Source organism: Niastella vici (assembly GCF_002077945.1).
Classification (GTDB): domain Bacteria; phylum Bacteroidota; class Bacteroidia; order Chitinophagales; family Chitinophagaceae; genus Niastella; species Niastella vici.
In genome coordinates, this window is record NZ_LVYD01000041.1 from 1 (window position 1) to 230686 (window position 230686).

Annotated in this window: 190 protein-coding genes, 1 tRNA gene, 1 pseudogene and 2 riboswitches (1 of these 194 cut by a window edge); of the genes and pseudogenes, 112 read left to right on the forward strand and 80 right to left on the reverse strand. The window is 43.7% G+C overall.

What is annotated here, in order from left to right; all coding sequences use genetic code 11:
* The first annotated feature begins 153 nt into the window (after positions 1-153).
* Positions 154-705 carry a DUF922 domain-containing protein gene (locus A3860_RS09635; protein WP_158085191.1) on the forward strand — a complete coding sequence of 184 codons (552 nt, stop codon included), beginning with the start codon at positions 154-156 and terminating at the stop codon, positions 703-705.
* On the opposite strand, the gene A3860_RS09640 is transcribed toward A3860_RS09635, so the two are convergent.
* Together A3860_RS09640 and trpS are read right to left on the reverse strand one after the other, a co-directional pair.
* Positions 702-1337: a deoxynucleoside kinase gene (locus A3860_RS09640; RefSeq protein WP_081146469.1), complete on the reverse strand. Its 636-nt coding sequence runs from the start codon at positions 1335-1337 to the stop codon at positions 702-704. The genes A3860_RS09635 and A3860_RS09640 overlap by 4 nt on opposite strands.
* Positions 1338-1448: 111 nt before the next feature.
* Positions 1449-2456 carry a tryptophan--tRNA ligase gene (gene trpS, locus A3860_RS09645; RefSeq protein ID WP_245843504.1) on the reverse strand — a complete coding sequence of 336 codons (1008 nt, stop codon included), beginning with the start codon at positions 2454-2456 and terminating at the stop codon, positions 1449-1451.
* 217 nt (positions 2457-2673) lie between these two features.
* On the opposite strand from trpS, the gene gatC reads away from it, so the two are divergent.
* From gatC to A3860_RS09660, 3 genes are all read left to right on the forward strand, one after another.
* Positions 2674-2970: an Asp-tRNA(Asn)/Glu-tRNA(Gln) amidotransferase subunit GatC gene (gene gatC / locus A3860_RS09650; protein ID WP_081146471.1), complete on the forward strand. Its 297-nt coding sequence runs from the start codon at positions 2674-2676 to the stop codon at positions 2968-2970.
* A 37-nt stretch (positions 2971-3007) separates the two neighbouring features.
* Positions 3008-3712: an ABC transporter ATP-binding protein gene (locus A3860_RS09655; protein WP_081146472.1), complete on the forward strand. Its 705-nt coding sequence runs from the start codon at positions 3008-3010 to the stop codon at positions 3710-3712.
* A gap of 127 nt (positions 3713-3839) precedes the next feature.
* Positions 3840-4400 (forward strand): cob(I)yrinic acid a,c-diamide adenosyltransferase, encoded by a 561-nt coding sequence (locus tag A3860_RS09660; protein WP_081146473.1) that lies wholly within the window; start codon positions 3840-3842, stop codon positions 4398-4400.
* A 12-nt stretch (positions 4401-4412) separates the two neighbouring features.
* Here the strand turns inward: A3860_RS09660 and A3860_RS09665 are convergent, their stop codons facing one another.
* On the reverse strand, positions 4413-5063 hold the full coding sequence (locus A3860_RS09665; protein WP_081146808.1) for an ABC transporter ATP-binding protein: 651 nt from the start codon (positions 5061-5063) through the stop codon (positions 4413-4415).
* Positions 5064-5311: 248 nt separating this feature from the next.
* Between A3860_RS09665 and A3860_RS09670 the strand changes: the two genes are divergently transcribed.
* The gene (locus tag A3860_RS09670) at positions 5312-5533 is read left to right on the forward strand and encodes a DUF2795 domain-containing protein (RefSeq protein ID WP_014221625.1); all 222 of its coding nucleotides are present in this window, start codon (positions 5312-5314) and stop codon (positions 5531-5533) included.
* 211 nt (positions 5534-5744) lie between these two features.
* On the opposite strand, the gene A3860_RS09675 is transcribed toward A3860_RS09670, so the two are convergent.
* The 5 genes from A3860_RS09675 to A3860_RS09695 form a co-directional block, all read right to left on the reverse strand.
* On the reverse strand, positions 5745-6557 hold the full coding sequence (locus A3860_RS09675) for an enoyl-ACP reductase FabI (protein WP_081146474.1): 813 nt from the start codon (positions 6555-6557) through the stop codon (positions 5745-5747).
* A gap of 110 nt (positions 6558-6667) precedes the next feature.
* Positions 6668-8326, reverse strand: a complete 1659-nt coding sequence (recN, locus tag A3860_RS09680) for a DNA repair protein RecN (RefSeq protein WP_245843505.1) — start codon at positions 8324-8326, stop codon at positions 6668-6670.
* Between the two features lie 107 nt (positions 8327-8433).
* Complete coding sequence (locus tag A3860_RS09685) at positions 8434-9942, reverse strand: tetratricopeptide repeat protein (protein WP_081146475.1); 1509 nt, start codon at positions 9940-9942, stop codon at positions 8434-8436.
* A gap of 76 nt (positions 9943-10018) precedes the next feature.
* The gene (locus A3860_RS09690; protein WP_081146476.1) at positions 10019-10774 is read right to left on the reverse strand and encodes a zinc ribbon domain-containing protein; all 756 of its coding nucleotides are present in this window, start codon (positions 10772-10774) and stop codon (positions 10019-10021) included.
* 136 nt (positions 10775-10910) lie between these two features.
* Complete coding sequence (locus A3860_RS09695) at positions 10911-12008, reverse strand: Nif3-like dinuclear metal center hexameric protein (protein WP_081146477.1); 1098 nt, start codon at positions 12006-12008, stop codon at positions 10911-10913.
* A gap of 167 nt (positions 12009-12175) precedes the next feature.
* On the opposite strand from A3860_RS09695, the gene A3860_RS09700 reads away from it, so the two are divergent.
* The 4 genes from A3860_RS09700 (at position 12176) to A3860_RS09720 (ending at position 15568) form a co-directional block, all read left to right on the forward strand.
* Positions 12176-12751, forward strand: coding sequence for a hypothetical protein (locus A3860_RS09700; RefSeq protein ID WP_216823415.1), 576 nt, complete (start codon positions 12176-12178; stop codon positions 12749-12751).
* Between the two features lie 291 nt (positions 12752-13042).
* Positions 13043-13819, forward strand: a complete 777-nt coding sequence (locus A3860_RS09705; protein ID WP_081146479.1) for a LuxR C-terminal-related transcriptional regulator — start codon at positions 13043-13045, stop codon at positions 13817-13819.
* 906 nt (positions 13820-14725) lie between these two features.
* Positions 14726-15052: a hypothetical protein gene (locus tag A3860_RS09715; protein WP_143774036.1), complete on the forward strand. Its 327-nt coding sequence runs from the start codon at positions 14726-14728 to the stop codon at positions 15050-15052.
* A 12-nt stretch (positions 15053-15064) separates the two neighbouring features.
* The gene (locus A3860_RS09720; protein WP_081146482.1) at positions 15065-15568 is read left to right on the forward strand and encodes a hypothetical protein; all 504 of its coding nucleotides are present in this window, start codon (positions 15065-15067) and stop codon (positions 15566-15568) included.
* Between the two features lie 9 nt (positions 15569-15577).
* On the opposite strand, the gene A3860_RS09725 is transcribed toward A3860_RS09720, so the two are convergent.
* The 4 genes from A3860_RS09725 to A3860_RS09740 all read right to left on the reverse strand — a co-directional run bounded on the left by A3860_RS09725 (position 15578) and on the right by A3860_RS09740 (position 24549).
* Positions 15578-18076, reverse strand: a complete 2499-nt coding sequence (locus A3860_RS09725; RefSeq protein ID WP_081146483.1) for a hypothetical protein — start codon at positions 18074-18076, stop codon at positions 15578-15580.
* Between the two features lie 234 nt (positions 18077-18310).
* The gene (gene metE / locus A3860_RS09730) at positions 18311-20632 is read right to left on the reverse strand and encodes a 5-methyltetrahydropteroyltriglutamate--homocysteine S-methyltransferase (RefSeq protein WP_143774037.1); all 2322 of its coding nucleotides are present in this window, start codon (positions 20630-20632) and stop codon (positions 18311-18313) included.
* Between the two features lie 157 nt (positions 20633-20789).
* A riboswitch (cobalamin riboswitch) is annotated at positions 20790-21001 on the reverse strand.
* A gap of 122 nt (positions 21002-21123) precedes the next feature.
* The gene (locus A3860_RS09735; RefSeq protein ID WP_081146485.1) at positions 21124-23496 is read right to left on the reverse strand and encodes a ribonucleoside-diphosphate reductase subunit alpha; all 2373 of its coding nucleotides are present in this window, start codon (positions 23494-23496) and stop codon (positions 21124-21126) included.
* Between the two features lie 81 nt (positions 23497-23577).
* Positions 23578-24549, reverse strand: coding sequence for a ribonucleoside-diphosphate reductase small subunit (locus tag A3860_RS09740; protein ID WP_081146486.1), 972 nt, complete (start codon positions 24547-24549; stop codon positions 23578-23580).
* 116 nt (positions 24550-24665) lie between these two features.
* Positions 24666-24926: riboswitch (cobalamin riboswitch) on the reverse strand.
* Positions 24927-25206: 280 nt separating this feature from the next.
* Here A3860_RS09740 and A3860_RS09745 point away from each other — a divergent pair.
* From A3860_RS09745 to A3860_RS09760, 4 genes are all read left to right on the forward strand, one after another.
* Positions 25207-26715, forward strand: a complete 1509-nt coding sequence (locus tag A3860_RS09745) for a carboxypeptidase M32 (protein WP_081146487.1) — start codon at positions 25207-25209, stop codon at positions 26713-26715.
* Positions 26716-26746: 31 nt separating this feature from the next.
* Complete coding sequence (locus A3860_RS09750; RefSeq protein ID WP_081146488.1) at positions 26747-27169, forward strand: hypothetical protein; 423 nt, start codon at positions 26747-26749, stop codon at positions 27167-27169.
* A gap of 356 nt (positions 27170-27525) precedes the next feature.
* Positions 27526-31938: a PKD domain-containing protein gene (locus A3860_RS09755; protein WP_158085192.1), complete on the forward strand. Its 4413-nt coding sequence runs from the start codon at positions 27526-27528 to the stop codon at positions 31936-31938.
* Between the two features lie 41 nt (positions 31939-31979).
* On the forward strand, positions 31980-33023 hold the full coding sequence (locus A3860_RS09760) for a PorP/SprF family type IX secretion system membrane protein (RefSeq protein WP_081146490.1): 1044 nt from the start codon (positions 31980-31982) through the stop codon (positions 33021-33023).
* 144 nt (positions 33024-33167) lie between these two features.
* Here the strand turns inward: A3860_RS09760 and A3860_RS09765 are convergent, their stop codons facing one another.
* The 4 genes and pseudogenes from A3860_RS09765 to A3860_RS41625 all read right to left on the reverse strand — a co-directional run.
* On the reverse strand, positions 33168-34400 hold the full coding sequence (locus tag A3860_RS09765) for a purple acid phosphatase family protein (RefSeq protein WP_081146491.1): 1233 nt from the start codon (positions 34398-34400) through the stop codon (positions 33168-33170).
* A gap of 1 nt (position 34401) precedes the next feature.
* Positions 34402-34629, reverse strand: coding sequence for a hypothetical protein (locus A3860_RS09770; RefSeq protein WP_081146492.1), 228 nt, complete (start codon positions 34627-34629; stop codon positions 34402-34404).
* Positions 34630-34827: 198 nt separating this feature from the next.
* Positions 34828-34977 carry a hypothetical protein gene (locus A3860_RS41840; protein ID WP_245843523.1) on the reverse strand — a complete coding sequence of 50 codons (150 nt, stop codon included), beginning with the start codon at positions 34975-34977 and terminating at the stop codon, positions 34828-34830.
* Positions 34978-35352 (reverse strand): annotated as a pseudogene (locus tag A3860_RS41625) (glycoside hydrolase family 27 protein); the annotation flags it as partial.
* Positions 35353-35781: 429 nt separating this feature from the next.
* On the opposite strand from A3860_RS41625, the gene A3860_RS09790 reads away from it, so the two are divergent.
* The 3 genes from A3860_RS09790 (at position 35782) to A3860_RS09800 (ending at position 37361) form a co-directional block, all read left to right on the forward strand.
* Positions 35782-36354 carry a hypothetical protein gene (locus A3860_RS09790; RefSeq protein ID WP_143774038.1) on the forward strand — a complete coding sequence of 191 codons (573 nt, stop codon included), beginning with the start codon at positions 35782-35784 and terminating at the stop codon, positions 36352-36354.
* A gap of 54 nt (positions 36355-36408) precedes the next feature.
* Entirely contained in the window at positions 36409-36876 is a 468-nt protein-coding gene (locus A3860_RS09795) for a peroxiredoxin (RefSeq protein ID WP_081146496.1), read from the forward strand.
* A gap of 149 nt (positions 36877-37025) precedes the next feature.
* Positions 37026-37361 carry a T9SS type A sorting domain-containing protein gene (locus A3860_RS09800; protein ID WP_081146497.1) on the forward strand — a complete coding sequence of 112 codons (336 nt, stop codon included), beginning with the start codon at positions 37026-37028 and terminating at the stop codon, positions 37359-37361.
* Positions 37362-37535: 174 nt separating this feature from the next.
* Here A3860_RS09800 and A3860_RS09805 read toward each other — a convergent pair whose 3' ends face one another.
* Positions 37536-38708: a class I SAM-dependent rRNA methyltransferase gene (locus A3860_RS09805; RefSeq protein WP_081146498.1), complete on the reverse strand. Its 1173-nt coding sequence runs from the start codon at positions 38706-38708 to the stop codon at positions 37536-37538.
* A gap of 111 nt (positions 38709-38819) precedes the next feature.
* On the opposite strand from A3860_RS09805, the gene A3860_RS09810 reads away from it, so the two are divergent.
* On the forward strand, positions 38820-39848 hold the full coding sequence (locus A3860_RS09810; RefSeq protein WP_143774039.1) for an AAA family ATPase: 1029 nt from the start codon (positions 38820-38822) through the stop codon (positions 39846-39848).
* Between the two features lie 6 nt (positions 39849-39854).
* Complete coding sequence (locus A3860_RS09815; RefSeq protein ID WP_081146500.1) at positions 39855-42245, forward strand: hypothetical protein; 2391 nt, start codon at positions 39855-39857, stop codon at positions 42243-42245.
* 6 nt (positions 42246-42251) lie between these two features.
* Here A3860_RS09815 and A3860_RS09820 read toward each other — a convergent pair whose 3' ends face one another.
* On the reverse strand, positions 42252-44237 hold the full coding sequence (locus tag A3860_RS09820; protein WP_081146501.1) for a DUF5696 domain-containing protein: 1986 nt from the start codon (positions 44235-44237) through the stop codon (positions 42252-42254).
* 128 nt (positions 44238-44365) lie between these two features.
* Between A3860_RS09820 and A3860_RS09825 the strand changes: the two genes are divergently transcribed.
* Entirely contained in the window at positions 44366-45688 is a 1323-nt protein-coding gene (locus A3860_RS09825) for a serine hydrolase domain-containing protein (protein WP_081146502.1), read from the forward strand.
* A gap of 114 nt (positions 45689-45802) precedes the next feature.
* Here A3860_RS09825 and A3860_RS09830 read toward each other — a convergent pair whose 3' ends face one another.
* The 3 genes from A3860_RS09830 to A3860_RS09840 all read right to left on the reverse strand — a co-directional run bounded on the left by A3860_RS09830 (position 45803) and on the right by A3860_RS09840 (position 54617).
* A complete protein-coding gene (locus A3860_RS09830; protein ID WP_081146503.1) occupies positions 45803-49402 on the reverse strand; it encodes a VCBS repeat-containing protein in 3600 nt (1199 codons plus the stop codon).
* 114 nt (positions 49403-49516) lie between these two features.
* Positions 49517-51352, reverse strand: coding sequence for a RagB/SusD family nutrient uptake outer membrane protein (locus A3860_RS09835; protein ID WP_081146504.1), 1836 nt, complete (start codon positions 51350-51352; stop codon positions 49517-49519).
* Positions 51353-51371: 19 nt separating this feature from the next.
* Positions 51372-54617: a SusC/RagA family TonB-linked outer membrane protein gene (locus A3860_RS09840; protein WP_081146505.1), complete on the reverse strand. Its 3246-nt coding sequence runs from the start codon at positions 54615-54617 to the stop codon at positions 51372-51374.
* A 1088-nt stretch (positions 54618-55705) separates the two neighbouring features.
* Here A3860_RS09840 and A3860_RS09855 point away from each other — a divergent pair.
* Complete coding sequence (locus A3860_RS09855) at positions 55706-56269, forward strand: nucleotide exchange factor GrpE (protein ID WP_081146508.1); 564 nt, start codon at positions 55706-55708, stop codon at positions 56267-56269.
* Between the two features lie 32 nt (positions 56270-56301).
* Positions 56302-57459 carry a molecular chaperone DnaJ gene (gene dnaJ, locus A3860_RS09860; RefSeq protein WP_081146509.1) on the forward strand — a complete coding sequence of 386 codons (1158 nt, stop codon included), beginning with the start codon at positions 56302-56304 and terminating at the stop codon, positions 57457-57459.
* A gap of 56 nt (positions 57460-57515) precedes the next feature.
* Here dnaJ and A3860_RS09865 read toward each other — a convergent pair whose 3' ends face one another.
* The 5 genes from A3860_RS09865 to A3860_RS09885 form a co-directional block, all read right to left on the reverse strand.
* Positions 57516-59267, reverse strand: coding sequence for a vWA domain-containing protein (locus tag A3860_RS09865; protein ID WP_143774040.1), 1752 nt, complete (start codon positions 59265-59267; stop codon positions 57516-57518).
* A 97-nt stretch (positions 59268-59364) separates the two neighbouring features.
* Positions 59365-59901 (reverse strand): hypoxanthine phosphoribosyltransferase, encoded by a 537-nt coding sequence (hpt, locus tag A3860_RS09870; RefSeq protein ID WP_081146511.1) that lies wholly within the window; start codon positions 59899-59901, stop codon positions 59365-59367.
* 3 nt (positions 59902-59904) lie between these two features.
* The gene (locus A3860_RS09875) at positions 59905-61125 is read right to left on the reverse strand and encodes a glucosaminidase domain-containing protein (protein ID WP_081146512.1); all 1221 of its coding nucleotides are present in this window, start codon (positions 61123-61125) and stop codon (positions 59905-59907) included.
* A gap of 12 nt (positions 61126-61137) precedes the next feature.
* Complete coding sequence (locus A3860_RS09880; RefSeq protein WP_081146513.1) at positions 61138-61776, reverse strand: O-methyltransferase; 639 nt, start codon at positions 61774-61776, stop codon at positions 61138-61140.
* Between the two features lie 491 nt (positions 61777-62267).
* On the reverse strand, positions 62268-63806 hold the full coding sequence (locus tag A3860_RS09885; RefSeq protein ID WP_081146514.1) for a sodium:solute symporter: 1539 nt from the start codon (positions 63804-63806) through the stop codon (positions 62268-62270).
* A gap of 263 nt (positions 63807-64069) precedes the next feature.
* On the opposite strand from A3860_RS09885, the gene A3860_RS09890 reads away from it, so the two are divergent.
* Positions 64070-64609 (forward strand): LOG family protein, encoded by a 540-nt coding sequence (locus A3860_RS09890; RefSeq protein WP_245843506.1) that lies wholly within the window; start codon positions 64070-64072, stop codon positions 64607-64609.
* Positions 64610-64617: 8 nt separating this feature from the next.
* On the opposite strand, the gene A3860_RS09895 is transcribed toward A3860_RS09890, so the two are convergent.
* Positions 64618-65187: a hypothetical protein gene (locus A3860_RS09895; RefSeq protein WP_081146516.1), complete on the reverse strand. Its 570-nt coding sequence runs from the start codon at positions 65185-65187 to the stop codon at positions 64618-64620.
* Positions 65188-65740: 553 nt separating this feature from the next.
* Here A3860_RS09895 and A3860_RS09900 point away from each other — a divergent pair.
* Entirely contained in the window at positions 65741-66136 is a 396-nt protein-coding gene (locus A3860_RS09900) for a response regulator (protein ID WP_081146517.1), read from the forward strand.
* 44 nt (positions 66137-66180) lie between these two features.
* Positions 66181-67254, forward strand: a complete 1074-nt coding sequence (locus A3860_RS09905) for a sugar transferase (protein WP_081146518.1) — start codon at positions 66181-66183, stop codon at positions 67252-67254.
* Positions 67255-67417: 163 nt separating this feature from the next.
* Here A3860_RS09905 and atpC read toward each other — a convergent pair whose 3' ends face one another.
* Together atpC and atpD are read right to left on the reverse strand one after the other, a co-directional pair.
* Positions 67418-67675, reverse strand: coding sequence for an ATP synthase F1 subunit epsilon (gene atpC / locus A3860_RS09910; protein ID WP_081146519.1), 258 nt, complete (start codon positions 67673-67675; stop codon positions 67418-67420).
* Positions 67676-67707: 32 nt separating this feature from the next.
* Positions 67708-69207: a F0F1 ATP synthase subunit beta gene (gene atpD / locus A3860_RS09915; protein WP_081146520.1), complete on the reverse strand. Its 1500-nt coding sequence runs from the start codon at positions 69205-69207 to the stop codon at positions 67708-67710.
* Positions 69208-69459: 252 nt separating this feature from the next.
* On the opposite strand from atpD, the gene A3860_RS41055 reads away from it, so the two are divergent.
* A complete protein-coding gene (locus tag A3860_RS41055; RefSeq protein WP_081146521.1) occupies positions 69460-70623 on the forward strand; it encodes a hypothetical protein in 1164 nt (387 codons plus the stop codon).
* A 61-nt stretch (positions 70624-70684) separates the two neighbouring features.
* Here A3860_RS41055 and A3860_RS09925 read toward each other — a convergent pair whose 3' ends face one another.
* From A3860_RS09925 to A3860_RS09945, 5 genes are all read right to left on the reverse strand, one after another.
* On the reverse strand, positions 70685-71629 hold the full coding sequence (locus A3860_RS09925) for an NAD-dependent epimerase/dehydratase family protein (RefSeq protein ID WP_081146522.1): 945 nt from the start codon (positions 71627-71629) through the stop codon (positions 70685-70687).
* A gap of 40 nt (positions 71630-71669) precedes the next feature.
* Entirely contained in the window at positions 71670-74711 is a 3042-nt protein-coding gene (locus A3860_RS09930) for an efflux RND transporter permease subunit (RefSeq protein WP_081146523.1), read from the reverse strand.
* A gap of 141 nt (positions 74712-74852) precedes the next feature.
* Positions 74853-75908: an efflux RND transporter periplasmic adaptor subunit gene (locus A3860_RS09935; protein WP_081146524.1), complete on the reverse strand. Its 1056-nt coding sequence runs from the start codon at positions 75906-75908 to the stop codon at positions 74853-74855.
* A gap of 144 nt (positions 75909-76052) precedes the next feature.
* Positions 76053-77411 (reverse strand): TolC family protein, encoded by a 1359-nt coding sequence (locus A3860_RS09940; RefSeq protein WP_081146525.1) that lies wholly within the window; start codon positions 77409-77411, stop codon positions 76053-76055.
* Positions 77412-77481: 70 nt separating this feature from the next.
* Positions 77482-78117: a TetR/AcrR family transcriptional regulator gene (locus A3860_RS09945; protein ID WP_081146526.1), complete on the reverse strand. Its 636-nt coding sequence runs from the start codon at positions 78115-78117 to the stop codon at positions 77482-77484.
* 209 nt (positions 78118-78326) lie between these two features.
* On the opposite strand from A3860_RS09945, the gene A3860_RS09950 reads away from it, so the two are divergent.
* Positions 78327-80243: a DNA polymerase III subunit gamma/tau gene (locus A3860_RS09950; protein ID WP_081146527.1), complete on the forward strand. Its 1917-nt coding sequence runs from the start codon at positions 78327-78329 to the stop codon at positions 80241-80243.
* Between the two features lie 11 nt (positions 80244-80254).
* Here the strand turns inward: A3860_RS09950 and A3860_RS09955 are convergent, their stop codons facing one another.
* Both A3860_RS09955 and A3860_RS09960 read right to left on the reverse strand, forming a co-directional pair.
* Positions 80255-80590: a hypothetical protein gene (locus A3860_RS09955; RefSeq protein WP_081146528.1), complete on the reverse strand. Its 336-nt coding sequence runs from the start codon at positions 80588-80590 to the stop codon at positions 80255-80257.
* Between the two features lie 68 nt (positions 80591-80658).
* Entirely contained in the window at positions 80659-81162 is a 504-nt protein-coding gene (locus A3860_RS09960) for a M48 family metalloprotease (protein ID WP_081146529.1), read from the reverse strand.
* 256 nt (positions 81163-81418) lie between these two features.
* Here A3860_RS09960 and A3860_RS09965 point away from each other — a divergent pair, with 256 nt between their 5' ends.
* Positions 81419-83062, forward strand: coding sequence for a pyruvate dehydrogenase complex dihydrolipoamide acetyltransferase (locus A3860_RS09965; protein WP_081146530.1), 1644 nt, complete (start codon positions 81419-81421; stop codon positions 83060-83062).
* Positions 83063-83257: 195 nt separating this feature from the next.
* Positions 83258-84088, forward strand: coding sequence for a hypothetical protein (locus A3860_RS09970; RefSeq protein WP_081146531.1), 831 nt, complete (start codon positions 83258-83260; stop codon positions 84086-84088).
* A gap of 9 nt (positions 84089-84097) precedes the next feature.
* Here the strand turns inward: A3860_RS09970 and A3860_RS09975 are convergent, their stop codons facing one another.
* On the reverse strand, positions 84098-85939 hold the full coding sequence (locus A3860_RS09975) for an outer membrane protein assembly factor BamB family protein (RefSeq protein WP_081146532.1): 1842 nt from the start codon (positions 85937-85939) through the stop codon (positions 84098-84100).
* A 308-nt stretch (positions 85940-86247) separates the two neighbouring features.
* On the opposite strand from A3860_RS09975, the gene A3860_RS09980 reads away from it, so the two are divergent.
* From A3860_RS09980 to A3860_RS10035, 12 genes are all read left to right on the forward strand, one after another.
* Positions 86248-86835 (forward strand): hypothetical protein, encoded by a 588-nt coding sequence (locus A3860_RS09980; RefSeq protein WP_081146533.1) that lies wholly within the window; start codon positions 86248-86250, stop codon positions 86833-86835.
* Between the two features lie 49 nt (positions 86836-86884).
* On the forward strand, positions 86885-88459 hold the full coding sequence (locus A3860_RS09985; RefSeq protein ID WP_081146534.1) for a flotillin family protein: 1575 nt from the start codon (positions 86885-86887) through the stop codon (positions 88457-88459).
* Positions 88460-88527: 68 nt separating this feature from the next.
* Entirely contained in the window at positions 88528-89391 is an 864-nt protein-coding gene (locus A3860_RS09990; protein WP_081146535.1) for a UbiA family prenyltransferase, read from the forward strand.
* Positions 89384-90484 (forward strand): type III polyketide synthase, encoded by a 1101-nt coding sequence (locus A3860_RS09995; protein WP_081146536.1) that lies wholly within the window; start codon positions 89384-89386, stop codon positions 90482-90484. Before A3860_RS09990 ends, A3860_RS09995 begins: the two co-directional genes overlap by 8 nt.
* A gap of 50 nt (positions 90485-90534) precedes the next feature.
* Positions 90535-91227, forward strand: coding sequence for a methyltransferase domain-containing protein (locus tag A3860_RS10000; protein ID WP_081146810.1), 693 nt, complete (start codon positions 90535-90537; stop codon positions 91225-91227).
* 10 nt (positions 91228-91237) lie between these two features.
* A complete protein-coding gene (locus A3860_RS10005) occupies positions 91238-92377 on the forward strand; it encodes an NAD(P)/FAD-dependent oxidoreductase (protein ID WP_081146537.1) in 1140 nt (379 codons plus the stop codon).
* Positions 92361-93878: a hypothetical protein gene (locus A3860_RS10010; RefSeq protein WP_081146538.1), complete on the forward strand. Its 1518-nt coding sequence runs from the start codon at positions 92361-92363 to the stop codon at positions 93876-93878. The genes A3860_RS10005 and A3860_RS10010 overlap by 17 nt, the downstream gene beginning before the upstream one ends.
* 583 nt (positions 93879-94461) lie before the next feature.
* On the forward strand, positions 94462-94968 hold the full coding sequence (locus A3860_RS10015; RefSeq protein ID WP_081146539.1) for a GbsR/MarR family transcriptional regulator: 507 nt from the start codon (positions 94462-94464) through the stop codon (positions 94966-94968).
* Between the two features lie 56 nt (positions 94969-95024).
* Positions 95025-95396, forward strand: a complete 372-nt coding sequence (locus tag A3860_RS10020; RefSeq protein ID WP_081146540.1) for a CoA-binding protein — start codon at positions 95025-95027, stop codon at positions 95394-95396.
* A gap of 186 nt (positions 95397-95582) precedes the next feature.
* The gene (locus tag A3860_RS10025; protein ID WP_081146541.1) at positions 95583-96056 is read left to right on the forward strand and encodes a hypothetical protein; all 474 of its coding nucleotides are present in this window, start codon (positions 95583-95585) and stop codon (positions 96054-96056) included.
* A gap of 57 nt (positions 96057-96113) precedes the next feature.
* The gene (locus tag A3860_RS10030) at positions 96114-97712 is read left to right on the forward strand and encodes a hypothetical protein (protein ID WP_081146542.1); all 1599 of its coding nucleotides are present in this window, start codon (positions 96114-96116) and stop codon (positions 97710-97712) included.
* A gap of 62 nt (positions 97713-97774) precedes the next feature.
* Positions 97775-98248 (forward strand): ribonuclease H-like YkuK family protein, encoded by a 474-nt coding sequence (locus tag A3860_RS10035; protein WP_081146811.1) that lies wholly within the window; start codon positions 97775-97777, stop codon positions 98246-98248.
* 107 nt (positions 98249-98355) lie between these two features.
* On the opposite strand, the gene A3860_RS10040 is transcribed toward A3860_RS10035, so the two are convergent.
* From A3860_RS10040 to yihA, 3 genes are all read right to left on the reverse strand, one after another.
* Complete coding sequence (locus tag A3860_RS10040) at positions 98356-99339, reverse strand: phytanoyl-CoA dioxygenase family protein (RefSeq protein WP_081146543.1); 984 nt, start codon at positions 99337-99339, stop codon at positions 98356-98358.
* A gap of 87 nt (positions 99340-99426) precedes the next feature.
* Positions 99427-100401, reverse strand: a complete 975-nt coding sequence (locus A3860_RS10045; protein WP_081146544.1) for a phytanoyl-CoA dioxygenase family protein — start codon at positions 100399-100401, stop codon at positions 99427-99429.
* 95 nt (positions 100402-100496) lie between these two features.
* The gene (yihA, locus tag A3860_RS10050) at positions 100497-101153 is read right to left on the reverse strand and encodes a ribosome biogenesis GTP-binding protein YihA/YsxC (protein WP_081146545.1); all 657 of its coding nucleotides are present in this window, start codon (positions 101151-101153) and stop codon (positions 100497-100499) included.
* A 147-nt stretch (positions 101154-101300) separates the two neighbouring features.
* Here yihA and ubiE point away from each other — a divergent pair, with 147 nt between their 5' ends.
* The 3 genes from ubiE (at position 101301) to A3860_RS10065 (ending at position 103243) form a co-directional block, all read left to right on the forward strand.
* Positions 101301-102050 carry a bifunctional demethylmenaquinone methyltransferase/2-methoxy-6-polyprenyl-1,4-benzoquinol methylase UbiE gene (gene ubiE, locus A3860_RS10055; protein WP_081146546.1) on the forward strand — a complete coding sequence of 250 codons (750 nt, stop codon included), beginning with the start codon at positions 101301-101303 and terminating at the stop codon, positions 102048-102050.
* Positions 102017-102763 carry a type IX secretion/gliding motility protein PorT/SprT gene (gene porT, locus A3860_RS10060; protein ID WP_081146547.1) on the forward strand — a complete coding sequence of 249 codons (747 nt, stop codon included), beginning with the start codon at positions 102017-102019 and terminating at the stop codon, positions 102761-102763. Before ubiE ends, porT begins: the two co-directional genes overlap by 34 nt.
* Positions 102764-102886: 123 nt before the next feature.
* The gene (locus tag A3860_RS10065; protein ID WP_081146548.1) at positions 102887-103243 is read left to right on the forward strand and encodes a hypothetical protein; all 357 of its coding nucleotides are present in this window, start codon (positions 102887-102889) and stop codon (positions 103241-103243) included.
* Here the strand turns inward: A3860_RS10065 and A3860_RS10070 are convergent.
* Complete coding sequence (locus A3860_RS10070; RefSeq protein WP_081146549.1) at positions 103167-106283, reverse strand: T9SS type A sorting domain-containing protein; 3117 nt, start codon at positions 106281-106283, stop codon at positions 103167-103169. The two genes, A3860_RS10065 and A3860_RS10070, sit on opposite strands and share 77 nt — an antisense overlap.
* Positions 106284-106588: 305 nt before the next feature.
* Between A3860_RS10070 and A3860_RS10075 the strand changes: the two genes are divergently transcribed.
* Together A3860_RS10075 and A3860_RS10080 are read left to right on the forward strand one after the other, a co-directional pair.
* Positions 106589-108394: a tetratricopeptide repeat-containing sensor histidine kinase gene (locus A3860_RS10075; protein ID WP_143774041.1), complete on the forward strand. Its 1806-nt coding sequence runs from the start codon at positions 106589-106591 to the stop codon at positions 108392-108394.
* 21 nt (positions 108395-108415) lie between these two features.
* Complete coding sequence (locus A3860_RS10080; protein ID WP_081146551.1) at positions 108416-109204, forward strand: LytTR family transcriptional regulator DNA-binding domain-containing protein; 789 nt, start codon at positions 108416-108418, stop codon at positions 109202-109204.
* A gap of 321 nt (positions 109205-109525) precedes the next feature.
* Here A3860_RS10080 and A3860_RS10085 read toward each other — a convergent pair whose 3' ends face one another.
* Positions 109526-111229, reverse strand: a complete 1704-nt coding sequence (locus A3860_RS10085; protein WP_081146552.1) for a hypothetical protein — start codon at positions 111227-111229, stop codon at positions 109526-109528.
* Positions 111230-111262: 33 nt separating this feature from the next.
* On the opposite strand from A3860_RS10085, the gene A3860_RS10090 reads away from it, so the two are divergent.
* The 4 genes from A3860_RS10090 to A3860_RS10105 all read left to right on the forward strand — a co-directional run bounded on the left by A3860_RS10090 (position 111263) and on the right by A3860_RS10105 (position 116794).
* Complete coding sequence (locus tag A3860_RS10090) at positions 111263-112651, forward strand: dihydroorotase (RefSeq protein WP_081146812.1); 1389 nt, start codon at positions 111263-111265, stop codon at positions 112649-112651.
* Between the two features lie 26 nt (positions 112652-112677).
* Positions 112678-113991, forward strand: a complete 1314-nt coding sequence (locus A3860_RS10095) for a MutS-related protein (RefSeq protein ID WP_081146553.1) — start codon at positions 112678-112680, stop codon at positions 113989-113991.
* Between the two features lie 9 nt (positions 113992-114000).
* Positions 114001-115593 carry a M1 family metallopeptidase gene (locus A3860_RS10100; protein WP_081146554.1) on the forward strand — a complete coding sequence of 531 codons (1593 nt, stop codon included), beginning with the start codon at positions 114001-114003 and terminating at the stop codon, positions 115591-115593.
* 94 nt (positions 115594-115687) lie between these two features.
* Positions 115688-116794: a YifB family Mg chelatase-like AAA ATPase gene (locus tag A3860_RS10105; protein ID WP_245843507.1), complete on the forward strand. Its 1107-nt coding sequence runs from the start codon at positions 115688-115690 to the stop codon at positions 116792-116794.
* Here A3860_RS10105 and A3860_RS10110 read toward each other — a convergent pair.
* From A3860_RS10110 to A3860_RS10135, 6 genes are all read right to left on the reverse strand, one after another.
* Positions 116736-118241, reverse strand: a complete 1506-nt coding sequence (locus tag A3860_RS10110; RefSeq protein WP_081146555.1) for a recombinase family protein — start codon at positions 118239-118241, stop codon at positions 116736-116738. The two genes, A3860_RS10105 and A3860_RS10110, sit on opposite strands and share 59 nt — an antisense overlap.
* A 132-nt stretch (positions 118242-118373) precedes the next feature.
* Entirely contained in the window at positions 118374-121499 is a 3126-nt protein-coding gene (locus A3860_RS10115) for a type IV secretory system conjugative DNA transfer family protein (RefSeq protein WP_081146556.1), read from the reverse strand.
* A gap of 23 nt (positions 121500-121522) precedes the next feature.
* On the reverse strand, positions 121523-122119 hold the full coding sequence (locus A3860_RS10120) for a hypothetical protein (protein ID WP_081146557.1): 597 nt from the start codon (positions 122117-122119) through the stop codon (positions 121523-121525).
* Between the two features lie 105 nt (positions 122120-122224).
* Positions 122225-122977: an alanyl-tRNA editing protein gene (locus A3860_RS10125; RefSeq protein ID WP_081146558.1), complete on the reverse strand. Its 753-nt coding sequence runs from the start codon at positions 122975-122977 to the stop codon at positions 122225-122227.
* Positions 122978-122997: 20 nt separating this feature from the next.
* Positions 122998-124260, reverse strand: a complete 1263-nt coding sequence (locus A3860_RS10130) for a monodechloroaminopyrrolnitrin synthase PrnB family protein (protein WP_081146559.1) — start codon at positions 124258-124260, stop codon at positions 122998-123000.
* 48 nt (positions 124261-124308) lie between these two features.
* On the reverse strand, positions 124309-124539 hold the full coding sequence (locus A3860_RS10135) for a hypothetical protein (protein ID WP_081146560.1): 231 nt from the start codon (positions 124537-124539) through the stop codon (positions 124309-124311).
* Positions 124540-124978: 439 nt separating this feature from the next.
* Between A3860_RS10135 and A3860_RS10140 the strand changes: the two genes are divergently transcribed.
* Positions 124979-125788, forward strand: a complete 810-nt coding sequence (locus tag A3860_RS10140) for a hypothetical protein (RefSeq protein ID WP_081146561.1) — start codon at positions 124979-124981, stop codon at positions 125786-125788.
* 14 nt (positions 125789-125802) lie between these two features.
* On the opposite strand, the gene A3860_RS10145 is transcribed toward A3860_RS10140, so the two are convergent.
* The 6 genes from A3860_RS10145 to A3860_RS10180 all read right to left on the reverse strand — a co-directional run bounded on the left by A3860_RS10145 (position 125803) and on the right by A3860_RS10180 (position 130535).
* Entirely contained in the window at positions 125803-126108 is a 306-nt protein-coding gene (locus A3860_RS10145) for a hypothetical protein (RefSeq protein ID WP_081146562.1), read from the reverse strand.
* A gap of 330 nt (positions 126109-126438) precedes the next feature.
* Complete coding sequence (locus A3860_RS10150) at positions 126439-127308, reverse strand: ArdC-like ssDNA-binding domain-containing protein (RefSeq protein ID WP_081146563.1); 870 nt, start codon at positions 127306-127308, stop codon at positions 126439-126441.
* Positions 127309-127338: 30 nt separating this feature from the next.
* The gene (locus A3860_RS10155; RefSeq protein WP_081146564.1) at positions 127339-128166 is read right to left on the reverse strand and encodes a zincin-like metallopeptidase domain-containing protein; all 828 of its coding nucleotides are present in this window, start codon (positions 128164-128166) and stop codon (positions 127339-127341) included.
* Between the two features lie 33 nt (positions 128167-128199).
* Positions 128200-129069 (reverse strand): zincin-like metallopeptidase domain-containing protein, encoded by an 870-nt coding sequence (locus tag A3860_RS10160; RefSeq protein ID WP_081146565.1) that lies wholly within the window; start codon positions 129067-129069, stop codon positions 128200-128202.
* Positions 129070-129155: 86 nt separating this feature from the next.
* A complete protein-coding gene (locus A3860_RS10165; protein WP_081146566.1) occupies positions 129156-129638 on the reverse strand; it encodes a hypothetical protein in 483 nt (160 codons plus the stop codon).
* A gap of 609 nt (positions 129639-130247) precedes the next feature.
* Positions 130248-130535 (reverse strand): helix-turn-helix transcriptional regulator, encoded by a 288-nt coding sequence (locus A3860_RS10180; protein ID WP_081146569.1) that lies wholly within the window; start codon positions 130533-130535, stop codon positions 130248-130250.
* A gap of 233 nt (positions 130536-130768) precedes the next feature.
* Between A3860_RS10180 and A3860_RS10185 the strand changes: the two genes are divergently transcribed.
* Positions 130769-133804 (forward strand): DEAD/DEAH box helicase, encoded by a 3036-nt coding sequence (locus A3860_RS10185; protein ID WP_081146570.1) that lies wholly within the window; start codon positions 130769-130771, stop codon positions 133802-133804.
* Positions 133805-134077: 273 nt separating this feature from the next.
* On the opposite strand, the gene A3860_RS10190 is transcribed toward A3860_RS10185, so the two are convergent.
* Positions 134078-134917 (reverse strand): hypothetical protein, encoded by an 840-nt coding sequence (locus A3860_RS10190; RefSeq protein WP_081146571.1) that lies wholly within the window; start codon positions 134915-134917, stop codon positions 134078-134080.
* A 244-nt stretch (positions 134918-135161) separates the two neighbouring features.
* Here A3860_RS10190 and A3860_RS10195 point away from each other — a divergent pair, with 244 nt between their 5' ends.
* A complete protein-coding gene (locus tag A3860_RS10195; RefSeq protein ID WP_081146572.1) occupies positions 135162-135725 on the forward strand; it encodes a LabA-like NYN domain-containing protein in 564 nt (187 codons plus the stop codon).
* A 132-nt stretch (positions 135726-135857) separates the two neighbouring features.
* Here the strand turns inward: A3860_RS10195 and A3860_RS10200 are convergent, their stop codons facing one another.
* Together A3860_RS10200 and A3860_RS40520 are read right to left on the reverse strand one after the other, a co-directional pair.
* On the reverse strand, positions 135858-137471 hold the full coding sequence (locus A3860_RS10200; protein ID WP_081146573.1) for a recombinase family protein: 1614 nt from the start codon (positions 137469-137471) through the stop codon (positions 135858-135860).
* Positions 137413-137676 carry a hypothetical protein gene (locus A3860_RS40520; RefSeq protein ID WP_143774042.1) on the reverse strand — a complete coding sequence of 88 codons (264 nt, stop codon included), beginning with the start codon at positions 137674-137676 and terminating at the stop codon, positions 137413-137415. The genes A3860_RS10200 and A3860_RS40520 overlap by 59 nt, the downstream gene beginning before the upstream one ends.
* Before the next feature lie 151 nt (positions 137677-137827).
* Here A3860_RS40520 and A3860_RS10205 point away from each other — a divergent pair, with 151 nt between their 5' ends.
* The 3 genes from A3860_RS10205 to A3860_RS10215 all read left to right on the forward strand — a co-directional run bounded on the left by A3860_RS10205 (position 137828) and on the right by A3860_RS10215 (position 140266).
* Positions 137828-139147 carry a type IV secretory system conjugative DNA transfer family protein gene (locus tag A3860_RS10205; RefSeq protein WP_081146574.1) on the forward strand — a complete coding sequence of 440 codons (1320 nt, stop codon included), beginning with the start codon at positions 137828-137830 and terminating at the stop codon, positions 139145-139147.
* Positions 139148-139535: 388 nt separating this feature from the next.
* Positions 139536-140003: a hypothetical protein gene (locus A3860_RS10210; RefSeq protein ID WP_143774043.1), complete on the forward strand. Its 468-nt coding sequence runs from the start codon at positions 139536-139538 to the stop codon at positions 140001-140003.
* Positions 140003-140266 carry a hypothetical protein gene (locus A3860_RS10215; RefSeq protein WP_081146576.1) on the forward strand — a complete coding sequence of 88 codons (264 nt, stop codon included), beginning with the start codon at positions 140003-140005 and terminating at the stop codon, positions 140264-140266. Before A3860_RS10210 ends, A3860_RS10215 begins: the two co-directional genes overlap by 1 nt.
* 133 nt (positions 140267-140399) lie before the next feature.
* Here A3860_RS10215 and A3860_RS10220 read toward each other — a convergent pair whose 3' ends face one another.
* Positions 140400-141071, reverse strand: a complete 672-nt coding sequence (locus A3860_RS10220; RefSeq protein ID WP_245843508.1) for a recombinase family protein — start codon at positions 141069-141071, stop codon at positions 140400-140402.
* Positions 141072-141264: 193 nt separating this feature from the next.
* Here A3860_RS10220 and A3860_RS10225 point away from each other — a divergent pair, with 193 nt between their 5' ends.
* The 4 genes from A3860_RS10225 to A3860_RS10245 all read left to right on the forward strand — a co-directional run bounded on the left by A3860_RS10225 (position 141265) and on the right by A3860_RS10245 (position 145345).
* Entirely contained in the window at positions 141265-141678 is a 414-nt protein-coding gene (locus A3860_RS10225) for a TolB family protein (protein WP_081146577.1), read from the forward strand.
* Between the two features lie 204 nt (positions 141679-141882).
* Complete coding sequence (locus A3860_RS10230) at positions 141883-142371, forward strand: hypothetical protein (protein WP_081146578.1); 489 nt, start codon at positions 141883-141885, stop codon at positions 142369-142371.
* A gap of 401 nt (positions 142372-142772) precedes the next feature.
* Entirely contained in the window at positions 142773-143273 is a 501-nt protein-coding gene (locus tag A3860_RS10235) for a hypothetical protein (RefSeq protein WP_081146579.1), read from the forward strand.
* A 1823-nt stretch (positions 143274-145096) separates the two neighbouring features.
* Positions 145097-145345 (forward strand): hypothetical protein, encoded by a 249-nt coding sequence (locus A3860_RS10245; protein ID WP_081146581.1) that lies wholly within the window; start codon positions 145097-145099, stop codon positions 145343-145345.
* A 3-nt stretch (positions 145346-145348) separates the two neighbouring features.
* Here the strand turns inward: A3860_RS10245 and A3860_RS10250 are convergent, their stop codons facing one another.
* A complete protein-coding gene (locus tag A3860_RS10250) occupies positions 145349-145621 on the reverse strand; it encodes a hypothetical protein (RefSeq protein ID WP_081146582.1) in 273 nt (90 codons plus the stop codon).
* A 1005-nt stretch (positions 145622-146626) separates the two neighbouring features.
* Here A3860_RS10250 and A3860_RS10255 point away from each other — a divergent pair.
* From A3860_RS10255 to A3860_RS10270, 4 genes are all read left to right on the forward strand, one after another.
* Positions 146627-146881 carry a hypothetical protein gene (locus tag A3860_RS10255; RefSeq protein WP_081146583.1) on the forward strand — a complete coding sequence of 85 codons (255 nt, stop codon included), beginning with the start codon at positions 146627-146629 and terminating at the stop codon, positions 146879-146881.
* A 23-nt stretch (positions 146882-146904) separates the two neighbouring features.
* The gene (locus A3860_RS10260) at positions 146905-147207 is read left to right on the forward strand and encodes a helix-turn-helix domain-containing protein (RefSeq protein WP_081146584.1); all 303 of its coding nucleotides are present in this window, start codon (positions 146905-146907) and stop codon (positions 147205-147207) included.
* A gap of 121 nt (positions 147208-147328) precedes the next feature.
* Positions 147329-148000, forward strand: a complete 672-nt coding sequence (locus tag A3860_RS10265) for a reverse transcriptase family protein (protein ID WP_262497294.1) — start codon at positions 147329-147331, stop codon at positions 147998-148000.
* Positions 148001-148003: 3 nt separating this feature from the next.
* Complete coding sequence (locus tag A3860_RS10270) at positions 148004-149110, forward strand: exodeoxyribonuclease VII large subunit (protein ID WP_081146586.1); 1107 nt, start codon at positions 148004-148006, stop codon at positions 149108-149110.
* Positions 149111-149614: 504 nt separating this feature from the next.
* On the opposite strand, the gene A3860_RS10275 is transcribed toward A3860_RS10270, so the two are convergent.
* Positions 149615-150463: a hypothetical protein gene (locus tag A3860_RS10275; RefSeq protein ID WP_081146587.1), complete on the reverse strand. Its 849-nt coding sequence runs from the start codon at positions 150461-150463 to the stop codon at positions 149615-149617.
* Between the two features lie 760 nt (positions 150464-151223).
* Between A3860_RS10275 and A3860_RS10280 the strand changes: the two genes are divergently transcribed.
* The 3 genes from A3860_RS10280 to A3860_RS10290 all read left to right on the forward strand — a co-directional run bounded on the left by A3860_RS10280 (position 151224) and on the right by A3860_RS10290 (position 153347).
* Positions 151224-151979 carry a hypothetical protein gene (locus tag A3860_RS10280; RefSeq protein WP_081146588.1) on the forward strand — a complete coding sequence of 252 codons (756 nt, stop codon included), beginning with the start codon at positions 151224-151226 and terminating at the stop codon, positions 151977-151979.
* A 6-nt stretch (positions 151980-151985) separates the two neighbouring features.
* The gene (locus A3860_RS10285; RefSeq protein ID WP_081146589.1) at positions 151986-152402 is read left to right on the forward strand and encodes a hypothetical protein; all 417 of its coding nucleotides are present in this window, start codon (positions 151986-151988) and stop codon (positions 152400-152402) included.
* 63 nt (positions 152403-152465) lie between these two features.
* Entirely contained in the window at positions 152466-153347 is an 882-nt protein-coding gene (locus A3860_RS10290) for a hypothetical protein (protein ID WP_081146590.1), read from the forward strand.
* A gap of 262 nt (positions 153348-153609) precedes the next feature.
* On the opposite strand, the gene A3860_RS10295 is transcribed toward A3860_RS10290, so the two are convergent.
* Positions 153610-154098 carry a helix-turn-helix transcriptional regulator gene (locus A3860_RS10295; protein WP_262497291.1) on the reverse strand — a complete coding sequence of 163 codons (489 nt, stop codon included), beginning with the start codon at positions 154096-154098 and terminating at the stop codon, positions 153610-153612.
* Between A3860_RS10295 and A3860_RS10300 the strand changes: the two genes are divergently transcribed.
* The gene (locus A3860_RS10300; protein WP_081146591.1) at positions 154008-154535 is read left to right on the forward strand and encodes a magnesium chelatase subunit ChlI family protein; all 528 of its coding nucleotides are present in this window, start codon (positions 154008-154010) and stop codon (positions 154533-154535) included. The genes A3860_RS10295 and A3860_RS10300 overlap by 91 nt on opposite strands.
* 64 nt (positions 154536-154599) lie before the next feature.
* Here the strand turns inward: A3860_RS10300 and A3860_RS10305 are convergent, their stop codons facing one another.
* A complete protein-coding gene (locus tag A3860_RS10305; protein ID WP_158085195.1) occupies positions 154600-155277 on the reverse strand; it encodes a sugar transferase in 678 nt (225 codons plus the stop codon).
* Between the two features lie 544 nt (positions 155278-155821).
* On the opposite strand from A3860_RS10305, the gene A3860_RS10315 reads away from it, so the two are divergent.
* From A3860_RS10315 to A3860_RS10410, 20 genes are all read left to right on the forward strand, one after another.
* Positions 155822-156643, forward strand: coding sequence for a glycosyltransferase (locus tag A3860_RS10315; RefSeq protein WP_081146594.1), 822 nt, complete (start codon positions 155822-155824; stop codon positions 156641-156643).
* 98 nt (positions 156644-156741) lie between these two features.
* Entirely contained in the window at positions 156742-157869 is a 1128-nt protein-coding gene (locus A3860_RS10320) for a glycosyltransferase (protein ID WP_081146595.1), read from the forward strand.
* Positions 157870-157886: 17 nt separating this feature from the next.
* Positions 157887-158249, forward strand: coding sequence for a hypothetical protein (locus tag A3860_RS10325; RefSeq protein ID WP_081146596.1), 363 nt, complete (start codon positions 157887-157889; stop codon positions 158247-158249).
* Positions 158250-158353: 104 nt separating this feature from the next.
* Positions 158354-159124, forward strand: coding sequence for a glucose-1-phosphate cytidylyltransferase (rfbF, locus tag A3860_RS10330; protein ID WP_081146597.1), 771 nt, complete (start codon positions 158354-158356; stop codon positions 159122-159124).
* 37 nt (positions 159125-159161) lie between these two features.
* Entirely contained in the window at positions 159162-160208 is a 1047-nt protein-coding gene (locus tag A3860_RS10335; protein WP_081146598.1) for an NAD-dependent epimerase/dehydratase family protein, read from the forward strand.
* A gap of 19 nt (positions 160209-160227) precedes the next feature.
* Positions 160228-160794 (forward strand): dTDP-4-dehydrorhamnose 3,5-epimerase, encoded by a 567-nt coding sequence (gene rfbC / locus A3860_RS10340; RefSeq protein ID WP_081146599.1) that lies wholly within the window; start codon positions 160228-160230, stop codon positions 160792-160794.
* Positions 160791-161726, forward strand: coding sequence for an NAD-dependent epimerase/dehydratase family protein (locus A3860_RS10345; RefSeq protein ID WP_081146600.1), 936 nt, complete (start codon positions 160791-160793; stop codon positions 161724-161726). Before rfbC ends, A3860_RS10345 begins: the two co-directional genes overlap by 4 nt.
* Before the next feature lie 41 nt (positions 161727-161767).
* Positions 161768-164911 (forward strand): glycosyltransferase, encoded by a 3144-nt coding sequence (locus A3860_RS10350; RefSeq protein WP_081146601.1) that lies wholly within the window; start codon positions 161768-161770, stop codon positions 164909-164911.
* Between the two features lie 90 nt (positions 164912-165001).
* Positions 165002-165736: a class I SAM-dependent methyltransferase gene (locus A3860_RS10355; RefSeq protein WP_081146602.1), complete on the forward strand. Its 735-nt coding sequence runs from the start codon at positions 165002-165004 to the stop codon at positions 165734-165736.
* A 167-nt stretch (positions 165737-165903) separates the two neighbouring features.
* Positions 165904-167712 (forward strand): hypothetical protein, encoded by a 1809-nt coding sequence (locus tag A3860_RS10360; RefSeq protein WP_081146603.1) that lies wholly within the window; start codon positions 165904-165906, stop codon positions 167710-167712.
* Between the two features lie 7 nt (positions 167713-167719).
* On the forward strand, positions 167720-168115 hold the full coding sequence (locus A3860_RS10365; protein ID WP_081146604.1) for a sugar 3,4-ketoisomerase: 396 nt from the start codon (positions 167720-167722) through the stop codon (positions 168113-168115).
* Positions 168112-168522 carry a sugar 3,4-ketoisomerase gene (locus A3860_RS10370; RefSeq protein WP_081146605.1) on the forward strand — a complete coding sequence of 137 codons (411 nt, stop codon included), beginning with the start codon at positions 168112-168114 and terminating at the stop codon, positions 168520-168522. Before A3860_RS10365 ends, A3860_RS10370 begins: the two co-directional genes overlap by 4 nt.
* Positions 168519-169067, forward strand: a complete 549-nt coding sequence (locus A3860_RS42200) for an acyltransferase (protein WP_081146606.1) — start codon at positions 168519-168521, stop codon at positions 169065-169067. Before A3860_RS10370 ends, A3860_RS42200 begins: the two co-directional genes overlap by 4 nt.
* Positions 169068-169099: 32 nt before the next feature.
* Complete coding sequence (locus A3860_RS10380) at positions 169100-170173, forward strand: DegT/DnrJ/EryC1/StrS family aminotransferase (RefSeq protein WP_262497295.1); 1074 nt, start codon at positions 169100-169102, stop codon at positions 170171-170173.
* Positions 170173-171144, forward strand: coding sequence for a glycosyltransferase family 2 protein (locus A3860_RS10385; protein ID WP_081146608.1), 972 nt, complete (start codon positions 170173-170175; stop codon positions 171142-171144). Before A3860_RS10380 ends, A3860_RS10385 begins: the two co-directional genes overlap by 1 nt.
* Before the next feature lie 42 nt (positions 171145-171186).
* Positions 171187-171945 (forward strand): rhamnan synthesis F family protein, encoded by a 759-nt coding sequence (locus A3860_RS10390; protein ID WP_081146609.1) that lies wholly within the window; start codon positions 171187-171189, stop codon positions 171943-171945.
* Positions 171945-172778 carry a hypothetical protein gene (locus tag A3860_RS10395; RefSeq protein WP_081146610.1) on the forward strand — a complete coding sequence of 278 codons (834 nt, stop codon included), beginning with the start codon at positions 171945-171947 and terminating at the stop codon, positions 172776-172778. The genes A3860_RS10390 and A3860_RS10395 overlap by 1 nt, the downstream gene beginning before the upstream one ends.
* 164 nt (positions 172779-172942) lie before the next feature.
* Positions 172943-175081: a glycosyltransferase gene (locus A3860_RS10400; RefSeq protein WP_081146611.1), complete on the forward strand. Its 2139-nt coding sequence runs from the start codon at positions 172943-172945 to the stop codon at positions 175079-175081.
* A 7-nt stretch (positions 175082-175088) separates the two neighbouring features.
* A complete protein-coding gene (locus tag A3860_RS10405; protein WP_081146612.1) occupies positions 175089-175886 on the forward strand; it encodes an ABC transporter permease in 798 nt (265 codons plus the stop codon).
* 2 nt (positions 175887-175888) lie between these two features.
* On the forward strand, positions 175889-176623 hold the full coding sequence (locus A3860_RS10410) for an ABC transporter ATP-binding protein (protein WP_081146613.1): 735 nt from the start codon (positions 175889-175891) through the stop codon (positions 176621-176623).
* Here the strand turns inward: A3860_RS10410 and A3860_RS10415 are convergent.
* On the reverse strand, positions 176620-177924 hold the full coding sequence (locus A3860_RS10415; protein ID WP_081146614.1) for an O-antigen ligase family protein: 1305 nt from the start codon (positions 177922-177924) through the stop codon (positions 176620-176622). The two genes, A3860_RS10410 and A3860_RS10415, sit on opposite strands and share 4 nt — an antisense overlap.
* A gap of 176 nt (positions 177925-178100) precedes the next feature.
* Between A3860_RS10415 and A3860_RS10420 the strand changes: the two genes are divergently transcribed.
* On the forward strand, positions 178101-179180 hold the full coding sequence (locus A3860_RS10420) for a glycosyltransferase family 4 protein (RefSeq protein WP_081146615.1): 1080 nt from the start codon (positions 178101-178103) through the stop codon (positions 179178-179180).
* The gene (locus A3860_RS10425; protein ID WP_081146617.1) at positions 179177-180364 is read left to right on the forward strand and encodes a DUF1972 domain-containing protein; all 1188 of its coding nucleotides are present in this window, start codon (positions 179177-179179) and stop codon (positions 180362-180364) included. Before A3860_RS10420 ends, A3860_RS10425 begins: the two co-directional genes overlap by 4 nt.
* Here A3860_RS10425 and A3860_RS10430 read toward each other — a convergent pair.
* Both A3860_RS10430 and A3860_RS10435 read right to left on the reverse strand, forming a co-directional pair.
* The gene (locus A3860_RS10430) at positions 180324-181517 is read right to left on the reverse strand and encodes an O-antigen ligase family protein (RefSeq protein WP_081146618.1); all 1194 of its coding nucleotides are present in this window, start codon (positions 181515-181517) and stop codon (positions 180324-180326) included. The genes A3860_RS10425 and A3860_RS10430 overlap by 41 nt on opposite strands.
* An 18-nt stretch (positions 181518-181535) precedes the next feature.
* Positions 181536-182762: an oligosaccharide flippase family protein gene (locus tag A3860_RS10435; RefSeq protein ID WP_158085196.1), complete on the reverse strand. Its 1227-nt coding sequence runs from the start codon at positions 182760-182762 to the stop codon at positions 181536-181538.
* Between the two features lie 123 nt (positions 182763-182885).
* Between A3860_RS10435 and A3860_RS10440 the strand changes: the two genes are divergently transcribed.
* The 5 genes from A3860_RS10440 to A3860_RS10460 all read left to right on the forward strand — a co-directional run bounded on the left by A3860_RS10440 (position 182886) and on the right by A3860_RS10460 (position 190857).
* The gene (locus tag A3860_RS10440; protein WP_081146621.1) at positions 182886-183728 is read left to right on the forward strand and encodes a hypothetical protein; all 843 of its coding nucleotides are present in this window, start codon (positions 182886-182888) and stop codon (positions 183726-183728) included.
* A gap of 24 nt (positions 183729-183752) precedes the next feature.
* The gene (locus A3860_RS10445; RefSeq protein WP_143774045.1) at positions 183753-185075 is read left to right on the forward strand and encodes an O-antigen ligase family protein; all 1323 of its coding nucleotides are present in this window, start codon (positions 183753-183755) and stop codon (positions 185073-185075) included.
* Positions 185076-185787: 712 nt separating this feature from the next.
* On the forward strand, positions 185788-187575 hold the full coding sequence (locus tag A3860_RS10450) for an ABC transporter ATP-binding protein (protein ID WP_081146623.1): 1788 nt from the start codon (positions 185788-185790) through the stop codon (positions 187573-187575).
* Between the two features lie 169 nt (positions 187576-187744).
* Positions 187745-188209 carry a DUF983 domain-containing protein gene (locus A3860_RS10455; protein ID WP_081146624.1) on the forward strand — a complete coding sequence of 155 codons (465 nt, stop codon included), beginning with the start codon at positions 187745-187747 and terminating at the stop codon, positions 188207-188209.
* A 365-nt stretch (positions 188210-188574) separates the two neighbouring features.
* Positions 188575-190857 carry a GH92 family glycosyl hydrolase gene (locus A3860_RS10460; protein WP_081146625.1) on the forward strand — a complete coding sequence of 761 codons (2283 nt, stop codon included), beginning with the start codon at positions 188575-188577 and terminating at the stop codon, positions 190855-190857.
* A gap of 144 nt (positions 190858-191001) precedes the next feature.
* Here the strand turns inward: A3860_RS10460 and A3860_RS10465 are convergent, their stop codons facing one another.
* The 5 genes from A3860_RS10465 to A3860_RS10485 form a co-directional block, all read right to left on the reverse strand.
* Entirely contained in the window at positions 191002-192768 is a 1767-nt protein-coding gene (locus A3860_RS10465) for a tetratricopeptide repeat-containing sensor histidine kinase (RefSeq protein WP_143774046.1), read from the reverse strand.
* Positions 192769-192959: 191 nt separating this feature from the next.
* Positions 192960-193604, reverse strand: a complete 645-nt coding sequence (locus A3860_RS10470) for a response regulator (RefSeq protein ID WP_081146628.1) — start codon at positions 193602-193604, stop codon at positions 192960-192962.
* Between the two features lie 266 nt (positions 193605-193870).
* Positions 193871-195460, reverse strand: coding sequence for a DUF1501 domain-containing protein (locus A3860_RS10475; RefSeq protein ID WP_081146629.1), 1590 nt, complete (start codon positions 195458-195460; stop codon positions 193871-193873).
* A gap of 16 nt (positions 195461-195476) precedes the next feature.
* Positions 195477-197174, reverse strand: coding sequence for a DUF1800 domain-containing protein (locus A3860_RS10480; RefSeq protein WP_158085197.1), 1698 nt, complete (start codon positions 197172-197174; stop codon positions 195477-195479).
* Between the two features lie 207 nt (positions 197175-197381).
* Positions 197382-198557, reverse strand: coding sequence for a thiolase family protein (locus A3860_RS10485; protein ID WP_081146631.1), 1176 nt, complete (start codon positions 198555-198557; stop codon positions 197382-197384).
* Between the two features lie 696 nt (positions 198558-199253).
* Between A3860_RS10485 and A3860_RS10495 the strand changes: the two genes are divergently transcribed.
* Together A3860_RS10495 and A3860_RS10500 are read left to right on the forward strand one after the other, a co-directional pair.
* The gene (locus A3860_RS10495) at positions 199254-200387 is read left to right on the forward strand and encodes a quinone-dependent dihydroorotate dehydrogenase (protein WP_081146634.1); all 1134 of its coding nucleotides are present in this window, start codon (positions 199254-199256) and stop codon (positions 200385-200387) included.
* A gap of 162 nt (positions 200388-200549) precedes the next feature.
* Complete coding sequence (locus tag A3860_RS10500; protein ID WP_081146814.1) at positions 200550-201344, forward strand: TerC family protein; 795 nt, start codon at positions 200550-200552, stop codon at positions 201342-201344.
* An 83-nt stretch (positions 201345-201427) separates the two neighbouring features.
* Here the strand turns inward: A3860_RS10500 and A3860_RS10505 are convergent, their stop codons facing one another.
* The 4 genes from A3860_RS10505 to dnaB form a co-directional block, all read right to left on the reverse strand.
* Positions 201428-202156, reverse strand: coding sequence for an RsmE family RNA methyltransferase (locus tag A3860_RS10505; protein WP_081146636.1), 729 nt, complete (start codon positions 202154-202156; stop codon positions 201428-201430).
* Positions 202157-202205: 49 nt separating this feature from the next.
* Positions 202206-202493 carry a type II toxin-antitoxin system RelE/ParE family toxin gene (locus A3860_RS10510; protein WP_081146637.1) on the reverse strand — a complete coding sequence of 96 codons (288 nt, stop codon included), beginning with the start codon at positions 202491-202493 and terminating at the stop codon, positions 202206-202208.
* Positions 202483-202725, reverse strand: a complete 243-nt coding sequence (locus A3860_RS10515; protein ID WP_081146638.1) for a hypothetical protein — start codon at positions 202723-202725, stop codon at positions 202483-202485. The genes A3860_RS10510 and A3860_RS10515 overlap by 11 nt, the downstream gene beginning before the upstream one ends.
* Before the next feature lie 128 nt (positions 202726-202853).
* Positions 202854-204452: a replicative DNA helicase gene (dnaB, locus tag A3860_RS10520; protein WP_081146639.1), complete on the reverse strand. Its 1599-nt coding sequence runs from the start codon at positions 204450-204452 to the stop codon at positions 202854-202856.
* Positions 204453-205175: 723 nt separating this feature from the next.
* Between dnaB and A3860_RS10525 the strand changes: the two genes are divergently transcribed.
* The 3 genes from A3860_RS10525 (at position 205176) to A3860_RS10535 (ending at position 208340) form a co-directional block, all read left to right on the forward strand.
* Positions 205176-205424 carry a hypothetical protein gene (locus A3860_RS10525; RefSeq protein WP_081146640.1) on the forward strand — a complete coding sequence of 83 codons (249 nt, stop codon included), beginning with the start codon at positions 205176-205178 and terminating at the stop codon, positions 205422-205424.
* A gap of 153 nt (positions 205425-205577) precedes the next feature.
* Positions 205578-208010: a phenylalanine--tRNA ligase subunit beta gene (gene pheT, locus A3860_RS10530; RefSeq protein ID WP_081146641.1), complete on the forward strand. Its 2433-nt coding sequence runs from the start codon at positions 205578-205580 to the stop codon at positions 208008-208010.
* A 42-nt stretch (positions 208011-208052) separates the two neighbouring features.
* Positions 208053-208340 (forward strand): hypothetical protein, encoded by a 288-nt coding sequence (locus A3860_RS10535; RefSeq protein WP_081146642.1) that lies wholly within the window; start codon positions 208053-208055, stop codon positions 208338-208340.
* A gap of 5 nt (positions 208341-208345) precedes the next feature.
* On the opposite strand, the gene A3860_RS10540 is transcribed toward A3860_RS10535, so the two are convergent.
* The gene (locus A3860_RS10540) at positions 208346-208600 is read right to left on the reverse strand and encodes a hypothetical protein (RefSeq protein ID WP_143774047.1); all 255 of its coding nucleotides are present in this window, start codon (positions 208598-208600) and stop codon (positions 208346-208348) included.
* Between the two features lie 155 nt (positions 208601-208755).
* On the opposite strand from A3860_RS10540, the gene A3860_RS10545 reads away from it, so the two are divergent.
* The 6 genes from A3860_RS10545 (at position 208756) to A3860_RS10570 (ending at position 214451) form a co-directional block, all read left to right on the forward strand.
* The gene (locus A3860_RS10545; RefSeq protein ID WP_081146644.1) at positions 208756-209046 is read left to right on the forward strand and encodes a cell division protein ZapA; all 291 of its coding nucleotides are present in this window, start codon (positions 208756-208758) and stop codon (positions 209044-209046) included.
* Between the two features lie 211 nt (positions 209047-209257).
* Positions 209258-210811, forward strand: coding sequence for a ribonuclease Y (rny, locus tag A3860_RS10550; RefSeq protein ID WP_245843510.1), 1554 nt, complete (start codon positions 209258-209260; stop codon positions 210809-210811).
* Between the two features lie 92 nt (positions 210812-210903).
* Positions 210904-211281: a 50S ribosomal protein L19 gene (gene rplS, locus A3860_RS10555; protein WP_081146647.1), complete on the forward strand. Its 378-nt coding sequence runs from the start codon at positions 210904-210906 to the stop codon at positions 211279-211281.
* A gap of 184 nt (positions 211282-211465) precedes the next feature.
* Entirely contained in the window at positions 211466-211705 is a 240-nt protein-coding gene (locus A3860_RS10560) for a Sec-independent protein translocase subunit TatA/TatB (protein WP_081146648.1), read from the forward strand.
* 58 nt (positions 211706-211763) lie between these two features.
* Entirely contained in the window at positions 211764-213209 is a 1446-nt protein-coding gene (gene gatA / locus A3860_RS10565) for an Asp-tRNA(Asn)/Glu-tRNA(Gln) amidotransferase subunit GatA (protein WP_081146649.1), read from the forward strand.
* Between the two features lie 150 nt (positions 213210-213359).
* Positions 213360-214451, forward strand: a complete 1092-nt coding sequence (locus A3860_RS10570) for a lytic transglycosylase domain-containing protein (RefSeq protein WP_081146650.1) — start codon at positions 213360-213362, stop codon at positions 214449-214451.
* A 60-nt stretch (positions 214452-214511) separates the two neighbouring features.
* On the opposite strand, the gene A3860_RS10575 is transcribed toward A3860_RS10570, so the two are convergent.
* From A3860_RS10575 to A3860_RS10590, 4 genes are all read right to left on the reverse strand, one after another.
* Complete coding sequence (locus tag A3860_RS10575) at positions 214512-215744, reverse strand: anthranilate synthase component I family protein (protein WP_245843511.1); 1233 nt, start codon at positions 215742-215744, stop codon at positions 214512-214514.
* 92 nt (positions 215745-215836) lie between these two features.
* Positions 215837-216304: a hypothetical protein gene (locus A3860_RS41060; RefSeq protein WP_158085198.1), complete on the reverse strand. Its 468-nt coding sequence runs from the start codon at positions 216302-216304 to the stop codon at positions 215837-215839.
* A gap of 94 nt (positions 216305-216398) precedes the next feature.
* On the reverse strand, positions 216399-217664 hold the full coding sequence (locus A3860_RS10585) for an adenylosuccinate synthase (RefSeq protein WP_081146652.1): 1266 nt from the start codon (positions 217662-217664) through the stop codon (positions 216399-216401).
* Positions 217665-217864: 200 nt separating this feature from the next.
* Complete coding sequence (locus tag A3860_RS10590; RefSeq protein ID WP_081146654.1) at positions 217865-220093, reverse strand: RelA/SpoT family protein; 2229 nt, start codon at positions 220091-220093, stop codon at positions 217865-217867.
* Between the two features lie 180 nt (positions 220094-220273).
* On the opposite strand from A3860_RS10590, the gene A3860_RS10595 reads away from it, so the two are divergent.
* The 5 genes from A3860_RS10595 (at position 220274) to tig (ending at position 223914) form a co-directional block, all read left to right on the forward strand.
* Positions 220274-220358, forward strand: a tRNA-Leu gene (locus tag A3860_RS10595).
* Between the two features lie 189 nt (positions 220359-220547).
* Complete coding sequence (locus A3860_RS10600) at positions 220548-221156, forward strand: hypothetical protein (RefSeq protein ID WP_081146656.1); 609 nt, start codon at positions 220548-220550, stop codon at positions 221154-221156.
* A 216-nt stretch (positions 221157-221372) separates the two neighbouring features.
* Positions 221373-221519: a hypothetical protein gene (locus A3860_RS41065; RefSeq protein ID WP_158085199.1), complete on the forward strand. Its 147-nt coding sequence runs from the start codon at positions 221373-221375 to the stop codon at positions 221517-221519.
* A 113-nt stretch (positions 221520-221632) separates the two neighbouring features.
* Entirely contained in the window at positions 221633-222454 is an 822-nt protein-coding gene (locus A3860_RS10610; protein ID WP_081146659.1) for a universal stress protein, read from the forward strand.
* Positions 222455-222534: 80 nt separating this feature from the next.
* On the forward strand, positions 222535-223914 hold the full coding sequence (gene tig, locus A3860_RS10615) for a trigger factor (RefSeq protein WP_081146661.1): 1380 nt from the start codon (positions 222535-222537) through the stop codon (positions 223912-223914).
* A gap of 100 nt (positions 223915-224014) precedes the next feature.
* Here the strand turns inward: tig and A3860_RS10620 are convergent, their stop codons facing one another.
* Positions 224015-224320, reverse strand: a complete 306-nt coding sequence (locus A3860_RS10620; RefSeq protein WP_081146662.1) for an ArsR/SmtB family transcription factor — start codon at positions 224318-224320, stop codon at positions 224015-224017.
* 285 nt (positions 224321-224605) lie between these two features.
* On the opposite strand from A3860_RS10620, the gene A3860_RS10625 reads away from it, so the two are divergent.
* Entirely contained in the window at positions 224606-229921 is a 5316-nt protein-coding gene (locus A3860_RS10625; RefSeq protein WP_081146664.1) for a S8 family serine peptidase, read from the forward strand.
* A gap of 192 nt (positions 229922-230113) precedes the next feature.
* On the forward strand, positions 230114-230686 hold the 5' portion of the coding sequence (locus A3860_RS10630) for a DMT family transporter (RefSeq protein WP_081146665.1). The gene runs 336 nt beyond the window's last position; 573 of the gene's 909 nt are visible here — the first part of the coding sequence; its start codon is at positions 230114-230116; the stop codon falls past the right edge of the window.

A 230686-nucleotide genomic window follows, 5' to 3' on the forward strand; every position in this document is an offset into this window, starting at 1 on the left:
CCTCAAATTACTTTTGAGACAGCCTCTTTACATTTACAGGAGGTTCCCTTCCATAAAATTTAAGAAACTATTTCCGGCGATTTGAATTAAGTTGCTGCTGTGTTAGCGCCCCTTTCTGCCGGTGACCTCCTAAACATGGGCGGAAGATCAATTATGAGTAAAACCGTTTTTTCATTATTACTATTGTGTATCGCTATACAATTAAACAACCTGATACCCTGGAGTGCTTCCCGAAAGCTAGACTGGAGCGATTTTAAAGGCACCCCCGATCCGCATTCAAACAACGCCGCCCTCACCAGCAGCAATATCAATATAGATTTTGGCTACGACGAAAAAGGATTTCAATATACCATTAAATGCAATTTTGATATGAACCGTTCGTGGGTGCGCATCAAAAACAACGACGTGCTGGCCCATGAACAGGGACATTTCGATATTGCAGAAATATATGCCCGCAAACTGAACAAGCTGATGAAAGGCTATCACTTCAATGCCAAAACAGCCGGCACCGATGTGAACCAGCTGTATGAAAATACCATGAAGCAACACCGGCAAACCCAGGTGCAGTACGACGAAGAAACCGATTACTCCCGCAACCGGCCAAAGCAGCAGGAATGGTTGAAAAAGATTGCTGATGATTTAAAAAGCCTGGATGAATTTTCCCACTATCAGCAGGAAATAAAGTCGCCACACGGCAACCATTAGAACAACCCGTATAACTGCGAATCGATCTTGCGAATAATGTCACCGAGGTGCTCGTCGTTTTCGGGGAATTTGTTCTTGTCGATATCTATTACCAGCAGGGGGCCTTCTTTATAGCCATCGATCCACTTATTATAGAAATCGTTGAGGCGCTTGAGGTAATCGAGGCGGATATTCTCTTCGTATTCGCGGCCGCGTTTTTGAATTTGAGCAACCAGGGTAGGCACCGATGCTTTCAGGTAAATGAGCATATCGGGCGGTTGCACCATGGTTTTCAGGGTTTCAAAAAACATAAAGTAATTATCGAAATCGCGCTTGCTCATTAAACCCATTTCATGCAGGTTGGGCGCGAAAATGTAAGCGTCTTCGTAAATGGTGCGGTCCTGAACAACTGTTTCGGTACCACGATGAATATCGTTCAGTTGCCTGAGCCGGCTGTTGAGGAAATAGATCTGCAGGTTAAAACTCCACCGTGGCATATCGTCATAAAAATCGAACAGGTAGGGGTTATGGTCTACATCTTCGAACTGGGGTATCCAGCGATAATGTTTACTTAGCAATTCAGTGAGCGTAGTTTTTCCCGCGCCGATATTACCCGCTACCGCAATATGCTTCGGTTTCTTAGTTTTTGCCATTATGTTAGAGTTCTATGCTATATCCCGTTTCGCCTCCCGACATGTTGGGGAGACAATCAAAAATTTAAGATATTAATTCTTTCCGGTTTTTAACCTGTTCGAAGCCCTTTTTTAATAATAATTCAACCCCATGGCCTGGCGAACCACCTGCATGGTTGCCTGGGCGCTGGCCCTTGCTTTTTCGGCTCCCTGGATCATTACTTTTTTCAGGTACTCAGTATCCTGTTGAATGGCTTCGGCCTTCTCCCGTATGGGGGCAATAAACCGCACCATATCTTCGGCCAGCTGTTTTTTCATATCACCATACCTGATGGTACATGCGTTAAAGTCAGCTTCAAACTTTTGCACGGTATCAGGTGCGCTTACCAGCTTCATCAGCAAAAACAGGTTCTCAATGTAATCGGGTTTGGGTGAGTTGGGTGCTGTGGGACCACTATCGGTAGTGGCCTTCATTACTTTTTTGCGTATGAGGTCATCAGTGTCGCTGAGGTATAAGGTGGCGTACTGGTTCTCGCTCTTGCTCATTTTACCGGCGCCATCGAGGCTGGGTACTTTTATGAGTTCGCCACCATAATTGAAGGCAACCGGCTCGGGAAACACTTCGCCATAACGATGTTGAAAGCGCACCACAATATTGCGGGCCATTTCAAGGTGTTGTTCCTGGTCTTTACCCACTGGCACCAGATGGGCGCGGTGTAAAAGAATATCGGCTGCCTGTAATACGGGATAGGTTAGCAAACCGGCGTTCACATTTTGCGGATGCTGACGCACCTTATCTTTAAAAGTGGGGGTCTTTTCCAACTCGCCCACCATCGACAGGGTGCTCAGGTACAGATACAGTTCAGAAGTTTCATATATATGGCTCTGGCAGTACAGAGCGCATTTTTCGGGATCGAGGCCGCTGGCCAAATGTTCGGCCAGCACCCGGTGAATATTCGTTTTTAATTGCGAGGTATCGGGGTGGGTGGTCAATGAATGCAGGTCGGCCAGCATAAAAAAGCAGGGATACTCATCCTGCATGCGCACAAAATTGCGTAAGGCACCAAAATAATTGCCGAGGTGCAAAAACCCGGTGGGGCGAATGCCACTCATTACGATTTCTTTCTTAACACTTTGCATAAGGAGGGCGAAGATAAGAATTCCCCCCAACCCCCTGAAGGGGGAGTCATAAAATCTTAATTAATTTGATTATCAATGAATTAATAGTTGGTCAAACCAATTACTGCGTTATTTACTGCGTCAATTACCGATTGCCCGGTTGACCATTCACCATTGACCATCGACCGCTCACAACTCACCGCTCACCAAAGCAAGAAATCAGCTATTTTTGTTTACTATGGAAGTAAATGATGCATTGGTACAAAACCTGGCCAATCTGGCCCGCCTGCAGTTCAACGATCAGGAAAAAGAAATAATTAAGAAAGATCTGCAACGAATGATCCATTTCGTCGACAAACTGAATGAACTGAATACGGAAGGGGTAGAACCGCTTTTACATATGACCGACGCCATCAATATATTACGTGAAGATGAGGTAAAAGGGTCTATTTCCCGGGAAGAAGCGTTGAAGAACGCCCCCGATTCAGACGGAACGTTCTTTAAAGTGCCAAAGGTTATCAAAAAACAGGAGTAACCGGCACTACCCTATCATCAGGCATTAAACTTTTTCTATGAGCGCGATCATTCAACTCGAAGGCATACGCAAGAGCTATTTTATGGGTAAGGAACCATTGCAGGTGCTGAAGGGCATTGACCTTAAAATTTTCACCAATGAATACGTAGCGCTCATGGGGCCCTCGGGTTCGGGCAAAAGTACCCTCATGAATATTCTTGGCTGCCTTGACTCCCCTTCTGCCGGCCGGTATATCCTGAACGGGCAGGATGTAAGCAAGATGCCCGACGATGACCTGGCCGATGTTCGTAATAAAGAGATCGGATTTGTATTTCAGCAATTCAACCTGCTGCCAAGGCTTACCGCCCTGGAAAATGTGGCCTTGCCCCTGGTATATGCCGGTGTTTCGCGAAAACAACGCACCGAAATGGCCATGGACGTAATTAAAAAAGTAGGGCTCGAAGAAAGAAGCCATCACAAACCAAATGAACTATCGGGCGGTCAGTGCCAGCGGGTGGCCATTGCCCGGGCGCTGGTCAATAATCCATCGCTCATTTTGGCCGATGAACCAACGGGTAACCTCGATACCAAAACTTCAAAGGAGATCATGGATATCTTCAGCCAGATACAGGCTGCCGGCAATACGGTGGTGCTGGTAACCCATGAAGAAGATATTGCTCATTATGCCAAACGCATCGTGCGCCTGCGCGACGGCCTCATAGAAAGCGATAAATTGAAACAGGAACTGGTGGGGGCAGGATAAGTTTTTAAGTTCGTTAGTTCTTAATTCCCGGTACAGGTTGCAAGTTGCAGGGGCGCTGCCTTCAGCGTTCAGGTTTTCACGTTTCCCGGCCTCACGCACATAATTCACATTTTCACATCGACAAAACATGGCACAAAAGATATATACCAAAACCGGCGACAAAGGCTCTACTTCATTAATTGGCGGAACCAAAGTCCCCAAATCGCACCTGCGCATAGAAGCCTATGGCACCGTTGATGAATTAAGTTCCTGGATCGGGCTGTGCCGCGACCTGCTCACCGATGAAGCCAGCCGGGCCATCTTACAGGAAGTGCAGGACCGGTTATTTACCCTGAATGCCTCACTGGCCTGCGACCCCGAAAAAGAACCCAAAATGCGCATTCCCGACCTGCGCGAAGAAGACATCACCTTACTCGAAAAGGAAATGGACCGCATGAACGAAGTAATACCGCCCATGAAGAGTTTTATATTACCCGGCGGTAATCCCGTTCTGTCGCAATTACATATAACCCGTTGTGTTTGCCGCCGCGCCGAACGCTGTTGCGTACGTCTTGAGCAGGAAAGCCAGGAAGTGGAGGGCATTATTATAAAATACCTTAACCGCCTCAGCGATTATTTATTTGTGCTTGCCCGTTATGCGGGGCACCAAATGCAGATAGAAGAAATTCCCTGGAAACCGAGGATTTAATTAGCCAGCCCATTAAACAATCTTCCCGTCCTTCATATGCAATATGCGGTCGCTCATTTGCGCCAGTTCTTCGTTATGGGTAACTATGAGGAAAGTTTGATTGAACTGCTGCCGCAGGGTAAAGAACAACTGGTGCAGCTCGCGGGCATTGGCCGAATCGAGGTTACCTGTTGGTTCATCGGCAAAAATAATAGCAGGTTTATTGATGAGCGCGCGGGCTACGGCTACCCGTTGCTGCTCACCCCCCGATAATGCATTGGGTTTATTATCTATGCGATCGCCCAGGCCCAACATCCGTAATAACTCTACAGCGTTTTCTTCCACCTCTTTCTTGCGCCGCCCGGCCATCCAGCCGGGGATACATACATTTTCCAGGGCGGTAAATTCGGGCAGCAGGTGGTGGAACTGGAACACAAACCCCACATGCCGGTTACGAAAGGCCGCCATTTGCTTCTCGCTAAGGAAATTGAGGCGTTGATTTCCAACGACTACATCCCCCTTATCGGGCTTATCGAGTGTGCCCAGAATGTGTAACAACGTGCTTTTCCCAGAGCCGGAAGGCCCTACAATACTGGCAATTTCACCCTGCTTTATTTGCAGGTCAACCCCTTTCAAAACCCATAACTGCCCATAATATTTTTGAATATTCGTCGCTGTCAACATGTGCTGTGAATTACTAATAATAGGCGTCAAGATACTACAAACCAATGGCTTCCCGTTCATATTGGCCTTTTGGGGAAACTTTTTAAGAAATCCTTCCATTAAGTTTCAAAGATAGATTTGGTTTTTTCATTAGGAGGGTTACTTTTGCGAAAAATTGAGGGGGAATGGGGAACAGAAACCTGGCTATTTTCTCCGACCCTGAATACAGTAACTGTTCGTGGATTTAAAACTTTAAACAGGCTAAACACATGTTTTGGACATTAGAACTTGCATCCTATCTCGAAGATGCACCGTGGCCTGCCACCAAAGATGAGCTGATTGACTACGCCATTCGTAGCGGTGCACCCATTGAAGTGGTAGAAAATCTTCAGGAACTGGAAGATGAAGGAGAGATATATGAAGGTATAGAAGACATCTGGCCGGACTATCCCAGCCAGGACGATTTCTTCTTTAATGAAGATGAGTATTAAAAGCCCATGGCTAAAAAATAATGCAAACCGGTCGCGTTAAGCGGGCGGTTTTTTTTCTTTTGACAAAAAATGCGAAGCAGGTAAAGCTTCCGGGTTCAAATCGCTAAATAAAGGCGGGCACTATAATGAAAAAAGGGCGAGCCGCTGCAGTTGCACCGACCCACCCTTTTGAATTTCTTACTTTTTATTTCCTACTTCCTATTTCGGAAGCTTATTTCTCCATTTGCTCAATAACCGCCTGCGTAACCCCGGTGAATGAGAATCCACCATCATGGAACAGGTTCTGCATGGTAACCATTTTGGTAAGGTCGCTGAACAGGGTAACACAATAATCGGCACACTGATCGGCACTGGCATTACCCAGCGGGCTCATTTTTTCGGCATAAGAGATAAAGCCGTCAAAGCCCTTCACCCCGCTACCGGCAGTGGTTTTGGTAGGTGATTGCGAAACGGTGTTGATGCGCACCTTCTTCTTAACACCATAGTGATAACCGAAATTGCGGGCAACGCCTTCGAGCAATGCCTTCGCATCAGCCATTTCGTTATAATCGGGGAATACGCGTTGGGCCGCAATATAGGTAAGGGCTACCACGCTGCCCCAGTCGCTAATAGCATCCATTTCCCAGGCTGTACGCAGCACGCGGTGCAGCGACATTGCCGATATATCAAGGGTCTTCTGGTTAAACCCGTAATCGATCTCGGTATAATGCTTGTTCTTACGTACGTTCAGGCTCATACCAATGGAGTGCAGGATGAAATCTACCTTGCCGCCGAAATGCTTCATAGCTTCCTCGAACAGTTTCTTAAGGTCATCCATGCTGGTAACATCGGCGCCCACTACGGGGGCATTCACGGCTTCGGCCAGCTTGTTGATTTCGCCCATACGCAAAGCCACCGGCGCATTGGTTAAAACCAGTTGCGCTCCTTCTTCATGACAACGCAAAGCGGTTCTCCAGGCAATTGATTTTTCGTCCAAAGCACCAAATATGATCCCTTTCTTTCCTTTAAGCAGGTTATATGCCATAGAATATATTTTTATTTAGCAGGCGCAAAAATAGCATCATTTTCCATTTTCCGCACAAATGCTGTATTTCATTAGTACAACTAATCGCAACTTTAACCGGGATCAGCCAATTAGTTCATCACCATCTCCCGTGCATTTTCAAGGGCAGCGGCAGTTGGCTTTTCGCCACTGAGCATTTTAGCAATAGCGGTAATGCGTTCGTCCTGCGACAACAGCTTGATATTTGTTTTAATGGAATTGCCTTTGACATCCTTGTAAACGAAGTAATGGGCATCAGCCTTGCCGGCAATTTGCGGCTGATGGGTAATGCTGAACACCTGCCGTTTGCGGGCCAGCTCTTTCATGATAATACCCACCTGTTTAGCGGCTTCGCCCGAAATACCGGTATCAATTTCATCAAAAATGAGGGTGGGCAAATCGAGACTCTGGGCAACCAGTGATTTAATACATAACATTAACCGGCTTAGCTCACCGCCCGAAGCCACTTTGCGAATGGGCTCAAAACGGTTGCTTTTATTGGCATCGAACAAAAATTCTATATCATCGGCCCCGGTACTTTGTAAGGCCGCCAGCGGAGCAACTTCAACCTGCAGGCGGGCATTGGGCATACCTACCTGGGCCAATAGCTTGTTCACCTTATCCTGCAATGGCTTCACCTGTTTAACCCGGTTAGCCGTTAATTTAGCAGCCAGTTCAGTGGCTTTTTGCAATAATTGCTGTACTGCTTTTTCTTTGGCCATTATGGCTTCATCGATATTCAGCACAGCCTGTAACTTCTGTTCCAGGTTATCTTTTATTGCCAGCAGTTCCTGCGTGGTATGTACACCGTGTTTCTTCAGCAGCTTATAGCCGGTTGAAATGCGTTCGTTCAATTGCTCGATCTTTTGCGGATCATACTGCACCTGGTCATTGATGCGCTCCACCTCATCGGCAATATCCTGCAACTCTATCTGCGCCGACAACAACCGTTGCAATATGGCGGGTAATGCGGCATGATGATCAGTGAACCCGCTCAACTGGTTACACAATGATTTCAGCTGTTGTACCATGGGCGATTCGCCTTCACTCAGCTCATATGCTACTTTGCTCATGGCCGTTTTTATGCCTTCTGCATTACTGAGCAGCTTCAGCGTGGTATCGGCTTCTTCCAGCTCATTTTCCTTCAGGGCTGCATCGTGCAGCTCATCGAACAGGAACTTGTTGTAATCGTATTCTTTGGTAAACTGGTCTTTCTGCTGCTGCAGGGTGCTTAATTCGTGTTGCGCCTGATGCCATTGACTGAACGATGCCTGGTATTGCTGCAATAACTCGGCATTACCAGCCAGGGCATCGAGCACCTGGCGTTGAAAATCGCTTTCGCCCAGTTCAAGCGTATCGAACTGGCGATGCAGGTCAACCAGCATGGAGCTTAACCGGCGCAATTGTTCCAGATTTACCGGCGTATCATTTACAAAAGCCCGCGATTTGCCGTTACTGCCAATTTCACGCCTTATGACCAGTTCATCTTCCACATCGAGGTCCTCTTCGCGTAAAAAGGCTTTCACCGCTTTCTTTTCGGCGATTACAAATATTCCTTCTACATAACATTTTTTATCGCGGCTCTGCAATACCGAGGTATCTACCCGGTCGCCCAGTATCAACGACAGGGCGCCCATTAAAATAGATTTACCTGCACCGGTTTCACCCGTAATAATATTCAGCTTTTGCGAGAAGTCGATCTCTATCTCGTCAATAATAGCGTAGTTCTGTATAAAAAGTTTTCTAAGCACAGTACGATTTTGAGCGTAACAAATATAATGGCGATCGGGCATTAATAATAATGGGGTTTTCCCCAATACCAGTCCAAAGTTTACAGTTACCGCGAACTGTTTCACGATTATTCATTATTGCACCTTGCCATCCCGGCCTTAGCCCGTTGGTCAAGCGAATTCTTAAAATCATGATCTTTCATGTTTATGCATCGTTGAAACCATTGTATGGCGGTTTGTTTATCGCCCCGCTTTTCAAATATAAAACCGGTTTGCAGGGCGGCCCGGGCAGCAAAATGCTCCTTTCGTTTTTCGCCCAGGTCAATGGCCTGTTTATAGAATACAATGGCCAAACTGTCGTTCTCCACATCATCGAACAAACGGCCGGCGCGGTAGGCAAACTCCAGTTTTTCTTCATTCAATGCAAAATTACCGGTGTTCTTCCCATGTAACAGCGCAAGCGCCTGGTGGTAATAACCGCCATCATTCAGCAAACGCGCCTGCAGCAACAACTTATTAGGCCATTGATCGGTTCCGGCCTCTTTTTGCGCCTGCTTATCGGCCTCCGAATAGGTGCTGCCGCTGGTGAGTATCCGTTGGCGGTAAGCCCCTGCTTTGGCCTCATCGCCCTGCAGGTAATAATACCAGCTTAATTTCTGCAGTACATCCTTTACATAGAAAGTGCCTTTAAAATTCGTGATAAAACGTTCGAGGTATTGGGCGGCTGCGGGGTCAAGGTGATGTACTTTGGCATAACCAAGCTCCATATCCCACAATGGGGTGGCCAGGTAAGCAGGGCTGGCATTCCGCCCCTGAATGATCTGCTCTGCTATTTCAGCCTGCTGGCTATTAAGCCGCAGATTGGCGGCCAAAAAGGCAAATAAATGATGGTTCACCACATCGAGGTGCTGCTGATCGATGAACTGAAAAACACCGGGCTTATCATTTTCAATATAAAACTTCAGGTAACAGTAATAGAAAATGGCCTCATCGTGAAAGAGGGTCGACCATTCATCGGTTCCCTGCAAAAAATTGCTGATGCGGTTCATTCCCTTTTTTATACTGCCACCGATGCCCAGCAGGCTGCTCAGCCATTTATAGCCATCGGGAATGGTACCGGCCGCTACCTGCATGGCGCCGGCATATAGCAGGTTCGGCGCAAAATCGGGGAACGATTGCAAATTGCTTTTCACCTGTAAATACGAACGGCGAAACTCCCACCCCGCATCCCAGGTATTACCGAATTTTATCTTTACTGCCGCCCATTGAAAATGGATCACCGAGCGGGTAAACAACAGTAACGGCGAATTATCAGGGCCCTCGCCCATCAAATTTAACCGGGTTTCACGATTGGGCAATCGCTTTTTGAATTCGGCAGGGTCTTCATTGAAGAACAGGGTGAAAAAATCAATATAGTTCTCGAGAAAATAAGGAATGAGGTTATTGGGATGCTGGACCTTCTCTACATTCAGCAACTGCTGGCCGTTGTTTAATTTCAGCTGAAGGATCTCGTGATACGCCTGTTTGCACCGGTCGTTAAAATCAAATACTTTTTGTACCCGCGTGGGTACAGCCCGGACAGGCACATACAACAATACCAGTAAGAGTGCCAAACCTGTTGGCCCCAGCCGATTCATGCCTGCAAGATACTATTTCGAAAAACAAAAAGGGTGCTCATTGCTGAACACCCTTTTCAATATGATGAAAGAATTCTTATTTCACATCTACACTGTCGAACAGGTCGCGGTCAACCAGAATACGGCCGCAGTTTTCGCATACGATGATCTTTTTACGCTGACGGATCTCGCTCTGGCGTTGTGGCGGAATGGCGTTAAAGCAACCACCGCAGGCATCACGTTCTACAGCTACCACACCTAAACCGTTGCGGTAGTTCTTGCGAATACGATCGTAAGAATGCAACAGGCGCTCTTCTACTTTTTCACGGGCTTCAGAAGCCTGTTTATTGTATGCTTTTTCTTCTTTTTCGTTGGTAGCGATGATCTTTTCCAACTCGCCTTTCTTGGTGCCTAAAACACCTTCTTTGGTAGCGATGTTCTTTTTGGCTTTATCGAGTACCACTACTTTTTCAGCGATCTCTTCATTGGCATCGCGAATGTGTTTTTCGGCCAGCTTGATCTCCAGCTGCTGCATCTCAATCTCTTTATTGATGGCCTCAAACTCACGGCTGTTCTTTACGTTCTCACTTTGCTTTTCGTATTTCTTGATCAGGGCTTCAGCTTCCTTGATCGCGTTCTTTTTTTGATTGATAAACTCCTGTATGCCGTTGATCTCTTCTTCAATACGAACCTGGCGGGCATGTAAACCCTGAATTTCATCTTCCAGGTCGCTCACTTCCATTGGTAACTCCCCTTTCAGGATCTGTATCTCATCGATCTTCGATTCTATCTTCTGCAATGCTACGAGTGAGCTTAATTTTTCTTCTACAGAGTAGTCTTTAACGTTAGCCATAAAGAAATTTATAATTTGTTGTTTATACCCGCCAGGCCCTTTGAGTGGGGGTCAAATGCGGTCCCCGGCTGTTGTTCCCTGATGCATCTTCCGTTGCGACGCTCCGTTCATCGTCCGGTTCACACCCTCACAGAAATCACACAAAATAATGCACCGGGTTGGTTTTTAAAGCCGTTTTAAGGACGGCAAAGGTAGGAAATTTTTCCTGCAAAACCCCAGCCAGTAAATCTATGGTGAATTGCTCACTTTCAAAGTGACCGATATCAGCAATTATGAGCCGGCCATTGGCATCAAAAAACTCATGGTATTTCATATCGCCCGTGATGTAGATGTCGGCCCCGGCAGCTAATGCTTTGGAAACCAGGAAACTACCTGCGCCGCCGCTAACCGCCACCTTCTTCACCGGGCGGCCCAACAGGGCCGTATGGCGTATGACGGTAAGGCCAAAAGCCTGTTTTATCTGCATCAGGAAGGCGGTTTCAGGCACCGGCTGGGGCAGCTCGCCCACCAGCCCCGACCCTATGCCGGGATGCGTATTGGTCACATTTACAATATCATAGGCCACTTCTTCGTACGGATGGGCGGTTCGCAGGGCCCGCACCAGGGCTGTTTGCAGGTAAGCGGGGAAAATGACCTCAATTTTAAGCTCCTTTTCATAATGGCGCTCGCCGGGCTGGCCAACAAAGGGATTGGTGCCTTCGCCCCCTTTGAACGTGCCCGTTCCTTCTACCCCAAAACTGCATTCGTCGTAATTGCCAATATCGCCCCCACCCGCTTCAAACAGGGCTGCCCGCACCTGTTCTACCTGATCAACCGGTACAAAAGTGTACAGTTTCCTGAGGGTAGCTTCTTTGGGCGACAGGATCTTCCGGTTCACCAGACCCAGTTTATCGGCCATCATTCCGTTCACCCCGGTTATTACATTATCGAGGTTGGTATGAATGGCATAGATGGCGATGTCGTTCTTTATGGCTGTAATAATGGTCTTTTCTACATAATTCCGCCCGGTTATCTTCTTTAGCCCGCCAAAAATGATGGGGTGATGCGCCACTACCAGGTTGCAGCCCCGTTGTATAGCTTCTTTGACCACTTCTTCGGTAGCATCGAGCGTACACAATGCCCCGGTGCACTTCCAGCCAGGATCACCCGTTAGCAACCCGGCATTGTCATAACTTTCCTGTAACGAAGGCGGGGCAATGGATTCAAGCAGGGCAATGATTTCGGCAATTTTCATATTTCACAATGATTGTAACCAAAGGTAATTGATAGCCACATCATATAAATGTTCCGGTCCAAACCCGTTACCGCTGTGTTAACAAAATGTTTCCTGACACGAAGGCATATAAATTGCAGTTATTTGGTACCTTAAACGAATTATTGACGCCAACTACTACCTAATATATGCGAGGAACCTGGATAATCTTACTAATCATGGTGTTTATAGGCGCCGGAATGTACTTCTGGTTTACCCGTAAACCTAAACCAGCACACAGCGATACCATTGTCTTTAAAAACACAGCCGATTCCATTGTTAAAAAAATGCAGGTTTACCTGGGCGATGATCCCAAAGAAGTGATGTACCTCGATAGTGCCTGGATGCTATCAGATTCAACGCCGCTGAAAAAAGTGCTTGATGGCGTGCCCCAGGATACCATGAACAAACAGTATTCGAACATTACACTGTTCATTACGTATGATCATCAATCCTATTATGACCTGGAATTGCAAAAGCCCGATCCCAAACAGGCGTATACCATCAGCCTTGAGGTAGAACCCATGAGCGATAGCGATACACTTGTAGTTGATGGATTGATAATACCGCAGAAAGGAGATGCCATGCATTTTGCAAGCCCGATGATGAAAATGTACAGCCGGTTTGTTATAACATATAATCATAAATTGCCACAACCACCGCCTGACTCAACAGCTATCAGGGGGCATGAACCCAGCAAGACCATCACCATATTGAAGAATTAATAACTACGAAAGGACTCCTGCTCTTGAGGTTTTTCTTTAATGTAAAAATTTGCATTAAGCTTTAAATGTATTTTTTTTAATCATAACCTGTTAGTACAACCTATTACTCATATTACATCCTCTTTTGATCTCTCAAAGTATTTTGATATAAACAAGTGTCCACGGGTGGACAACTAGTAGCCTTTTATCAACATTATGGTATCAAATAGGTGTACAACGCTTTCTTTTGTGTTATTTCGCAGTTGAATCACTTAGTGCAATCTTAACCCTAAGCAAAATTCCCTAAATCCCATGAAAAGGATCGCAAAACCCTTTTGTGTTGTTTATGTATTGCCCATAAGTGTGCTGTTTTTGTCGTGCTCGCAAAAACCACATTCAAGCCCCTTTCACATTTCAGAAATTTCCATGTGGCAGGCAGTCATTGTTTTGTTGTTGCTCATCATGATAGCAGCCAGTCTTATACTGCATTACCGATACCGCAAAATGAAAGTGCGCCTTCATAAGGAAAGAGAAGCTGCTTTTCTGGAAGCGCGCCGGATGGTGGAAATTGAAAAACAGAAAGCGTTTCAGCTGGCTAATAAGCTTATTGAAGAGAAAACGGCCATAGCCGAAGAAGAGGTTCGTGAGGCTATTGAAAAGGCCCAGGAAGAAGCCAGGCAGCTGCAGGCGCAGGTTACCAGCACCTCTGTAATGCTGGCCAACAAAACAGATTACCTGATGCAGTTGCAGGAGAAATTAAAAACATCAGACAACAACGAGTACAAACGGATCGCCAAGGAAATAAAGACCAATCTTACCGAAGCCGATCACTGGGCCGATTTCATCAAGAACTTCAACCTGTTGCATTCGCACTATGTCGACAACATCACGCAAAAACATCCTGATCTTACGGCCAATGAAGTGCGGCTCATTTGTTTTATTCTTTCCGGATTAAGCAATAAGGAGATTGCCGGAATATTTTCGGTTGAGCCTGAAAGTGTTAAAAAAGCGCGGTACCGGTTGAAGAAAAAACTGAACCTTCCTGAAGAAGAAAGCCTGACCTTCTACTTACAGCACCTGAAAGCATGAATGGTGAATGGTCAATGGTCAATAGATGATTCACATTATCGAAATAAGCCATAGCAATATAAATCAGTATATATGCTACGTGACTTGTAGATGATCCTAAGTTATAAAGCCTGCTGCAACACTCAAGTTTTTTTTGGTGTTACAGCAGGTTTTTCCGTTTATACACGCCATTGACGACTCACCATTGACCATTCACCATTGACCATCTCACCCTCGCATTCCTAATAAATATATATAACGGATACATACACCCTGGTATAGTTCTTGCTACTCTATAAAGGCTTCAAACCATCTTCTTTATATTAAATCCACTCCTTTTACATAACTATACTCATTACCTGCTAAGTAGAAAATTGGTCTCCTTCTGGTACCCTGCTACCAGGCAGTGCATCCACTTGTTGTCCGCCCTAAATCCTTTTCGTTTCATTTTTTCCTTGCCATTTTTACGCTGCAGATGAGCAATCTGCTGTTTTATCCAACATTCCTTCGATGACCATTTGTTCAATGTTCTGAGAACCGTTTGTTCAATATTGATGAGAACCACCATTCAATGTTCTGGCGACCGCTTGTTCAATATTAATGAGAACCAATGTTCAATGTTCTGGGAACCGCTTATTCAATATTCTAATGACGGCTTGAAATCCTTATATCTTATTAGTTTTTGGGTACGTGCAATAATGGTAGCCAACGATACCAGATATTCCAACATTCCTTGAAATATCCCTAAGCCCGGTATCTATTGGAACCCCCAAATTCAATGTCTCTGAAGATCCAGTTTAGGTTCAATGTTCTATTCCTGGAAAAAATGGCCTGAGGTACATTCTTGTGTGTATTTACAGGCAGGTTTTGAGGGTTTACAGTGGTGGTATCTACCACCACTTTTTTTATCACTTTACAATTTTTACTATGAAGACTCAGCAGCTACGAATTGGTAAATATGTAATGGTAAATAACATTCCGATATTATTTCCGCTCGAAATAATGCACAGCGATGTGGTACAGCAGGTACAACAGGCACAATCGGCCGGATTCTTTGTGCTGCGCCTTAATTCTTATGGTGTTGATGTATACTGCTGGGGCGAAAGCACCAGCCTCAACCTGCAAAGCAAACAGGCACAGGACGCCCATATTATTAAAGAGTTCATTGGTAATATTTCAGAAGTGTCGCATCGGTTTGCCGGTGCAACGCTATCGAACACCCAACCAGGCGCCATGACTTCCAGCGCCATCTAAATCACCAGTTTTATGATGTATCTGGTAATAATATTAATTGCAGGTCAGATAATTCATTTTATTCATCTGCGAATGATCCTGGCTTCAGCAAAGCGAAGAGCAAAGAGCCTTGACTTCAAGCTGCACAACCTGAATCAATGGTGCGTTTCAAACCAACATACGTTGATGAACAAGCTTGAAGAAATACAGGACCAGGTAAACAACCTGTATGTGAAGATAAGCATGGCTGCCATGGACCTGGATCACGGCAAATCTACTGAAGCCAATGAACCTGCCACTACTTTTTCAATTCTCATGCAGGCCTTCAATAAAGAGCCCATTGATAAATTCAGAAAAGAAGACATTCAACATTATTACGCCATACTGTTGCAGGAACTGCAACAACTCGACAGTAAGATCAGCCAGGTAGCTAACGAGGCCATTCACAATACACCCTACAACAACACACAGATCTTTAAAAATGAAATAAAAAACCGGCTGAATGGCAGCCGGTTTAATAAAAATAACTTAAGATAAGCGATCTTCTTATTCAATGATCTTTTCTACCCTGGTAAGCTGACCATCTTCATTCATCCCTTCCAGAATAATGCGTATGCGTTTTGTAACATCATTATTATAGAACTGCAGGGTTACTTTATGATTGTTCTTATCAGTTAAAATATAAGGCACCCAATACAGGGTGGTGCGAATATCGGGCAGTTCATTTTGCGCCAGCTCCTTGCTATAATCGGGCGAATAAAATTCCTTTGGCGCTGCATAACCGGTCAGTTTGGTTTTATCGAGCCCGCCAACATTGGTAGCAGAAGATGATACATCACCTCCTTTCTTGGTATAAATGGCAATGGCGCCACCAGCCCCGCCGCCCATGGCTCCAAAGAACGGCGGACGGAATGCTTTTACATACGCGATATCAGTAACCGGAATATTCTCTATCGCTGTAACATCAACCGGCATTTCATTCAGGAAAAGGGAAGGCGTTGCGCCCCGCCATTGTAATTGCGACCCGCCACCACCGGTAGTGATCTGCAAACCAGCCACCCGGCCCTGCAGGTAACTAAAGATATTATAAGCACCCATTGCCGAAGGATCGTCGGTGAGGTCGAACGTTGTGGCATCGCCGCCTGTAAACAACCCACTGGTATACTTTTCATCCATCACCTGTTGCTTGCTCTTTTGCTTTGCCTTCACCGTAACAGTTTCCAACACCTTCACTTTCTTTTCCAGTTCCGGTTTCAATCGCTCGGCTTCGCTGGCAAAAAAACGGCCGCGGTTCAGCAAGCTTGTATCCAAAGGCATGGGAACACGCCAGGCCGAATCTGGCTTAACAGCAACAGCACCTTTATAAGTGCCATTGGTGAAGTTCACGACAGCTTTATTAGCGAGGTGCTTGTTGTTGTTGAACTGGTAAAATACCGACACCGTATCAAAGAACACCAGTCCGTCCTGTTTGAATTTGCCGGTTGAGTCCATCGACAAAAAGAACAGTTGACGCGATGAATCTTTTGCCTGCAGAAAAACATTGATCTGGGTATTTTTAGGCACCTGGCTGGGCAATACCCCGGTTAAATTAATATTGAGCGACAAATAGTTTTCATGGGGATATTTTATAACCGGCAACTTACCCGCAGCCAGGTCATCCCATTTAAACCGGCGCCAGCCATTGGTAAGCATTACCAGGTCGAGGTGCGACCGTACAGTATCATCGTTGCCGGTAAAGTAATAGTATGGATTATTAATATAACCACGCAGATCGCCGCTTAACAGCAAATGCGATACAATGTTATCGGCATCGGGGTCGGCCTTGCTTAATCCCGCATCGGTAATTGAAATACTCAGGTTCGATCTCAGGGTATCGGGCACATCTATTACCAATGAGTTCTTACCTCTTCTATCTGTATTCTTAATCGTAGGCACCACACGCGTGGTAAAAAAATAATCTTCCTTGTTCACAAAAGCGATCCGTTCTGCAAGGGGCTTCCAATCGGCATCGAACAGGGTCATTTGTATCATCCCGGTGGGAATGCCTTCGAGGGGGATAGAACCGCTCACCATAAAATTCTGCTGCAGGTTCAACCTCGCTTTATATACTACCTGCGAATTGAAATAGCCTAACAGGTACAGGGTTTTTAAATTGTCGGGCGACTCCTGCGACCGTTTAATAATAAATGCCTCCCGGCTGCCTGAAGAGGCGCATTGCAACACAACGCCCGTTGATTTGGCTGCCGGTAAATTCGTTTTATGCGTTTGCTTTTTCTCATCCTGCCATTCGGCATAATAGGTTTTTCCGGCCTGGGGTTCTATACTAAAACGCCCCATGCCGTCGTGCACGGTGCCAAAAGTAGCAACCGTAGCGCCGGAAGCATCTTTTATTGAGCCGTTTGCAGAAACCGGTAATCCAAACTCATCTGTTACCTTAACGGCTACTACCGATTCAAGTCCGGTAACCAGGTCACCGCCTTCGGGGAAAAAACGCAGGCTAACGGCCGGTGTACTGCTGCTGGCAGCGGCAGTGGCTGCTGCTGCGGGTTGTTTGGCTGCCGTTTGTTTGGCAGCGGGTGTGGTGGCCGCTGTAGTGCCCGGGGCCGACACACCTGTTTTATTTAAAATGCGGATGATCTTGCTGTACAAAAAAGAAGTATCAAAATTCAGCATCCAGGTGGTGTAAGCACGAAAGATGACCGTGGGCGGCAAATTGGCGGGCAGGTCAAAACTCCCGGCCGATGATGCTTCATAAACTGGCAGCACCTTTTGTTGTAATACCTTACCCGAAGGATCGATCAGCTCAACATAAAAATTCCTGCTGATGGGGGAAGGAATAATACCTGAGAATATATACGCTTTGAACCAGATGGTTTCTCCGGTATTATAAGCGGGTTTATCAAAGTGAACATACACTTTTTCTTGCGGGTATCTTTCTCCATACAGGTTCACCATTGAATCGAGCTGCTGTGCATAGCCGGCCCCTAAACCGGTAAATAGCAAAACAAAAGCAATCAGGGAACTATAAAAACGGGTGCAATTCATGGGGCAATTTAACTTTTAACAAATTAATGGCTTTCATAGCTTAAAATTGATAAAATTTTGTCTATGAAATGTTAAAGAAACCCACATATTAAGCTTTTTTAATCAAAGCCCCCGGCTGAATGGCAGTATTCCCTATTTTCCTCGTGATACGTCAAAAATGAAACGGCAAATGAAAAACGCAGCACCCCCACTAGGGCTGCAATTCACGTTTCACATTTGCCATTTCACGATCTATTACACTGCTTCTGGTTCCTGTGCTTTCTCCCTGGTAACCTGCGCTGCCTGCACCATGTTCTTCAACGCAGCAATAGTCTCCGTCCAGCGGCGGGTCTTCAATCCGCAATCAGGATTTACCCAAATGTTTTTAACGGGCAACAAAGCCACTGCTTTTTCGAGCAAATACATCATCTCTTCCACCGTAGGCACCCGTGGCGAATGAATATCATACACACCGGGCCCAATTTCATTGGGATATTTAAAGTGGGCAAAAGCTTGCAGCAATTCCATTTGCGAGCGGCTTGTTTCAATGGTTATTACATCTGCATCCATTTTGGCAATATGCTCCATAATGTCATTGAACTCGCTATAACACATATGGGTATGGATCTGTGTTTCATCCTGTACACCGCTTGCCGACAACCTGAATGCTTTTACCGCCCATTCAAGATAAGCAGGTCCATCTTTCTTTCGTAACGGTAATCCTTCCCTGATAGCCGGTTCATCGATCTGTATGATCCTGATGCCTGCCTTTTCAAGCGCCATCACTTCGTCACGAATGGCCAGTGCAATTTGAAAGGCAGTCTGCCACCGGGGCTGATCATCGCGTACGAACGACCATTGCAAAATAGTGACGGGCCCCGTAAGCATGCCCTTCATGAGTTTGCTGGTTTGTGCCTGGGCAAAACAGCTCCATTTTACGGTCATATCGCCGGTTCTGCTTACATCCCCTGCAATTACCGGCGGCTTTACACAGCGGCTGCCATAACTTTGTACCCACCCATTTTGGGTGAATAAAAAACCATCGAGTTGCTCGCCAAAATATTCAACCATGTCATTGCGCTCAAATTCCCCGTGCACCAATACATCAAGCCCAATTTCTTCCTGCACGCGAATAGCCGATACGGTTGCTTCTTCAATCTCTGATTCGTATTGCTTTTGCGACAACTCCCCTTTTTTCAATTTAGCCCGTAACTGGCGGATCTCATCTGTTTGAGGAAATGAGCCAATGGTTGTTGTGGGAAATAAGGGCAAATTAAACCGGAGTTGTTGTATCCGCTGACGCACGGTAAACTCACTCTTACGTTGCGCATCTGCCTCCTTTATAGCTGCCACCCGGTCTTTTACCGCCTGTTTATGAATACGGGTTGAATGGCGACGGCTTTCAATAGCCCTTGTATTGATCGCCAGCAGTGCTGCATTCCCTTCCACAATTTGCTTCAGGGCGGTCACTTCACCCAGCTTTTGTTTGGCAAAAGCCATCCAGTTCCTGATCTCCGCATCAATAGCTGTTTCACCATCAAGGTCAACCGGCGAATGCAGCAAGGAACAGGAAGGCGCCAGCATGATCCTTTCTTCGCCAATAGCCACCCGGGCTTTTTCAATCAATGCCAATGACCTGCTGTAATCGTTCTTCCAGATGTTACGCCCGTCAACAACACCTAACGACAAAGACATTTTGGGTGGAATAGCTTTCAATACATCATCTATTTGTTGCGGGGCGCGTACCAGATCAATGTGCAGGGCGCATACGGGCAGGTTGGCCGCCAGGCTGGTATTCTCCTGTAATCCTTCAAAATAGGTAGCCAGTAAAATTTTCAGATTGCACTGTTTGCGGATCTCTTTGTATGCATACTGAAAAGCCTGTTGTTGTTTTTCGGTAAGGTCTGTTGCCAGAAAGGGTTCATCGAGCTGAACCCATTCAGCGCCTGCTTCTTCGAGCCTTTTGAGCACCTCAATATAAACAGGCAGCAGTTGTTTCAACAGATCGATCTTATCGAAGGAGCTGTCAGCAGCCTCGCCGCTTTGCTTTTCTTTTCCCAACAACAAATAAGAAACCGGCCCAATGAGAACCGGTTTTGGTGTAGTTCCTGTTACGCGTTGGCATTCATTGAATTCATGAAACAACTTATCAGATAAAATGCGGAATTGCTGGGCAGCTATAAACTCCGGTACAATATAATGATAGTTGGTATCGAACCACTTGGTCATTTCCATAGCGGTGATATCGAGGCCATGTTGCTGATAACCCCGCGCCATAGCGAAATAGAGGTCTATTTCTGCATTCTGGGGAATGTCGGTTGCCACGGGCGTATACCGGTGTGGTATAACCCCTAATAACAACGACATATCGAGCACCTGGTCATAAAAACTGAAATCGTTACAGGGTATCATATCGATACCGGCCTGCTTTTGCAATAACCAGTTTTCTTCCCTGATCTTTTTGGCGGCAAAAACCAATTCGTTCCTGTTGATGTTGCCTGCCCAGTACTGTTCACAGGCTTTTTTTAACTGGCGTTGCGCCCCAATACGGGGGAACCCAAGATTGTGTGTTAGCATACGCATAAAACATTTAGTGAAACATTAATGAATAGTATTAATGTCTTTACGTTTAATGTGTATGCTTTCGTGATAAAGTGTTAGAGAGAAACAGTTACAATGTGAGGTGCAAAGTGAGGTTAACTGCTCCTGACTGCTGCTTTTGAACCGCGAAAGCATTGGTCTCAATTTTCAGGCAAGTATCCTGGCTTATTGTTTGGCTGCATGCCTTCCCATACCATTGAGGCCTGATACAGTGGCTAATTATGCAGCGTTATGAGGAATGGCATTCCTCATTACAACATACAGTTGCGCGACAGCCCGTGATTCACACACGGTTCCTTTTTAATACTCCGCCGAAGCGGAATAACCTAAAAACAAGTGTTAAAGTAAAGAACTGAAGGAACGAAGATAGCAAATAATGAATTACAAGCAAGGGCTTTAAAAACGAACAGGCCCTCCCGGCGAAACGGGAAGGCCTGTATTATATATGGTAGGTTAGAAAGTTACAATTAAGCGCTGCAGGTAACACATCCGTCTTCCATGCTGCAGGTGCCACCATTGAGCCCGTCATTATCGGCTCCATCACCCGACTTCGGCATAACCGGCTCCATTTGACGGCTGCCTTGTTTTTCAACGGTGAACTGTACCGCCTGGGCCGCAGCCTGTGTACGCAGATAATACATCCCGGTTTTCAGGCCCTGCTTCCATGCATAGAAGTGCATAGAGGTTAATTTGGCTACGGTTGGATTATCAACAAACAGGTTGAGTGATTGCGACTGACAAATAAAGGCGCCACGATCGGCAGCCATATCGATCAAATGACGTTGTTTTATTTCCCAAACGGTTTTGTACAACGCTTTGATGTCGGCCGGAATTTCATCGATCTGCTGAATAGAACCATTGGCCGCGATGATCTTGTTCTTCATGGTATCGTTCCACAGCCCCAGTTGCACCAGGTCTTTCAAAAGGTGTTTGTTTACAATGATAAACTCACCACTCAATACCCGGCGCACATAAATATTAGAAGTGTAAGGTTCAAAACATTCATTGTTACCCAGTATCTGTGAAGTAGAAGCGGTTGGCATAGGCGCTACCAGCAATGAGTTGCGAACACCATGCTTCATTACTTCCTGGCGCAATGTTTCCCAATCGTGTCTGTTACTTGGTTCTACATTCCACAGGTCGAACTGGAACTGACCTTTTGATAAGGGTGAACCGGCAAAGGTTTCATAAGCGCCCTGCTCAATGGCCATGTCTTTACTTGCTGTCATGGAAGCAAAGTAAATGGTCTCGAAAACATTTTTATTCAACACTTTCGCCAGATCGCTTTCAAAAGGCAAACGCAGCAGAATGAATACATCGGCCAATCCCTGTACACCCAGGCCAATGGGGCGGTGACGCAGGTTGCTACGCTTTGCTTCCTCAATAGGATAATAGTTATTATCGATGATGCGATTGAGGTTGCGCGTTACCTGGTAGGTTACTTCGTATAATTTATTGAAATCGAATTTTCCTTCATTTACAAAGCGGGGCAATGCCAGCGAAGCCAGGTTACAAACAGCCACTTCATCGGCGCTGGTATATTCCAGGATCTCAGTACACAGGTTGCTGCTTTTGATAGTTCCCAGGTTCTGCTGATTGCTCTTCTTATTAGCCGCATCTTTATACAGCATATAAGGCGTTCCGGTCTCTATTTGTGCTTCCAGGATGGCAAACCACAGGTCCTGCGCTTTAATAACTTTGCGGGCGCGGCCTTCCTGCTCATAACGATGATACAGAGCTTCAAACTCATCACCAAATGTATCGCCCAGGCCGGGCGCTTCATTGGGGCAGAACAGGCTCCAGTCGCCATTTTGCTCAACGCGTTTCATGAACAGGTCACTGATCCACAGTGCATAGAACAGATCGCGTGCACGCATTTCTTCCTTACCATGGTTTTTACGCAGGTCGAGGAAGCCTTCTATATCAGCATGCCAGGGCTCCAGGTAAATAGCAAAAGCCCCTTTACGTTTGCCACCGCCCTGGTCAACATAACGGGCAGTATCGTTGAACACACGCAGCATGGGAATGATTCCATTGCTGGTGCCATTGGTACCACCGATATAGCTACCGGTAGCGCGTACGTTATGAATTGACAACCCGATACCACCGGCGCTTTGTGATATTTTGGCCGTTTGTTTCAGTGTATCATAAATACCATCGATGCTGTCATCTTTCATGGTCAGCAAAAAGCAGCTCGACATTTGCGGCTTGGGCGTACCGGCATTGAACAAGGTAGGCGTGGCATGGGTGAACCAGCGTTCACTCATTAAGTTATAGGTCTTTACCGCGCTTTCAATATCGCCAAGGTGTATACCAATGGCAACGCGCATGTACATATGCTGGGGGCGTTCGCTCACTTTACCATCGATGCGCAGCAGGTACGATTTTTCCAGTGTTTTGAACCCGAAATAATCGAACCCGAAATCGCGGTCATAAATGATCGAGCTATCAAGCAACTCGGCATTGGCTTCGATGATCTCCATCACCTCATCGGCCAGCAACGGCATTTTACGGCCAGTAGCGGTATCAGTATAGTCATGCAGCTTGCGCATCGTTTCAGAAAATGATTTTTCTGTATTCTTATGCAGGTTGCTTACTGCGATCCGTGAAGCCAGCAGGGCATAGTCAGGATGCTTGGTAGTTAATGAAGCCGCTGTTTCTGCAGCCAGGTTATCCAGCTCGCTGGTGCTAACCCCATCATAAATACCTTCAATCACTTTCTTCGTTACTTCTATCACATCAACCAGCGGGCTCAATCCATACGACAGCTTCTGGATGCGCGCGGTGATCTTATCGAACTTTACCGTTTCTTTTTTCCCGTTCCTTTTAATTACGTTCATGCTAATGGAGTTTATAGTGCTATCAAATAATATTTCTGGTCTTCGGAATGTTGGATTGTAAGAATTGGTGCTTTTATTATTCTAGAAATCTTCGTCAAGCGAGAACTGTTGCGATTCTTTGCTGGAATTTACACCAGCCTTACGATAATCACCCACCCGCTTTTCAAAGAAATTGGTCTTACCCTGCAGGGAGATCATTTCCATAAAGTCGAACGGATTGCTGGCATTGAACATTTTCGGATAACCCAGCTCGCTCAGCCACCTGTCGGCAACAAATTCAATATACTGCTGCATTAACCGGGCATTCATGCCAATAAGATCAACCGGCAGCGCTTCGGTGATAAATTCTTTTTCAATACGAACGGCATCGCCGATAATATTAAATACCTGCTCCTGCGATAATTTTTGCTGCAGCATGCTGTACAACAAACAGGCAAACTCACAATGCAATCCTTCATCGCGGCTGATCAGTTCATTGCTGAATGTAAGACCGGGCATCAACCCTCTTTTTTTCAACCAGAAAATTGAGCAAAAGCTACCGCTGAAGAAAATACCTTCCACTGCTGCAAAGGCTACTAAACGTTCGGCGAAGTTCCCCTGTTCAATCCAGCGCAGTGCCCATTCTGCTTTTTTCTTTACGGCCGGAACCGTATCAATTGCATGGAACAACCTGTCTTTTTCATTCACATCTTTTACATAAGTATCTATCAGCAATGCGTACGTTTCAGAGTGAATGTTTTCCATCATGATCTGAAAACCATAAAAGCAGCGGGCCTCAGGCAACTGCACTTCACTCATGAAGTTCACAGCCAGGTTTTCATTTACAATACCATCGCTGGCGGCAAAAAAGGCCAGCACATGCGAAATAAAATGACGTTCCCCGTCATTGAGGTTGGCCCAGTCTTTCAGATCACCACTTAAATCAATTTCTTCTGCGGTCCAGAAACTGGCCTCATGCTTTTTATACATTTCCCATATGCGTGGATATTTGATTGGAAGAATTACAAAACGGTCTTTGTTCTCCTGTAACAACACTTCATTTTCGGACTGCATGATAAATGGTTAGAATTTTTAAAAAATGCGGCCCAACAGCAGATAGCAACTCCAATAACTTCGCGTGAAATAGCTGAAGCATCAATCATTTGCCGGTACCTTATCGGGAAAGTTCCAAACATATTTTGTCAACGGCAGGTCTCCTGGCTTGTTGGTTTGCTGAACACCTTCCCGCCCATGTGGCTTTCACCGGTCATTGGCAGTGGTCATTGTAGTATCAGCTTAATGACTGGGTTGTTATTGAAGAATGAGGACTGTTAACTTTCCAATCACCCAACTTACAGTTGCCCGTCAGCCCGTGATTTTCACACGGTTCCCTTTTAAGCCGGCTGATTGATATGAAGTAATCATCCGGCACCGCAACAATTATTTGTAAGAACCGGTTACGAAAGTAGTACGCAGATGAAATAATTATTAAAACAGTTTTACACAGGTGTTAATAGAATTATTATCAATGTTAAATGTATTTGAATTAAGCCCATTCACCTTCTTAAAAAAAGCCGCACAAACAATGGAAAAAGAATCAGTTACATGCAAACAAATTGAGTGCTACCGGGTTATGCATAACGATACGTTCACTTATTATATTCATGGTTTTTGGGTATGATTTAATTTACCGACTTTCGCAACCTGAAATAACCATTAAATTCATCGAACATGACAAATACCGCCACCAGATCTCTGTATGATGAATATATTAAAGGCATGCAAACGATCGCCGATCTGCGATATGCTGCCGCCGTGTTGCAGTGGGACCAGGAAACCTACTTGCCTCCCAAAGGAGCACCGGTGCGTGGCCAGCAAATAGCCACTCTTTCAGAAATAGCGCATAAGTACTTTACCGACGAAAAATTAGGTGGGCAATTACAGGATTTACTGGCAGGCGACAACCTGTTGGCTAATGAAAAAAGAAACGTGGAGCTTTCCTGGCAGGATTATTCCAAACAAAAAAAATTCCCTTCCTCATTTGTACGCACACTGGCCGAAGCGGTGAACCAAAGCTTTCACAGCTGGATGGAAGCCCGCAAAGCCAATGATTTTTCTGTGTTTGCCAAAAGCCTGACCCGGCTCATTGAATTAAAAAAACAGGAAGCCGATATGCTGGGTTATGAGCAGCATCCTTATAATGCATTACTCGACGATCACGACAAAGGCGCCACCGTTCAATTGCTCGATGGCGTTTTTTCGGCCATTCAACAACCGTTGAAAGACCTGTTGGGGAAAATTGCTGACCAACAACCCGCCGATGACAGCTTTTTGCAACAGCATTTTCCAAAAGATAAACAATGGCAGTTTGGGTTACAGGTGGTGAAAGAACTGGGCTATGATATGGAAGCCGGCCGCCAGGATATTTCTGAACATCCCTTTACCACCAATTTCAACAGCCAGGATGTGCGCATTACCACCCGTATTGATGAAAATGACCTCAGTAATATGGTGTGGAGCTGTATTCACGAAGCGGGCCACGCCCTGTACGAACAGGGGCTGCCGCCGGGCGAATACGGTTTACCGCTGGGTGAACCCGCCTCCTATACAATTCATGAGTCACAATCGCGTTTGTGGGAGAACCATGTTGGCCGCAGCCGGGCGTTTTGTGAACGCTGGCTGCCGGTATTGCAGGAGTATTTTCCCCAGCAGTTGGGTAAGGTTTCTGTGGAACAATTTTACAAAGGCATTAATAAGGTACAGCCATCGCTTATTCGCACCGAAGCCGACGAGCTAACTTATCATTTCCATATTATGATAAGGTATGAGCTGGAAAAACTGCTGATCGGCGGATCGATGACCGTGCAGGACATACCCGGTTACTGGAACGAGCAATACCGCAAGCTGATGGGGGTTCAGGTGCCCGGCGACAGGCAGGGCTGCCTGCAGGATGTGCACTGGAGCCATGGCAGCTTTGGGTACTTCCCAACTTATAGCCTGGGCAGCTTTTATGCAGCTCAGTTCTATGCCTTTGCAAATCAGGCTATTCCCGATTTAAATGGGCAAATAAAACAGGGAAATACCGCTCCTTTGCTGCAGTGGCTGCGTACGGCGGTGCACCAGAAGGGAAGACGCTTTACCAGCGAGGAATTGTGCAAAGATATATGCGGGGAAACCCTCAATATTGAATATTTTACGGGTTATTTACTTGACAAATACAAGGATATTTATAAATTTTAATATCTGATCTGAAACCAGACCAGTACCCTGTATGATGAATAAGCTAAAACCTCTGATCTTTACTGGGTGCATTGCCCTGTTGTTCTCCCTGTCGTGCAAAAAGGCCATTGAAAAGAAGGTGGAGAACATGATCATGGATGCCATCACCAATGGGGAATGGATCGTGGAACAATATATTGAAGGCAGTAACAATATTTCCAACCAGTTCCTGAACTATACCTTTAAGTTCGATTCAAATGGAACGGTAACGGGTACCATAAACAGTTCTGTTACCAGTGGAACCTGGGCTGCAAATAGTACTGATTATACCATAACCTCCGAATTTCCAACGGCGGGCGATCCGCTGAAAAAATTAAACGGGGTGTGGAAGATCAAAGACAGTTACTGGGATTTTGTAAAAGCCGAAATGACAACATCCAGTGGGACCAATGTACTAACCTTACGTAAAAAATAAAACCGGAATGGCTAAAGCCCAACGAGGCTTGCCATTTTTTCGTATAACTTAAGTTGACGAATAACGGTTAAATACATACCCCCCCATTCCTTTCAACCGGTAACTTATCCACAGAAAAGCGCTTCAACCCTATATATCCTATTTAAATACTTCAGACCACAATCCGGGTACCTCTGATTAACGAACTGCCCAACAACTGGTTAAGAATTGATCATTTGTTTTGTGCAAAACCATGTTGGTTAAATTATATTTTACCCGCATTCAAATAATTTGCCGGGAACAAGGTTTGCATAAAGTAAGGTCTTTCTGTGCCAATGGGGGGCGTTGTGCCTATAACCATAAAATCAGTTTTGCACTTGAGTAAATTTGAACTTGCACCCTGTGTTAACCGGATGCGCCTGCCGGTTCGGTTCCCCAGGGGATACCGGCGAATGCTTTTGAGATCATGGTTTTGCTTACCATTTGTCTTTTTATTTTCCTTACAGGGAGCTGCCCAGGTAATGGTGCCCGATTTTTCAGCCAACGTTACTTCAGGTTGCGCACCCTTATCGGTCACTTTCAGGGACCAAACCACCGGCAACCCCAAATTCTGGAACTGGGATTTTGGCAATGGCACCCTGTCGACTGCCCAATCTCCGAGCGTTTTATACTCCCAACCCGGCACCTATACCGTTACATTAGTTGTGCGCAATGCCGATGGAACGAATGGCATTACCAAAACCAATTATATTACCGTTTTTCCCTCGCCTACAGCCAATTTTTCTGCAAATATCACAACTGGTTGTGTACCGGTAAACATTCAATTTACCGATCTCAGCACTTCTACTTCAGGCAGTATTGTATCGTGGCAATGGGATTTTGGCGATGGCGGCACCAGTACAGCCCAAAGCCCATTACATACTTATAATAACACCGGTTTTTATAATGTTATGCTTACGGTTACCAGCAGCACAGGTTGTAAAAATACAAACACTGCCTACCGCTATATTCGTATTGTATCAGGTGTTAAAGCTGAATTCGATAATAGCAAACCGGTATCGTGCCAGGCGCCTTATAATATTACTTTCGTCAACAATTCAAGCGGTCCGGGTAATATGACCTTTCAATGGGACCTTGGCAATGGCACCACTTCTACCAGCAGTACCCCATCTACCACCTATAACGCCACCGGTACTTATAATGTAACGCTCACAGCAACCAGTCAATTTGGTTGTTCGGGCAGTATTACCAAACCGGTTACCCTGAACGGGCCAAACACTTCCATTAAAGCGCCGGATACGGTGTGTCAGAATGCAAAAGTTTGGTTTGTCAATAATTCGTCGGTAGCACCACAAAAAACAGTGTGGGATTTTGGCAATGGGCAACAATCAATAAATACAAATGACAGCACAGTGTACCCCACCCCGGGAAATTACACGGTAAAGGTTTTCAATACCTATTCTTCCTGCCGCGATTCAGCCGTTAAAAACATTTATGTGCGCCCAAGCCCATTGGTGAATTTTACGGCATCCAATACAGTTTCCTGTAAAGCGCCCTTAAACGTTACTTTCCAGGATGCATCACCTGCCCCCATCGTAAAATGGGTATGGGATTTTGGCGACGGCGGTATAGGCACTGGACCTAACCCAACGCATACCTATAATTCGGCCGGCAATTTTAATGTCAGTATTTTGTTCACTGATAATTCAGGTTGTGAGGGAAAGGGTAGCAAACCGGCCGTCGTAACAATTGAGGCACCAAAGGTGAAAATCACCAGCGTGCCTGCCGGCGGTTGTATACCTTATAATTACACACCCGCGGCTAATGTTACAGCAGTAGACGGAGTTGCTACCTATACATGGGATTTTGGCGATGGAACTATTATCACTGGAACAAACCCCAAGCCACCACATACGTATGCAGCTACAGGCAAGTATACAATAAAGCTGACAGTAACTACCAATGGGGGTTGTACTGCTACAGATACCAAAATTGACGGGGTAAAAACAGGAACACCACCAGCCACCAATTTCAGTATGTCGGCTTCAGATGCCTGTGCATCGCCGGGCGTAAGTTTCACAGATCTAACACCGCCGCCGGTAGATGAGTGGTCATGGGATTTTGGCGATGGCGGGGGTAGCAATATCCAAAACCCAACGCACGAGTACCTTGACTCGGGGACATTTATTGTAAAGTTAACGGCATTTAATAACCGTTGCCCTTTCACGAGTACCGGGCAAACTGTACATATAAAACCGCCGATCGCTAAATTCGGCTATAAAATAAATTGTGGCAGCCTTACGGTTCCATTTAGCGATTCATCAAGAACAGATCCTTCATATGGTGCAATATCTTATTCCTGGGATTTCGGCGATGGGTCCCCTACTTCTGCATTAACAAACCCATCGCATTTGTATAATGCGTATGGCATTTACACCGTTAAATTGAGTGTAACAAACGGGACATGTACCAATACATATACCGATATCGTAAAACTGATCAAGGAACTGGCCAACTTTACCGTTCCATCCCCGGTATGCCGCAATGCGAATTTCAATATTTCTTCAACCAACACCCCACAATACATCAACAAATATGAATGGTCAATAGATGGCGGCCCTTATAAAACCGGCAGCGCAACCTATACGGCAAATATTGCCACATCAGGAGCACACAGTATTGGCCTGGTTATAACAGATATCAATGGCTGTACCGATACCATTGTAAAAAATAATATTGTAACAGTAACTGGTCCCGTTGCCAAATTTACCGCCGCTTCGCCGGGAGGTTGCAAAAATGCAACTGTCACCTTTAATGACCAGTCAACTACCGGCGCTGCCACACTGACAAAATGGACATTCAATTTTGGCGACGGCAAAACGCAATCGTTTACCAGCGCTCCTTTCAGCCATATTTACACTGATACCGGCGAGTTCAGGCCGCAATTAACCATTCAGGATGCCATGGGTTGTATTGACACCATTACCCTGAAGGATACTATTTTCATTTCAACCCCCAAACCCGATTTCACGTCAGATTACGATACCATTTGCCCCACATCCAATGTACAGTTTACCGATGCATCCGTTGGCAAAAGTTTAACCTATTTCTGGGATTTTGGCAATGGGGGCACATCAGCGTTGAAGGACCCTTTATACAGCTATGGAGGCAATAATGCCACCTATACTGTTAAACTGGTAATAACCGACCAGGGTGGTTGTAAGGATTCAGTGGTGCGTGCAAATTATATTACTACCATAAAACCTGTTCCCGCATTTGATATAGAAGACACACTTACCATTTGCCCGCCCATTGAAACCCAATTCACATTCCTGGGAAGCAATTATGAATCGTTTGAATGGGATTTTGGCGATGGATCTACTTCTACACTTAAAAACCCATCGCATTTCTATAATGCCTATGGGGACTATACGCCGAAGTTGTATGTATATGGCTATGGGGGTTGTAAAGATTCAGTAAGCAATGCCACTGTACACGTAGTCAATCCTGGTGCTGTTACCACATTAAACTATAGCCCGTTGGACGCCTGCAATGAACTGACAGTTAACTTTTCGGTTGTCACCATTCCCAATATAAAGTTTAATCTAAGTTTTGGCGATGGCACAATCGACACCAGTATGGCTACCACCTACCAGCATTTTTATAAATCACCGGCATTCTACTCCCCGGCTATAAATTATACCGACAAACAAGGTTGTATAGCCGGCGTTGGCGGCCCAGCCATTAAGGTAATTGGCGCCGATCCGTTCTTTGCCATGGACAGAAAAAAATTCTGTGATTCAGGGGTGGTTTACTTTACCAACTATACCATTGGCAATGATCCTGTGGTTAACAGAACATGGGATTTTGGCGATGGCACTACGTCTGCTGATGTTGACCCTATTCATCAGTTTCAACAACCGGGAACCTATACCGTTTCACAATCGGTAACTACACAACAGGGTTGCAGCAAAACCATTTCAGATACCATCAGGGTATACCGCACCCCTGATCCTTATATTGCCGGCGATAGCATTGGCTGTTTGAATGCAACCCTGAACCTGCTGGGAATGTTAACCGTACCCGATACTGCAATTGCCTGGAAATGGACCCTGAGCAATAGTAATTCGCTGACAACACAGAACATTTCGCTGAACTTCCAGTCGAGCGGAAATTATATGGTACATCTGCAGGCGACCAACCTACTGGGTTGTAGTGACACTACCAGCAAAAATTTGTATGAACCACCAATACCCACTATTACGGTTGCCAATGACCCGGTAATTCCTGTAAGCACGGGCATTACCTTACCGGTAACGTATGGGCCCGAAGTAGTGAACTGGAAATGGACGCCTGTTAAAAACCTGAGCTGTACCGATTGCCCTACCCCCTATGCCAATCCCAAACAAACTACCACGTACACCGTACAGGTAAAAGACCAGTATGGCTGTACCAACAAAAGCGATATCACTGTCACCGTGGTTTGTAACGGGTTAAACTACTTTGTTCCCAATACATTCTCACCCAACGGCGATGGCGTGAACGATGTTTTTGCCCCGCGAGGTATTGGACTTACCCGGGTGAACAGTATGCGCATCTTTAACCGCTGGGGCGAAATGGTATTCGAACGAATGAATTTTATGGCCAACGACCGTACCCCCACCGGTGGCTGGGATGGAACCTATAAAGGCAAACCAGCCAGTGCCGATGTATATGTTTACATTATAGAGTTTGTATGTGAAAATTCCCAGATCATTCCTGTTAAAGGCAATGTGGCGCTGGTACGATAAAGATTGACTCAACCAACAATAAAAACCTAAAAACATTATACATGATTACCGGCCGTAGCTTTAAACGATCTTTTGCCGGATTAATATTGTCGATCTCCCTGCTGAACGCAGCCGGGCAGGATATACATTTCTCACAATTCTTCGAAGCACCGTTGTTGCGCAACCCCTCGCTGGCGGGCATTTTTTCCGGCGACTATCGCATTCAGGGTGTTTACCGCGACCAGTGGAACAGCATTACCAATGCTTACAGAACAGGCTCGCTGAACGCAGAATACAAAATGCCTGTTGGCGTGGGCAATGATTTTATAACCACTGGCATTCAGGCCGTTTTTGATAAGGCCGGAACCGTAGGCCTTACTACAACGCATATTCTGCCTGCGCTCAACTACCATAAATCGCTGAGCAATGAAAAAAACATGTACCTGTCGCTGGGTTTTATGGGCGGACTGATCCGCAAAAGCATTGATATCACCAAGATCACCACCGATGCCCAATATAACGGTGGCGGTTATGATGGCAGCCTTCCTACCGGCGAAACAATGCTTTCACCCAATTACAGCACCTGGGACGCAAGCGTGGGCATGAGCTTCAATACCACTTTTGGCGCCGAACAGGAACACAGCATGTTCATTGGTGGCGCCTATCATCATTTGAACCGCCCGAAAAATTCTTTCTACCGCAATCGCAGCATTGAGCTAAACCCCAAATACGTGGCATCAATTGGCGTTAAGTGGAGCCTTGATGATCTTTCGTCCTTTACCTTACAGGCCGATCATTCAATACAGGGAAGCTATACAGAAACCATTGGCGGTGCGTTGTACTCTTATAAATTGGGCACTGATTTAGATGGCAATCCTGCATATACCCTCAGCGGCGGCCTGTTCCTGCGATGGAAAGATGCGCTGGTGCCGGTGCTGAAAATAGAATGGGGCAACATGTCAACCGCATTTAGCTACGATGTAAATGTATCGCCCTTAAAAACAGCCAGCATGGGCCGTGGTGGTTTTGAATTGTCACTCTGCTACATAGGCTTTCTGCACAGGGATAATAGTAGCGAATACAAAATGTTGTGTCCAAAATTTTAAAGCTGTGAAGTTGACTTGTAAAGTCATAGCAATATGCGGTAGGAGATTTAGAGATTTCGGGATTTAGAGATTTTGAGATTTATCGAAAATCTAAAATCAGAACAAATCCCCCAATCCCTAAATCTCAAAATCAGCAATTACTTCCTATTTCGCTACCAGGTAATTTCCCACTTCTTTTCCGCTATCATCTAACATGGTTAACCGCAAATTACTGTCATCGGCCTGTAACCTGATCAAAGTTCGCTGGCCTTCCTTTGGACCGCCGCCAATGATAATTGGATAATCGTGCTGGTCCTTTACAGGCGGATGAACGCCATAGGTGTGCGTATGGCCGCTGATGCACATATCAATGCGGTTCCTGTTAAAAACCGGATTGAACAGTTCGCGGCAATGCATGGTGCCATGCCAGTCGCCCGAATAAAATGGCGGTATATGCATCAGCACTACTTTAAATCTGGCCTTTTTAAAAGCCCGGCTTTGCATCACTTCCTGCAACCATTGTTCCTGCTCGCGGCGGTAGGCATCAAAATCAACAATACCGGCATACACCGGGGTATCATCGGTTTTATCTTCACCGGTATCGAGTACGGTGAAATGTACCGACCCCCAGGTAAAAGTATAAAACTGGTTCCCCTGTGGATTGCTGAAATACTGATGCAGATCACGGCTATACTTTCCCCTTGTTTCATGATTTCCCCGCACATACATAAACGGTTTTTCACTGGCAAAGCTGCTGATGCAGGGCTGCAGCATATGATCAACGATCTGTTGTTCGCCGGTTTGATAATCGAACACATCACCATTAAAGAACACAAAATCGTACCCCTCGGCCCCATTAACCTGCAGCAGGTGTGGAATGGATTGCGGCCTGTCGTGAATGTCGTTCAGGATCAGGCAGCGCATGGCGCCACCCTTCTCCAATGGCGTACTAAATGAAAGCAGGTCACTTTCGAGCGTATCGCCATAGGTCAGTTTGTACGGTTCAAACCCGGTAATCTCTTTTGAGATCACGCGGTAATAATATTTTGTACCCGGTTTCAGTTTACCAAGGCGAATGCGGTTCACCCGGTTATAGGCATCTACCAGCCCGTTGGTTACGCTTTGAGCCTTTTGTCCCAGGGTAGTTGTTTCGCCAAACTCAACCCAGCTATAGGCAGGCAGGTTGGTAATAAACATCACGACCATGGAATCGGGGGTGGGCTGTTGCAGATAGGGCGTTGCGGTAAATATATGTCCGGCCAATGGGTTGGCAGGTTTCAGCAATGGCGATGAAGCCTGCAGGGCCGAAGGCAACAGACTGGCGGCCATGGTAGCCCCGCCTGCGCCGGCCAATGATTGTAAGAAATGACGTCGGCTATTACTTTTTTGATGGTCCATACTAAGATTGAATATTGGCTTTGTGGTAAAAATAATCAGGCAGGTAGAATAAACTTTCTGCAAACGGTTGTTCAAAAATGTAAGACGCGGGAAAGTGCCGCCAGGTTACACAGCATGCGCCTTCATGAAAGCTTAAGAAAGAAATTTCCTGCATCAACTGTTTGGGTAACCAGTGTGGGAACCGGTTCTGCGTGAACAGGTATTTTACGTAATGCCATATCTTTCTCATGAAGTTCCATGCTTTACAATGGCCACAAAGAAACCCAACCTATGTTATTCTATTATTAAGTGTCTCATATACAGTACAAAACAAGCAGTACTCTGCTAACAGGAGCCACTCCTTCATTAACTTATTGCTAAGTGGTGCTCAATTCGTTCAGTTAAAAAACCACGCATTCATGTGCAGAAAGTGCTCTGGTCAACGTTTTCAATGGCGCCCATACCGGCATATTTTTCCAGTCCGTTGTTTATCAAGGGTATTGATGATACCGTTGTGGCCATTATCGTATTGATCGCTGGCCCAGGCATCCCGTATATCCCAGGTCGTGCGCCAAAGATGACCACCGGCGGTGGCCATATCGTCGGGCGCGTTACAATAATCGTACTTGAGGTAATCGATTCCCCATTTAGCAAAAGTTGTGGCGTCCTGTTCCTCAAAATTGTAACTACCTGTTACGCCGCCACAGGTGGGCTAAGCGGCATCGGAGTAAATGCCGGGTTTTAATCCTTTGGCGTGTACATAATCGGCCAGTGCTTTTATACCGTTGGGAAAACGAACCTGAGCGGGAAACAATTCGTTGCTGGCATTGCGGCCGCCCACCCAAAAGTCATCCAGTACAATGTATTGATAGCCCGCCCGGGTCATACCTGTGGTAACCTGAGCATCAGCTACCTCCCCGATCAATTTGTCGGAAATTGCTGATTCAAATAAATTCCAGCTATTCCAACCCATTGACGGCGCAGAGGCAACGGGTGATTGCGCTTTTACGAATATTATAAAGAGGGAAATGCAGAGAGTGGTTGCAAGCTTTTCAGGATCATACGTTAGGTTTGCGATGAACGGAATTAAACTGCAATGACTTAGAAAACCGTTCAATCAAAAATAACCAACCGGCGAACAAAATAAACACGCAAACGTTTGTTGAAATTTTAAAAATTCCTGGTGCGCAAACAGTACAAAGACCATTATCGGGTACACTTATTGTATTAAGCAAGTAGGTCAATACCGCTGTTTCATCCACATCCTGCAAACCCTTTCCTTTATTTGTGCGGCCCCCCATAACCACCTTTATCTCTCCGCCCCGGAAAACTAATGCACATGCATCTTTTTTTTCGTGTTTGGTATTTTTAATTCGCTGAAAAAAATTTAAATTTAATAAACATGAGAATCCCGGCAGCGATACAGACCTACCGCCGTCCGCTCCAACCAACCGGACTGACATTAACAATGCTGATCACCATTGTTGCCCTAACCATTTCTTCCACTTCGTTTACTCAAAACAGGTATGACTGGCGAACGAATATCGACCAGGTGATCCACGAAACAGATAGCCTCTCACTTAAATCGCAACGCACCTTTTACCTCAATAAAATATTGCGGAAAGATGAGCCGCTGAAAGAAACCTGGTATTACACAGTGCACAACAATAACATCATTGTATTTGAGGTTCGTTACCGGATTGATTCCCTGGAATACACCGAAACCTATTATATGAACCGGAACCGATTGATATGTATGGAGTTGTATGAGACCGACTTTCTCTCCTATTATGAAGATGAGATCAAACACGGCGAAGTGTTCTTCTTCGATCACGATATGCTGATACAATATGTGACTGTAGGCAATGGCTTAACAGATATGTCTTTCCGTGATCCCCAGTATGAACCCCTGAGGCGGTTTTACAAACGATATATTGAATTACAGAAGAATATTCTTTCTTTAGCTACTAACTAAATGTGGTAAATTTGCATCCCGTCATTTATTAGCAATTTATCACATTACTTTACAATGAATCAAACTGGCGAAAAAGCAGCTGACTTTACCTTATACGATTCCGCAAAGAACACTGTAAGTCTGCACGACTTTACCGGCAAAAAAGTGGTACTGTTATTCTACCCCCTGGCTTTTACCAGCGTTTGCACCAAAGAGCTTTGTTATGTTCGCGATAACATGAGCTTATTTAATAATATCGATGCACAGGTGCTGGGCATCAGTGTAGATTCTTTATATACACTGGCAAAGTTTAAGGAAGAACAGGGTTATAATTTTCCGTTACTGAGCGATTTTAATAAAGAAGTATCCAAATCATACAACGCCTTATACGAGGAATTTGGTTTTAATATGAAAGGGGTGTCAAAAAGAGCGTCTTTTGTCATTGACCGGGAGGGAACTATCCGTTATGCCCAAATCCTGGAAAAGGCCAGCGACTTCCCCGATTTTGAGGCAATACAGTCAACCCTGGCCGCAATTAATTGATAATTATCAATTAAAATAGGGTTAAAATCTTAGTTGTGTACAAAAATTGTAATTGGATTCCCCTATTAAGTGCAGGATTATTGCCAAAGGAGTTGTAATTTTGGTTAAAAGGAAATATCTTGAGCAATAACTGTAAAATATCATCGTACATGAAGATTTTTTACGCATTGTCCACTATCCTTTTATTGTCATTACAAGCGAAAAGCCAGGATCGGAATCCCGGAGAAGACCCTGCGACCACCATTGTAAAGTTTTACCCGAACCCTGCCACTTCAATTATCACTTTCGACTTTCAACGCGGCTACGATAAATCACTGAACCTGCAGATATATAACTTTATTGGCAAAAAAGTACAGGAAATCAATAACGTAACTCCCAAGACCACGGTTAACCTCAACGATTTTTACCGGGGTATTTATATCTTTCAGCTGAAAGACAAGAACGGCAAGGTGATTGATTCCGGCAAGTTCCAGGTTTCTAAATAATACTATATCTACCTAATTATAAAGTCTCCCGATGCATCGGGAGACTTATTTTTTATACCGGGCTGCGGTACTACTATCGCCAGCTGTTGTGTCACTTTGCAGATTCATCGGCATGCCGACGACTTCAGTCGGGACTTGTACGTTCGAAGCGCTATTGGGCAGGCCTGCTGCAATCTACAGCACCTGCACTATCAAAAACTTCAGATAATGCGTATTCTCCCATTCCCAAACGATGGGGTGATCGGCCGATTGGGTTTGAAAATTTACCTGCCGTATTTTTCTTCGGGCATCCTTGGCCGCTAACTGTATGATCTGTAAGAACAGGTCGGGTTGAACCAGGTTGGTACAGCTCGATGTTACCAGAAAGCCACCGGGTTTCACCAGTTTCATTCCCCGCAAATTGATCTCTTTATAACCAGTGATGGCCTTTTGAATATTATCCCTTGTTTTGGTAAAGGAAGGTGGGTCGAGCATAACCACATCATACTGTTTTCCCTCTCGGGCCCAGCCTTTAAGCACATCAAATGCGTTCATGCACTCGAACTTGCAGATACTATCGACCCCGTTCAGGGCGGCATTTCGGTTCGCCTGATCTACTGCGTTCTGTGAAATATCCAGGCCAAGCACCGATTTGGCGCCATAATGGGCTGCATGAATTTCAAACGTACCCGTATAGGTAAAGGTGCCCAGCACATCGGCTCCTTTTACAATATGTTGAATGGCGCGGCGGTTGTCCTGCTGATCGAGAAAATAACCGGTCTTTTGCCCATTCTCGATATCAACATAGAACTTCAGGCCATTTTCCTGAATGGTGATCTTTGTATCGAAGGGCGCAGATAAAAACCCTTTCTGCTGCTGCAATCCTTCCAGCTCGCGCACCGGCACATCATTACGTTCGTATATGCCTTTGGGCTTGAAGATCTTTTCAAGGGCTGCTACAATAGCGGGCTTCCATACATCAATACCCAGGGCCAGGGTTTGTATAACAAAGTAGTCGTTGAACTTATCGATGATCAGCTGCGGCAGGTTATCGGCTTCCCCGAAAATAAGGCGGCAGTTCTCAACATAACCCAGCTGCTGGCGGTATTGCCAGGCCTCGAGCAGGCGGTTATAGAAAAATTCCTCATTAATAACGTCTTCCTTTTTGCGGCTAAGCAACCGCACCAGGATCTGCGAACGGGGGTTGAAATAACCTTTCCCGATAAACTTCTTATCGTGGGTGTAAACATCTACTACGGCGCCCGGTTCCAACCCTTCCGGCGCCTCATGCACTTCATTGGCAAAGATCCAGGGATGCCCGTTCAGCACCCGTTGACCGATCTTCTTTTTTAATACTACCTGATTCATTCGCGCAAAAGTAGAATTATTGCGCGACAATGCGACTTTTTGGATTGTGACAGGTTCCTTTTGCAAAACCAATTGAAGCTTACTATCTTTTCACCATATACCATACCATTTATGGCAGCAGAGAATTTTCACATTGGTTTCGGCAATTATGATAAAAGCCCTGAATACTATTATTTAAACGACGCCAACCCGTTAAAAGCAACCATTTTCCTGGCCCTGAAACTGGGAAAGCCATTATTGATAACCGGTGAACCGGGAACAGGTAAAACCCAGCTGGCGCATTGGGCCGCCTGGTACCTGAGCAGGAAATCAGACCATAACATTACCCAATTCGTGCCCGAGCCATTTGTCTTCAATATAAAAAGTACCTCATCGGGCCGCGACCTGTTTTACAATTACGACGCCATTTCGCACTTCCAGGATAAAGAAGGCAAAAAGAACGTTACCAGCTTTATCAGTCTGGCAGGAATGGGACAGGCCATTTGTCAAACCCAGGGACGAAATGCGGCCATCGAAAAATTCGCCTTATCGGACATCCGGAACTTACACACCCTGCACGAACAACCGCGCAGTTCGGTATTGCTGATCGATGAAATTGATAAAGCACCCAGGGACCTCACCAACGACCTGCTAAATGAAATCGAAAACAACCGGTTCTATATACCCGAATGCGAAAAAGAGATCTTTAAAAGTGAAGACCGCAAAACAAGGGTGTTGGTGATACTTACCAGCAACAGCGAAAGAAGCCTGCCTGATGCCTTTTTACGCCGGTGCCTATTTTATCATATTCCTTTTCCATCAGAAGAAGACCTTATAAAGATCATCCTGCACCGCATAACGCCTTTCCTTGAAGAACTGGGCAATCATGCTAACATGGATTTTTACGATCACTACCAGCGGGCGCTGAAGCTTTTTCATTTGATCAGAAGTAAAACGCATGTTAAGCCACCATCAACCAGCGAACTGCTCGACTGGTTAAAAGTGCTGCACATGGAAAACCTCATAAGAGAAGATATCAATGTAAATACAGTTGGCTACCTGCCGCCCGAACGTAAAAAAGCCCTGCAGTTAAGCCTGTACACCTTGCTGAAAACAAAGGAAGACTTTGATGAAATAGAACAATTATTAAAACTCAGCTAGCCCGGATTGGAGAAGAAGAACCAATATACAATTCCCCTGGAAGAATTGCTGGCCCGCCTGAAAGCCAGCGGGTATGAGCTTTCCATACAGCAAACACTCGATATACAGGCGGCCTTGTTGACTACTCCGGTTTCCCGCATGGAACCAGCGCGGCTGAAATACCTTATTACGCCGGTAATAGCCAAAAACGACGAAGAGCAACGGCATATTCACCGCATCATCGATGGGTACGTGGCAGAAAAAACGAAGATCCCTCCCCCACCCGTTCCTCCGGTTACACGCTGGCGGCAGAAACATAAACAACTGATATTCTCCCTGAAGATAGCCGGTTTTTTGGCGGTGGTGATCGCCGGCATTTTGTTTTACATTTCAAACAACCATCAACCAACTGCACCGGTTTCCTCTAAACCCGTTGCACAGGTAAAAAAGGATACTACCCCCGTTGCTTCAGCACCGAAACCAGTACCGCAACCCGAAAACAAGCTGGCGAACCCCGTTACCACGCCCAACAGCAGCAAACAGGTCAACATCGTTGCCCAGCCATCTGGCCGGTATATTGCACCCGTGCCCATTGATTTCAATCTGCAAATGGCTGTTACCTTTGGTACGCTCCTCGGCGTTATTATGGCCTGGATCATTTTCTATGAGCGCAGGAAAAAAATGGAGATGAAAGAAAAGCAGCGCGCCGATGATGCCATTTTTATAAAACGTACTGAGGCCAAAAAGCGGCCCAATGCTTCGGGGTTTGAAATGGCAGGCGACCTGGCTCAGCCAACCATACAATTCGCCGAAAGAGATTACCTGGTGCACCAGCCCCGCGCCTTACAGAAAATAAAAAGCCATTTAAAAAAACCGGCCGTTATCCCAAACCCCGCTTTCGATGTTAAAAGAAGCATAACCCAAAGCGCCCGCAATGCCGGGTTTTCAACACTGGTATACTCAAGGGAATGGAAAGACAGGAAATATCTTATTTTAATGGAGGACCGGTATAGTGATGCACATATCAACTATTTAATGAATTACCTGGTGAATATAATAAGTGCCGCTGTTACCACGGTTATCCGGTTTAGTTTCACAGGTGATGTACACATGGTGCAGGATGAATATGGCAATTGGGTTTCCCTGGCAAACCTGGCCTATCAATACAAGGGCTATCACCTCATTATTGTCGGAAAGGGATATTCTTTTTTCGAGGAGCAACAGGATCAACTCCTGAAAAAAGAGCTGACTGATATTTTTCAGAACTGGACATCCCGCTCAATCATTACGCCAACACCGCTGCCTGACTGGTCGTACCAGGAAGAGCAATTACAAAGTAAATTTCTGCTTGTACCTGCCGATATTGAGGCCGTGGTGTTACTGGCAAAAGCCATAGCCGATGACGCATCCATAAGCAATCACCAACTGGCAAGAAGCCTGTCAAACTCATACAGTATTGCGGATTTCAATTTATATAATATACAGGATCTAAAGCAATACCTGAATGGCGATGAAAGGCTGTTCCAGATGGCTTGTTCGCTGGCCGTATATCCGCGTTTACAGTGGGCGCTTACACTCGCCTTGTTTGATGCGCAGCTAAAAAAGAATAGCAATGAAGAACCAACAGCAGCGCTTTCTTATGAATTGTTATTGAAGCTGGCTCGTATTCCCTGGTTATACGCCAATCAGCTTGATGATACTATAAGGTTACAGTTATTAACCGAATTAACGGTTGAAACAGAGACCACCGCCCGGGAAACCATCCTTGAATTACTGGATGAAGCCAGGCTCAACATCGTTCACGATTCGCCTGCCTATTCGGAATTAAACACCCAGTATAATATCAATGCATTCTTTCTGTTTTCTTTTGACCAATATAAATACCGGCAGTATTCAGGGGCAAAGGAAGTGATCAGCGAATATTGGAAAGGCCTTACAGAATGGGCGTTGAAAGAACATGTTGATAAAGGAGGCAGCGTCTTATTGCCCAGATACAAATCGGGCCAATCTTCGGTGCAGGAATTCCTGATTCAGGAAAAGCAATTTGAAAAGTGGAATATCAATTTCCTGAAAGTAGCCATGCTAACCCTGCCGGCCATTCTGCTCTATATTTTGTTCGGCATTCTTAAGCCGGCATTTGTTTATCCACCTCAGTTATATAAGAACGTATCGTTTGTCACTGTCATTAAAAAATCCGCTAACTGTAAACCCAATTTACAATACGTCATCAACTCAACAAATGGGCGGTCCGACACCATTCTATTGAACCAATTATCTCTTATCGACAGTATTCCAATTACAAATGTGCAATACGATGAAATAATAAACCTTGAACTGTGGACGAAAGACAACCTGATGCATCCATTATCCTTTGCGGCAACAGATTCTTTCTTTGAGGTGCAGATGGCATGTAAGTAAGGCCGGTTATTCGGGAACCACGTCCACCGTCTTCTTCTCCCAATCAACCGTTACGGTAGTGCCATCGGCAAATACGGTGCGTTCCTTTTTATAATTGCTGTCGAGGAATTCATGCTTCACCATTTCGGTGAACGCGAGCCGCTTGTTCAAATCGCCCATGCGCCTCACCATTTCGAGGTTTTCTTTATTTATTTCAAACCCACGGCCCAGCTGAGGCAGGCCTGCATACAGCAGGCCCCTGAGATCAGCATAATTATAAGTGGTCAATATGGCTTCGTGGTATACCAGGTCCCACAAAGGAATGGGAATGCCATTGCGCGCATTCAGCGGCGATGAAAAATCAACATACGGAACCGTCCAGTCGCAGGCAGCTTCCGTACCCACAATTCCCAGATTCGCCCGTACCCAATTATACACGCCTATTCTGTGACGCATGGCAGTTGTGCGGGTAGCTGGATGTTGCGGACTAAAATCTTCATCCGGCGGCACATAACCGAAAACATCCAGGTAGCTTCCACTGGGGTGGATGCCATTTTCAAACAATCCCTGGTAATTCTTTTTCACATGGCCCAGCATAAATGTACTGCTCAAATAACTCATTTTACCTCCATCCCAATAATCCATGTAAGGGATATTTCCTTCTTTAAAATCGCCAAACCGGGTACCGGGGAAAACCGCAGGCAGACTAATACTATCCTCTTCATGAATGGCAAATTGTTTATTGAATGATGGTGCATCCACATAATAATCGCGGTATTGATCGTGCAGCACAAACAAATAGCCCAGGTCATTTAACGCATTCTGCAATCTTTTCATTCCTTCATACCCACCGGCAGCCGGCGCCGGCGGTAATACATCGGGATGCTGGCGGTCGTAGCCCATTTTTGGCCAGCCTGTTAACACCACCATCAGGTTATTCAGTCCCTTTTGTTTCCATTGCCTGAATTCTTCTGCCCGTTGATCGAATGTGGTCAACCGGTAGCGCGTGGCCGTATCCCGCTTCCAGCGGTCGCCACCTTCTTTATAATCGGTTAAAATACCCGAGCGAATGATGGGTGTACCAATGAGCTGTTTTACCTGCGGGTTCTTAGCGATCTTTTCAGTAAGTGGAATAAATAATCCGGTTTCCATTACATACTTCCTGTATCGCTTTGCCATTTGCACATAATTCCCTTCTGGTATAAAACACATTCTGCCTGTACGGGGATAGGAGAACTTTCCCAGCGAGGCCCGCCAGCGGGGTCCAATCACCGTTGGCCCACCAGCCGGATGATTGAACTGGTAAGCGGCATCATCGGGTGTTTCTATAATGATCATCATGGCAGCCGTTCCTTTTTGAAAACCCCACCACGACATTGACCAGTCTTCAATGACATTGCTTTGTAATTCGCTCCTGTCTGTTTTTTTAATTGAACCATCCGGTTCAGAAGATCTTATAGGGTTATAGGGCTTTGGCCATTTACGGGGCAGCAGTACGCCCCGTACATTACTCAGCACGGTATAATCTACTTCGCCTGCTTCCAACGCGGTTGGCCAGTTCAGTTGCCGTACCACGGTTTGTTTTTCGGCTGCCGCCACATCAAACACCAGGTCTTCATCGGGCCCTTCCAGGGCCAGCGTTAAGTATAATTTACAATCAATATCCTTCCAGCCTTCAAGGGTCATTATGATCCCTGTTTTAAAACCCGGTTCATATGGCTCTACTTTTCTTTTTCCAGCATCGGCCAGGCGAATGGTAAATTCCTTTCCATTTCTTTTAACGATCATATCATTTACACCGGAAGGAACCATGTTCCATTGCACACGCCCCGCCCTGATGCGCACCGACAGGTCAGATTCTTTGACAATCACTGTTTGCTTTTTTCCGGTGATTGCCCAGGTACCATTTTGATTGGTTACCCTTACCGGGTTTGTTTGTGCAAACAGCGCCTGGGAGAAGAAGAGAAAAAAGACGAACACAAAAATCAGGTGATGGCAGTGCTTTGGTTTCATAACATTTTATTGAGGAATAATATTTATGGTTCTTCCTATATTGCAATTAACTACGATTAGCGGGACGGTGCACATACCCCTTTTACATTCCATTAAACAATATTGACAGGCCTGAAAATACCCAATCAATGAAATTATTTTTTCTAACCATTTCGTTTACCCTGGCCCTGTTATCAACCTCTTACCCGCAAGCACTCAATACCAAAAAGCTCGACAGCCTGTTCAACATGCTGCAACGGCATGGCCTTGCAAATGGCAGCGTTGCCGTATCGCTGAATGGTAAAATAGTGTACCAACGGGCCATTGGTTTTACTGCGCTCGACAACAATAAAAAGATCGCTCCTGATATCAATACTAAATACCGGATCGGTTCCGTTTCAAAAATGTTCACTACCGTTATGATCTTTCAGCTGATCGGGGAAGGCAAATTGCACCTCCAGGATAAATTAGCCACCTATTTTCCCCAGCTGCCAAATGCAGGAAAGATCACCATAAAAGACATGCTTTACCACCGCAGCGGCTTACATGATTATACCCACGACACTAATTTCCCCGACTGGATGGACAAGCACAAAACACATGAGGAATTACTACAAATAATCGCCAGCAAAGGCGCCGATTTTGAACCGGGCGCAAAAGCCGATTATTGCAATTCAAACTACCTGCTTTTAAGTTATATCATTGAGAAAATTGACCAGGTAACCTATGCAGTAGCACTGGAGAAAAGAATAACAACAAAGCTCGGATTAACCCATACCAATTATGGAAAGCCTATTGATATCAGCCGGAACGAAAGCGCCTCTTACAAATACGGCGACAGTGCCTGGGCCCGGCAGAAAGAAACCGATGTGAGCATTCATTGTGGTGCGGGTTCTATTGTATCAACTCCCGGTGACCTGGTGAAATTTATACAGCAATTATTTACCGGCCGGCTCATAAACCACGCCAGTCTCGACAGTATGAAAACCATGATCGATGGATATGGAATGGGGATGTTTCCTTATGACTTTAATTCAATTAAAGGGTATGGACATTATGGAAGAGTAGAAGAGTTTTATTCGGCGCTCACCTATTATCCTGAAAAGAAACTGGCAGTATGCTACATCACGAATGGGATCTTATATCCAAGAAGCGATATTGTGGACGGAATACAAAAAATATGTTTTAATGAAAACTACACCATTCCCTATTCACAAAAACCTGTATTAAACAGCACCGGTCTTACTAAATATGTTGGAGAATATTCGGGCAACCTGCCTTTTAAAGTGATCTGCAAAACAGATAATAACCAATTGATCTTTGATGCGGCGGGCAAAACAATGGAAGCGGAACCACTAAATCCCGATTATTTCATGAATGCCCGTACGGGAACGTTCTTTGCCTTCGATCCGGAGAAAGGGTCGCTGCAAATAAAGGAGACGGATAATGTGTATTTTTTGAAGAAAAAGTGAAATTGCTTTGCAAGACGAGTTGCAGCTTTTGCGGTTCAGGTTAAGGGTATTGTCATACGCAAATACTGTGTGTACAAAGCAATTCAACAAGATCCTGCTGGCATACATATCGCATTACTTCCCCGCCCCATTAACCCCCAATACCCGCTTACCGCCCCTGCTATCCATCACCTCTACACTCGCTACCGTACTATCCAACACTATAAACCGGCCCGACTGCGAAAGGAACGAAGCGCCATAATTAAACTCCCGCAACTGCGTTTTACCGTTTTGGTATTTAACAACCGCACGCACATCCTGCGGCCCCACAGCAATGCAATGCACCTGCTTTTTCAACCCATATATTTTTAACGGGCCGCGGTTTTGTGATGCAGCTAACATGTAGTTACCCAACTTATCTTTTAACTCAACCAGCGACTTGCCATTGCCGGGAATAAAAATGCCGCTTTGCAGCAACGACAAAGGCCTGAAACCACCTGTTCCATCACCCTGCAATAACAATCCATTGCAGCCATCGTACCGGCCAACTGAAACTTCCGTACCATAGTCATTGCCATTGATAAGCACATCCAGGTTGCCATCGCCATTAAAATCCTGCACCAGCATTCCATTCAAACACGAAAACTGGGCAAACACCGGCAAGGGTTGTATTTCAAACCGCCCATTGCCGAGGTTCTTCACCAGGCAATGCGAAAAAATGTTAGCCTGCACTACCAGGGCATTTTTCATTTCTTCTTTGGTGAACATTTGATCAAAACTGGCCGCCGCATATTTCTTATAATTCGGATATTTCATTTTGAAGCCTACTACCTGCTTCACCACATCATCGCGCATCTCCGCAATAAACTCCTTCCGTTGCGGGGGTTCGGCGCTTGCCGGCAAATACAATGAAGGTATGGCATCATACACGCCATTGTTATCAAAATCTTTCGCATACATCCGAACTGGATATGCCGCGCTTCCCCGGTAAAACGAATTCAATCCCAGGTTACCGGCTATATAATCTATATCGCCATCATTGTCAAAATCACCGGGTACGAGGCTCGTCCACCAGCCCTTTTGGTCCTGCACACCGGTTTGTGGAGTTATGTTGTTAAATTGTCCGTTCGTGTTTTTGATAAACGTCAGTGGCATCCATTCGCCGGCTAATAACAGATCGGGCCAGCCATCATTGTCAAAATCTGTCCATACTGCATCGCATACCAATCCAATTTTATCAAGGCAGCCCGCAATTGATTTCGTTACGTCGGTGAATTGCATTTTTCCTGCCTTTGAATCATTGCGATACAAGAAACTCGATACCGGTTTGGGATAACTGCCAGGCTCAACCCGGCCCGCTATGAACAGGTCTAAATCGCCATCCTTATCATAATCTGCCACGCGTACGCACGATTTACTGGTATAGTTTTTTGGGATGGCAGTGGTATCTAACACAAACCGGCCCTTGCCATCGTTAATGAATAATTTGTCGGCATAGGCCACATCGTTTGGCGCATGTTCATAACCGCCGCCGGCAATAAAGATATCCAGGTCTTTATCGCCGTCTGCATCAAACAGGGCAATGCCCATATCTTCGCCGGGTTTTGTTTGCTCACTGGCGCCAGGTTCCAACGACTTTGTTGTGAACAGGCCGTTCTCATTTTGTAATAACAATGTAGCGCTGTAGCCGCCTGAGCCGCCACATACCAGATCATCGAGCCCATTGCCATCTATATCGCCTACTGCCACTGCCGGCCCATACTCCGACAACTTATGCGGCAATAGTTTCTGGATATTGAAATCGATAAAATCATTTTCTGTTTGGGTGTATTGTATGCCAGTTTTAGCAGTGAGATCTGTGAACAAAGCATTTTCAGCAAATACACCCTGCTGCCAGCTGTACTGAATTGTCGCTTTTGCCCGGTCAACAATAAGCACCTGGTCGACTTTTACCTGTTGTAATACCTGCATCACCCCATCGGGCCATTTTACTACTACTGAATCTACCTGCGTAACTTTTCCCAATCCAAAATGCGCATCGCCCTGCACCGATGACAAATAGCCGCGCACCGGGCTCTGTTCATACACCTGTTGCTGACCCTGATAGTGTAAGGTAATCCAGGCGCCTGATCCGTTTTTATTATTGGCATTCCCCTGCAAATGAATACGCAAATAATGCGCACTTTCGGGCTTTTTATCGCGCAGCGTATTCTTATACACCATTGCTTCATCATTGATATTATTCACTACGAAATCTAGATCACCGTCATTATCCAGATCGGCCCAGGCGGCTCCATTGGAGAATGTTGGCGTGGTTAGTCCCCAGTCATTCGTTTCATTGCTGAACGTAAGGTTGCCGTTATTACGAAATGCATAATTATGGATCTTAACCTGCGGTATCTGTTTCAGGGTAAACTCCTTGCTTGCCACCTGGTTCGACTGCCGCCGGAAAGCAATAAAATCATGATCGGTTACATCTTTGGGATAGCCATTGGTAACCAGGATATCGCGCCACCCATCATTGTCAAAATCCTGCACCAGCGGCGCCCAGCTCCAGTCTGTTTCTGCCACACCGGCTAAAAAACCGATATCTGCAAACACCGGATCGCCAATGGAATCTTTTTGCAGCACCCTTGGGCCCAGGTTCAGCTGCAGGGTATTACGCACATACTGGTACTGATAATGATAATAATCTGAATTCTGATATATCAAATAACTATTAGCCCCCAGCATCATTTTCTTGCGGTAGTTATCTTCGGGGTTCATATCCAGTTCCACTACATCGGCCAGTCCATCGTTGTTGATATCCACCACATCCTGTCCCATGCCATTGGCCGATGTATGCTTGAAGTAGGTTGCTGCCTTATCGGCGAATGTGCCATCGTGGTTGTTGATGTACAGAAGGTCGTTCGATAAAAAATCATTGGTAACAAAAATATCTTTCCAGCCATCTTTATTAAAATCGGCAATCGACACGGCGTGCCCATACCCTTCTATGGTTACCCCCGCTTCGCGCGTTACATTGGTGAACACCGGATGCTTCAGGGATGTATTATAATCATTGCGATACAATCGCCCGGTGCTGTAATGCGAACCATCGGTAACTTTAGGTCTGAACACCGATGGGTTATCCTTATTCCTGATCTCATTTACCACCAGGTACATGTCAAGATCACCATCATTATCATAATCGAAGAATGCTGCCATAGTGCTGAAAGTGGTGTCGTTCAAACCATATTCAGCCGCCATATCCCTGAATTGCGGAACGCCGTTTTTATCAACTCCCTGGTTAATGTACAACAGGTTTTGCCGTTGGGTTGCATTTGATGACATAGTAGCACATACATACAGATCGGTTAATCCATCATTATTGATATCAACGACGGTAACGCCGCGGCACCAGCGGCCGGCGCCGGTTACACCGGCCTGTTCGGTAACATCGCTGAATGTCAGATCGCCTTTGTTCAGGTATAATTTGTTGGGCACCAGGTTGCCGGTAAAATAAACATCCTGCAAGCCATCATTATTAAAATCGCCGATCCCCACGCCGCCGCCATTGTAAATATTGGTCATATCGATAGGGTTGATGGAATCATTCTCGACAATGATATTATTGAAGTGAATGCCCGAATGCGATGAGGAAATAGTTTCAAACAGGGTGTGGTGATTGTTGCATGCTGATAAAAAAATCAGCAATACTGTAACAACGGATAAAACCTTGATGATATGCTTCATGCAAACAAATGCTTATTCATTTAAAAAAGCTAGTAGCAAGCAGGGAACCTCTTACCCCACTCACTACTAGCAATTACTATTTACCTATATATCGAAACTTACTGCGCTAAAATATCAATACCCGATGTTCTGCTTCAAATTGAGCGTTCCCGTTGCATTCTCCACATCTATCTGCGCTTGCGGTATCGGGAAATATTCATTCTTTTTAGTTGTAAACGTAGCCGACGTGTTCACCGCAAAAATGGTTGGTCTTGCTTTTTCAGCAGTAGCATACGCATTTAACACAGGTCCCATAATGGTTCCGCTGTTATTGTCCCAGCGTGACAGATCGAAGAACCGTTGTCCTTCCATGGCCAGCTCTAATTTTCGCTCAAACATAATGGCCTTGCGGGCATAGGCCTTATCATTGAATGCGCCGGCGGGATATGGCTTTATTAAATAATTATCTGCCGGCGTTGTCAGCGTTTTATACTTGCCGCTCGATGCATCATATTCGCTGTTCTTATACACCCAGCCGCTTGCATCTGCAGCCCTGTTGCGAACGTAATTAACATACGCAAGCGCTTTGTCGGCGCTTCCTGCTTCAATTTCACATTCGGCCGCCCACAACAATATATCTGAGAAACGGATGAGGTTTACGTTGTTGGCATCCATTTGTGTGGGTCCCCAAAAACTGGTTTCGGTTGACGACAAAAGATTTTGTTGCGCCTTGGCGTATACATTTTTCTTGGGACTGAAATAGCCATCGGTACCCGGGTCACGGATCCAGGTGTTTACCGGTGTTGGACCCCAGTCGAAAAATGGAATGCCGGGGCGGCCCATCGTCCAGTCGAGCCGGGGATCGAGCGTACCGGTATAAGGACTGGCCGGGTCGCTTACATTGGGCGCTGCATTATAGGTATCGAATAATGGCAATCCATTGGCATCTGTTTTAAACGAATTGGCCAGTGAAATGGAAGGATTGTTGAATCCGCAGCAACCGCCAGGTCCGGCACTGTTGGGAAAGTTCAGGTTATCGCCATAATTACCATTGGTGCCTGACCCATCGTTTACTGAAGCCTGATAAGCAAAGACAGATTCGGCACTGTTATCAGTAGCCGCATTGAAATTATCTTCAAAATTCACCAGTTTATAATCGAGCCCACCGGCAGTTTTACCAGCGCCGGTTCCGCCATAAGCAGCCGGAATTATTTTATCGAGCTGGGTTTTGGCCTCAGCAAATTTATGTTCATACAACAGGCATTTAGCCAGGTATGCAATGGCCGCCGATTTGTTGGCCCTTCCCTTTTGCGGTTGTACATCGGGCAAATTGTCGATGGCATATTGAAAATCGGCTTCAATCTTTGGCCAGATGTTTATAAAATTGCCTGATGCATCTATATTAGGCACATTCACGTTATTACTGGCCACCGATATGGTTTCATCAACGTATGGCACATTGTTCCACATTTTCTTGGCTTCAAAATGAAAATGGCCTCTTAAAAAACGGGCTTCGGCGCTCATAACCTTTCGGTCGGCGGCAGCTATGGCAGTATCTTTTGCCAGAAAACGCAGCACATCATTGGCCCGTTGCGCGCCATCGTATACTGCCTGCCATTTCTGGTTAAAATAAGGATTGTTGGCATTGTATGCCCAGGTTTCAATAGGCACAATATCGCCCTGGTCAGAGGGTGTTGATCCTTTATAGGAATCATCTGCCGCCACGCTGCCAAATACCCAGTTAGAAGCGGCAGACCCCCAGCTGTTGCCGGCGGCACCGCCCTGCCCGCTTACCATATGATAAGCGCCAACCAGCAAACCTTCGATACCGGTTTGATTGAGTATTTGATCGGGATTATAAGCACCCAGTGGTTTCTTCTCCAAAAAACCTTTACCACAGGCAATAACCAGTACCAGCGTTACCAGGCAGCCAGCCAGCACCAATTTATATGTTACAGGAATCTTTTTCATAGTCGCATTCATTACTGTGTTAGAAAGAAAGGTTTACTCCTATCAGATAATTTTTCTGGTTAGAAGGATAGTTACCGAAGTCAATGCCAAAGTTGGTATTGTCTTTCAGGTCACTACCGGTTAACTCGGGATCGAGGCCGGTGTACTTTGTAATAGTGAACAGGTTGGCAGCCTGTATGTAAAACCGGAGCCGCTCTACGCCAAACTTCTTTGTCATAGCATGCGGCATTGAATACCCGAATACCATGGATTTACACCGCAGGAATGAACCGTTTTCGAGATAATAGGAGTTATACTGCGTGGTGTTGCTGAAGTTAGCCGTGCGTTCGAGCCGGGGCACCTTGGCATTTGTGCGGGTAGGCGTCCAGGAATTATACACTGCATCTTTACTTACGGCGCCATCGAATACCTGTGGAAAATCGGTCCAGTAACGAACGTAGTTAATTACATCATTTCCAACCGAAGCATAAAAGAAGGCTGAGAAATCGAAGTTCTTGTAACTGGCTTCCAGGTTCAGCCCGGCAGTGAATTTGGGATTGGGATTTCCAAAGAACACGCGGTCGCTGTCACTGATCCTACCATCCCCGTTTGCATCCAGGTACTTGAACCGGCCCGGCGCCGCAGCTTCCTGTTTGGGCGATTTAATTACATCTTCATCGCTTTGAAACAGACCGATCACTTTATAGCCATAAAATGCACCTAAGGCCTCGCCTGGTTGCAGCCGTGAGAATGCACCAAACCGGTTTGAACCGGTACTTACCCTGTCGAGGTATTTTGTACCTGCCGGTAAACTTTTTACTTTATTATGATAGGAAGTAAAGGTGGCGGTTACCCCAAATTTCACATCAGAGATATCGCCATTATAAGTGGCCGACATGTCGATACCGGTATTCTGAATATCGCCGCTATTGGCAAAGGCGTTCTGTGCGCCACCGGCTGTTGCTGGCAATGATGGTACAAATAATAAACCACTGATCGCTTTCTTATACCATTCAATTGAAAAGCTAAGACGGTTATTCAGCAAAGTTGCATCAACCCCGATGTTGGTTACAATGTCTTCTTCCCAGGTAGTTTTTGGATTACCCAGCTGACTGGCATATATTCCGGGAACCGTACCATTGTTGCTACCATTGAGATCGTAGAATGAATTGGGAGCAAGTTGCTGAAACAGATTGAATGCATTAGTAGGCCTGATGTTACTGATGGAACCTAATTTACCCCAGCCGGCACGTAGTTTGAGGTCGTTCACCCACGACACTGTATTCATAAATGTTTCGCGTGTTAAACGCCAGCCGGCGGTAACTGAAGGAAATACACCCCAGCGGTTATCCGGTGCAAATACTGAAGAACCGTCGCGGCGCAACGTAGCGCTTAATAAATACTTGTCGGCATAATTATAATCAACCCGGCCAAATTGTGAGTACAGTGAACTTTGTACCGGAGTGGCCGGATTGTTATTATCAATGGTAACACCGTTGTTCACACTTAAATTACCGTTTGTTTGTCCACCGGGCGAACCAAACAACAGTGTCCACAAGGCCGGGTCAACGGTAAGGGCGCCGGCATCGGTGATGGGGTAATTTGTTCTGGTGGCCCAAATACCCTTTTGATAATTGCTAATAGCTTCTGTACCAACCAACACTTTTATAGTATGATCACCGATAACATTATTATAGGTTAATGTATTGGTCCAGGTCCAGCTGTTATTGAACATGTAATACTCAGTAAAGGCGTTGGGGTTCTTATTATTCTCCGCATTCTCGTATTGCGTATAATCGAATATGTTCCAGGCATTATTATCTACAAACCCGCCAAAGCTGGTGCGTGCCGTAAAATGTTTCAGCACATCTACTTCCGCAAAAACATTTCCCTGTACCTGGTAATCGTTGCCTTTGTTATTGTGAATGCGTTTCAGATTGGCCACGGGGTTCTCAGAGTTACCCAGGTTTTGCGAACCGGTTCCGGCAAAATTGCCTTTGATGTCGTAAACCGGTATAATGGGACTTTCGCGATAACTGAACGAAATGGCATTGCCTTCATCCTGGTTACCATTGGGGAATCCCGGATTTTGCCGGTAAACGAAATAGGCATTTTCGCCAATACGAATCTTATTATTCAAATTAAACGTGGTATTGATCCTGGTGGTGTATCTTTTTAAAAACGTTTCAAGCAGTGTACCCTTTTGATCAAAATAGCCAACCGACATATAAAAGGTTGAGCGGTCGCTGCCCGATGATACCGACAGGTTATGGCTGGTGATCACGGCCGGTTTAAATATTTCATGGAACCAGTCTGTTCCCTGCTTATTAGCCTTTGTGATCTGGTTATCGTACAGCTTGTAGGTAGAAGGATCGGTATTGGGATCTCCTTCTTTGGCAGCGGTAGGCGTTATATAATCCGGTATTACCGGTGTTGTGCCGGTGCCGAATTGTTTATTGCCGGGTGTGAGGCCGCTGTTAATATAACTCTGCTGAATGGCGTTGGCAGTTTCCTGGGTATTGGCAATATTAAACCCGTCTTTCAATGGCCGTTGTGTACCCACATAAGCATCATAACTTATTCTGGGCTTCCCCGTCCTTCCTCTTTTGGTGGTTATAATTACTACCCCGTTTGAACCGCGCACCCCATAAATGGCGGCGGAGCCGGCATCTTTCAAAACCTGAATAGATTCAATATCGTTCACATTAATGTCGTGCATGCTACCCTGGGTTCCGTCGATGATCACCAGCGGATCGGTTGAACCCACAGAGGTAATACCGCGAATGCGGATGTTACTGTTACTGCCAGGAGCACCCGAAGTTACGATGGTTACACCCGATGCCTGTCCCTGTAAGGCCTTCTCAGGAGTACCTGTAGGTATCTGCCGCATGTTATCGACCTCTACTACAGCTACCGCTCCGGTAATGTCTTTTTTTCGCTGGGCAGTGTAACCGGTGATCACCACTTCATTGAGGTTCGAAGTGGTTGTTTTCAATGCTACCGTGAGGGTAGTGTTATTGCCAACGGGCATTTCCTTTGGCTCAAAACCGATTGAAGAGAACACCAGCACGGCCGACGTGCCGGGAATAATAATAGTGAACGAACCTTCTGCATTGGTTTGCGTGGCAACGTTTGAACCCTTTACCGTTACGGTGGCGCCGGTAAGAGGCTGGTTGTTGCTGTCCGTTACTTTTCCGCTAAGAGATCTTTGTTGCGCAAGAATCGTTGTGGCAGGTAATAGCAATAGAATGACTAGCCACAACCTAACAGTTAGCTTTGAGGGCATAATCGTTGATTTTTGTGTAATGTTTGGTTGTGTAAACGCTGTATTTAAATTTACCGATAAATCACAAGTTCCATGAAATAAAATTCACGTTTTTGACATGCCGTTAGTGAAGAAAGAGGCCTTTTTATTTTTTACATATTTTACCTGTTGATAATTAATTCAATCAATAAAAATGTAACGTAACGTATATCAGTATCTTGATTTTATTTCAAAGAACTCCTATTTAAATGTATCTTATTTAGAGGAGTACCCTACGGTAATTGCTGCAACCGGTAAAAAAAATGTTAGTAAAGGTTAAATATTCATTGAGTTAATTACGGCTTTCGCATACTGTTACAACAGATTATACAGCGTACTAACTAAATGCAAAACGTTTTGCAGATGAATGGAACAACGCGCAAAACAGTACGACATCGGCTAATAGGATCCGTTATATATGGCATATTTGAGTATTGAACATATCAAAAGGTTGCCGGCTCGTGAAATTGAAATTGACGGGAATTCGTCTTCCACCTACTTATTATAAAATTCTCACAGGCGATGATCGGGTCCCAGGTTTCAGGTAGCTGGTTACAAGGCTGCTGTTTTGGGCGGCCGAAAACCTTTTAACATGCTGCAATGAAAGCCCTGCAACATGTACCGTGTAACCGGCAACCTGTAGTAACCGGCTCTCCGGGAAATCGAAACCCGGTTTCCGCAACATGTACCTCGTAACCGGCTCTCCGGGCAATCGTAAACCGGTTTCCGCAACATGTACCATATAACCGGCTCTCCGGCAATCGAAACCTGGTTTCCCGCAACCCATTATCTTTGCACCCCATTTGGCGGCCAGGCATTTTCTGCCACCGGCAGAAAAAGTGTCTTATTAGCTTTTAAAAGCCAAAAAATAAGACAATTTGACCTGCCCGTGCGCACTGGCAAAATAATTGACTAATATAGCTTTACCAGTGAAAAATGGTATTTTTAGCGCCGCCGCACCTGCTGCGCCGCATTTGATGCAAAAAACACCGGTTCCGGCCTGCCCGGAAGCGGGTTTTGACCGTCAATATTTCAGTTTTAGAAAGTGAAAAAACACGTAAGCGATAGTTATGACAGATAATGAAAAAAACACCGTGAACCGTGAAAACGGTACCAATGCAATGGATATCAATACCGATGAAAGTATCAGTGGTACTTCACATCTTAATGAACCCGTTACCAGTGAAGATGAGGTTGAAAAGCTAAAATCTGAGATCGCAGAGTTGAAAGATAAATACCTGCGGCAGGTAGCTGAATTTGACAATTTCAGAAGACGCACTGCCAAGGAAAGGATAGAAATGATTCAAACCGCTGGCAAAGAGGTTATTACCTCCCTGCTCGAAGTACTGGATGATTGCGACCGGGCCGAAAAGCAATTACAGGCCAGTGATGACACCCAGGTAAAAGAAGGCATTCAACTGATATTTAATAAATTAAGAAGCACCATGCAAAGCAAGGGCGTAAAACCCATGCAAACCATCGGCACTGATTTTAATCCCGATCAACACGAAGCAATCACTGAAATTCCTGCCCCCACAGCGGCCATGAAAGGCAAGGTGATAGATGAGGTTCAGAAAGGGTACTACATGAATGACAAGATCATAAGATTCGCCAAAGTCGTTGTTGGGAAATAAAAGCCGGCACCATCAAATATTAAACAAACAAGATGTCGACGAAAAGAGATTATTACGAAATATTAGGGGTTTCAAAAGGTGCTTCGCCCGATGAGATCAAAAAGGCCTATCGCAAAGTGGCCATGCAATTTCACCCCGACCGTAACCCTGGTGATAAAGTAGCTGAAGAAAAATTCAAGGAGGCTGCTGAAGCATATGAAGTATTGAGCGATGCCGATAAGCGGGCTCAGTACGATCGCTTTGGTCATGCCGGTGTACAGGGCAATGGCCGTGGCTTTGGTGGCGGCGCTTCGAACATGGAAGATATTTTCAGCCAATTTGGTGATATTTTTGGCGACGATATTTTCGGTAGCTTTTTTGGTGGCGGTGGCAGAAGAGGCGGTCAGCGCATGCGTGGTGTTCGCGGCAGCAACCTCCGCATCAAGATCAAACTTACTTACGAAGAAATAGCCAAGGGCGTAACCAAACAGGTAAAAGTAAAGAAACACGTTCCCTGTGGCACCTGCCATGGCAGTGGCGCCAAAGACAAAGGCAGCGTTCAAACCTGTAATACCTGTGGCGGAACCGGTCAGGTTCGCCGCGTTTCAAATACCTTCCTGGGGCAAATGCAAACCGTTACCACCTGCCCTACCTGTAATGGAGAAGGAACTACCATCACCGCCAAATGCGGAACCTGTAAAGGAGAAGGCAGGATGTACGGAGAAGAAACGGTTACACTCGATATTCCCGCCGGTGTGCAGGAAGGCATGCAGCTGAGCCTCGGCGGACGCGGTAATGCCGGTGAACGAGGCGGCCCTCCCGGTGACCTCATCGTATTAATTGAAGAAGAACAACATAAAGACCTGCATCGCGATGGATTGAATGTGGCCTATGAGCTGCACCTTTCGTTCCCCGATGCCTGCTTTGGCACCTCAGTTGAAGTGCCTACCATCGATGGCCGCGCCAAGATCAAAATACCGGCCGGCACCCAAAGTGGCAAGATCTTCCGCCTGAAAGGAAAAGGTTTCCCCGGCGTGAACTCTTATGAAAAAGGCGATCAGCTGATTTATGTTAATGTGTGGACGCCGCAGAACCTTTCTGCTGAAGAAAAAACCGCACTGGAGAAAATGAACAGTTCGCCCAACTTCAAACCACAACCGGAAAAAAGCGATAAAAGCTTTTTCGATAAGGTGCGGGAAATGTTCTCCTAATATAAAATACTGATAAGATAAATTGTCAATCCCGCTCTGCGGGATTTTTTTTGTACTTACAGCAACTTCTTTTTCTTCCGTTCCTTCCCGTAGATCTTTTTCGCCTTTTCAATAATGGTAATAAACTCCTGCTGAATAGCGTCATGGGCATCTTCCGATTCGGTGGCCAGCTTTATGACATCGCTAAAACTGTAATTGCGGGCATATTTTGAATCTTTGAGCAGGCCGGCAAACATTGCTACCGAAGAAGCAAAGCGGTAAGTAGCCGGTAACATGTTGAATGGCGTAACTGTATAGGGGCAGCGATAAGTGGTATAACGTTGCAGGGTATCGTTAGGCAGTTTATATCGAATGCTTATATTGGCCAGGTTACCATTTGTACCGGGCCCGCCAGCAAAAGCAGGGTCCAGCTCAAACAGGGCGATCACCGAATGTCCCGAGCCTACTTCTCCCCCATCGAGCTCACTCACCGAATCAACCAGCGCTTTCCATTTGTTATCAAAACCAATGAGCCGGTAGTTCTTTACCAGATTGGGGTTGAAGTCGATATTCAGAAAGGCATTATCAGCCACGCTGTACAATGTTTGGGTCAGTTCTTTCACCAGCACCTTTTCCGCTTCGCGTTCATTATCGAGGTAGGCGAAATTGCCATTCCCTTTTTTGGCGAGCACTTCCAGTTTCGAATCTTTATAGTTGCCCATGCCCACGCCCAAACAGGTTAAATAAATACCCGATTGTTGGTGCAGGGTAATGAGTTTTTCCAGCTCATCGTCGCTTGTTTGCCCCACGTTGAAGTCGCCATCGGTGGCCAGTATAACGCGGTTATTGCCCCCCTTTATGAACTGGCTTTTGGCGAGGCTATACGCAGTTCTGATGCCCGATTCGCCGGGTGTTGAACCGCCCGGGTACAGGTCTTCAATAGATTTGCGGATCTTCTCTTTTTGAGTTCCCGAGGTGGGCGGCAACCAGATGCCAATGGTGCTGCCATACACCACAATGGAAATGGTATCCTTATCGCGCAGGTTATTCACCAGTAAGGTAAAGGCCGATTTCAACAATGGTAAACGGTTAGGCATATCCATGCTGCCCGAAACATCTATCAGGAACACCAGGTTGCTCGGGGGTATTTTTTCCGGATCGAGCTTACGGGCTGAAATATGGAGGGCCAGCAACTGGTTTGCCTTGTTCCACGGACATTCGGTAACATAAGACTGAAAACCAAACACACTATCACGGGGAGGGTCAATGTAGGTAAAATTGAAATAGTTTAACAGCTCTTCTGTACGCACCGCATCGGGTGGTACGGTGGTATTCATGTTCAAAAAACGGCGCACATTGCTGTACGAGGCTTTATCGGTGTTGATGGCAAACCCCGTTTCGGGATATTTTTCAGTTTGCACAAAATCATTTTCCACCAAAGAATTATAAGTCTCCGTACCTACCGTCCAGTTACGCCGGTCGCTGGGTTTCAGGTTGCGGGTAAACGATAGCAGGCGGTTCTTTTGCAGATTGGCCGAAGTAAATAATGTTTTTAAAATAAGGGAGTGATATTTGGCGGTTTCCAGTTTTACCGACAATGCCTGATAGCCATCGAGCGAAACGGTAACGGAGTCAATAAGTTTGGCGGTCATAATACCAAAGGAGCCTCTGCTGCCCGATGAGTATACATACCCTGTTGAATGAAGCACAATGCGTGCATTCGACAGAAGATTATTCTTTTCGTCCCTGATCTCACCGCGTAAATAATATTGGGCGTTTGCGGTAAAAACAAACAGGAATGAGGTTAATATGACGACAGCAGTTTTCAATATGCTGAAATAATTGCATAGTTTACTGATTAACAAGCCAGTCCCGTTTAGCCGGGGCTATTCCGTTAACAGATCCAACTTACTAACTTTTCAACGCTTACTCAATCAACTTAAAAATTTCCGGAATATTTCTACCCAGTCCGTCATAATCCAGGCCATACCCTACAACAAATTTGTTGGGGATAGAAAATCCAAGGTAATCAATGGTAATGGGGAATACCGTTGCTTCGGGTTTGTGCAGCAGCGCTACAATTTTTAACGAGGCAGGTTGCTGGTGGTGCAGCTGTGGCAAAAATTCGCTGAGGGTTTTTCCCGTGTCTACTATATCTTCTACAATCACCACATCGCGGCCAAACAGGTCCATATCAAGGCCGATAGCGGTTAATACATGGCCGGTTGATTTGGTTCCTTTATAAGAGGCCAGCTTTATAAAACAGATCTCGGCATCAATGGCAAGCTCTTTGAACAAGTCGGCCGCAAACATAAATGAGCCATTCAAAATAGCTATGAACAATGGCTTTTTGCTGGCATAATCGGTGTTCAGTTTTCCGGCAATATTTTTTATTCTGTCAGCAATCGTTGCAGCACTAAGGTATGGTTCAAATTGTTTGTCGTGTACGCGAATTTCGCCCATAAATCAATTTTTGTAAATAACCAGTTCCTGTCCGGTCTTCAGGCCATTACCAGTCAGTTTATTCCAGTCTTTGAGTTGTTCTACTGTAATACTATACTTTTTCGCGATACTATACAAAGTTTCTTTTTCCTGCACTATATGTAAACTGGCAGTTACCGCCGATGAGTTGCCGGGTGTGATCTGGTCGGGTGTTACCACCGGGGGTTTAGGCGTTTCCATCACCACATCCTTTGCCAGTTTGGGTCGTTCGGGCGCCTTATCCTGCAGGTATAATTTTTCGCCAACGGCCGGCTCGCCCTCATTTTGCAAATGATTGTAATTAATGAGGCTTTCGAGCCTGATGCCTTCGCTTTGGCAAATATCGTATAGTGTTTCGCCGGGTTTTACTTCGTGGAACTCATTCTCACCCGATTTGCGTTTGCGCTGTACAAATACCAGTTGGTCCTGGCCCAGCACATCGTCGTCTTCTTCATCCATTTCATTAAAATCGAGCAGGTGTTTCAGGGAAATATCGTATTCTTTGGCAATACCCAGCAGGGAGGCGCCTGCTTTGGCATAGATCACCCGGGTTCTGTTAATGGTAAACTGTCCTATGGGATAATCAACCGGTGCCTTGGGTGTAGCAGGCAGTTTTATTTCCTGAATGGCCACACCGTTACTGATGCTCACCGGCTTGCCGCCACCGGCCAGTATTTCATCTTTGGGCGATAATTTGCCCATAGCAATGAGCGTATACTGTTGCAGGTTGTAATCTTCGATGTATTTGATCAGGATCTGCGGATATTTGGGATTGGTAGCATAACCGGCCTTTTTTAACCCGTATGCCCACTGGCTGTAATCGGTAGGGTCAATCTGGAACAAAAAGGCATACCGGCTGCCATTTTTCAGGAAATCAGAATGATCTACATAGGATTGTTCAGCCTTTGTGTAGCTTCTGAAACATTCGCCGCGTGCATCATCATCGTGATACACTCTTTCGCCCTTCCACTCGTCCCGGCACTTGATACCAAAATGGTTATTCGATTTTATTACCAGGTCGCTTTTGCCGGCCATACTTTCATGTATGCCCTGCGCCAGGGTAATGGAAGCCGGAATGCCGCTGCGCTGCATTTCGCGAATGGCTATTTCCTTATAAGTATTAATGTAATCGACTACATCGCTGTTGCGTTGTGCCTTGAGGCCCTGCACTGCGAAAATTGCTATTACAACCAGTAATCGTTTCAACGGTTTCCTATTTTATTTTTTTCGAATCATTAATAATCCGTCCCGGACGGTTAACAGCACCTTGTCGACACTGGCATCCTGCTGCACATATTCATTGAACTCCTGAATAGCTTTCGCATTTTTGCCGGCTACCGGTTGCTGTAGCACCTGACCGTGAAAAAGCACATTATCCGCTATGATCAGGCCGCCTGGCCGCACCATTGGCAACACCAACTGGTAATAATGGGTATAGTTTACCTTATCTGCGTCAATAAAAACCAGGTCCCAGGTTTCATTCAACCCCGGGATTATGCTTAACGCGTTCCCTACATGCAAAATTATCTTTCCCGCGTCAATTGACCTATTGAAATTTGCCTGGGCTACAGAAGCATCCTGATCCCTAAGCTCAATTGTATGTATTTTTCCATCTTTTAACAACCCCTTAGCAAGGCAAAGGGCGCTGTAACCGGTAAAAGTGCCTATTTCGAGAATGCGCCGGGGCTGTAATAAATAGCTGATCATTTCCAGGAATTTGCCCTGTACATGACCGCTTAACATGTGCGCATGCGGATGCAGGGCCTGGGTAGCCGCTGATATTTCCTGCAAAAGCGCCTCTTCGGGCGAGGTGAACTGACTGGCATATGCCTGGGCCAGGGGATCGGTAATCTCCAAATGTTTGTTTTTTGCAAAGATAGTATGTCGGGAGTTGTGAGGGGGAATCGGAAGGCAGTTCCTGAGTTATTCAGTTAAATCCACAACTACTTTTAAACTTACGAACTCTCTGTTTGCTTAGCCCTCGGTCGGGAGTCAGAAAATCCATTCACCTTCAAAAATGGCCTCCCGACCTCAGACTAAACACTCCAGCTATCGTAAATAAGTTGATTGATAATTCCTGTTCGTAGCACGCTCTTCACCTGTATCGATTCTTCGTTTATTGTATGACGGTAATTGTAATGGTAGCTATTAAACGGGAGAAATTTCATTTTAGTTTATGAGTCATTTATTTTTTTGAATTCAATAAGTAGATCTGCTGTATGAAAATTTTTATACCAGGTGAAACAATAAACGCTCAGTCCTTTTATATGAATTGTTCACAATAAAAAAAGAAGTGCCGCCCCTATAACGGCGCGGCACTTTTAAAATATGATGCAGATCAGTTTTTGTTATTGTGCAACGGCTGCCTTTTTTGAAATGCTCAGCAAACCAAAATAGGTCAGCAATCCATTTATAATAAGCAGCTCAATTCCGATCTGGTAGCCGTTGAACCATTGCGCAGCGTTCTGGCTCAAAAAATAACAGATCACCGGTGCAGCCAGGCAGATGACAGTAATAAGTATGGTTGATGGTAAGGTTCTTTTGCTCAGGATGCCAAACGCGAAAAGCCCCAGCAACGGACCGTAAGTATACCCGGCCAGCGTAAGTATTTTATCAATGATACTACGATCGCCGATCTGGTAAAATATCATAATACAAATAAGGAAGATGAAGGTAAACGACAGGTGAACCGTTAACCTGATCTTTTTCTGTTGCTTTTCGGTAAGGTCATCTCGCCTTTTCAACCCCAGGATATCGATACAGAATGACGAGGTCAATGCGGTGAGGGCGCCATCGGCACTGGGGAACAGGGCACTGATCAATGCAATGATGAATATAATGGAGATAACCTGTGGCATGTGGTGGAGCGCCATCGTGGGGAAAAGCTCGTCGCCCATAATATCTTTACCATTCGACAGCAATTGCATTTTTGTAGCGCCGGCAGCATTGGTAGCCTGCGCATACTCAGCCCCATGATTCAACGCATACAGGTACAACAAACCGCCCAGCAACAGGAACAAAAAGTTTACCCCCGCGCTCACCAGGTTAAAGGTGATCATGTTCTTTTGGGAATCTTTCAGCGTTTTTACACTGATGTTCTTTTGCATCATTTCCTGATCGAGCCCGAACATGGAGATGGTGATAAACATACCGCCGATGATCTGTTTCAGGAAGAACCCGCCGCTTTTGGGATCAGTATTAAAAATGGTGGTATAGCCTTTGCCGCTTAGCGTGTGCATGGCTTCGCCAACCGAGATATGCATGTTGTTCAAAATGTATACGACTGTAACCACTAAACCAGCCAGCATAAGGGTGGTTTGCAGCGTATCGGTATACACGATCGTTTTTACACCGCCCTCGAACGTATACAACAGGATCATCAATAAAATAATAAGTGCAGTGACCACGAAAGGAACACCAAAACTTTCCAGGATGAAATGCTGCAATACAAAGATCACGAGGAACAACCGGGCGGTGGCGCCAACAGTACGGGAAATTATAAAGAACAGGGCGCCCGTTTTATAGGCAATGGTGCCAAACCGCTTCTGCAGGTAATTATAAATGGAAGTAAGGTTCATGCGGTAATACAGCGGCAGCAATACAAATGCCACCACCAGGTAACCCAGAATATAACCGATCACCACCTGGAAATAAGCAAATCCTTTATATGCATTACCCGCAAATGCACCTACTGTACCCGGTACCGAAACAAAGGTAACCCCGCTCAGCGAGGTGCCCACCATTCCAAAAGCAACAAGCATCCAGTTCGAATTACGATTGCCGATAAAAAAAGAATCATTGTTCGAATTCCGGGAAGTAACCCACGCAACAACCAGCAACAACACAAAATAACCGATCACAAAAGAGAACAACAGGGGTGCAGACATAAATAACGATGATTAAACGGTTCAAAAAAAGTCGGCCAGGGTAGGTAGCCTAAAAGCCTGAATAGAAGAAGGTTTACAACGCATTTGCCTTTTCATCTGCTTTTTTTAACAGGCATATTGTCTTATACATCAAAGCGCTCCCCTATTCAACCTTTAGGTTTGAAGGTAATAAAAATGTGTTTTACTATTGCTGATAATCCATTTATCTTAGCCGTTCACAGGCTTTTTTTTAACATTATATGTCGGTACTAAAAACAGCGAGCATGAAGATTGAATCGGTAGTAGTTTTTTGCGGATCAAAGACCGGCAGGAGCCCTTTGTATATGAAACATGCGGCAGAACTCGGCAAGCTGATAGCTGTGCTGAACCTGCGCATGGTGTATGGCGGCGGCAATAAAGGCCTGATGGGCGCTATCGCCGATGCCGTACTGGCCAACGGTGGCAAGGTAATGGGTGTTATTCCCAAGATCCTTACCGAATGGGAGCATCAGCACGAAGGGCTCACTGAATTGTTTGTTGTGCCTGACATGCATACCCGAAAAAAGATGATGTATGAGATGTGCGATGCCGCCATTGTTATGCCCGGCGGTTTTGGCACCCTCGATGAATTGTTTGAAATGCTTACCTGGAATCAATTAAAGATCCACGACAAAAAAATATACGTGTTGAACACCGAAGGGTTTTACAATCACCTGCGGCTGCATTTACAACACCTGAAAAAAGAAGATTTCCTGTACGAGTCGCTCGAAGAGCGCATCGTATTCTGCGAAACGCCTATAGAAATATTTAATAAGATCGGATAATTGTACTCCTAAAACCCGAAGTTATAACCGAAGTTAAAAAAGGCGCGGCTGCCGTAAGGGCTGCGCGTATTTTGCAACAGGTCGTAATTGGCGCTTATCAAAAAATACCCCCTGCCACCCGTGGGAATAGCAGCGCCAACGCCACCTAATAAGGAAGGCACTATCTTGCTATCGAGCTTGATCTCTGAATCTGAACTTAAAGATTTCTGTTTACCCCAGGTATAATTCGCCTCCGGCTGTAATTGTAAAAAGATATATTCAATGGGATATACCCGGCCGAAAATATTCAGGCCAGCTACCCCATATTGTTCTTTATAATCAAGCCATTCATACTTGTAACTGGAATAAATAAAGTTAATACCGGCGCCGGCGGCCAGGTATTTATTAAAACGGTAACCAATTTGCGGTGATACATTTACGAGGGTCGATACATTTCCAAAGCCCAAACCAAAATTACCGCCGAAGAACAGTTTGCTTTTATCGAAACCCTTCTCTTTGGGCTCCTCCGGTTCATCCTGGGCTACAGCCACAGCACTGAACATAGTAAACAAACAGGCGGCCAGTATAATTTTCTTCATAGCGATTTAATTATTGTGCAAGTTAACCGATGTGGTTCGCAAAATACACTACGTGAACTTCAAAAGGTGTTAAGATGTTACTAATAAGGTACCGGTTATGTAACTATTAATCAGTAAGATACGATTAATGGTACAACAGCAGTTTTGTGGATAAATAGTGCTAATAATCAATCACATACATAATCAGCACGCTGCGAACGCCTTATAACTAAGCATTTATATATATCCCGGCCCTACGTGTTGGTGGGTATTTGATTTACCAGGTTTTGTTACTACTTTTATTGTGCCTATCCGTTGAAAGCCGTAAGGATTACCTGTTTGTAGCTTATCACAACACCACAAATCCTTAGAAATTCCCCTCAAACTGGTTAACACTATTTTGAAAAAGTTAATCTAACAAATCCTGTAAAGCCGTTTTGTACCAATTGTAATGCGATTCCAGACAGCCATATGCATGTCCCTGGGATAAGTATTCCAATGCCTGTGCGAACCGAATGTATCCGTATGCCTTATTGAAAACTATAATCCGTTTTCAGCATTTTAACGTACGAGAATGAGAAGATGTATATTGGCTATTGACGACAGCAAAGCGATCAGGTTTTTGTTACATACGGTACTGGGAAAAGATCACCAGGTAGTTACCGCCCCCGATGCCTGTTCGGCCATGTTCTGGCTGGCAAAAAAGAATTTGCCCGACCTGATCATCGTTGACCCACAACTGCCCGATGTGCAGAACTGGGAACTGATCGCAGAATTTTCATCGAGCGCCATTTACCGGGATATTCCCCTGATTGTATTATCATCATTAGATAAGGATACCACGGCCGCCAAATGCCTGCAATATGGGATTGCAGAATATTTCACGAAGCCATTTAATCCGCTTGAACTGAATGAAACGGTAAAGAAAGTTATGAGCAGGGTTGCACCGGTTTCGACCGTGAACGAGTGAAAGCCGGTTAATAGCCGGGAATTGATCAATTAAATTGGACTTCTATGGAACTAACAATTCTACCCACTAAGAAAATTATCGATACATACAAACGCTACAGTTTGCCTGGCGAAAAGGAACCAACTGATATTACCAAGTTGCAGTTCTTCTATATCGGCACCCAAACCCGTAACATTGAAAAGCTCAAAGGATCTTTCGAGTTTGGCTACACCAGCGTTTCGGCCGAAAATGCCATTTTCACCCTGAAACGGCTGTTGAATAAAGCCGATGACGTTACCATCCCAGGCATGATCATTGCCGAGGGCACGCTGGGAACCGAACACCTGGTTGAGCTGCATAAATTCATCTACAGCCATAAGATAATGGCAAGTGTTCCTTTCATTGTTGAAGCAACCGGGTTAACGAAGTCAGCATTGGCCAGCTTCAAACGTTATGCATTTATTGACGACCTGCTGTTCCTGAATGAATTTACAGGCCCTGTGCTGCAGCGTAAGATGAGCTTTCTGCAGCATATGAAACAGAGAAGGTTGCAACAACCCGAGGTTTGCAAGGTAGAAACATCGTTCCCGGCTTACCCCAATGCCCGCACGGTATTGAAAAGAGGGTTAGACCTGATAATATCTTCAACGCTGCTGGCGGTGCTGAGCCCCGTTATGTTGTTGATTGCACTGGCGGTGAAAGTAGATACCGGCGGACCTGTTCTGTTTGGAACCATTCGCACAGGCCGGGGCTTCCGCCTCTTTAATTTGTATAAGTTCAATACGATCATTCAGGATGCAGCCAAAAGGAAGAACGGCGCCGAAATCAGCCGCATAGGCATGTTCCTGCGCAAGACAAACCTCGATGAACTGCCCCTGTTGCTGAACGTTTGGCTGGGTCATTTATCATTGACAGGACAACGGGCGCTGCCATTGTACGAAGCATCGAGACTGACCACCAATACCTGCGCCAATCATTTTCTTTCTGCGGCCGGACTTACCGGTTGGCAGATCCAGAAAACCAGCCAGGATGCCATCCCTGTTGATGCGTCGCTGGTAGCTGATGGCGACAAGAGTGACCTGTTGTACGACATCTGGTTGATGGCCAACAAGCCATCGGCTATTAAAACGAACGCCTGATTTACATTTATATTCTACAGTAGATTTCCCCCGCTCAGCCCGGGGGATTTTTTTTGTTCCCGTCATAACAGTAGCTCCGGTTTTCGGTTCTACCCAAAAAAAATCTCCCCCGATAAAATCGGGGGAGAAATATAGTTGAATCTGGCTGAAAGTATCTTCCAGGTTAGCCTACTGTAGTAGCGCCTTCTACCAGCACGGTAGTTTTATTACCCAGCACTTCTACAAAACCACTCTGGATCTCGTAATAAGCCAGGTGATTGCTTTTATCTTTTAACACTTTTACCCGGCCGCTTTTCAGCGCACTTACCAGCGGAGCGTGTTTATCAAGCACTTCAAACAAACCGGTTATACCTGGCAGTTGAACGCCATACACTTCACCACTGAACAGCTTTTTTTCCGGAGTTAATATTTCGAGATTCATTTTAATAATGTGCTAATTTGATAATAGGATTCTTACCCTTGCGCCTGCGCCAGCAGTTTCTTACCTTTTTCGATGGCATCATCGATGGTACCAACCAGGTTGAAAGCTGCTTCAGGATATTCATCTACTTCACCGTCCATGATCATGTTAAAGCCACGGATGGTTTCTTCGATGGGAACCAGTACCCCTTTCAAACCGGTGAACTGCTCAGCCACATGGAAAGGTTGTGACAGGAAGCGTTGCACTTTACGGGCGCGGAATACGGTTTGTTTATCTTCTTCGCTCAACTCATCCATACCAAGGATGGCGATGATATCCTGTAATTCTTTATAACGTTGCAGGATCAGTTTTACGCGGTTAGCCGTGTTGTAGTGAGAATCACCCACGATTTGCGGCGTAAGGATACGGCTGGTAGAATCGAGCGGGTCAACCGCAGGATAAATACCTAAGTCGGCGATCTTACGGCTCAATACGGTTGTAGCATCCAGGTGGGCGAAGGTAGTAGCCGGAGCGGGGTCAGTTAAGTCATCCGCAGGTACGTAAACCGCCTGAACTGAAGTGATTGAACCGTTTTTAGTTGAAGTGATACGCTCTTGCATCAGACCCATTTCGGTAGCCAGTGTAGGTTGGTAACCTACCGCTGAAGGCATACGTCCCAACAGGGCCGATACTTCAGAACCTGCCTGGGTGAAACGGAAGATGTTATCAACGAAGAACAGGATGTCGCGGCCTTTGCCTTGTCCGTCACCATCGCGGTAGTACTCAGCGATAGTAAGACCACTCAGGGCCACACGGGCGCGGGCGCCTGGAGGTTCGTTCATTTGTCCGAACACGAAAGTTGCCTTTGAATCAGACAGTTCTTTCATATCCACTTTGCTCAGGTCCCAGCCACCATGTTCCATACTGTGGATGAAATCCTTACCATATTTCATAATGCCGGCTTCGATCATTTCGCGCATCAGGTCATTACCTTCACGGGTTCTTTCACCCACACCGGCAAACACTGATAAACCGGAATATGCTTTCGCGATATTGTTGATAAGCTCCTGGATCAATACGGTTTTACCCACACCAGCACCACCGAACAAACCGATCTTACCACCTTTTGCATAAGGCTCGATCAGGTCAATTACTTTAATACCAGTGAATAACACTTCCTGAGAAGTGCTCAGGTTTTCGAATGCAGGTGGTTTACTGTGAATAGGGCGGCCTCCAGCTTTTGGTACGGCAGGCAAACCATCGATAGGATCGCCGGTTACATTGAACAAACGGCCTTTGATAGCTTCGCCGGTTGGCATAGCGATCGCAGCACCGGTATCTGTTACTACCATTCCCCGAACCAGACCTTCGGTACCGTCCATGGCGATACAACGAACGCTGTCTTCACCCAGGTGTTGCTGAGCTTCAAGCACCAGCACTTCACCATTTTGGCGCTTTAATTCAAGCGCATTATAAATTTCAGGGAGTTTTCCTTCAAACTGCACGTCTACTACAGCACCGATGATCTGCTTGATCTTACCAACATTTGGCATATAATAGTTTGATTTTGCGTGAGCGTTTTAGTTATCTGCCTTGATTTTCAGCTAGTTATTAGCCTTTCAAGGCAACATTTTTAATTTCGGCTGCAAAGGTAAGTGAACGACAGATAATTTGGCAATTTAATAGAGAATTTTTACCCGCAGTTCGCTTTATCTGCGAACCGGCAATTGGTGGCCAATTTCTTACGCTTTTTCGTTTTATTTGTACTTTGTAATGTGCACCAGCGAGATATCCTTTTACCGATCATGCAATTAACTGAAGTTTCCACTACCGGCTCAGCCAGCGATTTCATCAGGGTTAATGTTGAACTAAACCAGTCCAACCCAAACTATATCCGCCCGCTCGATAAGGATATAGAAGAAGTTTTCAATCCCGAAAAGAATAAAACCTTCCGCTTTGGCGAATGTACCCGCTGGGTGCTGTACAGCGCCGACGGCAAATGTTTAGGCCGCATCGCCGCTTTTACTAATAAGAAATACAGGAACAAGGGCGATGAATTCGCCGTGGGCGGCATAGGCTTTTTCGATTGCATCAACGACCAGTCGGCCGCCGATATGCTTTTTGACGTTGCCAAACACTGGCTCATCCAACGCGGGGTGGAAGCCATGGATGGCCCTATTAATTTTGGGGAGCGCGACCGCTGGTGGGGGCTGGTTACCGAAGGTTTTCAGGAACCCCTGTATTGCATGAACTATAATCCGCCGTTCTATCGCGAACTGTTCGAAAATTATGGGTTCCGCCCTTTCTTTAACCAGATCTGCTTTGGACTGAACCCAAAGAAAAAGCTCAGCGAAAAACTGCACGAACGGCACGCCAATTACGCCAATCCCGATTACAGGTGCATTCCCATCGATAAAAAACAGTTCGGGAAATTCGCAGCCGACTTTACTTATATATATAATAAAGCCTGGGCCGGCCACGGCGGTTTAAAGGAGTTGAAGAAAGACCAGGTACTGCTGATGTTCAAAAAAATGAAACCGGTGATGGATGAACGCATCATCTGGTTCACGTATCATAAAGAGGAGCCTGTAGCCATGTTCATCAACCTGCCCGACCTGAACCAGTGGTTCAAGTACCTCAATGGTAAATTCAGCCTGTATCACAAGCTGAAATTCCTCTGGATCAAAAAGACAAAGCCCTGTAAAAAATGTACGGGCCTGGTGTTTGGCATTGTTCCGGAATACCAGGGCAAAGGTATCGATGCTTATATGATCGTTGAAAGCGGCAAGGTCATTCAATGGCAAACGCCTTATACCGAATACGAAATGCAATGGATTGGCGACTTTAATCCCAAAATGCTGAATGTAGCAGCCAGCCTGGGCGATACGTTCCGCAGCCGGGTGCTCACCACCTACCGGTACCTGTTCGATCGAACGCGGGAATTTAAACGGCACCCGATGGTGAGTTAAAAGGGCGGGGCGCCGGAAACAATTTAACTGGTTCCGGCGCCCCGGCAATTCTTCCTGAAGCTTACTTCTTACTTCCTTCGCCCAGCGCCCATTGTACGGTTTCCTTTATTCCCTCCGCATACGAAGTAGGCGTAAACTCAAAGGTTTTATTGAATTTGTCGGAACCGAACAGGTAGGGATATTCGTTCTGGTAATTCATTTCTTTCAATTCTTTCATGGGCCGGTTGAACAAGCCCGCTAATGACAGCATCCAGTTTGGTATTGTTGAAACGCCATCCGGTTTTTGCATGGCAGCTGCAGCCTGTTTTACAAACTGCCGCCCGGTTATTAATTCAGGGGCGGTAGGCAAATGCCAGGTTTGGCCAAACGCATCGGGCCGGTTAGCCAGCAGGTACAGGGCTTTTGCCGCATCTGGCACGTAGGTAATGGAGTGCGGCTGATCGGCATTGGCCAGCCATTGTGCTTTCTTTCCTTTTAACAGGTTTTGTATCACCAGCAGGTTGGGAACACTGGTCTTAAAACCAATGGGGCCGTAAAAATCGGCACAGCGGGCAATCAGGGCCTGCAGGTTGCCGGCTTTTGTTTCCTGTAACAACTGCTTGGCAATTGCAGCTCTTACTGCGCCTTTTTTGCTGCAGGGATTGAATGGGGTTTCTTCTGTCATCCAGCCATCCACTTTCCCATACATATACACGTTATCGAAAAAAATAAGCTTTGCACCGGTTTCTTTACAGGCATTGATCACATTGGTCATGATCACCGGCCATTGCACCCGCCAAATGCGAATGTCATATGGCAAACCGATGAGTAAATAAACAATGGAGGAACCTTTTATTGCCTGTAAGGTTTGTTCGTAATTTGTTGCATCGGCGGCAACAGCTTCAACACCGGCAATGGATTTGGCAGTTCTTGAAACCACCCGAACCTTTTCATTGTTCTTTAATAATATCGGTAATAACTGGTCGGCCACTGCGCCTCCGGCGCCAAAGATGGTATGAATGTTCATAGTATAACGATTCTATATTTTTAAGAATGCTTTTAATATATTACTGTGCGCTCAGTTTTGGCGCCAGCAATTTATACAATACCGGTGTTACAATTCTGGTTAACAAAGTTGAGCTTATTAAGCCGCCAATGATCACCAATGCCAGCGGTGAATACAGGGGGTTGTTTTCCATTACCAGCGGTAATAAGCCGCCAATAGCAGTTAATGTTGTTAGAATAATAGGTACAAATCTCGTTTCGCCGGCTTCCTGTATGGCTTTATCAAGACTCATCCCCTGTTTGCGCAGTTGATCGGTATAATCAACCAGCAAAATAGAGTTTTTTACTTCAATTCCAATCAATGCTATCAAACCAATTACGGCCACAAAGGAGAAAGTATTGCCGGTAGCCAGTAACATTAACACCGCGCCAATAATACCCAGCGGGATCACTGAAAGTACAATAAGCGTTCCGCGGAATGTTTTGAACTCGAGTATCAGCACACCCAGTATACCGAATACGGTTATCAGCACAATGGTGCCTAAGCCACCAAAGCTTTCCTTGCTGGCTTCCACTTCCCCCGCCGCTACATAATGCGAATTGGGCGGAAAATGCATGGCATCGAGTTGTTTCACTAGGCCCTCGGTAAGCTTACCGGTATTATACCCGCTTTGAACAAAGGCAGTGGTTACTGTATACCGGTCTTTATCGTAGTGTTTGATGGTCACAGGCGAGGTTTCAAAGCGAATATCGGCCAGCTGGTTCAGCGGAATAGAAGCGCCGGTTACACTGGTTACATATATTTTACTGAACGCCTCATAGGTTTGCCGTTCTGTACGCGGCAGGGTAACCGTAATATTATATTCATCGCCATTTTCTTTTCTGAAAGTGCCAATGTTCAACCCTGCCACCGACATGCGGATGGTTCGGTCAATTTCATGCACCGGCACACCCAGTAAACCGGCCTTTTCTTTATTTACTTTTACGCGCAGATCGGTTTTTAGCGTAGTGAGCTCATTGTTCACATAAATAGTGCCGGGTGTTTTTTTCAGCAGGGCTTCTACCCTGAAGGCCAGGCTACGTAAAGTATCCAGGTCTTCGCTGAACAGGCGGATAGCAATAGGCGCCTCCACCGGTGGGCCCTGCTCAAAATCCTTTACTTCAATTTTCGCATTGGGATAATTTTTAAATTTCGTGCGCAGCTGATCGATCAGCTTTCTTTTTTCAGCCGGCGGCGTTTCTTTCAATTGCACAAACAATTGCGCATAATTGCTTACCTCGTTCTGCGGCACTACGTTGTAATATATGCGTGGGTTACCCCGGCCTACATTGGTAGCATAATTTTTTAGCTCGGGTATATTGTTGATCTCCTTTTCAACATAACGCGATACCTGGTCGGTTGCCTGCAAACTGGTACCCAACGGCGTTTCAATATTGATCAGGAACATCGGTTTTTCTGAAGCAGGAAAAACGCTGAACCCAACAACCGGCACCAATGCCAGCGCTCCCACAAAGATGGCCAGGGCTACCAGCAGGGTGGTTACCGGCCGTTTAATAGCGCTGTTCAGCAACCGGCGATACGAACCGCCAATGAACTTTTTCAATCCGCGTAAGAACAGGTTGCCTTCGGGGTTTTCATGATTGCTCAAAATACGGCTCGAGAGGAATGGTACTATCGTCAGCGAAACAAACAACGAAGCCAGTACCGTGGTAACTACCGCAGCCGGCAAGCTGCGGATAAAATCACCTGCCCCTTCAGGTAAGAACATCAACGGCAGAAAGGCAAATATCAGGGTAATGGTACAGCCTATTACCGCCAGCCCAATTTGTTTGGTGGCCGCCATGGCTGCTTCGCGTTTGCTGTAGCCGAGGCGCAAATACCGTTCAATATTTTCTACTACAACAATACTGTCATCTACCAGCAAACCCAATGCAACCACCATACCTACAATGCTCAGCTGGTTAATGGTAATGCCAAACAGATCGAGTAAGAAAAGCCCGATGGCCAGCGACAGGGGTATAGAGATCATCACTACAATGGAAGCCCGCACACCCAATGGCAACAAGGTCAACAGTACCAGGAAGATGGCAATGGCAAAGTCGCGGGTAAAACCACCCAGCCGGGTACGAACGCTATGGGCATTATCAAAACTTTGTTCATAAGCAATGCTTTTGGGAAGGTCTTTCTGGAATTGCGCCAGTATTGGTTTTATTTCCTTTTCAACAGCAAATATGTTGGTGCCCATTTTACGGCTGGCCGTTACAAATACGCCGCGTTTCCCATTCAACCTGCCTATATAGGTTTGTTCTTCATAATTGAAACTCACGTCGGCTACATCTTTTACATACACCAGTTTTCCACTCGCATTGCTGGCAATGGTGTTTTTTATTTCCTCAATGTTTTTATAATCCCCACTGGTCTTTATGTTGAACTTCTTCTCCCCTATTTCAATACTGCCACCGGGAATGTTTACATTTTCGCTTTGAACAGCGCCCAGTACTTTATTGAGCGGAATGTTGTATTGCGCCAGTTTTTCCAGTTGCAATGAAATGCGTACCTGCTGTTGCGGAAAAGCCCAGTTGTCGACATTCTTTAATGATTTAACTTTCTCGAGCCGCTCTTTCAGGGTCTTACTCCATTCTTCGAGGTCTTTATAGGGCGTTGTTTCGCTCAACAGGGCTATCTGCAGAATGTTTACATCACTGGGACTGAATTTCAGGATATTAATGTCGGTAATATCCTGGGGCAGCTCCGTCTTCAGCGCATCTACCTCCCGAACTATATCCTGGTATTTTTTATCGGCGTCGGTTTCATATTTGAATTCAACCTGTATCACCGCCAAACCATCATCGATGCGGCTTACGATGCGTTTGATATCATCGAGCTCGTTCATTTTTTTCTCAACCGGATCAACCACCAGTTCTTCCATATCTTTCGGACTGGTACCGGGATAAACCATTACAATGCTGAAGGTTGGCGCCTGAAAGTCGGGGTCTTCGCCCCTTGGCATATTCAGCAGCGAGTTAACGCCTATTGCGATCAGTGCCACAAACACGATGAGTGTGAACTGATAATTTTTTACTGAGAAGTCAGTTATTTTCATAACAGCCTGATTTGAATTTGTAACTTTTTAATACACGAATGAAGGAAACAGGAGTTGGTATTTTGTAACAGCCTGGTTGTACCATTGCGACAACACGGCCAGCAATTCATCACTTATTGAAGTATGTTCTTTCATAAACTATTATTTTATCACTTTCACTAATGATTTATCTGTCAGGTATCCCACGCCTTCGGTTATAACTTCCCGAACACCATCGAGCCCGCTTACAATAGCCGCTTTGTTGTTTTCCAGAAAAGCAATGGTGACCTTGTTTTTGACAACTGTTTTTCCATCGGGGTTTACAGTGTATACAAAACCGGTTTTATCATTTGCTTCGGTAAGCGCTTCAACCGGCACCAGGGTAACGGTTTGTTCACCTACGGGCTGTAACCGGATGGTTGAAAACAAACCGGCGGCAAAACGGGCCCCGCCTGGCAATACTTTTACTTCAATTTCATAGGTGCCACTGGCGGCATCGGCGCCCTGGGCTATTTCGGTAATGATACCTGAAAAGGTTTTATTGGGGTAGGCATCTATGTCAACTGACGCCTTATCGCCTTTCTTCAGCACGGCCCAATCTTTATCTGATACTCCAAAGCGCACCACCCAATCGCTGCCGGCTGTGCCATTGAAAACAAATACGGTAGCCCCTGCACCAGCCAGTTCGCCTTCATTCATTAGTTTTTTAAGTATGGTGCCGCTTTCGGTGGCGCGAATTTGTGCGTACTGTTGGTTAAAGCGGGCAATGCGCAGGCTCTCTTCTGCCGTCTGCAGCTGGGTAGTGGCGTTCTGTACCTGCTCAAGCGTTGCCACGGTATCGTTATACAGGTTTTTTACCCGATTCACATCGCGTTGTACTTTTTCAACAACTTGCGATGCCTGCTGAACCTGTGCATTGATCTCGGTAAGATCGAGCGTTGCCAGCAGTTGGCCCTTCACAACATGATCGCCTTCTTTAACATAGACCTTTGAAATAATTCCATTTATCTTGAACGATAGCCGGGCTTCGGCGGTAGAGGCCATAGCGCCTGAATATTTTAGAACCGGCGCGTATTGCGCAGTGGTGACCGGCTGCACCTTTACAGCAATTTCATCTTCGGTTACAGGGGCTGCCTGTGAATGGCCATTGCAGCCAGTAAATACAACAGCAGTAGCTGCGATCAATAAAAAGGTAAGGGGGAAGAATATGCGTTTCATCTTAAAAGATATTAATGTTGATGAACAAAGATTTTTATAAAGTGTGGGGATCTGCTCCTTAGAAAGGATTTAGGGATTTGGCGATTTTTCGCAAGGTTCAAATCAAAAGAAATCTCAAAATCCAAAAATCTAAAAATCAGAAATCTAAAAGTTATAGGTGGCAGTGACCCGTTCCAGTTCGGCAGCGCAGGTTAGCACTGCCAGTTGGGCAAGCGAATGATTTAACCGCGCATTGGTTAACTGGGTGCGTGCATCTATCAATTCTATCTGCAGGGCCTGCCCTTCCCGAAACCGCCTTTCAGCAAAGCGATAGGTTTCCTGCGTGCTTTCCACTTCATCGGCCCGCGCCTGCATGGTTTGTATAGCCGACCGGTAATTGTTTGCGGCCGTGCGCACCTGAAGGGTCAATTGCTGTTCCACATCCTTGTATTGGGTGTGGAGTGCATCCAGATCAAGCTCCGACTGGCGGATCCTGTATTTATTATCATTTGCTTTGAACAGGTCCCATTTGAATTGCAACCCGCCTAACTGGTAAAATTGATCGCTGTTGAATTTAAAACCATAACCCTGATAACCGATATTATAAAATGCATTGAGTTTGGGTATCAGGTACGAACGGTTCATTTTAATGCTGGTACCCACTACCTTTTGTGCGCTTTGCAATTTGGCAAGCTCTTCGCGGCGTGCCGGTACATCTACCCCCGTTGTAAGGTTGGTATTCACCTGTTCAAACAGCGTGCTATCGGTGCTTACCGGTGCATCGAGCGACAGGTTCAACAGGCAATTGAAATACGCAGCTGCATTTAATTGCTGATTGGTGGCGGTGATCAGTGAAGCCTTTACCTGGCTTACCTGTGCTTTTGCCCGCATCACCGTTTCTTTGGTGGCCATGGCATTCTGCATCAGCTTTTCGCTTACCCGCAGGTTTTCACTGGCAAGCGCCAGCGCATTATCATAGATGGCTACTGCTTTACCGGCCTGCAGGTACTGGTAGTAGGCTTCCTTTATATTTTTTACCAGTTCGCGTTTGTAAATATCAACGTCGGCCCGTTGCGTTTCAATCAATTCCTTTTTAATGGCTTTATTATAATGAATATCGGCGTTCACCAGTGGCAGTGATACCTCCAGCCGGGTGTCGTGAAAGTCGTTTGGCAAAAAGGCGATCTTTTGATTTTCAACCTGCGGAAATTTGCTTGCGCCGGTTATTTGATTAAGCGTTGAATAAACATTGTTCAGCAGGTCGCCAATGGGAATATCCTGCGTGCGGCCACCGCTGGCCAGGGTATATTGCGAATTCAGGCTGGCTTGCGGATAGAACAATGTTTTGGCCCGTTTAAGATCGAGCTCTGCCTTTTGCAGGTCGAATGATTTCTGGTGCAGGGCCAGGTTACCTTCCAACCCCGCTTTTACATAATTATCCAGGGTTGTTTGCGCAGCCGCCGGATAGGCAAAAAAGCTCCCTGCAACCCCGATAAGCATCGGAATTGATAGACTTCTTTTCATAAGTCAATGGTTTTAAATTATATTGTAAATATTATTAACAGCGTTAAGTAATAATGTAAAAAAAAACCGCTTAGGTTTTATTGCCCGACGCATCGAGCACGTTCAGTAACCAGGTCAATCCTTTGTTCATCATAGGCACCATTTGATCGCGGGGTACCAGTTTATCGAACCGGTCGCGAATGGCCAGCGAAACCATACCATGCACCATACTCCAGATAGCCAGGGAAATAGCATTTACATCACCCTTTTCGATCAGGTTTTTATCCATACACTCCTGAATAGTGTCTTTAAGCCTGCCCAACGTTTGGTCGCCGCTTCTCCATTCACACTTCTCATTAAGACCTTCCAGGGCTTCCATAGGGGCTTTCAGAATAAACATCAATTCATAGAATGCCGGATTTTCAAGACCGAACTGCAGGTAGTACTCGCCCATTTTGGCCAGACGAACGAGCGGATTTTTTATTGTCCACAGATCGGTAGTATATTCTGCCATTTTTTGAAATCCCATTTCGTGCAGGTTGAACAGGATCTCATTCTTATCTTTAAAATAGAGATAAACCGTAGTTGGGCTGTATTCTATAAGGTCGGCGATCTTGCGCATGGACACATTTTCGAATCCCTGTTCCATAAACAGTTTCATGGAAGCATCCAGTATTGCCCTCCTGATCTCCTGCTTTTGCTTTTCTTTCCTTTCCGATATGCCCATAATAACTTTATTAACGACACAAATATACTTAACACCGTTAAGTTTCCAAACAACGAAGCCACTATTTTCAAATATTCTTTTCCATCATTTATTTTCCGGCTCCCGGGACACCTTATAACTAACTGATCTGCTATACCTTAACAGATTAAACACATTAGTGAGTTGCCCTATTAGTAAATCACTACATTGACTTACATTTGCGACATATCATGGATAAATTCATTGTTTCAGCCCGGAAATATCGTCCGCAAACCTTTGATACGGTTGTAGGACAAGCCCATATTACCACCACCCTGCAAAATGCGATCAAGAACCACCACCTGGCGCATGCCTTTTTGTTTTGCGGTCCGCGTGGGGTGGGTAAAACAACCTGTGCCCGTATTCTGGCTAAAACCATCAATTGCGACAAGCCCAGTGCAGAGGGGGAAGCTTGCAATGAATGTCCATCGTGTGTGGCCTTTAATGAAGGCACTTCGCTGAATGTTTTTGAACTGGATGCTGCCAGTAACAACTCGGTGGAAGACATTCGGTCCCTTGTAGAAAAAGTAAGATTTGCCCCCGAACCCGGTAAACATAAAGTATACGTGATTGACGAGGTGCACATGCTTAGCTCCTCGGCCTTTAACGCCTTTTTGAAAACGCTGGAAGAACCACCTTCCTACGCCATTTTTATTTTGGCAACCACCGAAAAGCATAAAATTCTACCCACCATCCTCAGCCGATGCCAGATCTTCGATTTCAAACGCATCACCAACAACGATACGGTAGAACACCTGGAGAGCATTTGTAAAAAAGAAGAGATCGATGCCGAGAAGCCAGCCTTACAGATCATTGCCCGCAAAAGCGAAGGCTGTATGCGTGATGCACTCAGTATTCTCGATAAAATTGTAAGCTTTACCAGCGGTACTGTTACTTATCAAAATACCCTGGAGCACCTGAACATTTTGGATGCAGACTACTATTTTAAATTAATAGACTGTATGCAGAACCAGGACCTGGCCGGCGCTATGTTATTATATGATGATATTGACCGCAAGGGTTTTGAAGGCGATATGGTACTGAACGGGTTCTCTGAATTCATTCGCAACCTGCTGGTATGTAAAGATGAAAAAGTAGCCGGTCTGCTGCAGGTTGTAGAAAGCTTTAAAGATAAATATATAGCCACCGGACATAAAACACCGGCAGCCTACCTCATCAGCGCCCTGAATATTTTAAACGAGGCCGAGATCAATTTCAAAGGCGCCCGCAACAAACGGCTGCATACCGAACTGGCCATTATAAAATTAACCTACCTGCAACAGGCACTTGAACTGGCTGCCACCGGCGACGGGGTTGGTAAAAAAAAACTAGTTGAAGGAGCCCAGTCGGTAGCTTTCCGTAAGCTGGGCATGGTAGAAGATAAAAGTAAGAAGGCAGAAGCAGTAAGTACAAAGCCGGAAACAGGTAATTTGCAGCAGGCGCAGCAGAAACCGGAAGCCGCCAATACGCCACAGGTACAACCCAAACAGGTAACTGAATATAAAACTCAACATACAGAAGCCAGGCTTATCATAGAAGACCCCGCAACTGATTATATCAGTCCCGAAGAAGAAGAGCAGAATTATATAAATGCCATGCAGGGGAATTCAACGCCGGTTCAACCCCAGTCAGCCAACACACAGCAAGGCGGGGCCGGTAAATCTAAATTAGGTACACTGGAATCGATCAGGCAAAAATATGCCAATAAACAGGCCGGCAACGCCAACCCCATCATTCCGCTCACCGATGAAAAGCTGCAGGAACACTGGGCCAACTTCACTCAAAAATTAAAAGATAATAAAAACCCGGCCTCGCAATCGTTCGTTATGGCCCGGTTAATTATTCACAGTGAAAACATGTTCGAGATCTTGACCAATAACAATCTTGAACAAAAATTCATTGAAGGGGAAAGGCGCGAACTTTCTGATTACATGCAAACCATGTTCAATAACCGCACTGTATTATTCACCATAACCGTTACCGATAATCCGGTAACGATGGAGCCTACCGAGCGGCCCCTTTCTACAAAAGAACAATACGTGAAAATAATTGAACAATACCCGTTAGTGAATGAGTTGAGAAGTAAACTGAAACTCGGGTTCGATTAACGGGTTCCGGCCTAATTCAAATACGGCAGCTGCGCCTGCAACAGCCCTTTGAATTTCCTGAAATTGAATTTATTGATGGCCGACCAGCTTTCATTAATGATGCGGTGCAGTTCGTTTAGTTCATCGTTCAAAAACTCTTTACCGGTAAAATAAGCATAGTCCTTATGCTGGAATTGCTGTATTTGTTCTTTCAATACGGGTGAATTATCAAATGCCCCGGCTGTCATCCATTTGCCCAGCAATACTTTCAGGGTTGCTTCCTGTGTTTTCAATTGCCGGATGATCTCCCCCACCTGTTCAAGCGAAACACCCGAATGATCGTAAACCGGTTCTAACCCCTGCACCATCGCCTGGGCATGTTTTAAATAATAGTCGGCATCTTCCTGCTGGTTAAAATATTCAAGATACCCGTTCTTCAGTTCCTGGGCTTTGGCAGCATCCTGGGCAGGAACATGCTAAAAAAGCTGGAGTCATAAAACACGCAGGCATTTACTTCTGGCGACAGGTAAATACGTTTGGGGAAATGGGTTTGCGTATCGCGGGTAAGCTGTTTAATAAAGGCAAATAACCGGGGATGGTCGGCCTCTTTGATCTCAACAATGCCCGAGCGGTCGTACCGCGACACCGAAAAAATGAATTTCACCAGGAAAATCAACACCATTACACCCAGGCCAATGAGACCAATGCCCAACATCAGCGTTATAAACCGGGGCAGGGCAATAATGAGGGCAATGCCGCCATACACACAGGCAATGGTCAACAACACCGACAATAATATTAGTAAAATATATACTATAAAGAACAGCACCACAGAACCCATTACGGTGGATACCTCCTTTTTAAAACTGCGGGAAGGATCTGTAATTGTCAATGGTACATTTTCAGGCGTTTCGGGATAAACTAAAACAGGGGTTGGCATATGAATGTTGATATAATAAGGTTCTTAAAAAAACGAATATTTTTGATTATTTCAAATGAGCGGGAGTTATATTATTAAAAATGAAAAGAAATGATTATCAGCCCACCAGGCAGGTAATTGGGCCTTTTTCCCCTTCCTCCGGGGCCGGAACCCTTATCTGACAAAAGGCACAGGGTTAAATTTTCCAATTGCTCATTTTGCTGTAATTTCGACCACTCAAATCGAAAAAATCAGAAATATCAAATAAGAAATATTTATGGCTGAAGTGATCTTAATGCCCCGCCTGAGCGATACCATGACAGAAGGCGTGATAGCGGCCTGGCATAAAAAGGTAGGCGACAAAGTAAAGAAAGGCGACTTACTGGCAGAGGTGGAAACCGATAAGGCAACCATGGAACTGGAAAGTTATAAAGATGGCACCCTGCTTCATATCGGCACACAAAAAGGGGGAAAATTACAGGTTAATGATCTGTTAGCCATTATTGGTAACCCCGGTGAAGATATCAGCTCCCTGATTGGTGGTGGTGGCCAGAAAGCCGCTGCAGCCGCTGCGCCTGCCAAAACAGAAGCCCCTGCCCCAGCCAAAGCCGAGGCACCAGCCGCAAAACCCGCTGGCGAATCACTCGACCTGGCCAATATGCAGGAAGTGATCCTGATGCCGCGCCTCAGCGATACCATGACGGAAGGTGTAATTGCCGCCTGGCATAAAAAAGTGGGCGACACTGTGAAAAAAGGCGATCTGCTGGCCGATGTGGAAACCGATAAGGCTACCATGGAGCTGGAAAGCTATAAAGAAGGTAAATTATTATATATCGGTGCACAAAAAGGTGATAAGGTTCCCGTAAACGCCCTGTTGTGCATCATTGGTGATGAAAAGAAAGTAGATGTTGAAAAGATCGTAGCTGCCGCCAAAGGTGGTGTTAGCACCGGTGCTGCCAAAAGCCAGCCCGAAGCTGTTGCACAAACTACACAAGCTGCCAGCGCACAAACTGAAACCGCTGCCCCTGCTCATGGTACAGGCAATGGCCGCGTGATCGCTTCTCCCCTCGCCAAAAAATTAGCTTCTGAAAAAGGTATTGATATTAACAAAGTTGCCGGTTCGGGTGATGGCGGACGTATCATTAAAAGAGATATCGACAATTACACGCCTGCTGCCGGTGGCCAGGCCCCTGCAACAGCTGCCCAAACTGGTAAAGCAGCCCCTGCAGTTGCCGGTCAGGTAAGCTTTGAAGATGTACCTGTATCGCAAATGCGCAAGGTAATTGCCAAACGCCTGTCTGAAAGCAAGTTCACTGCTCCTGAGTTCTACCTCACCATGGAAATAAACATGGATAAAGCGGTAGAAAGCAGAGCCAAGCTCAATGATATTTCACCGGTTAAGATCTCCTTTAACGACATGGTGTTAAAAGCCTGCGCAATTGCACTGAAACAACACCCCAAAGTGAACAGCAGCTGGCAGGGCGATACCATTCGCGTTAACCATCACGTGAATGTTGGTGTGGCAGTGGCAGTTGAAGAAGGATTGCTGGTACCTGTTGTACGTTTTGCCGATCTGAAATCATTATCACAGATCGCCACTGAAGTAAAAGATTTCGCGAAGAGAGCAAAAGATAAAAAATTACAACCCAGCGATTGGGAAGGAAGCACCTTCACGATCTCAAACCTGGGTATGTTTGGAATAGAAGAGTTCACCGCCATCATCAATCCACCCGATTCATGTATCCTGGCTGTGGGCGCTATTAACCAGGTTCCCATCGTAAAAGACGGACAGATCAAGGTTGGTAACATCATGAAAGTTACCTTAACCTGCGACCACCGCGTAGTTGACGGCGCTACCGGAGCTGCCTTCCTGCAAACCCTGCAGGGCTTACTGGAAGAACCGCTGCGCATGCTGGTGTAAGTTCAACAATTGTAACCTTATATAGAAAAGGTCCCATGTTAAGTGTGGGACCTTTTTTTATTTTGGGCTGAAGTAAGAAGTAGGAAGTATGAAATTCGCAAACCTCATACTTCCTGCCTCTCTTTGCTATCTCCACTCACCATTGCCCATTCATTTCTTTTTTTATACTTTTATCGCCAACACAATACCTGACCCATGAGGCCTGTTTACTTTCTCCTTTTTATTGCAGTATATCTTACATCCTGCGGCTCTGATAGTGGTTTGCCTATTACCAAAGACGAGTTGAAAGGCAACTGGATCGTTGTTCGCACTACCACCAATAACAAGGAACTATATGAATCTATAACCCATTCGGAACTCAGTAAACTAAAGCATAAAACAGAACTCACGATGTTCAGTTTTCAACCCAACGGCGAAGTTATTGTCGATGACGGCACCATTGAAAAAAGAACGTCAAGCTGGAACTTCACAAATGATCAGCAACTGATCATCCAGGTTAAAAACAGGAAAGAGCGTAACGAGGACAATTCCCCCATATTTACTGCCAGCCGCTACCGGCACGACACATTGGTGCTTGAAAATATCTTAAGGGAAGATGTGCACATAAAGCACACCTTTATACGATTAAAAACCAATGACACGGTACCCAACCTGTTTCAACCCGCATTGAATAAATGGCGCGAGCAACCGCTACAGGCTGAAGATGATGAAGCCATTAAAACGCGGCTTAAACAGGTATTATATTATTACTCAGCCTATTTCGCCTCCTTTTCCTACAACAAAGTACCTTACTTTAACCTTGAAAAGATCTATTGCCCCATCCTGTTTTACAACGGAGGCGTGGGTTTAAAGAAACTTAAGGAAAACGATGAGTGGATCAAGGTCTTCCACGACTATTCCGATGCAGAAAAGGCACATGCCATGTTGAGCAAAGCCTTTTCACGAATGTCAAACTTTCCGAGCAGAGGCAACGATTACGTAGCGGAATATGTTATTGTATTGAAGATGTTAGCCGATAAATTATAACACGCTAAATCACTTCACACGCAGCAACACCACCTTTCCATCCATAGTAGAGGCAACAAGGTGCTGCTTATCCAATACGCGCACTGTATTCACCATGGAGTTATCAATTTTATAAGCCCATGAAACTTTTTGCGTAGCCACATCAACCGCATAAACAACCCCATTACGCGTACCAAAAAATAGTTGTCCGTCTTTTTCGATCAGCATCGATGGCACATGCTCATAGCCAAAACCCGCATTCATTACCCAGGCGGGCCGTTGTGCCGTATGACTTGTAGCATAGGCAACTACTGTATCCTGCATCGTTTTACCGTATACGTACTTTCCATCTGCCGACATACCGATCGACTCGCGAACGCGGGTCTCACTGTTCTGCCATAAAGTAGCGCCTGTTACCGCATCAATGGCATACAGGGTGCGGTTGGGGCAAACCACATACACCACACTGTCATGCGCTACCGGAATACAGGCCGCAGGTGAAAAATTGATCACCGAAAAACCGGGGTCCCATTGCCAGGCCAGTTGCCCATTGTTTTTGTTCACCGCATACAGGTGTTTATCCCAGGCGCCAAAGATCACCATATTGCCATAGATCAACGGGGTGCTTACCACCGGCCCCTGTAAACCGTTAAACTTCCAGAAAGCCTTTCCGTTTGCCAGGTTCAATGCCATAAAGTTGTGATCACTCCCCCCAATAAAAACGGTATCGCCAACAATTACCGGCGAACCTAAAACCGATGCGTCTGTTTTTACTTTCCAAATTAGCTTCCCTGTTAATGCATTTAAACAATATACATCTCCATCCCCTGAACCCAACACCACTTTACCTGCGCGTACAGCGGGAGAAGAAAAGATGGCGCCCTGTGTTTTATACATCCACTTCTTTTTTCCATCGGGTTGGTTTAAAGCCGTAATAACGCCATTCTGGTTACCGAAAATAACCAGGTTGTTTGCAACCGCCGGTGTTGAGATCACATTGGCATCGGACGAATACGCCCATATTGGTTTTACCTGGGCGTACTGTGCATTAATAGCATAGGACGGCCGTTCAAAATGGCCAATGGTATCAACCCGGGGATGCCGTAATGTTAGCCAGGAAGGCAGCGGTGCTCCGCCCGGTCTGCGTTCGGTATATACAATTGTAGAATCGGTCACATCAACAAGGTTATAGCCACCAAGAGGCGCTTTTGCCCGCAGGTTCGAACGGCCCATTACACCAGGAATGTTTTCGAAACTAAGGGCATGATTATTATGCCCATGCCCGCAAATGATCATCAATGTATTGTAATTATTTAACCGGTCGGTGATCTCGTACCAGTTATCGAGGCTGTTATCGATGGGATAATGATTGCAAAAAATGATGGGTTGATCTTTCGGTGTTTTTGCCAGCAAACTGTCTAACCAAACAATGGCATTGCGGGGAACATGGCCATCGCTCATTCGCACATACGGCCCCGACGCGCAGCCAATAAATCGAATACCGTTGTAGTCGAATTGAAACTTATCGTACCCGAAGGTGGTGGCAAAATGCACACCGCCGCTTTCACTCCAGCCTGCATCGTGATTACCCGGAATGATGTAATATTTTACCTGCAGGCTGTCGAGTATTTGTTTGGCCAGCACCAGTTGCGCATCGGTGCCCAGTTCAGTAATGTCGCCGGTAATGATCACAAACGCCACATTGTGCTGCCCGTTTATATCCCGTACTGTGCGGCGCAGGTCTTCCTCGGCCGAACCATTGGGTGAACCAATATGCGTATCACTGATATGTATAAATCGAAAAGGTTTAATTTGAGCGTGCCCTGCAATAACTGCCAGCAGGAACATTGAAATAGTCAGCATTTTTTTCATAGCCGCCAAATTAATATATAATCAAAACGGAAATACCAGCACAAAACAGCAAGTACATTAAATTAAAGTGTATTAATTAAATCTTAATGGCGTAAATGGCGGCGGCATCGGCCTCCGCTTTCCCGGCCTGTCTGTTAAGTTAAAGTAAACACGATAAAAATTTGCATCTGGTCTGTAATGTTTACCTGACGTCACCTACCAATTATGTATAACAGAAAACACAAAAAATAACCGGACCACCGGTATTACTATACACTGGAAGCTGAGCCCTCAATTGTATTATTATCAACTAAAAACCCTGAACCCATATGCTGCTAAGCATAAGCACCTGGTGGCAAACCCTTGCCCCTTTTGAAAAAATATTCTGGGGAATTGCTGTTGTGTTTTCTGCCCTTTACCTGATGCAAAGTATATTATCCCTTTCAGGGGGCGATGCAGATCACGCAGCGAGCCACGCAGATACCGCTATTGACCATGATGGGGGTATGGCTCATCAATTCATTACCATCAAAAACATGATCGCCTTTTTCACAATGTTCGGCTGGGCCGGACTGGCCTCGCATTACGGCGGCATGAGCAAAACGGCCACTATATTGCTTGCCCTTGCCGGCGGAACGATCGTGGTATTGCTTATGGCCATCATTCTAAAAAATATGAGCCGCCTTCGTTACAACGGTGCGTTGAAACTAGAGAACGCCATCAATAAAACAGGCAGCACCTATCTTTTTATACCGCCCAATCGCAGTGGTATGGGAAAAGTGCATATAAAAGTACAGGGTACTTTACACGAACTGCCAGCCATGACAGATGATGATGAAGAAATTGCTACCGGTAAACTCATCAGGGTAAGAAATATCATCAATGACCGGATATTACTGGTAACCCTGGCCGGATAACAATTCTCATAATATATATTCCAATTTCAAACCCTAAATTAATGACGTTATGGATTACATTTTAATTGTGGTCGCGGGAGCGGTATTGTTCCTTTTCATTCTCATTCTCTCCATGTTCAGGCGGTACAAACGATGCCCCAGCGACCGCGTGCTGGTGGTATATGGTAAAGTAGGCCGAAGCACCGATGGTACAGAAGGCAACCTGAGCGCCAAATGTATACACGGTGGCGCCGCATTCATTTGGCCCGTTATTCAGGATTATTCCTTCCTTGATCTTACCCCTATTTCCATTGAGGTCAATCTTACCAATGCACTCAGTAAACAAAACATCCGGGTCGATGTGCCTTCGCGCTTTACCGTTGGTATTTCAACCGAACAGGGCGTAATGCAAAATGCGGCAGAACGCCTGCTGGGTTTACAACAGGCACAAATACACGACCTGGCCAAGGACATCATATTGGGACAAATGCGCCTGGTGGTTGCCATGATGGATATTGAAGAGATCAACAGCAACCGCGATAAATTCCTTGCCAACATTGCATCTAACGTAGAAGCCGAGCTGAACAAGATCGGTTTAAAAATGATCAACGTAAACGTAACCGATATCAAGGATGAAAGCGGTTACCTTGAAGCGCTGGGTAAAGAAGCATCGGCCAAGGCACTCAACGAAGCAAAGAAAAGTGTGGCCGAGCAGGATAGAATGGGTGAAATTGGTAAAGCCATCGCCGAAAGAGAACGCGATGTAAGCATGAAGCAAACCCAGAAAGAACGGGACGTGCAGATGGCCGAAACGCAACGCGACCGCGACTCCAGCATCGCTGTGGCCGAAAAAGATAAAGAGGTACTCATTGCCGCCGCCAGAAGAGATGAACAGATCGGTAAAGTGGAAGCCGAAAGGGATACCCGTATTAAATCGGCTGAAGCGAACTCCATTGCGGTTCAGGGTGAAAACCTTGCAAAGATCCAGATCGCCGATTCTGAAGCCTCCAGAAGAGAAAGAGAAGCGGAAGCCCTGAAGCGGGCCATTGCTGCCGAAAAAGTGCAGGCCGCCAAAGCGTTGGAAGAAGCCTATCTCGCCGAACAAAAAGCAGAAGCTGCCAGGGCCGACAGGGAACGGGCTTCTCAGAATGCCAACATCGTAGTAACAGCCGAAATACAAAAACAAAAAGCCATCATTGAAGCACAGGCTGAAGCCGAAAAGATCCGCGAAAAAGCAAAAGGTGAGGCCGATGCCATTTATGCCAAACTGGAAGCAGAAGCAAGAGGTATGTATGAAATACTGACCAAACAGGCCGAAGGTTTGGATAAGATCGTGAAAGCAGCCGGTAACAATCCGAAAGATGCCGTACTGTTGCTTATCTCAGATAAACTGCCCGAACTGGTAAAAATGCAAACAGATGCGATCAGGAATATCAAGATCGACAAAATAACGGTTTGGGAAAACGGGCAGAACGGTTCCGGCAAAAATTCAACCGCCAACTTTATTTCGGGCATGTACAAGGCAGTGCCTCCGTTAAAAGATATTTTTGATATGGCAGGTATGAACCTTCCCTCCTATCTCGGCAATACTAAAAAGGAGGAAGCTACCCCCACTGATGCCATTGTGGTGAAAGACGAAAAATAATAAGCGGGGTACAGTTCAATTAAAATACTATATCTTTAAAGAGTCCCGGCAGCTGCCGGGACTCTTTTATGCTTGCACCATCTACCATACAACTACTCCGGTTCCATTTTTCTTTCTTTCTGTTACCGGTATACCTATTCGCTTTAAGCCAGGTGCCAACTATCAATACGGCCCATGCCCTGGTGATCTTTTTCATCCTGCATGTTCTGGTGTATCCTTCCAGCAACGGGTACAACTCGTATATGGACCGCGATGAAACGCCCATTGGCGGCATTAAAGCACCGCTGCCACCAACCCGCCAGTTATTTTATACCAGCGTAATTATGGATGTAGTGGCCGTTTTGCTGAGCCTGTTTATAAGTTACTGGTTTGCTATTTGCATAATAGCCTATATAGCCGCGTCAAGAGCTTACAGTTACCGGGGCATCCGGTTAAAAAAATATCCTGTTGCCGGTTATCTTACTGTTATCTTATTTCAGGGAGCCGTAACGTATTTTATGGTATATCACGGAAGCAGCCTTAACAAAACATTACTGGTTCCACCGGCCCATATGGTGGCAGCCAGTTTGCTGATTGGCGGTTTTTATCCGCTCACGCAGGTTTACCAGCACGAAGCCGATAAAAAAGACGGGGTAGTTACTATTAGCGCCTTGCTGGGCTACAGAGGCACCTTCATTTTTACAGCTATAATATATTCACTGGCCATGGGTGTGCTGGCCTGGTCGTTCTTCAGCAGGGGCGAACAAAAAAAATTCCTGGCACTAGCAACTATGATGCTGCCAGTTCTCGTATATTTTTTCAGTTGGGCGGGTTTGGTGTGGAAAGATGTTCGCAATGCCAGTTTTGCCAATACGATGCGTATGAACATAGTGGCATCCATTTGTACCAACCTGGCTTTCCTTACCTTATTAATCTGGAGGGGATTTGAGTAAAATTATTGCCATCGGTACGGCTGTGCCTGCATTCAGGCATAACCAACAGGACATTCTGCAGTTCATGCAGCTGATCTATTCTTATACCGAAGCTGATAAGCGCCGGTTGCGATTCCTGTACCACCAAAGCCATATTGATACCCGTTATTCGGTGATCCCCGATTACAGCCGTCCTGTTCCGGAATGGAAATTCTACCCGCATACCGAAAACCTGGAGCCCTTCCCTTCCCTTGAGCAACGCATGATCTGGTATCACAAATACGCACCGCAATTGTCGGTGAATGCCATTCGTGACTGTCTCGATGGAAAATTAACGCAAGCCGAGATCACCCATCTCATTACCGTGAGCTGTACCGGTATGAGCGCACCCGGCCTCGACCTGCAGGTAATGGAATTGCTCGATCTGCCCCGGCATACGGTTCGTTCTTCCATTAACTTTATGGGATGCTATGCAGGCATTCATGCCCTGAAAATGGCCGACGCTATTTGCAAAACAGAGAAGCAGGCAAAAGTACTCATAGTTTGCACGGAACTGTGCACGATACATTTTCAACGCGAGCCAACGGTCGACAATATAGCATCGAGCCTGTTATTTGCCGATGGCTGCGCTGCTGCCCTCATTACAAGCGATGATAACCCGTTAAAGGGGTTGCATATCGATGGGTTTTATTCAGAAGTGATCCCCAAAGGCAAAAAAGATATGGCCTGGGAAATTTCCTCCACCGGTTTCCTGATGACGTTGAGCAGCTATATTCCCGATCTGCTGGAAGAAGATTTCACCCAGTTTACGAACAGGGCCCTGGCCAATACCGGCGTAACCAAAGCAGATATTTCACATTGGTGCATACATCCCGGCGGTAAAAAGATCCTTGAAGCCATTCATAAAACGCTGTCGCTCCAGAATGGTGAACTGCAGGCGTCGCATGATGTATTGCAGCAATACGGGAATATGTCGTCCCCAACCATTTTCTTCGTTCTGAAAAAAATAATGCCTGCCCTTTTACACGCCAACAACCGGAAAGAACACATTTTCGGCGCGGCCTTTGGCCCCGGCCTCACTATGGAAACATTTGTAGCATCAACGAATTCCTAAACTGGGCAGGCATGTTTCGCGGGTCAATCAGAAAATCATATATTACAATCGTGAATTTCCGTCACCGATCATACCAGCCCGAATTGCTCGACCGCCCGGATATTCCCTTTGAAGATATTCAAAGGAATATGCAGGAATTAAATTTCATCAACACCTGGCTGGGCGGCCATGCTATTACGGTTACCGGGGTTGAAGCCCTGGTGAATGCGAAAAATCCGGTCACTATTTGCGAGATCGGGTGTGGCGGTGGCGATAACCTGTTGGCCATTAGGAACTGGTGCAATAAAAGAAATATTCCGGCCGCTTTTATTGGCATCGATATCAATCCGCATTGCACCGCGGTAGCTGCCAAACGGTTACTCAGCAATACCCAACTGATCACCTCCGATTATAAAGATGTACAACTGGAAAAGCAACCCGATATTATTTTTTCATCCCTGTTCTGCCATCATTTCAGCGACCGGGAAATGGTAAAGCAATTACAATGGATGAAAACGAATGCCCGGCTCGGATTCTTTATAAACGATCTGCACCGGCACCGGGTAGCATATTATTCCATTAAAGTTTTAACCGCTTTATTCTCGAACAGTTACCTCGTGAAACACGATGCTCCCTTATCTGTAGCCCGCGGCTTTACAAGAGATGAATGGTTACAATTTTTCAATATTGCCGGCATCAGTAATTATTCAATTGAATGGAAATGGGCCTTTCGCTGGCTCATCATCTCCAAAAATGCTGTTTAGAAACTGAATCGTGAGCCTTCAACCCAAATATGATATTGCCATCGTAGGTGGCGGACTGGCAGGACTTGCCCTCGCCATTCTAAGCGCCCGTGCGGGTTATAAAACCGTGTTGTTCGAAAGAGAGAAGTACCCCTTTCACAAAGTGTGTGGTGAATATATCAGCCTCGAAAGCTGGAACTTTTTGCAGGACCTTGGGCTTCCACTCAGCGATATGCAATTGCCGATCATCAACCGCGTGCTCATTACCACGCCCGATGGCAATTATATTGAATCGCCGTTACCCTTGGGTGGCTTTGGCATCAGCCGGTATACCATCGATAACCTGCTGGCCAATATTGCCCGCCAGGAAGGCGTAACCCTGCTCGAAGGCAGCAAAGTGCTCAATGTTGTTTATCGCAACAATACCTTTCTGGTATTTTCAACCAGCGGCGATACCGAAGCAACCGTTGTAGCCGGCGCTTATGGCAAACGGGGCAACCTCGATATAAAATGGAAACGGCAGTTCACCAAAGTTAAACCCAACAAACTCAATCACTACATCGCCGTAAAATACCACATTCGCACCCATCACCCCGCCGACCTCATCGCCCTCCACAATTTTGAGCAAGGATATTGTGGAATTTCCCAAATTGAGGAAAACAAATATTGTCTCTGCTATCTCACAACGGCGGCCAACCTGCGCAAATGCAGGAATGATATTAGCAGTATGGAAAGAGAAATTCTTATGAAAAATCCTTTCCTGGAAAAAATCTTTTCCAATGCTGAAATGTTATACGAAGAGCCGTTAACCATTTCCCGGATCTCGTTCAATAAGAAAACACAGATAGAAAATCATGTTTTGATGATTGGCGATACAGCCGGCCTTATAGCACCTTTATGTGGCAACGGCATGAGCATGGCCCTGCACAGCAGCAAACTGGCTTTTGAAGAGATCAATTCGTTCCTTCAGGGACGTATCAACCGGTACGAAATGGAGATCCAGTATACCCAGCAATGGGAAAAATATTTTGGCCGGCGCTTACAGGCGGGGCGTTTATTACAAAGTTTTTTCGGCAACACTTTCCTTTCAAACGTACTCATAAAAATGGTAAAGCCTTTTCCAAAGTTTGTAGCGTTCCTAATACAACAAACACATGGAAAACCCTTTTAAATGGGGGAAATGGTTTTTGCTTGCATTACTATTACCGCTGTTTCACTTTTATGGAAACGCGCAAAACTATTATGCCATTCAGGGCAGCAACTATGCAGGCAGTCTGGGTATTGGCAATAACCCCGCCTCTATTGTAAATACACCCTATAAATGGGATATCACGCTTTTTGGAGCACAGGAAAAAAATGCTACCAATGGCATTGTAATACATAAATATTCCCTCTTCAGCGATCCCAACAAATCGCAATACAACTTCAAAGAAGGCGATTACCGGCGGTATGCCTATGCCGATTACAATGTAAACCTGTTGAACATTCGCTATGCCATCAACCGCCGGCAGGCCATTGGTTTTGGCATTAACCTGCGGGGCTATGCACAATTAAGCTCAGGTCCGGTAAGGTTTATTGATACGCTTAAAAATGTAGGCGACTTTTTTGACCTGGGTAATTATAACCGGAAATTGTATGGCGATTTTATTCATGGCAGCTGGATAGAAGTTTTTGCCACCTGGGCGCAAACCATTTGGGACCGGCCCGATGCGCGGCTGAATGCAGGCATCACCGCGAAGATCTCACGCGGTATTTCAGGTGCTTATCTCAATGTGCTCAACGGAACCGTGGCACAAACAATACATGGCAATAATTATGATTACACCATGCAGGATGTTTATGCCGAATATGGCCATTCGGCGAATTATGATCTGTGGCAAAAAGACAAAAGCACCAACCAGAACCTGCGTGATTTTTTAACCCATACCCGCGCCGGTTTTTCTTTTGACCTGGGTGTGGAGTATCTTGTCAAAGCGGCACAGGTATCTTCTGTTTTTGATGAAGACAATTACTACGATTATGACTGGAAGATCGGGTTATCGTTACTGGATATTGGGTTCAACCAATTCAAATATGGTAAAAACAGCCGTATCCTGAACGGATTCCAGGCCAATATCACTGACACTGTGCTCGATCAGCAATTTGCCAATGTCAAAGACCTCACTGAATTCAATCAACGTGTAGTTGGTATTGCGGGCACTATACAACAACCAACCGGCATATTCAATATAATAAACCCGGCCCGCCTGGTTTTAAATGTAGACCATTATATCACCGGCGCCTGGTATGTGAATGGCAATGCTTCGCTCAATCTTTCTTCACTAAGCGGAAGCCAGTGGCGGCTTACCGAATTGAATATGCTTACCGTTACGCCCCGTTGGGAAACCAGGCGATTGGGGTTTTATCTTCCTGTACAGTTCAACATCAAAGAAAATTTATGGGTTGGCGGCGCTGTTAAATTAGGCCCGCTGTTGTTAGGGGTGCATAACTGGGCCACAGTGTTTGCCAAAAACAAAACGCAAAATGGCGGGGCTTACATTGCCCTTGTCATCAGGCCGGGAAAGAACAATAACTCAGAACAAACTGATAAACGGCTTGATTGCCCCAGGGGGATAGCACCAAAATTTACCAAAAACCGCCTGGGTCAAAAGTTGAGTTGCCCGCCCCGGTGATCTTATTAACTGCAACGAACACAGCATCCGCAACAGCATAAAGAATTTACAGTACCAGGCTCTCAGCTCCTGAGCGCCTTTTTTATTTCTGCCTGCTGCAGACACGCTGAGTTGGCATGGGTTGGAACCGGAGGGTATCGGCTCAATGACGTGTATCGACTGCAAGAATGGGAAGAATGCCGACCTTGCTAAAACGATTAAAAAAATCAGGTTTCATTCAATTAATTCTTACCAAAGCATTGGCGAAGAAATTGCTTTTTGCCTGGGTATATATTTCACTTTGCAGGGACCTCACAGGGACCTCACAGGGACATAGCAGGGACGTTATGGGGAAAATATCCTTTTAAGGTCCGGGTGAGTTCCCTGTTATATCCTTGTTAGTTTCAGTTGAAACCCAAAAGATTTGCGGTTGCTACCCAGAGGCTTTCCTTTTAATCATACTTAAGGTTGAGCAAAGCACCCAGGAGGAGGAAACTGCAACCCGTTTGTTGAGCAGACCAATCAGGTTCACCCAGTCTATTTTTCAATTATTTTTGAAACTTCAGAAATAGACCTTAAATTTGAGAAAGCAGACACTAACAATATGAAACTGGAAGAAGCGCAACAACAATTCATTGCTTCCTGGGGGGCATTCGGCACCTATTGGGGCATCAACCGCACCATGGCGCAAATACATGCCTTGCTCATGATCAGTGCCGACCCATTAAGCCAGGACGATATGATGGAGCGGCTTAGTATCAGTCGCGGTAATGTGAACATGAATATCCGCGACCTTATTGATTGGGGGTTGGTGAACCGTGTGTTGATACCTGGAGAACGAAAGGAATATTTTTCAGCAGAAAAAGATATTTGGAAAGTGGCCACCCAAATAGTGAAGGAACGCAAAAAAAGAGAGCTGGACCCCATGTTGCGCCTGCTCGATCAGCTGGGAGAAATAGAAGGCGATAAAAAAGACAAACACATAAAACAATTCACCGAAACAGTTAGCAGCATCAAACGCTTTGGCTCACAGACCGATAAAATGCTCGATGGGCTGGTAAAGGCCGATGAGAACTGGTTCCTCGGCAACCTCATGAAAATGTTCAGGTAAGGAGCCTGCGCCATTTTTTTAACCAACTATTTAACTACCCTGCTTGTTCTTAGCATATGGAAACACCTAATAAAAAGACCCTGGTATTGGGCGCTTCGGAAAATCCGGCCCGGTATAGTTTTTTGGCTATAAACAGTTTACGCAGGCATCAACATCCCGTAACCGCAATTGGGCGTAAGAATGGCCGGGTGCTCGATGTTGATATTACTACCGAAAAAAAACCATTGGAAACAGTTGACACAGTTACGCTGTACCTGAACCCAACCCACCAGAAAGAATACTACGATTATATACTATCGCTGAAACCGAAACGCATTATATTTAATCCTGGTACAGAAAATACTGAATTATATAACCTTGCAAAAAAGAACGGTATTCAGCCATTGGAAGCCTGCACATTAGTTATGCTTAGCACGGGACAATACTAAAGTCAATAGTAAATACCCTTAGAAAGTCCCATATTTAACACTCATAAACATTGATTATTATCCCCCGGTAAAATAACCGTATATCATTTGCGTTCTAACTTCGTATTGTATCAGACGAATAGAAGATTTATACCCTAAGATCCATACCAACGTAATCCAGATCCGAAAAACTAAAACCCGTACATTATGAAAAACCTGAATGCAGCAGGGCTCTTAGTGGCGTGCATTTTCGCATTCCAGACAATGAATGCCCAGCAACTACCCGCCACCCAAAAGCCAACCCTTAGCAAGGCTTCCACATTGGCGCAACTTCCCATGAAACTGGAATGTAACGTTCCTGCATTGAAACAACTTTCTTCTTCCCGTATAGCTGAAAAAGTAGCGCTTTCACTCGGCAATTTTGAATTCAACGGTGAACTGGTTGATAAAACACAAACATCAGCCGGCGTTACCAGCATGAATATCCGTTCAACCAGCATACCCGGCGCCTTCTGCACCATATCGATGATCACCACTGCCAACAACGCACAAAAAATGGTTGGCCGCATCATCAATCCAAAATCAGATGAAGTGCTGGTGCTAACAGAAGAAAACGATCAATATTACTGGATAAAAAAGCCAAAGCAATTTTTTATGGTGGAAGAACAAACCGCCAATTAAGTCCTGATAACCTTTGAACACTATTTAATCTAACCTCCAAAGCCTCCATCTGATCCAATGAAAACCATTTACACCGTACTGTTTGCATTAACTGTTGCATCGGGGATAAACGCACAGGTTCCCTTGTTAAACAGTTATGTTGCGGCCAGGGCCACCATTTACCTGGATTTTGACGGACAATACGTAACCGGCACATCCTGGAACTGGAGCGGCGCCATTGACGCCCAGCCCTCAGGCTTTACAACCGATCAAATGATCGAGATCTTTAACCGCGTTTCAGAAGACTACCGCGTTTTTAACATCAACATCACCACCGACTCAACAGTATATAAAGCGGCCCCGGTTAATCAACGTACCCGGGTCATCATTACTCCTACCTACGAATGGTATGGCAGAGTAGGCGGTATATCTTTCGTTGGCTCCTTTTCCTGGGGCGACAATACACCTGCCTGGGTATTCAGCGGCCTGCTGGGTAACAATCCCAAATATGTGGCCGAAGCTGCCTCTCACGAAGCAGGCCATACGCTGGGATTACAACACCAAAGCGCCTACACCACAAGCTGCTCAAAAACTGAATATAACCCCGGAACGGGAAGCGGTGAAATAAGCTGGGCGCCCATTATGGGTATCGGCTATTACAAAAATCTTACTACCTGGCATTTTGGTACCAATACATACGGTTGCAATTATTACCAGGATGATATGGCCATCATTTCCAACGCCACCAATAACTTTGGTTACCGTACCGATGATATCGGTAATATGCATACAAATGCCACTACCGTTGGCTTTACGTCAACCGGCTTTACAACAACCGGTCTTATAAACTCCGGCACTGATAAAGACGTGTTCAGGTTCACACTTGCGACCCCCACTTATGTTCATATGAACGCTGTTCCCCAAAATGTAGGAGCCCAGGGAACCATAGTGTATTCAGGCGCCAACCTCGACATCAGATTGAGCCTGCTCGACGATAAGGGCGATACCCTTTCAGTATACAGCCCCGATAACATGACAAATGCCATGGTCGACAGCAATCTTAACGCCGGCACTTATTATGTAGTGATAGAAGGAACAGCAAATGCCAACGTAGTTAAAAGTGAAAGCCTGGGTTACTATTCACTGGCAGCAAGCCCCATCAGTATTTTGCCCATACACCGCCTCAGTTTATCGGGCAGGTCAGCAAACGGCATGCATGACCTGAGCTGGACATTTGAAGCAGATGAAACCATTAAACAAATTGAGATCCAGAACTCAAAAGACGGCGTTCATTTCGATGCGCTGAGCCAGGTAAGCTCAACCACAAGAAACTTCTCCTGGAAGCCTTTAACCGATAATGCGCCTTATTACCGTATTCGGGTGGTCACTGCAAAAGATGAAAAGTCATACTATTCAAACATTATTACCCTGCGCGATCGCGGCGATGATAAGGCAACCGCAAGAGTAATGAGCACCATGGTCTCAAACTCCATTATAGTGAATGCCGATAAAGAATGCAAATACCAGGTACTTGATGGAACCGGCCGCCTGTTACAACGCGGACAACTGATTGCCGGAACAAATAACATTGATATAACAACTGCACAAAAAGGCCTGATACTGCTTCGCATTCAGGGAGATGTAGAGATTTCAACCTTGAAGTTAATAAAACAATAATAATCATAGGATTTGGTGAACAACGGGTTTTTCGGTAAATTCGAAAAACCCGTTTCACTATGATGTTATGGAGAAAATTTAATGGGGACCCGATTGACCTGCCAATTATCGATGCCGTTGAAAATGCTATCAAACGCGAAACTGAAAAGGGGTATCACCTTAAAGTTTGCATCGGCACCGATTCTCAGGTAAAGGGTGCGGAAACAGAGTTTGCTACGGTCATTGTTTTCCTTCGTGAAGGACATGGTGGATTTATGTTCATTCACAATGAAAAAACCCGGAAACAGTACAGTATCAAAGAACGAATGCTGGTAGAAGTAGCTAAAAGCATTGAAATTGCTTACGATCTTTGCCACCTGTTCACATTGTATAATGTTGATATGGAGGTACACGCGGACATTAACACCAATCCGCATTTCAAAAGCAATGATGCGCTTAAAGAAGCAATGGGCTACATACTGGGAATGGGGTTTGCCTTTAAGGCCAAACCCGAAGCCTTCGCCAGCAGCAGCTGTGCCAACAAAGTAGTAAACTGATAAACCCTCACGCTGAAAACGGAGGGTTTTTTAATGTTTAGTTGTGAAATTTTCACAGCTCAGGGGATTGTCACCATTAAAAACAGCTTCATTACCTTCACACCCGGCTAATTCTGAATAATAGACTTTATTTTTTCTACCACTGGTTTGGGAAACATATGTGCCACACTTGAAAGCATTCTCAATGACTGTTGATGCAGAAACAACTTTGTATGTGGTTTCACATTTTTGCCGAAGTAAGTATTTTTCACCCTTTCACCTGTAACAATATTGGTAAGGTCTTTAAGGTATAATTTGTTAATAGCTATATCCGATAATAACGGAACATAATATATGCAGTTCTCAAAATAATAATGCGTTACCTGCGAATGGCGGCTGGCGCCTTCACGCAATATCTTTTCACCACCATGTAACAGGTTGGCCGACCATATCATCGCCTGTCCCTTTTTGATCTTCAGCACCTCCTTCCTTAAGCCAAGCGCATCGATTATTTGCTGAATAAAATTCACATAGTTATGGGCATAGGCCATAATGGATTTTTTCATTTCAGCAGTTTCGCTGGCATTCAGGCCTATGTCGATCATATCATAAAACGGAAGCTTATGACTGCCGGGGTAATAATGCAGCGGGCCATTGGTTTCGTCAATATCTTCAAATGGCACCCATACACCGCACATAAAACGATGAGGAATAGAATTGAAATGGATCATATCCGAATGGGTATCCTGCTGGGTGCCTACCGGGAAATTGAGGGTTTGAAATGGAAATGGTTCGCGCTGGTATAAAAGCCTGAGTTTATTTAATACTATCTCAGATGCAGCTACCTTGCGTACACTTTCATTAAATTTCCAGGCATCCTGTATGCGAAAATTGTTGTCTGTAATTTTGGCAAACCTTGGCGCCAGTTGTTTAATAATGTCATTTATGGTATTATCATCAATTCCAAGATCGAAAATCACATAACCATCATCGGCAAACTTTTTTACAAATGCTTTATCGGCTTCGCTAAGAGTTGACTTATCTATTTCAGCTTCAAAAAAAGGAGATTCGGTCCACGGTAAGTTAGCATGTTGTAGCACCATTCCAGACATAGTAATTAAGGTTATGTAAAATATTATTACTATTTATTCAAATAAATAGTAATGCTGCTCACTTGGAATAATCATTATTTTCCGCGATCATCTTACTATAATTGATTTTACTTTTTCAACCAGCGGTTTGGGAAACAAGTGGGCTATACCCGAAAGCATCTTCACCGTTTGCTGCTGCAAATACAATTTTGAATTTACTTTCACTTCTTTACCGAAATAAGTATTGGTCACTTTTTCACCTGTAATAATATTGGTGAGGTCGTTTAAGTACAGTTTATTAATAGCAATGTCTGACAGGCGGGGAACATAATACATGCAGTCCTTGAAATAATAATGCGTTACCTGCGAATGGCGGCTGGCGCCTTCACGTAATATCTTTTCGCCACCATGTAACAGGTTGGCCGACCATATCATCGCCTGTCCTTTTTTTATCTTCAGCACTTCTTTTTTCAAACCCAATGCATCGATCACCTCCTGAATAAACGCAACATAGTTTTCGGCATAAGCCATAAACGCTTTTTTCATTTCAATACTTTCGCTGGCCTTAACGCCCACATCGATCATATCGTAGAATGGTAATTTATGACTGCCGGGGTAATAATGCAGGGGACCGTTAGTTTCATCAATATCTTCAAAGGCCATCCATACCCCACACATAAACCGTTGTGGAATTGAATTGAAATGGATCATATCCGAATGGGTATCCTGCTGGGTGCCTACCGGAAAATTGAGGGTTTGAAATGGAAATGGTTCCCGTTGATATAACAGCCTGAGTTTACTCAATACAGCTTCGGCCACCGCAACTTTTTTTACCTGTTCATTAAACTTCCAGGCATCCTGTATGCGGTGATCGCCATTGGCAACTTTTGCAAAGCGGGGGGCCAGCTGTTCAACAATGACATCAATGGTGGCTTCATCTATTTCAGGATCTATGATTACATAGCCATCTTCTGCAAACTTTCTTACAAATGCTTTATCGGCATCGACATGGGTCGACTTCTTTAATTCAGCTTCAAAAAAAGGAGATTCGGTCCAGGGCAAATTGACGTGTTGTTGCAACATAGCAATAAGCTAAACCTCACGTCGCACTCAAAAGGTTGGAAATTCTAAAAAAATTTCAACAACGCCAGGCCGGCCCTAAAACACCTGATAATATTTTACCCGTTATTCTTTGCCTGGGCAGCTTCATTATTACAGGCTTCAATAAACTGCAGCATTTTATCACGGCCCATTTTCTTTTCGGCGCTGGTTACAAAATTCCGGGGCAGGAACTGCCAGGTTTTTCGCATGGCATCGAGGAAGGCCTTTACATTTTTGCTCACCTCTTTTTGTGTTTCTTTATCTGCTTTTGTAAACGCCAGGCAAAACGGCACTTCCCATTCGCCTAACTGATTTACAAAATCAAGGTCCAGCTTTTGGGGACTGTGCCGGCTATCGATCAGCACAAATACATTGATCAGGTTTTCGCGGTTGCGCAGATAATTTTCGATCATTTTTTCCCATTGTTTACGCTGCGATTGCGACACTTTGGCAAACCCGTAACCCGGCAGGTCGACCAGGTACCAGGCCTCGTTGCGGCTTCCGCTGGGCGATTCGCCATCGGGGAGGCTTTTTATATCAAAATGATTGATCAATTGTGTTTTTCCGGGCGAACCTGAGGTTTTAGCCAGTTTATGATTGTCGCACAGCATGTTTATCAGCGACGATTTGCCCACGTTACTGCGGCCAATGAAGGCATACTCGGGCCGGTCGGGCTTGGGACATTTGGTGTAATCCGGACTGCTGATGAGGTAGGTGGCTGATTGAATGATCATGCTGCAAGATAGAATAGTTTAGGTTATCAGCTTAATTACTACTATCGGCTCTGTTGCGTCGCACCCTTCAGGGTCCGGTTCTTCAGGGAGCAGTTCCGCCCAAACAACACCTCATAAACTACAAACAGTTAATTATCTTTGCCGCCCATGTCAAAATATTCACACGATAAAATAGTGCCGTTCAATGATTCGCAGCAGAGCAAAAAAGAGCAGGTGGCGGCCATGTTCGATCAAATTGCCTTCCGGTACGACTTTCTGAACCGCTTTTTATCGGGCGGTATCGATGTATCGTGGCGCAAACGGGCCATTGGTGAGCTGAAAGAAATACAACCCCGCATGGTGCTCGATGTGGCTACCGGCACCGCCGATGTAGCCATTATGACATGGAAATACCTGCACCCCGAAAAAATAATTGGCATAGATATTTCGGAAGGTATGCTCAATTTAGGGCGCCAGAAAATTGATAAATTATTGCTATCTAAGCAAATAGAATTGTTAAAGGGCGATAGCGAAGCAATAAACTTTCCTGATGCCACGTTTGATGCCATTACCGTGGCTTTTGGCGTGCGGAATTTCGAAAACCTTGAAAAAGGGCTTGCTGAAATGTACCGCGTATTAAAACCTGGCGGTAAAGTAGTGATCCTTGAATTTTCGAAGCCCCGCAAAACGGGCTTTAAAAGTTTATACAATTTGTATATGAACCTCATTGCACCGCGTGCGGGGCAATGGCTTTCAAAAAACAAAGACGCGTATCAATATTTAAATCAATCAGTTAAAGCATTTCCCGAAGGCGAAACATTTTTACATATTTTACAACAAGTTGGGTTTATAAATACCTCACTAAAACGGCTGAGTTTAGGAATATGTACAATTTATTGCGGCAGAAAAGCCAGTTAAAAGGATGGGCAGCAGGGCTAATGCTTATGATCGCCTCACAACAGGTAAGCGCTCAATTGCGAGATGACTTAAATCTTCCTGACCACGATACTAAAAAGTATTATCTGGGTATCGGACTTATTTATAATAATTCCCGGTTCCAGGTAAGCCAGCATCCCTCATTTCTGGCGAGCGACAGCGTAATGGTGGTTGACCCCCTGAGCACCGGCGGGTTTGGTTTGGCCGGTATGCACACCCTGCGCCTTTCGCCCCGGTTTGAAGTACGCGCCATTTTCCCACAGTTATTATTTGCGTATAAGAATCTCATTTATCATGTAAAATATCCCGACCCCAACAAGAACGAAACGGCCGTTATGACCAAACGGGTTGAAAGTATTTTGCTTGGTTTGCCCGTGCACCTGAAATTCCGCAGCGACCGCATCGGAAACTTCCGGGTATACATGTTTGGTGGCGGAAAAATTGAGTATGACCTTGCTTCCAACTCCACTGCCCGTAAAGCGGAAGATCTGATAAAGCTGAAAAAATACGATTTCGGGGTAGAAGCGGGCATCGGGTTCAACTTTTATTTCCCGGTATTTATACTTTCGCCCGAAATAAAAGTAAGCAACGGGCTTTCAAACATTCACTCACGGGATCCAAACCTGAAATATTCCAGCGCTATTGACAAGCTGAATTCACGCATGATCGTATTCTCGCTTATATTTGAAGGTTAATGTAACAAAGGCCATAGGTAAAAGGGGCAATCAGCCTGAGGTATACTTTAATTGTATTAATTGTTGTAACAATTTATGCAATTAAACGTCTCAGCTATCTTAACTATCACATAACCTGTTTATATGAGAAAACCCCTGCTCATTATTGGCCTGCTGGCGGCCATTGTATACGCCTGTAACCAGGGCAATAAAATAAAAAACCCATTACTGAGCACCAGCAATTTACCGGCACAATTATTCAGCATCGATATTACCGAAGACACCACGCTGATTACCCGGCATGGGGCGGTGATACGCATACCCCACGGCGCCTTTACCGCCAATGGGAACACTGTGCAGCTGGAAATAAAAGAAGCTTACCATTCGATAAGCCTCTTTTTTTATGTAAGATATTTTGCCTCAACTATTTCACCTTCTGTATCCGCTGCGTCCACACCACTTCATTACCGGCAATCAGCTGCAGCACATAAATGCCATTAGCCAGTGAAGCAGGCGGGTTCAATGAAATATTATTATTCCCTGTAGAAAGAATGCCATTGACCCTATACAACTCCCGGCCTGTAAGATCAAGGATACGCGTGGCGGTGGGCACTACCTTGTCGGAATACACCTGTACGCGAACCGCATTTTCGAACGGATTGGGCGTTACCGACAACACACTTATGTGGCTGATGGTATTGGTTAAACGGATGGTATTGCTGTAACGGGCTTTGCCATCAATATCAACGGTGCGTAAACGGTACCAGGCATAATTGATAACCGGTTTACTATCTGTGTAGGCATACTTGTTGCGGGCAGTGCTGGTACCGGTGGCTTTCACCGCGCCAATTTCGGCAAACACCCTTCCATCGTCGCTGCGTTCAACAGCAAAATGATCAACCTGGTCTTCCATAGATGTTTCCCATTGTAGCTGCGACTGATCATCAACATAACTGCCGGTGAAATAAGATAAGGTAACCGGTAAAATTATATTCACGGTAATAGTGGCCGGCGAGCTGGTTAAACAACCTGCCCCTGAAAAAGAAACAGCACTAACCAGTACATTATATGTACCCGCCGAAGTAAAAGCATTGGTAGGTATCGATAAACTGCTGCCGGTTCCCCATTTTGACACTGCATAGTTGGTAGTGCTGCTGGCTGAACTGGTTACTGCATATAAAAGCCCCGATGCAGAATTGCTTACAGCGTAGGTCACCGATTGACCGGTATAGATGGTAGAAGAGGTAGGTGTTATGGATGGTATTGCCGTGGTGGGGCAACCAATTGTAGCGTTTGAGCTGCAATCGGTTTTTTCGGCAGCACCGCTCGCCTGGGAGGTTACAGTTAACACCCCGCCTGCATATAAAGTATTTAAATAACTGGTGTTTACAGGTATGCTCCATGAGGTAGCACCGCTTACAACGACAGAATCTATTAATACGCCATCGAGATACAGGCGAACCTTTCCGGTAAATGAACTGGGGAAAGTTCCATTTATAGTGTTATCACTCGCTTTATAGGTTCCTGTTATAGTTGGGCAAACTGTAGTTGTGGCCAACGCAGTGGCAGCAGTAGAAGCGCTGCTCATGGCGCAGGTGCCATATTGTTGGGTAGCTGTATAGCTTTTTCCGGATATTAACGTATAAGCCAGGCTCCAAGTACCATCTGATTGTACGGTAGTAGTGCCTTTGCTTACCCCATTTTCCAGAACGGTTACTACGGTACCGGCATTTTCACCCGATTTTCCGGTAATGGTTGTGGCTCCTGCAGCCAAATTACCATTGTTATCGGTGGTAATAGATGGCGGCTCAGTATAACAGGTAACGGTTCTCGATGTAGTAGCGCTAACGCAACTGCTCGAAAGCTGGGCAATCACATACAATGCATCGCCCTGTGCAAACACCAGGTTGCTGAAAGTATAATTACCCGATCCATCGGCAGTGACAGTACTATTCAATTTATCATTCAAATACAACCGAACGGTGGCGCCTGCCCCGCTGGCAATAGCACCTGAAATAGTAGTAGTGCTGGTATATACATTGGTTTGGGTAATGGTTGGTGTGTTGGCAGGAGAAAGGTTTAAACAATCGAAGACCGGTCCTGATTCACATTTTGCAGATTCCTGAGCAGTAATGGCAAAGCTCATATTATTAGGCATATCGTTGGTTGTACTGCTGCAGGGATCGGCGCCGCCGGCACTGGTACCATCGTACCACCAGGTGGTTGAGGTGGGATAAGTTACAGCCGGTGAAGTGGCATCAGTTGCCAGTAAGGTAAAGCCGCTCGTGGTAACTGTATAAATGCGCACCGCTGCATTGGCCGGCCTTGTTCCGCTCATGCCCTTTCGGGTTAAACACGAAAAAGCCAGGCTGCTGGTGCTGGTAGTATTGGTTGGTGAACAGCTAACCGCCTGTACGTTGTTCGATTGAAGACACATTGATTCACCGGTGGCCTGTGCTTTTGCATACAGTACATCGCCTGCGTTCACTGTAACGCCGGTTACGTTCCAGGTATTTCCCGAAGTAGCCGTTGTAGTACCAGAAGCCACGCCGTTTATATACAATGTAATGGTTGCCAAAGCCGGTTTGGTTCCATCAAGTGCCGTCCAGCTGCCTGAAACAGTTATACCACTGCCGGCCTGAATGGGGCTGGTCAATGTGGGAGCAGCTGTACAACCGGCTCCAACCCCACTACCGCCACTGTTGATGTTCGATAATGTATATGTTGGTGTATTGCTGATAGCAGCTTCCCAGCTTTTCATATAATCATTATTATACAGGCCATCGTTCACCCCATATATATCTGATTTTGGTCCGCCAATGGCAGGTTTAGGCGCCATTACGGTTGTGGCAACCATGCGTAGCGGTGTAGAAGCCGTGATACCTAATGAGCTGATGGGTACATAAAAATCATAAAAATAATCAGGTGTGCCCGATACGGTGGAAAGCGCAATGGATATTTGTGAATTGGTGTTGATTCCAAAGCTGTCGAGCTTCACCGGGTTACTGGTGCCATCCACATTATAAACAGCCACTCTGAAATTTGTTTCCAGTACTACTTCAAGTTCAAATCCCGGATTGCCATTTATGCCCGTAGTGGCAGCCTGGTAGTTAGGATCGGCATAAGCACCGGTGCTGCCGATTTTACCATCGGTATCGATCAATATACTATATCCCTTTGAACCGCTGATTATATTTCCCAATCGCAAACGGAACAACAGGTTGGTACCGTCGTTGTAAATATAAAAACCACTTCCGTCCACCTGGCGCACCAGATCGCTGTATAATTCTGAAGGGCCCCGCATAAGGTCAGAGGTAGGTTCCAGAAAGGAAGGCGGAACAATTTTGTAAGGCACTTCACTTTCGGTGATATCGCTGCTTATAAAGCCGCTGGTTGAGGAGGAACTAAATCCATCACCGTTCGGGTTCAATGGCGTACTGCCAATTCCTGCTGCAGGGCGTACAATAATTCCTGGTGATTGTGCAAGAGAGATCCCTGTTAATAATAACAGGAACATAGAGAACAGCAACGCGGGTCTCATAGAGCATTGGGTGTTAGGGGTTAAAAAGGGTCTTTAGATCAATTTTTTAAATCAGGAACAATTATACATATTAATACTTACATATTTAACTTTAGATTAATTTAAATGGATACACTTAGGCGAATTTGCGACTGTTTAAAACCCTAACTCTTTAAAAATCAAGTGTAAACAACACAATTTATTTTTTAAAAATTCTTAATATGAGTACATATTAAAAAATAAACAGGCCACCGGCTTTTCTATTAAATTTGCAGCCAAACCCTCTCAACCTGATTTGTATCCGAACATACCTGAAAGTAGTTTGCTTGCTACTGCTTTGCAGTTTATCAACTGCGCATGCACAGGATCGTCAGCAAAAACAGGATAGCCTCAGAAAGCAACTTCATGCACACGCAGAAGATTCGAACAAGGTGAAACTCCTCAATAGCCTTGCGGCATCATTTTACCAAACCAGTGCCGATTCCATTATCTACTACGCTCAACTGGCGATTGACCTGTCGAGGCAACTGTCATTTCGCTCTGGTGAGGCCGAAGCAGAAGCACATCAGGCAGCCTATTACAGGCTGAAAGGCGAGTACACCAATGCTATAAACAAGCTGCAACACGGAATAAAAGTTTATGAAGAACTGCATGCCATAGGACCAGCCGCTGGTAATTACCTTGAAATGTCGCAGGTGTATAAAGACATGGGTGGCGATAACAAGACGCTGGAATACATCAACAAAGGCATTGGTTTCAGCAAACATGCATACGACCTGTTTAACAGCATTCACGATACAGCGGGCATGGTTGAAAGCCTGAACCAGTGCGGTATACAATACCGGGATATTGCCAAAACAAATGGCCGTAAACAATATTATGACACTGCCTTTTCAGTATATATGAAAGCGGTAGATATGGTTGAACGATCGGGAAAAGGCAAAAAACTGATCAGCAAATTATACAACAACATTAGCCAGGTTTATAACGAATACCTGAAAGATTATAATAAAGCGCTTGACTATTTATTCAAAGCCGAAGAGCTGAATAAACAAAGCCATAACCTCTCGAGCCTCTCTTATAATTACGGTAACATTTCCCTCGCCTATCAAAAGCTGAATCAACCGGCCCGGGCGCTTGCCTATTCCCGTAAAATGCTCGAAACCTCCCGCCTGCTCAATCGGCCGGAGAGGCTTCGCAATGCATACAACTCCATGTACAATGCTTTTGCCGCTACCGGCCGCTTCGATTCGGCCCTGTATTTTTATAAACTGGCCGACCAGCTCGACGACTCCCTGAACAACGTGGCAAAAACGAACGAGGTCATTGACCTGCAAACCAAATATGAAACAGGGAAAAAAGAATCGGAAATACGGCGCTTGCATACCGAATCACTGGCAAAGAACAAACAGATCGTATTACTGGTTTCGGCGCTGGTGGTATTTGCCTTGCTCGCAGCCTGTATGATGTGGTTGTACCATCGTATAAAAAAACAACGGCAGGAAATTGCTGCGCAGTCAAACAAACTGGAAATAATGATGAAGGAGCTGCATCACCGGGTTAAGAACAACCTGCAGATCGTAAGCAGCCTGTTAAGCCTGCAAACCTATAAGGTGCAGGATGAAGAAGCCGTGCTGGTATTAAAAGAAAGCCAGCAACGTGTTCAGGCCATGAGCTTTATTCACCAGCGCCTGTACAAGACCGAATCGCTCACCGCAGTAAATATGAAAGAATACCTTACCGACCTGGCCGAATCGCTGGTATCGTCGTATGGGTTTAGCCGGGATGATTTTGACCTGCACATTACTGTAGAAAAAGAAATGCTGGATATCGATAAGGCATTACCGATCGGACTTATCATCAATGAGCTGGTGACCAATGCCCTCAAGTATGCCTATGACGATAGTAAACGCCCCTTCCTCAGCATTATGCTCACAGAAGAAGAAACAAAAATGGTTTGCGCTATTAAGGACAATGGCATTGGTATTAATGAACAGCAGTGGAAGCAAAAGAAGAATTCTTTTGGCAAGCAATTGATAACGGCATTATGCAAGCAGCTGCGGGCGCAGCAGGCCATGGCAATTGATGGCGGAACCCAGTTTTTTATTACCATTCCCAAACAGGCTGCATAATGCAGTTTGAATTCAATACTTATGGCTGAAGAAAAAGTAAACGTATTAATAGTAGAAGATGAAAGCATTGTAGCGCTTGACCTGGCCAGCGGCCTTGAGCGGGACGGGTATCATATAGCCGGTATTGCCGATAATGCCGAAGAGGCACAACAGCTGTTTAATGAAAATGATATAGATATTGTTTTGATGGATGTGAATATCATTGGCGATAAAGATGGCATTGATACAGCGACGGAAATACTAAAACAAAAAGCAGTTCCCATTATTTATTTAACCGCATTTACCGATTCGGCTACCATTGACCGCATAAAACAAACACATCCGGCGGCATTTTTATCAAAGCCTTATAACCTTACCAATGTGCGCATAGCCATTGACCTCGCCGTCAACAATTTTGCCGTTTCGCGTGAACAGGCCCCCACCGGGAAGATCATTCCGCTTGATAAAGATACCAGCAGGAATACCGCTTCGCCCGAACGGGAAATGATCCTGCGAATGAACGATCACATTTTTGTAAAAAGCAATTATGCTTTCGTAAAATTGAAGCTCAATGATCTGTTATATATTGAAACAGATAATAACTACACGTCCATTATTACCACCGATAAAAAATTCCTGCTGCGATTATCGTTGAACCAGTTGCTCGAAAAGATCAACTACAGGGCCCTGGTGCGCATACATCGTTCTTATGCAGTGAACATCAACGCCATTCAATCGTTCAATGAGCAGGAAATAGAGATCAACCAACAGCATTTACCCATTGGCAGGAATTATAAAGAAGAGTTTTTGAAGCATTTTGATTTCAGCTAGCCATAGCCGGTCCCTCTCCCCCACTTAACCCCGGGTTCACATACAAATTCAGGTCATTTACATACAAACGGCCTTCCCATATCAATTTGAAGGGTAGCTTAGCACCCTGATCACTATCCGTAAGTCAAAAAAGGAAAAAGCAACATAAACGGGGTTATAATTCTTTTGTACAGGAGTTCTGATATTAAACAGGTGTTCTAAAAAGGTGGTTCCAATGGTGATACCCTATAACCCGGTCGGTGTATCACCGATGAAAAAAAGCAGGTGGCAATTATGCCGCCTGCATTTTCTTTTATAAGAAATTTCGTTTACTACTCACTTTTAATAGTCATATTCCCGCCTGAACATATTCATACGTATACCCGCTGTAAATATGGAAGCGTTCCTGTTTCCGATGCTCTCAACGCCGCCCGAATTCAGGTTGCGGATAAGGGCCGAAGCTTCGAGGAACAGGTTTTCCTTAACCTCATACGACACCAGTAATTGCGCATTTACGCCTGTTGCCCGCGGACCATTAGGCAGCTTATAGCCATAATCGCCCGATGGGCGGTATGAATTAACTATAAAAATATTTGTACCCACATTGGAGTTAGCAGTATCAGTGCCCTGTTTCCATACAATAAGACGGGCTGTGGTAGTCCATTTAGGATGCGGCTGATAGCGGATGATGCCGATAGCTTCTACAAAATTAGCCCCCAGAGGGTGCGCCAAAGGCTGGTTATAATGCGTATAATTCGCCACGCTGTCTTCATGCGAATAAGTAAATGGCCGTACCAGGTTTATTTCGCCCTGCAGATCGAGATTTTTCACGCTGAAGGCATTGATGTATTTTCCACCAACCTGTATACCGAATTTGTTGGCCCACCAGCCTTTGCCCGACCGAACTTCTTTCAACACAAACTCATCGAGCAATACCTGGCTGTAGAATTGGAAACGTTTTGCCACGTTGGCTTTAACATCGATACCAACAAATGCATTATCGGCGCTTCCATTCTGTTGTTCGGCCAACCGTAAAAAGATCACGGGATTCAAATAGGTAAAGTCAAAATGATTTTTCCGGCCAAATACCACCGCTTCAAAAACACCAACATTCAGCCATGGGGTAATATCCATGCTTAAATGATGCATGGCTGTATATTTTTTATCGAGTATTTTATTGCCTGCATTGATATCAATAGTTTGCGGCGTCATTTCGGTGAACAGGTTCATGTAGTTGAACTTCCAGATGCGGGTATTGATCTTCAGGAACAGATAACTATTACTATAATCGCTCAGGAATAAACTACGATAGCCGTTACCTATAAAATTTTTATCATATCCAAATTGAAAATCAAGGTATTTGGCGGCAGTAAAGTTGATAGAACCCCGGGCATCAATATAATCGGTAGCTGTTTTTTTAAACGGCTTGTAAAAGCCATTGCCCGGCACTGCATTGAACTGGTTTATTCTATCCTGCACAAACGACGGCCCCCGTTCCTGGTTATCGGTTATATAAGCAGAGAATCCGAGCTTTTTTGCAATAAGCCCCCGCAGGGTAACACCTTTTGTATTCACAAATAATCTGTTGCCCGAATAACTGCTTTCGGTAGAAAGCTGTTGCTGAAATACCGGGTTCACTGCAAAGAAGAAATCCTTTACATTCGCCTCCAGCATATTGGCCTTTGTTTTATAAAAGACGTTAAACAGGCTTTTTTTACTATAGAAATCGCTGGTATCTGTACTGGTCACCCATTCTGAATTGTTCATCAGCAAACTGCGCAGATTGTATTCATCAACCCGCGACAGAAAATTACCACCGGCTTTTTGCAGGGAATCGGCATATTCCACAGCACGAACGGCAATTTTACGGCTCAGTGGTTTTACAGTAGCAAGGTTAAGATCATCATTTCTTTGCAGCAGTATTTCGAGACGGTTCAAAAAGGGCTGATGCTTACTGCCCTGTGGTAAATACGTTGACTGTGCTAATAACGCGAACGGAAATAATAAAAACAATAAAGGGACAATAGTTTTTATAATATATTGCATGGTCAGTATTTAAAAATATTATTTTTTCAAGATATGCAAAATTACCTGATAAAAAATATAATGGTCGTTAATGAAGGGGTGTCGGCCATACGGGATGTATTAATAAAAAGCGGCCGCATTGAGAAGATCGATCGTAGCATTCAACCAGATATATTAGTTACTGAAATTAACGGCGAGGGGTTGCATTTATTACCCGGCGCCATTGACGACCAGGTTCATTTTCGTGAGCCGGGTCTCACCCACAAAGCTACCATTTATACCGAATCGAAAGCTGCCGTGGCAGGTGGCGTTACTTCGTTTATGGAAATGCCCAATACCATGCCACCGGTATTTACACAGGAACTGCTCGAAGAAAAATATACCATCGCTTCCAATAGCGCATTGGCTAATTACTCATTCTACATGGGTACCTCCAACGACAATGCTGCAGAAGCCCTGAAAACAAATAGCCGTAAAAAAGATATATGCGGCATCAAGATCTTTATGGGCTCCTCTACCGGCGGACTGCTGGTTGATAACTACCTCACGCTCGATAAAATATTCCAGGAAAGCGAGCTATTGATAGCCACCCATTGCGAAGATGAAAAGATCATCAAGGCCAATCTTGAAAGGCTGAAAAAAGAAAAAGGCGTGCTGGAACCGGCCGACCATCCATTGATACGCGATGAGCATGGTTGTTTTGAAAGCTCGCTTGCAGCCATTCAGTTTGCCCAGAAATACAACACCCGCCTGCATATTCTGCACATCAGTACAGAAAAAGAGCTGGCGCTGTTCTCGAATATGAAACCCCTGGGGCAAAAGAATATCACGGCCGAGGTTTGTGTGCATCACCTGCATTTTACCAGCAACGATTATGCCCAACTGGGTAACCTCATTAAATGTAATCCCGCCATCAAAGCGCCCCATAACCGCGAGGCCCTGTGGCAGGCACTGCTTGATGACCGGTTAGATGTGATTGCCACCGATCATGCACCGCATACGCTGGAAGAAAAACATGTTAGCAGAAATGCCGCCGGTTTGCTTACCCCCGTACCGGCCGAAGCCGGTTCATACGAAAAATCACATGCCGGACTCCCCCTCGTTCAGCACAGCCTGCTGCTGATGTTGCATTACGTAAAGGAAGGACGGATATCGTTGGAAAAAGTAGTTGAAAAAATGAGCCATGCTGTAGCTACCTGTTACCAGATAGCCGACCGCGGGTACATCAGGGAAGGTTATAAGGCCGACCTGGTTATTGTAAACATGAATACAACTACCACTGCCACAAAAGAAAATATATTGTATAAATGCGGCTGGAGCCCCCTGGAGCAGTTTAATTTCCCGGCAGCCATTACCCATACTTTTGTAAATGGCAATCTGGTTTATGGAAACGGACAGTGGAATGAATCTAATAAGGGAGAACGATTGTTATTTAATCGGTAACTTACGAAAACAAGAGGAGTAGACTCATGGAACTGGACAATACCACCTATAACGACCTGTCAGTATTTCAGCATGAGGAAGAATTTTCAATTTTCCACAGGCTTTGCTTTACCCGTACCTCACAGGGCCGCGACTGGCTGTTAAAATACTTCAGCAATCCATTCAGTGAACTGCGGCCTATTCTGGATACCCAACAGATACTTAGGTCGATCATCGAAAATATTGACCAGTGGCCCAACGATATCACCAATGGCACCCTCATGGTCATTGAAAAGTTCTACGACAGCAATGTAGATGCCATACCCAATGCGAACCTTTTACATGCGTTCACTTACAAATTGTTTAATGGGCCCGATTTTGCGCTGGTGCGTTATTCCATTTCGCATTTTGCTGATCTTTTAAAAGGGATGACCCGGCTTGTACAGTTACTGGATGATGACAGGGCACCGCTCATGATACGCTCCTATCTTCGCCGCGCCGCCGACCTCATGAACAAACCGGTGCTAATTGAACTGCGCGAGCGGGAACGCGGTATCCAATTTACCTGGCGCGAAACCCTGTACTTTGGGGGCTATATCAGGGATGAATTCAGATTATCAGCATTGGAACTTATTAATATATACAGCCGCATTGATGCCTGGTATTCTATGGCCGTGGCCATAAAAAATTTGAACTTATGTTTCCCTGAGTTCATTGACCATCCGCAACCCCATATCGATGCCCATAGCCTGTACCACATTCTGTTACAAGCCCCTACCCCATACGATGTTAAGCTAAGTCCCGATAACAACTTCCTGTTCATGACAGGCGCCAATATGGCCGGCAAAAGCACCTTCATTAAAGCGGTAGGCAGCACTGTATTCCTCGCCCATCTGGGAATGGGTGTACCGGCCCAGTCTATGCGCCTCACCCTTTTTGATGGGTTGTTAAGTAATATCAATGTGGTTGACAATATCATTAAGGGAGAAAGCTATTTCTTCAATGAAGTGCAGCGTATAAAAAATACCATCTCAAAAATTAACGATGGCCGTAAATGGCTGGTGCTTATTGATGAATTGTTCAAGGGTACCAATGTGCAGGACGCCATGAAATGCTCTTCTGCGGTCATAAAAGGATTGATAAAAATTAAAAGCTCCCTGTTTATATTATCTACCCACCTATACGAAATTGGCGATGAACTAAAACAATATCCCAATATTTCTTTCCGCTATTTTGAAACTTCGGTCAAGGACGATCAGCTCGAGTTCAGCTACCAGTTACGGGAAGGCATCAGCAACGATCGCCTGGGTTATCTGATATTGAAAAGAGAAAAAGTGGTTGATATGTTGGAAAAGTTGTAAAATGCTGCCATGAAAAAGACACTGCTGGTTTTCATGGCAATCTGTATGGCGGCCATTGCGCCCGCCCAGCAACCCGGCGCTGCAATAGATGTAAAGCACTATGAATTCTCTATAACGCTTACCGATACAAGCGATCTTATAAAAGGGAATACAGCGGTGGATGTATTGTTCATAAAGGATACAAATGCCATTACCCTCGACCTGATCTCAAAGAATAACAGCCACAAGGGAATGACAGTACTGCAGGTCACCGACAACGGTTCTCCCCTCACCTATACCCATACCAACAACCAGGTGGCCATTCAATTTCCGGCAACAGTTAAAAGCGGGGAACAAAAAACCATCCTTATTTCTTACGAAGGCATTCCTGAAGATGGCCTCGTCATTACCAAAAACAAATATGGCCACCGGGTGATTTTTGCCGATAACTGGCCTAACCGCGCCCGTAACTGGCTGCCTTGCGTTGACCATCCGGCCGATAAAGCAGCAGTAGATTTTATTGTAACCGCCCCCGCACATTATCAGGTAATCTCAAATGGCATTAAAACAGCCGATACAACTACAGGCAACCAGGAAAAACGCACCCATTACAGGGAAACCATCCCATTGTCGACCAAGATCATGGTGATAGGGGTAGCCGATTTTGCGGTGCAGCAATCGGGCACCGTGCAAAACATTCCCGTGTCAAGCTGGGTGTATCCCGAAGAAAAAGACAAAGGATTTTATGATTACGCGCTTGCAGTAGACATTCTTCCCTATTATATTAAGAACGTTGGCCCCTATGCTTTTAAAAAACTGGCCAATGTTGAATCCACTACCATTTTCGGTGGTATGGAAAATGCCAGCGCTATTTTTTATTCTGATGATGCTTCCATTACCGGAACCCGTAAAAGCGAATCGCTGCTGGCGCATGAAATAGCGCACCAGTGGTTTGGCGATATGGCCACCGAAGCCGACTGGAGCCATCTGTGGTTAAGCGAAGGCTTCGCTACCTATATGACCATTTTGTACTTCGAACATAAATACGGCATTGATACCGCAAAAAAAATGCTGGCGAAGGACCGGATCAAGGTAATTGAATTTGCCAGAAAGAATTGGCGGCCGGTGGTTGATTCATCCGTTACCAATTATATGGAGTTGCTGAACGCCAACTCTTATCAGAAAGGCGGCTGGGCCTTACACATGTTGCGCCGTCAATTGGGCGATGCAGATTTCTGGAAAGGTATTCAACTATATTACACCCGCTTTGCCGGTAAAAATGCGGTAACCGCCGATCTTTGCAAAGCCATGGAAGAAGTATCGGGGAAGAACCTGAAACAATTCTTTCATCAATGGTTATTTACAGCCGGCCAGCCAAAACTGCAGATACAATGGAAATACGATGCCGGTAAAAAGGCCGTAGACATCACTGTTATACAGCAACAAAATGAGCTCTTCCAGTTCCCGCTCGACCTGTTGATCGGTAACAACTTAACCAAACAGGTATTCATTAAAGACCGGGAAACACATTTCAACATCCCCGTATCGGCCAAACCTGCTGCCATTACAGCCGATCCCAACATAAACCTGTTATTTGAAGGCAGCGTAAAAGAAATAAATTAACCCCTTCAGGGGCGGGTAGCTGACAGCAAACAAATAATAATTTTTCACTATCTTTCCATACCGCGTATGCGCGGGATAACCATAAACTTTATTCATGCTTGTCAAAACGTATGGAAGTGCCGTATATGGTGTGGAAGCCATCACCATTACGGTAGAAGTGAATGTAATGCCGGGCAACACGCATTATTATATTGTTGGCCTGCCCGATAATGCAGTAAAGGAAAGCCTGCAACGGGTAGAAAGCGCTATAAAAACTAACGGGTACCAGATGCCCCGCACCAAACTGGTCATTAATCTGGCACCTGCCGATATAAAGAAAAGTGGTTCTGCATTTGACCTGGCCATTGCCATAGGTATTCTCGCCGCCAACAATCAACTGGCCGATCCCGGTAAACTAAAAGATTATATGATCATGGGCGAGCTCAATCTCGATGGCACCATTCATCCCATAAAAGGTGCCCTGCCTATCGCCATTACTGCCCGCAAGGAAGGCTTCAGGGGATTGATAGTTCCTAAACAGAATTGCCGCGAAGCCGGTATGGTGAACGCACTGCCCGTGTATGGCATTGGACATTTTACCGAGCTGATCAATTTTTTAAATAACGAGAACAGTCTGCAACCGGTGGCAATAAACACGCGGGAAGAATTTTTTCAAAGTCAGGAAGATTTTGAGTTTGATTTTAGCGAAGTGAAAGGACAGGAAAATATCAAACGGGCATTGGAGATAACGGCCGCCGGCGGTCATAATGCAATATTGATTGGTCCGCCCGGCGCTGGCAAAACCATGCTGGCCAAACGATTGCCAACCATTCTTCCGCCCCTTTCATTAAAAGAGGCTTTAGAGACCACCAAGATCTATTCAGTGGCAGGCAAGTTGCCCGCCCATGCCACGTTGATTGCCAAAAGGCCATTCCGGTCGCCGCACCATACCACCAGTGATGTGGCGTTGGTAGGTGGGGGAGGTATACCCCAGCCCGGTGAAATTTCACTGGCCCATAACGGTGTATTATTCCTTGATGAGCTGCCCGAGTTCAAACGCAGTGTACTGGAAGTTATGCGGCAACCAATGGAAGAACGGCGGGTAACCATCAGCCGGGCCAAAGTAGCCATTGATTTTCCGGCCAGCTTTATGTTGATATCGGCTATGAATCCCTGGGGTTGTGTTGCTTATTTCCACCATTTGAATTTGAAGAAGAATTAGGGTGGTGGGTGGGTAGTTTGGCTAATGCAATGGTTAATTCGTGTTTATCTATAACTATCTGATCTGTAATCAGTTCTACAATAGTACGCTTCTGTTCAAATGTTAATACATTCCACCGAGTAAATAAGTCCTTTGCCTCTTGGATTACAACATCAGCCGACGCCAATTGAACTTTCAGCACGTCGATCTCGCTTTCTAATTCAAGAAGGGCATCTTTGAGGCTTGCGTAACGGGTTCTAATTGGCTGGTAATGGATGGTAAAATCTTCTGGTGATAATTCTCTATTCGTCCGCATTGAGACCAATTCATTCATTTGTTCTTCCAACTTTTCTGTTTCTGTTTTTGAAATTTCAAAAAGCGCGATTTTTTCATCAAGAAATATTTGAGCCTCAATTTGATTTTTTGAAATATCGTCATCAGAAAACAGAAAAATTTTAAGGTGGGCGTGATAAATTTCGTCAAGCTCAGACACGCCAATCCGGTGGTTGCAAGTTCTGCAGGCAAAGTATGGGGTTCGCGTCTCATGGAAGACATACATCTTTTTACCACAGGTGCATTCGACAAATCCCGTCAATAAATATTCCGTCAACCGCCCAGGCTTGCGCCGTTTCTTTTGCTGGGCATTCAAAAAATCATTCGCCTCATTCCAAACACCTATTGATACAATTGGGGGACAAGGCACTAGAATCCAATCACTTGTGTCTTTAAAATCCCAATGCTTCTTTTTACCACGACTTTTGGTGTAGTTCGCCTTTCTCATTCCCTTAGCAGATGAATCGCGTATGAGGCGGTCTACTGTGGTGTCAGTAAACAATCCGCCGTTTCTAGTTCGGTATCCTAAGTTGTTAAGTTGTGCCGCCGTAGCTTTTTTCCGTTTGCAATTATTAAATATCTCATACATCAATTTTCGTATCGGTGCCTCTTTTTCATCGAGCACCAGTTTGTTACTCTCCCACCGATAGCCGAATGAGGCAGCACCGCCGGTAGATTTGCCAAGCTTCGCCCTGATTGGTACACTCGCAGCCACCCTGGAAGCTATTTCCTCTCGCTCCCATTGGCCCACTGCGGCAATTAATGTGTAAAAGAAACGCCCAGCCGGGGTACTGGTATCAATTGACTCTTCAAGTGAAATGAGGTCGGCATTATGTTGCCGGAAATAATCAGCAAGGTCTAATAACTCCCTGGTGTTCCTTGCAACACGTGCAAGTTTGGAGAAAATAAGGCCGGTAATGATACCCTTTTTAATGTCGGATAGCATCTGCTTAAATTCGGGAACATCAACAAGCGTTTTACCACTTACGGCTTCAAGCTGATAGACTTTTTGTATTTCCCAGCCTTCTTTTGCTTGCACATAATACTCGGCCCGTTTTCTATGATGCTCTGGGGAATCACCTTGCATATCGGTACTCACCCGTACCCAAATACCGACTGATTTTTTTACGTCCATGAATGTTGGTTTTAAGCGTAAGACAATGGCAAAGCGGAATATGGCTCTGCATTTTTAATGTGCGTTTATATAAAGTATTCCAGGCTTTGGAGGGGAATATAAGACAGGGGATTATGCCTAAAAAGACACATTTTAGGTGCCTTTTTTCTTCTTTTTGGGTGTGCTTGCTAATACACGTTTGATCGCAGTGCTTTTTCCCTTCGCTTCCTCATCTGAAATAGTTCTAAGTTTCACATTTACATGCCAACCTTGCATGGTATCTTCTGTTGGTACATCTGCTTGCACCAGGGTATCTAAATATTCAAAGAGAGCATCAGGGTTAAAAACTACTATTTTGGCTCTGTCTGTTTCTGGGAGTGCGACAATGTGAGTGCGGATATTTTCAAGAGTTCTAGTATTGGGAGAACAGGCAATTACAGTATCGTATCCTTCCGCTAAGCATTTTTTTATGTTATTCATTTCCCAAGCAGCTGATGTAGTAACGGAAATCTCGATGGCGATCCTTTTGTTATTCCTTTCCAAACTGACATCGACAAATCCAGTACGGGTATAGGTAGGTGCTTCTAGGGTAGCTTTGAAACCTCGTTGCTCAGCCATGAGCTTAATTCGGTTCTGAAGGGAAACATGCAGCCGTTCTTCATGCGCTTGTTTGAATTTTTCTACTTCCGATGTTTGGGTTATTTCTTGTATCTGTGCCGGTATGGGTTGTATAAAGGATTTTGGTAGCGGTTTTTTCTCTTTCTGTTGTACTGACTCAATGGGTTCAATGGGTACTGCTGGCTCTGCGGGTTCTGTAGGGTGTGGGGGTAGATCTTCTTCTTTAGTTCTTTTGACTATAGGTGGTTTTGGTGCCGGATCGGCTGGTTGGTGAGCCGTTTGCATACTTTCGGCCAATGCCTGTTCAACAATATGCTTTGGCGTTCCATATGTTTGCCGAGAGAATGCAATTATCTGATCTTTTATAAGTTTCGGTACTTCTGAAGCAGGCAATTGGAATGTGGTAAGGGAAAAATCATTCTCTGATTTTTCAATCCTTCCTATTGCTTCACCGATAGATAAATTTTGTAAATCTTGGGCATCAAAATATGAGAAGCCATCCGCAAATTTTTTCGCATCGGTTTCACCAAGTCGAAAACAAATACGAGTGCCGGCATTGGCAATGATTGAGCTGGCCAGTTCACTATTGGATTCCAACTGACGCATGCCCTGATGTGCTAACGTCAATGACAGACCGTACTTTCTGGTCCCCTCAAGAATGTGTCCCATAGACGCGGTTGCGTAATTTTGAAATTCGTCAACGTACACGAAAAAAGGAGTTCGGTTCTCTTGTGCCTGAGCCTGTCGTGCCATAGCCGCCTGGTATATCTTTGAGACAATGAATGTGCCTAACAAGTATGAGTTTTCCGCTCCCATCATTCCATGGGATAGCTTTACCAGGATAATTTTTTTGGTATCCATGAGATGTTGAAAATCTATACTCTTGCGCTGGGCTACCATGTTGCGAATGAGCTTTGGACGCAAAAAACTATCCAGCCTGGTAAGGATGGACCCTATAGAGCTACTTTTAAGCAGGGGATATTCTTTCTGCCAGTAATAGACAATGGAGGGATCGGTAACTGTTTTCAGAAACTCATCACGAAATGCTTTTTCCACCAAGAATCGGCGCAGCTCGACCAGGGTGCCGCCTTCGTTACTTTCAACAAAGGCTAAAATCGCGTTGGCCAGAACGCTATTCATTTGATCGCCCCAGCTCGTTGACTGTCGTTTGAATGCGGCCACCAAATCGGAAGAAAGGATCTCTTTTTCGATATCATTGTGAGCAGACAAAATATTAAATCCAATAGGGAACTCTGAATCGGCAGGATCAATCAGAAGAACATCATTTACTCTTTGTGCGGGAATGTAGGGCAGTATGTTATCAATGGTATCCCCATGCGGATCGAGTACTAACAGGCCATTCCCATTAAGGATGTCTTGGACGGCTGAGGTTAGGATAATATTCGACTTCCCAACACCCGTTGCCCCAATTATATGCGTATGCCTTACGCGATGTGCAGTACTTAATGTGACTGCCTTTTGTATCCCTTGATGTTGATTGATGCCCAGCACTAATTGATGTCCCAGGGCAATCGCTGGAACCGCTTTTGTTTTCCGTATGTCACGCTCTAGCTTTGAAGAAGCAACAGCAGCCCCAGGCAAATGTACCAAGGTCAGCAGCTCCTTACTATTGAGCAGCATTCCCAATCGGTGAGATTGCCGGTTAATAAAGTCATTCGCCCGATCTTCAAATGAGTAGACTTCACTTTGTAAGATGGTAAGGCTGTTATGGTTCGACGCAGTGCTGCTAATTACCGACTGGGCTACATGATTGGCTATTGCTAGTGCCTGCTCCAGTGTCGTGCTTTGGCCGATAACTCTAATAACAACGCTATATAAAGGACTGGATATTTTCTCTTTTGCCAGGGCTGGCATTTCAGGAGCGTTAAGAAAGAATGATCCACCTTTTTCATCAGTAACAGAACGTAATATACTTTCTGACCATGGATTAATTGTCTGCGTAAAAAGTACCTGTATTGTTGCTAGTTCAGTCTCGCCAAGGTGTTCCAATATGCTAAACAAGCCAATAAACGGATCAAGCTCAATACTTTCAGTCATTTTGAGCGGGCGCGTGAACTCTTCCGAAAGACACAAGTCAGCAATACCGATAAACATTCCTTCGCCATCTTCGCTATCCCAGGCTGAACGTGCCTGTTCATCAACTATACAGCCTGGGAAATATGCTTTCAGTTGGCCGGCAACATGCAGCCTATCGGGTTCTCGACACACAAACAGAATATGTATCTTATTCTCCGTTGCCTCGATTTCAAAACTGATCGGATACCTGCATAAGGAAAGCATCAGAAGCAGTTGTTCAGCTTCTGATGCCCGCACTTTATAGTCTCTCGGCAATGTGACGCCGATGGTTCGCAAAGGAATATCACTATACTCAGAAGCATATGCTACCGGAATCATTTCATCTTCAGTCGCTTCAATGGTAGTAATCTCTTTTGAGGTGAACAGGTCTAGGACATAGTTTGCAATACGGCTTACTATTGAAACCGGTCTGCCATCGTCGGGTACCGAATGCCTGACAGTGGCATGGAAATAAGGGGCAAAGGGTGGTTCAAAATCAACTGGCGTATCATACACAAACCACCCCTGGCCCCTCCGTGCCCATTCATAAAAATTCAAGGTTAGTTCCTCTGAAACTTGATTCATAGCTATTCTTCCATCTTATTGTTTCATTGAGATACCAAGTCTCTTTTATCCACTTCAGAGATTGGCCGTATCCCATGGGCTGCTGTTATCGTCTCTATTGCACTTTTCAAACAGGAATGTACCCCACCATGGAACATCGCATCTGTATCTGCTTGAAAATAAGTCTTAGAGTAAAACGCTTTTTCCAATCTCTTGCCTATGCCTGGAAGAGCGACAATTATCCGTCTGAATATATCCAGCGTTTCTCCTTGCCAAGAGGAAACAAAAAATCCATTCCCAAACGGTGCGGCACAGACATCATAAATCAAGGGCCCGCGCGAGATCCGCAAATAGATCCGATCACTAGAGAAAATTCCTCCCTCTTTATGCGTAACTCTCGACATGGTAATGGATGGCATTTCCCGTTGTTTGATTATATTTTCAAGGATGGAATAAAACTCTAGTGAAGAAAATGAAAAATCAAAGCTGTGGCAACCATTGCTATGCGCCTCGGGTACCTCGTTATTGATTTTTTGAAATATATGCGCAATGAACCAAAAAACTAATACCCAGATAGCGATTGAAGCTAAACTGTCCCAGAGGGCGCCAAAGGAGGTGTTTATAAGAAATATGTGACGCATACTATACGTTTTTTAAGTTATGAAAAAAGAAGGGAACAGATTAAACTATTAAATAGGGAACGTATATAATGAGAAGGGAAATTAGCAGGATAATAGAAAACCTAACTAAAAAACGGTATCATATTTAATTTGTAGCCTGCCTTTTGAGTTTTTAATTTTCCGCACTATCACTTCTTTAAGAAGGTTTATGTTTTTCAGGTGAGTTCCTTTACATGGTCGTCCAAAGACATTATCCAATACTTTTACAACTCTAATACCAATATCACTATTTACATAATCAGGAAAATATCCGCATTGTTGAATCACAGAATCTCTATCAAAGTAAGTTGCAATATGCACATCACTGCCCTTACTAATATGCTCGCATAGTCTCTCCTGAAGTTTCTCTTTTAATTTAATTTTCTCTAATTCACTAAGCTCAACATTATACTCTACACTTGCATTATCAGGATAATGTATTGCAGACGAAACATCCCATTGGTACCCAAGTGTTCGAATTGCACCACAAATCAATTCGCCAGCTGTATGGATCGCGTTATGCTTGTGTCTTATTTCATGATTAACAATTAATTCTACTTCAAAACCAATTTGTAATGCTGTAACATTTTCATCTTTTAAAACATGATATATTTTTCCATCAGCTTTTGAAATCACTTGTAAAACTTCTAAGGACAAATCATCTGTTTTAAGCCAACCGATATCGGAGGGTTGGCCACCCCCTTTTACATAAAAGGGGGTGGCTGTAGTTTCAACTTCATATTGCCCATTTTCGTTTACTATATCCAAAATATTGGCTTTTAAACTGTATACTTCTGGTTCATTGAGATAGTTCAAGATTGTATTATTTTGTATTTTCATTACGAAAGCTTTAATAAGTCTTAGTAAATAATTGCGTCTAATTTCTTTATCAAAAAATGATTTGCTCTCATATCTCTTATACTTTTTGTTTCCTCATGGCTAGCACCACCGACACCATGCGTATATTCAACAGCAGGAGCAGTAAATCCAAGTGGACAAGATTCTACATTGTTTGCTTGTTTTACTAAAAATGTATTTATTAACCCAAAATGCTGTTTCGACCAACTTGCAACTATTTTTATCAATCTGGTTACGGAAGTATATGCTTGCTTAAAATCAGGTGTAATCAATCCTTTATTAAGTTTAGCTCTTATTTCATCAATTGAGAAATACACAAACTCGTAGTAATCAAATCCTAGATATTCGATAAGTAATTGGAGCAGCGAGGGTTCCTTCATAGCAGTTTTTATATACATTATATCTTCGTGAGCTAATTGAATGAAGCGATTTTCTACTATCGCTTTATATTTTTCATTATAAACGCCTATCTTAAAATCAAGGGCAGGAACCGACGCTACATTTGTCGCATTGCTGCCTATATATTGTTTATCACCTATTCTATAGGACAAAAAGTAGGTTCGAAAGACATTGGCGAAATAGTCCGTCTCCATGCCTCCTTTTACAAAGCCTTGATAAAACGTGAATACTTCATTAACTTTTTCGGTTGCATAGGCAATTGCGTCTAATGCGCTTCCAGAAGTAATTGCCCAATTTTGACAAATAATAGTATCGATAGCTTTATTAGCTTCAAGAAAGTTGCTATTGGTAAGCCGAACCGCTTTCCAGAAGAATAACCACCCAGCATTGGTATCAAATCTATATACCGGATTGTCGTTAAGGAGCCATGTTGTATATACCGAATCCCGTGGAGGCAAACCTGATACCCTGCCAAGATCAAGCAAAAAATTTTCAATATTGCACTCAAGAAGATTTGAGAAATGCTCCTGTTTATAATTATATGTAACTAAATGCCTTTGTATTGAGCTAATAACAGGGGCAACACAACGCAATATATCAATCGCTACATCCCGTGTAAGGGTCCGAGACTGGTATGTATCTACCAAAGTTCGCAGAGGTTTGTTTACTTGCTGAATGATCTCATAAACACACCCACCTCCAGCGACAATTTTATCATTTATTATTGGAAGGTTATTTAATGTAAACTGATGGAGCTGCTGTAGTGCAACTGGAAAGACGTTGATAGAAGAACGCGTAAAAGATTCCATACGAAAGATAAATTTGAGGTTAAAAAATTTGTTTTTAACACCTGTTTTCGCTTTCATACATTTGTGTTGCGCAGAAACGTACTTGTTGCAAAAACAGGTATTTTTCTAAAAAGGCAGATTGCTTCTTATGAAGTGTCTGCCTTTTTGTACATTAATAAATTCCGACTGTTCCCACGATGTAAAATCCTGGAAATATGTTTCTGCATCGGGCATTCGTGTACTATTAAGCAGTAATTGTGCTTTTTGCCTGTCGGTCAGGTGTGACCATACTGCTTCTTCAAAGGGAAGTTGAGGTGAGATATTTTCTGGCTGATGTGATACAGGTGCTTGTTCCATAACGAATGTTTAAATTGTTATTGGAACAGCCTTATGTGAGGGGGTATTTACATTCTTATTGCATATCTATATAATACCTGTCACGTCACATGTGTGTGGAATACACATTTAACGGACACTCACAGAAGACTGCTATTCTTCTTAACAGTGGGCACCAATTAAAAACGGTTGGTGCTTTTTTATTGCACCAATTATAACTAGACAGAACTAAGGAGTTACAAGACCACCAGATTAATAATGGCTGGTATGATTTTTTTACGAATAATTTGGCTCACTTATTAAGTGGGCTTTCTTATTCCTATGACAGCTATTATATATAAACAACTGGGTGATTAACAATGACTACGGTTTCAATAACATTCAAAAATGTTTTGAAACTTGATGAAATTTTCATATATTTTTAGAATATAAAAGAAATAACCCCAAACGTATTCGGTCTATGGATGATGCTGCTTTAAAAATAGAGGCAAGCTTTAAACTTCAGAAAGCAATAGAAGTTTTAAAAGAAAAGCTTATAAAAAAGGACGTCTATCAAATGATAGTAGATTACCATCTAGGAAATGAAAAATTTAGATTTTCTGAATCTACCTTTAGTAAATGTATTAATGCGTGCGAAAACAGTATTCATATACATACAATAAGTAGAAAACACTTTAGTTATATTTTTGAAGTAATTGACCCGTATATTAAGTCTACATATGAGTTAATATGGAATGATTCAAAGAAAGAATATGTTAAAGAAGAAACCCTTTCATTGAGCGCTAATGAAACAGTTAATAAGAATGCTCGGCTATTAGAGCTGACAGGAGGATGGATTGGATATTCGTGGAATGAGAATAGAACGAAAGAAAAAAACATCCCCCATATAAATATCTTTAAACTAAACATTCGTGATATTGATAAAATCACATGTGTTACTGAAAAAGCAGAGTTTAAAGAAGGTAAAATGAATACTGCAAACCACGATAGGCTTATAATTGATTTAGTCAACTCACATAGAAAAATAATCTTAATTGGTCACATAGGTCTTGCTGAAGAAGGAAAATTAAAAAAACTTGATAGAATTCACCTTGCGTATGTTGATACAGGAGATAGGAATGTAAAAACAGGTTTAGCCATTATTGAGAGAACAGATATCGAATTTTCAAATATTGAAACTGAAAGTAAAGAAATTACATTCTTTGATATCGAAAAAGCAGATTTTTTAATGTTGCATTTACAGAACACACAACTCATTATAAAATCATAGATTAATAGATTTAATTAATCATCGCCACCGCTATCACAGCAAAACATTGCAACCCTAATATGTCCCTTCGCTGTTTGGTCCCAGGCTGTAGCTAAAGAATTATTACTAACACTTCCTATTTTCACCGGCTTTACTTCCATTACTCTACTAATTTTGTCATGAGTTTCATAGAGAATTTCATCTTCTTGTAAGGGAAAGTGCGAGTGAATAAGTTGTATACCAAAATTCCTGGTTTTCTCAGAGTATTTTGAAAAGATTTGAAATACCTCCTCTAACATTCTTACCTCAATATCGCTGAGTTGCAAAGATTCATTTTTCATAAAATGTGTATTTCTAACAAGAAATGTTTAAATAAATATATAACTCTTAACGCGTGTTTTAAAATTTTTAGCTTTTTATTGAGCTAATTTTTATAATTTTTACTTACTTCTTTGTAAAAAAACAAAACCCATAAGATCGAGCTTTACTTTAATAGCCAATCACTTACGGCAGAGATTTGAAAAGTGCTTATTTTTACCGTGTTTTCACCTTTTTGATATTACTTATCAAAAATTAAACCTAAAAATTGAATGTCATTGAGGCAAGAGTTAATTAAGGCTATTACTTATAATAAAAGCCTGAAATGAATCAGGCTTTAAAAAATAAATTGACTATTCCTCATCTTCGATATCTTCCATACACATTTGAGTGCCAGAAGGTGTGATATTGAGGATATAGTTTACTGCTTCTTCTGCTTGAATACTTGCCGCAACCAGAAATCGGCTGTTAGTCCGCAAACGAAAGAGCCATCCTTCGACAGTAAACCGGTCCCAAAGGAGGTGAACTGGAGAAATGCCGGCGTATGCGCATAGGTAAGAAGATCCCATTTCAGCAAGTAGCTCCTCGGTGGTACCCATTTTGGGTGTTCCTGGTCTCATTGCCTTCAGGAACTCGGTACGATCCAGCCGGTTTTCATGACCGGTTGAAAGTACCATGGCATAAAAGAGATTGGCGTGGTAGGTTTCCTCATTGGTCATGAACTCGTTATCCGGCAACTCAATGGTATCCGTATCATACCTGTAGAAAAGAGTTGCACCCCCAACGTCAACATTTGGCAGCTTTGGCATATGGGCATAAATGTGACCACATTTTGTAGTTGGTTTCATTGCTTCGTCACACGCTAGTATCAATTCCATTTCTATATTCCTGCATTGCTGGATATTGAACACTTTATAATATTGCAGGTGCTTACCTGGCGTTCGATAGATAACTATGTGCCCCTTTTCTCCTGTCTTGATTTTGGCGCCGATCTTTCGAGCCTGCTTGCTGGTCAGGAAAATATTGCGTGCATAGCCGAGTGATGCCAGGAGCCAGACATTAAGACCGGTGTACGCTTCACCGCTGATAAGGTTTCGGGGGATACCCGACTTATCACACGGTGTGTGCCAGGGGATGATATCTTTCTCCAACTGTGAAATTACCTGGTTGGTAACAATAGTATGCACGTCCTGTTTTACAGGAGTTGCAAGTGTTGTAGTCATTACTAACGATTTTGTTGGTGAGTAATTTGATTACTGATAGGTAAGATTAAGAATGTAGCTAACCGATTGATCGGCTAACAGAGCAGCCATAGAAACAAGCATAGGATCACTCTCTATTTTTCGTAGCCACCCTTCCGCATTTTTATAGTGTTCAACCAAATACCATGGTTCAATACCGGTATATGAACAGAGAAGAGAACATCCCATTTCAATCGCCAATTCATCACAGGAAAAGAGCCTGCGATCTAAACTATACCGATGTTCAGGGGATTGCCGATTCAGACGTGAGGGATGGTACGTTGAGAGGACGAGTGCATAAAACAAGGCACTGTACCATTGTCGATCATTCTTAAAGGAGTCAGGTAATGGTAAATGGATAGTGTCAGCCTCGATGTCGTAGTATAAATTCGAGCCCTTATCAATTACGTTTGGTGGATTGGGCATGAGATCATAAATATCAGTGTAGAGTCGCAAATAACGTGGTGCTGGATGAGCCTGGGGAAACTTTTTTGTATTTAACCCTTCCACCTGGTCAACATTGTATACTTCACAAACTCCAAGAGATCTATTCTTTTTCCCTTTTATGGAGGTGATAATAAAGTGTTCTTTTTTTGCGCTTATTTTGAGACACAGATTGCGAGCCTCTATTTGTTCTGGGGTAAGGAAGACATGTCGAGAATACTGCAAGTATGTCAAAAGCCATACATTAACACCTCGAAACAGTTGACCGTCGATATCTTTTGGATATTCATTGCAGGATGCGTGCCACGGGATCTCGCCTCGTGCAAGTTTTTCAGAAAAGATGGCATTGACAATTACGTAGGCACTATCCAGTGCAGACGTGTTCTTTGTAGTCATAACAATTGATTTTGATTTACGTTAAAAATAGGTTTACTGTTTCTCAGGTACGTACACCCCTGTTTGTATGAGATTTGCCAATTTTGAGCGATTAAGAATATAGTTCACCGCTTCCTGGGCATACATAGCAGCAGTTATGGCAAGGGTAGTATCGGTCTGTAATTTTCGGAGCCAACCATGAGCATCGTTATGATATGTTGTGAGATACCAGGGAGTAATACCAGTAAATGAACAGAGGTAGGAGGCAGTCATTTCGGTGATTAATTCTTCACAGGAATATGTTTTGGGATCGGTCAGTTTTCGATCAACCGCAGTATCCCGTTTCCTTCGCTTTCCATGGGCAGTGGATTGAGCCAAGCCGTAAAAAAGAGAGCTGTAATATTGAATGACATTTTCAAAGCACTCTTCTTCCGGCATAACAATAGTGTCAGTCTTAAGGCTGTAATGGGCCGGCGAGTTTTCCCATACTATTTTGGGAAATTTGGGCATTTCAGCGAGAAGATCTGCGCACTTCTTTGTAGGGCTGGATATCACTCGACGGGCAGGAATTTCATCACCGCATAAACCTTCTAACTGTTCAATGTTATAGACTTCCGAACAATAGAGCGTTGGCAAAATATTGCCATGCCGTATTCTAACTATTGTATGTCCTTTTTCACCCCGCTCTTTTTTCCTTGTTTTAAATCTTGTCATCTGTAAGGCATTGAGGAATACATTTCGGGGGTAACATAGATTCGCCAGGAGCCAAACATTAATATGGTCAACCGGCCAGCCGTTAATATATACAGGGTGCTCTGTCCACCAGGTGTGCCACGGGATGATACCTTTCTCTAAATCTTCAATGAATTGATTGGTAACAACTGAATGTACATCCGGCAATGCTGATTTCGTTTTTGTATTCATGCAGTAAAGTTTTAATTGTGAAAGAATCTTTACTATTCAGCATAGGCGGTAACGAGAAGAAATATAAGGGAGGAGAATAGGCCTATCTAGTCATATTGCCTGTGGATATGTACATGAAGTACGGCCACCGCTTCAAAGAGTTTCGTATAATAGCAATTTTTTATTTTCCGCTCCTTTTCGTAAGCAGCTCCCAACTGCTTATAAGTACGCGCACCCCATTCAATTAGCTTTTGTTTGTTCTTGATTGAATCTCCTAATGCAGCTTTAATTTCGGAGATCGAGTAGAAATGAACAGAATAATTACATGTAGTAAGCGTTTTGACAAGATGCTTTTTTAACATCGCAAGATTCGTATAGGTTTGGCATTCGTAAGGCGTCTTGAAAATAACTTCCGTACACCCATAGTCCTTCATAAGTTTCAGCACTGAGTCTGAAATCATCCTCAGTTTTTCTGTGCTCATTTTCTCTTTGAAAGATTTTACTTGCCATTCTAGTAAGTGCCCCTTCTCGAATACTGCAACGCCAATGCTTCTTGTTCCAATGCTAATTCCGATTGAATTTCCGAGCATACTGTTGCACTATCTTATTGTAGTAAGCACCTTTATTGTCTATATAGGGTTTTGACAACACGGTATTTAAAGCATCTTCTAAAACTTCTCTTGGGTACTGGCGTACGTAACTTTCATGTAACGCAAGTGAATGTAGATCATTGAGCATTTTTGCAATATTATATGCAAAGTGTTTTTGTTCTGGTGTCATGTGAATAAACGCTGTGGATAAGCGTGGCATTAATGATAATTTCAAAGAACCGTTCGATTCGATCGAATTATTTTTATCGTTATCGTTCGATCGTTTTTATACCCTAAATTTTTTCCTTTTTTTAAGTTGTGGCTTAATAGCTAATTCCAAAACCCTTGTCTTGCTATCAAGAAGTATGTCCTTTATAAGTTTCCTGCTTTTTAGATATTCGATTGTACGTATAACTGTAAGGCTGCGCAGACCGGAGATATGTTTCAGTTCCATCAGCGGTTTCGTGACCCGGCCGTTTGAATCCTGATAGCAGGACAGGATTGTATACAAGGCCAGGGAGTTAATACTTATCATAGGCATATCTCTTTCAACGAGTACTTTGGGAACAGGGAACCAGGTATCATTGCATTCAGGTTTGATTACCAAATTCATTTTGGTGAAAATTCTTTATGTAATAATAAATCTTCAGTCATGGACAAAAGTTCTTCTCTCAATTCTTGATAGCATTCTGGATATAGTTCATTTGGGAGAGCATTGTAGATGATGCATAGTTTAAAAAAGTTACACAAGCCAGGGTGGGACTTGCCTTTCTCCCATAAGATGATGTGTTTCGATGATGCTAATTTCAGTAATGATGCAACTTCCAGTTGGGTTAGCCCCATTTGTTTTCTAAACTTCCGAAGATGGTTTGGAATTTTTCGACGTTCAAGTTCCATGATTTTCATAATAGCAAGTCGAGGTAAAATAAAAATAGAAAGGAAAATGTGACCCTTTGGAGATATTGTGGGGATAACTAGAAAAGAGTATTCATTTGAAAGTTATTAATTATACCTCTGATTTTCAAATATCAAAGACCTTTATGGTTAATTGATAATTTAGAAAATATCATTATATTTATTATTTAGACAAAAGTTGTTCTCTAAACCATTTTACTGTTAGAATTCCCTCTATGGCTATTATTGGAAGATTTATTGGAGTCGACAGGTATCAAGACCCTGCAATACGAGATTTAACTGGAGCAAGAAATGATGCATTGGCATTGTGGGCTCTCTTTAAGGATACTCTACCTATAGAGAGCAAAATTCTTACTGGCTTGAATGCAACTATAAGTAATATTCAAAAAGCACTCGAAGAAGGGCTTATTAATGCAAGCAATAATGACACCGTCATAATATTTTATTCCGGTCATGGATCTCAGGATCATCGCATCACAGGATTCGATACAGAAGTTACAAAATTAGAATCCACGACACTTCCAATGAGTACTATTTCGGAGCTTTTCAAAAAGAGTAAGGCAAAAAATATTCTATGCATTTTAGATTGTTGTTTTAGCGGGGGTGCTGCTGCAAAGGTTTTAGAAGATGGTCCGATATCAAGAGACATAGGCAATCCACTTGAATTGTTAGGGGGACAAGGAAGAGTTATTTTAGCGGCATCGAATTTCGACCAACCTTCATATGAACTACCTACTACTGGGCATGGGGTTCTTACTAAAGCTATCATTGATATTCTACAAACATGGGAGCATGATACAGTCAATCTTATGACGGCTATGGATAGTATTATGGCCGCAGTCCGTCTTGAAGCTGCAAGGATTGGTGTACAACAAACTCCAGTATTACTTAATTATGTCACTGGTGGGTTAACGATTCCTCGATTAACCGCCGGGAAAGAATATTTTAAAGCCTTCCCACAGAGAAAAGGTGTGAAAATCACACACGAAATTGATGATTTAGTCCAATACAACTTACCGCCAGAATTACTTAAAGAATGGAAGGATTCTTATGTAAAAGGCCTAAACGACTTACAACTTGAAGCAATTAATGAGTTCAGAATTTTAGATGGTGATTCAGCTCTTGTGATCGCTCCAACAAGCTCAGGAAAAACTTTCGTTGGTGAATTAGCCAGTGCAAATGTTATTGGCCAGGGCAAAAAATCAGTATTTCTTTTCCCTTATAAGGCGCTAGTCAACGAAAAATACGATCAATTCACTGATCTCTATCAAGACAAACTGGGGTATAGGGTCATTCGTTGCACAGGAGATTATTTAGATCAAAACAAGGAATTTATTCAAGGTAAATATGATATAGCTCTGTTTACTTATGAAATGTTTCTAAACTTAAGTATCTCAATTTCTACAACTTTAAATCAAATTGGGCTAGTAGTATTAGATGAAGCACAGTTTATAACTGATCCAACTAGAGGGATAACTATCGAGCTTCTTTTAACAAATTTAATAACAGCCCGCCAACGAGGTATTAACCCTCAATTAATTGTTTTATCGGCTGTCATTGGAAATAGTAACTATTTTGAGGACTGGTTGGGTTGCAAGAAACTTTTGACTACTAAACGGCCGGTACCATTAATTGAAGGCGTAATGGGAAGAAATGGATACTTCAAATATCTCAATGAAAAAGGAGAAGTTGAAACAGAACAGCTCATACCGAGTTACCATATCGTTCAACGTACGCAAAAGCCGAGTCAACAGGACGTAATTGTACCCCTGGTAAAGAGTTTAGTGCAACAGGGTGAAAAGGTCATAATATTTCGTAATCAAAAGGGACCTGCCGAAGGTTGTGCTGCCTATCTTGCCGCAGATTTAGGCTTGCCAGGAGCCGAGGATGAATCTAAAAATCTTCCAAAACACAATTCATCGTCTACATCTTCTAAACTTAAACGATGCTTTGCTGGAGGTACCGCATTTCATAATTCAAATCTAAGCAAAGAAGAACGTAAAATTGTAGAAAGAGCATTTCGTGATCCAAACAGTAAAATCCGAGCACTAGCAGCAACTACAACTGTGGCAGCAGGAATAAATACACCAGCTAATACAGTAATCCTAGCTGAACAAGAATTTGTTGGCGATGATGGACGACCGTTTACAATTGCTGAATATAAAAACATGGCAGGGCGTGCAGGTAGAGTTGGGTTTAATGAAAAGGGAAGAGCAATTATATTAGCAGATGGCAAATTTGATCCTAACTTTTTGTTTAACAAGTATGTGTTAGGTACTCCAGAGCCTTTAGCCTCATCATTTGACACTGCAGATCTTGATACCTGGATAATTAAACTCTTGGTTCAAGTAAAGGATGTACATAAAGACAACCTTGTTAATCTTTTAGCTAATACATATGGAGGGTATGTAGCCAATAAAATTAATCCCGACTGGGAAAAGAATATGAGGCATGACATATCCGAACTCTTTCAAGAGATGCTCAGGTTAGGCATTTTAGAAGAGGAAAATGGAATAGTTCACCTTACTATATTAGGAAAAGCTTGCGGTGAATCTGTATTATCCTTTCGATCAGTGATGCGTTTAGTACAATTATTGAAAGATTATCACAAAGCAACAATTACTGCTGATGACTTAATGGCAATAGTTCAAGCACTACCAGAATCGGATGAATTACCAACTCCAATGTTTAGAAAAGGAACATCTGAATCTAAAAGAGTTCGAGAAGTAGCTCAACGATTTGGTCATGAAATTATTCAATTATTACAACGCTTTGTAAACGGAGACGAATTCAAATATTATGCTCGTTGCAAAAGAGCTTCTATCTTATTTGATTGGACTAAAGGCATTTCAACATCTGATATTGAGGATACGTTTAAATCTCCTAATCCTTATTTTGGGAATATTAGTTATAGTAATATAAGGGCTTTTGCAGACTTTACACGATTTCAGCTAAGGTCCGTACATAAAATAGCAACGATAATATTTCCAGGAGCAATGCTTGATGAGAAAACATTTGAGGATTTACTAAAAAGCTTAGAAACGGGTGTTCCTTCTGATTGTTTCGACCTTCTAATGCCATCTCTTGAAATGTCACGAGAAGAATACCTTGCGCTCTCTAATGCAGGAATTAAAACCAAAGAAGCATTATACAATGCTCCTGGGGAACTTTTAAACAGTTTATTGGAAGTCAGCACCGTTGAAATGATACTCCATGATAAGGATGATTCGATAGAAAGAATTTCTGCATAGCATTGACCAGGGCAGTGAAAGAATTATAATGATAACAAGTAATTAATTTCAGTGAGAGCAAGCTTTGGGAAAGGAAATACGTTTTCCCACTCAATGGTTCGTAAGCTACCCTGCCAAGCGAGCAAGTAAGGGAAGTACTGATTGTGTTTGATCTATTTTGGGTAGTGTCAATTTGTTAGATTTAATAAAACACCCTCAGTCAGCAATGCTGACCGAGGGTATAAAACATCTAATGATTGTTTGATTTCTTCTAAGTCTTACCTCATTATGTTATTACTGCTTTATTTTGGTTTTTATAGTGTAGTCAATTCTATAACAACCACTTCCCGCACTTTGGGTGCAGCCAATATAAGTTTCCTGTCCAGGCCTTATAATATAGTCCTGGCTACTAGTATAGTTTGGAGAAGCATATGTTGTAACCTCAATCGTTACTTTATAGGTGTCACTTGTGGTGTTGCTCAAATATTCTTTATTCCCCCCACCGAGGTTTGTGCAACCGCACTGGTTGTTACTCAAGGTTAAATTTACAATTCCGCTCGATTGGGGATTCGCTTGGGAAGAGCTATTGGGTGTTGCTGGTGGTGGCGGTGGAGGCGGAGGTGTTACTGATGGTTGCGGACGAGGTGGAACTGCGCCGTTATTTAATGAATAGTACACTACCCTAATTTGCTTACTATGTGATTTTAATTCATCTAAAGTACCTGCCTGCAGATGTATTTGCCACTTTTCCGATCCAGATCCAAGTAAATTCATAATTACATCAGTGTGGCAAGGTCCTGTGCCATCTTTACAATGAATAAATTTAATTAATTTACTATCTTCATTATATCCAATCTTTACACGCCAGTTTTCACCAGCATCGCTTTTGTAATCGAGAAAATCAGAAGATCGAGTTTCCCCCAGACTTCCATCTGCATTGATTTGTGAATGTTGAAAAACAAATTGAGGGATAGGGTTGTCTCCAACAAATGATTTCAAAACTGTTGCCTGCCATGGTGATCCGCCCCAGTGAATATATTTAATAATATTCTCTTGGGAGATAGCTGTTAGAGTGCAGAGCAATAAAATTCCAGAAAAAACTGTAGCTACCGACTTGGAAAATGTTTTTTTCATTGTTTATTTTTTTAAGAATTTAAATCGCTTATAAAGTTATTATGCGCAATTGGTTAGAAAATATTTTCGTCCTTACTTTAATACAATTCTTGATTTACGTCAATGTGTGATTTAACTTGGACCGATTGTGGTCAGCCCTACTTTTCTTAAATATGCCTTGTAGTGCTTGAGCATTTTCAATGTAGGAGGGGATTAATTAAGAGAGTTACTTCAAATAGGTATCGTTTTGTGTTAGAATCTGGCAATGTCCAGAGTGGTGTACGTATTTATTGATGCTTCAAATCTTTGGCAAGCTCAAAAGGTAAAGGGTAAACTTTTTGATTTTGAAAAACTAAAGAAATATCTTAAATCAAAATTTAATGCATCGGAATTGAAGGTGTTTTACTATACTGCATATCCAGCCGAAGGAACAAGAGAGTATAGTCAGGACGGTAAACATAAATTCTTTACATATCTTAAAAAGGGACTTAATTTTGTTGTAAGGAAAAAGGAGTTAAAAAGAATTGTTATTCATAATGATGGGGTTGGAGATTCAATTCAAGAAAAAGGAAATATGGATGTCGAGATGACCATAGACGCACTTCATAACATTAAGAAATATGATACAGCAATTTTCTTTACAGGAGATTCAGATTTTTTAGCTTTAGTGGCGTATATTAAAAATACTGGTAAACAGGTCCATATTTTCTCTTCAAAAAATAATATTTCCCAGGAATTAAGAACAGGGTCTAATGGGTACTGTGACATTTTAAATATCAAAGAAGATGTGTGGGGTAGAGACTTAAAACACAGAGAGGGAAAGCACTAAAAAAGCAGCCCTCCTTTCGGAGGGCTGCCCTTGGATGTAATACCCTTTAAGTTTATGGTAAACCTAAAGACTTCAAGAGTATAACATATTTAAAGCAGAATGGTCAAGAATGAACACAAATTTATTATTAAGTCAAGATTTATTTTTCAATTCATGCAATCTTAATAATTCCTCTTTCACTTCTTCCCAAAATATATCTTGATCTATGAAGGCATTATCACTGTAGTAGGCAAATTGTGACCCAAAGGGGGTGTTCGATCTAATGTCCGGTAGGTTCACTTTAAGGGCACTATTGCTGTCTAATAGCTTTTTAAGCTGAAAAATCTTACATAATTTAGGTGTTCGACAATTAATTCCATCGAATTCAACTCCGTAAGGAAAATAAAACCATTGAAGTAAAATTTTCCTTTTAATATCAGCCTTTTTCCAGGCTTTTGCCGGGTGTTCGACAAATTCACGGATAAAGTTTAAAGCCGCATCAAAATCTACCTGACTTTTCTGAGAACCAGGTATTATTTTCTCAATGTCGGATATTTGCTTTTCCAAAATATCAAGTTCTTGTTTTAAGATCGCATCTGAAAGCGTACCAGCTAAATTTTTTTGAATAAGAGCATGTTGCTTTTCTTTATAACTTTCTATCTTGTTAGCATAAAGAAGTTGCTTTCTATTATTATTCTCCTCCTTCATAGTCAATTTTTCATGAATTTTTTTTGCAAGCACAACGAAATTGTTTTTGGAAAACCCAGATTCGTCCAACAATTTAAAAAACACTGCTTCAAGTTGATCTCTTTCGAAATTGTTTTTTGAAATGCGAAAAAAGTAATAGGGATATCTTTTTGTTTTTCCGCGTGACCATGCCCCTGTTAGTTTTAAACCAGTTGGATGAAAGAAGAATCTTCGCAAAGGGAAATCAGGATTTTCAATCTTATATCCCGATTTACAAACCTTCCTTCCATCCAATACATTCTGAACCTTTGCAAATAACTCTTCAGAAATTAAAGGTTTAAATACCCCTTTCTGCCTTTCTCCTAATTCATTAATCCACCCTATATAAATTTCTTTTCGCAGCATCTCTGGGAAATGAGTTCGAATTGGAATTCTAATTGTTGGATTTGATGCATATTTTCTTTCTAAACATCGCCTCACTTGCTCTACAGGTAAAATATTTTCCGCAACCAATTCAAAAGCCTCTTTTACAATAGGTGCAAACTTATTTGGCACTATGTTAGACTTGCCATTTATTATACCGTTGCTGTATCCATACGGCGCCTTCCATACATATCGCCCCTCTTGGACTGCTTCTTTCATCCCGTTGGTACATCTTTCTCGCCTTACATCATTATCAAATTGGCCTACATTAGCAATGATGTATTCCATGAATCTGCCAGCTGGATTATCCTCAAAATGTTCAGATGTTGACCTTATTTCGACACCGCTCTGTTTCAGCTTACTTTTAATGACAATATAATCTTCCATTTGACGTGAAAGACGATCAATTTTATACACAATTACAGCAGTAATCTTTTCTTTTTTATTTGTACAAAAGGCAAGTAGCTTTTTTAGTTCAGTTCTGTCTGCTGTTTTTGCACTCTCACCAAGCTCAATAAACACCTGGCTAATTTCATAGCCATGCTTTAAAGAATACTCTTTACATATTTTTTCTTGTGTCTTTAAGCTGTTCCCTTCATCAACCTGTTCCTTCGTTGATACCCGGCAATAAATCACAGCTTTCTTCTTTTCCTCCATGATAAGCTTCGGAATTGAGGAAAATATCAACTAATATATTGGCTAAACAGTCGATAAGAATTTCCTCATTTTCCTCATTAGGATCTGGTAAACCTTCCAAAAAAGGAGGGTGCAAACCGCCTCTATTGCTACACAGAGACATGCACCCCCCTTTCTTAGAAATATTTTCGACTGCGATTTTATTATCTCTGTGTAGCTTTTTCATAGTAACATAAAAATGATTGACTGTACATATAGTAGTCTGACAGAAATAAAATTATATATATAGACATGAGTTTACCTCCTTTTAGTCATATGCCTATTTAGTCTGAGACTGCTCACTATTTTTCCTAAAGCTCCATGGATAGAATAGAAGCATGGATAAAAGTGAAGGGGAGAAAGTCACATACATTGGAACAACAAACTACCAAAGCACTAAAATCAAGTTCGGAATTAAGCAGAAAGATCGTAGTGCTCATATATACTGCATTGGTAAAACAGGAAATGGTAAGAGCACGTTGCTATTGAACATGGCCATTACCGATATTCAAAATGGAAGCGGTGTTGGCATCATTGATCCGCATGGCGATATTGCCGAAAGCATTTTAGAATACATACCAGAAGAAAGAATCAAAGACGTCATTTATTTCAACGGATGTGATCTTGAATATCCAATAGCATTTAATCCGCTACTTAATGTCCAGGAAAATGACCGGCACCTGGTTGCATCTAGTTTAGTTAGTGCACTGAAGAAATCCTGGGCAGACTCATGGGGGCCTCGGCTTGAGCATATTCTCAGAAATTCACTTTTAACCCTATTGCATTATCCAGAGGCCAGTTTATTAGATATACAGCCACTACTAACTAATAGTGATTTCAGGAATAAAGTACTTGAATACGTTTCCGATATTAAGCTGCTAAACTTTTGGTATAAGGAATTTTACCCAATGCCGCCACAGCTTAAAGCAGAGGCAATTTCGCCAATCGTTAATAAGGTAGGGCTATTTCAGACACATCCGCTGATCCGGAATATTGTTAGTCAGCAGATTTCTTCCTTTTCAATTGCTGACATAATGAACCAGAAGAAGATATTTATTGCCAATCTTTCAAAGGGTGCACTGGGAGAAGACGGCACCCAACTTATAGGGACATTATTAGTTACTCAATTTCAAACAGCCTCATTGAGTAGGGTGCATTTACCGATCAATGAACGGCACCCCTTTCATTTATACATTGATGAGATGCACTCCTTTCTTACTTTATCGTTTGCTGATATTCTTTCAGAATCCCGCAAATACGGATTAACGCTTTTCCTAACTCATCAATATATTGACCAACTTCATGAGAAGATCAGGAAAGCAATTTTGGGAAATGTGGGTACCCTTATTGCTTTTCGTCTTGGAGCCTCAGATGCTGCGATACTAGAACAGGAATTTTTGCCAGTATTCACCAGTGAAGACCTGGTTGGACTTCCACGGTATTCAATATATATTAAGCTCCTAATTGATGGAACAACATCACAACCGTTCAGTGCAACGACATTGCCGCCGCAAACAGCAACAAATTTGCTAAAAGAAAAAGTCATTGAACATTCGTGTAGAAAATACGGAAGGGAACGAGTAATGGTGGAGAAAGGGATGCTTAATAGGTATGAGAGGCCAGTTGATGATGGCAAGACCCTGGGCTTGTTTGATTAGAAAGCAGAGAAGTTAAACCGTTAAAACACCTTTTTTAAAGCAGAATATATGATGGAATTTCATGCCGACTATGAGCAATAAAGACCCCTTAGCCTAAACTTGATTAGGGTATACCCCAGCCGCCAAGTAGAGTTTTAACATTGAATTTATTTGATTTATTATCGCTTTTTTAAAAAATATATTAAATTTATATTACATTCACTATATCTTCCACACTTTTTATATCATACCAATGCAACTGGTATAAAAATATTGAGCACATAAACAAGGGGCACTGGCGATTCGCTAGTAGACTGGCATTGAGTGTTTTGCTACTTCAAGGAAGGTAGTTTTTACATCATATGCAAATAAAAAGTATAATTTAGAACAACCCCTTAGCTCAATGATTATGAATAAATACTGGTGGAGAGCCTATAAAGATGTTTTAAGCTGTATGGGAAAGGCCATGTTATGGTTTTTACTAAATATGATATTTGTCTCGGCACCGTTTTGGATTATAGGTATCTTGACCGCTTTTGCATTTAATGAAAAGACAAAAGCTATAATAGATGAAGAATTTAGCAAATTATTAAAAGACTGCACGATATCGTTTGTCTTATGTGCAATCATTGGGGCAATAATGGTTGATTTTATTTTTTCAAAAGCTATAATAGGTAAAAAGCTGTCTTTTATAATTGCGTGGTTTACATTTCTACCGTTGCTAATTGTCACTATTCCCTATTCATTTTTAATGTGTGACAAGTCAAGTAACAATGACTTTCATACATTAATGAGTTTTCAATTTGGAATGATAGGCTACACTTTTATTTATTGCACACTTGTTAAAACAATATTATTCAGAAGGGAGGTAAAATAATGAATAATTCTATTTGGGATGCCAGTTTTAAAATACTGATGATCGCCTTAGGCGCATTGATTTTATTTGGCGTAATAGTTATTCGGCGTTTGGTGAAAGAACGTATTGAACAATTGAAGAAGAAAGATAAAGAAGAACTAAGAGAAACACCAATAGAAACTTTGAGAGAAGATTTAAGGGGAGCATCAAGAGAAGAATCAAGAGTAAATCGAGAGTTTGAGACTCAAAATTCTTCAAAAATAGAGGTGCTTCCGAATTATTAATTGCTATTACACCACCTACAACTTATAAAAGAAGGCATTTAAGCCTTCTTTTTTGTTTTCTGTTTATTTGCCTTTTGTAGTGAAATTATATTTGTTCATTGAACATTTATTAAGGATGCCGACCTTAATAGCCTTATCTACCATTAATTTTCACCCTGCACATCAAATTCTGCACACTGGTTGCATGCCACTGGGCACCTGCTCTAAATGTTGGTACATTCCGCTTGTTCAATTCAGTGGCAATGGCCCGCACAGAAGTAATGCCTTCGGTAGCGAATGCTTTGATAACAGGCAGCACTGTTTTTGCGAAAGCATCCGCATCCCGTTTGTTCTTTTTGGCTAGTTTCTTCCCATGTTTACCTAGCTTCTTGCCCTTCTGTTTTGCTGCTTGTAATGCAGCTCTCGTATTCTCGCCAATGGTACGACGCTGTTCTTCCGCTACAGCAGCCAATATATGAATTGTAAAACGGTTGGCATGCGGGTTATCAGTCACAACAATATCCACCGACAGCTTCACGTTATGCGCTACTTCCTCCACATCTCGCCCCAGTCTATCAAGCCGAGCCACAATCAGTGTTGCCTTTAGCGCCATGCAAGTGGCAAGTGCTTCCTGAAGCCCAGGCCGATGTTTGCGGGTTGATTTCACTTCCTGTATTTCATGTAGTAAGGCATAGCCGTTGGCAGCACAATAGGCGGCAATAGCTGCCTGTTGGGCATCTAATCCTAAATGGCTCCGCCCCTGGCGTTTGGTGGATACGCGGTAATACGCTATGGCTAATCTCATGGTGGTTGGGTGGCGGTTCATACAAGAGTATACGAACGTTTATTTTTGCACAGTGGGCGGAAAAAAGCAATTTATTGATTGTCGTCAACCCGCGCCAGCATTGAGATTTCTATTTTATTCAACCAAACAAAACCGTGTACTTCGTACAACAGTATACGTTCGTATATAGTTGTACAAATATTTCTCCTCTTATATTTGGAAAAATCATTAAACAATGAGAAAAAAGTTATTCCTGGGCTCCATCGCCTTACTTTCCTTTGCAATCGCAATTCTTGTTTTTGAGGTTAGTTGCAGCAAAAATGCCATTGCGCAAACAAACTCAATGCAACTCAACAAAATTGTGTATCTATCAAAACACGGCACCGGCACCGAGATATGGATTGCCAATTATGATGGAAGCAATAAAACAAGGGTTAATTATTCATTGCCAACCGGTCTGATAGTTGACTATGTCTATGGTGCAAAAATGTCACCCGATGGCAAAAAGCTCTTTTTTTCAGCGAGCATTGACGGGTTTGGAGAAACCGCCGATGGCATCTATTCTTGTAACGTTGATGGCTCAAATGTTACAAAAATTATTACCGCGATCAACAGTACCGATTCTTTGCATATTGGAGGCGCATATTAACCTCCATTGGTATGTCGCAGAAGTTCCAGCAAGGAATTTACAAGATCATATTTTCCGAAGCAGTGAAAAAGGGGGATTATGTTCGCCGGAGGCAGTGCTTCGACCTATGGAAACCAGCAGGCGGTATGCAAGGTGTTTGATTTTGGCGTGCAGTACTTGTAGAAGCAGTACCGCCACTGTATTGATTACCAAAGCACGAAACTGATGGAAAAGAAACTGACGAAGAAAAACGTTGTGCGTTGTGAGGATTCCCACAACGCACAACGTTTGATACTGTGGTTACCGTTTGCACCTCATCTGAAAGCTGAAATCTTATTCTTAACAAAGGATCCAGGGAGCGTTCATTTGGTTGATGGGCAACCTGGGCTCCTGGTCAGAACTGCACGATATAAACATATCGGCCTAATTCATGGATATATCCCGGTACTAGATGATCGATATAGTCCGGTGTATATGAAAGGGGACTGGATTGGAGTAAGGCGATTACCCAACCCTCACCTTATCAATTACGGATTGGAATATCTTGCTTTCAACCAAGATAACAAAGGGCTACTGTGCAAACTAATGCCGCATAAAGAGAAGGAAAAAGTATTGTTGCAATTTCATAATGGATGGTACCGCCCCCAAGTTTGGAAGAGAGAGCAGATTCAAGCGCTGTTTACAATTGAGATACTTGTACCCAAACTTCCATAATACAATTGAAACTCGTTGTTTACTACTGAATGCAAATGCCCCTTATATTTAAAATAGGGGCATTTTATATTTGACGTTATCACAGAAACTGATAGGGTTATTCTATAAAACTTTTTGGGCATCAGCTTTTGTAACTATTTCAATCTTCCGTTGCGTCGCACACTTCTACACCTTCTTCTCTATTCATCTCATTTAATCTTGCCATAAAAGTAAACCACTAGAGAAAGAAAAGGGGAAACGCTAACCGATGAATAATACAACAGTTGTAAATAGTCCTTTCAAAAAGATATATTGTTATAAGGAAATACTAGCACGTATATCCCCACCTCATAACCGTAGTTACTTTGTTTTTGGCAACAAAAACTGTCACCGTTTTGCCCAGTCATCAACACCTTAACTATATGAGCCACAAATTCAAAGACTTCTCTCATTGGTTTGCACAAAACGATTCTTTAATCCGGCATGAAGATTCAAGCTATGAGTTCATTCTGGTTGAAAGTGCTCTGTCCAACAAGGAAATAAGCAATATCAAAACAGGGTCTTTTAAGTACTACATTTTCGTTAAAGACTTCATACCTTTTCTTTTCTTTCAATTCGGAAATTTGAAATTTGAGTTTACTGTTAATGCATATGAACTGCACTTCGAGCAATCAGGATTATGGCTTGATCCTTCACGAAACAAGGCAACTTTTTTTATTTTAAAACCAGAGATACTTTCGATTGTGGCTGAGAGAGAAATCAGTTTTGATAGGGATTTTATGATCCGACTGGTCAGGTGTATGGATAATCAACTGAAACAATATAATTCAGAACAAAAGCTTAATCGGCGTATGAATAAAATCATAGATAACATAGGCCCAAAGAAAATGGTGAAAGAATCTAAAAAGTATTTGTGCGTATAAAGAGGAAGTGCAAGTAAAAAAAGAAGCCTCTCACCCGGAGGGAAAGAGGCTGCACTAATCAAATACCATTAACCATTAAACCTTATCCTTGCCCACAAGTTACATAATGATTTTATATATATAAATTTCTGTATTCACATTTTGCTAACCGTCTATAGAAAGCTGGTATAAGCCATACTCACTTTCTCGTATCAGATACACAGTACCCAAGCCAGCCATCAGCAGTACAAAGCCCAGCATCAGTACATACCATTAAGCGACAGAACAAAGCCAAACGCAGGTTAATAAGGTCTCGGCTCCGTATCGAAAGCAAAAACCATGACCAGCACAACGCAAGACCAGCTAACGCCAGGGCGTTGCAGGACATGCGTTGCCGGATTGGAAATATTTCCACTCCGCAGGCTGCATGGAAAATTTCCAATCGCGGACTGCTGGCATGGTTTGTTGCAGGTTTCGATACTCCGCCTCGGGCAGCTCCTGTGTCCTGCCGCAAAGCTCCATGCCTTCACTCTGTTCCGGCTACGGAGCATTGCGCAGTCCACCCGCTGCCAATATTTAGCGCGTCGCCCTGCAATGAGAAACTGTTTTGGCTAAGGATTATTCTGAGTTTCTCATTGTCTTGGGCGACGCTTATGCGCCCCTGCGCGCCCCGCCCGCCTTTATTTATTAGCATAACCTTCGCTTCGCTACGGTTGTATAACAAGGCCGTCACGGCGGTTAGCAGTGTGCCCGCGCTTCGCGCTCCTGCACCCTGCAGTGGGCGGGGCGGGCGCAACGGGGCGCGGCAAAGCCTGTAGTGCAATTCTCAACTGTTGGTTATAGCTCCTATCTTCAGTGTTCGTCTATTGTCTTAAACGAACCTGGCTAAAACGCAAATACTAAATAAGCAAGCAACAATGGTAACGATAATAGCAGCCGTGGTAATCTTGCTGCATTTGATTTTAATAATACCTAAAATGCTCAATTCAAACTTTTCATTATTGTCATTTCTGCTATTTGACATTAGTAAATGTTTAAAACATCAATAATCAATGCGATGTTACGTGTCGCATTTTTTGCTGTTCCCCAATGAGCGAACCGAGCATTATTAACCCAGGGAAGTGGTCAACAGCCGAACATACAACTGTATAATTCGCTCCGTAATGTTTGTGGATTTATTGATGGAAATTACTCTGATATGTACCTGTAACAGTACATGACCTTTACTCGCCTTGGCAAATAAAGATCTTTATCGTGTCTTTTGTTAAGGCACGCTTCGGACATACTTTGTGAGATGTATGTTTATTCCGAAGATTGGGATATTTTTACGTTTTTCTTAAAGAGTAATTTCAATTGCAAGATAGTGTTTTCCCATGAATCAAAAAATCACCCATACCAGTGCACACCTGCCGCCAGTGATTGGCAGAAGTACAATCAAGCTGCAGTAACACTATTGGCGCATCAAAGCTCCTTTTAGGCAACATTTACCTATTAAATATTTTCTAACAATTCGCAATTTTTATTAGAAATAATTTCAATTTCCCTTGTTTTAGGTTATTGAACATTTAGTATTTTTCATAATAGCCCTATAATCATAAATCTTTTTAATGTTATGTTTGTATCCGTTCCGGCAAGACATATTGGAGAATATAAATGCGCCAACTATGTTCAAATCAAAACAAATTCTAGATTCCAACGATAATAGGAGAGAAGATTTCAAACTAAAGGTTTGGTTCATGGAGATTTCCTGGGGCCGCCTTTCCATATTAAGCCTGGTGGCTCTCGTAATTATATTGATATTCGTATTGGTAATGGTCAAATTATAATATTCTATAACTTAGGGTATGACGTTATATGAATTTAATGCCCTGAGTGAATCTGAGCAAACTGAAGCTCTGAAAGAAAATGGTGTTGAACTTACTACACGTAGTGATGGCGAGTCCACCGTAACCTTGTACCAAATAGATTCATTTTACGTGGAGGTGTATGCTCATAAGCTCGATAGGCGATACCGCAGCTTTCTCTATACAGATCCCCTGGAACCTTACCTGGGTTCAATAGATATCACAGGGTTGTTTGATAAGGATAAATGATTTTCATTTAGTAGGTTTTGCTTCCACGTGGTTTTGAATAGCCTGGGCAATTAACTCAATTGTATGAGTACTCAGGTCTTTTCCATCAATTTGCTTCCAGGCCGGCATTCTATGTTTCAATCCTTTTGCTCGCAGGATTGGCCGGTTTGATTCCATAACAATATCACCATTGCGCGCGGTAATCTTGTACCGCTCCATGCGCTCATCAATATACAGCTGCTCAACTGTTAGCCGAATTGGCCTCTTGTGATATTCTATCTTGATTTGAAATGTCATGTATTATAAACGCAATTTACACCTGAAAGAATTACCAGCACTAGGGCATGCCTGCCGCCAGTGATGGGGATATAACGAAGCCAGGCTGTAGTAACACTGTTGGCGCATACAAAGCCCAGGTGTAACACCAGGGCTTTGTATCAGATAGATTCATTTTACGTTGCAGTTGGTATCACATCGAACATAAGTAGATAAAGGCTACCACAGTTTTTCCTCAATAAATCCCCTGCATACGCCGCTTACATTTGTTGGCCTTTTTATTCCTTTGGTTTTTATAAATTCAATGCGGCACTTTCAGCCGGGATTAAACTTGCCTGACCAATACTTACTACTATTAAATTTAGTTTTATTTGTGACTGACAGGCCGAAAAGCTAAAAAAGTTATAAGTTATTGAATAACACAATATTATTTCATAATACAGTTATTTTTAAAGATTTTTTTGGAAATATTTTGTTACTGTCAGTTAAAAATATAATTTTGGGGTACAATAGTTCTTTGACAAGTCGGCAGTGGCTGTAATTTCTTAAAGTGCTTAAATGCGCAATGAGACTCTTTCAATGAAAATTGACTGACGATCATAGTTGATCCCACGCCCATTCCCCGCGCGCAAGCCGGCGAACATGCGTAAGGATTACGTCTATATCAATATAACAATGTGTATGAATTATGTATTGATAAATGGAAATGAGAAGCAAGGAGCTTTATTGAACTGTATGGATATATTCTGCTTATCAACAATTGAATTACCAACACATTCTTTCCTACATACGGGTTATATAATACCGGTATCAATGATATCTGCTTAAACCCGTATCCAACCACGTACTGTTGGTATTGATGGGAATATGGATTGGATATATTTTTTTGTTTGTGTTGAAAGAGTTGTTTTTTTATTGGACAGGAAAAATTAAGTGATTTTTATAGTGTTGAACCACGGCACATCATAGCCACTGCAATGGACAGGGCAGTAATTATGCTGCTTTAACTTTAAAATTTTACTAGTTATGTCCAAGTCGACAAAAGCCCTGATAAAGGGCATCAAAAAAATGTTAAAGAACCGTGGTTCATTGACGGTTAAAGAAGTGAAACTCTTAAGTGATGTCGTTGTTCATCTCGAAAGCCATGAGAAGCTGAACGGTGAACAAAAAGTACAGAATGGTGCACTGGTGGTGCAGTTGCTTTTAAGGTTCCTAACGGACCCGACTATTGGCGAAGGCCTTTCACACCTGGTGCACAGCTTGATTGATAAGCTTGTTTAACCGTCCACTTAATTTCTATTTTTATGAACTTAGGTAATACCATATCGCAATTACGTGAACGGAAGGGAATGAATCAGGGGAAGTTTGCAGAAATCTTATCCATCACACAATCTTATTTATCTCAGATCGAGAATAATAAGAGACTACCCAATATCGCTTTATTAGAAAAAATAGGCGAAGAGCTTTCAACACCACTCCCCTTCATTTTCTTTCTGGCCATGGATGAAAAAGACGTTCCTGAAAACAAGCGCACCCACTTTAAGGTGCTTGAGCCGGTGATAAAAAAATTTATTGGTGAATTAATAGGCATAGAAAATGAAGATTGAATCTTTATCCCACCTGGAAGGGGTTCTCGGGTATAAAACCCCGGAGATGTATGAAATATTAGAGCGCGGTGAAAAAAACCACTACCATTTCAAATGGGAAAAGGGGATTGTCAAAGGAGAAATGGTATACAGGCAGTTTTCTCCCAGTAAGAAAAACCTCCGGGATCTGCAGAACAGAATGCAAACGCGCATTTTTCAAAAAATCGCACTGCCGGCTCATGTTCAGGGCTGTGTTACAGGCAGAGGCAATATTACAAATGCAAAATTGCACCAGGGTAACCTGTACAAATTTCATACTGACCTGAAAAGCTACTTTGACTTTGTATCGAATAAAAAAGTATATGATGCTCTGCGCCAGCTGGGGTTTTCGCAAAAGGTTAGCCATTTATTGACCCGGCTTACTACGTATAAAGGCCATTTACCCCAGGGCCCGCCTACCAGTCCTTTCCTGGCAAACATTGCAGGGCTTGAAATGGACGAAGCTATCCTGACACTTTGCAGAGAACACGGCATTACCTATTCCAGATACGTTGATGACCTGTGCTTCTCGTCTCAAAGTGATTTCAAGGCGGGGGTGCCGACGATAATTGAAATCATTGAAGCGCATGGTTTTTTCATCGGGTATAAAAAAACAAAATATAAACTCGGCAGGCTGGAAATCACCGGCGCTGATATCGGCCAAAATCTTTTAAGACCTACAAAAAAGCAACTGGCAAAATACTGGGCTCCTGAAACGGCGGATTATACCCGAAAAGGTTTGGATATATATTTTGCTGGATTGAGAAAAAAATAAAAAGTGGACAGCTTCGAAGCACATATTACAAATGACCAACCTCCCTATAATCCCGGTTCGCTGTTGAATGCGTTTAGCAATTCACTAACTTCCCCCTTGTTAAATAAACCATTCCTTGTAAAAGGAATATACAAAAAAGGTAAGGGCGTTAATTATAACGGAGTTTATTACGACGTACTTAAAGATGAATTCACTGATAATAGTATAACACTCGTTGTCCCCGAAAAACTGCGATACGAACTAAAAGAGGGGCAAACTATAGAAGCTCAGGCATTTCTTTCTAAAAGATTATCTACTACGACCGGTCGAATTGATTTGATCCTCACAGTATCAGACCTGCTTTCACGGAAAGAAAAAGAAATTAATGAAGAGGAAGTGAAAGCCCAGGAATTGCTGCAACAGAAAGCAAAGATTGGTTATAAAGATATTGATGGCGTTATAAGAAGCAGGCTGTATCAGCAAAAATCTATAAACGTCACCATTATCATTGGCACTACCGCCATAATCGACAATGATATAAAACATCAATTGAAAGATGCCGTTGTGGTTTATGACATAAAGTATGTCAAAGTAAACTTAACCCGTGTGCCGGAGATAATTCACGCCATGAGGGAAAATGACACTTCTGATATTCTTGTGATTGCCCGTGGCGGTGGCGAAAACATTCAGATATTTGACAACCTGGAATTATCACAGCAAGCACTTGGCCTTAAATCGATCTTTGTAACAGCGATTGGGCACGCTGCCGATGAGCCGCTTTTACAAAAGTTGGCTGATAAACATTTCATTACACCTACTGCGCTCGGTCAATATTTTTACGACCTGTATAATCGAACCCTGGATGAGTTCAATAATTCAAAAGCAAAGCTCATTGCTGATTTGACAAAGCAAATTGAACTCAATTTTCAAACTCAAGTACAGAACCTAAGTACTCGATTGGAAACAACAGAGAAAACAATGCAAGAAGGAGAAAAAGAAAATCAGGCAAAAGTGTTGAATCTTACAGAAGGCTTAGCCAAATCTAAAAGCGCTAATCAAATTCTCACTGTATTGGTTCTACTATTATTGTTGGTCATAATATTACTAGTGATTTTTAAATATCAGAAGTAAAGAAGTAATATAACGATGAACATAGCGTATTAAGGGATGCCGCCATTGTTCTAATGTTTGCAAGATGCTCCGTCAGTCGCCCTCTTTATTTTTTTATATTTATTTGCCACCAGCAGGCTGGAACAGGTAGGCTCCTTACAGGCCTCATTGAGCACTTAATTACGCTATCCTCTTTAAAACTTCCCTCATAGATTTATGGCAAAAACCCGATGACTGGAAAATATTCATAAGTTCCGTTCCGATAACTTCTCTTTATAGCCATACTCCGCAATAGTACACGCCTGCCGCCAGTGATCGGCGATAGAACAAAACCAGGCTGTTGTAACACTGTTGGCGCATCAAAATCAATGGATGATGCGATCTCCGTATATTAAGCACGCTAACATTTGCGCATCATCCATTAGTTTTGATGTTTATTGACCAGCAAAAAAGCCCAGGTGTTACACCTGGGCTTTGTCATTTACTTTTTTACTATGAGTTTCATTACTGCATTATTAATTACTGTCAATGTATCCAAAATTTTATAGGCGCCAAGTGAACTAGAATTTTTGTTATAACCTGTTTATCAGAATTTTCTTTCATAATAGCAAAATCGCCCCCGCTAAATATGGCAGATACGAAAGGAGGTAAGTTTCTTACCTTAATTGATTTATCTGCCTTTTTATATTTATAGGTCTTTATTTGCCTTATCTCAGCCCAATCAACGACATAATTTTTGCATTCAGGGCTCGTAGAGCAATTATAAGGTGTTAATTTATTTTGATTTACGTCATCATCTTTTAGCCTAAGCGCCATTACTGCCTGATTAGTGTACGTATAGAATTCATCGGCATTAATATTAGCATCAAGGAATACCAATTTTGCATCAACTATTTCTTGTTTGGTTGCCTTCTTTTCTAAAGAATTTGAATAAATAGGAGTAATTGCTTTAGCAGAAAACCGTAGAACAGAATCAACCGTACTTCTGGAATAAACATTGTATTTAAAACTGTTAGGTGTGGTACCAGGTGAGATTTGTGCCACATGTCCTACTAATGAACTCAAGTCTTCCGCATAAATTTCCGCATGGTCGACACTCAAAGGTCCAAATTCATTCACCATCAAATATTCTCCAGAATCAACCACAGGGGGTGTCGTGTGGTTTTCGGGATTTGTCGCCTGAATCCCAACTAGTGCTATTTTATCCACCTTTACGGCATTGAGTTCGTTGGTAGTAGACATTGATAACTCGCGATCGGAAGTAGCCTCTTCATTGCCCTGAGAAGATTTGCTCTCATTACTACTACAAGAAGAGACAATTAGGATGCTAATAAATAACATAAACAATTTAAACTGGAAAGATTGAGATCTCATTTGTTTTTGGTTTAAAGGTTAATCCATAAATGCACTAAGCATTATCTTTTTCTTGATTGCTGTAGCATTAAAGGATAAGAGAAAATTTTCAACTTTAAAATTCCATCCAAATGCATTAATAAAAAAGGGTTATAACACGTTTTTTTTCTGCTTGAACATATCGTATCTTCTTTAGTTTCTTAATTCGGTGTTTTGATCTTTTTAATCAACATTAATGCGGGCCTGCCGCCAGTGATGGACGATATAACAACGCCAGGCTGCAGTAACACTGTTGGCGCATCAAAACTAATGGATGATGCGGTCACTCTGTATAAAGCACGCTACCATTGCGCATCATCCATTAGTTTTGATGTTCATAGACCAGCAAACACCTAGCTTAATACCCGAGCTTTGGTCTTTTACTTTTTTGCTTCTGCTCTTACGATTGTCAATATCGACGCTATTATTATATAGGCCCCATAAAAAGGAGTTTCTCCAATATCGTTTACTTAAGGCAAAATGGGTGTTTTAACGGGGACATAATGATTGAAGATGGATTAATTTGTAATATAAAGCCATATGGACGGCGGTGAAGAGGCTCATCAAGAATTGCTTGTTTATAGTCATCTGCTATTAAAGAGGTAAAAGCCCCGGCTATAGCGAAAGATTTATTACTGAATTTTACTTTTTACCATCAAAAAGTGATTTATGAGAAAGGTATATTTAAAGAGAATCTTTTTTTGAAATAGCAATCAAATTTAGAACTAATAAATTCATCAAAATGGAAAATGAAACTCAGTATGTTATCCAAAGAATGTTAGACTACATCTATTCCGTCTACTCAAATTCAACACAATTCTCACCACCTGGTACAAATGCCACTAATGGATATTTCCAATTATCATTTAGAGAAGAACGAATGAGTAATTTTGGAAGTGCAGCAACAATCCTTTTTCAAAACAAAGATGTAAGGGATTTACATGAATGCTATCAAAACTTTGTAGATGTAACTAATAAGGCTTTTACTCGAAACGATTTATATTGTAGCTCTGGATTTCAGACAGTCATGTTAAATGTAAACACAATTGCAAATGCAGTAAAAATCATTGGTGATTTTGTAATCCTTATTGGGGGTAATGAAGAAAGTAGAAAAAAAGCGGAAAAAGATCTAGCTGAAGATATAGGAAAACTTATGGCAAGCGTAAATGAAAAAGGCGTAGTAAGAAGTGGATGCCATGGAAATGGCTGGGTTTCTGTCTATATTAAAAATAGTTGCCCGGCAATGAAAGACACAATCAATAATATTTTACTAATTAACCCGACAGATCCTGATATTATAAACATTAAAACCTTATTCAATAATTTTTATGACCAATTGTCTACGTTAGAAACCGGAAATCATAACCCTTGGCTAACCGGTGATTGGCAAATACAATTTACTTCATACTTTTTGGCATTTGCTAAGGCTCTTGAACAACTTAAAAGTACTCCTGAAGATGCAGAATTTAAAATAAGGGAGCTAATTCCGTTTAAATAAAGCCAGATGAAAATTGTAAAAAAGCCAATATATATTTTCCTTAGATGGATTGCTGTTTTACCTGTAGTAGCCTTGACAATAATTCTTATGTATTTAATATTTCAAAAAATGATTAATGAAGAGAGTAGTAAAGGAAACGCTATTACTACATTAATTTATTCATTCATTTGGGCAGCGGTAACAGTATATAGTTCAATAGGTATAAGTATGAGTACTGCCCCTACACATAAAAAACTTACAGGCAGTATTATAGGTATACTTGTTGCTCTTTCTTTAATTATACTTTTTATTTATTTAGTAAATATTTATGGATTTACAGGTATGATTATCGTAAAAATAATAGGATTTATAACAGGATTAATAGTAGCTTATTTTGTTTTGAAAGACGATGATGCCGCCGACAGCCAGCATGCCAACCGTTAGTGGCAATTAAAAAGCCGTTACGATGGACACAACAAACCTTTAAGCCATCTCAAATTTCCTTTTATGAAAAAAATTATCTTATACTTCGCCTGTTTTTTAGCTATTCAAAATCTGTCTTTATCGCAAACTGTACGAAGAAATTTTGCTGACGTAAATGGAGATAACTATCAGGACAAGATAGAGTATAAAGATTACGGACAGAATATTATTGACATAATCGTTTCTTTTGGCTCGTCAAGTGGAACCTATGGCGAGCCATTCACTTTTTCAAGTCACATAGATAGAGGCTACCCAGATAAACCTTGGGGCTTTATAGATGTAAACAATGATGGCAAAGCTGATTTTATTACAATCAGAGGTATTCCCCCAGATAGGCTTGAGCAAGTGACTTATTTTTCAAATGGAAACGGTTTGGATACAGAGCATCGCACTTTTACTCATTATGTTGATGGTGGGCTTACTTTATTAGTTTACCCGACCATTAAAGTAACTGGTCTTTTAGAACCTGAGCATGACCCTGACCGAAATTTTCAACGTGGTATGCCCTCATATATCTATGGTGGCAATTCTCCAGAAAGTTGGGTACGAGGAAAGGCAACCCTCGACCAAGCATCAGGTATTCTCTCAATAACAATCCAATTAGAGACAGACGCAACCGATGCCGGTCCAAAAGGACGAGTGACAGTAGCACTTACGGATTGTTCAGGAAAAGCAATTGCTAATTTAACAACAGATGAAGTTGAAACAGGAGGAAAAAATCCAGGGAGTGCAAAGATCGTTAACTTCTCCAGCCAAAAACAAATTGATCCAGAAAAGGCATGTAAAGTTTGTTCGCTCTATGTTACCGCTCAGAAAACAGGTGTTAAGAAAGCATTATGGGATGGTAACGGCGATAAATTAAAAGATGCTTTCAACATAGTAGTAGCTTACTTCTCTGGACAATAAACACATGAAGGTAACATTGCATTTGCTATATAACGAGCGATGAATATATTCTTAGCCTTTTATTCGCTACTGAGTCTCAGTTCGGCGGACGAATAAAGCCTGAATGCGGTAACACTGTTGGCGCATCAAAAACAATAGACGATGCAGCCACTATGTATTAAACACGCTAATAATTTCGCATCGTTTATTATTTATAATTTTCATATACCCAGCAAAAAGCCCAGGCTCAACACCTGGGCTTTGACATTTACTTTTTGTACTCCTACTCTACCATTGCCAATATCGGCGCCAGCTTTGCCATTGTTTTCCGAAACGGCTTCGTGTCATTCTTTTCGTAGTGGAATATGGTTGACTCATTTACCCCTAACTCCCTTGCCAGCTCTTCCTGGGTTACTCCTTTCAGGTACCGATACCGCTTTATCTTTCCTCCCAGCGTTGAAGTATCAATATCAAACGGAAAGTATCCCAAGAACTCGATAATCTTTGGATAGTACTCAATCTGCGGCTCATGCCGGTTAAGCTCCCAGTTAGTTATACTATCCTCGGTTACTCCCATAAGATCCGCAACATCCTTCTGGAACAAGTGAAGTTCCAGGCGCCGGTTCCGTATTTTCTCTCCCAGTGTAGCTGGATTCTCTAAATACTTAGAACCCAGCGGCTTTGGGGTTGTTCGGGTCAATCGGGAAAAAGGCAACGCATCTATGCCCCTGCGGCTTTTATAACCATCCCGAAAAAGAATGCACCTGCGCACCAGGCGCTGTACATAAATACCTGAATAAAATATCGGGGCCTTTACTCGATCGCATAGACCTGCAAGTAGAAGTAACGCCCGTTCCGTTCAGTGAATTAAGTGCACAAAAGAATGGGGAACCCTCTGCGGCTATTCGCGAGCGGGTTATACAGGCGCGGGCCATACAAATGGAGCGGTATAAAAACAATACTGCCGTTTATTGCAATGCACAAATGAACAGCAGGCAATTAAAAGAAGTATGCGTGCTGAATATGGCAGGGCAAACCCTTTTAAAAACGGCCATGAATAAATTGAATTTATCGGCGCGGGCTTATGATCGTATTTTAAAAGTAAGCCGTACTATAGCTGATCTGGCAGGCAGTGAATGTATTTTACAGGAGCACGTAGCGGAAGCTATAACTTACAGAAATTTGGATAGAGAAGGCTGGGGAGCTTGAATAATAAAGTTGGCATCGTGAATATGGCAGAAGAAAAAATAATAGCAAGCAATCGTTTATTCAACTAGTTCTGGATCGTTTTAAGCGAAGGCGTGTTCCATTCTTCGGCACTCATGTTCTTGCTTTTGCTTTTAAAGATCCGGGAAAAAACTTCACCAATGATCTGGGCAATGGTTTTGCGCACAATGCGGGAATCTAACCAGAAATTAGCGTTACGAACATAAAAAGCATCAAACTGGTAGCGGTGGAAGATGCTTTCAAAATCTTTGGTTGGACCGCGATAACCTTTTATTTGGGCCAAACCGGTGATACCTGGCTTTACCAGGTTTCTGAATTTATATCCACTAATAGCATTGGCAAATTTATTACAGTCGGCGTACATATGCGGGCGCGGACCAACAATACTCATCTGGCCTAATAATACATTGATAAACTGGGGGAATTCATCCAAACCGGTAACACGCAAAAATTTACCTATCCTGGTTATGCGCGGATCGTCTTCACTGGCCTGGCGTATATCCGCATCCTTATTAATGTACATAGTACGCAGCTTATAACACCAGAACACCCGGCCTAAGAACCCAACGCGTTTTTGCTTGAAGAAAACCGGACCTCTGGAGTCAAGCTTTATCAGGATCATAAGGATCGGTAACAGCCATGATAAAACCATTACACAGATCATCAATGATGTCACTATATCAAAACAACGTTTGGCAATGAAATAGCTTTGCTTACGTTCCAAATATAGCCTGAGTGATGGGGGATGTTCAGTAAAAAATTTTATTCTTTTATAAACTAAATTTTCAGGTTGCTCGATCATAGCATAGGTATTATGGTTCTTCCAGGATTTTGTTAACGAATTTAATGCCGTATTAGTGCCTCTCTTTTTCTTTAACTACACATTTAACATCTAAAACACCAAAATCACGTAAACCCCTAATAATTAAATGTTAAAACAGAAATTTTGAAATCAATAAAATCACAGAATTGACAATGCAAACTTAAGAAAGGTTGCACCAAAAAAGGTTTAAAAATAAATTCACATTTTCTTTTGCCCCCAACGCTTTCACGAAAAAGGGCCGAATCTGCGCAGTTATTTGCTAAAACAGCACAGTTATTGCTTAAATAACACACTTTATTTTGTATTATACTTTTTATCAAGCAACGTTTTAAGGGTTTTTTGTACTCCATTAATACGTAAATGTTTAAAATTGACTTTACATTTGCACTATTAATTAAAAACCATTGTTATAGAAGGTTAGATTTCGTATAACCGTTATTAGAAAATGAAATCTTATCCCCAAAAGTTTGATTTTTACCTGTTAATACCCTTCTTCAATAACCTGCCAGGGCTGCTGCAATCGTTACAGAGCGTACGGTATGAGGCAGATAAATTTGCAGTAGTAATTGTGGATGATGGTAGTACCCTCCCTATTACCCTGGAAGACCTGTACCATCATATTTCCCGCGACATATCCGTTGTAATAATACAATTACCTAGGAATAAGGGTATTACAACTGCCTTAAATACCGGGTTGCAATGGATCCTGAACCAAAACAACGCTCAGTTTGTAGCCCGCCTCGATTGTGGCGATACATGTACCCCGGAAAGGTTTTATCATCAGGTAGCTTTTTTGAAACAACATCCTGAAATAAACCTCATTGGCAGTTGGTGCATATTCAAAGATCACACTAGCAACATTGCCTATAAATACATTACCCCAACCCGGCATAATAAAATAAAAAGGGGTATGCATTTTCGGAATATTTTCATCCATCCTACAGTTATGTGGAGATGTGATTCCGTAAAAAACAACGAATTGTATCCCGAAACCTATCCAGATGCGGAGGATTATGGTTTCTTTTACCAGTTACTGGAGAAAGGTGAAGGCGCCATTATTCCCGAATACCTGGTTACCTGCGAAATAAATCATAAAGGTATATCACTGAGTTCCAGGAAAAAGCAACTTAAAAGCCGGATTAAAGTGGTGAAAGAATACGGAAAAAATAGGGTTTTACGTTATTTGGGAGTTTTTAAATTAAGGTTACTACTGATCATTCCATACAATCTTGTATTTGCATTAAAAAGAACATTGTATGGAGTATAACGAAATAAACAAATGCCATATGACTTATATTTCGAATTTGTATTACATAAGTACGTGAAAAACAATATCATCACTGTTTACCATTAAATCCATTTATTATGAAAATTGTACATGTGGCGGAGGCTTTTGCGGGAGGGATCGTAGTCTTTGTAAAATCTTTGGTTGAGAACTTACCTGATGATGAGCACATTATAGTACATGGCGAAAGAGCCCATGTTACAAGGTTTACTGATATAAGAAAACAATTCGGACGAACAAGCGCCCGTTTTGTTCGCTGGCATTCGGCCCAGCGCAGCATTAAGCCATCAAAGGATTTTGCTGCTTTTTTTGAATTATATAAAGTCCTGAAACGGCTTAAAAAGCAAGGGCAGATCGATGCCGTTCATTTACACTCGTCAAAAAGTGGATTTATTGGCCGGGCAGTATGCAAATTACTGAGGATCAATAATGTTATATATACTCCGAATGGCGCTCCCTTTTTAGTAGGCACCAGCAAATTCTCCAATTATGTTTATAAAATACTGGAGCGGCTGGGCCAGGGTTTTGGCGGACAGGTAGTTTGCTGCTCGCCTTCAGAACAGGCTGAATATGAAAAAGTTGGCATCCCCGCCATTACCATCAATAATGGTATTACTTTCGATAAGGTAAGCGGGCACGATGCTGAACCTTCCAATAAAAAGTTTTGCATTGTCACCAGCGGACGCATAATCAATCAAAAAAATCCGGCCCTGTTCAATAGCATCGCCCGGTATTTTGAAGAATTCCAGCAATTTGAATTCCTCTGGATAGGTGATGGACCCGAAAAAGCATTGCTCACATCTTCCAACATAAAAATAACCGGCTGGTTACCTGGCGAGGAAGTAGCCCGCTTGATTTCCTCGGCTAATGTGTATTTATCAACAGCTAACTTTGAGGGCTTACCTTATGCGGTTCTGGAAGCCCTTGCACTAAAAAAGCCGGTCCTTCTCACAGACAGCGTAGGGAACCGTGACCTGGTAAAATCGTGTTTAAATGGCGACCTGTTTAAACATCATGCTGAAGCAATCGTCAAATTGCTGCAATATTTTAACAATGCCAGTATGCTCAACATTATGGGGGAATATTCTGCCATGCACGGTAAAGAATCATTTAATGTAAATCATACCTTTACCCGGTATAAGCATTTATACGAAGGCAATCACCTTGAAAATGATGGTTTTTTAAAGCCAGCCCTGATAAATGCTTAATTAAACTGTTTACAACCATGGAGAAGCAACTCAACGGGGTTATGAGTCATGATCTGATCAGGCAGAACCTTGATCAGATTAGGAGTTTTATTGAAATTGAGCTGGCCGAAAAAAAAGATACCATAAAAGAGCAGGCTGCAGAAATAGAAGAATTAAAAAAAGCATTGCAGCAGAAAGATAAGGCTATCAGTATGTTTGAAGCCAATACCCGCGAATTTCAGGATACAGCTGAAGGGAACAGGCAATTGATCAATAAACTTTTGGGGGACATAAGCCGGTTGCAAAATGATATCGACTGGTATAGGCGCACATATGAAACAAGAAGTTTCCTGGGCACTTTGAAGCAAAAGCTTTCGTTGTTGTTTCCAAATAAAAAATAGTTTTTTTCTATTGCGCGAAAATTCGTTGGGTACCTTAATACCCAAGAATTTTTTTTTGCAAGCACCGATATAAATTCATCAACAAAACCTGTATTGAAACTATTATGAAGGCAGTTCTGTTAGCTGGGGGGTTGGGAACCCGAATATCAGAAGAAACGGCTGTTAAACCCAAGCCAATGATTGAGATAGGCGGTAAACCCATCCTATGGCATATCATGAAAATGTATTCTGCATACGGAGTAAATGATTTTATAATTTGTCTTGGCTACAAAGGATATGTTATTAAAGAATATTTTTCTAACTATTTTTTACATACCTCAGACGTTACCATCGACCTCAAAAACAATACGACTCATATACATCAAAGCAAAGCCGAACCATGGTCCATTACACTCGTTGATACAGGTGAGGAAACCATGATCGGTGGAAGAATAAAAAGGATCATCCCATATGTTGACAATGATCCCTACTTCTTTGTAACCTATGGTGATGGTGTTGGCAATATAAACATTGACGCCACTATTGCCTTACACAAAAAAGAAAACAGACTGGCTACAGTAACAGCAGTTCAGCCACCCGGCCGTTTTGGCGCTATCAAATTTGAGGATAATAAAGTGACCGGCTTTATGGAAAAGCCACAGGGAGATGGCGGCTGGATAAACGGCGGCTTCTTTGTTTTATCACCAAAAGTAAAAGATTATATAGAAGGCGACTCCACTGTTTGGGAAAAAGAACCGATGGAAAATCTCGCAAAAGACAATCAACTATCAGCATATTTTCATAATGGCTTCTGGCATCCCATGGATACACTGAGAGACAAAAGGTATCTCGAGGAATTATGGGACAAAGGAAAAGCTCCCTGGAAATTATGGTAATCATTAACAACGCTTGGCACATTAATAAACTTTACAAATGAAGATTTTAATTACAGGAAATTTAGGATATATAGGACCGGTATTAAGCAAACATTTAAAAACAGTTAATCCCCAGCATTATATTGTAGGAATTGATAGTGGTTTTTTTGCACATTGTCTTACAGGCGTTGCGTACTCACCTGAAATTTATGTTGACCAGCAGTATTATGGTGATATAAGAAAAATAAATGAAGATTTTTTGAAAGGTTTTGATGCAGTTGTTCATTTGGCTGCAGTTTCTAACGACCCAATGGGCAATAAGTTCGAAGCTGTTACAGACGAAATTAACCACAAGGCCAGTGTACAATTGGCTAACCTGGCTTCAAAGGCCGGTGTTAAGCGTTTTATTTTTGCATCAAGTTGCAGTATTTACGGCTTTGCAGAAGGTGGCCCCAGAACAGAGACCGATGCATTAAATCCGCTGACAGCCTATGCCAAATCGAAGGTAAATACCGAAATAGGGCTGCAGAAACTTTCCGGCGCTTCTGATATGATTATAACCGCCTTGCGGTTCTCAACAGCATGTGGCATGTCTGAAAGAATACGGCTCGACCTTGTATTAAATGATTTTGTAGCATCGGCATTATCAACAGGAAAGATCGTTGTATTGAGCGATGGATCACCCTGGCGCCCATTGATCGATGTAAAAGACATGGCAAGGGCTATTGACTGGGCACTTATAAGATCGGAAGCACCCGGTAAATATTTGGCCATAAACATCGGACGGAACGATTTTAATTACCAGGTAAAACAAATTGCTGAAGTTGTGGCAGGGGTAATTCCTGGTACACAAACATCTATTAACACAAATGCATTACCTGATAAAAGATCGTACCAGGTAGATTTTTCATTATTCAGGAAATTAGCTCCGGATCATTTACCGCTTACAACCCTTGTTCAATCAGCCACTGAAATAAAAAACGGGTTACAAACCATGCAGTTTAACGATGCCAATTTCAGGGAGTCGCAATTAATACGGTTAAAAGTGCTTGAAAAACATATGGCATCAAACAAACTGAACGCAAATCTGGAATGGATCTTTTAAAACTTTACCTACCTAATATATGAAATTTATACCTACACCTTTAAAAGGTGCTTACACAATAGAACTTGAAAAAAGAGGTGATAACAGGGGTTTTTTTGCCCGCTTCTTTTGTGAGAATGAATTCAGTGAAGCAGGGCTGATAACCCGTTTTGTTCAGATCAATAACTCATTAACAGAAAAAAAAGGGACCTTAAGAGGCATGCACTACCAGTTACAACCTTCTGCAGAAGTAAAAGTTGTTCGTTGCCTTAGAGGTTCTTTATATGATGTAATACTTGACCTGCGCCCCGACTCCCCTACTTTCGGAAAATGGTTTGGCGCTGAATTAAGCGCTGAAAACCGGGTAATGATGTATGTACCCCAGGGGTTTGCACATGGCTTTGTGACCCTGCAGAATGAAACGGAAGCATTATACCTGGTAAGTGCGCTGTATGCCCCTCAACTGGAAAGAGGTGTCCGGTATAACGATCCAAAATTTAACATTCAATGGCCCATAGAACCCGTTGAAATCTCAGATAAGGATAAAGCCTGGCCTGATTTTGACCCCTCATTTCATGGCGTTGACACTTTAAAAGGTTTGGTATGAAAATATTAATTACAGGTGGCAGCTCTTTCACAGGATACTGGTTCATAAAAGCCCTAAAAGAAAAGGGTCATTCAATAACAGCGACTTTTCGCGGAATACAGGATCAGTATGCTGGTCTTAGAAAAGACCGCTGTAATGAAGTGGCCAAATGGGCCGAGATTGTGTGGGAATGTTCTTTCGGTGATGAAAAATTCATAAAACTTCTTGAAAACAAGTACGATATAATTTGTCATCACGGCGCATTCGTTGAAAATTACCGAAGCCCCGACTTTGATATTGCCGGCGCGTTTGCCGCCAATAGCAAAGCCTGCAGAACGGTTATTGAAAAAGCTAAAGAACAGGGCGTTAAAAGAATTATATTAACCGGCAGTGTTTTTGAAGCAAATGAAGGAGCGGGCAGTGAGCCACTTGTAGCTTTTTCACCTTATGGCCTATCTAAAACCATAACATGGGAAACGTTCCGCCACTGGTGCTGGAAGCTGAACATGCCACTTGGTAAATTTGTGATCCCCAATCCGTTCGGACCGTACGAAGAACCCAGATTTTGCAATTATCTCATTTCGTCGTGGATAAAAGGAGAAATACCTGAAATAAAAACACCCGACTACATAAGAGATAATATTCACGTAACCCAACTGGCCATCATATATGCCAATTGGGTTGGTGGCAACAACTTTTCGGCAATTGAAAAAATTGGGCCAAGCGGTTATATTGAATCACAAGGCACATTTGCCAAACGGTTTGCTGCGGAAATGCAACAACGATTGCCATTGACGTGTGCGGTAAAAGAAGGAAAACAAACCACGTTCGATGAGCCGGTATTCAGGGTAAATACAACTAATGTGCTATTGGCCGATAACGAATGGGACGAAAAGACCGCCTGGGATGAAATAGCCAGATATTATAAAAAAACATTGCTTACCAAAAAATAACGATTGTAACTAACGGCCTTTAACCATATAACACCCAAAAAATGAAATTCACAGGCGAATTTTTCATTCCCCCTGAACATACTGAAGGAACACCAGGCAGTCATGAACTGCAACTCGAACATAAACATCGTTATTTAAGCACTTTTCCCCTGGTAAAAGACAAAATTGTGCTTGATATTGCCTGTGGGGAAGGATATGGCACCAACATGCTGGCAGATCATGCAGTTCATGTGTATGCAGTAGATATCAACCCCGAAACAATAGAACATGCTTCGAAAGTTTACTCCAATAAAAAAAACATCTCTTTCTCAATTGGATCGGTTGACCAAATTCCCTTACCCGATCAAAGTGTTGATGTAATCGTAAGCTTTGAAACCATTGAACATATAAATGAAGCGACCCAGAGAAAATTCCTGGTCGAAGCAAGGCGGGTATTGAAGCCTGGCGGGTTAATGATAATTTCTACACCCGATAAAAAGAATTATACTGACCGGTTCAACCACCACAACGAATTTCACGAACGGGAAATGTATAAGGATGAATTCGTGGATCTTTTAAAAAACGGTTTTAAACATGTAAACATTTTCGGACAGGGCTTTGAAGTCACCAGCCTCATTCTTAACAAAGAATCATACCAAAAAGAGGAATCGGTTGCAGCTTATAATCTTAACGATAAGCAATACCAGTTTGAACCCAAATACCTGATTGCGCTGTGTTCAGACAATTTTGAGCAAACAAATGTTTCCATCGCAGGAATTATACCCGAAAGTGAAAAATCCTACTTTCAATTATGGGACAGGATCATTCAATTGCAAAATGAAGTGCTGGAGTTAGGTGAATGGGGCAGAAGGTCCAATGCAGAGCTTGAAGCGATTAAATCGACAAATGAAGCAAAGACCGAAGAAATAAAAGCATTACAGAACAAGGTGGAAGAGAGCCGGGAAATACTCAATGACCGTATTACCGAAATTCAAAATTTAAAAAAAGAACTGGATAGAAGATCAAACGACATCCAAAAACTCGATGCAGAAAGAAAACAATTAGCCATCCGGTTGCAGGATATATACTCCTCAGATGGCTGGAAACTGCTTTCAGTATATTATAAGTTCAAAGGAAAAGTTTTAAGAGAAAATTCTCCCCTTTATAAAAGCTTAAAGAATTTAAAAAACACGCTAAAACTCCAAAAGGCACCGTCTGGCTCATCTGTTACCATAGAAAGTACAGTTAACCTGGTGCCCGATATACCTACGGATATAAAACTACCATTGGCATTTCCCCTTTTTAATCAGCCGGTGGTATCTATCATTATTCCTGCTTACAATAACTGGGTATTTACCCGCAACTGTCTCATTTCAATATACAAGCACACCAATGATGTGCCATATGAGATCATTGTAGGTGATAATGTATCGAGCGATGAAACAGTTAACATAGAAAAGTACTTTAAGAACATAATATATCTCCGCAACAAAGAAAACCTGGGATATATCAGGAATATTAATAATGCTGCCAGTTATGCCAAAGGCCAGTTTATTCTTACTTTAAATAACGACACTACTGTAACCCCAAAATGGTTAAGTGCCCTGGTCGATGTCATGAACAAAGATAAAACAACTGGATTGGTAGGATCGAAACTCGTATATCCCGATGGTACGTTGCAGGAAGCAGGAGGAATTGTTTGGAACGATGCAAGTGCCTGGAATTATGGCAACAGAAAAGACCCTGAAGCCGCCGAATACAATTACCTGAAAGAAGCAGACTATATCAGCGGGGCCAGTAACCTGATAAGAAAAGAACTATGGCAACAACTAAAAGGCCTCGATGAACGGTATGTGCCCGCCTACTTCGATGATTCAGATCTGGCATTCTCAATTCGTAATTTGGGTTATAAAGTAATTTATCAACCGCTATCTGTTGTGGTACATTACGAAGGACTTACACATGGCACCAGTACCGGTTCAGGAGTTAAACAATACCAGGTGTTCAATAAAGAGAAATTTGTTGATAAATGGAAAAAGAACCTGGGAGAAGACCAATTTCCAAATGCAGAGAACGTGTTTGTAGCACGTGACAGAAGCAGGAAGAAAAAAACAATCTTGGTAATTGATCATTATGCACCTGAATTCGATAAAGATGCAGGCTCCAGAACTACCTTTCAATACCTGGAAGCACTTGTTGAATTAGGATTCAATGTAAAGTTTTTTGGAGATAATTTTTATAGATCGGAACCATACACTACCGTATTGCAACAACTAGGCATCGAAGTGTTATATGGACCCTATTATGCCAATAACTGGCAACAATGGATCATCGGCAATCAAAAACATATTGATTTCATATTATTGAACAGGCCGCATATTTCCATAAAATATATAGACTTCCTCAAGAAAAACACGAATGCCAAAATTTACTATTACGGACACGATCTGCATTATGTAAGAGAGTTGAAAGAATACGAGATAACAAAAGATGAAAAAAAGATAAAGGATTCGGAAGAATGGAAAAAAACCGAATTCACCCTTTTCAGCAAGTCCGATGTTATTCTTACGCCCACTTTAAAGGAAAAAGTCATCATCAGCCAGGATTTTGGCATGAATAAACCGATTGAAGTGATGCCCGCGTTCTTTTACCCCGAAATTGACAACCCCATCACAAATTTTGCAGAAAGAAAGAACATATTATTCGTAGGTGGTTATGTACATACACCCAATGTAGATGCGGTAGTTTGGTTTACTGAAAAGGTTCTACCCGTTGTACTTAAACAAATACCAGGCCTGCAATTGTTTGTAGTGGGATCGAATGTTCCCCCAACAGTGACGGCACTGGCATCGGATAATGTCATTATTAAGGGATATGTAAGCGATGCAGAGCTCAACGAATTGTATAAAAGCGTTAAACTGGCTATTATGCCATTGCGTTATGGGGCCGGTTTAAAAGGTAAAACGGTAGAGGCCATGTCCAAGGGCCTGCCCTTGGTAAGTACTTCGTTTGGGCTTGAGGGAATGATCGGGATTGACAACATCATAAAGGCCAATGATACGGAAAAAGATTTTGCCGAAGCTATTCTGGCTCTATATAACAATAACGAAGATTTACAGCACTTAAGCACCCTTATTGTTGAATATGCACAACAAAATTTTACCAAAGCTTCAGCAAGTATATTTTTTAAATCATTGTTTAAATAGACCTTAAACCTTTCTACACCCATGCATGCAACATATATTTTACATTACTGATTGAATTCCTATTACCAAATCCTCCAAATTCAAATTCTCATGAACGGTACTGAACTTGAACATAAGGCGATGGCCTATAACAACGAACTGGACGCAATAAAAGAAACCTTAAAGGACCAGGTTTCCTGGTACCCTTATGGCACATTGAACAACTTTATCCATCTCAGGTCTATATTTAATAAATTCCCTCTTGAAACATTGATCGGCCAATCCAAGCAAACACTTGACATTGGTGCGGCAGATGGCGATCTGGCATTTTATTTGGAAACATTGGGCTATCATGCAGACATTATCGATTACCCGCCCACCAACTTCAACCATTTGCGGGGTGCTAAAATTCTAAAAGATCACCTGAAATCAAATATCAATATTTATGAAAGAGACCTTGATTCGCAATTTCCTGGTCTTGAAAAAACATATGACCTGATATTCTTCCTGGGCATATTATACCACATTAAAAACCCGTACTACATCCTGGAAACATTAAGCAAGAAAGCCAGGAACCTAATAGTTAGCACGAGAATTGCCAAATATACCCCAGACGGCATACTGATGGAAAAGAACTCCATAGCCTATTTACTGTTACCAACTGAATCAAATAACGATTCTACCAATTACTGGATCTTCAGCGAAACCGGCTTGCGCAGGATTTTTGAAAGAACAGGCTGGAATGTAACAGAACTGGTCACTGTGGGCGACACAAAAAAATCAAATCCCCGCGATAATAATCACGATGAAAGAGCTTTTGCATTGTTAAGCAGCAGGAATTGTTAAGAATTTCTGTTCGGACAAATATAAAGGATGGACATTCAATATCCACCCTTTATATTTTATATAAAGGAAGCAACCCTGACTGCCCTATAAAATAAAAAAAGAATTATAGTGCACGAGTCATGGCTGCATTTACCGGCATTACCAGCTAATTAGTTTAAAATTGAAATATGTTTAAATCCTTAAAAAACAAGCTTTATCTGCTGCCGATCGCCTTTTTTCTGACCATTTACCTGCTTTGGCTTTTCAGGGCCTATTATGACGTGGCTTATATGGACCAAATGCAGTTCCTGGCAGGCAATATTAAACATATGCTTGAGCATAATGCAACTTTAAACGATTACTATTACCGGTCGCCATTCCTGATCTTTATTTCCAACATCCTGTTTTTTTTAAATTGTAAGCTTCTTTCATACAACACCTACCTGGAAAATATAGTAAGCGGGTTTATTCTGGCTGCCATTGCTTATTATTACTGCAAAGCTCATCTTAATTTCTTCGACAAAAGAGCTAAACTAATCTTTACATTTTTGGCCAGCTTTATTATCTTTTGCTTTACAAAGTGGGAGCTATCATTATGGAGTGGCGGTTTCAGCCATTACATGGTTATTTGGTTTGGATTTGTTTGCGTGAGTATTACCCATAAATATTATTTCACTGAGCAGAACACACCGTTCATTAATAAATATTACAGTCCATTATACACCGGACTTGCGGTATTGGGAATAATAGAAACAACCCCATACATATTACCATTCCTGGCTTCCATATTAATACAACTCCTAATTAACTACAAAGTATTCAGGGGAAAGATCGATCTCAAAAAATGGAAGACTGCGCTATTCCTTACGATTGGCCTGTTTGTTTTTTCAATACTCATCAATTATATATTTGAGCAGTATGCTATTAGAAACCCGTATTATGACTACGGAAAGGTAAATATGAGCAGTAATCTTGGCGGCTCAATAAAAAAGATATTTACGGACCCGATATACTTCATCAAATTCTATTTAATAGCAAATGCTGGTACTTTAATTGCCAAAGATGATTACCCGGCCACATCCTATATGATGGACCTGTTACCTGTATTGGGTTTAATACTTTTTATAATTTATGGTTATACCATTTACCTGTTCATTAAACGCAAAAGGCCGGAAGGGGTATTTGCAATTAACATGATCATTAGCACTATAATTTTTTATGCCACGGTAACAGTAGGAAGAATGAGCTTTAATGACGTGTTTTATGGCGGCTCTTCGCGCTATTCGGCGTTGTCCTTTACTGGCACTTTAGGGGTAAGTACTTTTTTTCTGCTTCAAATGAGGCAATATAAAACGATTAAAATATCTCAGAAGATATTATGTGCCTTACCTGTGCTATTCATTTTCATTTTTAATCTCATCACATACAAAGACGAATGGCGAATGGCCCCTTACCGGAAAAACTCTTTCATGCAAATGGCTGATAACATGAAGCTGAATGAGCACCTTGAAACTTTAATGGGAAATAATAATGATATTACTTCCAGGGCCAGGACCTGCATGATAAGGCACAAGCTCAATGTATTTAAACCGGAAACAAAACTCGACAACTATATCCTTACCTGCGATAAAGCCCGTGGAGTAGGCATTTACGATGTTGAACAGGATCAGAACGGTCCTTTACGTTGGACAAATGGGAATAGTATTATTTTTTTACCGAACTTGTATACTGTACAAGACACAATAAAAGTGAAGTTGAAATACTATTCACCGCGGGCTGATAATCCACAGCTTATATTGAACGACAACATAACTCCATACCTTGCCAACAAAGTAGGAGATGGCTACGAATATTTTTTCGCATTTGATGATCAGAAAGTGTTTTTTAAAGCGACAATAAAAAATCAGCCTTTTAAACCACAGGAATTAAACAGCGGGTCAACCGATACAAGGACCCTCGGCCTTATTTTTAATTACCTGACTTTTTCAAATAAGTAATATAACTATGTACAAATTACTTACATTACCCAAAGTCCTTGATCCTCGTGGTAACCTCACGTTCCTGCAACATCCCGCTCAGGTGCCATTTGAAATAAAACGAGTTTTCTGGACCTATGATGTTCCGGGTGGGGAAACAAGAGGGGGACATGCCTTTATAAAACAGGAAGAAATTATCATAGCGCTTAGTGGCAGCTTTGATGTAATAATAACAACTCAAAACGGAGAGGAGGAAAAGATTCATCTTAACCGGTCATATTATGGGTTATATCTTTCTCCTTTAACCTGGAGACATATTGAAAACTTTTCTACCAACGCATTGGGCCTGCATGTAACCAATACAGTGTATGACGCAACGGATTATTTGTACGATTTTCAGGAATATAAAAACTTTAAACTTTGATCACCGTTTTTGACTGCTCCCTGATCTCAATGCCAAAGATCTCAGATCCCAGAGGCAATATTTCAGCAGTAAATAATAGTACTGAAATTCCTTTTGATATCAAAAGGGTCTTTTACCTTTATGACATACCCGGCGGAGAATCACGTGGAGCACATGCACATAAAGAATGCCATCAATTCCTTGTTGCTGCAAGTGGGGCTTTTGAAGTACTTATGGATGATGGCAGAACAAAAAGACAGGTTCAGTTAAACCGGCCTTATATGGGACTACATATTCCGCCAGGTATATGGGCATCCGAAATTAATTTTTCTTCGGGAGCAATATGCCTGGTACTTGCTTCGCAAGAATATAATGAAAAGGATTATATCAGGGATTACAATGAATTCATCCGATTAAAAAAGCCATGATACACCCACTATCAGACGTTAAAAGCAAAAACATAGGCGAAAACACCGCCATATGGCAATATGCCATAGTTCTGGAAAAGGCGGTCATAGGCAATAATTGTAACATCAATTGCCACACATTTATTGAAAATGATGTAGTCGTTGGCAATAATGTGACTATTAAATCAGGTGTTTATCTGTGGGATGGCATCGTGATTGAAGACAACGTATTCATAGGCCCTAATACAACATTCACGAACGATAAGTACCCGAGATCAAAACAATATCCAGAACATTTTTTACAAACTATTATACATAAAAATGCTTCCATCGGTGCAGGAGCTATAATATTAGGAGGTATTACTATTGGCGAGTTTGCATTGATTGGCGCCGGCACCGTAGTAACGAAAAATGTACCGCCCTTTGCCCTGGTAACAGGTAACCCAGCCAGAATTACAGGTTGGGTTGATCAAAAGGGGAATAAATTGCAGGCTAAAGATGGTAAATGGTATTCTACCGAAGGAGAAGTCTTTATTATAGAAAATAATACACTGAAGCAGCTATGAACATTCCGTTTTTAGATTTTTCGAATATGCACATGCCCATTTCAGAGGAGTTGAAAAATTCTTTTTCCCGTGTTTTGAATAGAAACTGGTACCTTCTGGGGAAAGAACTGGAAGAATTTGAAAGCAACTATGCTGCTTATAATAAAACAAACTTTGCCGTTGGCGTAAGTAATGGATTAGATGCCCTTCATCTGGCCCTTCAGGCTTTGGAAATAGGCCCAGGCATGGAAGTGATAGTTCCTTCTAATACCTACATAGCAACGGTGTTGGCCGTTTCGTATGTCGACGCTACACCCGTATTAGTTGAGCCAGATCCACAATCCTATAACATAGACCCTTCAAAAATTGAAGCGGCTATTACTTCCAGAACTAAAGCCATCATGCCTGTTCACCTGTATGGCCAGGCATGTAATATGGAAGAAATTATGAAAATGGCCGACCGTCACGAGTTGTATGTTATAGAGGATAATGCCCAGGCACACGGCGCAACCTTCAACAATAAAATAACCGGAAGTTGGGGACATTTAAACGGCACCAGCTTTTATCCTGGTAAAAACCTTGGCGCATTAGGGGATGCCGGAGGTGTAACAACAAACGATGCCGATCTTGCTCAAAAAGTAAGGGTATTGCGCAATTATGGTTCACATAAAAAGTATTACAACGATGTTATAGGCCATAACATGCGAATGGATGAACTACAGGCCGCCTTCCTCGCGGTTAAACTTAAACATTTAGACGCCTGGACACAACAACGACAGCAAATCGCTTCCTGGTACAATGAAACACTCAATAATGCAGGCGATTTAATTTTACCTTTTACAACTCCCGGAGCAACACATGTATATCACTTATACGTTGTTCAAACCCAGTACCGAGATCAGTTACAAAAATATTTAACTGAAAACAACATTGGTACCCTTATCCACTACCCGGTTCCTCCACACCTTCAAAAGGCTTATGCACACCTGAACCATAAAAAAGGAGACTTTCCTCTTGCAGAAAAACTTGCTGATACATGCCTTAGCCTGCCTTTATGGCCCGGTATGGAGAAAAGACATGTTGATTATGTCTCGGCGGCAATTTTGAATTTCTTTAAAACTATATAATGGGAGATAATAAAACATTATCAATTATAATTCTCTGCTATTATTCTCAGCACAAGCTAAATATTGCATATGAAAAGCTTAGGCAAATTCTTGAAGCTGAGCAAATACCTTTTGAACTTATTATAATTGATGATGGATCAAAAGATAACTCATTCGAAATAGCCAGGGAACTCGAAAAAAATAATAAGAACGTACGCGCTTTTCAGTTAAGCAGGAATTATACCAGCCACTATGCCGCTTTTGCCGGGTTGAGCGTGGCTAAAGGCGGTTGCTGTGCGCTCATTGCAGATGATGAGCAACAACCCTATTCATCACTCGTTGAAATGTACAGGTTGTGGGAAAAAGGCCACAAGGTGGTTATTCCATACAGGAACAACAGAAAGGACCCGTTCTTTTCGAAATTGTTTGCTACATTATTCTACAGAATATTCAATAGTATCGCAGATATTAAATTCCCAATAGGCGGTGCTGATACTTTTTTCATCGACAAGGAAATAATTGATATAATGAATAATTATATCAGTCCCCGTCGTACTACCTCAATAACTGAGATTCTCCGGTTGGGCTTTAACCCGGTTTATGTTGCCTACGACCGGTCTAAAGGCAATAATAAAAAATCGAGATGGACACTGAAGAAGAAAATAAATCTGGCAAAAGACCTTTTCTATAGCAGTAGTTCCTGGCCAATAAAATTTATTACCAATCTTGGGTTGCTGTTTTTTGTTTTATCTATAGGCTTGATCTTGCTATTAACTTATGCGAGGTTCTTCGGGAACAACAAATTCTGGCACTTAAAAAATTTCCCGGGTTGGACGTCAACAGTAGTTATCGTTGCTTTCTTCTCCGGATTGATCCTCCTGAGCCTAGGCATAATAGCAGAATATATTTATAGAATTTTCGAAGAAGTAAAAGGTCGGCCTGGATTTCTAATAAAAGATAACCCGGTTAACAAAACTTCTGAGAGTAACTAATTTATTAAGACTAAACAAAATTATTACTCAACAAAAATTACGGTGGGAAAAAACACACCCATATTATCTGTTTTCTTCCACAACTATTACGGCAACGACCGGGAATGGATGACTTATTTTAACCAGGAGCTCACCCTGCCCTTTTATTTATTTTATAATTGCGTGGCCGACTCCTGGTACAGGATCATGCAAAAAAAGGGCGGATCCGGGGAACAGGAACCTGTAACCGGTTCAAACCTGCAGCACCTGTACAAAAAAGAATCAACCAACAAAGGCAAGGATATCGGCGGAAAACTAGTGCTCATGGATACTTATTTAAAAATGGGTGTGCAAAGCGACTATATACTATTGCTGCACGACAAACACAGTCCATACCACACCCATAGTAACCAGTGGAAAAAAGATCTGTTCCGTATTGCAGAAAATTCCTTTCAACAGAAAATAATCGACCTTTTCAACAGCGATCCCCAAACAGGCATTGTGGCTTCTAAAAATGCCATCCGCAATGAAGTAGACAATGAGCAAAAACGCAATGCATATATTGATTCAGCGCTTATTCAATCGCTAAAGACCAAATACAACATACAACCGCCCGGCCTGCAATATGTAGCCGGCACCATGTTCTGGGTGAAGGCATCGTTATTCGAAGATTTTTTCAAACAAAACCCGCCTTTGCAGATCCGTAGCGAACTCGACAGCGGTAATGTGACCGATATAGATGGCCCTACCATTACCCATGCCTGGGAGCGGTTGTTGTGCTGGATAGTAACTAATAAAGGATATCAAATCAGGGGGATATAATGCTGCACGACATTTATTATATAATAACACCGCGCATTATTCAACAACCAGTTAAGGCCGTGCCAGATGCAACTATTGCATTGCGGCTTAACGCTGGCGATATCAATACCCATCTGTTCCAGATTGCAGAACAATATTTGATCAATCAACCTTTTTGCCTTCTGTTGCAATTGCAGGAACAACTGAGCATTGACCAGGCTAACAATATCATTGCCTTCTTTTTTTTCAGCAATTACCATAAACCAGGCGGAACACCACAAATTATTTTGGAAGGGGAAAATGAGCCGGTGCTACAGGCAGGGATCGAATTGTTGCAGCAAAGCGCCAAAGCACAGGCATTTCCTGTAGTACAGTTTACGTTGGCTACAACTATACAAAACAGGTATACAAGCGATGAAAAGCCGGCAATAACAGCTATCTATAAAGGCTGGTTACAATCACCCAACATTTCGTCAGACATACTTTATGTAAACGTATCACAACTGCCGGCGCTGGAAAACATTAACCAGGCACTGGAAGCAGAAGAAACCCTTTTGGAGCAGCAAAATGCCGGTCTTTTCATGCTGAAAAAGCAGAACCGGCAATTAAGAAAGCAGGTACAACAATTGGAACTGTTTTGCCAGGCAGCCCAACAGGAGATCAGCAACCAGGTATCGCACAACCAGATCCTGCGTTCCCAATCGCAGGCAACCGCACTTCAAAACTATTACAACAGCGAATACGAGGTGCTTCCCCTTTGGTACAAGCGCCTGGGTCATATTATAAAAGTCTTTATAGGAAAACGCTCATTCAAATCGCTGTTCAGCGATAAAGTAAAGAAATACCGCGACTGATTAGAAAAACATTAATATTCTCACTGGTCCCTTAAATAACAAATCCTTAAAAGATTATTGAAGAAATTGCGGCCGGTTAGCGGCATCCGGCAGCTGTAAGGCAACCGGGCGGCTGGCGTTATATTACATATTTTATTACATTGCGGCTAATCAAACAATAAGCGTTGAATTACTGGCTTTTAACCACAGAATATCCTCCCTTCCATGGCGGCGGCATCAGCACCTACTGTTACCATACAGCCTGCATGCTGGCTAAACAGCAAATTGCCATCACCACCTTTGTACCCGACGACAACGTTTCAGATTATAAAATAATGAATACGCCCGAGGGCAACCGGATCATTCATTTTAACACCAATCGCAGTAAGACAGCAGATTATTTAGGCTATACAGCCCGGCTCAGTTACGAGTTTGCCAGTATTGTTCAACATATAATACAACAGGAAGGAAAACCTGATATTATTGAAGCACAGGATTACCTTGGTATCGCGTACTACCTGCTTCATTTCAAACACCTGCTGTACCCGGCAGTAAAAGATATTCCGGTAGTGATCACCCTGCACTCACCGGCCTTTTTGTACCTTGAGTACAACCGGGTGCCTACGTACAGGTTCCCCGATTTTCATACGGGTGAAATGGAAAAAGAAGCCATTAAAATGGCCGATTGGCTTATTTCACCTACCGAATATCTTATAGAAGCTATACAACCATATGTTGATATCTCGGGCAGGAAAAAAGTAGTGATCCGCAATCCATACATTGTACCAGACCATAAACCAGCACCTGCCATTGACCGCAATAAGATCATTTATTATGGCAAGCTGTCGCCGCAGAAAGGAAGCTTTGAATTATTATCATATTTCAAAAAATTGTGGGATAGCGGGTTTACTCATCCATTGCATGTTATTGGAGGAACCGATATCGTATTTCATCCCGAACAATTAACGATGGGCCAGATAGCCCAGAAGAAATATGAAAAATATATTAGCAACGGGTTGTTGCGTTTACATGGTAAAATAAAACCATCGGCCATTGAAAGCGAGCTGCACAGTGCGCATGTAATTGTGGTACCAAGCATCGTAGATAATTTACCTTATGTGGTCATTGAAGCCATGGCATTGGGAAAAGTAGTGCTGGCTTCGGTACAGGGCGGTCAGCGTGAAATGATAGACCATGGCGTAAGCGGGTTTTTATTTGACCATACCATTGCCGGTGATTTTGAAGAAAAGCTGCAACTGGTTTTATCACTCCCCGATGAAAAAATAGCTGCCATTGGGCATGCAGCCAAAGAAAAAGTGGCCGCCCTGTACGACCCGGCCGTGATCACCCGGCAAAAACTGCCTTTATTAAATGAGATCATTCAATCAAAACATACGGCAACCAGCTTTCCTTTCCTGTATCAAAATGAATTTAAACCGGTTACATGCAACGGTGAACTGTTAAGTGTTGTTATACCCTATTACAATATGGGTAAATACATAATGGAATGTGTGCAATCGGTAAAAGCGGCAACTTATTCCCCACTTGAAATACTGATCATTAATGACGGAAGTACGGAACCAGAAAGTCTTGCTGTTTTAAAACAACTGGAACAAACCAGCGGAATAAAAGTATTCCATAAGCCAAACGAAGGACTGGCCGATACCCGCAATTACGGGGCGCAAAAAGCGACAGGCGACTGGCTTGCTTTTTTAGATGCAGATGATATGGTAGCCCCCGATTATTACGAAAAAGCCCTGCAGGTGCTGAAGCATTACCCTAATGTGTTTTTTGTGGGAAGTTTTGTTCAATATTTTGGGGATACCAACCGCAAATGGGCTACTTATACGCCCCAGCCGCCGTATACCCTGGTTCATAACCCGGTAAACAGCAGCGGTTTGGTGTACAAAAAGGGGGCCTTCCTGGAAGCCGGTTTGAACGATAAGAAAGTAGATTATGGATTAGAAGATTATGAAAGCGTAGTTCATTTAATATCAAAAGGTTATAATGGAGTGGTTTTGCCCGAATTCCTGTTCCTGTACCGGGTACGCGGCGATTCCATGATCCGGAAAATTACGCGGGAAAAGCTCCTGTACTCCTATAAATATATAGCCGAAAAACATAGCCCATATTATACTACCTTTGCCACCCAAATAAATAATTTGTTAAATGCAAACGGACCTGGTTTTCTTTTTGATAACCCATCTTTTGCAGTAACCGTAGTGACCAATCCTGAGAACAACAGCTGGTTATTTAGAAAATTAAAAGCACTGGTAAAGAAAAACAAGACGTTAAAAAAAATAGCGCTCAGCTTAAAAAAATAACTACTTAATGATCATAGCAATTTTAACGGACTGGTTTAGACGCTCAAATAAATCTGAGCGGTTGTGGTTGCTGGCCAAAATTGAATTCAAGTTAAGATACTACGAAAATAAGCTCGGGTTGTTATGGGCCCTCATAAAACCGTTGATGGATATAGCCATTTATTATGTGGCCTTTCAAACCATCATGAAGCAAAACATTCCGGCTTTCGCTTCTTACCTGTTTATTGGATTAATAGTGTGGAACTTCTTTCTTGAATCTACTACCGGAACCGTTCAAATTCTTAATACAAAAAAATACCTGTACGAATACAGCAACATGAACAAGCTGGAAATATACGTTTCCACCTTGCTGAGCAATTCAATCGGCTTCTTTTTCAATTTCCTCATGTTCCTGTTATTCTATAATTTGCTCGAAAAGAATATAACCTATAGCACTATTCATGTTTTATGGATTATTCCGCTTTTTATAAATCTTTATATTTTAGCACTGGCCGTTTCTTTGATATTATCTAATATTTACGTTATAGCGAAAGACATAACACAGGTATGGCAGGTGTTCACTTCCTTACTTTTCTTTTTGTCTCCGATACTTTATAAGCTCGAAAAATTTCAGGAAAGTCTTCCTCATTTTGACTACCTGAATCCAATAGCGGGAATTATTATCAATGCAAGGAAGGTAACCATGCAAGGCACCCATCCCGATTTCAAATTGTTTTTATTTGATTTCACGTATGCCATTGTGCTATTGATGTTCGGTACTTTCCTATTAAACAAATTGGGATCTAAAGCCGCTGAAAAACTATAATCATGACAAAGGCGTTGGCAATACAGGCAAAAGGGATCAGCAAAACATTTCACATTTCAGAAGACAGCCATAACACGGTAAAGCACCGGTTATTCAACCTGTTTAATCCGCCCCGTTCAAAAAAGGTAGAAGCCATAAAAACTATGGACTTCGAAATATACAAGGGAGAATGTATTGGTTTACTGGGCCGAAACGGCTGCGGTAAATCAACCCTTATCCGCCTGCTGGCGGGGGTTTATCCCTGCGATACAGGAAGCATAAACATATACGGCAACACGTTATTAATGAACCTGGGCGTGGGTATGAGCCATCAGCTCACCGCACGGGAAAACATATACGTATCTGCATCTGTACTCGGGTTAAAGATCAAAGAAATTGATAACATTTTTGACCAGATCGTTGATTTTGCAGAACTCAGGGACTTCGTAGATACCAAAATAAAATACTTTTCTTCGGGTATGGTGGCCCGCCTCGGCTTCTCTATAGCCGTAAATGCAGGCGCCGACATCATGTTCCTCGACGAGATCTTTGCCGTGGGCGACATGAGATTCCAGGAGAAAGCCATTAAAGTATTTGAATCAAGCTGGATAGAAGGTAAAACCGTGATCCTCGTAAGCCATGGCATGGAGGTGGTTAAAAAGTATTGCAACCGCACCGCCTTTATGAAGAACGGCAGCCTGGTTTACTTTGGTGATACCGAAAAAGCCATCCAGATGTATGTTGACGACAACCATTAAGCAGTCTTCACTTTCGGCTCCCGGTAGCTGACAATAAAAGCAATAAAGAAGGCAAATACCATGTTACCCATGCTGCGGTCGAAATAGGTTTCGGGAATAAACGACAGCATGAATGCCACTATTACCAACAATCCGAAATAGTCTTTATTTCGGATACAATGGCGCATGGGCTCAAATAAGAATCCCCATAAGAACAGCAGAAACCCAACAAAGCCAAAACTTACCAGTATATCGAGGTAATTACTGTGCAGGTTGCGGTGGCTGTTATAAGCAATATAAAAATGTTTGGCTGCATATACTTCCATTAGCCGGTGCAGCTTGTCGCCCAACTGCACGCCGAATACCGGGTTTTGTTGTACCAGTTCCCAGCCACAGCTCCATAGCGCCAGCCTTAAATTGGCGCCATTCCATTGGTCGGGGGTAATATCCATATTGAAATGACGTTCGGCCCCCTTACTGTTATATTGATAATGGGTATTTTCCAGTTCGCGAAAACGGCCCAGGGTTTTCGGAAAGAGGGTGATCAATAATACAGCTACCACTGCCATGCCTGCCGCAATAAACCCCAACAGCTTCAATTTCTTTTTTTGAATGGTATACCACACTGCGGCGCAAATAATACTGCCGTATAAAGTAATAATAGCAATACGGCTGGCCAGTAATAAATTGGTGAGCAATAAAATAAACAGGGAGCCATACACCAGGCCTTTGCTGGTTACCAGCTTCGATTTAATGGCCAGCAAATAACCAAAGCCAAAAACAGCCAGGTTCACCAGCAGGGCAATATAAATAGATTGTTTATCGATAAGGTCGGTAAGGTTATCGTTATACAAAAGCGTAATATCACGTTTGGCAATAGTTTGGTAAACAGCCCAAACACTGCATAGTAACAGGGTGATCGTTGTAATGATGGCATAAGCCCAAATGATCCTTTCTTTCAACTCCTGTTTTATATACACCAGGCCCAGCGATACCGGGAACACGAATAAAGGCATGCGAATAACTACCCAGGAAAAACCCTCGGCCTGGTCTTTCGAAAAAAAGGAACTCACAATATGCAGTAAATAAAAAACGGCCATGGCGGCCACCTCCTTACGACGGCGCAGCAGGTTTATTTTTTCGCCGAAAGAATTATATAGGAAAAAGCTGTATAAAGCTAGAAGAACTACCGCTACAACGTTTACAGAAGAAATGTGGCCGGGGTAAAAGGTAACAAGGAATATGACCACCAGAATATATAAGATTTTATCCTTTATAGTCAGTAAACCAGCCTGATCATCCATCAAAAACAGGGATCGCATATAGGGTAATCTCCTTTACGGGCAAAAATACAGTTACCCGGTTATTTACAGGAATAATAAACTTCCATTTAACGAATTCGCAACGGCTATGTTGCCCGGCAATGGTCAAAATAAAAATTATGCCAGGCAACTGTGAGGCATTTTACTACGAATAATAAGATAAGAATAGGTATCTCATGAGAATTGCTTTCATTACCAGGTCAACATTATTCACGGTTAAAGGCGGAGATACCTTTCAGCTCATCAATATTGCCCGGCAATTAAAGTTGCTGGGAATTGAGGCGGACATCAAATTAACCAATCAACCTGTTCAATATGAACAATACGATCTGTTGCACTTTTTCAATATTGTGCGGCCGGCCGATATAATATGTCATATAAACCGGTCGGGTAAGCCCTTTGTAATATCGCCTAACCTGGTCAATTATTACGAATATGACCAGCAATACCGGAAAGGTGTTGCCGGCGCCCTGTTCCGTTTTCTGCCCAAATACAGCATAGAATATCTTAAAACGATCGCCCGTTGGGTTCAGGGCAACGATGTACTGATGAGCACATCGTATTTATGGAAAGGACACAAACAAAGCATTAGAAAGATATTGCAGCAGGCGGCCCTTATATTACCCAACTCAAAGCTGGAATATGATCAACTGGCCGGGTTCGGTACTGCGCTGCCCGGGTATACCCTGGTACCCAATGGTATTGATCCCGGTTTATTTACCTGGAACAGCACCCTGCCAAAAGAACCCGAACTGGTGTTATGCGTGGCGAGAATTGAAGGCCTCAAAAACCAGTTAAACCTCATAAAAGCACTGAACAATACCAAATACCGGCTGGTCGTGATCGGTAACCCGGCCCCGAATCAGTTATCCTATTATAATGAATGTCGTAAACAGGCGGCTAACAATATTTCCTTTATTGACCAACTGCCACAGGCTGCTTTAACAAACTGGTACCAGAAAGCAGGGATCCATATTTTGCCCAGCTGGTTCGAAACCTGTGGACTCTCCACCCTCGAAGCGGCCGCTATGGGTTGCCGGGTAGTGATCACCGATAAAGGTTATACCCGTGAATATTTCGGAAATGAAGCGGCGTACTGCGACCCCGGCTCACCGCAAAGCATTTACGAAGCAGTGGAAAAAGCAGCTTCATCACCTGGTACAGATGCACTCAGACAAAAAATATTAGCTCACTATACCTGGCAACAGGCAGCATGGCAATCAGCCAGCGCTTATAAACAAGTACTACAACAATGACATTACGGATAGGCATATTAGGTACCAGAGGAATACCCAACCATTACGGCGGATTTGAACAATTTGCAGAATACCTGTCCACGGGGCTGGTTGATAAGGGGCATGAAGTGTTTGTATACAATTCCCACAACCATCCCTATAACAGCAACACCTGGAAGAACGTTCAGCTCATCCACTGTTTTGATCCGGAGTACCAGCTGGGAAGCTTTGGGCAATTCATTTATGACCTCAACTGCATACTGGATGCGCGGCGGCGTAATTTCGATGTAATCCTGATGCTGGGTTTCACCAGCAGTTCGGCCTGGGGCTGGTTTTATCCCCAGCAAAGCACGCTCATTTTTAATATGGATGGGCTGGAATGGAAGCGCACAAAATATTCAAAACCGGTTCAAAAGTTCCTGATGCTGGCCGAGAAACTGGCCGTTCGGTTCAGCCATTATCATATAGCCGACTCCGTAGTTATTCAATCGTATCTGAAAAACAAATACTCCATTCCCAGTGAGCATATACCTTATGGGGCCGAAGTACATACCAATGAAGAGGAAAGCCTGTTGCAGGAATATAACGTCACAAAGAATGAGTATTTCATCTTGATGGCGCGCATGGCGGCCGAAAACAATATTGAAATGATACTCGATGGTTTTCATGCCAGCAACAGCACTAAAAAGTTCCTGGTAGTAGGGTCGGTCGATAATAAACTGGGACGATACCTGGTGCAGAAATTTAAAGATGATAACCGAATAGTATTTACCGGTGGCATTTACAATCACCCACAAAAAATACATTCCCTGAAAACATATTCGAGCCTGTATTTTCATGGCCATAGTGTGGGTGGAACCAACCCTTCACTGCTTGAAGCCATGGCCAGCCGGGCATCGATCGCCGCCCATGACAATCCCTTTAACCGCGCTGTTTTACATCAGGACGCCTTTTATTTTTCTTCTTATGAGCAGGTAAAAGAGATCATTGAAAACCCCTACCGCAACAGCCAGAAAATGGCGATGGTCAATAACAACCTTAAAAGGATCAGGGAGCAGTTCAATTGGGATAACGTGATAAACAAATATGAAGACTTTTTGCAAAGATGTGTAATGGAACGGGAGAGCAGGTCATTAACTCCCCAGCCTCCATCGGCTGGCGGCGCTAGTTACCGGGGTTATCGAACTCCCGGAAAACAGGAGTAAAGGCTATTATCCACACCACATATTCCGCCACGTTGGTAATAAAGCTGCCAGTGAACTGATAAATAAAAATAAATGTGAATAAAAGCAGCCGGTAATAATTTCGCCACACTTTGGTATATACAAAAAAGAAACACTCAACCCCTATCCGCACTACAAGACCAACCCAGCCGAAAATGGCAAGCGTTTCAGCCGCCGCATTGGGAATAGCTACATGGGTAGTATCATATCCATAACCATAATAATCCCGTATCAGGTCAAAACCCAATATCTTGATCTGGCCCGGGCCAATACCCCACCAATAACTTTTTTTCTCCAGCAATTGACCGGCCAGCCAGAAGGCTTCAAAGGTTCTGCCCTTGCCCGAAGGGTCTTTGCCCGAAATAACATTACTAATGCGCACAAAGAGAATATTGTCGGGAAAGAAGATCAAACCAACCACTCCTGCAGCTATAACAACCATTCCGGCCAAACCCACCAGGTTCATAAACCGCTTATTGCGCAGGAAGGTTTTATAATGAACCGTCGCGGTTACCAGAATGGCCGCAATAATAGCGCTGATAACACCCAGGGAAAATGACAGTACCAACGGCAGCAACAACATCACCAGCAACAGCCAGCCATTAATGGTGTTCCGGTAAAAGAGCAGCTGCAGTAGAAAAAAGAAAAACAAAGGCGTGAACAGCAAGGCATAATAGGAAGGCTCATAAGTAAGCAGGCACAACCGCCTGAAATCATAAACGCCCGTGGTTAAAAATTGTTTTGCCCACAGCAGGTCATAATACGGTGTAAAGAACAATGGTATGGCAATAAGGCAACAAATAAAATTGATGATCAGCAATTGCCTGAAGATAATTTCCTTATGGTCGCATTTTATGAGAAAGGCATAAACCGCCTGGCAAAAAATATACACCAGCACCATATTCACCAGCGATATAAAATAACTGTTAACATCAACACCCATACTCAAATGAATAAGCATAACCGGTGTTAAAGCCAGTAAAAAAGGCCACAACACATCCCGCTTGCGCACCATGACCACCCATATGTACAGGAGCGGACTTAACAATGCCGTGTAGGTTAACCCAAATGGCAGCCCCAATGAATTAATAAAAAAGTAAATGAACGCGACCGGAAAATATTTACTGATTCGCATGCTTTCCCTTGTATATAATTAAAGCACCCTGGCGCTGAGGTAACCTGCCAGTTTATTTTTAAAAAGCGCCCGGTTAAAGCCAATTGTTATAAACAGCTCGGTCAGCAAAACACTGATAGCGGTTCCAACTGAACCCCAAACCTGTACCAGCAGCACATTACAGATAACATTTATGAGGGTTGCCCAGCTCAATACCCGCAGGTAGCTCTTTTTTTGATTAGCGGCCATCAGCAGCTGGCTGGCCGGAATATGCAAACAAACAATTATTGGCGCCACGCAAAACACCCGCAACAGCATGACCGCATTCCCTTTGTTAGGCCCTAAAAAAATTGAAATAAGTGAAGGAGAAAACACAAACAGGCCGACTGCGGCCAACAGCACCAGTAATAAAAATGGTACATACACCGATCTGAAAAAGCTACGTGTTGCTGCTGTTCCCTTTTCCATCAGCTGGCACAACGGCGGATATATTACCTGTGAGAACAGTACCGGTATTTGCCGGGTAGCCAGGATTATTTTTTCGGCAACGCTGTAATAACCGGCAATGAGGTCGTTGGTGAACAAACGCAATATGAACACATTGATGCTCAAAAAAGTGTTTATTGAAATATACGAAAGCATTACGGGCCAGCCTTCCTTCAACTCCTGTTTTACATCACTCCACGTTGGGCGCACCAATGGCAGTTTACAAATGCGAATGGCCTGAAAAATACTGAATACGCCGGCAACCAGGCTGCCGATTCCCATATAAAAAATAAAGAACCGGTGATCGGGCTTTTCCCTGATAAAAACAAACACCAGGGCCACAAACAACAACCGCGCAAACAGGGCATAAATAGTGATGTACTTCATTTTTTCCATTCCCTGGAAAAACCAGCTCACCAGCAACGACTGCCCTATTACATAAGTAAACCCAAGCAAATACAGCAGAAAATGCGGTCTGAAAAAAGGCACCAGGGAAATAAGCAACAGCAATACACCGAACAGTGCAATACAAATGACCATTTTGGCCGCCAGTACGGTAAAGAACAATTTGGCGTTTTTACCAACATCGTTCCGGTGCAGGGCAAGGGCGCGGGTGGCGGTTAAATTAAACCCGTATTCAGAAACTGTTACAAAAAGCAGCATGATGCCCTGGGCAACCGCTACTACCCCATACCCATCGGCCCCTATTTTCTTTATTACGAATGGCATCACCAGTACAGGCAGCAAAAAATTGGTTCCCTGTAAAATGCCCAATGCCATAAAATTTGAAAAAATCCGGTTGCGTCTACTGGTGCTTTCCATATAATAAACTCACAAAATAGTAAACGTCAAATTATAACAATTAACGCAACCCTCCCCTATTATTTTCCGTAATCACTATTGATGAAACAGGTAAAACTGGTACAACACCCCGCCGATGAACTGGACGTATTAGCGCTTTTCCGGAATGCCGGGCTGTTTTTTAGCCATTACGGAAAATTGTTGCTCATAGTTGCTTTTTCGGGTTTGCTGGCCGGCGCGCTCCGGTTCTGGTATACACCGAATTTGTATTCTTCATCCCTGGTTTTACAACCAGCCTTTTTAAGCGATCCGGAACAAATGGCGGTGATCGATAGCTGGTCAGAGCTATTAAAGAAAAGAGAATTGCCGGAACTGGCCCAACAATTTCACATGAATGCAAAGCAGTTAAAAAAGGTGCTGTCCATTAAAACGGAAGAATTACAGAAATCCTATGCGCCTAATAATTATACCGCTTTTACCCTCACCGTGCTGGTAACCGATACAGCGGTTTTACAACCTTTACAAAAAGGAATAGAATATGCGCTGGATAACAGCGCATTTATTAAAGACAAACTGACCACAAAGAAAAACAACCTGCACGCATTGATACAAACAATAGATCAGGAAATAACCCGCCTGAATGCCATGCAAACCACTATTGCAACCAACCTGCAACAGCAAAATACCAATGGCGGACGCTTTATGGTGAATATCTCTGACATCAGCAACCAGATCGCCACCTTACAGGAAAAGAAGGTCAATTTTGAAGAAAACCTTGCTTTTATGTCGGCCGTGCATGTGTTACAAAATTTTTATACGCCCACCAAACCCACCTATCCGCAATTAGTAAAACAGTTGCTCATAGGGCTGGCGGGTGGTTTATTGCTGGGCCTCGCTATCGCATTTTACCTGTATATTCGACGGAAAATGACGCAGCCATCGTAATGGCCAAAAACCTGCATCGTTCACATGATGGACAAGTATACCCAAATCAGGCACATCAATAATCTGCTTTTTCTATTTTACCAGGTTTTTGTGGTAGGTACACTTTGTGCATTCAGGGCCGTAAGCAGCATAATGATCGGGTTAATACTTGTTACTTCTATTATCCAGAACAAAAACCTCCAGGGCGTATGGTTGAACAGGCAGTTAAAACATCCGTTCGTTATCACCTGTGGTTTATTCTTTTTATTACAGCTGATACCCCTCGCCTATACGAATAACTTTTTTGAAGGCTGGAAACATGTTCAGGTCAAAAGCGCCTTGTTGTTTATTCCGCTCTGTTTTTACAGTTGCGCCTGTATAAACAAGGTCAATTTTCATTCCTTAATGATCGTATATATTTATACGCTGGCCGCCCTGCTCATTTGGAGTTTAGGGGTGGGTTGTAATAAGTACTTTTTCCATCATGCAACTACCAGTGTATTCTTCTATCATGAGTTGGTAAGTAACCTGGGGCACCATGCCGTACAATTTTCGATCTTCGTATTTGCGGGGTTAATTTACCTGTTGCATTTAAACCACATCAAGCGGTACCTCAAAAACAAAACCGTTCACTTTTCGCTGATAGCCTGGCTTATTATTGGCATTGTATTACTGTCATCGAAACTGGTCATCATTTTTACGCTCGGCTATCTGATCTATCACCTGTATACCTCACTGCAAAAAAAGACCATTGCACGATCGGTTGTTGCCATAGCGTTGATCGCCGGTATTATATGCAGCAGTGCCATTTTGCTTACACAAAACCCCATCAGCCGCCGCTTTAATGATGTTTTGCACGGGAATATTGCCGTTGTACAGCAACCATCCTTTAACACGCGGGATTATTTTAACGGGGTGCAGTTCCGCCTGCTGCAATGGCGTTTTGTGAAAGAGATCCTCACCGAGCATAAGGCCTGGCTGTTTGGCGTAACACCCGCCGCAGCCCAACCATTGCTGAACCAGAAATATATGGCTACCCATATGTATACGGGCGGTCGGCCGGGTGGCTCCGATCGTGGTTATTTAGACTACAACACCCATAACCAGTTCCTGGAATCGCTTTTACAAACCGGGATCGTTGGGCTGCTTTGTTTTATAGCCATCTGTGTACAATTGGTGATCATGGCAATGACCAGGCAGTTTGACTATACAAACCGGTTATTGCGTGCGCTTCTCCTGTTGTTATTCGCCTACACTTTTAGCGATGCGGTATTTGAAACCCAATATGGCCTGATCCTTTTCTTATTCATGCCGTTGTTATTTTATACCGGCCAGGCGGGTAAATACCCGGCGAAACCAGAGGAATGACAGGCGCTTTAATGTCAAAGAACTGCATTACCGGTAGCACAAAAGTATACGAGCTTTCAATCTGCTTATTCAAAAATGTGACGGTGTTTGGTTCCTGATGTTACGGGCTCCTCGAAACGGTGTGACGTTTGGTAGTTTTTCCTCGAAAACACCCTTGTTTTAGGGACGCCCCTGGGAAAACGGTGTGACGACCTGTCGAAAACCGGGGACGTTTGACACAAAATGGTCGATTTGTCCTCATTGCCTTCTCAAAAGCACCTTAATTCTCTTTAGGTGGAACCTCGGATTCACCTCGTTGGTACCTCTAAATTGGAGGACCTGTCCTTTGAAACACCTCATTGGGTCCTCGGGCCCCTAGGAAGCAAAGAGTACCCAATGAGGCGGAACAGAGGTATAATCAAGGTAGTAACAAGGTCTGAAAAGCTTCCGCGACCAGGCTGCCGGAAGGCGGCAAAACTGAATTCAGAACAGAGAACCGGGAACTGCGAACTATGAACTGGAACTTTGAATTAAAAACTGAGAATTAGGAACTTTGACCCGGAAACATTAAACCGTGAACTAATAACTAGCCGGGGGGTGCGCATTGTACTTTTCCCGGTTTTACCTGCACTCTTAACCGTGTGTCCCCGTTTTTTGGCAGTTTTCTCTAAATTGTAGGGTATTTCATTTACCCTATACAAACTTTCGGGTTGATAATCTGTTAAATGCAATTATGAAGATTTTATTACAGTATCTCAAACCATACAGATGGCTGGTAGTTTTAACGCTTGTTCTGGCGGCTGTTAATCAGGGTTTTTCATTAATGGACCCGATTATTTTCGGTAGGATCATCCGGCTCGCCGGGAACTATTATCACGATCCTGAAAAATACAAATCAGGTTTTTTTACCGCCACTTCCCCTTATTACGGAGTGATCTGGCTGTTACTGGCTTCAATTGGCGTTGCCATGGTGAGCCGGATCGCTAAAAATTTCCAGGACTACTTTTTAAACGTTATCATTCAAAAGTTCGGCGCCAAAGTATTTACCGATGGGTTGAAACATGCCATGCGCCTGCCTTACCAGGAATTTGAAGACCAACGCAGCGGCGAAACCCTGAGCGTGCTCACTAAAGTGAGGTCCGACACTGAAAAATTCATGAATTACTTCATCAACATTTTGTATGGGGTACTGGTAGGCGTTTTATTTGTGATGGTGTATGCTTCCATCTTTATCAGCTGGTACGTAGTGATTGCCTACCTGATTGGCATTTTTTTACTTACCTGGATCACCAACCTGTTGAGCAAAAAAATAAAAAGCATTCAGAAGAACATTGTATCGCAAACAACTGCCCTGGCTGGCGCCACCACCGAGTCGCTACGCAATATAGAGCTGGTAAAAAGCCTGGGGCTTACCAACCAGGAAGTTACCCGCCTGAACAAGAATACCTACAAGATACTTGGGCTTGAATTAACCAAAGTAAAGCGCGTTCGTAGCATTGCATTTGTGCAGGGAACTTTTGTGAATACCCTGCGCCAGGTAATTCTCTTCATATTGATGTACCTGATATTTGGCAAGCATATGGATCCCGGGCAACTGGTGACCATGCAGTTCTTCTCCTTCTTTGTGTTTGGCCCCTTGCAGGAAATAAGCAACATCATCATTTCCTACCGCGAAGCAGAAGCCTCTTTGAACAATTTCCATAACCTGATGCAAAAAGCGCCCGAGCGCCAACCCGAACATCCCAAACATCTCGGCAATATTCAAACGCTCGACTTTCAGTCTGTAATTTTCAAACACCAGACAGCGCAACAACGCGCCATTGATGATATCAGCTTTACGGTAAAGACCGGAGAAACCATTGCCTTTGTTGGCCCTTCAGGTTCAGGCAAATCAACCCTGATGAAGCTGCTGGTAGGGTTGTACCGCCCGCAGGAAGGCAAGATCGTTTATAACGGTATCGATGAAACTGATATCAATTTTGAAGACCTGCGCAACCAGATCGGTTTTGTTACCCAGGACACACAATTGTTCTCTGGCACCATTAAGGAAAACCTGCTATTCGTAAACACCACTGCCACCGAAGAAGACCTGTTGGATGCGTTGAAAAAAGCTTCCTGCACTAATTTGTTAGCACGTGCCGAAAAGGGCCTCGATACCATGATCGGTGAAGGCGGTCTTAAATTATCAGGGGGCGAAAAACAACGCCTGTCTATTGCCCGCGCCCTCATTCGTAAACCCCGGTTATTGATCTTTGACGAAGCCACATCTTCGCTCGATTCACTAACCGAAGAAGAGATCACCGATACCATAAAAGATATTTCAACGCAACGCAACCAGATAACGATCATGATCGCACACCGCCTGTCGACCATTATGCATGCCGACCGCATTTATGTGCTCGAAAAAGGCGATATAGTAGAAACAGGCAACCACGAAAGCCTGCTCGAAGAAAAGGGTCTGTATTATGCCATGTGGCGTCAGCAGATCGGAGAACGTAAAAAATTGGTTGCTACAGCCTAGCCCCTACCCCTTCGCCAGCTGGCGGAGAATAATAAAATAATCTTTCTAACTGGCCACTTTTAACAGTGGCCAGTTTTTTTATATGCCTGTATCATTGGGCAGTATCAGGCCACCATTGAATACCCTATAAACTTTTCGTAACTTTGCCCCTCATCAATTAGTGCGCCTCATGTCTGCTTCATCTAAACCCAATTACTTCTGGAGCATGTTAACTATGAAATGCCCCCGCTGCCGCCAGGGACAAATGTTCAAGAATAGTAATCCCTGGAACCTGAAAAAAGTGTTTGATATGCCTGCGCATTGTGAAGAATGTGGTCAGCAATTTGAACTGGAAGTTGGGTTCTGGTATGGCACCGGTTATGTGAGCTACGCCTTGTCTGTAGCCCTGTCGGTAGCCTCTTTTGTGGCCTGGTATGTATTGATTGGCATGAGTACAAAAGATAACCGTTTCTTCTGGTGGATGGGAATAAACATTGGGCTGCTGATCGTTTTACAACCCTGGCTCATGCGCCTGAGCCGGGTGATATACCTGTATTTTTTTGTGCGGTACGATCCTGATTACAAAAACACCCGGTCGAAGAAATTTGATTATGAAACCGGCTCCTATTATGAAGGCCAGGAACCACAACAATAAATAGCACCACTTTACTACTGCCTTAAAATAATTCCACGAGGTTGTATCATAAGTATGATGCAGCCTCTTTTTATTCGGGTACCTGAAGGAGGCCGGTAGTCGTTTAAGTGGTTCTCAGGTCCTTCATTTACTTTTGATACATCCTCTTTCTATTTTGACATAGCAGTCACCCCAAAAACCCTTCGGGGCCACAAATCCCACCCCGGGCCTCATTAAGGTAAAATATACAATTAAAACTGCTAAACCATTAGCAGTACACGAAAATAGTGCGGCTGAAACAGTAAATCTACCTGTTAGCTAGAGAATATTTAGCACTAGATTTGTAAGCTTCACTACTTTTTTATTAAAAAAAGAAATATACTTAAATGAAAAAATGGTCACTGCTGTTCTGGGTGTCTCCCTTATCCGTTTTTGCTCAACAAAAAAATGTAGTACAATATGTAAACCCACTCATTGGTACCCAACGCATGGGGCATACCTTTCCCGGCGCTACCGTACCGTTCGGCATGGTGCAACTAAGTCCTGATACCGACACCATTCCTTATGAAATGAACGGGAAATACAATCCGGACGTCTATAAATATTGCGCCGGGTACCAGTACGACGATAAAACTATTGTAGGCTTTAGCCATACCCACTTCAGCGGCACCGGCCATAGCGACCTGGGCGATTTCCTCATTATGCCTACTACCGGTACCCTACAGTTGAACCCGGGCATTGCCACCGAACCAAAAAGCGGTTTCAGATCGGCCTATTCGCATGCCAACGAAAAAGCCGAAGCCGGTTATTACAAAGTGCAATTAGACGATGATAATATCACGGCTGAGCTAACTGCCACTACCAGAACAGGGTTTCATCAATACACTTTCCCAAAAACAAACGATGCCCATATCATTTTTGATCTGATGCATGGTATTTATAATTACGATGATAAAAACGTATGGACGTTTATCAGGGTTGAGAATGATACCCTGGTAACCGGTTACCGCCAAACCAATGGCTGGGCGCGCACCCGCACCGTTTATTTTGCCATGAGCTTTTCAAAGCCCTTCAAAGAGTATGGCTGTAAGGACTTCAGCAAAAAACAGGTTTACCGGGGTTTCTGGCGTAAGTTCGACCAAAGCAAAAACTTCCCCGACCTGGCCGGTAAACAATTGCGCATGTATTTCAACTTTGACACCGAGGCCGGTGAAAAAATAAAGCTCAAGCTCGCTTTATCACCAGTAAGTACCGAAGGCGCTTTGTTAAACCTGCGAACTGAAATACCACACTGGGACTTTGAGCAAACAAAAGCCGCTGCACAGGCCGCATGGAATACAGAACTGTCAAAGATCGCCATTGATGCGGCCGATGCAGAAAAACAGAATTTCTATACGGCCCTGTACCACGCCTTCCTCGGCCCCACTGTATTTATGGATGTTGACCGTAAATACAAAGGTCTTGATCAAAATATTCATACCGCAGCCAATTTCACCAACTACACTACGTTCTCATTGTGGGATACTTACCGGGCGCTGCATCCGTTCTTCAATATCATACAACCTGCCCGCAATGGTGATATGATCAGCAGCATGCTGGCACATTACGATCAAAGCGTTTTACAAATGCTGCCCATCTGGAGCCATTACAGCAATGACAACTGGTGTATGAGTGGTTACCACAGCGTATCGGTAATTGCAGATGCCATTATCAAAGGCAATAAGTCATTTGATGCGGCGCATGCGCTGGACGCCTGTATCGCCACCGCCTCTCATAAAAATTATGAAGGCATCGGCAGCTATCTCGACAAAGGCTTTATCCCCGATGAAAAACTGGGTACTTCTGCCTCCACCACCCTCGAATATGCTTATGACGACTGGTCTATTGCCCAGGCGGCACAACATCTGGGCCGTTCGGGCATCTATGAAACCTTCATGAAACGGTCGGCCAGCTATAAGAACCTGTACGATGCAACGGCAGGCTTTATGCGCGCCCGCAAAGAAGATGGCACGTTTAAAAATGATTTTGATCCCCTTAGCACGCACGGTCAGGGATTCATCGAAGGCAATAGCTGGAATTACAGCTTTTTTGTACCACAGGACCCCGAAGGGTTGATAACCTTAATGGGTGGTAAAAAGAAATTCAGCGCCAAACTCGACACCCTGTTCACCATGTACCTGCCCGATAAATATTTTGCCGAAACAGAGGATATTACACGTGATGGTATTATTGGTACCTATGTGCATGGCAACGAGCCGGCCCATCATGTGGCCTACCTGTACAATTTTGCCGGGCAGCCCTGGAAAACACAACAACGGGTAAGAATGATCCTGAAAAATCAATATAAACCGGCGCCTGATGGGTTGGGCGGTAACGATGACTGCGGACAAATGAGCGCCTGGTATCTTTTTTCAACCCTTGGCTTTTATCCGGTAGCGCCCGGTTCTGCCCAATACCAGTTAGGCAGCCCGGCCATCAATAAAGCAGTGATACAACTCGAGAACGGCAACACCTTTACTGTTGAGGCCAATAACCAAAGCGATAAAAATGTGTATGTACAAAAAGTATTGCTCAATGGAAAACAATTAGAGCAGCCGGTGATCACTCATGAAGACATTATGAAGGGCGGCACGCTCACCTTCTTTATGACCGATAAACCTAAAAAGTAAATGCAACACCTGCATTGATCATAGTAAGGATTCCAATGTAAAAGCCTCCCGATGCATCAGGAGGCTTTTATTTTATGTCTATGGGTTAGTAAGTAATACAATATAACGATAAAATCTGAATATTATTATATTTTAAGTGGCTGCTTACTTCTTCAGTATTACCGTAAACACACTTCCCTTTCCAGGTTCACTCTCACAGGTGATCCTTCCATTTATTTCTTCCACTATCCTTTTCACAATTGAGAGTCCCAGGCCATAGGAAGCTTCTCCATCAGTAGGCTGTGATGATATCTTGCTGTATTTCGAGAACAGGTAAGGCAATTCCTCCTTATCAATACCCACACCCTCATCTTTAACTTTTATACTTATTGAATCATGCTCGTCGCTGATACCCATCCAAACATTTTTACCATGCGGCGTATACTTAATGGCGTTTGACAGCAGGTTCTCACAAATACGGCTTACCAGGTATTTGTCGCTTAGTATAAACAGCTTTTTCCCCAAAGCCTCTACATGTAACCGGATATCTTTTTTTGCAGCCATGGGTTTAAACTGGTCGATCATTTCTTCTGCGAAGGCCTTCAACTCAAACTTTTCCAACTGCATTTTATGGCTCCCGATATCGGCCCTTTCTACATCCAGTATTTGCCTGATCAACTGCTCACCATAGGCGCCGGCCTGTAAAATTCGGTTCATGGCTTTTTGTTGTTCAGCTGTTAACCGGGTTGTATCGTTTTGTAAAACCTGCCCCCATACCTGTATGGTGGCAAAGGGAGTGTTCAGGTCATGCGAAACGATGCTGATCAGTGAATTCTTTTCATAGTTCAGCTCTGAGAGTTTTTCGTTTTGCTGTACAATGAGGTCATTGGTTGCCTGCAGGCGGCGGTGGGCATTCCGCTTTATAACAAATCCGATAGCGATCAGTATCCCAATTATGGCCAGGGCCACGGCCACCAGGGTAAGCTCTCTGCTGTGGATGGTTTCCTTCTCTACTTTTTCCTGTAACAATTTATTTTCGGCTTCCCGTTCACCGGCATGAAATCGTTCCTGCAGGGCGGCAATTGTTTTGTAAGTATCACTGTGCAGAATAGCTGTATCAAGCGCATACCATTTTTTAATATAATTATAGGCTTTGCTGAAGTGGCCCCGGTACTCGGCCAGCTTGGCCAGCATGGAATAGCTGTCGGCTTCCTTGCTTTTCGATTCAAGCCGCTGCGCCAGTTCCATAGCGCTTTGCGCATACATGGTGGCTGAATCAAATTGGTGCTTTTCAATATACACATCTGCCAGGTTCAGCCTGGCCACCCATATCCCATTCAGATCGTTGTCGCGGGTATGCTTTATGAGGTTCTGTTTGAAAAAAGGCAATGCTTCCTCATACTTCTTTTCCTTGAAGTACAAATTGCCCAGGTTATTATAGGTGCTTGCCAAACTAATACGTCCCTTCCTTTCAAGCGGCCTGCCCAGTTGAACAGCCTTTTCGAGTAAGATACGTGAGCTGTCGTATTGTTTCAGCTGGGTGTAAATGACCGCCAGGTTGTTGTACGTGTTGATGAGCGAAGGTATCTTTCCATCTGCTTCAGACATGCGGGCGCATTGTAAATAGAACTCTTTTGCTTTCTCGGGCTCCCTGATGGCGAAGTAAGCAATGGCCAGGTCGCTCAATGCCACCATTTCATATTCCGGCGCATGTATCAGGCGGGCAGCCTCCAGCGATTGAAGATAATATTCAATGGCCTTCTCATAATTATTACTCAGGTCTTCATAGATACCTCTTAAACGCAGCGATAACACATTACCCCGGTTGTAATGCAGGTGTTCAGCTTCTTTTGAAATGTATTCGGCGTAATAATGAATGGAATCTATCTTGTCTTCAGAGAAATCGAGGCAACGGTCGTACAAGTTTTTCAAACGGGTTGTATCGACCTGAGCAAATGAACATACACTAATAATCAAAGCCCCTAAAAGCAGATAGTATTTCAACAGTATGTCGAATTATACTACCAAATTAAGGGTTTTTACTTATTATCAAAAGTAAATAGTGTAATAATGTAGCAATATGTAAATCTGACTTAATAAATGTTTGGGAAACAGCGAAAATATTAATCGATCAGCTTGTTCTTCAGGGCAAACTTCACCAACCCCACAGTATTATTAACGCCCAGTTTGGCGATCAGGTTCTTACGGTGGGTTTCTACCGTGCTTACGCTAAGAAAAAGTTTCTTGGCGATCTCTGAATTACTATACTCTTTACAAATAAGGGTAAGAACCTCTATCTCTCTTTTCGACAGTATCTCATCTACCTTCTTATCTTCAATAGTGACCGTATTCCTGAAGTCCTGGTTGGTATCGAGGATGTTGATCTCCTTACTGAAGTATTTATTGCCTTCCGCTACTGTTTCCAGGGCTTTGGTCAATTCGGTGATGTTGGTATTCTTCAACAGGTAGCCCTGTATCTCGTATTTAAGCAGTTTGTGAATATAACGGGTACCACGCATTATAGTGAGGTAAAGGATCCTGAGCGTGGGTTGAACTTCGCGGATCTTCAGCAGCAGTTCTTCTTCGCCAATATCAGGTAAATGCACATCGAGCAACAGGATATCAATATCTTTATTAGGCAGCTGTTTCAGCAGGCTTTCTCCTGTAAATGCTGAACCAATTACCTCAATGCCGGGTTGCCTGTTCAACAACAACACCAGGCCTTCAAGGTATAATTCATGGTCATCTGTTATAAAAACCTTCAACATAATCAAATTTAGGGACCGGTCTATTTTCAGGATTAATGGTTAGTTTTCCGATCCAAGGCAAATTAAAACTATTTATAGCAGGGCAACAAATTACGGGGCGATTCCATTTTTTAAAATTCCTTTTTGCGTAAAGGCGCCCAGTGCTTTTTAGCAGGTTTTAGCAACCGTTCGTTAGCATTGTCCTGTATCCCGGTCTCAATAAAAAATATAAAAAGCTTCCCGACAGAAGTCAGGAAGCTCCCATTATACGGATTAAATTTTCTACGTCATCGCGTCTTCAGCATGGGACGTACCTGTTGGGTGGTGCCGTTCTGGAAACGGGCATAATAAACACCCAATGGCGCCCCATACCCGTCGAATGTTACAGTATAGGTACCGGATGTATATACTTTGTCAGTAAGTGTTCTAACAACCCTTCCCATTGTATCTATCACTTGTACCAGCGTATGGCCACCCTTTGTATTAAATGTAATGGATGTGCTTTCAACAAATGGGTTCGGATAGTTTACGATCAGCTGTTCACCATCGCCCCTGATCACATCATCAACGCCGGTAGCGCCGCAGGCGGCATTCACACATAACGGGATGTTCTGGAAATTCTTGAGCAGAATAGTTTGAAGGTCGGTATCATTTACACAGAACCATTGCTTAAGAATAGAAGCATAAATACTTCGGAAATCGTATTGAAAAGGCACGTTATCATTACCACCTGCGCCGGTAGGAATGGCGGGGTTGGTGCCAATGATGCCTGCCCGTACATTCTTTCCAAAAACAAATACCGGTGCGGCTGCGCCGTGGTCGGTACCCAAACTGGAATTTGATTTTATCCGGCGGCCAAATTCCGAGAAGGTAAAACCAATTACCCGGTCATCAACACCCAGTCCTTTCAGGTCGTCCATAAAACATTTGATAGCGTCCGACACGCGGGCCATCAGTTTGGCATGCCCGCCTACCGATGTATCAGCAGCTTCTACCTGGCTCGAATGCGTATCGAAACCACCGGTGCTTACCATATATACCCGGGTCTTTAAACCACCTTTCACCAACCGGGCTACAATGCGTAATTGCTGGGCCAGGTCGTTGTTGCTGGGGTAAGAACCCTGTGAAGTGACTTTTGCTGCAGCCGCCCTGATGACGTTGGAGTATTGTTCGGTTTGACCCATTATCATTCTGATATAAGCCAGCTCCTTACCCCAGGGCGTATTGGGCACCGGGTCGCCTACGTTATCGAGGAAGTCGTAGAAGCTGGTAGGGTCGCTGATGGTCATACCCATGGGGAAGGAAGGCCCCTGCAAGGCAAGGGAGGCCACTGAACCGATCTGTATTGCCAGGGGATCGGGCATTTGCGCTGTTGGATATCCGTTGGGAAAGTTCGGATATTCAATATTCAGGTACCGGCCTATCCAGCCGGTGGTAAGCACCTGTTCCGAATCGGATGCACTCATCCAGATGTCGGTGGCCCTGAAGTGTGAGAAGTTGGGTGAAGGATAACCCACGGCCTGTATAATAGCCAGTTTATTCTCATTATACAGGGTTTGCAAACCAGTCATACTGGGGTGCAACCCCGTTTTTGAGGTACCGTTCAACGGTAATATCTTGTTCTGCCCTATTGCAATATTTGCACGGGCGTTATAATATTCTCTATAGGTTTCAATAGGTATCACCATGTTCAATCCATCGTTACCGCCGTTCAGCTGTATCATCACCAATACTTTATCGGTATCGGTAGTGGTACCCATCAGGGCTTGTACCAATGGTGATGCACCGGTGAAGGCTTTAACGGAAAAACCGTTTATCAATGCGGGCAACGTTACAGATGCAGGCAAGGTGTTTTTTAAAAAGTCTCTGCGCTTCATAAGATCGGTTTGATTGTTAAGCTAATTGGTACTCAGCCAGGTTCATAAAATATTTGAACAATGTTTGCAAACGGGTATACACGGTGGAGTAGGCAGTCATATCGCCGGGAGCACCTATATATGCATTCCATGCATTGCTCCAGTAATAATCCTGTGCTTGTCCACTCAGTAATATTTGCGTTTTAATGGTAGCTTTCAATGTATCGGAAATTGGCACCCGGTACATAATATCCAGTAAGGCATTGATCAGCGCATTGGGATCGGCTGCAATGGCATTGGTGAAATTATTTTTCACAAAAGTTACCGGATCAATGATAAGCTTCACACTGTTACGCATATACCCGTTACCAATTAACTGGTCAATAAACCGTTCGCGCTTGGGCATGGTATCGTGGTTGATCCACATTTCATAGAACATGGGTATCTGGTAATAAGCAGGCCATCCCGATACACTGGGCGGGTCGGCAATATTCTGTTGCATTATCACCGACTGGTTGCGCAGGTAATCCCACATGTAATATTGATTGTCATAATCTGTGTCGGGCGGAAATGCAACGTCAAACTCCCGCATCATCATAACCATCATTTCGAGCGGGCTCTTGATCAAACAACCCTGGCTAAGCGGATCGAAGAAATGTTCGCTTTTCAACAGGGTGGCCAGCACCGGTTTTATTTCCCAGTTACCGCTCACTAATTGCTGGGCCAGCGGCTTTATAACGTTGGTGAGGGTATCAGGTTCAATAGTGTAATAAACAAACCATGTGTACAGCTTTTTTACAATGAATTCAGAAACCTCTACCGATTTGTTGAAGATCATGGTGATGAGATCATTTATCTCAGCGTCTGCACCGGCGGCATCAGTTCTGCCGGCGATCACGGTTCCACCAAAAAAAGAAGAGAAGGTTTTGTTGGTTTTGTCGTGTGCATCGGGTTTGAAGTATACCGATTCATCTTCACCGGTTTTATCCTTGATGCGCCAGCCGGTAAGCACCCGGGCTGCCGCCTTTACATCGTCTTCAGTATAATTGGGATTGTTTGTTTTACCGAGGGTAAACAACTCCTGCAACTCACGCGCATAGTTTTCGTCGGGCGCTGTACTGGTATTCAGGTAACCGTTGAGGTAACGCAGCATGCACACGTTCATCGTCATATCCTTTACCAGCGTCTTAAAATTACCTACAGCGCTTTGCCGTAACAGGGTATTATACTTATAGCCATATGTGCCCCTTTCATAGGTGGCTGTTTCAGTTGAAAAATGGTTATGCCAGAACAGGGTCATTTTTTCCCTGATGCTTCTATCCTGGTTGATCATGGTGCCTATCCACCAGTCTTTGAGCGAATTTACCCGTTGGCTGTTTGCTGTACCATCTGTTGAAACGGTGTTCACCCAGGTGGCTCCCTTTGCTACTGAAATGTCTGGATCGGCCGCATCGATGTCGGTATTGTCGTAATTTTTCAATGGGGGCGAAGGCAGGGAAGTAGATACGTTCAACAATTCATCAACCGCCGCTGAAGGAGTCATACCAAGAAAATGATCAATGTCTGCTTTCTTTGCCCCGAACATGGTGCGCTTAAGCAAGTGCGCTACTTCTTTGGCTGTCCAGGTGCCTGAGTAAGGTGTTAATCCGGAGTAAATTTGACGCAAGCCTGCATAGGGCTTTGGAGAAGTAGCCTTGGCTCTTCTTTTCAGCGTGAAGAATTCTCTTCTATCCATAAGGTTGATTTTGGCAGATTGCTTCATTAAGTCGGCCTTTTGACTACATGATGACAATCCAATTATGGCAGAGCTTGAACAAAAATGTTGCCACTTGATGAAATGGGGATAAGTGCCGTACATTTTCATACGTCACTCGTACTATTACCAAAACAAAAAAAGCTGCCTCTTAATGAGAAGCAGCTTTCTATATAACAACTATTTTTACTAATTAATATTTTCTATAATCCCTGCTATTCCCTGCCCTCCGCCAACACATGCCGTAACAATACCATACTTCTTGTTAAGCCTTTTCATATCATGTGTAATTTGTATTGTTAGCTTACAACCGGTACAACCTAACGGATGGCCCAACGCAATAGCGCCGCCGTTAATATTTACAATATCAGGGTTCATTTCCAGCTTGCGAATAACAGCCAGAGCCTGTGATGCAAAAGCTTCATTCAATTCAACCAGGTCAATCTGGCCCAGGTTCATGCCGGCCTGTTTCAATGCTTTGGGCACTGCTTCAACCGGACCAATACCCATAATACGCGGGTGTACGCCTGCCGATGCACAGGCAACCAGCCGGGCAATAGGTTTTAATCCCAGCTCATTCACCATTCTTTCGCTCATAACGATAACAAATGCGGCGCCATCACTGGTTTGCGATGAATTACCCGCTGTTACGGTGCCGTTAGCTGCAAACACGGGCTTCAGTTTGTTCAATACATCAAGACTGGTATCTTTTCGCGGTCCTTCATCAGTATCCACTACATAGCTACGGGTTTTCTTTTTGTTCTTTTCATCGAGGTATACCTCTTCAACAGTGATGGGTAAAATGCCATTTTTGAAATAGCCATTCGAGATGGCGTTGATGGCTTTCATATGCGATTGGTACGAGAACTGGTCCTGGTCTTCGCGGCTTACGTTATATTCTTTGGCAACAGCTTCTGCCGTTAAGCCCATACTGAGATAATAATCGGGTTCATCTTTCGCAATGGAATAAGCCGGTACGGTTTTCCAGCCTGCGGTGGGCACCAGGCTCATGCTTTCGGTACCACCGGCGATAATACATTCGGCCATACCGCTTCTGATCTTGGCGGTAGCAATGGCAATGGTTTCAAGTCCAGAAGCACAATACCGGTTCACGGTAGCGCCGGGCGTATCAAAACCCAATGCCCTGGCAGCAATGATCCTTCCCACCTGTAATCCCTGTTCTGCTTCGGGCACGGCATTTCCTACCAGCACATCATCAACCCGCTTTGGATCAAGCTGCGGAACAGAAGCCATCAGTCCTTTGATCACATCAACGGCTAAGTCATCGGGCCGGTAAAACCGGAACCCGCCTCTTTTTGCTTTACCTACCGCGGTGCGGTAACCTGCTACTATATACGCTTCCATATATAAAGTTTAGCCCCACCCCTTAAAGGGGAGGTGTTAATTAATAATTTGTAAGTTCGATGGTTTATCAGTTCCTGGTTGCCAGTCGCCTTTCACGGTTCATCCTCTGCTGGCGCCCCTTTAACTATTCAGCTTTATGATCCCTTTCCTTTTCCCCCTGCTTACTACCCAAATGGCTATGGCTTTTGGCATCGCCTTCCGATCTCTTATTAGCTGTTGTTGCGTCGCATCATGCCGATTTTATCGGCATCCCGACCTCGGTCGGGACTTGTACGTTCGGTTCGCTACTCCCCTTACCCACATGGTTGTTTATGCAACTTTCTGTATCAAAGTTAAGGATTGGCAAGTGGAAAACAAAATCTGCCAGCCCCGCCCATGGTCGCCCGGGGTAGGGTGCCCTTTCTGTAAGGTTTCAGCAGTGATGCAGCCAGGATCAACCATATTATTACCGTTCCACAACCGTACTACAGCCATTGATGCAGCCAGGACCAACCGTACACCAGCCATACCACAGCCGTACTACAGCCATTGATGCAGCCAGGATCAACCGTACACCAGCCATACCACAGCCGTAGTTGTGCAGATGTTGAAAGCATCAATATGTTATGACAAGAGGCCTTTTCCCGAACACCCTGGTAATATACGCTTGTCTCCCTTTAGGGGGCTGAGGGGTTTTACTTATCTTCGCACCGAATTATGTATAACCTACTTCGCCGGCTGCTATTTTGTTTTCCCACTGAATCAGTCCATCATTTTAGCATGAACATGATGAAACTGGGCTGTTCCCTGGGTCCCGTTCGTAAATCCATTTCGTCTCAATACACCCCTGCAAATGGTGCTCTATCAAAAGAGCTGTTCGGACTGCGGTTTAAAAACCCGGTTGGATTGGCAGCTGGTTTCGATAAGAATGCCCTGTACCTCACCGAACTGGAAGCGCTTGGTTTCGGTTTTGTTGAAATTGGGACCGTAACGCCCAAACCTCAGGCTGGTAACGATAAGCCCCGGCTATTCCGTTTACCCAAAGACAAAGCCCTCATTAACCGCATGGGCTTTAATAATGACGGCGTTCAGGTAGTAGCGCAACGATTGAAAGATTGGCGCGAAAAACACGAGGGAAATCATAAAACGCAGGCTGTCGCCAATAATAGTTCTGCATCAAATGCAGGCTCCCATTCACCATTCACCACTCACCATTCCCGGCTCATTATCGGCGGCAACATCGGTAAAAATAAAGTCACGCCCAACGAAGATGCCTGGAAGGATTATGAGATCTGCTTCAAGGCACTGTTTGATTGCGTTGATTATTTTGTAGTGAATGTAAGCTCGCCCAATACCCCCGGGTTACGCGAATTACAGGAAAAAGACTCACTCCGCAAGATCCTTTCGCATTTGCAAACCATAAACCAGCAGGAAAGCGGCTCCGAAACCAACCGCAAACCCAAGCCTATATTATTAAAGATAGCGCCCGACCTTACTCCCCAGCAGATCGATGATGTTATTGACCTGGCTATGGAAATTAAACTGGACGGCCTCGTTGCTACCAATACTACCATCAGCCGCGAACAACTGCAAACCACCGGTGGGGAACTGCAAACCATTGGTGCAGGCGGATTAAGCGGCGCCCCGGTTCGCAAGCGTTCTACCGAGATCGTACAATATATACATCAAAAAACCAACGGTCAATTACCGGTTATTGCATCAGGTGGTATTTTTACGGCTGAAGATGCCAAAGAAAAACTGGCCGCCGGCGCTTCCCTGGTTCAGGTATGGACCGGTTTTATTTACGAAGGTCCCGCTATAGTTAAGAATATTTGTAATGGGTTGAAATAACAGGCCATTACTAAAATATTATTTATTTTTTTGAAACAAGTACACCCCAAAACCTACTAATAGAGCACTGGTGCAAAACCGGGGCACAACCATTGCTTGTTACACATTGCTCATTGGTTCTGCCACCTTATTTTTGCCCATCATTTTTTATTACCGACCACCATGCAAGAATTGTTTACTGTAGATGCTTTGATCAGCTTATTCACCCTAACCGTACTGGAGATCGTGTTGGGGATCGATAACGTGATCTTCGTTTCCATATTAATGGGCCGTTTAGATAGAAAACAGCAGCTAAAGGCCCGCCGTATCTGGATGTTTGCCGGTATTGCCGTTCGTATTGTTTTATTAATGGGTATCGGCTGGCTTGTGCACAATGATAAAATTGAAATATTTGGTTTCAGCTTTCGAAGCGTGCATTATTCCTTTCACCTGAGGAACGTAGTTATGCTCGTTGGTGGTTTGTTCCTGTTATATAAAACTGTAAAGGAAATACACCATAAACTCGAAGGTGATGAAGGTATGCATGAGGGCAATGCTAAAAAATCATCGTTTGGTGCGGTAATTTCCCAGATCATTATCATTGATATGGTATTCTCTTTCGACAGCATCATTACCGCAGTTGGTTTGGCGAACAAAGTTCAAATCATGATTGTGGCCGTTATCATTGCCATGATCATCATGTTCTTTTTCTCTGATAAGATTGCCACGTTCATACATAAGCATCCTACCCTTAAAATGCTGGCGCTGGCCTTTTTATTAATGGTTGGTTTCAGCCTGTTCTTTGAAGGGTTAGAGCCGCTTCACGGCCAAACCATTGACAAAAGATATATCTATTTTGCAATGGCCTTCTCGTTTGGTGTTGAAATGCTGAATATGTGGATGTTTAAAAGAGCCAAAAAACAAAAGGTTCAACTAAACGAACCCATCGTTAAAAAAGAAGAGCAGAACACTGTTTAATCACCAGGCAATACGCTATTAAAAACAGGCAATAGGCAAATCGCTTATTGCCTGTTTTTTTGGGCTTCCCAAATGTTTTCTTTCTACACCCCATTGCCTGGCGCCTTCAACAACACCGCCGCCACCATACCGGCAGTTTCAGTACGCAGGCGGGTATTGCCCAGCGTTACAGGTATAAAAAAATGTTCTGTGGCAAACGTTACTTCTTCGGGCGAAAAATCGCCTTCAGGACCAATTAATATAATTTGAGAAGGAAGGGAATCATTTACCAGTGCGGCCAGGCTTTGTTTTGGACCGGGCATGCAATGCGCTATGAATTTTTGTGTGTTGTCAATTATATCCTCCTGCTTCAGCAGTTGTCCAAACCCTATCGGTTGATGCAATACAGGCAACCATGCCTGTTGCGATTGCAACATGGCGCTCACCAGAATGTTTTGCATGCGGTCGAACCTGAAATGCTGTTTTTCAGTTCTGTCGCAAAGAATAGGAATGATCTCGGTAATGCCCAGCTCAGTGGCTTTTTCGAGGAACCATTCAAAGCGGCTGGCATTTTTTAATAGCGAAATGGCTATGCTGGTCTTGCGGCCGGTTTGTGGAATGAATTGTTCATTCAGCACCGTTACCCGGCATCGTTTTTTATGGTCGTCGGCAATGGAAGTAAGTAATAAAAAACCTTTTCCATCGGTAAGATGCAGCTGCTCGCCTTTTTTCATGCGCAATACATTCACCACATGTTTCGAGGTATCTTCATCAAGCTCTATTTCCGGCTTTCCGGCAACAATATCCGAAATGTAAAAAAGCGGCAGGTTCATTATAAATTCTTTGCTGCAAAATAATGCATATTATATACCATGCTATGCGTTAAAATCTTTTATGGGGTTTGCGGCTGGTATGAAAAACGGAATAAACAACTATGTTATCACGATTAATTTCAAAATAAACTACAAATGGAAATGATTTTATGGAAGCCTGCCTGAATACGGACCTGGCTATTTTGTAATGTAGTGGGGTGCGTGATATTTTATTAAATACGGCTTCCAGTTCCACAATAAACCGCTCCCCTAATCCTGGGGTTTGTTCTTCATACCATTTATAGGCCTCAAAAATTTCTTCTTCGGCCTCCCCTCTGATCTCCAGTTTATAAGCCATCCTTTTTCCTGATTCTATCCTTTACTTCGTCCCAGGTGTATGATTTCCCCTCTCCCTTCAAATATTTTTCCCTTCTATCTTCCAGTATTTGTAACTGATCAGCTGATAATTCATAGGTAGCCCCCGGCCCCATCTTTGAAGAAATAATGGTATATACTGCCTGCAAAAAAGCCTCATCATCTATTTCCTCAATGGCTTTATACAGGTGCTTTTTTATATCTGCTACAGACATATTCAATGACTTTACTCAAATTTAATCATTTCTTACCCAAAAAAAAGCCCCCTAAAACCGGGGGCCTTTCAGAATAACAACCTTAAAATCTTAATTCAGAATATTGTATCTGTCCTGATATGTCGGGATTAAAACGGGGCTTCATCATCATCACCATATGGCATATCGTTCATTTTGCTGCCAGCCTGTATGTACAGCTTGGCGCCATCGTCGCCACCGGCTGCACCACTGCCACCACCGCCATCGGTTGGTACCGGTTTCCAGCTTCCACCGCCACCGCCCATGCCCAAACCACTGAAATCATCCCCTTCAAACTCCACAAACTTTTGAATATGCAACTGGGCTCTCAGCCTGATGGTTTCCAGCGAACCGTTACGGTGTTTGGCTATACGCACGTGGGTTTCCCCTTTATTGCTTTCTCCCATTTCATTGGAAGTAATATCGTAATACTCGGGACGGTAAATAAACATTACCATGTCGGCATCCTGCTCAATGGCACCCGATTCACGAAGGTCACTCAATTGCGGCATCTTGTTACCATCTTTACGCGTTTCAACCGCACGGCTTAACTGCGACAGGGCAATAATGGGAACATGCAACTCCTTCGCCAACATTTTTAAGTTACGTGAAATGGTACTGATCTCCTGCTCACGGTTGGTGTTCTTACCGTTACCGGCGCCACTCATCAGCTGTAAATAGTCGATGATGATAAGGCCGATATTGTGTTTGGCCTTCAGGCGGCGGCATTTTGCGCGCAGTTCAAATACGTTCAGGGCCGCTGTATCATCAATAAAGATGGGCGCCTGCGCCAGTTTTTGAATACCCTTGGCATACAGTTGCTTCATTTCATAATCTTCCATCTTACCGCGCGATATCTTCTCAAGCCAAACCTCACTTTCGGCGCTCAGGATACGTGTTACCAGCTGCGGCGAACTCATCTCAAGGCTGAAGAATACAATGGGCGTTGGGCGGGTAGCACTCAATGCTGCATTACGCGCCAGATTAAGGGCGAATGCCGTTTTACCCACGGCAGGACGGGCAGCCAGGATGATCAAATCGGAACCCTGCCATCCATATGTCACTTTATCGAGCGAAGGGAAACCGCTTGGCACTCCCGTAATATCCTCGGTTTTGTGGCGCATATCTTCGATACGTTGTACGGTTTGCACCAGTACGGTATCGATACTGTCGTAGTTCTTCTTCATGTGGTTATTGGTGATCTCGAACAGCTTTGCCTCTGCTTCATCGAGCAGGTCAAACACATCGGCGCTGTCTTCATACGCGTCACCAATAATTTCGCCACTGATCCGGATCAGTTCGCGTTGAATGAATTTCTGTAAAATGATCTTTGAGTGCGCTTCTATATTGGCTGAAGAAACAACTGAATTCGTTAAACGGGTTACGTAATAGGGCCCCCCCACCATTTCCAGCTCTTCCTTTCTGCGCAACTCTTCCACCACCGTTAAAATATCGATGGGCTGGCTTTTTTGCTGCAAGCTTAACATGGCACGGAAAATACGCTGGTGCGAGTCTACATAAAAGCACTCGGGCTTCAGTATCTCCACAGCTACGTCAAAGGCGTTCTTCTCGAGCATAAGTGCGCCCAGTACCGCTTCTTCCAGGTCTTTAGCCTGGGGCGGAACCTTGCCGTATACCATGGTATTCAGATCAATAGAGCTGCGGCGGCGTTGTTTTCGGTCTTTGTTGTTCAGATTAGTTAGATCCATCGTTAACGTCTACAAAAATTTAACCATTGGTTTGATAAAGTTTTTACAAACAGGAACTCTCAAGGCGTTGAAGTGATTCTGTTGCGCGGTGCCACTTCTGATTGAAATACTGCCAACCAATGACGATCAGGGTTAGTATTGATGGATAAGGTTTGTTACGAAAATATTATTGCACTGTTAACGCAATGTTACCCCACAAGGTCAGGACGGCGAATATAGACCCCTCTCATACCCGGAAAAAAAATTTACAGTTCTATATTTAATAACAGTAATCCACAGATCAATCCACGAAAATACGGCACTTATTCACACAATCAAGCATACATATTCACAATTTACAAAAGTTTGCCACCCTTCTTAAAACGAAATTCACACATCATGTGCGTAAGAATAATAGCCCTAATATTTGGTGAGAACAACGGGAAAATAAGATGTAGGCGGGATGGGAATTTCCGCAATTTTATAGGTGAAAACGCCTATCCACACAGCATTTTCCGGATATGGGATGGCTGTAACCGGCTGTAATCGGTAATTTCAGCCCGCCGGTACCCCGCTAATGGGCCACCCGTCCACTTTCCAGCATTTATTTTGACCAGTGGCATAAAATTGGCGTATATATAGTACAGGAATCGGAAAATTAAAACGTCAAATAAAAAGATGATGCTCGTATTTTAAATTTACCCGGAGAACCGTAAATTAGATTCTTTAATTTCAACACCGACCATGCGCGTATACCAGTTGCGGCATTATGAAGTAATGATGCCTGAAGAAAACAGTAAAGAAGCACAGCACCTGCTGTACTACGAACGGCTTTGTTACGACCTGCTAACAGCGCATGCGATCAGTTTTTCCCACGCCGTGGAAGTAATGAAATTGAAAAATGGCCGAATTGAACAACGTCCCGGCCGCATCCACCGCATTTTAAACGCCGCCGAAATTCCCCCATTCGTTTTTATTGTTTGTAAGAATTAACCCTCCACCACCTCCTCCTCATAGCCTCCTTATTTATTGCTCAAACCCGGCAACGGGAAACTGGCACTCCCAATTAAATCGGGACAGGCGCGGTAACCGCCCATTACCTATCTTTGCTGCCATCGTTGAACTAAAAAAATCATAGACTCTTTCATGACTATTTCCTATAACTGGCTTCACGATTATTTGCCGGTAACCATTGAACCCGAGCGGCTTAGTAAATTATTGACCTCTGTAGGGCTCGAAGTGGAGAGCCTGGAAAAATATGAAAGCCTGAAAGGCGGGTTACAGGGACTGGTGATCGCTGAAGTGCTGGCTGCCGAAAAACACCCCAATGCCGATAAATTAACCGTTACCAAAGTAAATATCGGTTCAGGCGATCCCCTGCAAATCGTTTGCGGGGCGCCCAATGTGGCAGCCGGTCAAAAAGTAGTGGTGGCCACCGTAGGTACCACCATTTACCCCAAAAAAGGCGATCCGCTCACCATGAAGATCGCGAAGATCCGTGGGGTAGAAAGCTATGGCATGATCTGCGCCGAAGATGAGATCGGCCTTAGCGACGACCATGCCGGTATTCTGGTTTTACCCGCCGATGTAAAAGTGGGTACCCCGGCGGCAGAATATTTCAAACCTTATACCGACTATATCTATGAAATAGGCCTTACCCCCAACCGTATGGATGCCATGAGCCATCGTGGCGTGGCCCGGGATGTGTGCGCCTATTTATCCTACCACGATAACCAGGACCTGAAAGTAAAGGCCCTGCCAGTGGGTGATTTTAAAACAGAGAATACCTCCGTCCCCATTACCGTAACTATCGAAAATACCAATGCCTGTCAGCGCTACAGCGGGGTAAGTATTGCCAACGTTACAGTAAAGGAAAGTCCTCAATGGCTGCAGGATAAACTCCGCGCCATTGGCCAGCGGCCTATTAATAATATTGTAGACATCACCAATTTTATACTGCACGAAACCGGTCAGCCCCTCCATGCTTTTGATGCCGATAAGATCACAGGCAAAAAGGTACTGGTAAAAAACCTGCCCGAAGGCACGCCTTTCATTACCCTCGATGAAAAAGAAAGAAAGGTGAATGCAGAAGACCTGATGATCTGCAATGGCAACAGCGAACCTATGTGTTTTGCCGGGGTATTCGGCGGTCAGCACAGCGGGGTAACAGCTTCTACCAAAAACATCTTTCTCGAAAGCGCCTGGTTCAACCCGGTTGATATTCGCAAAACATCTTTCCGCCATGGCCTGCGCACCGATGCAGCTACCCGTTTTGAGAAGAATGTCGATATCAGTAATACCGTTAATGTAATGGAACGGGCCGCGCTGCTTATTAAAGAACTGGGTGGTGGTTCAATTGCTTCTGAAGTAATAGATGTATATCCCAACCCCGCAAAGCAGCCTCAGGTACAGTTGAAATATGCTTTCCTCACCAAACTGAGCGGAAAGAGTTACCCGGCTGCAGCTGTGAAGAAAATACTGGTGGCCCTGGGTTTCACTATAGAAAAAGAAAGTGCAGAAGAGATACTGGTATCAGCGCCATTCAGCAAACCCGATATTCACCTGCCGGCCGATATTGTGGAAGAGATCATGCGTATTGATGGACTGGATAACGTAGAAATACCCCAGGCCATTACCATTTCGCCTTCGGTTGAAACAGACCGTAACAAACATATTTACCGCGAAAAAACGGCCAATTACCTGGTAGGGCTCGGCTTCAACGAGATCTTTACCAATTCCATTACCAATGCAGCTTATTTCGACGAGCAGGAACTGAGCACGGCAGTAAAACTGCTGAACAACCTCAGCGCCGATCATAATATCATGCGCCCCTCCATGCTGCAAACCGGTTTGGAAGCCATAGCGCATAACCTGAACCGCAAAAACAACGACCTGCGCTTTTTTGAATTCGGTAAAACCTATAGCACATCGGGCCCCGGAAAGTACAGCGAGCACGAACATGTATGCCTGTATATTACCGGCCAGGTAACCGAAGATGCCTGGAAAGGAAAAGGCACCACCGCAGATATCTTTTACGGGAAAGGCATAGTGGCAAGAATATTGCAATTGACTGGCATTTCCAGGGCCAGCTTCGCTCCCCGGGCCGAAGGCGGTAATTTGGTAAATGCCCTTCAGGTTACTATTAATAAAGATGTAGTAGCTGAATTAGGTGTGGTTACCTCGCAGGAGTTGAAGCGTTTTGATATAAAACAACCGGTGTTTTATGCCGATCTGGACTTTGAATTATTACTAAAATACATTTCCGCCACCTCTATAAAAGCCAAAGAATTACCCCGCCAGTTGCCTGTACGCCGCGACCTGGCCATGGTAGTACCTAAATCCCTTCCCTTTGCTGACGTTGAAAGCACAGTAAAAAAAGTAAAACTCGACAAGTTACAGTCCATACAACTGTTCGATATTTTTGAAAGTGAAAAGCTCGGGGCCGATAAGAAATCGCTCGCGGTAAGCTTTACCTTCCTCGATGAGGAAAAAACACCCACCGATAAAGATATTGACGGTATGATGAATAAAATCATGAATGCCCTGGAAACAAACCTACAGGCAGAGATCAGGAAATGATCCCGGGTTGTGCGGTAAAGGAACCAGGCTAAAATTTGTTCAATGGAGGGATTACAGGAACAACTGAAACAGATCACGGAAAAACTGCAGCAGGTGGCACATCGTTATCATCTGCTGCAAAAAGAGCACGAGCAATTGAGCAGGGAAGTGATTGCGTTGCGAGATAAAGAAAAGGCCCGGTTAATACGAATTGATGAGCTGGAGATGAAAATTACGGCATTACAAACCGTTACCGGCCAATTGAATGAACCGGAAAAGAAAGAGGTGGAAAAAAGAATTAACCGTTACATCCGGGAAATTGACCGGTGCATTGCCTTATTGAGCGAATAAGACGTTCAAACCCGTTTTACGAGTCGCATTTTCATTTCATCGTCGCCTTGGGAAAGTTCCAGGGTGTAAACACCATATGGCAGATCGTTCAGGCCTTTCCAGGTAACTGTTTTGTCGCCTTGTGGTATGTTGGTTTCGAGCCGGCTGCATTCATAGCCCCTCTCGTCACGTAAAATGGCTTTAAGGCTGGATTGAATGGGCGCGATCAACTCCAGTGTCAGCGCGTCAATGAAGACGTTCGACCTAAGTTTAGCGAACATGTTAAAGGTTTGGTTTTGGTGAGTAATCATAGAATACGAAATTTGAATTTGAACCATCCAAAACTATCCTTTGAAGCCCAGAAGTAAGTAAAAATGTATCCCTGTGTGTATTGTGTGTGGATAAAAATAGGACACAGATTTCAAAATTGCAAGCAATGGAAGAATTAATTCCCATAAATGTTTTGATAGGCGACCGAACCTATCGTATTCGCATCGCTCCCAGCGACGAAGAAGTGGTTCGCAAAACCCTCAAATTGATCAACGACAAGATCCTGGAATTTAAAACCACCTTCGCCGGCAAAGACATGCAGGATTATGTGGCCATGGTAGTGCTGTGGTATGCCACCGAGCAAAAAGCCGCCACCAGCCAGCCGCTCATTGATAACCAAACAGGACAACAACTGCAGGCCATTGAAAAATTGCTCGACAGGATCCTGATCGATTAACCGGATTCAATAGCACCTCCTTCCAGGGGTCGGGGGTACACATCTCGATTTCCCTGTTCTACAAATAACTGACTTCAAAATGCTTGCAGCGCTGCTGCACCTTTTTTTGTATTTTCGCACATTCACATCTCACTATGGTTATCTTGCGACACATAGAGAGGGAGAGATAATGTAGAATATTATAAACATGTAAAACACTATGGATCAGAGTATGTTAACCGCTATAATAGGCATAGTGGCGCTACTGGCAGGTATAGTAGCGGGCAAATTCATATTTGCCAAAAACACTAAGCAAAAAATTGAAGAGGCCGAAAGCCAGGCCCGTAAAATTGTTGCCGACGCCCAAACGAGTGCCGAAACCACTAAACAACAAAAACAGCTCGAGGCAAAAGAAAAATTCCTGGCCCTGAAAGCCGAGCACGATAAGGAAGTGCTCGACCGTAACCGGAAGCTGGGCGAATCTGAAAACCGGGCCCGTCAAAAAGAACAATCGATCAACCAAAAAGCCGACCAGCTCGATAAACAGATCAAGGAAAACGAAGCGATAAAAGAAAACCTGAACCGGCAGATCGAAGTAGTGAACCTGAAGCGTACTGAGCTCGAAAAGCACCAGGAAGAACACATCCGCCGCCTCGAAAAGATCGCTGGCTTAACCGCAGATGAAGCTAAGAAACAATTAGTTGAGAGTTTAAAACAGGAAGCCCACACCCAGGCCCTGGCCCTGCAGCAGGAAATTGTTGACGATGCCCGCCAAAAGGCCAACAAGGAAGCCCGCAAAATCATCATCCAAACCATTCAGCGTACCGCCGCTGAGCAGGCCATCGAAAACTCCATCACTGTATTCAACCTCGAAAGCGATGAAATAAAAGGCCAGATCATCGGTCGCGAAGGCCGTAACATCAGGGCTATTGAAGCCGCTACCGGTGTCGACCTCATCGTTGACGATACCCCGGAAGCCATCATCCTTTCTTCTTTCGATCCCCTTCGCCGCGAAATTGCCCGCCTTAGCTTACAGCGACTGGTAGCCGATGGCCGTATTCACCCCGCCCGTATTGAGGAAGTGGTGGAAAAAACCCGCCGCCAGATCGAAGAGCAGGTTATTGAAATTGGCGAACGCACCGTAATTGAATTAGGTATTCACGGATTACATAAAGAGCTGGTTCGTATCGTAGGTAAAATGCGTTTCCGTTCTTCTTACGGACAAAACCTGTTGATGCACAGCCGTGAGGTAGCCAATCTGTGCGGTATCATGGCTGCAGAGCTGGGACTGAACCCCAAACTGGCCAAACGCGCCGGTCTGCTGCACGATATTGGTAAAGTGCCCGATGAGGAATCTGAACTGAGCCACGCCCTGCTGGGAGCCAAGCTGGCTGAAAAATACGGGGAGAACCCCGCAGTGGTGAACGCCATTGGCGCCCACCACGATGAAATGGAAATGCAATACGTGATCTCCCCCATCGTACAGGCCTGCGACGCCATCAGCGGCGCCCGCCCCGGCGCCCGTCGCGAGATCATGCAACAGTATTTACAGCGTATCAAGGATCTGGAAAACCTGGCGCTTGCCTACCATGGTGTTGAAAAAGCCTACGCCATTCAGGCCGGTCGCGAGTTACGGGTAATTGTAGAAGCAGAAAAAGTGACCGACAACGATTCTGACAAGCTTTCATTTGATATTGCCCAGAAGATCCAGACCGAAATGACCTTCCCCGGGCAAATTAAAGTGACCGTAATCAGGGAGAAAAGAGCCGTTAATGTGGCCAAATAGTAAATAAATGCAGTAAAATCGGGGGTTTTAGGAAATTAAAAATGAATAATTGGATTTTTTAATTAACTTTGCCTCCCCAAAATTTGAATGTCATGAATGCAGCAGTTCAATTTGTACATGAGCAGTTGACAGGAAAAAAAGAGTTCCCGAAGTTTAAAGCGGGTGACAATATAACTGTGAACTATAAAATTATCGAAGGTGGTAAAGAGCGTATCCAAAGCTTTCGTGGCGATGTTATCAAACGCCAGGGACAAGGTGGTACTGCTACATTTACTGTACGTAAGATCTCCGATAGCGTAGGTGTTGAAAGAACATTCCCTTTGTATTCGCCCAATATTGACTCTATTGAGCTGAATAAAACAGGTCGTGTTCGTCGTGCCAAGCTTTTCTACCTGCGTGAACGCAGTGGTAAAAGCGCTCGTATTAAAGAGAAACGCGTTAACACAACAGCAGCTCCAGTGGCTCAATAGTCACTTGTACATAAAACTACTTAAAGCGGGATCAATAGGTTCCGCTTTTTTATTACCTGACTTTGTTAAGCATCGGCAAAAAGACCTTTTTTACCAGTAACAAGGCGTAATTTGCGGCACAATTATGCGTTTTACTATCCGAAAGAGCGTAATTTTGTTTTTCTAACTATTTAAAAGTTTAATCATGTTACTTAGTATTAAAAACCTGTTGTTGATCTCAATGCCTGGTGGTAGTGAGTGGTTGTTGATCGTATTGGCAGTGTTGGTGCTGTTTGGTGGACGTAAAATACCTGAGTTCATGCGCGGTATTGGCCGTGGTATCAGGGAGTTTAACGATGCCAAAAATAATGTGAAGAAAGAGATTGAAGATGGCATTAACGAGAAGGATACCAAACAGGCTTCTTCTACTACTTCTGCCCACTAATTCTTTTTTACATACCACTATTAGTAACCGATTTGTTTATCAAAGCCGGTAACAACCTTTGTTTAAGTATCACTCAATAGCGCAATATCACCAGGACCTGCTTTCCAGCACAACAACGTGTGTGGAGGCGGTTCAACACTACCTGCAGCAGATCGATGCACGCAGGCACCTGAATGCCTATGTTCATACTTATGCAGAGGAAGCTTTACAGCGGGCGGCTGAGCTCGATGCCAGCCGCAAAGCAGGAAAGCCTTCAGGCAAATTACATGGTGTGGTAATAGCACTGAAAGATGTAATTGCCTATAAAGACCATCCGCTTACCGCTGCCTCGAAGATCCTCGAAGGATTCAAGCCCGTTTTTAATGCTACCGCCGTTGAAAGGTTGCTGGCCGAAGAGGCCATCATTATAGGTTCAACGAACTGTGATGAGTTTGCCATGGGTTCTACCAATGAAAACTCCTCATACGGCAAAGTGCTGAATGCGCTCGACGAAAGCCGGGTACCCGGTGGGTCATCAGGCGGTTCGGCAGTAGCCGTTCAGGCCGATCAGTGCATGGTAAGCCTCGGTAGCGATACCGGCGGCTCTGTGCGCCAGCCGGCCGATTTCTGCGGCGTGGTAGGCCTTAAACCCACGTACGGCCGCATTTCCCGGCATGGCCTTATCGCCTATGCCTCCTCCTTCGACCAGATCGGCATTTTTGCCAATAACGTTCCCGATGTAGCCCTGGTGCTGGAAGTAATTGCCGGCCCCGATGATTTCGACAGCACAGGCGCCCAACAAAAGGTGGATGCGTACAGCCAGCTGACGCCATTGCCTTCCAAACCGCTCAGGATCGCCTATTTTAAAGAAGCTTTGGAAAGTCCGGCGCTCGATAAAGAGATCCGCCAGTCGATCCTCGACTTCACTCAAAAGCTGCAGGCCGACGGCCATACCGTAGAACCGGTAGATTTTGAATTCCTAGATTACATTGTTCCTGCCTACTATATTTTGACCACTGCGGAAGCCAGTAGCAACCTCTCGCGCTACGATGGGGTAAAATACGGACACCGTAATGCGGGGAAAAACAATTCTTTAACAGATTTTTATTGTGCCACCCGGTCAGAAGGTTTTGGCTGGGAAGTTAAAAGACGCATCATGCTGGGAACCTTCGTACTAAGCGCGGGCTACTACGATGCGTATTTTACTAAAGCACAACAGGTACGTAAGTTATTGGTTGATAAGATCAACCTGATCTTCAGCCAGTTCGACGCCATCTTACTCCCCACAGCCCCCTCTACCGCCTTCAAGATCGGCGAAAAGACGGAGGACCCCATTTCCATGTATCTGGCTGACATTTTTACAGTTTTTTCGAACCTCACCGGTATTCCCACCATCTCTCTCCCGCTGTTTTGGCACACTAATGGTATGCCCTATGGGGTGCAGATTATGACAAACCAATTTTCCGAGTTATATTTGCTCCAGCTATCCCAGTCGTGGATGCAACAGTTCAGAACCGCCGGCTAAATGAAAAGCCTAAACCCCTTCGACCCCCGGCTTAATATCTGCTCTGTTTCTCCAACAAATCCTAAGAAAACTCACATCCGTTTAATCCTGTGTAAACTTTCACTCAATCCATACCACCGGGTCGATCATTATTAGTTTTAACTAACGAAAATGAAACGAAAACTTTTTATTTCGGGTGCTTTAGGCCTGGGATGGTTATGCATGGCATACAGTACTGACCACGGAATTGCAATCACACCTGTTAAAGGTGACCAAAAGATTAACAGGATTGTTCTTTCACAACAATTCGAATTCCCTGGAAAAGTAGTAAATGACTCCGCAGATCCCCAGCAAGAAGACTTAAACCACGCTTTCGAAGCGGGTTATTATTCCTCCAATGGCATTAAGCTGAATCCCCGCGCTATTCAGTTTGTTCAGGATTATATGGAGAAAAATGGCGAAGATCTTCGTAAAATGAAGACCTGGGCCAAACCATATTTTAATATGATCGATGGCGTATTGAGGAAATACGGCCTTCCGGCAGAATTAAAATACCTGGCTGTCATTGAATCTGAACTGAAATCAACCGCCACCTCCTGGGCCGGCGCTGTTGGTCCCTGGCAGTTAATGCCCCAAACCGCCCGCGATTTGGGACTTAAGGTGAACCGCTCGGTCGACGAACGGAAAAGCTATACCAAGAGCACCACTGCAGCCGCTTTATACCTGCGCGATCTGTATAGGGAATTTGGCGACTGGCTGCTGGTAATAGCCGCCTATAATGGTGGCCCTCTCAATGTATATAACGCCATCAAAAGGAGCCAGGGCAGCCGCAATTTCTGGAAGCTCCAGAATTATTTGCCGGCCGAAACCCGGATGCATGTAAAAAAATTCATTGGCACCCATTATATCTTTGAAGGACAGGGCAGCGTAACCACGCTCACCAAGGCCGAGGTTACCGAACAGCTGGGCATAACCGCTACCCGCCTCATCAACCGCCGGTTAACTACCGATGAGTTTAATAATGCCAAAAGCCTTGAGGTATCGGGTAAATATTACTCCGTGGCCATTATAAAGAATATTATGATGGAGCCCACCGAGTTCAACCGGTATAACCCCGATTTCGATGCTATTATGGCCAGCAGCGACAATGCGTATGAAATAAAATTGCCGGCCGATAAAATGGAATTGTTCGTAGCCAACAAATATATTATCCTTAACGAAAGTGTGCAGATGCTGCTGAGCGGCGCCACTGTAGTAAAATAATAATATTAGGTACTATACCACTTATTTTGAATGCCATCTTCACCGGGTGGCATTCTTTTTTTAATTACCCAGCACCTTCTTGATAGCCGCTGCCTTTAACAGGCATTCTTCATATTCCTTTTCGGGATCGCTGTAAAATGTAATGGCCGAACCGGCCTGAAAAGAAAGATACTTATTTGTAGCATTGTACATGATACTCCTGATCACCACATTGAAGTCAAAATCACCTTCGGGAGTTATATACCCTACGGCGCCGGAGAAAATGCCGCGCCGCGTTTGTTCATATTGCTCTATCAGCTCCATCACCCTTTTCTTGGGGGCGCCGGTCATGGAGCCCATGGGAAATGTAGCCTTTATAGCCTCAATAAAATGAATATCGCTGCGCAGCTGCCCACTAACGGTAGAGATCATCTGATGCACCTGCGGAAAGCTGTAGATGCCGAATAACTCTTCCACCTGCACCGATGCTTCCTCACAGATCTTCGACAGATCATTACGCACCAGGTCAACGATCATTACATTCTCCGACCGGTCTTTAACACTATTGTAGAGGTGTGTGGCACTTTTTTCATCTTCTGCCGCATTTAGCAGGTTACGTTGCGAAGTACCCTTTATGGGTTGCGAAAGAATACGATCGCCCTCTTTTTTCAGGTACCGCTCGGGGCTGGCGCACAAAAGATATTGCTGGCCTGTTTTATAATAGGCCGCAAACGGGTTTGGCGAGGTATCGCTCAGGGAGCAATATACCTGCACGGGATCAATGGTTATATTTTCAGCAAAGAATTCCTGGCAGAAGTTTATCTCATAACAATCGCCACGCAAAATATGCTGTTGCAGTTGCCTGATGATGCGAATGTATTCTTCTTTACTTATGCGGTTATTGATAGGTGTGGGCGCCAACGGACCAGCTTCACCAGGCGGCTCCATGGCGCATATTTCATGAAATATGGTCTCGTGCCGCGCATCAAACGCGCCGATCTGCAGCTCCTGTTCGCTTAATTGCAAAACGACTTCAGGAACAAAAAAACAAAGGTCAGGAAAACCAATGCCATCGGCATTATGACTTGCCTGGTTGTCGGTTTCATTTTTGAGATCGTAGCTCAAATGCCCGAAAAGCCAGTCGCCATGTTGCGCGTACAACTGCTGCAACTGCTCAAATGCACTGCCAGCCGCGGTTGCAAGGGTTTGTACCGACCCTGCCGCAGCCATACATTCAAGACTGTGATGCGGTAAATGATAATGCTGGTTGTCGAGAAAACAACAAATGTTGAACTGGTTAACCCAGCTCAACATTTGTTGTTTGGTTCGCTGAAGATCAGCGATGGGAAATGATATAAATTGTCTGCGCACTGTGGAAACAGGGTGAGCAGTAATTGAAGTAACCACTAAAAGTCCTCCTCATCGTCGTCGAAGCCACGATCGTTGAAGAGATCAAGGTCTTTGAACTCATCGTCAAGGCCAAGGTCATCGTCATCGTCACCTTTGCCTTTTTTAGCGGCCCCACCGCCAGTTCCTCCACCGCTACTGGCTTTTTTTCCTTTTGATTTGGGTAAATCAAATTCTTCAAAGTCAGGGTCCCAGTTATCATCTTCTTCCGGCTTATCCCAATCATCCACTTCATCATCCATGTCCTCGTCATCATCTTCATCATCCTCTTCATCGGATTTCTTAGAAGAAGCTTTACCTGCTTTTTTAGCGGTCTTCGGCGTTTCTAACTCTTCATCTTCCAAGTCTTCATCATCCTCATCCTCTTCTTTCTTTGGTTTCGATGAGGCTTTTTTCGGAGTTTCCTTAGAAGACTTTGGTGCAGAGTTTCCGTCGGTCTTTTTTTCCTTGTCAGATTTTGCTGCCATTGTCTGGTAAGATTATGTTGTAAATTTTCAGCGAAGTTTTTAATTCGCCAAATTTTTTAAAATAATTTTTCTATCAAAAAATCCGAAGTGAAAACTACTGAATTTCTATCAATTGTTCACGTCCCGGACCATTGGAAATATAATTAATATTCACACCTAAATATGAATTAATAAATGATACATATTCCGTCATGGTTGCGGGTAATTCACCGGCCGATCTAAACTTATCAGTCGCTGTTTTCCAGCCCTTAAAGCTTTTCAGTTCCGGGGTTATTGCCATTCTGGTCATCTGGAAAGGAATAGCATCCGTTTTTTTACCATCAACCATGTAAGACGTACATACTTTCAGCTCCTCAAAAGCGTCCAGCACGTCTGCTTTTGTCATAACCAGTTTTGTTACCCCGTTTACCATGCAGGCAAAACGTAAGGCAACCAGGTCAATCCAGCCACAACGTCTGGGACGGCCCGTGGTAGCGCCAAATTCATTACCGATCTTACGCAGCTCTTCACCGGTTTCATCGTGCAGTTCAGTAGGGAAAGGTCCGCTGCCCACCCGGGTGCAATAGGCCTTGGTTACACCTATCACATCACGGATCTTTTGCGGGGCCACACCCAAACCGGTACAAACACCGGCCGAAATAGTATTAGATGAAGTTACAAACGGGAAAGTACCAAAATCAACATCCAGCATACTTCCCTGTGCACCTTCAGCTAAAACTTTTTTGCCCTGGCTTATTTTTTCATTGATGAAGTATTCGCCGCTTACAACCTTGAATTCTTTCATGAATTCGAGCGCTTCAAAGAACTCTTCTTCCCAGGCTGAAATATCTTCATGAAAGTTAAGACTATCCAGCAACTTCTGGTGCTTCAATCGCAGGCGGATGTATTGGGTTGTGAAACTTTTATCTAACAAGTCACCTACACGCAACCCGTTACGGCCGGTTTTATCCATATAAGCGGGTCCAATACCTTTCAGGGTAGAACCGATCTTATCATTTCCTTTTGACAGCTCAGAAGCTTTGTCAAGTGCCCGGTGTGTGGGTAATATCAGATGCGTTCTTTCCGAAATAAATAAGTTCTTCCGGTAATCAATGCCAAACGCTTTAACCGTTTCACATTCCCTTTTTAATGTAACCGGGTCAAGTACAACGCCGTTACCGATGAGGTTAATTGTATTTTCATGAAAAATACCGGAAGGAATTTGATGCAGGACAACTTTTTTTTCGTTTACATATAACGTATGGCCTGCATTTGGACCACCCTGAAAGCGGGCAATAACATCATAACCGGGAGCAAAATAGTCCACGATCTTGCCTTTGCCTTCATCGCCCCATTGAAGACCTAATAAAACATCAACCATTATTAAATATTTGTAATTTGTTGCAAACGGGGGCAAAAATAGGTTAAAAACACTAAGACATTTTGAGATTTTGGGATTTTGGGATTTTGAGGTTTGAATATTTTTTCTCTTCTCCAAACTAATTGACACCGAACCCTTTGAATTTAGAGATTTCGGGAATTAATAATTCAAAAGATCTCTAAATCCCCAAATCAGAAATCTTATTGTTGTTCTGTATCGTATCTGTCTACCGTTTCAATACCAGGCAATTTTTTCAGCCGGTTCACCAGCTCATCCAGTTCTTCCTTATCATGCACATATACCCTGATATTCCCATGGAACAGGCCTTCCCGGGCTTCAATGGTCATAGCATTGATATTGATCTTCATTTCACCCGAAATAAGGTTGGTGATCTTATGAATAACCCCCACATCATCGAGCCCAATGATCTTGAGACCGGTGAGGAAGGAAATCTCCTTATTTTTCGCCCATTTTGTTTTAACCACGCGGTGCCCGTAATTGGCCAGCAAACGGGCCGCATTGGGACAATTGGTGCGGTGTATGGTTAATCCCTTGCCCGTGCTTACAAACCCGAACACGTCGTCGCCGGGAATTGGTTTACAACAATTGGCCAGGGTATACATGATCTTATCGCTGCTTTCACCAAAAATGATCAGTTCTGCATCTTTCTTGGGTAAAGCCTGAACCGGGTCGTGCTTTGGTTCGGGCCTGATGGGCTTTGGCGGCTCCAGCTTATCGCCCAGCACATGAAATTCGCTCAGCTCCTTCAGGTCAATTGACTTTATCGAGATCTGGTAATAAAGATCGAGTGGCGATGGCAGTTTATAAAATGAGGACAGTACATCTACATTATGCTGGTTATAGGCAGCCCCCATATGCTCGAGCTTCCGCTGCAACACATACTTGCCTTCATCGGCCACTTTTCTTTTTTCTTCTTTTAACGCATCCTTGATCTTGCTTTTTGCCTTGGCCGTAACCACAATATTCAACCAGTCTTCATTAGGCTTTTGCTTGGCCGATGTAATGATCTCAACCTGGTCGCCACTGCGCAGCTTATGGCTAATGGGCACCAGTTTATGGTTTAATTTGGCGCCAATACATTGCGACCCCACCATACTGTGAATGGCAAAGGCGAAATCGAGGGCCGTACTGTCAACAGGCAACATTTTTACATCGCCCTTTGGGGTATATACATAAATTTCCTCGGCCAGGAAACTGGTCTTGAAGTCGTGTAAGAAATCGATGGAATCGCTATCCTGGGTATTGAGCACTTCGCGTATTTGTTGGAACCATTTATCAAAGCGGTTCTCATCGGCTGTACCCTCTTTATATTTCCAGTGGGCGGCCAACCCTTTTTCTGCTATCTCGTTCATGCGGCGGGTACGCACCTGCACTTCAACCCATTTCCCCTGCGGCCCCATCACCGTGGTATGCAGTGCTTCGTAGCCATTCGACTTGGGATTGCTCAACCAGTCGCGCAGGCGTTCGGGCGATGGAGTATATTCATCGGTGATCATGGAATACACCTTCCAGCAACCCTCTTTTTCCTGTTCAAGGGGCACATTCAAAATAACCCTGATGGCAAACAGGTCATATACTTCCTCAAAAGCCACTCCTTTCTTTTTCATTTTATTCCAGATGGAGTGTATGCTTTTTGGCCGGCCGTATATTTCAAATTCGTACCCGGTTTTATCGAGCTTGTCCTTTATTGGTTTAATGAATTCATTGATGTAGCGCGAGCGCTCGCGTTTTGTTTCCGCCAGCTTGCGGGCAATTTCCCGGTATGCTTCCGGCTCCAGGTATTTCATCGCCAGGTCTTCCAACTCGGTCTTGATAGTATATAAACCCATGCGGTGCGAAAGCGGCGCATATACATACACTGTTTCAGAAGCAATCTTCAACTGCTTTTCCCGCTTCATACTGTCGAGCGTACGCATGTTATGCAGGCGGTCGGCCAGTTTTATGAGAATTACCCGTGGGTCATCGGTTAGGGTCAGTAATATTTTCTTGAAATTCTCTGCCTGTGCCGAGGCATTGACGTCGATGATATTAGAGATTTTCGTTAACCCGTCAACGATGCGGGCTATTTCGGTGCCGAATTCGCGCTCAACATCTTCCAGGGTTACATCAGTATCTTCAACGGTATCGTGCAACAGGGAGCAAATGGTAGAACGTACGCCCAAACCGATCTCTTCCACACAAATGCGGGCTACGGCCAGGGGGTGAAGAATATAAGGTTCGCCGCTTTTGCGCCGCATGGTCTTGTGGGCTTCGGCAGCCATTTCAAAAGCCCGGCGCAGCAATTCTTTATCACCGGGTTTTAATTTGGGTTTCAAAACGCGTAACAGAGCCCGGTATTCACGAAGTATTAGCTTTTTTTCCTGCTCTTCATTCAAATTATATTTCGATATCACGGCAACAGAATCCATAGTTAACGAATTTACGTAAAAATGCCCTATGTTTGCAACCCCAAAGACAGTTTATAAGTTCATCAGTTCTAAGTTTTAAGTTATATCCTAAACGCCTGATTTCCGATTTTATTCGGGAACTCTAAAGACCGGGAACCCAACTAAAAACAAACAAACTAAAAACTTACAAACCTGTAAAAAGCGCATGTGGTGAAATTGGTAGACACGTCAGACTTAGGATCTGATGCCGCAAGGTGTGGGGGTTCGAGTCCCTCCATGCGCACCAATTTGATAAAAAGCCATCCGCCGGCTGGCAGATGGCTTTTTCATTTAATATGATAGTTGGCGATTAAAATAAGTACCCCCATTTGCTCCGGTTGCTAAAATTTAATTAAAACAGGAAGGGAACATAAGGGAAATTAAAGAACAGACAGTTTTTACTTATTAAAACCTGTATCTGTAAACTTTATTCTCCATGAAAAAGCTGTTAACCATTACTACTCTTTTCTTTCCCGTTCTTTTATTTGCCCAACAAAAAAAGCAACACTTCATTTTAGAACATCTTTATGTAAAAGTTTCTCCAGGCTTGTTAGGCGTAGGAAAACAAACCGAAAACCTGCTCCTGGAAAGCGGCTTCAAACCTGCCATTTTCGGTGCGGTTGGCGTTAAAATGCGTTATGCGGCTGTGGGCTTCAGTACCGGCTATTTTAAGCTTAAAGAAGCAGGTGCCATCAGCCCTACGGGTGTAGACCTTACCATTACAGACTTCAAAAGAAAAGTGTTTCCGGTTCTTACCGCCCAATGGCACCAGGCTCATTTCACAGAACAATATACAATAGGCAGCCAAGGATCGCATAATTACAATATAACAGGGAACGATATGCACAGCATTGCCGCAGGCGTGGCATTTCGCACATTAAAAACATTCAACATACTGTTTACAGTAGGCTTTTCACGATTGAACAGCAAAACATTCTTAATAACACATAGTCCTTATACGAGCACAGGTGCTACAACTTATTCATACTACAATTTCAAAGACCATCTGGATATGGTTGTTCTTTCGGCGAATTTCGTTTGGTAAAGAAAATCAGCTTTTTACCCTGCCCTGCTATTAAAACGCTTGATTATAAGCCAATTGCAAATTTTGAATATTTATTTTTGTGCCGCCTAATAATTAGAAATGATGCGGTTCCAGCCCATTTTTTTAAGTTTTATTTATAATTGCCGCTACGCCGGTCCCTTTCTCAGTTCCGCTTTTCCCAGTATTATTGTGGCAGCTACAAAATGTACCTTGTACATGCCGTCGACAACACCCAAAAAAGAAATCTCTTTTAAAACAAAAAAATTGATCGGTAAGATCTGCCGGTTCCTCTATTATGGAATCCGGTATGCCTTCAGTATTATTACTACCTGGCTCGAATACGACCATTGGTCGGGTTATTAAATAATCGGCTACATCCCGCTTTTCCCCACTAATTATCATCAGGGCCTGGCCTGATCTTTATTATCATTCACTTATCCAAACTTGTTACCTTTATACAGCCTAATATTTATTGTATGAATACCATCCTTGTGCCGGTTGATTTTTCACCCGCCTCACGCAATGCAGCTAATTTTGCTGCAGAACTGGCTAAGCTGTTACATACCAGACTCCTTCTTTTTCATGCTTATTTGCTGCCCACCCCCATCAGCGAGGTGCCATATGCCATGGTTACGGTCGATAACCTGCAAAAGGAAAATGAAGAGCTGATCAAAAAAGAGGCTGACTGGCTTCATGACCAATACGGGCTCGAAGTGGAATGGCTGGTACGCATCGGCATCGCTTCCGACGAAATAAAGACCCTTACAAAAGAAAAAGAGATCGGGCTTATCGTCATAGGCATGAAAGGCGCCGGCGGTCTCGACAAGATCATCGGCAGCACCACCACCAACGTGGCCCGCAAAGTGAAGACCCCGGTGCTGGTAATACCCCACGACGCCGCTTATACCCCCTTTAAATATATTACCTACGCCAGCGATTTCAGCTACAAAACAAGCCTTCCCCTGTTTCAACCCCTGTTAGAGCTGGCCCGCACCTTCCAGGCTAAGGTCCATATCCTGTTCATTCGCCAAACCCATGGGGGCGATACAGAACTGGAAACAACCGGCCGAAGAAGCAACGAATTAATTTTTGAAGGATTTGACCATGAATACGCCATTATCGAGGAACCATCTGTAAATCATGGTATTAGCAGCTATTTGCAACAGCAAAAAAGCGAATTGCTGGTGATGGTGGCCCATAAACACACCTTTCTGGAACGGGTATTTTCAAAAAACCACACCACGGCCATGGCCTATGAAACCCATGTGCCCCTGCTAATTTTGCAGGATAAATCCTAGCGGGAAATATACTCTGAGACTCGTTTTGACCGATTTACCGGTTTGCCTTACCTTTGCAACCCAATTTAAAAAAAAGCGCTATGGCAACTGTAACCAGAGAGAATATCGGTCTGCTGAATGATAAGATAACCATAAAAGTAGCCGGAGCAGATTATCTGCCTTCTTTTGAAAAAGCACTCAAAAATTATAGCAAACAAGCCAATATACCAGGTTTCCGCAAAGGAATGGTACCAACCGGCATGATCAAAAAAATGCACGGTCAGTCGGTATTTGCTGATGAGGTTATAAGAACGGTAGAGAAAGAGCTGAGCAGCTATATGCAAAACGAAAAGCTGGAGATCTTTGCCCAGCCTTTACCGCTTGCCACAGAAGAAGCTCCCAAACTCGACATGAATAACCCCGTTGAGTATGTGTTTGATTTTGAAGTAGGCTTAAAACCTGCCTTTAATATTACCGACCTGGCAACAGAAAAAATGACCCGCTACAAAGTGAGCGTAACCGAAGAAATGATCAATGAAGAGGTTAACCGTTTACAGGTGCGTCATGGTAAACTGGTCGACAGAGATGCAGTGTCAGAAGATGACAACGTACTGAATGTAACCTTTACCGAAACTGATGCCAATGGTAATGAAGTAGAAGGCGGTATCAAAAAAGACAACTCCTTCCTCGTTAAATATTTTGCAGAAGCTTACCGCGGTAACCTTACCGGCAAGAAGAAAGACGATGTATTAAATATTCAGTTGAACAAAGCTTTCGACGAAAAAGAAAGAGAGTGGATCCTCGGCGACCTCGGCCTCGATAAACACGATGAAGCTGCTGCTGCAAAATTCTTCAACATGGCCATCACCAAAGTTGGCCTCGTTGAAAAAGCCGAACTGAACGAAGAGTTCTTCAAAGCCGTATATCCCAAAAAAGATATCAAGACTGAAGCCGATTTCCGCAATGAAATAAAAGAAGAGATCCAGAGCTACTGGGATAAACAAACGAAAAATCATTTACAGCACGAGGTTTACCACGTACTGGTTGATCATACAAAGATCGAGTTCCCCGAATCATTCCTGAAACGCTGGATGCAAACCGGCGGTGAACAACCGAAAAGCCAGGAAGAAGTGGAACACGAATTCCCCACATTCGCCAATCAGCTCAAATGGACACTGATCACCGATAAACTGGTTCAGGAGAACAATATCGAAGTAAAGAACGAAGACATTGAGGCTTTTGCCAAACAACAATTATTCGGTTATATGGGTATGACCATGCAGGAAGATGAACAACCCTGGATCGCTGAATACATTACCCGTATGATGAAAGACCGTAAGTTTGTTGAAGACGCTTACCACCGCATTCAAACAGAGAAAGTATTTGACTGGGCCGAAACAAAAGTGAATGCTGTTGAAAAACCGGTTTCAGTAGATGAATTCTCAAAAGAGGCTGAAAAACATCAACACCATCATCACTAGTAGATGACAGGTTGTTACTATATAGAACCCGGGATTTAAATTCCGGGTTTTTTATTGCCCTGAGTGCGTGCCCGCCTCCGGCGGAAAATCGAAGTGTTTCCTATTGCCCCTCTATTAGCCTCCCGAGCGCATCCAGCTTCTGGTTCCAGAAATTATGATACTGGGTTACCCAATCAGATACCTCTTTCAGTTTATTGAAATCAACCTGGCAATACCGCTCCCGCCCCTGCTGCCTGATCACTACCAGCCCGCATTCAGTCAATATCTTTATATGCTTTGAAATAGCCGGCCTGCTTACTTCAAAATTTTCAGCTACCCCGTTCAGGGTTAAGGTCTTATTCGCCAGCAAACCAATGATCTCCCGCCTGGTAGGGTCGGCAATTGCCTGAAAAACATCACGACGCATACAAAAAGTTTATGTAACTGTTTGGTTGCAAAATTAGGTGGTACCCACGGCTTGGCAAAACCCCGGAAAACCGGTCTAAAACAGGGAATTACCATATAGGGAATCATGTACAGGGTATGTGGGGAAAACTTTACTTTCAAAACATAGTCTAACAAGTTGATTATAACAACCTTACACAATTGCTACCCTCATACTAATCTATTGCAATTTCCGTTTATAGTAACTATCTTTTTCGATCCGTTAATGTTATAACCCCGAACCATTTTCCTATTTAAAAATCCGTAGATGAAATATCCGTTACTCGCATTTTCATTACTGCTTGTAGTATTGAAAAGTTCTGCCCAGGAGGTGCTGCGCCCCGTTCAGTTAAAAAGCGGCGCCCTCGCGAAAACCCGTAACCTCCGCAATGATTCGCATTTAACCGACTCCCTGCTTAAATACCGGTTTAAGCACAAGTATTACTCGCTTATTCAATTTACCAAACTACCCGATGCGGCTGAGCGGCAGGCACTGGCCCAGGAAGGTATTTTGTTGTATGATTATCTTCCCGACAATACCTTTCTGGCCGAAATAACCGACCGGTTGGTACCGGGCCAGCTTAACAGGAGTACCATTGGCGGCGTTTATACGCTGGAAGCAAAAAACAAAATTGCTCCTGCACTCACAAAGCAGTTAAGCCAGTCAATGCCCGACCCCGATAAACTGATCGCTGTAAGCTTCTACGGAAATATTGATAAAGCAACTGCAGTTGCCGAATTAAAACAAACCGGCGCCCACATTGAAGAAACAAAAATTCAACCGGCGCACGTCATATTCATCAACGCCGATGCGGCCACCGTACAAAAAATAGCCGCCCTGCCATTCGTTGCGTATGTAAGCAGCCAGCAAATGAAACCCGTAGCGATTAATAACCGCAACCGGGGCGCGCAGGGTATAGATGCCATCAGCGCTACTGCGGGCCGTAACCTGCAGGGTACTAATGTTACCCTGGGTTTGGGTGATAATGGCAATGCCAGCACCCACCTCGATATAGCCAGCCGGCTCATCAACAGGAACCCGGCAGCTCCTGCTACCCATGGCACACATACTATGGGCACCATGGGCGGTGGCGGCATAATAAATCCAAAATACAAGGGAATGGCCCCTAAAGCCACTCTCATAGGTCAATACTACAGCGACATTTTGGTGAACGCCCCTTACTATATGGCCGATTACGACATGGTGCTTACCAACAACTCATACCACTCTGCAGCGCTGGGTTGTGCCGGCCAGGGTGATTATGATGTGTTGAGCAATTATGTAGATGCCCAGTTGAACAGCAACAGCACCCTGTTACACGTATTTGCAGCCGGTAATGATGGGGGTTATACCTGCTCCCCCTATCCTGCTTCGTTAGCCACGGTTAAATCGGGCTTCCAAAGCGCAAAGAATGTGCTCACCGTAGGTGCCATTGACAATGGGACCTATAACATTGCGAATTTCTCAAGCTGTGGCCCGGTAGATGATGGCCGGTTAAAACCAGAGATCGTGGCCGGCGGATATGCCATTTGGTCAACCTATCCCAATAACACCTATGCCAGTAACTCAGGTACCAGTATGGCTGCTCCTACAGCAACAGGTACGCTGGGCTTATTGTACGAACGTTACCGGCAATTGAATAGCGGCGCTGATCCATCTGCTGCATTGATCAAAGCGGTAGCCTGCAATGGCGCCGATGACCTCGGCAATGCAGGTCCTGATTTTATATTTGGTTTTGGTAACCTGAATGCCCGTAATGCAGTAGAAGCGTTGGAGAACCATACCTACTTCAACGGCACCATCACCAATGGTGGCACCCAAACTTTCAATATAACAGGCGTGCCGGCCGGTACCGCACAGATCAAGGTTATGCTGTACTGGAGTGATCCCGCTGCAGTGCCTTATGCCAGCACCACGCTGGTGAATAACCTCAACCTTACGGTTACCGCTCCTGACCTTACCGTACATTCACCCCTCATACTCGATCCTTCTGCAGCTAACGTAAACAATGTGGCCGTTGAAGGAACTGATAATCGTAATAACATTGAACAGGTGGTGATCAATAACCCACCCGCCGGCAATTTCACTGTTACCGTTTCCGGCGCCAGTGTACCGCAAGGCCCACAGGATTTCGTGGTCGCTTACCAGGTAACAGCGCCCGCCGTCAATGTCGTTTATCCATTTGGCGAAGAAACCTGGGTACCCGGTGAAACGGAGATCATTCGCTGGAGCGCTTCTGACAACAATACCAATACATTTACGATTGAATATTCGCTCGACAATGGCAGCACCTGGACAACCATCAGCAACAGCGTAGCGGCAACAGCGAGGTTGTATGTATGGACGGTTCCCAATACACCTTCCAACACCGCATTGGTGCGGGTAAGCCGTAACAGTACAGCCTATACCGATGTAAGCGATTATACATTCACTATATTACAGCAACCAGCCCCCACCATTACCAGCGCCTGTACCGGCTATGTCAATCTCAGCTGGACCGCCATTCCCTCGGCCACCAGTTATGATATCATGCAATTCAAAAATGGAGACATGAACGTGGTGGCCAGCACCACCAGCACCAGCTATTTATTGGGTGGGTTGAACAAAGACAGCACGTACTGGTTGTCTGTATGCCCGGTAATAGGTTCAACACCGGGCCGCCGGGCAATAGCGCAAAGTATTATACCCTCCGGTGGCAGTTGCGCTTCACCAACCTTTGACAACGACCTGAGTCCCGATCTGCTGGTGGCGCCTGTTACCGGCCGTAAGTACACCCTGTCGCAATTAGGCACCGTAGCACCGCAGGTTCGAATAAAAAATATTGGCAGCACATCAACCACAGGCACATTCAACATCACCTACCAGGTAAATGGCGGAAGCCCGATAACAGAAAGCACGACCCAAACCATTGCAGCCAACAGCACATACACCCATACATTTGCGTCAGGCTACGACTTTTCAACACCCGGCACCTATACCATAAAAGCCTGGGTTGATTACGGCAGCGATCCATCGCACACGAACGATACGCTGGTAACTGTGGTGAAACATTTGCAAAATGACCTTATCACATTAAGCCCCTCTTATACCGAAGGATTTGAAAGCGCTACCGCAAACGCTTACTCCAGCGTTACCCTTGGTTTCGATGGGCTCGACCGCTGTGACTTCTACTCGAGCAGCAGCAATGGACGCGCCCGAACATTTGTTAATACGGGTATTGCCAGAAATGGAAACCGCGCCATTACGCTCGATCAGCTAAACAATCCAAGTTCTATAAACGCCGATAGCCTCATCACAACCTTCAACCTGGCTAACTACAGCGCCACCGACCAGTTATGGCTCTCCTTCTATTTCAGGAACCAGGGTATTGAATATTCGGCAGGAAATAACAAGGTATGGATAAGGGGTAGTGAAACCGGTGCCTGGATACCGGTTTATACTCTTCCTTACAATACAGCAGATTTTGGCGTATATCGCGCCGTTGCACCAATAAATATAACCGAAACCCTGGCCAATGCAGTGCCGGCCCAAACAGTAAGCAGCAGTTTCCAGATAAAATTTGGCGAGCATGGTTACCAGTCAACCAACTCGGTGATCATTGACGGTTCAGTCGATGATGGTTACACATTCGATGATATTACCATAACCCTCACTACCGACGACGCTACAATAGTGCAACTGGTAGCCCCTGCTACCACCAATGTATGCGCCCTCAGCAGTGCAGAACCGGTTACCATACAGGTAAAGAATTACAGTTCATCAACGCTTACCAATGTACCCGTTTCGTACCAGGTTGATAATAGCACCGCGGTAACTGAGATTATTCCTTCCCTAACGGCCGGACAGGTTCTGAACTATACGTTTGCACAACCAGCCGATTTCTCAGCCTTTAAGCAATACAACCTAACAACCTGGGTTAGTTATGCAACCGACAGCTACCGCACCAACGATACCCTTAAAGCATCCTTCCGCACCTCGCAGCTTATCAGCAGCTATCCTTACCTCGAAAGCTTTGAAAGCAACGATGGCAACTGGTATACCGGTGGCATCAACAGCAGCTGGCAATGGGGCACACCTGCTGCCGCTGTCATAAACAAAGCAGCCAACGGAACAAATGCATGGGTCACCAATTTAACAGGTAATTATAACAACAATGAGTTGTCGTACCTGTATTCACCCTGCTTTAACCTGACCGGACTTACGCAACCGGTGTTGTCGTTCAGCCATATTTTCAGAATGGAAGACAATTGCAATTGCGATTTTCACTGGGTTGAATACAGCACCGATGGAACTAACTGGTACAAACTGGGCAGCAGCAGCAGCAGCGGAACTAACTGGTACGACAATTCGCTGTACCAGGCCTGGAAGATCTCAGATACCCGCTGGCATGTATCAAGTTTTGATATGCCGGCTTCTATTATAGGCAGCACTACCGTAAGGTTCAGGATTGTTTTTTATGCCGATCCCGGCGTAACGTATGAAGGCGTGGGCATCGATGATATCCATGTATTTGACAAAGCAATTATTTACAGCGGTGCCGATATCACAAGCGGATTAACCCAATCGGTAAGCGGCAGTAACTGGATACATTTTAATTCAGGCAGCAACCGCGTAGTGTCTATAAATCCACATGGGCAGAACCTGGGCAGTACCGATGTTAAAGTGTACATCAACACCGGTGGCGTGCGCAACGATGGATATCAGTATTACCTCGACCGGAATATTGTTATTCAACCTACTAATGCCCCAACGGGTCCCGTAAGTGTTCGATATTACTTCCTGAATACCGAAACCAACAACCTCATCAATGCTACCGGCTGCGCAAGCTGTAGCACTATCTCCGATGCATATGCATCCGGCGTTACCAAATACCATGGTACGGCGTCGGAAGAGAATGGCACCCTGGCCGACAATACGAGCAATTCATATACATTCATTACGCCTTCGAACGTTGATATAATACCATACGATAATGGTTATTATGCCGAATACCAGGTAAGCAGTTTCTCCGAGTTCTGGATCAACAGCGGCGCCGCCGGGCAAAATCAGCCCTTACCCATTGTACTGGGTATGTTCACCGCAACAAGGAACAACGAAACCGCCTTGTTACAATGGACCACCCTGCAGGAAACCAATACCGATCACTTCGTTATTGAGCGAAGCACCGATGGCCTCCATTATGAAACAATTGGTACGGTTACAGCCAAAGGCAATACCACTGCAGAAAACAAATACCAGTTCACCGATAAACAAATGGCAACCGGTATAAACTACTATCGCATAAAAACAATAGATAAAGATGCGAAGTATGTGCTGTCGCCGGTACGGTCGCTCAATAACAGCGATAATGATTTCACCATCAGCATGCTGCCCAACCCGGTAACAAAAGGCGTGGTGTACATCAATACCTCGGTAAACTGCAACCGCATTGAATTGCGCGATGCAACAGGCCGGCTGATACAAACAGTGAATGTAAAAGGGACCGCCAATTCAATTTCTGTTCAGCACCTTTTAAAAGGAATGTACTTTGTTACTGTAGTAACAGACAATGGCGATAAAGTAGAAAAATTGATTATACAATAACCTGAAGTAAGAAGTAGGAAAATAATAAAAAGGTGAGCTTCGCATTTAATAGCGAGCTCACCTTTTCTGTTTTCGAATTCATTTACGAGGCCTGAAGCCTGGTACTCTTCTTACCTCCTGCTTCACACGCCTGTTTCGCGGTTTCATCATTTCACGAACTAGAGTTACTTTTGTTCCCCTAAACATACATCATTGAAGCAGCAAGGGGATCCCGGAAATAGCAGGAAGTCAGCAGGCTGGTTATGGTTTTTGACAGGATTGGGTTTTTCAATACTCTGGCCTTCTGCTGCAGTCGCTACCAAATTTGGTTTACAGGTTGCACAACCTTTTGTTATTTGTATAACCCGCTTTTTTATTGCCGGTTTATTAATGCTGTTTATTTCCCATGGCATTTTACGAAAACGTCTTCCGCAAAAAAACGAATGGAAACAACTGGCCATTTATGGCCTGCTCAACATTTCGTTGTATTTGGGATTGTACGTGCTGGCCATGCAACATGTATCAGCAGGTTTGGGGTCTTTGGCCATAGCTACCAATCCGGTCCTCATTAACCTGATGGCCACCCTGATATTTGGTCACCGGTTACGGTTTATTACCATTACCAGTTTGGTGTTGTGCATGTGCGGTGTGCTGCTGGCCGCCTGGCCGCTGTTTAAAAACAGTTATGCCACGCCGGGCGGAATTGGTTTGCTCATGGTGTGTATGATCATTTATTCAGCCGGTGTTATTTATTTTTCAAAACAGAATTGGGAGAACCTGCACATT

What these genes read in the sequence shown, in the direction of transcription:
- A3860_RS09635 (WP_158085191.1), top strand. Translation starts at nt 154, where the DNA reads ATGAGTAAAACCGTTTTTTCATTATTACTATTGTGTATCGCTATACAA.
- A3860_RS09640 (WP_081146469.1), bottom strand. Translation starts at nt 1,337, where the DNA reads ATGGCAAAAACTAAGAAACCGAAGCATATTGCGGTAGCGGGTAATATC.
- trpS (WP_245843504.1), bottom strand. Translation starts at nt 2,456, where the DNA reads ATGCAAAGTGTTAAGAAAGAAATCGTAATGAGTGGCATTCGCCCCACC.
- gatC (WP_081146471.1), top strand. Translation starts at nt 2,674, where the DNA reads ATGGAAGTAAATGATGCATTGGTACAAAACCTGGCCAATCTGGCCCGC.
- A3860_RS09655 (WP_081146472.1), top strand. Translation starts at nt 3,008, where the DNA reads ATGAGCGCGATCATTCAACTCGAAGGCATACGCAAGAGCTATTTTATG.
- A3860_RS09660 (WP_081146473.1), top strand. Translation starts at nt 3,840, where the DNA reads ATGGCACAAAAGATATATACCAAAACCGGCGACAAAGGCTCTACTTCA.
- A3860_RS09665 (WP_081146808.1), bottom strand. Translation starts at nt 5,063, where the DNA reads ATGTTGACAGCGACGAATATTCAAAAATATTATGGGCAGTTATGGGTT.
- A3860_RS09670 (WP_014221625.1), top strand. Translation starts at nt 5,312, where the DNA reads ATGTTTTGGACATTAGAACTTGCATCCTATCTCGAAGATGCACCGTGG.
- A3860_RS09675 (WP_081146474.1), bottom strand. Translation starts at nt 6,557, where the DNA reads ATGGCATATAACCTGCTTAAAGGAAAGAAAGGGATCATATTTGGTGCT.
- A3860_RS09685 (WP_081146475.1), bottom strand. Translation starts at nt 9,942, where the DNA reads ATGAATCGGCTGGGGCCAACAGGTTTGGCACTCTTACTGGTATTGTTG.
- A3860_RS09690 (WP_081146476.1), bottom strand. Translation starts at nt 10,774, where the DNA reads ATGGCTAACGTTAAAGACTACTCTGTAGAAGAAAAATTAAGCTCACTC.
- A3860_RS09695 (WP_081146477.1), bottom strand. Translation starts at nt 12,008, where the DNA reads ATGAAAATTGCCGAAATCATTGCCCTGCTTGAATCCATTGCCCCGCCT.
- A3860_RS09700 (WP_216823415.1), top strand. Translation starts at nt 12,176, where the DNA reads ATGCGAGGAACCTGGATAATCTTACTAATCATGGTGTTTATAGGCGCC.
- A3860_RS09705 (WP_081146479.1), top strand. Translation starts at nt 13,043, where the DNA reads ATGAAAAGGATCGCAAAACCCTTTTGTGTTGTTTATGTATTGCCCATA.
- A3860_RS09715 (WP_143774036.1), top strand. Translation starts at nt 14,726, where the DNA reads ATGAAGACTCAGCAGCTACGAATTGGTAAATATGTAATGGTAAATAAC.
- A3860_RS09720 (WP_081146482.1), top strand. Translation starts at nt 15,065, where the DNA reads ATGATGTATCTGGTAATAATATTAATTGCAGGTCAGATAATTCATTTT.
- A3860_RS09725 (WP_081146483.1), bottom strand. Translation starts at nt 18,076, where the DNA reads ATGAATTGCACCCGTTTTTATAGTTCCCTGATTGCTTTTGTTTTGCTA.
- metE (WP_143774037.1), bottom strand. Translation starts at nt 20,632, where the DNA reads ATGCTAACACACAATCTTGGGTTCCCCCGTATTGGGGCGCAACGCCAG.
- A3860_RS09735 (WP_081146485.1), bottom strand. Translation starts at nt 23,496, where the DNA reads ATGAACGTAATTAAAAGGAACGGGAAAAAAGAAACGGTAAAGTTCGAT.
- A3860_RS09740 (WP_081146486.1), bottom strand. Translation starts at nt 24,549, where the DNA reads ATGCAGTCCGAAAATGAAGTGTTGTTACAGGAGAACAAAGACCGTTTT.
- A3860_RS09745 (WP_081146487.1), top strand. Translation starts at nt 25,207, where the DNA reads ATGACAAATACCGCCACCAGATCTCTGTATGATGAATATATTAAAGGC.
- A3860_RS09750 (WP_081146488.1), top strand. Translation starts at nt 26,747, where the DNA reads ATGATGAATAAGCTAAAACCTCTGATCTTTACTGGGTGCATTGCCCTG.
- A3860_RS09760 (WP_081146490.1), top strand. Translation starts at nt 31,980, where the DNA reads ATGATTACCGGCCGTAGCTTTAAACGATCTTTTGCCGGATTAATATTG.
- A3860_RS09765 (WP_081146491.1), bottom strand. Translation starts at nt 34,400, where the DNA reads ATGGACCATCAAAAAAGTAATAGCCGACGTCATTTCTTACAATCATTG.
- A3860_RS09770 (WP_081146492.1), bottom strand. Translation starts at nt 34,629, where the DNA reads ATGAGAAAGATATGGCATTACGTAAAATACCTGTTCACGCAGAACCGG.
- A3860_RS41840 (WP_245843523.1), bottom strand. Translation starts at nt 34,977, where the DNA reads ATGGCCACCGCCGGTGGTCATCTTTGGCGCACGACCTGGGATATACGG.
- A3860_RS09790 (WP_143774038.1), top strand. Translation starts at nt 35,782, where the DNA reads ATGAGAATCCCGGCAGCGATACAGACCTACCGCCGTCCGCTCCAACCA.
- A3860_RS09795 (WP_081146496.1), top strand. Translation starts at nt 36,409, where the DNA reads ATGAATCAAACTGGCGAAAAAGCAGCTGACTTTACCTTATACGATTCC.
- A3860_RS09800 (WP_081146497.1), top strand. Translation starts at nt 37,026, where the DNA reads ATGAAGATTTTTTACGCATTGTCCACTATCCTTTTATTGTCATTACAA.
- A3860_RS09805 (WP_081146498.1), bottom strand. Translation starts at nt 38,708, where the DNA reads ATGAATCAGGTAGTATTAAAAAAGAAGATCGGTCAACGGGTGCTGAAC.
- A3860_RS09810 (WP_143774039.1), top strand. Translation starts at nt 38,820, where the DNA reads ATGGCAGCAGAGAATTTTCACATTGGTTTCGGCAATTATGATAAAAGC.
- A3860_RS09820 (WP_081146501.1), bottom strand. Translation starts at nt 44,237, where the DNA reads ATGAAACCAAAGCACTGCCATCACCTGATTTTTGTGTTCGTCTTTTTT.
- A3860_RS09825 (WP_081146502.1), top strand. Translation starts at nt 44,366, where the DNA reads ATGAAATTATTTTTTCTAACCATTTCGTTTACCCTGGCCCTGTTATCA.
- A3860_RS09830 (WP_081146503.1), bottom strand. Translation starts at nt 49,402, where the DNA reads ATGAAGCATATCATCAAGGTTTTATCCGTTGTTACAGTATTGCTGATT.
- A3860_RS09835 (WP_081146504.1), bottom strand. Translation starts at nt 51,352, where the DNA reads ATGAAAAAGATTCCTGTAACATATAAATTGGTGCTGGCTGGCTGCCTG.
- A3860_RS09840 (WP_081146505.1), bottom strand. Translation starts at nt 54,617, where the DNA reads ATGCCCTCAAAGCTAACTGTTAGGTTGTGGCTAGTCATTCTATTGCTA.
- A3860_RS09855 (WP_081146508.1), top strand. Translation starts at nt 55,706, where the DNA reads ATGACAGATAATGAAAAAAACACCGTGAACCGTGAAAACGGTACCAAT.
- dnaJ (WP_081146509.1), top strand. Translation starts at nt 56,302, where the DNA reads ATGTCGACGAAAAGAGATTATTACGAAATATTAGGGGTTTCAAAAGGT.
- hpt (WP_081146511.1), bottom strand. Translation starts at nt 59,901, where the DNA reads ATGGGCGAAATTCGCGTACACGACAAACAATTTGAACCATACCTTAGT.
- A3860_RS09885 (WP_081146514.1), bottom strand. Translation starts at nt 63,806, where the DNA reads ATGTCTGCACCCCTGTTGTTCTCTTTTGTGATCGGTTATTTTGTGTTG.
- A3860_RS09890 (WP_245843506.1), top strand. Translation starts at nt 64,070, where the DNA reads ATGAAGATTGAATCGGTAGTAGTTTTTTGCGGATCAAAGACCGGCAGG.
- A3860_RS09895 (WP_081146516.1), bottom strand. Translation starts at nt 65,187, where the DNA reads ATGAAGAAAATTATACTGGCCGCCTGTTTGTTTACTATGTTCAGTGCT.
- A3860_RS09900 (WP_081146517.1), top strand. Translation starts at nt 65,741, where the DNA reads ATGAGAAGATGTATATTGGCTATTGACGACAGCAAAGCGATCAGGTTT.
- A3860_RS09905 (WP_081146518.1), top strand. Translation starts at nt 66,181, where the DNA reads ATGGAACTAACAATTCTACCCACTAAGAAAATTATCGATACATACAAA.
- atpC (WP_081146519.1), bottom strand. Translation starts at nt 67,675, where the DNA reads ATGAATCTCGAAATATTAACTCCGGAAAAAAAGCTGTTCAGTGGTGAA.
- atpD (WP_081146520.1), bottom strand. Translation starts at nt 69,207, where the DNA reads ATGCCAAATGTTGGTAAGATCAAGCAGATCATCGGTGCTGTAGTAGAC.
- A3860_RS41055 (WP_081146521.1), top strand. Translation starts at nt 69,460, where the DNA reads ATGCAATTAACTGAAGTTTCCACTACCGGCTCAGCCAGCGATTTCATC.
- A3860_RS09925 (WP_081146522.1), bottom strand. Translation starts at nt 71,629, where the DNA reads ATGAACATTCATACCATCTTTGGCGCCGGAGGCGCAGTGGCCGACCAG.
- A3860_RS09930 (WP_081146523.1), bottom strand. Translation starts at nt 74,711, where the DNA reads ATGAAAATAACTGACTTCTCAGTAAAAAATTATCAGTTCACACTCATC.
- A3860_RS09935 (WP_081146524.1), bottom strand. Translation starts at nt 75,908, where the DNA reads ATGAAACGCATATTCTTCCCCCTTACCTTTTTATTGATCGCAGCTACT.
- A3860_RS09940 (WP_081146525.1), bottom strand. Translation starts at nt 77,411, where the DNA reads ATGAAAAGAAGTCTATCAATTCCGATGCTTATCGGGGTTGCAGGGAGC.
- A3860_RS09945 (WP_081146526.1), bottom strand. Translation starts at nt 78,117, where the DNA reads ATGGGCATATCGGAAAGGAAAGAAAAGCAAAAGCAGGAGATCAGGAGG.
- A3860_RS09950 (WP_081146527.1), top strand. Translation starts at nt 78,327, where the DNA reads ATGGATAAATTCATTGTTTCAGCCCGGAAATATCGTCCGCAAACCTTT.
- A3860_RS09955 (WP_081146528.1), bottom strand. Translation starts at nt 80,590, where the DNA reads ATGGTGCAGGGGTTAGAACCGGTTTACGATCATTCGGGTGTTTCGCTT.
- A3860_RS09960 (WP_081146529.1), bottom strand. Translation starts at nt 81,162, where the DNA reads ATGCCAACCCCTGTTTTAGTTTATCCCGAAACGCCTGAAAATGTACCA.
- A3860_RS09965 (WP_081146530.1), top strand. Translation starts at nt 81,419, where the DNA reads ATGGCTGAAGTGATCTTAATGCCCCGCCTGAGCGATACCATGACAGAA.
- A3860_RS09970 (WP_081146531.1), top strand. Translation starts at nt 83,258, where the DNA reads ATGAGGCCTGTTTACTTTCTCCTTTTTATTGCAGTATATCTTACATCC.
- A3860_RS09975 (WP_081146532.1), bottom strand. Translation starts at nt 85,939, where the DNA reads ATGAAAAAAATGCTGACTATTTCAATGTTCCTGCTGGCAGTTATTGCA.
- A3860_RS09980 (WP_081146533.1), top strand. Translation starts at nt 86,248, where the DNA reads ATGCTGCTAAGCATAAGCACCTGGTGGCAAACCCTTGCCCCTTTTGAA.
- A3860_RS09985 (WP_081146534.1), top strand. Translation starts at nt 86,885, where the DNA reads ATGGATTACATTTTAATTGTGGTCGCGGGAGCGGTATTGTTCCTTTTC.
- A3860_RS09990 (WP_081146535.1), top strand. Translation starts at nt 88,528, where the DNA reads ATGCTTGCACCATCTACCATACAACTACTCCGGTTCCATTTTTCTTTC.
- A3860_RS10010 (WP_081146538.1), top strand. Translation starts at nt 92,361, where the DNA reads ATGGAAAACCCTTTTAAATGGGGGAAATGGTTTTTGCTTGCATTACTA.
- A3860_RS10015 (WP_081146539.1), top strand. Translation starts at nt 94,462, where the DNA reads ATGAAACTGGAAGAAGCGCAACAACAATTCATTGCTTCCTGGGGGGCA.
- A3860_RS10020 (WP_081146540.1), top strand. Translation starts at nt 95,025, where the DNA reads ATGGAAACACCTAATAAAAAGACCCTGGTATTGGGCGCTTCGGAAAAT.
- A3860_RS10025 (WP_081146541.1), top strand. Translation starts at nt 95,583, where the DNA reads ATGAAAAACCTGAATGCAGCAGGGCTCTTAGTGGCGTGCATTTTCGCA.
- A3860_RS10030 (WP_081146542.1), top strand. Translation starts at nt 96,114, where the DNA reads ATGAAAACCATTTACACCGTACTGTTTGCATTAACTGTTGCATCGGGG.
- A3860_RS10035 (WP_081146811.1), top strand. Translation starts at nt 97,775, where the DNA reads ATGTTATGGAGAAAATTTAATGGGGACCCGATTGACCTGCCAATTATC.
- A3860_RS10040 (WP_081146543.1), bottom strand. Translation starts at nt 99,339, where the DNA reads ATGTCTGGAATGGTGCTACAACATGCTAACTTACCGTGGACCGAATCT.
- A3860_RS10045 (WP_081146544.1), bottom strand. Translation starts at nt 100,401, where the DNA reads ATGTTGCAACAACACGTCAATTTGCCCTGGACCGAATCTCCTTTTTTT.
- yihA (WP_081146545.1), bottom strand. Translation starts at nt 101,153, where the DNA reads ATGATCATTCAATCAGCCACCTACCTCATCAGCAGTCCGGATTACACC.
- ubiE (WP_081146546.1), top strand. Translation starts at nt 101,301, where the DNA reads ATGTCAAAATATTCACACGATAAAATAGTGCCGTTCAATGATTCGCAG.
- porT (WP_081146547.1), top strand. Translation starts at nt 102,017, where the DNA reads ATGTACAATTTATTGCGGCAGAAAAGCCAGTTAAAAGGATGGGCAGCA.
- A3860_RS10065 (WP_081146548.1), top strand. Translation starts at nt 102,887, where the DNA reads ATGAGAAAACCCCTGCTCATTATTGGCCTGCTGGCGGCCATTGTATAC.
- A3860_RS10070 (WP_081146549.1), bottom strand. Translation starts at nt 106,283, where the DNA reads ATGAGACCCGCGTTGCTGTTCTCTATGTTCCTGTTATTATTAACAGGG.
- A3860_RS10080 (WP_081146551.1), top strand. Translation starts at nt 108,416, where the DNA reads ATGGCTGAAGAAAAAGTAAACGTATTAATAGTAGAAGATGAAAGCATT.
- A3860_RS10085 (WP_081146552.1), bottom strand. Translation starts at nt 111,229, where the DNA reads ATGCAATATATTATAAAAACTATTGTCCCTTTATTGTTTTTATTATTT.
- A3860_RS10090 (WP_081146812.1), top strand. Translation starts at nt 111,263, where the DNA reads ATGCAAAATTACCTGATAAAAAATATAATGGTCGTTAATGAAGGGGTG.
- A3860_RS10095 (WP_081146553.1), top strand. Translation starts at nt 112,678, where the DNA reads ATGGAACTGGACAATACCACCTATAACGACCTGTCAGTATTTCAGCAT.
- A3860_RS10100 (WP_081146554.1), top strand. Translation starts at nt 114,001, where the DNA reads ATGAAAAAGACACTGCTGGTTTTCATGGCAATCTGTATGGCGGCCATT.
- A3860_RS10105 (WP_245843507.1), top strand. Translation starts at nt 115,688, where the DNA reads ATGCTTGTCAAAACGTATGGAAGTGCCGTATATGGTGTGGAAGCCATC.
- A3860_RS10110 (WP_081146555.1), bottom strand. Translation starts at nt 118,241, where the DNA reads ATGGACGTAAAAAAATCAGTCGGTATTTGGGTACGGGTGAGTACCGAT.
- A3860_RS10115 (WP_081146556.1), bottom strand. Translation starts at nt 121,499, where the DNA reads ATGAATCAAGTTTCAGAGGAACTAACCTTGAATTTTTATGAATGGGCA.
- A3860_RS10120 (WP_081146557.1), bottom strand. Translation starts at nt 122,119, where the DNA reads ATGCGTCACATATTTCTTATAAACACCTCCTTTGGCGCCCTCTGGGAC.
- A3860_RS10125 (WP_081146558.1), bottom strand. Translation starts at nt 122,977, where the DNA reads ATGAAAATACAAAATAATACAATCTTGAACTATCTCAATGAACCAGAA.
- A3860_RS10130 (WP_081146559.1), bottom strand. Translation starts at nt 124,260, where the DNA reads ATGAAAGCGAAAACAGGTGTTAAAAACAAATTTTTTAACCTCAAATTT.
- A3860_RS10135 (WP_081146560.1), bottom strand. Translation starts at nt 124,539, where the DNA reads ATGGAACAAGCACCTGTATCACATCAGCCAGAAAATATCTCACCTCAA.
- A3860_RS10140 (WP_081146561.1), top strand. Translation starts at nt 124,979, where the DNA reads ATGGATGATGCTGCTTTAAAAATAGAGGCAAGCTTTAAACTTCAGAAA.
- A3860_RS10145 (WP_081146562.1), bottom strand. Translation starts at nt 126,108, where the DNA reads ATGAAAAATGAATCTTTGCAACTCAGCGATATTGAGGTAAGAATGTTA.
- A3860_RS10150 (WP_081146563.1), bottom strand. Translation starts at nt 127,308, where the DNA reads ATGACTACAACACTTGCAACTCCTGTAAAACAGGACGTGCATACTATT.
- A3860_RS10155 (WP_081146564.1), bottom strand. Translation starts at nt 128,166, where the DNA reads ATGACTACAAAGAACACGTCTGCACTGGATAGTGCCTACGTAATTGTC.
- A3860_RS10160 (WP_081146565.1), bottom strand. Translation starts at nt 129,069, where the DNA reads ATGAATACAAAAACGAAATCAGCATTGCCGGATGTACATTCAGTTGTT.
- A3860_RS10165 (WP_081146566.1), bottom strand. Translation starts at nt 129,638, where the DNA reads ATGCTCGGAAATTCAATCGGAATTAGCATTGGAACAAGAAGCATTGGC.
- A3860_RS10180 (WP_081146569.1), bottom strand. Translation starts at nt 130,535, where the DNA reads ATGGAACTTGAACGTCGAAAAATTCCAAACCATCTTCGGAAGTTTAGA.
- A3860_RS10185 (WP_081146570.1), top strand. Translation starts at nt 130,769, where the DNA reads ATGGCTATTATTGGAAGATTTATTGGAGTCGACAGGTATCAAGACCCT.
- A3860_RS10190 (WP_081146571.1), bottom strand. Translation starts at nt 134,917, where the DNA reads ATGAAAAAAACATTTTCCAAGTCGGTAGCTACAGTTTTTTCTGGAATT.
- A3860_RS10195 (WP_081146572.1), top strand. Translation starts at nt 135,162, where the DNA reads ATGTCCAGAGTGGTGTACGTATTTATTGATGCTTCAAATCTTTGGCAA.
- A3860_RS10200 (WP_081146573.1), bottom strand. Translation starts at nt 137,471, where the DNA reads ATGGAGGAAAAGAAGAAAGCTGTGATTTATTGCCGGGTATCAACGAAG.
- A3860_RS40520 (WP_143774042.1), bottom strand. Translation starts at nt 137,676, where the DNA reads ATGAAAAAGCTACACAGAGATAATAAAATCGCAGTCGAAAATATTTCT.
- A3860_RS10205 (WP_081146574.1), top strand. Translation starts at nt 137,828, where the DNA reads ATGGATAAAAGTGAAGGGGAGAAAGTCACATACATTGGAACAACAAAC.
- A3860_RS10210 (WP_143774043.1), top strand. Translation starts at nt 139,536, where the DNA reads ATGAATAAATACTGGTGGAGAGCCTATAAAGATGTTTTAAGCTGTATG.
- A3860_RS10215 (WP_081146576.1), top strand. Translation starts at nt 140,003, where the DNA reads ATGAATAATTCTATTTGGGATGCCAGTTTTAAAATACTGATGATCGCC.
- A3860_RS10220 (WP_245843508.1), bottom strand. Translation starts at nt 141,071, where the DNA reads ATGAACCGCCACCCAACCACCATGAGATTAGCCATAGCGTATTACCGC.
- A3860_RS10225 (WP_081146577.1), top strand. Translation starts at nt 141,265, where the DNA reads ATGAGAAAAAAGTTATTCCTGGGCTCCATCGCCTTACTTTCCTTTGCA.
- A3860_RS10230 (WP_081146578.1), top strand. Translation starts at nt 141,883, where the DNA reads ATGGAAAAGAAACTGACGAAGAAAAACGTTGTGCGTTGTGAGGATTCC.
- A3860_RS10235 (WP_081146579.1), top strand. Translation starts at nt 142,773, where the DNA reads ATGAGCCACAAATTCAAAGACTTCTCTCATTGGTTTGCACAAAACGAT.
- A3860_RS10245 (WP_081146581.1), top strand. Translation starts at nt 145,097, where the DNA reads ATGACGTTATATGAATTTAATGCCCTGAGTGAATCTGAGCAAACTGAA.
- A3860_RS10250 (WP_081146582.1), bottom strand. Translation starts at nt 145,621, where the DNA reads ATGACATTTCAAATCAAGATAGAATATCACAAGAGGCCAATTCGGCTA.
- A3860_RS10255 (WP_081146583.1), top strand. Translation starts at nt 146,627, where the DNA reads ATGTCCAAGTCGACAAAAGCCCTGATAAAGGGCATCAAAAAAATGTTA.
- A3860_RS10260 (WP_081146584.1), top strand. Translation starts at nt 146,905, where the DNA reads ATGAACTTAGGTAATACCATATCGCAATTACGTGAACGGAAGGGAATG.
- A3860_RS10265 (WP_262497294.1), top strand. Translation starts at nt 147,329, where the DNA reads ATGGTATACAGGCAGTTTTCTCCCAGTAAGAAAAACCTCCGGGATCTG.
- A3860_RS10275 (WP_081146587.1), bottom strand. Translation starts at nt 150,463, where the DNA reads ATGAGATCTCAATCTTTCCAGTTTAAATTGTTTATGTTATTTATTAGC.
- A3860_RS10280 (WP_081146588.1), top strand. Translation starts at nt 151,224, where the DNA reads ATGGAAAATGAAACTCAGTATGTTATCCAAAGAATGTTAGACTACATC.
- A3860_RS10285 (WP_081146589.1), top strand. Translation starts at nt 151,986, where the DNA reads ATGAAAATTGTAAAAAAGCCAATATATATTTTCCTTAGATGGATTGCT.
- A3860_RS10290 (WP_081146590.1), top strand. Translation starts at nt 152,466, where the DNA reads ATGAAAAAAATTATCTTATACTTCGCCTGTTTTTTAGCTATTCAAAAT.
- A3860_RS10315 (WP_081146594.1), top strand. Translation starts at nt 155,822, where the DNA reads ATGAAATCTTATCCCCAAAAGTTTGATTTTTACCTGTTAATACCCTTC.
- A3860_RS10320 (WP_081146595.1), top strand. Translation starts at nt 156,742, where the DNA reads ATGAAAATTGTACATGTGGCGGAGGCTTTTGCGGGAGGGATCGTAGTC.
- A3860_RS10325 (WP_081146596.1), top strand. Translation starts at nt 157,887, where the DNA reads ATGGAGAAGCAACTCAACGGGGTTATGAGTCATGATCTGATCAGGCAG.
- rfbF (WP_081146597.1), top strand. Translation starts at nt 158,354, where the DNA reads ATGAAGGCAGTTCTGTTAGCTGGGGGGTTGGGAACCCGAATATCAGAA.
- A3860_RS10335 (WP_081146598.1), top strand. Translation starts at nt 159,162, where the DNA reads ATGAAGATTTTAATTACAGGAAATTTAGGATATATAGGACCGGTATTA.
- rfbC (WP_081146599.1), top strand. Translation starts at nt 160,228, where the DNA reads ATGAAATTTATACCTACACCTTTAAAAGGTGCTTACACAATAGAACTT.
- A3860_RS10345 (WP_081146600.1), top strand. Translation starts at nt 160,791, where the DNA reads ATGAAAATATTAATTACAGGTGGCAGCTCTTTCACAGGATACTGGTTC.
- A3860_RS10350 (WP_081146601.1), top strand. Translation starts at nt 161,768, where the DNA reads ATGAAATTCACAGGCGAATTTTTCATTCCCCCTGAACATACTGAAGGA.
- A3860_RS10355 (WP_081146602.1), top strand. Translation starts at nt 165,002, where the DNA reads ATGAACGGTACTGAACTTGAACATAAGGCGATGGCCTATAACAACGAA.
- A3860_RS10360 (WP_081146603.1), top strand. Translation starts at nt 165,904, where the DNA reads ATGTTTAAATCCTTAAAAAACAAGCTTTATCTGCTGCCGATCGCCTTT.
- A3860_RS10365 (WP_081146604.1), top strand. Translation starts at nt 167,720, where the DNA reads ATGTACAAATTACTTACATTACCCAAAGTCCTTGATCCTCGTGGTAAC.
- A3860_RS42200 (WP_081146606.1), top strand. Translation starts at nt 168,519, where the DNA reads ATGATACACCCACTATCAGACGTTAAAAGCAAAAACATAGGCGAAAAC.
- A3860_RS10380 (WP_262497295.1), top strand. Translation starts at nt 169,100, where the DNA reads ATGCCCATTTCAGAGGAGTTGAAAAATTCTTTTTCCCGTGTTTTGAAT.
- A3860_RS10385 (WP_081146608.1), top strand. Translation starts at nt 170,173, where the DNA reads ATGGGAGATAATAAAACATTATCAATTATAATTCTCTGCTATTATTCT.
- A3860_RS10395 (WP_081146610.1), top strand. Translation starts at nt 171,945, where the DNA reads ATGCTGCACGACATTTATTATATAATAACACCGCGCATTATTCAACAA.
- A3860_RS10405 (WP_081146612.1), top strand. Translation starts at nt 175,089, where the DNA reads ATGATCATAGCAATTTTAACGGACTGGTTTAGACGCTCAAATAAATCT.
- A3860_RS10410 (WP_081146613.1), top strand. Translation starts at nt 175,889, where the DNA reads ATGACAAAGGCGTTGGCAATACAGGCAAAAGGGATCAGCAAAACATTT.
- A3860_RS10415 (WP_081146614.1), bottom strand. Translation starts at nt 177,924, where the DNA reads ATGCGATCCCTGTTTTTGATGGATGATCAGGCTGGTTTACTGACTATA.
- A3860_RS10420 (WP_081146615.1), top strand. Translation starts at nt 178,101, where the DNA reads ATGAGAATTGCTTTCATTACCAGGTCAACATTATTCACGGTTAAAGGC.
- A3860_RS10425 (WP_081146617.1), top strand. Translation starts at nt 179,177, where the DNA reads ATGACATTACGGATAGGCATATTAGGTACCAGAGGAATACCCAACCAT.
- A3860_RS10430 (WP_081146618.1), bottom strand. Translation starts at nt 181,517, where the DNA reads ATGCGAATCAGTAAATATTTTCCGGTCGCGTTCATTTACTTTTTTATT.
- A3860_RS10435 (WP_158085196.1), bottom strand. Translation starts at nt 182,762, where the DNA reads ATGGCATTGGGCATTTTACAGGGAACCAATTTTTTGCTGCCTGTACTG.
- A3860_RS10440 (WP_081146621.1), top strand. Translation starts at nt 182,886, where the DNA reads ATGAAACAGGTAAAACTGGTACAACACCCCGCCGATGAACTGGACGTA.
- A3860_RS10445 (WP_143774045.1), top strand. Translation starts at nt 183,753, where the DNA reads ATGATGGACAAGTATACCCAAATCAGGCACATCAATAATCTGCTTTTT.
- A3860_RS10450 (WP_081146623.1), top strand. Translation starts at nt 185,788, where the DNA reads ATGAAGATTTTATTACAGTATCTCAAACCATACAGATGGCTGGTAGTT.
- A3860_RS10455 (WP_081146624.1), top strand. Translation starts at nt 187,745, where the DNA reads ATGTCTGCTTCATCTAAACCCAATTACTTCTGGAGCATGTTAACTATG.
- A3860_RS10460 (WP_081146625.1), top strand. Translation starts at nt 188,575, where the DNA reads ATGAAAAAATGGTCACTGCTGTTCTGGGTGTCTCCCTTATCCGTTTTT.
- A3860_RS10470 (WP_081146628.1), bottom strand. Translation starts at nt 193,604, where the DNA reads ATGTTGAAGGTTTTTATAACAGATGACCATGAATTATACCTTGAAGGC.
- A3860_RS10475 (WP_081146629.1), bottom strand. Translation starts at nt 195,460, where the DNA reads ATGAAGCGCAGAGACTTTTTAAAAAACACCTTGCCTGCATCTGTAACG.
- A3860_RS10480 (WP_158085197.1), bottom strand. Translation starts at nt 197,174, where the DNA reads ATGGATAGAAGAGAATTCTTCACGCTGAAAAGAAGAGCCAAGGCTACT.
- A3860_RS10485 (WP_081146631.1), bottom strand. Translation starts at nt 198,557, where the DNA reads ATGGAAGCGTATATAGTAGCAGGTTACCGCACCGCGGTAGGTAAAGCA.
- A3860_RS10495 (WP_081146634.1), top strand. Translation starts at nt 199,254, where the DNA reads ATGTATAACCTACTTCGCCGGCTGCTATTTTGTTTTCCCACTGAATCA.
- A3860_RS10500 (WP_081146814.1), top strand. Translation starts at nt 200,550, where the DNA reads ATGCAAGAATTGTTTACTGTAGATGCTTTGATCAGCTTATTCACCCTA.
- A3860_RS10505 (WP_081146636.1), bottom strand. Translation starts at nt 202,156, where the DNA reads ATGAACCTGCCGCTTTTTTACATTTCGGATATTGTTGCCGGAAAGCCG.
- A3860_RS10510 (WP_081146637.1), bottom strand. Translation starts at nt 202,493, where the DNA reads ATGGCTTATAAACTGGAGATCAGAGGGGAGGCCGAAGAAGAAATTTTT.
- A3860_RS10515 (WP_081146638.1), bottom strand. Translation starts at nt 202,725, where the DNA reads ATGTCTGTAGCAGATATAAAAAAGCACCTGTATAAAGCCATTGAGGAA.
- dnaB (WP_081146639.1), bottom strand. Translation starts at nt 204,452, where the DNA reads ATGGATCTAACTAATCTGAACAACAAAGACCGAAAACAACGCCGCCGC.
- A3860_RS10525 (WP_081146640.1), top strand. Translation starts at nt 205,176, where the DNA reads ATGCGCGTATACCAGTTGCGGCATTATGAAGTAATGATGCCTGAAGAA.
- pheT (WP_081146641.1), top strand. Translation starts at nt 205,578, where the DNA reads ATGACTATTTCCTATAACTGGCTTCACGATTATTTGCCGGTAACCATT.
- A3860_RS10535 (WP_081146642.1), top strand. Translation starts at nt 208,053, where the DNA reads ATGGAGGGATTACAGGAACAACTGAAACAGATCACGGAAAAACTGCAG.
- A3860_RS10540 (WP_143774047.1), bottom strand. Translation starts at nt 208,600, where the DNA reads ATGTTCGCTAAACTTAGGTCGAACGTCTTCATTGACGCGCTGACACTG.
- A3860_RS10545 (WP_081146644.1), top strand. Translation starts at nt 208,756, where the DNA reads ATGGAAGAATTAATTCCCATAAATGTTTTGATAGGCGACCGAACCTAT.
- rny (WP_245843510.1), top strand. Translation starts at nt 209,258, where the DNA reads ATGTTAACCGCTATAATAGGCATAGTGGCGCTACTGGCAGGTATAGTA.
- rplS (WP_081146647.1), top strand. Translation starts at nt 210,904, where the DNA reads ATGAATGCAGCAGTTCAATTTGTACATGAGCAGTTGACAGGAAAAAAA.
- A3860_RS10560 (WP_081146648.1), top strand. Translation starts at nt 211,466, where the DNA reads ATGTTACTTAGTATTAAAAACCTGTTGTTGATCTCAATGCCTGGTGGT.
- A3860_RS10570 (WP_081146650.1), top strand. Translation starts at nt 213,360, where the DNA reads ATGAAACGAAAACTTTTTATTTCGGGTGCTTTAGGCCTGGGATGGTTA.
- A3860_RS10575 (WP_245843511.1), bottom strand. Translation starts at nt 215,744, where the DNA reads ATGTTGAGCTGGGTTAACCAGTTCAACATTTGTTGTTTTCTCGACAAC.
- A3860_RS41060 (WP_158085198.1), bottom strand. Translation starts at nt 216,304, where the DNA reads ATGGCAGCAAAATCTGACAAGGAAAAAAAGACCGACGGAAACTCTGCA.
- A3860_RS10585 (WP_081146652.1), bottom strand. Translation starts at nt 217,664, where the DNA reads ATGGTTGATGTTTTATTAGGTCTTCAATGGGGCGATGAAGGCAAAGGC.
- A3860_RS10590 (WP_081146654.1), bottom strand. Translation starts at nt 220,093, where the DNA reads ATGGATTCTGTTGCCGTGATATCGAAATATAATTTGAATGAAGAGCAG.
- A3860_RS10600 (WP_081146656.1), top strand. Translation starts at nt 220,548, where the DNA reads ATGAAAAAGCTGTTAACCATTACTACTCTTTTCTTTCCCGTTCTTTTA.
- A3860_RS41065 (WP_158085199.1), top strand. Translation starts at nt 221,373, where the DNA reads ATGCCGTCGACAACACCCAAAAAAGAAATCTCTTTTAAAACAAAAAAA.
- A3860_RS10610 (WP_081146659.1), top strand. Translation starts at nt 221,633, where the DNA reads ATGAATACCATCCTTGTGCCGGTTGATTTTTCACCCGCCTCACGCAAT.
- tig (WP_081146661.1), top strand. Translation starts at nt 222,535, where the DNA reads ATGGCAACTGTAACCAGAGAGAATATCGGTCTGCTGAATGATAAGATA.
- A3860_RS10620 (WP_081146662.1), bottom strand. Translation starts at nt 224,320, where the DNA reads ATGCGTCGTGATGTTTTTCAGGCAATTGCCGACCCTACCAGGCGGGAG.
- A3860_RS10625 (WP_081146664.1), top strand. Translation starts at nt 224,606, where the DNA reads ATGAAATATCCGTTACTCGCATTTTCATTACTGCTTGTAGTATTGAAA.